This window comes from Actinomyces procaprae (genome assembly GCF_004798665.1).
Taxonomy (GTDB): Bacteria; Actinomycetota; Actinomycetes; order Actinomycetales; family Actinomycetaceae; genus Actinomyces; species Actinomyces procaprae.
Window position 1 is genome coordinate 1,093,672 of the sequence record NZ_CP039292.1, and the last position, 230,686, is coordinate 1,324,357.

Genomic DNA, 230,686 nt, shown 5'->3' on the forward strand with positions numbered 1-230,686 from the left:
GCGGGCTCCGAGCACCATGCCCCAGCCGACCTCGTGCCCGTGGGTGGTGGCGATGACGCGGGTGGCGCCGGCCTCCTTGGCGGCGCGGCCCAGCAGGCCGAGTGGGGCGGCCGCTCCGAACCAGACGGTCTCGATGCCGTGCTCACGGATGAGCTGCTGCATGCGCCGACGCACGTCCGGGGTAGGTAGAAGGACGCGGGTGGGCATGCGTACGACGCCGAAGCCGGCGTTGCGGTCGAAGGCTGCGGCGCCGTCGGGCCCCTCGGGGGGTGTTGAGGCCAGCACGGTCAGGTCCGCGGCGGGAAGGCGCCGGGTGTAGTCGTCCAAGTAGGACTGAATGCCGCCGACCACGGGCGGGAAGTCGTTGGTGACGAGCAGGGTCCTACGCATGGGGAGAGTGTACGGGGGCAGGGGGCGGGCCCGGCGCAGGCGGCATGCAACTTCTACCGATCTCGGTACGTAAGTTCTACCGATCTCGGTACGTAACTTCTACCGATCTCGGCGAGGAGGGGGGAGGGGTGGGGAGGGGCGTCAGCCCTCGTCGTTGTTGCGCAGGACCTCGGACAGGCGGCGGGCCGCTGCGGCAACAACGGGGCCGTGCACGCGCCCGGGCTGGCGGCCCATGCGCTCAATGGGGCCGGAGATGGACACCGCCGCAATGACCTTGCCGCTGGCGCCCCGCACCGGCGCCGACACGCTGGCAACGCCCGGCTCGCGCTCGCCGACGGACTGGGCCCAACCGCGTCGGCGGACGGCGGAGAGCATGGTGGCGTTGAAGCGCGCACCCACCAGGCCCCGGTGCAGGCGGTCCGGCTCCTCCCAGGCAAGCAGTACCTGTGCGCCGGAGCCTCCCTGCATGGACATGGTGGCGCCAACCGGGATGGAGTCGCGCAGACCGATCGGGCGCTCGGCGTTGGCGACGCACACCCGTACGTCACCCTGGCGGCGGTACAGCTGGGCGGACTCGTGGGTCTTGTCACGCAGTGCGGCGAGCACCGGCCCGGCCGCGGCCAGTAGGTGGTCCTCGCCGGCGGCGGAGGCGAGCTCACTCAGGCGCGGCCCCAGGATGAAGCGCCCCTGTGCGTCGCGGGCGAGCAGGCGGTGGAACTCGAGTGCCACGGCGATGCGGTGCGCCGTCGGGCGGGCCAGGTGAGTGGCGGTGACCAGCTGCGCCAGTGTGGCCGGGCCGGCCTCCAGGGCGCTCATGACCAGAGCGGCCTTGTCGATGACGCCAACGCCGCTCCCGTTTTCAATGTCACCCAGCATGTCCATAATCTGATACTGCCATTCCGAGTGCTGAGACTTCAAGTAGCGTGCAGTCAGAAAACGGCCCGGGATTTGCCGGTTCCGCACACTTCGGGCGGGCAAGCGGGCACAACGTCCCAGGAAACGCCTCAGGAAGGAAGTGCAACGATGGGAATGACGCTGGCGCAGAAGGTGTGGCGCGACCACGTCGTCGCCCCCGGCACCGACGGAGCCCCGGACCTGCTCTACATCGACCTGCACCTTGTTCATGAGGTCACCAGCCCCCAGGCCTTCGAGGGGCTGCGCCTGGCCGGACGCAAGGTACGTCGTCCCGACCTCACCCTGGCCACCGAGGACCACAACACCCCTACCCTCGACATCGACCTGCCCATCGCCGATGTCACCTCTCGCGCTCAGATCGATACCCTGCGCGCCAACTGCGCCGAGTTCGGGGTGCGCCTGCACTCCCTCGGCGACGCCGACCAGGGCATCGTCCACGCCGTCGGCCCCCAGCTCGGGCTCACCCAGCCTGGTATGACGGTGGTCTGCGGTGACTCCCACACCTCCACCCACGGTGCCTTCGGTGCCCTCGCCTTCGGCATCGGCACCAGCCAGGTGGAGCACGTGCTGGCCACCCAGACCCTCCCGGTCGCGCCCTTCAAGACCATGAGTGTGCTGATCGACGGCGACCTGCCCGCAGGCAGCGGCGCCAAGGACATCATCCTGGCCATCATCGCCAAGATCGGCACCAATGGCGCCCAGGGGCACGTCATCGAGTACCGCGGCCGCGCCATCGAGCAGCTGTCGATGGAGGCCCGCATGACGATCTGCAACATGAGCATCGAGGCCGGTGCCCGCGCAGGCATGATCGCCCCCGACGAGACGACCTTCGCCTACCTCAAGGGCCGCCCGCACGCCCCGGAGGGGGGAGGACTGGGATGCCGCCGTCGCCTACTGGCGCTCGCTGCGCACCGACGACGACGCCGTCTTCGACACCGAGGTGGTTCTGAAGGGCAGCGACATCGAGCCCTTCGTCACCTGGGGCACCAACCCCGGTCAGGGCCTGCCCATCTCCGCCACGGTCCCCGACCCCGAGGACATTGCCGATGAGACGCTGCGCCGCGCAGCCGAGCGGGCCCTGGAGTACATGGACCTGGCTCCCGGCACGCCGCTGCGCGACATCAAGGTGAACACCGTCTTCCTCGGCTCGTGCACCAACGGCCGCATCGAGGACCTGCGTGCGGCCGCCGAGGTCATCAGGGGCCGCACCAAGGCGCCCGGCCTGCGCATGCTCGTGGTGCCCGCATCCGCGCGCATCCGCCTGCAGGCGGAGGCCGAGGGGCTGGACCGGGGTGTTCAAGGACTTCGGCGCCGAGTGGCGCAACGCCGGCTGCTCCATGTGCCTGGGCATGAACCCCGACCAGCTGGGCTCCCGGCGAGCGCGCCGCCTCCACCTCCAACCGCAACTTCGAGGGGCGGCAGGGCAAGGGCGGACGCACTCACCTGGTCTCGCCCGTCGTCGCCGCAGCCACGGCGGTGCGCGGCACGCTGTCCACCCCCGCGGACCTGCCGGCGACTGCCGCCTGAGCCGCACCGCCGAGAGCCTCGAGAAGGAAGCACGCCATGGAGAAGTTCATCCGCCACACCGGAATCGGCGCCCCCCTGCGCCGCAGCGCCGTCGACACCGACCAGATCATCCCCGCCGTCTACCTCAAGCGCATCACCCGCACCGGCTTCGAGGACGCCCTGTTCGCCTCCTGGCGGGCGAATGAGGCCGACTTCATCCTCAACCAGGACGCCTACAAGCACGCCAGCGTGCTGGTGGCCGGCCCCGACTTCGGCACCGGCTTCCTCCCGCGAGCACGCGGTGTGGGCGCTGAAGGACTACGGCTTCAAGGTGGTGCTCGCCCCCCGCTTCGCCGACATCTTCCGCGGCAACGCCGGCAAGCAGGGGCTGGTGGCCGGAGTCATCAGCCAGGAGGACGCCGAGCAGCTGTGGAAGATCCTGGAGGCCGAGCCCGGCACCGAGATCACCGTGGACCTGGAGCAGCGCACGGTCGAGGCGGGCTCCTTCCGCACCGTCTTCCAGATCGACGACTACGTGCGCTGGACCCTCATGGAGGGGCTGGACGACATCTCCCTGACGCTCACCCAGGAGGACGCCATCCGCGCCTATGAGGACGCGCGTCTGGCCTTCAAGCCGCGCACCCTGCCCGCCCGGCATGAGCCGACCGTGGCGGTTGCGCCTGCCCGTTCCGCGGACATGCCCGTCCCGGTCGGTTATCCCTTCCTCCGGCCGGGGGCCTGAGTATTCCGGCTGCGCCGTCGTACATTTCCACACCGGTGAGTTGAAGGACACGCGGCGGTTCGCTGTGAGCGGGCCGCCCGCGCCTCCGCCCGCAGCACACCCGCCTATGCTGAGAACGTCCGCGCCCGGCGCGGCGGGCGCCCGCAACTCACGGTGCCCGATCTTCACTCGAATGCTCGGAGGTACGCATGGTCGACGGTCTGCTTCAGGTCGAGGGCGGGCGCCCGCTCAACGGTGAGATCACCGTCCGCGGAGCCAAGAACCTCGTCCCCAAGGCGATGGTCGCCGCACTGCTGGGTACGACGCCCTCCGTGCTGCACAACGTCCCGCTGATCCGCGACGTCGATGTGGTCTCCGGCCTGCTGTCCCTGCATGGCGTCAGCGTCGACTACGACCAGGCCGAGGGCATCCTGCGGCTGGACCCCTCCAGTGTTGAGAGCGCCCACATGGCCGACATCGACGCCCACGCCGGCTCCTCCCGCATCCCGATCCTGTTCTGCGGCCCGCTGCTGCACCGGCTCGGCGAGGCCTTCATCCCCGACCTGGGCGGCTGCCGCATCGGGGACCGTCCCATCGACTTCCACCTGGACATCCTGCGTGGATTCGGCGCGATTGTGGACAAGCAGCCGCAGGGAATCCGGCTGACCGCGCCCGACGGGCTGCACGGCACCGTCATCGAGCTGCCCTACCCGTCCGTCGGCGCCACCGAGCAGACCCTGCTCACGGCAGTGCGCGCCGAGGGTCTCACAGAGCTGCGCGGCGCCGCCGTCGAGCCGGAGATCATGGACCTGGTGGACGTGCTGCAGAAGATGGGTGCCGTCATCTCGGTGGACACCGACCGGACGATCCACGTTGAGGGTGTGGACGAGCTGGTCGGCTACAACCACCGTGCCCTGCCCGACCGCATCGAGACCGCGTCCTGGGCCTCGGCGGCGCTGGCCACCCATGGCGACGTGTTCGTCCACGGCGCCCACCAGAGCGACATGACCACCTTCCTGAACATCTTCCGCAAGGTCGGCGGCGCCTTCGACGTGCGCGAGGACGGTATCCGCTTCTACCACCCGGGCGGCGATCTGAAGAGCATCGTGGTGGAGACCAACGTCCACCCCGGCTTCATGACCGACTGGCAGCAGCCGCTCGTCGTCGCCCTGACCCAGGCGGAGGGCCTGTCCATCGTCCACGAGACCGTGTATGAGAACCGCTTCGGCTTCACGGGCGCCCTGCGCAAGATGGGGGCCACCATCCAGGTGTACCGCGAGTGCCTGGGCGGCACTGCCTGCCGCTTCGGGCAGCGCAACTTCTACCACTCCGCGGTCATTTCCGGACCCACCCCGCTGCACGGGGCCGACATCGTGGTGCCCGACCTGCGCGGCGGCTTCTCCCACCTGATCGCGGCGCTCGCCGCGGAGGGCACCAGCCGCGTGGAGGGCGTGAACCTCATTGACCGCGGCTACGAGCACTTCATGAGCAAGCTCACCGCCCTGGACGCCAACGTCACCCGGCTGGCCTGACGCGTCGGCGCCGATTCGCCGGGCCGCGGCATGAGCGCGGACGGCCGCGTGCGGGTACCCCGTGGAGGCATCGCACGGGCGTGCGCTCATCGACTCAACGGGGGCGGCCGCTTGTGGGTAGAGTGCCGATGTGCCCAACACACGACGTATGACCCCCTTCTACCGGCTCGCTGCCCGGGGGGCGATCATCCCCTTCCTCAAGGCGGTCTCCAAGCAGCACGTGACCGGGGTGGAGAACATCCCGCGGGAGGGCGGGTTCATCGCGGTGGCCAACCACCTGTCGAATCTCGACCCGCTGACGGCCATGCGCGCGCTGGTGGATGAGGACGTGCCCATCTACTCGCTGGCCAAGTCGCAGCTGTTCGAGATCCCCGTCCTCGGGCACGTGTTCAGTGCCGGCGGCCAGATTCCCGTGTACCGGGATTCGGCGAACGCCGGCAACTCCCTGGCGGAGGCGGAGCGGCGTCTACTCGCCGGCGATCCGATCATGATCTTCCCCGAGGGCACTCTCTCGCGCGATCCGCTGCAGTGGCCCATGACCGGTAAGACCGGCGCCGCTCGCCTGGCCATGCGTACCGGCGCCCGCCTACTGCCGATGGGACAGTGGGGGGCGCAGGGGATACTCGGCGCATACGGCAGTGGCTTCCACCCATTCCCCCGCAAGGACGTTGACATCCTCATCGGTGAGCCCTTCGACCTGGAGGAATTCGGCTCGGACACCTCCGATCATGACGCCGTGCGTGCCGCCACCGCCGAGATCATGCGGCGCATCACCGAGCTGGTTGAGCAGCTGCGCGGCGAGAAGGCCCCCCGCCCCTTCGACATGAAGTACGACGGCGATCCGGGCAAGGGCAATATCGGGGTGCGTCGGCCCGACCCACCGGCGTCGTCGGACCACGAGCAGCCCTCCGGGCCGGGCGCGCCGTCCGGCAACCCGGGTGACGACGACGGCGACGACGAGCCCGAAACTGCTCCGGAGCAGCAGTCATGAGCCCGGAAGTCGGCAACAAGGCCGCCGTCCTCGGCGCCGGTGCCTGGGGCACCACCTTCGCCCGCCTGCTCGTCCAGGCCGGCACCCCCACCGTCATCTGGGCGCGCCGCCCGGAGATCGCCGCCGAGATCAACACCGGGACCAACAACCGCTACCTGCCCGGCATCACCCTGCCCGAGGCCGTCACCGCCACCACGGACATCCGGGAGGCCGTCGTCGGAGCCGGACTCGTCGTCGTGGTGGTGCCCTCCCAGACCGCCCGCAGTGTGCTCGCCCCGCTGCGCGGCGCCCTGGACGATGACGCCATCGTCGTCTCCCTGATGAAGGGGGTGGAGGTCGGTACGGGCTTGCGCATGAGCCAGGTCATCGCCGAGGTGCTCGACCTGCCCGCCCGGCGCATCGCCGTGGTCTCGGGCCCGAACCTGGCCGATGAGATCGCGGCCGACCAGCCCACCGCCACGGTCGTGGCGGCGCAGGATGAGGCCGTGGCGGCCCGCGTGGCGGCGGCCTGCGCGACCGTCACCTTCCGGCCCTACACCAACACCGACGTGCTCGGTGTGGAGCTGTGTGGCGCGGTCAAGAACGTGATCGCCCTGGCGGTCGGCATCACCTCCGGGCGCGGCTTCGGCGACAACTCCAAGGCCACTGTCATCACGCGCGGGCTGGTGGAGATCACGCGGCTGGGGCTGGCGCTCGGGGCGAACCCCGAGACCTTTGCCGGGCTGGCCGGCATGGGCGACTTGGTGGCCACCTGCTCGTCGCCGCTGTCGCGCAACCAGACCTTCGGACGGCGCCTGGGTGAGGGCATGAGCGTGGAGGAGGCGGCCGCGGCCTCGCGTGGTGTAGCCGAGGGCGCCAAGTCCGCGCGCGCCGTGCTCGACCTGGCCGCCGCGCACGGGGTGGACATGCCCATCACCGCGGGGGTGGTCGCCGTCGTCGAGGGGACCGCCACCGTGGAGGAGTTTAACGACGCCCTGCTGTCCCGCCCCCGCAAGGCGGAGGGCGTCAACGCGGCACCGCTGGCCTGAGCCGCCCCTCTCGCCGAGGTCGGTAGATCTTACGTACCGAGGTCGGTAGATCTTACGTACCGAGGTCGGTAGATGTTACGTACCGAGGTCGGTTGTTATGGCGCGTCCGGGGATAGGAGCCGTCGTCAGTCGTGGTCGGTGTCATCGTCGGCTACGTCGATCACCAGACGGGTGGGGTTCGTCAGCGTGAAGATCCGGTACTTCTGCGAGTCAGTTCCGAGCACGACCTGGAACTGATCCTCGAAGGCCAGGTCAAGGTAGGCCTCCTCAATGCCCTCGTCGTCGTCGCGCCCGACGGCGTCGAAGTTGAAGCGCACCGGCTCGGTGTAGGCCACGGCCTGCTGCTCCTCGCTGATCGGCATGGTCACGCCCGTGCCGGTGACCACCAGGGTGAAGTCGCCCTCCACGGTGATGGGGTCGCCCTTGCCCTGGGTGTGAGCCTGATCGGTCCACTGCGCCGACCAGCCCGGGGTGCCCTCGCCGGAGAACTCCACCACGAACCGGGAGAAGTCCTCGTTGTCGTGGGAGCCGATGCGCACATCGGAGATGACCAGTGCGGAGCCGTCGGCCGCCGCCTGGCCATCGACGCCGGTGCCCCAGGCGGGTGCACCGGAGGGGCTGTTCTCCTCCTGGGCCAGGGCGCCGACCGTCGCCGACTGAGCGGCGGTGGGCGCTTCAGCGGCAGAGGCCGCTTCGCTGGCGGCGGGCGGAGCCGCTGTCGCCGATTCGGCGGGGGCGGCGGAAGATGCGGTGTCCGCCGGGCCCGCATCGGTGCCGGAGCTTGAGCCGCAGGCCCCCAGGGCGAGCGTGCCCGTCAGCAGCAGCGCGAGGGTGGGAGCAAGAGTGCGGTGAGTGCGGAGGAACGGGCTTGGGCGTGTCATGACGGCTCCTGACCTCGATTGAAGCGCGAGTGTGATCTCAATCATACGGAAGTTGTTGTGTTGCTGTATAGGGGTACGTGGCCGGAAGCGGTGGGCGAGGGCCCACGAGCCGCCGTCGGCGGCATGGTCGACGCAGCTCGGTGACTTGACACCCGATTTGCCCAGGTAGCGGTAGCGTTGCCACCATGGCCGCTCACAACGCAACAGACGCAGTCAGCTCCGGTGAGAACGCGGAATCCAGTTCTGTGCTCCCCCCACCGGCTGCTTTGCCGGGCTCGGACTCGCCTGTCGGCAGTAGCGGCACGCGCAAGCCGCGCGTCGCCGTCGTCTTTGGGGGCCGCAGCGGCGAGCACGCGGTCTCCTGCGCCACCGCCGCAGGCGTGCTGGACGCCATTGACAGGGACCGCTACGACGTCGTGCCCATCGGCATCACCCGTCAGGGCCAGTGGGTGCTGGTGGACGATGATCCCGATGCCCTGCGCCTGAGCGATGACCGCCCGCCGGTGGAGATCACCGCCGACGGGCTCGGCCGCGGAGAGCTGGCCATGCGCCTGGGCGGCGGAAACCTGACTGCGATCACCCCCGCCGGCCCCGAGGTTCTCGGCGCCGTCGACGTCGTCCTGCCGCTGCTGCACGGCCCCTACGGGGAGGACGGCACCATCCAGGGCATGCTGGAGATGCTGGGTCTGCCGTATGCGGGCTGCGGCGTGCTCGCCTCCGCCGCCGGCATGGACAAGCAAATCACCAAGGTGCTGCTGCGGGCGGCGGGCATCCCCACCGCCCCGCATGTGCTCGTCGAGCCGCACCGTTGGCGCCGTGACAAGGCCGCCATCCTCGCCGAGTGCGCGCAGCTCGCCCAGCCCCTGTTCGTCAAGCCCGCTCGCGCCGGCTCCTCCCTGGGTATCAGCCGGGTGGAGGACCTGGCCGAGCTCGATGCGGCGATCGAGGCGGCCCGCGAGGTGGACCCGAAGGTGCTGGTCGAGTCCGGCATCGTCGGCCGCGAGATCGAGGTCGCCGTCCTCGCCGGCCACGGCGACGACGCCCCGCGCGTGGCCGAGCCCGGCGAGATCGTCATGGACGCCGCCAACGGCGCCGGCGAGTTCTACGACTACGAGACCAAGTACCTGGCCCACGACGCCGTCGCCATGGTCTGCCCCGCCCGCATCACCCCGGCCGAACGCGAACTGCTCATGCGTCGGGCCGCGGAGGCCTTCATCGCCATCGGTGGGGAGGGCCTGACTCGCGTCGACTTCTTCCTCACCCCGGGTGGGGAGGCGATCGTGAACGAGGTCAACACCATGCCCGGCTTCACGCCCTTCTCCATGTACCCCTACATGTGGCAGGTGACCGGGCTGCCCTATCGCGACCTCGTCACCGAGCTGATTGAGCTGGCGCTTGAGCGCCCCACGGATGTCAACCGCTGAGGTCGACGACGCCGGGGCGCCCTCGGACCTCAGCGGCGCCGGAGCCGACGGTTGCGACGCCGCTGTCGCCGTCGACTCCGACGACGTGCGTGGTGCGTCAACCACCGTTGCCGACCTTGGGGAGGAGGCGCTGCTGGCCGCCTTCACCCCGCTGCTTCCGCAGGCGGCCCGTGTGCTGGTGCCCAGCGGGGACGACAGTGCCGTAGTCGCCGCCCCGGACGGGCGCTACTGCGTGAGCACCGACGTGCTCGTCCAGGGTGAGCACTTTCGTACCGACTGGTCCACCGCCCGCGACGTCGGGGCGCGTGCCGCCGCTCAGAACCTCGCCGACATTGCCGCCATGGGGGCTGCGCCGACGGCGCTGGTGGTGAGCCTGGTGCTGCCGCGCACCACCCCGGTGCGCTGGGTGCGGGACCTGGCTCGCGGCTTTGCCGACGCGTGTGCGGGCACGGGTGCGGGCGTGGTCGGCGGTGATCTGAGTGTCGGTGACCGGGTGGTCATCGCCGTCACCGTCCACGGCGACCTGGATGGCCGCCGTCCCGTGCTCCGTTCGGGAGCCTGCCCCGGCGACCTCGTAGTCCACTGCGGCACGCTGGGGCGCTCGGCCGCCGGGCTCGCACTGCTGCAGGCCGGCCTGGATGACCGCTCGGACGGGTGGGATGACGCCGTCGCTGCCGCACACGCCGGTGCGCGGGACGACGCGGGCGGAGATGGTGTGAAGATCGACGACGGCGGTGCCGCGGCCGCCGCGCAATGCCTGCGCATCTACCGGGCGCCGAGCCCGCCGCTGACAGCCGGCCCGGCCCTGGCCGACGCCGGAGCCAACGCCATGCTGGACGTGTCCGACGGGCTGCTGCGCGACGCGGACCGGATCGCCCGGGCCAGCGGCGTCGTCGTCGAGATCGCCGACCCGGACGCCCACCCGGAGACCGGGCTGACGCATGACCTCGCCGCGTTGGTGCCGGTCGCCGGCTTGCTTCGCCCCGACGCCGTGGCCGCGCGTGACCTGGCGCGGGCCTGGGTGCTGACCGGGGGAGAGGACCATGGCCTGCTGGCCGCTGTTCCGCCGTCGGCGGTCGGGCGGCTGCCGGAGGGGGCCCGCGTGATCGGAGCCGTGCGCGCCAGGCGCGCGGGTGAGTCGGCGGGGGTGCTCGTCGGCGGACGCGTGCCCGAGCGCCTCGGCTGGGACCACTTCATGGCATAGATGCACGGCCCGTCGCCACATCTACCGATCTCGGTACGTAACTTCTACCGATCTCGGTACGTAACTTCTACCGATCTCGGTACGTAACTTCTACCGATCTCGGTGAGGGGGAGGAGCCGGAGCCAGGGAAAAGGCCGCCGTCCGCGGGTGCGGGACGGCGGCCTCGGATGCCCCTGCTGGCCAGGAAGACGCGCTCAGATGTTGCGCGTCACCTTGCCGGCCTTGAGGCAGGACGTGCACACGTTGAGGCGCTTGGGGGTGCCATTCACGAGAGCACGTACACGCTGAATGTTCGGGTTCCACCGGCGGCTGGTCCGCACATGGGAGTGCGAGACGCTCTTGCCGAAGACGGGGCCCTTGCCGCAGACGTCGCACACAGCAGCCACGGTTCCACTCCTGAATCTTCTTGGTGTAAGCGCGCGGGCCCTTTGCCCGGCGCCGGGTCTACCGCCCGGCGACACCGGTCGCGGGCAACCCCAGCACTTTATCCGAAACGGCCCGCAGCCCCAAGCCGAGGGGGTATGGGCTCGCGCACACGCCGCGCCCCGGGCAGAGGCGCGTAGGTGCCGCAACCGTTAATCTGGCCCCGGAAACCGTAGAAGCGAGCGCGCGAGCCCACGGCGCCGCGCCTGCGGCTACCGCCTGGCCGACGTTACACGAGCAAGGGGAGGGATAGGCGTGGCAGACCGCACAGGCGCCCCGGCGATGGCCATCACCGCACCGCTGCTGCGTGCCTGGCTGGAAGCGGCCAGGACAGTCGCCGAATCCACCCGCGAGCTGGTCGACTCCCTCAACGTCTTCCCCGTGCCGGATGCCGACACCGGCACCAACGTCCTGCTAACCGTCCGCTCCGCCTGTGACGCCCTGGCGCTCCTGCCCGCCGGGGGCGACCTTGCCCAGGCGGCCCGTGCCGCCGCTGACGGCGCCGTCCGCGGTGCCCGCGGCAACTCCGGCCTGCTCATCTCCCAAGTGCTGGCCTCCCTCGCCGACGTATGCGCTCAGGCGCCCGACCCCGACGCGCTGCGCCCCGTCGAGCTGGTGCACGCCTACGAGCGCATCGCCGCCGCCACCTGGAGCGCGGTCTCCCGCCCGGTTTCCGGAACGCTGCTCACCGTTGCCCAAGACGCCGCGGACAACGCCCGCAGCGCTCTGGAGGAGGCCACGGCCGCCGCCCCGGCTACCATCTCCGCCGTCGCCGCATCCGCGGCCTTCGGAGCGCAGGAGAGCGTCGTGGAGACCGCCGGCCTCGGCCACGGCGCTGTCGACGCCGGCGGTGCGGCCCTGATGCTCATGTACACCTGCCTGTCGGACATCATCAACACCGCCGGTGCGGCCACCGGCATGCCACGTCCCGCACCCGCCCCGATCTCGCGGTTGCCATACACCCTGGTGGCAAGGCAGATGCTTGATGACCTGGTCGCGGGCGCCACCCACGGGGGGTCCGCCCGCGTCTCCGAGACGCCCTTCTCCACCGGCGAGTTCGAGGTCATGTACCTGTTGGAGGCGACGGCCGCCCAGGCGGCCGACCTGCGCCGCAGGCTGGAGGCCATCGGCGACTCCGTGGGCGTTGTGGGCACCCCCGACGCGCTCGGCGTGGGCATGTTCCAAGTCCACGTCCACACCGACACGCCCCGCGCCGCGCTGCCCCGGCACGGCCGTGCCCGTCAGGTGTGCATCCACCACCTGCACCCGACGGCGCTCGCCGTCGCCCCGGTCTGGGAGGCCGATGAGCCGCCGCTGCCCACAACCGGGCCCGACGACGGCCGTGTGGTCTCCTTTGAACGGCTCGCCGCACGCCGCAGCCGCTCCGTTCCGGACTCACCCGACGCAGAGGCCCGGACCGAGTCCGGAACTGCGCGTCGCGTAGGTGTCATCGCCTGCACCCGCGCCCCCGGCCTCATTGAGCAGTTCGCGCGTACCGGCGCCGTGGTGGTGCTCAACCCCGAGCGTGACGGCATAGTCCGTGCAGCCGGAGATATTGGAGCCGCCCAGGCGATCGTCCTGCCCTGCGATCCGCAGGCCGCCTGCAGCGCCCACGAGGCCGCACGCTTCCTCGCCGCCCGGTCTGCCGTCTCTTCGGTGCGCGGGGCAGGGGACGGTGAAGTCTCCCGCACCGTCCCCGATGGCGTGCGCCTGCTGGTGTGCGATACCGACGACGAGGCTCGCGTCCTGGCGGCCGCCGTCGCTGTGGCCGGGCAGGCCGGGCGCGCCGAGCTCGGCGAGCTGGCCACCCGTGCGGGGGGCGTCGCCGCGGCCGTACGCACCACCGCCTTGACCGGCCCGGATGCAGAGGCTGACGCCGTCGCATCCGCACTCACCGCGGCGTTGCGTCCTGACGACGAGCTCGTCACGGTCATCCTCGGTCGGGACGCGCCTCCCGACGCCGGCGCCATGGCGGCGGCCGCCGTCGCCCGCTACACCGAGCGCCACGGCATGTTCCCCGATGCCATCGAAGTCGTCGTCCACGCGGGCTCCCAGGCCGCCCCTGACGTCCTGCTCGCCATCGGGTGAGCGCCGACCATGACTCCCAAAGCTGCCGAGCATCCCGGGCGGCGCACTCCGCGCGGCGCCGTCCCCATGCTTGACCGCCCACTGAACCGGCTCCTGGGGCGGACCACCGCCGCCCAGCTCGCCAAGCAGGGCATTACCACGCCTCGGGGCCTACTGCGCCTGTTCCCGCGCCGCTATGACACCTGGGGAGACCTCACTGACCTGCGGTCACTCAAGCGCGGAGAGCAGGCCACTATCCAGGCGCAGGTGGTGCGCGCGGACGCGCGCCGCACTCGCGGCGGCCGCCCTCCCGCCCTGCTGGAGGCCACCGTCACCGACGGCAGCTCGACCATGGATCTGGTCATGTTCGGCAACCCCGGCCAGATGCGCCACCAGGCCGAGCAGCTCACCCCCGGCACCACCGTGCTGCTCAGCGGCAAGGTCGGCCTGCACCGCGGTCGCAGGCAGCTGGCCGTCTCCCGCATCCAGGTGCTTGACGAGCTGGACGACGTCGAACGCGAGGCGCTCCTCGCACGCCCCATGCCCATATATCCGGCCACCGAGGCGATGCCCTCCTGGCTGGTGGGCCGGGCCGTGCGCGCCGTCCTGGACCAGATCGAGCCGGACGACGTGCCCGAGCCGCTGCCCGAGCAGGTGCGCGCCGCCGAGCGCCTGGTGGACGCATACACCGCCTACAGGTGGGTCCACGCACCCGAGGAGGCCTCCCAGTGGCGGGCCGCCCGTCGCCGCCTGCGCCACGAGGAGGCCCTCGTGCTGCAAGCCGCCCTGGTGCAGCGGCGCGTCCAGCACGCCGCCGAGCACACCGCCGTCGCCTGGCCGATACCCGGAGAGAACTGCCTGCTGGCGGACCTGGACGCCTCCCTGCCGTACACGCTCACGGCCGGGCAAAGGCGCGTGGGCGCACAGATCGCCGATGCCCTGAACTCCACCACGCCGATGCAGATTCTGCTCCAGGGGGACGTCGGAAGCGGCAAGACCCTGGTCGCCCTGCGGGCCATGGCGCAGGTGGTCGGTGCCGGAGGGCAGGCCGCCCTGCTCGCCCCCACCGAGATCCTCGCGGCCCAGCACCGCGCCTCCCTGGAGGCCCTGCTTGGTCCGCTCGCGCGTGGGGGCATGCTCGGAGGCGCCGAGCACGCCATCCGCGTCCGGCTGCTGACCGGCTCCACTCCGGCCACTGAGCGTCGCAAGCTGCTCGCCGACCTCGCCGCCGGGGAGCCGACCATCGTGGTGGGCACCCATGCACTGCTGTCCCAAACCGTGCAGATCCCCTTCCTGGGGCTGATCGTCGTTGACGAGCAGCACCGCTTCGGCGTCGCCCAGCGTGACGCGTTGCGCGAGCGCGGTGGCGTCACCGACCCGGTCACCGGAGCCCAGCGCACCCCGCACCTGCTCGTAATGACTGCGACCCCCATTCCCCGCACCATCGCCATGACCGTCTTCGGGGACCTGGACACCGCCGTGCTGGATGAATCTCCCGGAGGCCGCAGCCCGATCACGACCTCCCTGGTGCCCTGGGAGCGTGAGCCCTGGGTGGAGCGCATCTGGAAGCGAGCCGCCGAGGAGGTCACCGCGGGCGGGCGCGTGTACGTGGTATGCCCGCGCATCGACGCCGACGCCGACGCCGGCCCTGAGGCCGGGGCCGAGCAGGACGAACCGGACCCGCCCGTGGATGCGCTCCTGGACACGGACGGCGAGCTCGTGGAGGAGACACGGCCGCTGGCCGCCGTCGTCGACTGGGCGCAACGCCTGGCCGACGAGCCGGCGCTCGCGGGTGTGGGCATCGGCACCCTGACCGGCCGGATGACTGCGGCTGAGAAGGACGCCGCCATGGCGGACTTCGCCTCCGGGCGCACGCCAGTGCTGGTATGCACCACTGTGGTGGAGGTCGGGGTGGACGTGCCGGAGGCCTCCATGATGGTCATACTCGACGCGGATCGCTTCGGCCTGTCCCAGCTGCACCAGTTGCGCGGGCGGGTGGGGCGCGGTGAGCACAAGTCCGTGTGCGTGGCGGTGACCGGGGTGGAGGTCGGGTCGCCCGCCTACCACCGGCTCAAGGCCTTCGGGGACATCAGCGACGGCTTTCAGCTGGCGGAGGCCGACCTGGAGCTGCGCAGCGAGGGGAATGTGCTCGGCGCCGCCCAGTCGGGCCGGCGCAGCGACCTGGACCTGCTGCGCGTGAGCCGTGACGGTGCGCTCATCGCCCGGGCGCGGGAGCAGGCGGAGGCGATCATCGGCGCCGATCCGAGGCTGGTCGAGCACCAGGACCTGGCGGCCGCCATCGCCGACCGCCTGGACGAGGAGGCCGGCGCCTACCTGGAGCGGTCCTGAGCATTGGGCGGTCCCGACGTTGTGGCTCCACCTCAGGCCAGAACAAGCGTCATGAAACGGCGGCCGTGCGCCCCCGACTTTGTGGAACCAACAGCTGAACCGGTACCACTCGTCTTTCGTGCGACCGAACCGGAGGCTGCCAAGTCGATCAGTGCGGCGCGGCGCACCCTGTTCCCGCTGAGCGAGCGAGTCACCACGGACCGCGACGCCGTTGAGCGTGCCCGTTGGACCGCTGTGCCGCGGTTGGACCCCTGTTCTCCGCTTGGACCCCTGTGCCCCCGTTGGACCGCCGTAGCCGCCGGTTACAGCGGTCCATCGGGGCGTGAGCGGTCCATCGGGGCGTTGGCGGTCCAACCAGGGGCGGGAGCGTGCACCCGAAGGCGCGAATGTGGTCCCGAAGTTGCGAGCGTGCTCCCGGGGGTGGCTCCGCGTCCTCCACGGGCACACGCAGCCCACTCAAACTACGGGCCCCGTAGCCACCAGCAGCGACCAACTCACCACCGGCTACCAGACCACCGCCCACAGCACCGGCACCGCCCCACCACCACAAACGACTAACACGGTAGAAGACTGACACCGCCAGCGCGGAGCCCCACCACTGGGTGATTCCATGAGGCTTGTATGGGACCCCTCCGCCTGGGAGGACTTCCGCTACTGGCAGATGGCCGACCGGCGCGTCCTGAAGCGCATCAACACGCTCCTGGCCGCAGCCCTGCGTGAGCCCTTCGCCGCAGGGCGATGACGGCACAGTCTGCTGTCGGACCGCCACGACTCGGGAGGGCCGATTCAGTGCGCAGCGGGCTCTGTGGCATTCGCATAGTCACCGCGCGCCGCATAGCGCGGCCGATTCAGTGCGCAGCGGGCTCTGCGTCGGCCGCGGCGCCGTCGTCGTTGGAAGGGGCGCCGTCGTCGGGCTCGGCGAACCAGAGCGTGGTCTCCCCGTACTTGCGCGTGGAGAACCGGCGCAGGCCCGCGGGCCAGGACGGCTCGGGGGAGCGCGAGGAGCGCTCGACCACCACCACCGCGTCCGGCGCCAGCCACGGGTCCTGGCGGCGGGGCAGCGGCGCCAGCATCGCGGCCAGGGTGGCCTCGTCGACGTCGTAGGGCGGATCGAGCATCACCAGGTCCACGGGCGCACCCGCCGGCCCGGCCAGGAAGGCCTCCACCTTCGCGGTGGCGCTGCGCACCCCGCGCAGGCCGAGGGCGCGAATGTTGGCGTCGCACACGTGGGTGGCGCGGCGGGAGGCGTCCACCAGGGTCACGTCGGTGGCGCCGCGGCTGGCCGCCTCCAGGCCGAGTGCCCCCGAGCCTGCGCACAGGTCCAGTACGCGCGCGTCGGCGATGACGCCGTAGTGCTCGAGCCGGCCGAACAGGGCTTCGCGCACGCGCTCGGAGGTGGGGCGGGTTCCGGCCGCGGGCACGTCGATCCGGCGCCCACCGGCGCTCCCGGCCACAATCCTGGTCATGGGGCGAGCCTAGAGGATTGGTCCCCGAAACCGGGGCCGGGGAAGCCGGTTCCGGTGGGGGCGGCCGAGACCCACCGCCCTCGTAGCGGGCGCCGCACGCTCAGCCGCCCGGCTGAAAGCAACGATCCGCGTGATTCTGCGGTTTGTCTGCCGGGTTGGGGGGAGATGGGAAGCCTCCTGCGTGCGCCGAGGCCACCGGCGCACGCAGGAGCGTCCACACCCGTTCGCGCTCAATTCGATGATTCCGCGTAATTCCAATGAAAAGCCGGAAAGTGGTGGGCTCATCTCGGAGGCCTAAGCGTGCGCGGTCATTCATCATCACCCCGCCGTTCCATCTGACGCCGTCGCGATCGACCTCGACCCGTAACTACTACCGACCTCGGTGTGGGGCTGAGGACGTGGGGCGCGTGCCGGCCAAATGTCGCAGTGCCACTAGGCTTGAGGCGGACACGCAAACACCGGGGTTGGCACCGCAGACACTCCGCCGGGATCGGGAGGAAGACATATGCCGCGCACCGTCATCGGACCCGCTCACACCGATCAGGGCATGCAGCCCGAGGCCGGGGCGGGATACAACACCGCACCCTCCTGGCTGCTCCCCACCGTGCCCGGACCCGGCCGCGGGCGCCACCTGCCCCCGCGCGCGTGGGTCGCCCCCGAGAACACCAGCGCCCCCAGCCTGAGCCTGAACGGCACCTGGGCCTTCCGCCTGCACCAGTGCTCGCACCCCGAGGGCCTGGATGAGCGCGGCGAACCCATTGCCCCGGTCTTCGACACCGCCGACGGCTCCCTGGGCCCCTGGGGCGAGATCGACCTGCCCGCCCATTGGGTGCTCACCGGCGACGGCCGCCGCGGCCTGCCCTGGTACACCAACGTCCAGTACCCGATCCCCGTCGATCCGCCGCACGTGCCGGACGAGAACCCCACCGCGGACCACGTGCGCACCTTCACCCTCCCCGCCGGCTGGTCCCTGAACCAGGCGGGCGCCCGGCAGGTGCTGCGCCTGGACGGGGTGGAGTCCTTCGCCTCCGTGTGGGTGAACGGCACCTGGGTCGGCACCACCCAGGGCTCACGCCTGCCCTCCGAGCTGGACGTCACCGGCCTGCTGCGAATGGGGGAGAACACCGTGGCCGTGCGCGTGTCCCAGTGGTCGCCCGGCACCTACGTGGAGGATCAGGACCAGTGGTGGCTGCCCGGCATCTTCCGTGACATCACCCTGCTGCAGCGGCCCGCCGGCCGGATCGACGACGTGTTCGTCCGCACCGACTACGACCCGGCCACCGGCGCAGGCACCCTCGAGGTCGACCTGGACGCGCCGGCCGCCGCCTTCCCCGTGCGGGTCGAACTGCCCGAACTGGGCCTGAGCGCCGAGCTGGCCGGCCCCGGCACGGCCCGCCTGGCCGCGCCCGCCGTCGAGCCCTGGAGTGCGGAGGTACCGCGCTTGTACGAACTCCAGGTCACCGCCCGGGAGGAGAGCGTGCGCCTGCGCACCGGCTTCCGCCGCCTGGAGGTCGTCGACGGCCAGGTGCGCGTCAACGGCACCCGCCTGATCATCGCCGGCGTCAACCGCCACGAGGTCAACGCCCACCGCGGCCGCGTGTTCGATGCGGACTGGGCCCGCGCCGACCTGTCCGCCATGAAGGCCCACAACGTGGGTGCCATCCGCACCTCCCACTACCCGCCTCACCCGCGCCTGCTGGACCTGGCCGACGAGATCGGCCTGTGGGTCATGGACGAGTGCGATCTGGAGACCCACGGCTTCGAGGCCCACGACTGGCGGGGCAACCCCACCGACGACCCCGCCTGGCGCGACGCCCTGGTGGATCGCGCCCGCCGCATGGTCGAGCGTGACAAGAACCACCCGGCGATCCTCTTCTGGTCCCTGGGCAACGAGTCCGGCACCGGCCGCAACCTGGCCGCCATGAGCCAGTGGATCAAGCACCGCGATCCCGGGCGCCTGATCCACTACGAATCCGACTTCGCCGGCGCCTACACCGATGTGCACTCCCGCATGTACCCGACCCTGGAGGAGGTTGAGGCCGTAGTCGGGCGCGGGGCGGAGGCCAACGCCGCCGACGGCGCTTCTGCCGCTCCGGCTCCCGCCAGCACGCCGGTGGCCGTCGCCGGGCATCCCGCCGCCCGGCTCACCCCCGCCCAGAACGCGCATGTGCGCACTCTGCCGTTCATCATGTGCGAGTACCTGCACGCCATGGGCACCGGCCCCGGCGGCATCGAGGACTACACCGCACAGGTAGAGCCGAATCCCCGCCACCTGGGCGGATTCGTCTGGGAGTGGCGCGACCACGCCCTTATCGACCCCCGCCCCGCCTCCGGTGGCGCACTGCGCTACGGCGGTGACTTCGGCGAGAGCGTCCACGACGGCAACTTCGTGTGCGACGGGCTTGTCTGCGCCGACACCACCCCCAGCGCCGGCACCACCGCCTGGGCCAACGCGGTCGCCCCGGTCCTGGCCACCTGGGTCGGCGACGCCGGCCGAGCCGGTTCCGGCGCTGGCACCGTCCGGGTGCGCAACCGCTTCCACACGCGCACCACCACCGGGCTCACGCTCGCCTGGCAGGTGACTGCGGACGCCTCCGACGCCGTCCCCGCCCCGGCGGACGGCATCCCCGGCGAGGACGATTCCCGGCAGGGGAGCGCCCACACCGCCCCCGCATCCGCCACGGTTCCAACCCTCGGTGCCGTGACCACAGGTGAGCTTCCGCTGCCGCAGATCGCCGCTGGGCAGGAGGAGCATCTGGAAGTGCCTGCGCTGGTCGACGCCGTGGCCCGCGCCCGCGCCACCGGCCGCCCCGTCCACGTGCTCACCGCGGTGCTGGACCCGTTCGTCGCCGGCGTCGACGACGCCGAGCCCCGGCAGATCGACCCGGCCGCCGGTGCCCCGCTGCTGCCCCAGGTCGCCTGCGCCGAAGCCTCCGGGCGCCGGGTCATGTCCACCCGGGAGGTGGCGGCTGCGGCCCCATGGGATATGCCCACTCCGACCGGGCCGGCTCTCAGGATTGCGCCTGCGGGCGGCCACGCCGAGGCCGCGAGCGCCGCGGGCCGGCAAACGGCTACTCCTGGCGAGGTGCCGGTGCGCGTGCGCGGCGGCATCCAACTGGGTCCCGCCCGGCTGGACGAGCGGGGCCGGCTCCTGGAGCTGGGCGGCCTCGGCGTCGTCGGCCCGCTGACCACGGTCTGGCGCGCGCCCACGGACAACGACGAGGGGCACGGGCCCATCGACTACTGGCACGTGCCGCCGAACCCCGCCAACCGTGGCGCCGGTGCCGGACGCCCAGGCCCCTCCTCGGCCGACCGCTGGCGCGAGGCTCGCCTGCACCTGATGAGTGAACGCCATGTGGCCACCGCCATCACGGGTGATGCCGTTGTTGTGCGCACCCGCTGTGGCGCGCCGGAGATGTCCTGGGTCCTGGACACCACGACGACGTTCACCGCCGAGTCCGGTGGACTGCGGCTGCGCACCGAGATCATCCCGGCCGGTGACCTGCCTGCCGTCCTGCCCCGCCTGGGGGTGCGCCTGGGGCTGCCAACGTGGCTGACTCGCGCGGTCTGGGCCGGACTCGGTCCCGGGCCGGTGTACCCCGATCTCGCCGGTGCTGCCCGACATGGCGTCTTCAGCGGCTATGTGGATGCGCTGTGGCAGCAGCCGGTCCGCCCCCAGGAGGGCGGTACTCGCGTCGGGCTGCGCCGCCTGCAATTGGATGGCGACGCCGGGCGCCTGAATGTCATCATCCCGCCCGCGGTGCCGACCGCATTCTCGCTGAGCGCCTGGAGCCTGGAGAACCTGACGGCTGCCGAGCACGTGGAGGAACTGCGGCCGGACACGCACCTGTGGCTGCACCTGGACGCACTCCATCACGGCATCGGCTCACGCTCCTGCGGCCCCGATGTGCGCCCGCATGCGGCCGCCGCCCCGCGCCCGGTGGTGGTTGAGGCATGGTTGGGCGCTGAGCGCCGCTGACGTCGGCGGGTCCTCCAGCGCCCGGAGGTGTCCGTTGGCAACTGCGCTCCGGACGATGGCACGGACGCGGTGGACACGGTCACGCACGCCGGAGGCCGTCACGCGCCGGCTGCGGCGCGCGTCCCCGCCCGCCGCAGCCGGTCCGCTAGCCTCGCAGCGTGACGCTCGCCGTATACCCCGGAACCTTCGACCCGATCACCCTCGGGCACGTTGACGTCGTCCGTCGCGCCGCCGCCCTGTTCGATCACGTCATCCTCGGGATCGCCCACAACGCTGCGAAGGACGGCGCACGCCTGTTCCGCATCGAGGAGCGGGTGGCACTGGCCCGAACGGCCCTTGCGGATGTGGCCGGCGTGGAGGTCGCCGTCGTCCCCGGCCTGCTCGCCGAGTTCTGTGCGCAGCGGGGAGCCGACGCCATCGTCAAGGGGCTGCGCAATGGCACCGACTTCGACGCCGAGGTCCCCATGGCCCTGGTCAATCGTAAGCTCGGCGCCCCAGAGACGCTCTTCCTGACGGCCGCACCCACTCACGCGCACGTGTCCTCCTCGCTGGTGAAGGAGGTCGCCCGCCACGGCGGAGACGTCCGCGCCATGGTGCCCGACGACGTCGCCGCAGCCCTGGCACGGGCTTTGGGCGGGCCGCCGTCGCCCGCCGCGGCGGAACCGCCGCCCGGTGCCTTCCTACACGACAATCCCGGACCCTCGCAGAAACGAAGGACGAACCCGTGACCACCCGCGCAGACGCCGGAGACGACCTGCTACGCATCCTCGACGAGCTTGACGAACTCATTTCCACGGCGCGCTCGCTGCCGATGAGTACCTCCGCGATCGTGAGCCGTCAGGACGCACTCGAGCTGATCGAGCGTGCCCGCCAGGCCGTTCCCACGGCCGTACACCGTGCCGAGGAGATCGTTGCGGATGCCGACGCGGTCCTCGCCCAGGGGCGTGAGGAGTCCCAGCGGATACTCACGCACGCGCAGGAGGAGGCCGAGCGACTCGTGGCGGGAGAGAATATTGTGCGTATGGCCAATGACCGCGCCGACGCCATCATCTCCACCGCCGAGGAGCGCGCCGAACGTCTGCGCCACGGCGCAGACGACTACTCCGATCGTTCCCTGGCCGCCTTGCAGGCCGAGATCGGCAAGCTCGCTGAGCAGATTCAGGCCGGGCGCGAGGCGCTGGCCGCGCGCCTGGGCGCGGACGGCGCCGCACCCGACGCCGAGCAGGAGCGTCGTGACGCCGCCCGCCACTTCGCCGGCTGGTCTGTTGACCCGGCCGGCACACGCAACTGGACCAAGGGCGGCCGCTAGGCCGACCAGCCCACTCACGGTAGATTCGCCCGCGCCCCGGGGAGGGGCGCACGACCCGTGCGGTAGCCCATCCGCGGATCCCGCATGGAGACGCCCGCCTCACCTGCGGTGTCACAAGCTCTGAGCATTCCAGGAGGAACAACATGGCCAGCACGGCCGGACTCGTCGTTGACATCGTCGACCTGCCACAGCAGGTCGGCGCGATCAAGAACGTCCATCTGGAGACTTCAGCCCCGGCCGACCTCGGTGCGGAGATGATTGGCGCCCTGGAGGACAGCCCCCTGATTGTGGACGCCGAGCTGACCAGCTTGGACAACGGCGTATTGGTGCGCGGGAGTGCTGACGTTCACCTGCGCGGCCAGTGCGTGCGCTGCCTGCGCGACATCGAGGAGGACACCACCGTCTCCTTCGATGAGCTCTACTTCACCCCTGAGGCCGCACAGGCCCAGGCCGATGAGGGCGACGAGGAGGCGGACGAGCTGTTCACCGTCGGTGATACCACCTTGGACCTGGAGCCGGCCCTGCGGGACGCGCTCGTGCTTGCCCTGCCGTTCCAGCCGCTGTGCCGTCGGGACTGCGCGGGGCTGTGCGCGCAGTGCGGTCAGCGTCTGGACGACTTGCCGGCCGACCACCACCATGAGCAGCTGGATCCGCGCTGGTCCGCCCTGGCTGCGCTGCTCCCCGAGCAGGAAGAGGATCCGGAGCAGGGGGAGCGCCACTGATGACTTCGCGTCGTAAGAAGCGCAGCACGCCGTCGGCGCGCGAGGACGTGGACACGCTCCTGTTCCGCTGGGGCGAGCGCATCGACGCCGACCTGCTCGACCTGGCCCTGACTCATCGCTCCTGGGCACATGAGCACGGTGGCTTGCCCACCAACGAGCGGCTGGAGTTCTTGGGCGACTCGGTGCTCGGCGTCATCGTCACCGAGAACCTGTACAACGCCCACCCGGATCTGCCTGAGGGACAGCTGGCGAAGATGCGGGCCGCTACCGTGTCGGAGCCGGCCCTGGCCGCGGTCGCCCGGGACCTGGGACTGGGTGAGTTCATCAAGCTCGGCCGCGGAGAGTCCTTGTCCGGGGGGCGTGACAAGGACTCCATCCTGTCCGACACCGTCGAGGCCCTCATCGGCGCCACCTACCTGACGACCGGCCTGGAGCCTGTGCGCGCCGTCGTCGAGCGCCTGGTGGCCCGTTTCCTCGACGACGCCTCCATGCGCGGAGCGGGCCTGGACTGGAAGACGAGCCTGCAAGAGCTCACAGCCGTCCACGGTCTGGGCAACCCCGCCTATGAGGTCGTGGCCACGGGGCCGGATCACCGCCGCGTATTCACCGCGCGCGCAGTCGTCGACGGCCGGGTTCAGGGGGAGGGCACCGGAACCTCCAAGAAGATTGCCGAGCATGCCGCCGCCGAGTCCGCCTACGCCGCCATTCTGGCCGCGCGCGGTGATGGGGGGCTGCGGCTGCCCGGTGTCAATGAGGCCCTGCGCGCCGACCTCGGCGCAATGCGGCTCTCCGAGCGGCGGGGCACGACCGGGGCCACCGAGCCAGGGGCGCCGGGCACGCTCCCCTCCGCCTGAGGAGCCTGCGCCCCGATGCCGGAACTACCCGAGGTCGAGACCGTCCGCGCCGGCCTGGCCCGCCACCTGAGCGGCCGGGCGGTGGAGCGCGTGGAGATCCTCGACCCGCGGCCGCTGCGACGCCAGCAGGGCGGTCCGGACGCCTTCGTGCGCAAGCTGACCGGACGCACATTCACTGCCGCCGTGCGCCGCGGCAAGTTCCTGTGGCTCCCGCTTGACGACGGCGATGCCCTGGTAGCCCATCTGGGCATGAGCGGGCAACTGCTCGTGCACGGCACCGTCACCGGCCGTGACTCCGCAGCCGCGGGGCGCCGGGATCCGCGTGCGTTTCTCGCAGACTCCGAGGCTCCCCGGGTGGACCTCACGGCGACCCGCGACCCCCGATCGGCGAACGGCCCCGAGGCCCTCCCGCGGCACCTGCGGGTGCGCCTGCATCTGTGTCCCGTTCCAGGTGACGATCCGGGAGGTGCGGTGGTGGATCTGGTCGATCAGCGCATGTTCGGTGGTCTGCGCGTCACCGACATGGTGCCCACGCCGGACGGCGGCCCAGGTGGTGCGGGCAGCCTTGCACCGCTCATCCCCAGTGACGTCACCCATGTCGCTCGTGACCTGCTCGATCCGCACCTGGACCGGCCCGCCGCCATCGCCAAGATGCGCAGTTCCAACCGGGCGGTCAAGACTCTGCTGATGGATCAGGGCGTCGTCTCCGGCATCGGCAACATCTACGCCGACGAGGGACTGTGGGCCGCCCGCGTCCACGGCCTGCGTCCGGGCAAGGCGCTTGGACCGCGGGTGACGGCCCGCCTGCTGGAGGCCACCGGCGAGGTCATGGAGCGGGCGCTGGCCGTGGGCGGCACCAGCTTCGACGCCCTGTACGTGGACGCCGACGGCGCCGCCGGATTCTTCGCCCGTTCCCTGGCGGTCTATGGGCGGGCCGGACAGGAGTGCCGACGCTGCGGCGCGCTCCTGCGCGCCGAGACGATCGGGGGCCGCAGCCACGTGTATTGCCCGCGCTGCCAGGTCAGGCCCCGGCAGCGGCGTGCCTGAAGGCTGCGGGTACGGTCCGATCCGCCGGACTGTGACGTAGGTCCCCGCTGCTGATAGTCTCCTGCCCATGCAGACTGCTTCCGGACCTGAGACGGTTCGCGTCATGATCGTGGACGACCATGAGATCGTCCGCCGCGGCATTGCTGAGATCATTGAGCGTGCGGACGGGCTCGACGTCGTCGCCGAGGCCGGGTCCAAGGCCGAGGCCATCCGCCGCGCCGAGCTCATGCGCCCGAGCGTGGTGCTGGTGGACTTGCAGCTGCCCGACGGCACCGGAATCGAACTCATGCAGGCGCTGCGCGAGTCCGTTCCCGACGCCCTACCGATTGTGCTGACCTCCTTCGATGATGATGAGGCCCTGGCGGAGTCGCTCGACGCCGGTGCACGCGCCTACCTGCTCAAAACCGTCCACGGAGCCGAGATCAGCGATGTGGTACGTGCCGTCGCCTCCGGCAGGGTCCTGCTCGACGAGCGCACCGTGACGCGCCGTCGTGCGGATCACGACGACCCCACCGCAGACCTGACCAACGCCGAACGCAAGGTGCTCGAGCTGATCGGCGATGGCCTGTCGAACCGGGAGATCGGCGAGCGGCTCGGGGTCGCTGAGAAGACCGTCAAGAACCACATCACCTCCCTGCTGGCCAAAATGGGCCTGCAGCGGCGTACCCAGGTGGCGGCGTGGGTCGCCGGCCAGCGCGCCTCCGGTTGGCGGCGCAAGTAGTCGGCGCCAGCGGGCCGCTCCCGAGCGGGCCCCGCCGGATCTACCGACCTCGGTACGTAAGATCTACCGACCTCGGCATGTAACTTCTACCGACCTCGGCATGTAACTTCTACCGACCTCGGTACGTAAGATCTACCGACCTCGGTGATTTGGGCGGTTAGGCGCCCAGGCGCCCGGGCTCCAGGCCCAGGTCAAGGCCGGGCACCGTGCGGGGCTGCTGCAGGGGCACCCGCCAGGTGAAGCAGGTTCCCCGGCGCTCGCCGTCGGAGCGGGCCCGCGGGCCGATCACGAAGCTGCCGCCGTGGCGGCGAGCCCGCTCGGCCATGTTGGCGGTACCGGAGCGGCGCGTGACCGTCGGGTCCACGCCCACGCCGTCGTCGCGGCACACCACCTCCACCACCGGTGCACCCTGGAAGGGCTCGGCGTCGCCCGAGGCGGCGCCGTCCTGGCCGGCCGGCGGCTGTGAGGCGAGCAGTCCCTCCACCTTCACGTCCACGGTTACCGAGGAGGCCCTGGCGTGCCGGGCCACATTGGACAGGCCCTCCCGCACCACGGCGACGATGTCGTCGGCTATGTCCGGCTCAACCGTCGCATCGATCATCCCGATCAGCTCATCCTCCTGTTCACGCTCCGCCTGCGCCAGGCCGTGCCCGTCCACTGTGAGGATCAGGGAGGGCGCGAATCCCAACGACGTGCGGGCCAAGGAGGCCTCGCGCCGCAGTCGCTCGACCACACTGACATCCTCGTCGCGGTCCCGCAGAGACCGCACGATCGAGCGGATCTGCCGCACTGAGTCGTCCACCGCGGCCAGGGACGCCTCCAGCGCCTGACAGGCCACCGTCATGTCGGTGCCGGATGCGGCGCTCTCCTGCTTGAGCCGGTCACGAGCAGCCGATATCTGCATCCCGGTTGCGAACAGCTGCTGGATCGCCAAGTCGTGCAGGTCGCGGCCGATGCGAGCCCGCTCGTCCAGGAGCGTGGCCATCTCCTCGGCGTGCTGGGCATCGGCCAGCTCGAAGGCCATGGTCGCCTGACCGGCGACGAGCTCGGCGATCTCGAGGTCCTGCTGGGTGAAGCGCTCGGCGCCCTGGGCGCGCAGCAACAGCATCACGCCCACGCCGCGGCCCCGGTGGATCATGGGCGCATACAGCGCCGGCCCGAACTGGGACAGTTCCTGAACCAGCAGGTCGGAGGCGCCCCAGGCGTCCGCCAGCGAGTCCTCAATCAGCCCGTTGCGGCGCGTCAGCGTCTTCAGGGCGCGCCCCTCCGGGGGGAAGAAGGTCCCCACCAGCTCGTCGGCGTGCTCCCCGTCGGCGATCTCGCAGATCCAGCTGTCGCCCACGCTGGGGAGCACCAGGGCGGAGGTGTCCGCATGCGCGACCTCACGGACCCGGCGCGCGATCAGGGTCAGGGCGTCGTCCTCGTCCGCGCCGGACAGCAGCATCGTGGTCAGCTCCTGGGAGACCACCATCCACTGCTCGCGGTCGCGCGCCTCCCGATACAGGCGGGCGTTCTCCAGTGCCACGGCGGCCGCCTCCGCGAGCGTCAGCACCGCAGTGACGTCGGCCTCGGTGAATCCGCCGTGCTTGTCACACAGGTACAGGCGGCCGTAGACCTGCCCGCGCACCCGCAGTGGCACGGACAGGATGGCTCCGCAGCGTTCGCCGTCGCCGGGGCGGTTGCGGACGAGTACCCCGGAGTCCTCCGGACCGGCGCCGGGCGCCCCCACCAGCATGCTCGCAAGCTCGTCGGCGGAGGCGGTGGCGGGGCCGGTGGTGAGTGAGGCGGCGGTGGCGGGGTCGGCGGACCTCGGCGCGGCGATCGTCCCCCAGGCGGCACCGGTCAGGGCGCAGGCGGAGTCAACGAGCCGGTTCAGGGCCTCCGGGACCTTCAACGAACTGGTCAGGCGCAGGGCCGCCCGGAATAGGCGGACGCTGCTGCCGGCCGGCGCGTCGACCGTGCTGTGCTGGGCGGGGATACCGGGGTATGAGGGTGTCTCAGACATGCGTGTCCTGCTCCTGCTCTAGGGACCAGCGGTACTCGGGGTCGTCGGCGGCCAGGTCCGCGTGGGTGCCGCGACGAGTGATGGTTGCGGGTGAACCCGGCGGAGCGTCGTCCGGGCGGCCCAGGATGAGCACCTCATCCGCCGCCGCAAGTCCGGACAGGCGGTGGGTGACCAGAAGGATGCCACGGGACGGTGCGGCGGATTCGGAGTCCCCACCGGGGGAGCCGGGCGCCTGCGCGGTGCCCGCCCCCAGCAAGTCCCCCACCAGCAGGTCGGCGGTGGCGGCATCCAGGTGCTCCCCGGGCTCATCCAGCAGCATCAGCGGGGCCGGGGCGGCCAGGGCACGGGCCAGCAGCAGACGACGGCGCTCGCCGCCGGACACCGTCGTGGCATTCGCGCCCAGGCGGGTGCTCAACCCCGCGGGCAGATGCGCCAACCAGTCACCCAGGCCGGAGCGCCGCAGCAGGTCCTCGGCCCGCTCCGGGGTGAGGGTGCCGTCGGCGACGCGCAGGTTCTCCAGCACGGTGGTGTCGAACACGTGCGCGTCCTCCGCGGTGAGGCTGATGCGTCCGGCGGCTTCGGCCCGCTCCGCGGCCCACGGTGGTACGCCGTCCAGGGTCAGCTCCCCGCCCAGCGGCTCCAACAGGCCGGCGAGGGTGAGCAGCAGCGTGGTCTTTCCCACCCCGGAGGGCCCCACCACCGCCAGACGGCGTCCCGGCACCAGATCCAGGCTGATGCCCGTGGCGACCACCTCTCCGCCCGGCCAGCCCACTGCGAGGTCGCGGGCCCGCAGCTTCGGCCCGGCGGCGCCCACGGTCGGCAGCGGCTGCGGTGCTGGTGCGGTGGCGGCGCCGACCTCAGCATCCTCGATGAGCGCAACCAGGCGCACGGCCGCACCCGCAGAGGCGACTAGCTGGACGGAGGCCGGCCCCAGCGCGGCGGAGGCCTCGAAGGCGCTCAGTGGCACCAGGACCACCACCGCCAGCCACACCGGTGCCAGCCGGCCGTCGGAGACGGCCTGGGCACCCACCACCATGTTGCCCAGCACCGCCAGCCCCATGGCGACGCCGTCCATGACGGCGGCCAGCGCCGCCGGACGGGCGGCCCGGTCCCGGGTGGAGGCCAGGTGCGACTCCAGCCGGGCCAGGTCGGCCATGGTGTGCGGCATGCGCCCGGATACGCGCAGCTCATCGGCGCCGTCGAGCACATTCATGACGGTGGCAGCCAGCTCGGTGGAGTGCTGCTGCCGCGCCAGCTCGGCGGCGCGGGCGGAACGGATGGTCAACAGCGGTCCGGCCACACCGGACAGCAGGAGGCACGCCGCCAGGATCAGCCCCGCCGGCGCGTACACGAGTGCCACCCCCAGGCTGGTGCCCAGGCCAAGTACCACCGCCACCGCCAGCGGCAGCAGCGAGCGCACCACCAGGTCGCCGACGGCGTCGACGTCTGCGCCGACCCGAGCCAGCACCTCCCCGCGCCGCAGCCCGGCGACCGTGTCGGTACGGGCCTCGGCCAGGATCTCGTACACGCGGGTGCGCAGCGCGCTCATGCCCCGCAGCGCCGTGTCGTGGGATGCCAGCCGCTCGCAGTAGCGCAGCACGGAGCGGGAGATGCCGAACAGTCGCACCGCCACCGGCGCCACCCCGAGGGCCACCACCTCCGGTGTCTGGGAGGCGCGGGCGATCATCCATGCGGCCACCGCGGCCAGGCCGACGGCGCTGGCCAGTCCCAGGGCGCCCAGGGCGACGGATGCGGCGAAGCGGGCGCCGTCCAGGTCGAGCAGGGCCACCGCACGGCGCAGGGCGTGCCGCTCCGCGGGCGTCAGTGCGAGGCTCATCGGTCTCCTCCCGAGAACACGAGCTCGTCCATTCCGGCTGCGGGGGAGGCGCCCGGCGGCTCCGCCTCGGGCCGGGGGCGGGAGACCACTTCGACGACGTCGTCGGCCAGGGCCACCAGCGCCGCCCGGTGGGCGATCACCACGACGGTGCGGCCGGCGTCGCGCAGCGCGCAGACGGCATCGAGCACCCGAGCCTGGCTGCCGGCGTCGAGGTGGGCGGTGGGCTCGTCGAGCAGCCCCAGGGGGGCGTCGTCGGCCAGGGCGCGGGTCAGGGCCAGGCGCTGGCGCTGCCCCACGGACAGGCCCACCCCGCCCTGGCCCACGCGCGTGCGCCAACCGTCCGGCAGGGCGGCGAGGACCTCGTCGAAGCCGGTGGCCGTGGCGGCGGCTTCCAGCGGGGGAGGGACCGGGGCGGGGCCGGCAGGCGAGGTGCCGGGCTCGCTGCCGAGTGCGTTGTCCAGCAGCGTGCCGGGCACGATCACGGGGCGCTGCGGCACCCAGGCGATCTGCTCCCACCAGGACGCGGGGGAGATGTCGGCCAGGTCCATCGCCGCCCCGTCGGGGGCGACCACCCGCACCCGACCCCGGTCGGGAGGCAGAAGGCCCAGCAGCAGCTGGGCAGTAGTGCTCTTGCCCGCACCGGAGGCGCCGGTCAGTGCCACCACCCGGCCCGGGCGGATCGTCGTTGTCAGGCCGGCGGGCGCCCAGGCGCCGCGGGCGGCCACGGACACCCGCTCGAACTCGATGCGTGCCGTGCGCAGGTCGGGCGCGGGCCGCGTGCCCGGGACGGGGACGTGCTGCTCAAGCACGGTGAAGACCGCATCGGCGGCCGCCACGCCATTGGCGGAGGCGTGGAAGTGGAAGCCGACCTGGCGCAGCGGCTGGTACACCTCAGGGGTGATCATGATGACCAGCAGGCCGGTGGCCAGGTCCATGCGCCCGTACAGCAGCCGGAAGCCGACCTCGACGGCGACGATCGCCACAGACAGGGTGGTGATGAACTCCAGAACAGCCCCGGACAGGAAGGCCACTCGCAGCGTGGACATGGTGGTGGCGTTGTAGGCGCGGCCGAGCTCGCGCACCCGCCTGGCGGGGCCGGCCTGGCGGCCCAGCGCCTTGAGAGTGGGCAGGCCCGCGAGCAGATCGAGCAGCTGACTGCCCAGGCGCTCCATGGTGTGCAGTCGGGCCTCGGAGTGGGTCTGAGTGAGGCGGCCGATCAGGATCATGAATACCGGGATCAGCGGAATCGTGCAGGCCACCGCGATCGCGGACGGCAGGTCCTGGGCGAGTAGCACCAGGCCGGTGGCGGGGGTGACTGTGGCAGCGAGCAGCAGCTGTGGCAGGTAGCGGGTGAAGTAGGGCTCGAGGTCGTCCAGGCCGCGGGTGAGCAGGGTGGCGGTGTCCGCCCCGTGGACGGCTCGCCAGCGCGGCCCCAGGGCGGCGGCGTGGCGCAGTACTTGGCGGCGTAGGTCGACGGTGACGTCGGTGGCGGCGCGGTGGGCGCGCGACTCCTGCACGTACAGCACCAGTGCCCGGGCCGTCACCACTCCGGCCAGCGCCGCGATCGTGGGTGTCACGGTGGCGAGGGTGGCGTTCCCGGTGATGACCGGGGAGATGGCCCGGGAGATCAGCCAGGCCTGGGCGACGACGAGCAGCGCGGTGAGCGCGCCCGTAACCGCCGTCGTGGCGATGTAGCGCCGTGCCGCGGCTGCGTACCGCATGAGTCGGGGGTCCAACGGCTTCACCCCCACAGCATAGTGCTGGAGTGGGACCGTGGTCCCGGGAGCGGGCTCTCTGGAGGGATTGCCGCAGCGGGGGAGCTCGCCGCGTCTACAGTGCCGGCCATCGCGTTATCCGCTGGTCTGTCGGGAGGCCGAGCGGCGTGAGGGTGGGAAGTCACCCGGTGGCAGCCGGATTGTTCCCCTAAGCAGGCGGTTCAGTTCACCAGTGGGGCTGTGGTGGCGCTGGAGCGGAACAGCTCCTCCAGGTCGTGTCCGTAGTTCGTTTGTGGTGGGGCGGTGCCGGTGATGTGGGTGGTGGTCTGGTGGCGGATGGCGAGCTGGGCGCAGCTGGTGGCTGCGGGGCCCGTAGTTTGAGTGGACTGCGTGTGCCCGCCGGAGGGGGCGAGTGGCTTGCACCGCCCTGGTTGGACCGCTCACGCCCCGATGGACCGCTCACTTCCCGATGGACCGCTCACTTCCCGTTGGACCGCTGTAACCAGCGGCTACGGCGGTCCAACGGGGGCGCAGGGGTCCAACGGGGGGACAGGGGTCCAACGGGCAGGCTCGACGGCCACGCACGCAGACACCCAACCGCGCACACCGATACCCGGCCGCGCACCGCCACCCGAGCACTCACACAACCGGACCTAGCTCCAGAAGATGGTGTTCACCGCGCCGACCCACACCTCGTACTCCGGGCCGGTCCAGCCGGTGCCGTTAGGCGCGGTGGGGGCACGACGGAGGGCCGTCGGATTGTCATGCCGGTCCCTCGGCTTGGATACAGCCTCACCTCCTTCCGGGTTATCGGCGTGAATACGTGTGCGCGATCGGGGTTTTTCGTTGAGATAGTGGGTGAAGGTCGGGAGTATCAGGGGGGTGTGGTTCAGCGCGGCGCCCCGCGGCGCGCCGGTCCAGAGCCCCACGGTCGTGCCGATAGCGCTACGTTCGTGCCGATGGCTCCGGTGGCGGTGATGCTCACCCCGCTTCCGCACGCCGCCGGGCTAAAACAAACATTCGCACCGATGTGTTGCCTCACGGCTTCTGGGACTGTCTGGTCTCACGGCATCTGGGAGTGCCAGTAGTTGTGAGATTCTGGGGCGGGCAGGCTGGGGTTGGTTTATGCGGTTTCGCCGTTCAAGCGTCAAGCGAATCCAATGAGCTTCGGCTCGCGGGGCGTGGGCGTTGGAGGGCTGGGTGCGTCGGCTACGTCAGTTGCCCGTGTACTACGCCCGTTAGCGGTCTGCTGAATGGCTGCGGGCCGTTGACGGTGTTAAGGGCACCGCGGGCTGGCCGTCGGAGGGCCGACGGCGGTGTCAGCGATCAGCGCGCCTTCAGTGATCACCGGGCGCGGGCTGGGCGTTGTCACGCACCCGCGTGGGGTGCAGACCGCCCACGGTGGGGTCGATCCGCTCCGCGTTGATTCGGGCCGCGAAGGTCCGGTATCCCCAGATGGTGTAGAAGAGCACCACCGGCAGGAAGACGACGGCAACCACGGTCATGATCGCCAGCGTGGTGTCGGCGGAGGCCGCCTGAGTAATGGTCAGCGAGTAGGCGGGGTCGATCGAGGAGCGCATCACGTTGGGAGCCATAGCCGTGAAGACGAGAATGACCACGCCGGCGATCGCGGCGAAGTGCAGACCGAAGGCGAGTCCCTGGCGGCCGCGGTAGGAGCAGACCAGGGAGCCCACTAGTGCTGCGGCGGCCGCGGCCAGCGGGAGCCAGGCCCAGGCGCTGGCCGAGTAGCCGACCGCCCACACCCCCCAGACGGCGGCTGCAAGCGTGGAGACGATTCCGCAGCGTCGGGCGAAGGCCGCCGCCCGCTGGGAAAGATCGCCCGCCGTCTTGAGGGTGATGAACAGGGCCCCGTGGGTGAGGAACAACAGGCAGGTGGCGGCCCCGCCCAGCAGCGTGAAGGGCGTCAACAGGCTGAGGAAGCCGCCGGTGACCTGGTGTGATGCGCCGGCGATCAGCGCGTCCGCGGGTACTTCGGCGGCCGGCACGGGCGCACCGGTGGCGGTGTCGACCACCTCGATCTTCATGCCCTGCACCAGGTTCGCGAAGGCGGCGCCCCACAGGATCGCGGGCAGCCAGGCGGCCACCGTGTGCGCCCAGTCCCAGCGGTCGCGCCAGGCCTGGTCGTTGATGCGGCCGCGCCACTCGATGGCGCATACGCGCACGATCAGGCACAGCAGGATGACGAGCAGCACCAGGTAGGCGCCGGAGAACAGCGTGCCGTACCACTCGGGGAACGCGGCGAAGGTAGCGCCGCCGGCAGTAAGCAGCCAGACCTCGTTGCCGTCCCAGTGCGGGCCGATGGTGCGTACCAGGGCGCGGCGCTCGCGCTCGTCGCGGCCAAGGATCTTCAGCAGCATTCCGACGCCGAAGTCGAAGCCCTCGAGGGTCAGGTACCCGACCCAGAGGATCGCAATGAGGATGAACCAGAGGACGGAGAGTGTCACGGCGGGCTCCACGGGCTAGTCGTAGCGGCAATCAGTACTGGAAGGACAGCGGGGGCATCTGCTCACCCGGGCCGTTGTCGGTGGTGGCGTCCGTGGCGTCGGCCACCTGGGCTTGTACGCCCTCGCGGACATAGCGGCGCAGCAGCAGGAACCAGATGACTCCGAGTGCGGCGTACAGCAGCGTGAAGACGATCAGGGAGGTCAGCACGGTTCCGGAGGACACCACGGAGGACACGCCGTCGGCGGTGAGCATGTACACCTGGGAGACGGGATCGGCGAGGTTTGGCACCACCACCCAGGGCTGGCGGCCAATCTCGGTCATGATCCACCCGAAGGAGGAGGCGACGAATGGCAGCCACACGCTGCCGAGGGCGAGCCTGCCCAACAGCCGGGAGGTGACCAGGCGGTCCCGGCGCGTGAGCCACAGCGCAGCCGCGCCGATCGCCACGGCGAGCGTGCCCAGGCCGATCATGAGTCGGAAGGACCAGAAGGTGACCATCTCGTTGGGGGTGTAGTCCACGCCCGCGCCGTAGCGCTCGGCGTACATCTCCTGGGCGTCATTGAGGCCCATGATCTCGGCGTGCGGATCGTTGGTGGCCATGAAGGAGTACACGTACGGGACGGTGATCAGGTGAGTGGCGGTGCCGTCGGCGCAGCTGCCGAAGGCGGCCACGGTGAAGCCCGCCCCGGACTCGGTCTCGCAAAGCATCTCCGCCGCAGCCATCTTGGCGGGCTGCTCCTCGGCCACGAGCTGGCCCTGCACATGGCCCGAGCCGAGGGTGAGGAACCCGGCGATGAGCATGGTGACGGCTCCGAAGCGGGTCATGCGCCGCCATACGTGGCGCGCCTCGAAGTCCTGCTGCGCGCGGGCGGCCTTGACCATCCACCACGCGGACACCCCGAGTATCAGTGCTCCCGCTACCAGGAAGGCGGAGGAGATCACGTGTGCCACCGTCACCCACAGGATCTTGTTGCCGAGCACTTCGAAGAACCCGCCGATGCCGTCCAGCTCGGCACGGCCGGTCTCCGGGTTGACGACGGCGCCGACCGGGTGCTGCATCCAGGAGTTGGCCGCGAGGATGAAGAACGCGGAGATGTTGGTGCCCAGGGCGACCATCCAGATGCACAGGTTGTGCAACTTGGGGGACAGGCGGTCCCGGCCGAAGATCCACAGGCCAAGGAAGGTGGACTCCATGAAGAAGGCCAGCAGTGCCTCGAAGGCCAAGGGCGCCCCGAAGATGTTTCCTACGAACCGGGAGTACTCCGACCAGTTCATGCCGAACTGGAACTCCTGCACGATGCCGGTGGCGACGCCGAGTGCGAAGTTGATCAGCAGGAGGTTGCCGAAGAAGTGTGCGGCCGTGCGCCACTGCTCCTTGCCGGTGCGCAGATGGAGGGTTTCCATGAGAGCCACGAGCGGGGACAGGCCGATCGTCAACGGCACCAGGATGAAGTGGTAGACGGTGGTGATGCCGAACTGCCATCGAGCTACGTCGAGGGAGTCGAGCGCCATCGGAACAAGGCCCATCTGCGCCGCCTTTCGCGAGGAACCACGGTAAATATAAGAGGATCCTAAGGAGGATTCCTTGGGGGATAGGCTCAGTATAGGCGGCAGATGACGGCGTGTCGGGAACAAGTGGAACTCGTTACCTGGCGGCCGTCGAGGCCCGGCCGCCACGAACCACGGAGGCGGTGTCCGCCGTCGGCGAGACGACGGTGTGACCCGAGGCGGCGTCGCCCGGCGGGCGCACACCTGTGGGATACTCGCCCTGGCACCGGCCGCCCCGTACCGGTAACCGGTGTCCGAACCTCGGCCGAGACCGCCCGGAAGACTTGCGCCGCATCACGCGCCGCCGCACTTCCGCATGTGCGAGTTCCGCCGCAGGCCGGCGCCGCAAGGCGCACGCGTAAGCTTTTTGGCTCCCCGCAGGGGAGCATGACCGCGCCACGGCGCCGCGGGTACGGCGGAGCTGTAGCGCCCGAAAGTGCAGATAGACCCATGTCCCCATCGTCATCGCGCTCAACCGACTCGACCGCGCCCTCGCAGGGTGCCCAGGACGGAGACGCCCTCCGGCGCCCCGCTCGGCGGCACCGCCGGGTGACGGCGGCGGCGACCGCGCCCGAGCCCGCCGCTCCCGCGCGCCGGCACGAGACTACCGTTACCGCCCCGGCGTCGACCGCGGCCGAGGACGGCTCCCCCCTGACCACGGTGGAGCCGGCGGAGGCGGCCCAGTCGGCGGACTCCGCCGCCGCAGAACCGGAAGTGGCTGCGGATGCCGCTGTGGAGGCCCCGGCAAGCGACGTCCCGGAGGACGCCACCGAGACTGATGCTGCCGCGGTGGCGGATGACTCAGGCGACGAACCGGACGCTGAGGAGGAGGACGCGGCGGAGGACCTCGAGCAGCGGCTGCCTGCGGCCTCGCTGCTCTTCCAGGCGCCCGATCCGGCGCTCGCCCGCCGTCGCCGCCGCAAGGTGACCGTGGGCACGACGACTCCCGTTAAGGCGCCGCAGGCGGAGCCGGAGAAGACCTCCGCCCCGCGTGCTCAGGACGACGACGCGGCCGCGGGCTCGGAGCGCCGGTCCGCCTCCGCGCGCGAGTCCTCCGCCGAGTCCGCACCCCGGAGGCGTCGTCGGCGCGCGACCGCGGCCTCCACCGAGCCCGCACACGTCGAGGAGGCCCGGCCTGCCCGGCGCCGCCGCGGTGATGCCGCCGTCGAGGCTCAGGACGCCGTCGTTGCGGAGGACGCGCAGACCGAGTCCCGGTCCGGGGAGGAGGACGGCGAGAAGGAGGCCGGCAACGGTCGCCGCAAGCGGCGTCGCGGTGGGCGTGGCCGGCGTGCCCGCTCCCGCGCGGACGAGCGCGTCGATGCCGGTGAGCAGCCTGCCGACCCAGCGGATACCTCGGACGCCACGAGCAGCGACAGCGCCGACGAGGCCGCCTCGGAGGCCGCCGAGGCATCGGTCGGCTCCTCGCGCCGACGCCGCCGCCGTTCCCGCAGCCGCTCCGACTCCGCCCGGGACGTCCGGGATGAGATCACCGCGCTGAAGGGCTCCACCCGGCTGGAGGCCAAGCGCCAGCGGCGTCGGGAGGGGCGCGCCGCCGGGCGCCGTCGGCCCATCATCACCGAGGCGGAGTTCCTGGCCCGCCGTGAGAGCGTCGACCGGCAGATGGTGGTGCGCGAGCAGGACGGCCTGAACCAGATCGCCGTCCTGGAGGACGGTCTGCTGGTGGAGCACTACGTCGCCCGGCACACCCAGACCTCGCTGGTGGGCAACGTTTACGTAGGCCGCGTACAGAATGTGCTGCCGTCCATGGAGGCCGCATTCGTGGACATCGGCAAGGGACGTAACGCGGTCCTGTACGCCGGCGAGGTCAACTGGGACGCCGCCGGCATGGAGGGTAAGCCGCGCCGTATCGAGGACGCCCTGTCCAGCGGCGACACCGTGCTGGTGCAGGTCACTAAGGACCCCATCGGCCACAAGGGTGCCCGCCTGACCAGTCAGATCACCCTGGCGGGCCGCTACCTGGTGCTGGTGCCGGGCGGCACCATGACCGGCATCTCCCGCAAGCTCCCGGACACCGAGCGCAACCGGCTGAAGAAGATCCTCAAGCGGATCGTTCCCGACGACGCCGGCGTGATCGTGCGCACCGCCGCGGAGGGCGCGGGGGAGGAGCAGCTCGCCGACGACATCAAGCGCCTGGTGTCCCAGTGGGAGTCGATTGAGAAGAAGTCCTCCCAGGTGCTCAAGGGCTCCGGCAAGGCGCCCGTGCTGCTGAAGGAGGAGCCCGAGCTGGCCGTGCGCGTGGTGCGTGACGTGTTCAACGAGGACTTCCGCAAGCTCATTGTGCAGGGCCCCGACGCCTGGAAGACCATCTCCACCTACGTCGGCGATCTCAGCCCGGAGCTGACCGACCGGCTGGAGCACTGGGTCAGCCCCGAGGACGTGTTCACCGCCCACCGTATCGACGAGCAGCTCGCCAAGGGCTTCGACCGCAAGGTCTGGCTGCCCAGCGGCGGCACGCTCATCATCGACCGCACGGAGGCCATGACCGTCATCGACGTCAACACCGGGCGCTTCACCGGCGGCGCGGACGGCACCCTGGAGGAGACCATCACCCGCAACAACCTCGAGGCCGCCGAGGAGATCGTCCGCCAGCTGCGGCTGCGTGACATCGGCGGCATGGTGGTGATCGACTTCGTGGACATGGTGCTGGAGTCCAACCGGGACCTGGTGCTGCGCCGCCTGGTGGAGTGCCTCGGCCGCGATCGCACCCGGCACCAGGTCACCGAGGTCACCTCGCTGGGGCTGGTGCAGATGACCCGCAAGCGGGTCGGCCAGGGGCTGGTGGAGGCTTTCTCCACGCCGTGCGAGTGCTGCGGCGGGCGCGGCTTCATCGTCCACGAGCATCCGGTGGAGAACCAGGCCGTGGACATGTCCGCATCGGCACAGCGCGGAAACAGCTCTGGCCGGGGGCGGCGCGGCGAGGGTGGTTCCAAGCCCGCGACCAAGACCGGTGCGAAGTCCGCCACCAAGTCGGCCAAGTCCTCGGGCCGCGGCGCCAAGGCCCCCAAGGAGTCCGAGGAGAAGGGGCGCGATGAGGCCGCCCGCTCCGCCGTGCGCGGGGCGCTGGCCCAGATCGCCGCTGCCGCTGAGCATGCGCACGAGCACGCCCAGCCGGAGGAGGGCGGCTCACAGGCCCCTGAAGGCGCCGTGGCGGCGGGTCAGGAGGCGGTCGGCGACCCTGCGCAGACGCAGTCCTGAACTGCGGGGTGCGGAAGAACACAGGCCCCAGAAGCGTTCGCGGGTTGGTGTCGCCCGCCGGATCGCATAAAGTAATCCGGCGGTGCGTTCCGCACCATTGCCCAAGTAGTCGACCGCAGCGGTGGAGCGGTGCTCCCGGGAGCGGGCGGCTAGAAGAATCGACAGAGATGAGTAGTCAAGTGGTCTACGCGATCGTCAAGGCCGGCGGCCGTCAGGAGAAGGTCTCCGTCGGTGACGTCGTGGTTGTCGACAAGCTTGCCGGCGAGGTCGGCGACGAGGTCACCCTCGCCCCCGTCATGCTGGTGGATGGAGACAAGGTGACCGCTGCGGCGGCGGACCTGGCCAAGTCCTCCGTGAAGGCTGAGATCGTCGGTGACGAGAAGGGCCCCAAGATCAACATCCTCAAGTTCAAGAACAAGACGGGCTACCGCAAGCGCCAGGGTCACCGCGCCAAGCTCACCGCCGTCAAGATCACCGCGATCGGCTGAGCGGGTCACCCGTCCGCAGCATCTTCAGGCACCAGCGATACAGAAAGAAGCCCCGATATGGCACACAAGAAGGGTCTTGGTTCCTCCCGCAACGGCCGCGACTCCAACGCCCAGCGCCTCGGTGTGAAGCGCTTCGGCGGCCAGTTCGTCAAGGCCGGCGAGATCATCGTCCGCCAGCGCGGCACCCACTTCCACCCCGGCAACAACGTCGGCCGCGGCAAGGACGACACGCTGTTCGCCCTGACCGCCGGCAACGTTGACTTCGGTAGATTCCGCGACCGCAAGGTCGTCAACGTCATCGCGGCCGAAGGCTGAATCGGCCTCACGCATCATGACTGCATCCGCGAGGGCGGGCGGCTTCGGCCGTCCGCCCTCGCGCGTGCCGGTCCCGGGGTGATCGCCCCACCCAGCCCGAGGAGACACCCATGCCCAGCTTCATCGACCGCGTGGTCCTGCACGTCGCCGGCGGCGACGGCGGCCACGGCTGCACGTCGATCCACCGTGAGAAGTTCAAGCCGCTGGCCGGCCCCGACGGCGGTGACGGCGGACACGGCGGCAGCGTCGTGCTGTCCGCGGACCCCCGCGTCACCACCCTGCTGACCTATCACCGTTCCCCGCATCGCCGCGCCGGCTCCGGCACACCCGGCCAGGGAGGCTGGCACCGGGGCGCCGACGGCGAGGACCTGGTGCTGCCGGTGCCGCTGGGAACCGTGGTAAAGGACTCTGACGGTGCCGTCCTGGCGGACCTGACCGCAGCCGGCGAGCGCGTCGTCGTCGCCGAGGGCGGTCCCGGTGGCCGCGGCAACTTCTCCCTCGCCTCCGCCAAGCGCAAGGCTCCGGGCTTCCACCTGCTGGGTGAGCCCGGCCAGGCCCGTGACGTCACCCTGGAGCTGAAGACGGTCGCCGACGTCGCCCTGGTCGGCTACCCCAGCGCCGGCAAGTCCTCCCTGATTGCCGCCATGAGCGCCGCCCGCCCCAAGATCGCCGACTACCCCTTCACCACGCTCACCCCCAACCTGGGCGTGGTGGAGGCCGGGGAGACGCGCTTCACCATGGCGGACGTGCCCGGGCTGATCCCGGGGGCGAGCGAGGGCAAGGGCCTGGGCCTGGAGTTCCTGCGCCACATCGAGCGCTGCGCCGTGGTGGTGCACGTGCTGGACTGCGCCACCCTGGAGCCGGGGCGTGATCCGCTCAGCGACTTCGACACCATCGAGACGGAGCTGGCCGCCTATGCGGAGCGGCTGGGCGCCGATGAGGCGGACCCGGCGCTGACCGGGCTGCCCCCGCTGATGGAGCGTCCCCGCGTGGTGGTTCTCGCCAAGGTGGACGTCCCCGAGGCGGCGGAACTGGCCGAGCTGGTGGAGGCGGACTTGACTGCGCGCGGCCTGCCGGTGTTCGCCGTCTCCGCCGTCTCCCACGCGGGGCTGTCACGGCTGGCCTTCGCCCTGGCGGAGCTGGTTGAGCAGGCCCGTGCGCAGGCGTCGGCCGCCGTCGCGGAAGCACGCCCCATCGTCCGCCCGGCACCGGTCGGGCGACGCGGCGCGCAGCCGGCAGTCACCGTGGAGGTCATCCAGCACCCTGCCGAGGGCACCGTCTACCAGGTGCGGGGGGACAAGCCCGAGCGCTGGGTGCGCCAGACCGACTTCTCCAATGACGAGGCCGTCGGCTATCTGGCCGACCGGCTGGCGGCGGGCGGCGTCGAGGACGAGCTGGCGAAGGCGGGCGCCCACGCCGGGGACACCGTCCTGATCGGGGATGTCGACACGGGCGTGGTGTTCACCTGGGAGCCGTCCATGACCACCGGCGCGGAGCTGCTGGGTGCCCGTGGCACCGATGCCCGCCTGGAGGACCGTCACCGCCGAACCAACGCTGAACGCCGCGAGCAGTACCACGACTGGATGGACGCCAAGGAGGCGGCGCGCCAAACCCTGCGTGATGAGGCGGACAAGGGGCTGTGGACCGACGCGTCCACCTGGGAGGAAGCATGAGCGGCGCACCTGTGGATGCCATGAGCACCCGGTCGGGTACTGGCGGCGATATCGGTAACGGCCCGCGCCCGGAGGCCCTGCCCGAGGGCTCGCGCGTGGTCCTCAAGGTCGGCTCCTCCTCGCTGACCCGCCCCGACGGCGGCCTGGACCTGAACCGCATTGACATCCTGTCCGGCCTGCTGGCCGGCATGCGACGCCGGGGCCACGACGTGGTGCTGGTGTCCTCCGGTGCTGTCGCAGCCGGCCTGGTTCCGCTCGGGCTGGACGCGCGCCCCGGCGAGCTGCGGCTGCTGCAGGCCGCTGCCTCCGTCGGCCAGGGGCGGCTGGTTTCACGCTGGCAGACCGCCCTGAGCGCGTACGGCGTGGTCACCGCTCAGGTGCTGCTGACTGCGCAGGATGTGGCCGTGCGCAGCCACTACCGGACGGTGCGCGCCACCTTCGATGCGCTGCTGTCAATGGGGGCGGTTCCCGTGGTCAACGAGAACGACGCCGTGGCCACCACCGAGTTCAATCTGGGGGACAACGATCACCTGGCGGCGCTCGTGTCCCATCTGGTGACGGCTGATGCGCTGATTCTTTTCACGGACGTGGACGGCATGTGGACTGCACGCCCGGGCACGCCCGATGCCCGCCCCGTGCGCTACGTCGGCGGCGCCGGCGAGCTGGCGGGCGTGCGTGTGGACGGCGACGCCGGTGCACTGGGCACAGGCGGGATGGCCACCAAGGTGCAGGCGGCTACGATCGCCTGCGCCTCCGGCACGGCCACGATCATCGCCGACGCGGATGACGCCCCTCGGCTGCTGGGCGGGCGCACCATTCCGACCGACCTGGGGACGTGGTTCGCCCCCACCGGACCGCATCGCTCCAGCCGTCGGCTGTGGATGGCGCACGCCTCCATGCCCGAGGGGCGGGTGCTGGTTGATGCCGGGGCTGCTCAGGCCGTTACCGCGGGTAAGAAGTCCCTGCTGCTGCCGGGCGTGGTCGGCGTTGATGGGGACTTCGAGTCCGGCTCGGTGGTTGAGATCGTGGGCCCGCAGGGGGTGCTTGCGCGCGGCATCTGCCGGTATGCGGCCTCCGAGATCGAGGAGGTGCTGGACGCGCGGGGACGTGGAGCGCCCGCGCCCGGAGACCATGTGGCCCCGGTGGTACACCGCGACGACCTGGCCGAGCTGCCCCGCACTGCCGGCGGCTGATACCTCATCCCCGCCCTCCCCCTCGCCGAGATCGGTAGATATTACATGCCGAGGTCGGTAGACGTTACGTACTGAGATCGGTAGACGTTACGTACTGAGGTCGGTAGATATTACGTACTGAGGTCGGTAGATATTACGTGCCGAGGTCGGTAGAAGTGGTGAGGGTACCGTCCGGTCCGCGGAGAAATGTCCGGAATCGGCACAAACGAGGCGCTCGCAACCAACAGCATCTGAATAATCGTTGAAATCATACGGTTTTGGTTTCGGCCAGCGGTGCCGGACACGGTGTTTGTGCCGATCTCGGACAAGCGCTGCCCGCAGGCCGAGGGGCGCGCACCACACCGACGTCGGAGCCGCCCGCGGACGTGGCTACGGGCGCGCGTGCCAACGGCCTCGTCGCAGAATCACGACGCCGAGTGTCGGCCGACGCCTACCCGCCCGGCGCGGGTGCGGCTAGAGTCACTGTCATGACGATCTCCCAAGTAGACGCCTCCGTCTCCGCCAACGACGCCGAGGCCCTCGTTGCCACCACCGCTCGCGCCGCCCGCCAGGCCCAGCGCGCCCTGGCCGGCGTCAATCGGGAACGCAAGGATGCCGCCCTGCACGCCCTGGCCGACGCACTGGCTGCTCGCGCCGAGTTCATCCTCGCCGCCAATGTGCAGGACCTAGAACGTGCCCGCGCCGCCGGCATGAAGCCGGGACTGATCGACCGCCTCGCCCTGGACGGCGATCGCATCGCCGCGATTTCCGACTCGCTGAGAGAGATCGCCGCACTGCCCGACCCCGTGGGCGAGATCGTGGACGGGCAGACGCTGCCCAACGGGCTGCGAGTGCGGCGCGTGCGGGTGCCGCTGGGCGTGGTCGGCATGATCTACGAGGCACGCCCCAACGTCACCGTGGACGTGGCCGCCCTGACCCTTAAGTCCGGGAACGCCGTCGTGCTGCGCGGCGGTAGCGCGGCCGCGGACACCAACGCCGCCATCATCACCGTGCTGCGCGACGCCCTGACGGCGGCGGGCCTGCCTGCCGACCTGGTCACCACCATTGATCCGGCGGGCCGTGCCGGCGCCACCGCCCTCATGCATGCGCGCGGCCTGATCGACGTGCTCGTACCGCGCGGCGGGGCGGGACTGATCCGTACCGTGGTGGAGGAGTCGAGCGTGCCCGTGATCGAGACCGGCTCCGGCAACTGCCACGTGTACGTCGATGCAGGCGCGGATCTCGCCGCAGCGGTCGACATCATCGTCAACGCCAAGACCCAGCGGGTAGGGGTGTGCAACGCCGCCGAGACGCTGCTGGTGCACCGCTCCACCGCCTCCGCCTACCTGCCTGCCGCCGCGGACGCCCTGTGGGAGCGCGGCGTCACCCTGCACGCCGACGCCGCCGCGCGGGCGTGTCTCCAGGAGCAGGCGGCCGATCGTGGCTGCGGTGACTTGCTTGTGGAGGCCACGGAGGCGGACTGGCAGACCGAGTACGGCAGCCTGGACCTGGCGGTGCGCGTGGTAGACACCATCGACGATGCGATCGCGCACATCACCGCGTATTCAACCGGGCACACCGAGGCGATCTTGACGCAGGACGTGACGGCCATGAACCGGTTCGTCGCCGGCGTCGACTCGGCCGCCATCATGGTGAACGCCTCCACCCGCTTCACCGACGGCGGGCAGCTGGGACTGGGCGCGGAGCTAGGCATCTCCACCCAGAAGCTGCACGCCCGTGGCCCCATGGGGCTGGCGGCACTGACCACCACCAAGTGGGTCGTAGAGGGTGAGGGGCATGTTCGTCCCTGACATCCCGCGCCCGCCCTCGCTCGTTTAACGGGACCGACTCCCAGGAGGTAGTGGTTTCATGAATCCAGATCGTGGTAGGCCGTTTGCATTAATTGTGGCCGCTGCGGCCGCCGTGCTGCTCATATGCGTTGCCGCTCTGGTGCTGCGCCGTCCGGCGGGACTGGGCGATGAGCCCGGAATCGCCATGACACCGTCCGCTGCCGAGACTGCGCAGATGGAGCGCAGTGTCGGCCCGGTCATGACCCCCAGGGCATCCACTGCTGGGGCGGACAGCACGGGCGACACCGGCGGCGACGCGCCCGAGGTGGTGCAGCAGGCTCCGCCGCAGGCCGTTAATCCCCAGGGCAGCAATGGTGCCGGTAGCAGTGGTGCCGGTACCAGCCGTGGCGGTGACGTTGATGACGATGACGACGTCGATGACGTTGACGATGACGACGACGATGACAAGGACGACGACTGAGCCTGGTCACTCGCTGTCGCCGGGAGTGCTCGGGCCTGAGTCCCGTCAGGCGCGCAGCGTGCTCACGGGGCCGTCACACCAGCCGATAGCCGACTCCGCGGACCGTCTCCAGGCGGTTCTTGCCCAGCTTGCTGCGCAGGTAGGAGACGTACACGTCCACCACGTTGGAGCCGGGGTCGAAGTCAAGCCCCCACACGTTGGCCAGTAGCTGCTCCCGGCTGAGCACCTGGCCGGGGTGCCGCATGAACATCTCGGCGAGTGCGAACTCCCGGGCCGACAGATCCACCCACTGACCGTCCACCCGCACCCGGCGTGTGCGCACGTCGAGTGCCAGGTCCGTATGCTCCAGCACCCCGGGTTCGGCGGGGGCCGCCTCGTGGGGGCGCAGACGCAGGCGGATCCGGGCTACGAGCTCATCGAAGGAGAACGGCTTGGGCAGGTAGTCGTCGGCGCCGCCCTCCAGCCCGGCCACCCGGTCGGCCACGGAGGAGCGGGCGGTGAGCATGATGACCGGCGTGGTCACGCCCTGGCCGCGCAGCTGCTCCAGCGCCTCGAAGCCGTCGATGTCCGGAAGACCCACGTCCAACAGGATTATGTCCACGTCGCCCAGCAGAGCCATCTCGACGGCGTCCGCACCGTTGTCGACGGCCTTGGGCACGAATCCCGCGGCCTTTAGCCCCTTGGTCAGAAACGAGGTGATGCGCTCCTCGTCCTCCACAATCAGTACGGTGGCCATGTTCTAATCCGACTCCTTCTGCTGTGCTGACCGTGTCTCGTCAGCGGTTGTCAGGGGAATGCGCAGCGTGAACACAGATCCTCTCCCAACCTCGGAGGAGATCGCCAGTCGGCCGTCGTGCGCCTCAACGATGCTCTCCACGATGCTCAGGCCGAGTCCGGCCCCGGAGGCGTGGCGCGTGGCCGCAGCGGTTCGGGCGAACCTGAGCCGGATGCGCTCCACATCCTCCGGGGCTATCCCGATGCCCTCATCCTCGACCCAGAGGAACAGCTCACTGCCATTGATCTCCGAGCCGATGACGACCCGTGAGTCCTCCTCGGAGTACTTCACCGCATTCGCCGCGAGCTGCAACCAGGCCTGGGTGATGCGCGCCGGGTCGAGCACGGCCGTCCCGGAGGCACAGCCTCCCAGCTGCCAGTCCCGGTCTCCCAGCGCGCAGGCCTTGTCGAATACTTGCAGCGTCAGTGCCTCGATGTCGGTGGGCTCGGGGGTGACGAAGTCGCTCTGCGAACTGCGTGCCAGGTCCAGCAGATCGTCGATCAGCGTGCCCATCCGGTCCAGCTCGTCCAGGGCCAGCTCCGAGGTCTGGCGCACGTCCTCGGGATCGTGGGGGTCAACCAGTTCCAGATGCCCGCGCACCACCGTGATCGGGGTGCGCAGCTCATGGCCGACGTCGTCGAGCAGTTCGCGCTGGGCCTCGACGGCCCGCTGCACGCGGTCGAGCATGCGGTTGACGGCAGCCGCCAGGGCGGACAGGTCGTCGCGGCCCCGCACACGCACCCGCGTGGTCAGGTCGCGCTCATCAATGGATTCGGTGGCGTTGCGCAGCTCCCAGATGGGGCGCAGCAGCCGACCAATGCTCAGCCAGGCCAGCGCCGTAACCAGCACCACGGTGACGGCGGCGGCGGCCGCATACAACCTCATGGTGCGCCAGATCCCCGCCTCGGCGGCGGTCAGGTCGACGGTGCGGACAAGGGCAGCCGAGGTCGTCCCATCGGTTATCGGGACAACAAGTACGCGGTAGCGCGCCTGCGCGGTCTCGACTGTGGTGATGGAGGAGGCGTCCGCGTCGGCCAGAGTGAGCAGCTGCCCGACCAGCTCGGGGTCGGTCTCCGGGCGCATGTCGATTCCCGCGGCGGACACCAGGCGCACGGCGCCGTCGACAATTCCGAGCTGCCCCTCCCCGGAGCCGAGCACCGAGTTGCCCATGTAGGTCTGGAGCACCTGGGCGGGATCGGACAGGGGGGTTCCGGCCACGGGATCGATACCCGTGTCCGCAAGGCGGCGCAGCTCCTGGCGGGTGAGCACGAGCCGGTCGTCGATGTCGGCGTGCGTTGAGCGCAGGTCCAGCATCCAGACGGCGGCGCCGGAGGTTGCCAGCGCCACCGAGGCGACCAGGATGATCGTCCACATGATCCGGGTGCGGATGGTCGCCCGGGAGAACGGGGCGGTGACCTTCACATACATATTGTGCCTGCCGGGGCGGTGCGTGCGCTCCTGCTCGGCGTATCGTCCGTGTCCGGTCCCGCCCGGACGCTGCGCGGCCATCTATCCCCCTGTGGTCGTGCGCGTCGTCCAGGCCGTGGTCGGTGAGGCGGCCAACTTGATGGATTCGCTCGCCCAGGCGGGCAGCCACTGCGCCGCTCCGGGGCGGAAGGCGTGTACGAAGATCAGCCGCAGTCGGGACGCCAGGTAGTAGACGGACAATCGGGACTCGTCCGCCAGTTCACGTCCCAGGTCTTCCAGAATGCTGCCGACCTGTGCGTACCCCGCCGCACCGAACCGTCCCTGGATGCGGGCGAGGTCCAGGTGGGCGGCGAGGTTGCCCAGGTCGAGTCCCGGCTCCGCCAGGGCGGCGGTGTCCAGGTCCAGTAGCGACAGGGTGGTGCCGTCCCACAGTAGCTGGCCGTCGTGCAGGTCCCTGTGGGAGGCCGCCGGCGGGTCACCAGGTTCGCACAGCAGTGCGGACACCCGGCCGACGGCGTCGCCGAGGCCCGCCGGGGACGCCCCGGCGGTGTCCAGGACCCCCAGGGCGTGTGCCTGCCGGTACCAGCGGTTGAGCACCTTGGCCTCGTCGGCCCCGGTGTGCTCGGGCAGAGCCTCGGGGCGGGGTACACCGGGCCACAGCTCGGCCAGCCGCTGCCAGCCGGGCAGGCCCGCATCGCCGAGGTCATGCAGGGCGCGTCCCGGAAGTAGCTCCAGGTCGAGGCGGGACGGCGACCGGTCCAGCACCTCGGGGGTGCGCAGTCCTGCACGCACGAAGGGCCGTGCCGCCCGTGGATCGGCGAGCCGGGCGGCACGGCCCGCGCGCAACAGCTTGTGTACCCGGTCGGTGCTGATGACGACGGCGCGGCGACCCGCGCGGTGCACCACCAGCCGGGATCCGGACTGCTGGTGCAGGAGCTGTGGGGACAGCTCGGGCAGCGCCGGGTCCTCGGCGTATGCCAGGGTGCGTAGGCGCCCTTCGACGTCGATCCGCCCGGCCCGCAGGAGCCCGGCCGCGTCCCGGCGCTCGAATACCATGCCTCGGTCATGGTCCGGCCAGGCGCGCACCAGGCCGGGTAGTTCCCGCAGTGTCTTCGCGGCAGCGGTCCTGGCCCCGCGGATGCCCGGGTCGGTGCCAGTCATGATGCCTCCCGGGTCCGCTGGTGGCAGGCGCCCGTGCGGGGGAACCGGTGCACTCGCGGGGACGGCGCATTCAGGAGCGCCTCGATGCGGTCGGCCTCCACTGCGATGCGCCGGCGCCAGTGCGGGTCCGCGTGGCGCAGTGGCTCCTGGATACGGGCGAGCCGGGCGCGGGCCTCGGCCGCCTGCAGCTCAGCCGGGTCGGGGAGGTCCCCGCCGGCCTCGGCGTAGCCCTTCAGGAGTTCCTGCCCGGCCTCGGGGCCGGCCACGGCCAGGTATGACCCCAGATCGACCACCGCGGGTGCCAGGCGGGCGCGGTCGAAGTCGGTCAGCCAGATCCTGCCGGTGCTCCGGTCCATGAGTACCTGGTCGGGGGAGGCGTCCCCGTGGATGAGTACCTCCCGCCCGTGCGGCCGGCCCGGTAGGACTTCACCGAGCCGGTGTACCCGGGCCGCGAGTGAGGGATCCAGATGGTTCAGGATGCGGGTGTGCACCAGCGCCTGGTTCTGGGCGCCGGGCTCGGCGTCGTCCAGGTCCATCCGCAGGGCGTCGGGCAGGTCGGCCGTGGCGGCGTGCAGGGCGGCCAGGGCGGCGCCGGCGCGCGCCGTCGCCGCGGGGTCGTAGTGGCGGCTCAGGTCCGTGTCACCGACGAAGCTCTGGATGGTGACATGTGCGGACGGGGAACTGTCCCGGCCGGGAGGCGGGGGCGGTACGGGCAGGTAACGGCCGATGAACTCCTGCAGGCGCTCGCCCCGACGCTGGGGGGCGGCGGTGACCCGCACAACTCCGACGGGCGTGCGTGCCACTAGGCGGCGCAGTGGGTTGTAGCGCAGCAGGTTTCCCTCGAGCTCCCCCAGTAGGGCCTCGTCGCGGGCGGCGGCTATGTGCTTCGCCAGGGTGGGGTCGGCGGCGACCTCGCCGGTCTGGAACAGCAGACCGTCTCCGGTGTCGCGCTGGGTGGTGCGCAGTCCCAGGCGCTGTGCGCGGCGGGCCGCCTTGGTGGCCTTGGCCCGGCTGACCGGCCACAGCATCCGGCCCCAGCCGGCGCTGCGATCGCCGTCCGCATCCAGCAGTGAGACGGTGATTGAGACTCCCGGCTTGATGCGCAGCCGGGCAGCGCGTACCGGGGCTCCCACCAGCTGGCTGAGGCGGTCCGGGTCCAGCACCGCGTCGACGGCGCTGCGCGTGCTACTGACGTACATGACTCCTCCTGTTCAGGTCCTCGGCCCGGTTGTTCTCCGGGGCCGCGTCCCGCTCGGCGCTGGTGAGCAGTTCCTGCTGGGCGGCGCCGGCGGCGGCCCACGCCTTGAATAGCGGCGACTCGTCGAGCAGCTGCTGCGGGGTGCCGTCGAGCCGGACCCGGCCGTCCTCGATCCAGATGATCCGGTCGGAGCGCATGGCCACCTCGGTCTCGTGGGTGACCGCCAGCAGGGTGCGGCCGCGGGAGAGCCGGTCGACGGCGTCCAGTACGGCCGCCGATGACGTCGGGTCCAATCCGGTGGTCGCCTCATCCAGGATGACGACGGGCGCGTCGCGCAGCAGCGCCCGCACAATGGCGACGCGTTGGCGCTGGCCGCCCGATAGTGTGCCGCCCCGCTCGCCGACAATGGTGTCGTAGCCATCGGGCAGGGAGGCGATGAACTCGTGCGCTCCGGCCGCCACCGCGGCGGCCTCCACCTCGGCGTCGGTGGCCTCGGGGCGGCCCATGCGGATGTTCTCCCGGATGGTGTCGGCGAACAGGACCGCCTCCTGATGCAGCACCGATATATGCGAGCGCAGTTCGGTCAGGTCCAGGCTGGTCAGGTTGTGGCCGTCCAGGCGTACTCGGCCGCCCACCGGGTCGATCGCGCGTACGATCAGGGAGGTCAGGGTCGACTTGCCGGATCCGGACGGACCGATGATGGCCACATGCTCGCCCGCCCTGATCTGCAGGTTGACGCCGCGCAGGATCTCGTGGCCGTCGTACTCGGTGGCCACGTCCTCAAAGGTCAACGAGCCGCGCACGTGCCCGAGCAGCACGGGATCGGCGGGGGAGACGATGTCCGGGCTCACGTCCATGAGGTTGGCCACCCGCTCCCCGGAGGCGGCGGCCCGGGCGATGCGCCCGGTGTACTTGGCCATGTCTCGCAGCGGCTTCATGGTGGTGCGCAGGTAGGTGTTGAACAGCACCAGGTCGCCGGGCGTCATCCCGCCTCCCAGCACCCGCAGACCACCGCCCACCAGCACCACTGCGGAGGCCAGGCCGACGATCACATCGGTGGTGCGCTCCAGGCGCGCCGCCAGGCGCAGGGAGCGCACGCCGGCGTGCAGGGAGGTCTGGTTGGCGTTGACGAAGCGGTCCTCGACGATCGGCTCCAGGCCGTAGGCCTGCACCACCTTGATGGTGCTGAGCGCCTCCTGGGCGGTATTCGCCAGGTGCCCCTCCGACTTGCGGGTACGGCGCGCGGCGGAGGTGATCTGCTTGGAACTGCCGGAGGAGGTCAGTAAGAACAGGCAGATCGCCGCCACCACCACGAGCGACAGCAGCGGGTCCAGCCACACCATCACCCCGAGCATGACCGTCAGGGTGAGCACATTGGCGGCCAGCGGCAGCCCGGCCGTGACGGCCACGTCCTGCATCCGGGCCACGTCGGAGACGAGCCGCTGTACCGTGTCCGCACTGCGGTTGCGGGAGTGGAACTGCTGGGAGAGTGTCTGTACGTGGTGGAAGGCACGGCGTCGCAGCGCGATCGCGGTACGTGAGCCGGCCAGCGCGAAGGAGACGGTGGCCAGGTAGTTGCACAGCGCCCGTAGGGCCACAATCACGATCAGCGCGGCTCCCAGCCCGATCAGCCGGACCAGGTTGGCCGGTGCATAACCGGTCTCGGCCCCCAGGGAGGACAGGACCGAGTCGATGACGATCTTCATGGGCCACGGCTCTGCCACCCGGAAGACGACCTCGGCCAGCAGGGCGACCGTGCCGCCCGCCACCAGCCGGACTTGCGGACGCAGATCCGGGGCGATCAGCCGCAGGGTGCGGCTCAGGGCGGAGCGAGTGATCTGGGGCTCAGACATGCTGCACCTCCGCCTGGGTGAGTATCTGGGCGACGACGGCGTCCCAGCCGTGGTGCTTCTCTGCGCGGCGGCGTCCGAGCTCGCCGCGCCGGGCCCGCAGCTGCGGGGCGACCGCGAGGGCGTCCAGGGCTGCCGCCAGGGCGGCCGGGTCCGACGGCGGCACCAGTACCCCGATGCCGTCCAGCAGCCGGGGCAGCTGGCCGACGGCGGAGGCGACCACCGGCAGGCCCGCCGCCAGGTACTCCAGCACCTTCAAAGGGGAGAAGTACTGCTCGTCCTCCCCACCCAGATCCGGGTAGGGCGCCACGCCGATGGCGGTGCCCGCCAGGGCGGCCGGCACGTCCTGCGGGGCCAGGGGCCCGCGGAAGTCCACATCCAGGCCGAGTGCCTCGGCCTGGGCGAGCAGTGCCTCACGCTCCGGCCCGTCCCCGATGACTCGCAGGCTCCACGACTCCTTGGCCAGGGACGCGGCCTGCAGCAGGTCGGACACTCCGTGCCACGGCTTGAGCGTGCCCACGAAGGTGACGACTACGTCGTCGGGGTCCTCCGGGAAGGGAGTGAGACGGCTGAGGTTGACGCCGTTGGGGATGGTGACCGCCCGCGGGGCGTCGACGTGGCGGCACACCCAGCGGCGCACCGGCTCGGAGACGCATACGGTGGTGCGGGCGGTGCGCACCTGGGCGCGTAGGGCCGCCAGTGCCGCGGCCTCGTCCACGAGCTCACGATGGTGACGCTGCTCGTCGATCAGTGGGGAGTTGACCTCCAGAACCCCTGGGATTCCGGCGTCGGCCAGGGTTGCCAGGGCGGAGGAGAACAGGGAGTAACGCTCGTACACGAGGTCGGCGCCCGCTTCTAGCACCAGCTCGGCCAGGGCAGCGGCGGCGTCGGCCTGGGCGCGCTCGCGGGCGGCGGCGTCGGTGGCCTCGATCCGGATGATGCTGACGTGCAGATCGGTCAGGTCATCGGGCACCAGGTTGCCCCGGCGCACCGCATACACCGTGACGTCATGGCCGGCGCGGCGCAGGGCACGCACCACTTCCTGAATGTGGACGGAAGCGCCCTTGGAACCGAACACGGGGACGCCCGGGTCGGCGCAGATGTAGGCGATACGCATCAGTCAGCCTCCTTGAGCTCGGGGGTGGACTCCCAGGCGGACAGGGCCGCCGCCTGGGTGCGGGAGTCGAAGTCCCGCTCGATCAGGGCGCGGGCATTGCGCGCCAGGGGGCGAGGATCGACGGTGCCCTCCGCCAGCTCCCGCAGGGCGCGGGCCAGCGCCTGAGGGTCGCTGTGGGGCAGCAGGATTCCGGTGTCGCCGTCGCGGATGACCTCGGGCAGCCCGGTAACCTCGGTGGCGATCACCGGCGTGCCGCAGGCCATGGACTCCAGGACCACGGTGGGCAGGCCATCGATGTTCCCGTCGTCGGCGGGCTTGCACGGGGCCGCGAACACCTGGGCGCGGCCCAGCAGGGCGCGGACCTCGGCCTGGGTGAGGGGACCCAGCAGGTTGACCCGGTCCTCCAGCCCCTGGGCGGTGATGCGTCCGGTCAGGTTGTCGTGCTCCTCGCCCTCGCCGGCGATGTTCAGCACGACGGGAATACCGGCCTTGGTGAGGATCCCGACGGCGTCGATGAGGTCGTCGAAGCCCTTCTTGGCCACGAGCCGTCCCACCGCCGCGACGTGCAGCGGTCCGTCCGCCGGGGCGGGCGGCCGGAACGGGAAGCGGTCGAGTTCGAGGGCGTTGTAGCGCAGCTCAATGCGTGCCCCGGTTCCGGACAGCAGTGAGTGCAGGTAGTGCTCGTTGTACCGGCTGATGGCAATCACACGCTCCGCGTCGGCACAGATGCGGCGCAGCCACAGCTGGTCGACCGACTCGTGGTAGATGTCCTTGGCGTGCGTGGTCACCGTGTAGGGGATGCCGCTGAGCTGGGAGGCGATCCAGGCGGTACGGCCGGCCAGGGAGGCGAAGTGCGCGTGCAGGTGAGTGATGCCGGCGTCGCGCGCGCTGCGGGCCAGTGCTGCGCCCTGGGCCACCTCGTCTCCTGGCAGGTCGGCCACGGCGGGCAGGATCCGTGCCAATTGCGTGCGCATGTCCGGCTCGTTGAGTGAGCCTGCCAGCAGCTCCCACATGTCGATGGCGCGGCGGGGTTGCGGCACCCAGTTGACCTGCGCCCGGATACGGGCGATCTCGGGGTGGAAGCGGGAGTCGGTGGTGGGGCGCAGGGCGTAGATGGTCAGGTCGTCGCCGAGCGCCTCTCGGGCGAGCATCTCGGTGACCACGAAGGTCTCTGAGAAGCGGGGGTAGACCTTGAGAACGTATCCGATGCGGGTCATGAGGCCATCTCCTGGAGGTTGCGGGCGGTTTCGAGTTGGGGACGTAGCAGGTCGGCGGCGCGTCGGGCGGCCGCGGGCAGCCCATCGGTGTGCAGGCCCGTGCGGGGCGTGCGTCTGGTGACGGCTGCGGCTGTCCAGGCGCCAAGCGCTTCAAGGCTGAGCTCGGAGGTCCGCATCACGTCGACGGCGCCGACTCGCTGCAGGGCGCGAGCGCGAATGAGCTGCTCCAGGCGCGGCTGCTCCCGGGGGACTATCAGGGCGGGAGTGGAGGTTGACAGGATCTCGCAGGCGGTGTTGTAGCCGCCCATCGCCACCACTGCCGCTGCACGCTCGATCCAGCGGCTCAGCCCGGGGAGCGACCGGTGTACCTCGGTGGCAGGGCCGGCGGCCGTCTGTACGGCGTCGAAGCCGGCCTCATCCAGTTGCGGGCCGGTGACCAGCACGTGTCGGTAGCCGGGGGGCGGAGTCATGCGGGCGGCGTTGCGCAGCAGCTCGAAGCCGTCGGAGCCGCCGCCCACCGTAGTCAGTACGAACGGGTCGGATGGCGCCCTACGACCGTGTTCAAGCTGGCTGCGGCCGTTGGCCAGGTAACCGGTGAAGACGGCACGGTCGCGCAGGGACATCGGGACTTCGCCGGTGGCAACGGGGTCGTGGACCGCGGGGTCGCCGTAGACCCACACCTCGTCGATCAGCTCGCGCAGGTTGGTAGGGGCGTCCAGACTACGCCATTCAGCTGCGGCCACCTCTGGCGCGTCCAGCACTTCCCGCAGCCCGAGCACGATTCGGGTCTGCGGGGAGGAGGCCCGCAGGTGCTTGAGGGGAGCGCGCAGCTCCTTGCGGACACCGTAGATGTGGCGGTCGACGATCACCAGGTGCGGGGCGAAGCGCTGGAGCGCGGACGCCACCAGTCCGGAGCGGAGGGTCACCAGCGAGTCGGGGGTGCCGCGCAGGCCGCGGGGCCGGTAGCCGCCGGAGCTCTTCGTGAAGCCCGGCAGCACCAGCCAGTCGAAGCCTGCCGGCAGGGCGAATCCGGGGGAGGGGGAAACGCCGGCGACGAGCAGACCGGTGACCGGGGCGCCGGTGAGGGCGGGCAGATCAGCGGCGATTCGGTTCGCCAGTGCCAAGTTGCGGCGCAGGTGGCCGAGTCCCTGGGCGTCGTGGCTGTAGAGCACCACGCGGATGCTGGGGGAGTCTGGCCGCCGTGCCAGTGCCTGTGCGGAGGCGACGGCTGCGTACGGAGGAGCCTGCGTCGGCGCGGCGGGTACGGCTGCCGGACTCGTGGCATGGGACAAGGACAAGGTGTGGTTGCTAGTCATGGGAGTCTTCTTTCCGATCGCCCGGTGGCGAGTTCATCAAATAGGCTCCCGCCCGCTTAGAAGGTGTCGATGAGACGACCATGAGAGTTTTCTAAGGCGGCGCTGAGGGTGGCCGCGTGCGGTGCGGCGCCCGGGTGGCCAAGCAGCTCACAAGCGGCGAGTCATCGGCGCCGACGTTGTGGTTGAGGTTCGTGGGTAAGCGTGCCCGCCGGGCGCCAAGCATCCCCACGCCTCCAAGCCCTGAAGCACCACGTTTGCGCCTATAACCCGAAATGGCGCGAGCGCAGTAGAAAGGGCGTCCGAGCCGGTGCTCGGACGCCCTCCCGGGTATCGCCGTCCGGATCCCTGTCTGGCATCCGGACGGGGTACTACGCGCGGTTCAGAGGATGAACGGGGCGATCAGGAAGCCCAGCGCCACGCACACGATGATGGATGCGGTACCAGGCAGCACGAACGGGTGGTTGAGCACCATCTTGCCGACTCGAGTGGAGCCGGTGTCGTCCATCTCCATGGCGGCGACGGTGGTGGGGTAGTTGGGCAGCAGGTAGTAGTTGGCCACGGCCGGGTAGGAGGCCACCAGCGCGGTTCCTGGCAGTCCCAGTGCCACCATGAGCGGCATGAACGCCCGAGTGGTGGCGGCGTGGGAGAACATCAGCGGGGCGGCGAAGTAGAAGAAGACCGCGACGAGCCACGGTGCGGCCTGGAAGGGCCCGGACAGGGCGTTGGAGATGGTCTCCTCGTACTGGTTGACGAAGGCGTTGCCCAGCCACGCCAGGCCGAGGATGCACACGGCGGCGGTCATGCCGGCGCGGAAGGTGTCTTGCGTGGCGATCTGCGCCGTCGGCTTCATTGCCGCCGCGCAGATAACGGCGGCGGTCGCCAGCATGATGGTCATGATCGCAGGTGTTGAGCCCATCGGCGGGTCGCTCATGATGTGCAGTTCCGGGGAGGAGACGGTGGCGTAGGTAACCACAAGGATGAGGGACGCCAGGAAGATCACGAGGCTCGGTACCGCGCTGGGAGCCGCCTTGTAGTCGCTGGCCTCCGCTGCGGATGGCTTTACCAGTCCCTTGGCCTTGCGTTCTATGTAGACGGGGTCGTCCTCAAGCTCGCTGCCCTGGAAGTAGGCGACGACGGCGCCGACCAGGCAGCCGATGAAGGTCGTGGGGATGACGATGGCCAGGCACTGCAGGTAGCCGATATTCATCGGCTCCAGAGCTACGACCAGCGCAACCATCGCCGCCGAGATGGGGGATGCGGCCACGCCGACCTGGGAGGCGACGACGGCGATCGACAGGGGACGCGACGGACGGATGCCATGGCTCTTGGCCACGTCCACGATGACCGGGATGACGGAGTAGGCGGTGTGCCCGGTGCCGCACAGCAGTGACATCAGATAGGTGACAATGGGTGCCAGGAAGACGATCTGCTTGGGGTGCTTGCGCAGGAGGATCTCGGTGAGGTGTACCAGATGGTCCATGGCTCCAGCGAGTTGCAGTGCCGCGACCGTGCAGATCACCGACATGATGATGCCGATGACCTCCCAGGGGGCGTCATCGGCTGAGGTGTGCACGCCGGTGAGTGCCAGCACCAGGATGCCGGCGCCGCCGGCCAGGCCGATGCCGACGCCGCCCATACGCGCGCCTATGATTATGAACAGCAGGACGACGCCTAGATGGAACCAGATCATCGTCGATCTCCTTTCGGGACGGGGCTGGCGCTGCCGTCAACTGGCGCTCCAGGCGACGCCCGCTCCGAGAACCGCCAGACTGGCAGGGACTCGGCGGAGGGTCGTGGGGGAGGATGACGACAACCTGTTGTGATCGTAGCCATATTCGGGTGTTTGTGTGTGCATTTTGAGTCCGCTGATGTCCCGGCGCCGCGAGGGTCACGGACGTCTCAACATTGGCGTGCAGCGTGTGAGAATCGGTCCGGGCGCGCTCGACGTGGCAGGATGTAGACGGTACGTGCGCAGTCGGCGTGCGGAGCGGACCGGAGGAAAGTGCGTGGAATCGGCAAGGAGGGGCGCCCTTGAGTGACAGCACGCGTCCCCTGCGCATCGGCATCATGGGTGGAACCTTCGACCCCATCCACCACGGTCACCTAGTCGCCGCCTCCGAGGTGCAGGACGTCTTCAACCTTGATGAGGTCATCTTCGTGCCCACGTGGGCGCAGCCCTTCAAGAAGGATCGCCGAGTCTCCCCGGCCGAGCACCGGTATCTCATGACGGTGATCGCAACCGCATCCAACCCGCGGTTCACTGTCTCGCGGGTGGATATCGACAGGGGCGGTACCACTTACACGATCGACACGCTCCACGACATCATGGAGGAGTACCCCGGCGCGGAGCTGTACTTCATCACCGGTGCGGACGCGCTCGCACAGATCCTCACCTGGAAGGACAATGAGGAGATCATGTCCCTGGCCCACATGGTCGGAGTGACGCGGCCCGGCCACGTGCTGACCGACACGGGCCTGCCTGCTGACAGGATCTCGTTGGTGGAGGTGCCCGCCATGGCGATTTCCTCCACCGACTGCCGCAAGCGCGTCAGCAGCGGCGGACCGGTGTGGTATCTCGTGCCCGACGGCGTGGTCCAGTACATCCGCAAGTACGGTCTTTACCGAATGGCCGAACGGTCCGCGTCCACCACGTCCATGACCGCCCATGTTGCGCGTGAGCAGTCCCTGAGGAAGGAGAACGAAGGTGAGTGAGAACACCGACGTCAACCAGCCCGAGCGCGGTTCGGCTGCCCCGCGTCGCAGTCGTCGCGCCATGCGTGAGGCGGAGCGTGCCGCCGAGCGCGAGGCCTATCTGACCGGGCAGCAGCCCCTGCTCACCCGCCGTGAGATGCGGCGCCTGCGCGAGGAGGCGGAGGCTTTGCAGCAGGCGCTTGAGGCGGGAGAGATCACCCCTGAGCAGGCGCGCGCCCTGCAGGACCCGCTCGCTGATCAGCCCATCATCGACATCCCCGCGCATGACGTAACCGGGCATCACGCCGTCCCCTCGACGCCTACGGTCGGCCTGCCGGCGACCCACTCGCAGGCCGCGACGCCGGTTACGGCGCAGACTCCGGCTGAATCGGACACTGAGTCCGTAGCGGATGAGGGTGAGGCGCCCACGCCGGACGCTGCTACGGTGGCGGACGGCGCGGCCAGTGACGAGCCTGCATCCGAGGCTGAGCCTGAGGCCGAGGCACAGGCGGCGGTCTCGCCCGCTGACACCCCCGTGACGGGCGCCGGGGACTCTGAGCCGGTCGCTCAGCATGAGACGGCACCATCCGCCACCACTGCTGCTGAGGAGTCCGACACCGAACCCGTCTCTTCCGGGCATGGCGCGGCGGCTGCGGACACGGACTCTGCTCCGGGAGCGATCAGCGCCCCGTCCCCCCAGGTGGCGGACACGAGCATTACCGGTGCGCGGATGGAGGAGCTCTCCGCGCTGCCCACCGGCGTCCTTGAGGCCGTTGACGCGCCGATCGTCACGGATACCGAAGCTGCACGGACGGGTACGCTCCCGACCCGCCGTTCGCTAAGGCACAGAGTTGCCGCCGCTCAGCCCACAACGGGTGGGAACGCAGAAGCGACGTCGTCGCCCGAGCCTGCCGCCGCGGACGGTGACGGTGCGCAAACCGGTGAGATCCCGGCGCCGTCGGCCGCCACGCCTACTTCTGCGGAGGCGGTTGCGGAGTCACCGTCACAGGATCCCGCGGAGGGGTCGGCCGAGCGAGTCGGCGAGGAGCCGATTGCAGAGGCCGCTGAGCAGGCCGACGGAGTGTCGCCGGTACGCCGTCCGATCGTGCGTATCCCCGCTGCCGCGCAGGGCGTGCGCACGGTGGACACGGACACGGGCGAGCTGAGCGTTGTGCAGCCGGTGATTCAGCCGGATGCGGCGCTGCAGGTGTCGGACGAGCCCGACGCCAACCCCGAATCCGATTCTGAACAGGATGAGGCCCTGCCCGATTCAGCCGAGGTCTACGGCGGGATCGACAACCCCCAGTGGCGCTCTCTGGATGAGGCGGACGCCGCCGGGACGGCAGTAGCCTCCGATACCCCCGCTTCCGCTGCTGCCACGGGAGAGCGGAGCGCCGCCGATGAGGCGGATGCGGCACCCGCCGAGGCCGACGGCGGTTCTCGGGTGGGGCGCACGCTGCTGATCATGCTGCTGGCCGTGGTCCTAGCCCTGGTTGTCCTTGCGGTCGTGTGGTACCTGCGCACCAATGGTGTGCTCGGGGCCCTGCCGCAGGACCTCGGCACCTGGATCCGCATGCGCATCTGATCAGCCGACCCTGCCTTGCCGCTGGAGGCAGCGGCCACCGCCCATGTATCACTCGCCGAAGGAGCCTCGTGTCCGCCACTGAACGTGCCGTTGAACTGGCCGCTGTCGCTGCCCATGCCGCCGCGGAGAAGAAGGCGGCGAACGCCGTCGCGATTGACGTCTCCGAGCGTCTGGCATTCACGGATGTCTTCCTGATCCTTTCCGCGGCGAATGAACGCCAGGTGCGTGCCGTCGTCGACGCCGTCGAAGAGGCCATGCTCGCCGCGGGGGTGAAGGCGCGGTCGCGGGAGGGACTCGAAGAGGCCAACTGGGTGCTCCTGGACTACGCCGATGTGGTCGTGCACGTGCTCCAGGAGGAGGACCGCGAGTACTACGGGATTGAGCGCTTGTGGAAGGACTGCCCGGTGGTCCCTCTGCACGCGGATGCGTCTGCGCCGTTAGAGGCCTGAGTATTGCGGATCGAGGTGTGAGGGTCATGACCAGGCTGGTTCTGTGGCGGCATGGGCAGACCGACTACAACGCGGAGATGCGCGTGCAGGGCCGTGTCGACATTCCCCTCAACGCCGTCGGCCAGAAGCAGGCTCGTGCCGCAGCCCCTGCTCTGGCGGCGCTGAACCCCACCCGCATTGTCTCCTCCCCGCTCAGCCGGGCTCGGCAGACCGCGGAGGCTCTGGCCGAGCTCACCGGTGGGGAGATCGAGTCCAATGAGGGGCTGCTCGAACGCTCGTTCGGGCGCTGGGAGGGGCTGTCGCGCGTCGACATGGAGGCCCGCTGGCCCGAGGAGTACGCCGCCTGGCGCCGGGGAGAGGACCCCACCGGGGTGGGTGTGGAGACGCGTGCGGCAACTGCGGCGCGCGTGGGCGGCACGCTGCGTCGCATCCTCCAGGTCGAGGGTGCGTCCGATGAGCGCACCATTGTGGTCGTCTCGCACGGCTCTGCCATAACGCTCGGGGTCAGCCACCTGCTGGGTCTGGACTCTGCGGCATGGTTCGGGCTCAGGAGCATGGACAACTGCCGTTACGCGGTGGTGCTGCCGGGGGAGCGGGAACCCGGGTGGATGCTGGCCAAGTGGAACGCACGGTGAACTCCCGCAGCGCGGGGGATGTGGCCCTCGGCGGCATGCAGGTGAGGCACGGCACGTGTTTTTGATTTGCTCGGGAGGGGCCTGAGTTCGTAGAGTTTGGGCGTTGCCCACGTGAGGGCGACGCCCGCGAGGGGCTATGGCGCAGTTGGTAGCGCGCTTCCATGGCATGGAAGAGGTCGGGGGTTCGAATCCCCCTAGCTCCACGATCACCACCGCACTGCGGTGGGTCGGTCACCTAACGGGGCTATGGCGCAGTTGGTAGCGCGCTTCCATGGCATGGAAGAGGTCGGGGGTTCGAATCCCCCTAGCTCCACGCAGACTCTCAAGTGCTTGGCCCCGCTTCTGGCGGGGCTTTGTTGTTTCCACGGGGATTCGCGGGCTTCCAGTGCCCCTGCGCTCGCACGTGTGCCGGTGACCCGCCACACGTGCGAGCGCAGCGCGCTGATCTGACCTGGTGTCCCCAGTCATTCCTGTCGCGCAGGCCCATCGGCCTTCCCCGAGGCCCTCGGGCCGGAATGAGGCCGTTAGTGGCCGACGCGTGCCGGTGGACTAGTGCGGAACCGCCTTCGTACCAGGTGAGTCAGGCCGCGATGGTTCCGGTCCCGACCAGCACGATGATCAGGAGGCCCAGCAGGACGCGGTAAACCAGGAAGCCGGTGAACTTGTTCGAGGAGACGAAGCGCAGCAGCCAGGCGATCGTCGCGTAGGCCACCAGGCCGGACACGACCGTCGCGATCAGGGTGGCGGTCCACCCGACCGTCTCGGAGATGTCTCCCGCGGCGGTTACTGCCTCCAGGGCGCCGGCGGCGAGCAGTGCCGGGATTCCCATGAAGAAGGACAGACGGGTGGCGGTGACCCGGTCGAAGCGCAGGAACAGTCCCGCGGAAATGGTTGCGCCTGAGCGTGAGATGCCGGGGAATACCGGCGCCAGTGCCTGGAAGGTACCGATGATCAGGGCGTCCTTGAGCGACACCTCCCGCATGCCCTTACCCGTCGAGGTGTGGGCTGCCCCGGCCGGGCCGTCGCTGCGCCGATCGGCCAGCCACATTACGGCCGACCACAGGATCAGCGCCCCCGCGATGACCCACAGGGAGCGGGCGGTGACTTCGATGAAGTCCTTGAACAACAGGCCAATCACGGCTACGGGGATCGAGCCGAGGATGATGCCCCAGCCGAGGGTGTAGTCGGGGTCGGTCCGGGCCTCGGCGTTGGCCAGGCCCTTGAACCAGGCGGTCACGATGCGCACGATGTCGCCCCAGAAGTAGACGACGGCGGCCAGGATCGCGCCGACCTGGATGACCGCGGTGAACGCGGTCATGCCCACGGAGTCGATGTTGTAGTGCAGTAGCTTCTCAACGATATTCAGGTGCCCGGTGGAGGACACGGGCAGGAACTCGGTGATGCCCTCGACGATGCCGAGGATGACGGCGTGCAGCCAGTTCATGAGGCTCCCAGGGATCGGGTGCAGTAAGTTCTCTGAGAGGCTACCGGGCATGGGGCGCCCAGTGCGCGCCCGGGCGTGTGGAACCGGCCTCAGCCTGGCCGGGACGGGGAGTCGGGATCCTCGGCCCGTCGACGACGGCGCCCCGCTACAGGATGGATAGCGGCCCGCCCGTCGTCGACGAGGGGTGCGGATCAGTCGGTCTCGGCCGACAGGTGCCCAAGGACCGCCTCATGCAGCAAGCTGTTGGTGGCGACGGCACTGCCGCCCCAGGGACCCACCTCGCCGGCCAGGGAGGTGAAGCGGCCGCCCGCCTCCTGAACGATCGGCACCAGGGCGCCCATGTCGTAAAGCTCCAGTTCTGGCTCGGCGGCCAGGTCCACCGCGCCCTCGGCCAGGAGCATGTAGGACCAGAAGTCCCCGTAGGCGCGGGTGCGCCAGCAGGCCTGCATCAGCGACAGCATGCCGCGCAGGCGTCGGTGTTCGGCCCAGCCGGACAGTGAGGAGTAGGACAGGGAGGCGTCCTCCAGGCTCGCCACGCTGGACACGTGCAGGCGGCGGGCCGATGCCAGGGACCGGCCGGTCCAGGCGCCGCCGCCCCGTACCGCCCACCAGCGCCGTCCGAGCGCGGGCGCGGAGACCAGGCCGACGACGACCTCGCCGTCCTCGACCAGGCTGATGAGCGTGGCCCACACGGGCACGCCCCGCACGAAGTTCTTGGTCCCGTCGATCGGGTCGATCACCCACTGGCGGGGGGAGTGGCCGGTGGTGCCGAACTCCTCTCCGAGCACGGAGTCGCGGGTGCGGGCGCGGGCCAGGTAGTCGCGGATGAGGCGCTCGGCCTCCCGGTCGGCCGCGGTAACGGGGGTCAGGTCGGGTTTGGTCTCCACCTCGAAGTCCTGGGCATCGAAGTGTGCCTGAGTGAGGGGATCCACCTGGTCGGCGATGGTGTGCGCCAGGTGCAGGTCGTCGCGCCAACGGCGCTCCGCTGCGGGGGACGTGGGGGAGGAACCGGCATTGCTGCTCATGCCACGAGGGTAGACGGATGTCGCGCGCTTCCGGCTCCGACGAGGCCGAAGAACACCCGATTACCGGCGCTTCGCGTTCGAGGGCGTGGGTTGAGCCGGGAGCCAGCTCGCCGGCGTGGTTTGCGCTGACGTCGTCTGCTACGCCGGTTCGGGGTCTACTACTCCGGTTTGAGGTTTACTACGCCGGTTCGGTGTCTGCTGAAGGGGTCTGGGCCCTTCAGCAGAGGTCAAACTGGCGTGGCAGAGCCCGAAGGGGCGTGGTAGACGTCGAAGGGGCGTACCCAACGACCGCGCCCCGACCTCGACCCCACTCGCTCGACGCCCGCGACACCGCCCCGAGGACACCCCCCGCCGGCCACATGTCCTCGTCAGCCTCAGAACGTCGGCACGGGCCCCACGCCGACTCCGCCCGGACGTCCGGGCACGACCCCGCGCGCTCGAGCGCGACCACCTAGCCGGGCCGGTGCACGCCGAGCAGCGCGCCCGAGCACGACCTCGTACGCCCGAGCGCGACCACCCGCGGGCCCGCACCACCACGCCCGCAAACGCGCAGCGCCCGTGAGCATCCGATGGTGCTCCCAGCTGTCACAGATTGCACCACTTTCGCCGGGACGCGCCGGGAACCCGGTCAACAGAACCGCATGATTTCAACGATTTGCGCTAGGCGGCTCGCGTCCGGGCAGGTAAAGTGGTGCAATCAGTGACAGCCGGGCGACGGTCGCCGTGGTGAGCCGGCAGGCGCACCGGTCTCCTCACCCGGAGACACGCCGGCCACCACACCCACAAACGCGAAGAGCCCGATTACCGTGGCGGACGGGGCGCGGACTCCTACCGCAGGAGGAGCATGCGCGGGCCGAAGGTCGTAAGGCGGCGGTGAGGCTTTGGTACCGCAGAAACCCGAAAAGATCCGTCAAAGTGAGGTTTTGGATCCTCCGGGCGGTTCGTAGCGTGAGTCTCAGCCGCCCGGATGCGGACGGAACCCAAGCGAAGGAGCCCCACCCATGCCCGCCATGCTCGACCTGCGCCGCACCCTGGCCGCCCTGGTGGCGGTGGCCATGAGCGCGGCCCTGATCGTCTTCAGCTTCATCATCTCCGACTCCGCCACCACCCAGATGACCGCCGCCGCCCGCGCCAGCGTCGGAAACGCCGACGTCGTCGTCCTCCCCGAGCGGGGCGGGGAGCTGTCCGAGGCCGCCGCCGAGACGGTGTCGGCGGCCTCCGGCGCGGCCGGTGTGCGCACCTATACGGAGGGAACCATCTGGATCGACCGCATGGGCAGCGGCGGCGGCACCGAGTTCACCTACGTGCTGGACGTGCCGTCCCTGTCCGGCAGCACCCGTCTGGTAGAGGGGCGCCTGCCGGAGAAGGAGGGAGAGATCGCGGTCTCGCCCTCGGTCGCCGAGCAGGACGTCGCGGTTGGCAGCGCCATGGCGCTCAAGGAAGACCCGGTCGCCGCCCCCGCCACCGCGACCGTGGTGGGCGTGATCGCCCCCGGACCCGAGATCACCCGCTGGAGCACCGGTGAGCAGTACATCTTCGCCACTGCCGATGAACAAGCCGCCCTGGGGCTGTCGACGGCCCCGGCAGCCCTCTATGTGAACGCCACCGTGGGTACGAGCACGCAGGCCCTCATGGACTCCGTCTCGCAGGCCCTCGACGTGGCCGGCCTGGAGGCGAACGTCTACGCCGCCTCAGACATCGTGATGATGCGCGCGTCGAACATGGGTGACATGAACTCCACCACGCAGATGCTGTTGCAGCTGCTCGGCCCGGTGTGCGCGGTGGTGGCCGGGATAGTGATTGCCACGACCTTCTCCACCCTGGTGGCGCGGCAGGCCCGGCAGACCGGGCTGCTGCGCTGTATCGGAGCGGGCCGTGCCCAGGTGTTCGGTTCGGTGCTGCGCAGCGCCCTGGCCACCGGCCTGGCGGGCTCGGCGGTGGGAAGCCTCCTGGGCGTGGTGCTGGCCACGCTGCTGGTCCGCTCCGGGCTGGTGGACGGGCTGGAAGCTCATTACCTGACGGTCGACCGGCAGACCATAGTGCTGGCGGTGGTGCTCAGCACGGTGGTGACGCTGGTGGCGGTACTGCGCCCGGCCCGTCAGGCCACCCGGGTCTCGCCGCTGGTGGCCCTGACCGGGCAGGTGGCCGACGAGCGTTCGCTGAGCCGCCGCCGGATGCGGACCGCCGCCGCCGGAGTGGTGGTGGCCCTGATCGGCCTGGGCATCACCTGGCTGAGCATCTGGGCGCAGGTGGTCATCTGCACGGCCCTGGGCGCGGTGCTCATGGTGCTGGGCGTGCTGGCGGGACTGCCGCTGATAGTCGTCGGCGGGGCCCGGCTGGTGGAGCGGCTTGGCGGTGGCGCCCGTCGGCCCGTGCTGCACCTGGCCGCCCGCAACCTGGCCCGCAACCCGGGTCGCGCCGCGGCCACCACCGCCTCACTGCTGGTCACGGTCACGGTCGGCGCCACCCTCCTGTCCGGCATTGCCAGCGTCAACGCCTCCATGAACGCCATCCTCGGCGCCAGCGCACCGGTCGACATCCGGGTGGACGGGATCACCGCCGCCGACGACGACGCGGCGCTGGTCGCCCGGGTGGAGGCGGCCGACGGCGTGGAGAGCACGGTGGTGGTCCCCGTGCTGGACGTGGGCATCACCCCGGGCGCCGACGAGGTTGACGAGATCACCGTGTCCGCGGTGGACCCGGCCGCGGCCGCCCCGGTTCTGCGCTCTGACAAGGGCCTGGAGGGCCTCGACGACGACACCCTGGTCCTCTCCCGCGAGTACCGTCTGCAGGAGGGGACGGCCGTCACCCTCACCGGCACCGGGGGCAGCAGGGAGCTGACCGTGCATCTAGCCGAGGCCGGGATCGGGCCGGTGGTCACCCCGGCCGTCGCCGAGGAGCTGTCCGGAGGCGAAGCCACGGACGTATCCGTGTGGGTGCGCACCGCCGGGGACGGCACCGACACCAGCGTGGTCGACGCGGTGCGCGACGCGCTGCAGCGGCCGGACCTGGTGGTCAGCACCTCCGCCACCGAGCGCGCGAGCTTCAACAACCAGGTGAGCCGCATTGTCACCATCATTGTGGCGGTGCTGGCCTTCACCCTGCTGATCACTCTGTCCGGGCTGGCCAACACCACCGATGTGAGCGTGCTGGAGCGCTTCCGGGAGATCGGGGTGCTGCGCGCCACCGGGGTGCAGCGCGGCCAGGTGCGGCGCCTGTTCATCACCGAGGCGGTGCTCACCTCGCTGCTGGGCGGGCTGCTCGGGGCGGTTATGGGGACGGTGTTCGGCATGGCGGCCGTGGTCGCCGTATTCGGGCTCGATGCCGCGGACCGCCTGGTGCTGCAGGTGCCCTGGGTGGGGCTCGCCGGGATTCTGCTGGCCGCCGCGGCCATCGGCGTGCTGGCGGCGCTACGTCCCGCCGGCCGTGCCGCCGCCGTCGCCCCGGTCAGCGCGCTGGCTCAGGAGTAGCGCTCGGCCCGGCCTCGCCAATGCATTTGACTGCGCCACCCGCACCGAGCGGGTGGCGCAGTCACGTTGTTTCGGTCAGCGCCGACTCGACGTTGAAGACTCGCATACGCCGGTTCCGGAGCATCGTTCTGGATTGGCCACTCGTTTCAGTCCCTACTGCGGGCCGCGGCTCGTACCGGGCGGAAGTCTGGCGTCAGGGACTACCCCGAGTCGATGTGACCGTGGTCTCGTGCCGGAGGGTGAGACAGGGGTTGTGCGAAGGTAGTAGACGGCGCTGAGACTTTTGTCCGCGGCCGTCCGATAGTTCCGTCTTTCGGCGTATTTTCAATGGTTTCTGGGGTTCCTAGGGTTTAACCCGTCAGCCAGTTCAAGCCGTTACGGAGGAACCCCGATGTCCGATCCCGCCGAATCCACCTACCTGGGCCTGTCCGGCGCCGACCCCGCCGCGCCGCGGGTGGTTGAGGCCCGCATGCTCACCAAGATCTACGGCACCGGCGGCGCGCAAGTCACCGCCCTGGACCACGTCTCCCTGGCCGTCAGCCGCGGCCAGTTCGTCGCCGTCATGGGGCCCTCCGGCTCGGGCAAGTCCACCCTGCTGCACTGCCTGGCCGGACTGGACACCCCGAACTCCGGCAGCGTGTTCATCGCCGGGAAGGACCTGGCCCGGATGAACGACCGGCAGCTGACCGCGGTGCGCCGCGACCAGCTCGGCTTCGTCTTCCAGGCCTTCAACCTGCTGCCGCAGCTGACCGCGGAGGAGAACATCCTGCTGCCGCTGCGGCTCGCTCACCGCAAGCCCGAGCGGGACTGGTACAACGCCGTCATCGACTCCCTAGGGATCGGGGACCGGCTGGAGCACCGGCCCAGCGAGCTGTCCGGCGGCCAACAGCAGCGCGTGGCGGTGGCCCGTGCCCTGGTGGGGCGGCCGGAGGTCATCTTCGCGGACGAGCCCACTGGCGCCTTGGACACCGCCTCGGCCGCCTCCCTGCTGGAGACGCTGGCCCGCATGTGCGAGGCCCTGGGCCAGACGGTGGTCATGGTCACCCACGATCAGAACGCGGCCGGGGCCACCAACCGGATCGTCCGGCTGCGGGACGGGCGGATCGTCGGCGACGACGTGCTCGCTCGCCCAACCGGCCAGCACGCCGCCCCGGCGGCCGCCATGCAGGGGGTGCACTGATGCCCGCCATGCTCGACCTGCGCCGCACCGTAGCCGCCCTGGTGGCGGTCGCCATGAGCGCGGCGCTCATAGTTGTCAGCCTTATCATCTCCGATTCTTCGACCGCCCAGATGACGGCGGCGGCTCGCGCTTCGGTCGGCGACGCGGATGTGGTCGTCATCGCCGACAGTCACGATGACGCCACGGACGGGACCCTGCCAGAACAGGCGGTCCAGGCCGTCGCTGCCGCCGAGGGAGTGGCCAGTGTGCGTCCCTACATTGAGGGCTCGACTTGGATTGATCACCCGTCCGGTTCCGCGTACGTGTCACATGTATTCGTGCTGGAGGTGCCCGAAATAGGGGGCGGCACACGCTTGACGGCGGGACGTCTGCCGGAGAAGGAGGGAGAGGTAGCCCTTTCCCCGGCCGCCGCGCAGGTCCAGGACCTTGAGGTCGGAAGCACCGTCTCCTTCAAAAAAGCGGCCACAGATACTGGAATAAGCTCGACTGCAACGGTTGTGGGCATAATTGAGCCTGGTGCTGAGATAACCCGATACGGCGCGGCTAGTGAATATGTCTTTGCGACCGCGGAAGAACGTGCAGTGCTCGGAGTGCCGGATACGCCTGTAGTGCTCTACGTAACAGGATCATCGGGTACGAGTACTGACGCGCTCATGAATTCGGTCGAGCAGGCGGTTCAGACCTCTCAGCCGGGAGCGAGTGTTTATACCGCTTCCGATATCGCGGTCATGCGAACTTCCGAGCAGAGTGCGGTGGACTCGTTGACGATGACACTGTTCCAGCTGCTGGGGCCGGTGTGCGCCGTGGTTGCGGGAATCGTGATCGCGACGACGTTCAGTACGATGGTGGCCCGGCAGGCGCGCCAGACCGGTCTGCTGCGCTGCATCGGCGCGACCCGCCGCCAGGTGCTCGGATCGGTGCTGCGCACCGGGCTTATCACCGGGTTGGTGGGCTCGGTGCTGGGCGCCGGGCTTGGCGTGGGACTGGCTGCACTGGTGTCGCGCGCTGGATTGATCGAAGGCCTGGAACGGCAATATTTCACGGTGTCCTGGCGTTCACTCCTATTGGGTGTACTCCTCGGAACCGCGGTGACACTGGTGGCGGTGCTGCGTCCGGCACGCCGCGCCACCCGAGTCTCGCCCCTGGTGGCCCTGACCGGGCAGGTGGCCGATGAGCGCTCTCTCAGCCGTCGGCGCATGATCAGCGCAATCGTCGGGCTGGTGGTAGTCGTAATCGGTTTGGTCATTATCGGATTGAGCATTCAGATGCGGGTCATTGAGTACACGGCTGTGGGCGCAGTGATTCTGGTACTGGGTGTGCTGGTAGGACTGCCGCTGCTGGTTATCGGCGCCTGTCGTGTCACGGAGCGACTCGCTGGCGGTTCGCGTCGACCGGTGTTGCAGCTCGCCACCCGCAATCTGGCCCGTAACCCGGGGCGCTCCGCCGCTACTACTGCCTCGCTGCTGGTCTCCGTGGCCGTGGCCTCCACCCTGGTCACCGGTATCGTCAGCGTTCGAGCGTCCATGGATGGATATATCAGTAGTGGCAGTCCCATAGACATCCGGGTCAGTGCAATCCCGGCTGATGCTGATACGTCAGTACTGACCGCACGGGTAGAGAACGTGGACGACGTAGAGCGGACGGTCCTGGTGCCGACGTTCGATGTGGGTATCTCTCCGGAAACGACGGCGGACAATAAGATCACTGTATCCGCAGTGGATGTGGCTGAAGTCGCTCCGGTCATCCGCTCTCATACGGGCTTGGAGGGCCTTGATGACAACACGCTGATTGTTGGAGGAATCTACGACCTTCCCGAAGGCACACCCGTGACGCTCACAGGACCTGCGGGCAGTGCCGAACTGACCGTACACGTGGAGGAGGGCGGCTTCGGGCCGGTCATTACGCCCGTGGTCGCAAAGAAGCTGGTCGGGGACAACTCTACAATGACATCCCTGTGGGTGCGCACCGTCGGAGACGGCAGTAACGCGGAGGCAGGTTCGCAGGTGCGTCAACTCCTACAGGGAGAGGGCTACTACATCACGACCTCGGCAGCAGGCCGCACCACATTCACGGAGTACCTCAACTGGATTATGGCGGTTATCGCGGTGGTACTGGCCTTCACGCTCCTGATCGCCCTATCCGGCATGGCCAACACCACGGACGTGAGCGTGCTGGAACGGGTCCGAGAGATCGGGGTGCTGCGCGCCACCGGCGTACAACGGCGTCAGGTAGGAGGACTCTTCATCACCGAGGCGGTACTGACCTCGCTGCTGGGCGGCGTGATCGGAGTCGTCCTGGGGGCGGTGCTGGGCCTGGCGGGCGTAGCGTCCGCTATGGGCACCGACACCGGGTCGGACCTGGTACTGCGGGTGCCCTGGCTATGGCTGGTGGCGATCCTATTTGCAGCCGCGGCGGTCGGTGTGCTAGCAGCCCTGCGCCCCAGCATCCGTGCCGCGTCGGTAGTTCCGGTCACCGCGATTGCTCAGGACTGAAGCTGGCGCCTTCAGGACGGCAGGTGCCCCGCCTTATTGACGGCGACGACGAGCCTGAGCCGGGAGTTCACCCCGTACTTGCGCATCAGACTGGATACATGCCGCTTCACGGTGCTCTCGGCAATACTCAGCTGCTCAGCGATCTCCGCGTTGGACATGCCATCACACAGTAGGACGAGCACGTCGTGCTCCGCCTCGGTGACGCCGGGCGCCCGGTCCGGCATCACCGGGCGCAGGTGGTTGGTGACCAGTTTGGAGGCGGCATCCGGCGAGAGGGGAGTACCGCCGTCGTAGGCGGCGAGGACGGCACGGACCACATCGTCCGGTTCGGCGCTCTTGAGTAGGAAGCCATTCGCATGCCGCCTCAGCGCGTCCAGCATGGATGTGTCGTCATCCAAACCCGTGAGCACCACCACGGCGGTCTCCGGGGACTCCTGTTTCAGCCGAGACAACAGCTCAAGCCCGTCCATGCCGGGCATGGCCACGTCGGTGAGGACGACGTCAATGTCAGTGCCGCGCACGAACTCGAGCGCGTCGGCCGCGGACCTGAAGGCGCCTAGCACCTGCAGCCGCGGGGGCTTATCGAGGTAGGCCTGCAGCGCGCGCAGGACGTAGGCGTCGTCGTCGACCACGGCTACACGGATCGGGGACGTATGCGTCGTCTCAGCGGGAAGCATGTCAGAGCTGGACATGCCACTAAGCTTAAGCCGGAGACTGTCCTCACCGTGTACTGCCATCATGCTTTATCTTTTTCCACGATCATCCCTTCACCCCGTCCAAGACGGGTCTGGTGCGTGGCCTACGCTGCGCACTCATCTGCTGCACGCGGGCATGGGGGTCTTCCTGTTCACCATTGCATTCTTCTTCACGTCCCCGTCTCCGAGAGATCCGGTAGCCATCAGTCTCACTGTTCTGGCTGTTCTCGCTCTGCCTTTGACCTCGGTCGCGCCGGCGGTCGGTACCGTGGCGAGTGTTGTAGTCACCTGGATCGCAGCATCCATACCCCAAGAAACGGGGCTCTTGGCCACCATGGCCGCATGGGGCGTGGTGGCCATGCTGCTCGCGCGCGGTCAGCCCCGGTGGATGGTGTACTCGCTAGCCTGCATGATCACGCTGCCGGTGCTGTTGACAACGGTCGCCGACGAGCCTTTATGGAGCAGGCTCGTATGGCCAGCCATGGTGGGAGTTCCGTGCATAGTGCTTGGGGAAATGCTCCGGTTCCAGCGCGAACAAGCCCGCAGCGCCGCGCGGCGTAGGCTCGAGTCTCGGCTGCGGCAGCGCAGGCTCATGGCTTCGGAGCTGCACGACACGGTCGCACGTGACCTCACCTACGCGGTGCTGATGGGCGAGCAGTTCAAGATAGCTCACGCCGACGACGAGCAACTGAGCCGGGAACTCGACGTCATTATTGAACCGGTGCGTATGGCGGTGGCGCAACTGCGGCGCGGTCTGCGGAGCATGAGCACAGACGACGGCGATGATGTCGTGCTCCGAGTGGCCTCAAGGCCACCACGGCCGCTCGCGCAGACCCTGGCGGATGCGGATCGTGTGCTTGCCGATCGCGGGGCCCGCCTGGAGACCGATGGGACACAACTGCTCACGGAGTCGATCTTTACTCCGGGCGCGCAACAGCAGGTGCTGCGTGTTATCAACGAGCTCGTTGACAACGCCGCCAAGCACACGCCCGCCGAGGGACTCGCCAGGATTACGATCGAGACCGACGATCGCGCTCTCGATTGTATGGTGACGAACACGGTCGATGCGGCCCATACCAAGGACCGTGCGCTCTCCTCCGGGCTTGGCCTGGCAGACGCGCAGCGTCGCGTTGAGAGCCTCGGTGGTGACTTCGTGATCAATCGGGGCGAATCGCGCTGGACGGTTACCTTCAGCGTCCCGGTCCGAGGTGCGGCGGCTGGATGATTGATGGCGAGAGGCGGCGGGCAGGTCGCCTGCGTCAGTGCTGATACGGCCCCAAGAACCTCTCACCGTTCAAGTGGATCATGTGGGTGGGATCGGACGCCAGCCAGACCTCCGTCTCCCACGCCAGGTCGGGGAGAAACCTACGCATCACCGCGCGATCGGGGAAGCAGGACACGTACACAAGACCGGCAGTTGAGCCCGAGAACAGGCCCGACAGCTGGCTGTAGCGGATGTGATCCACGGGTCCGTGGGTCGAGGCCGCCTCCATCAGGAACAGCCAGTTCTTGTCGGGTTGGTAGACCACGAGGTCAGGCATCTTCCCGCGCTCGTCTATATCGACGCCGAGGGCGGCGAGGCGCTCGCGCTCGAACGTTGCCAGCTTCTGGTCGGCATCGCCGACATAGAGGATCTCACCGCCGGGCACGAAGTATGTGCAGAACTCCTCAACCATCGCCTTGATGAGGACGTTCTGTCCGCCTGCCTTCAACGTGAAAGTATCCCCCTCGGGCGTGGTCACGGGGATACGGGCCAGATCGCGGGCAGCTTGGTACTTGGCGGCGAGACTGCCCGCCTCAGCGACGTACTCTTCAATAGCGGGGCCGAAGTCGGGGGTTCCGTAGAGCCGGATCGTCAGCAAGGCTTCCGGATTCAGTCGGTAGTTGTTCTTTGACGAGTTGGTCGCCCGCGAGGGGTCGTCGTCGTTATGGAGGCAGAAGCCTACGTCAACGAACTGGTGTAGCACGAACCTACGTATGGTCTCCCGCGTGTTCTCCGCGATTGGATGATTTAGTGGTCCGCGCATCCAGTCTAGGATCTGCCGCACGCCCATCCGCTTGTTTGTGGCATCGGCCCACGCGCTGTTCTCATCCAGTCCTGCCAGAGCAAGTAGCGTGCGGCCTGCCTGCTCGTTTGTCCGTTGCCGGTCGAAGTCGAATGCGCGGAGGATTGCCTGCGCCTCTTGGACGGTGCTCATGCGGCCTCCATGCGTGTCATGCCCATTACCCTGCGGATGGCCTCTTCAGGATCGTGCGTGCTCTCGCCGAGTCGGCGCAGCTGGTCCAGGCTCGGGAACCGCATCTGCCGCAGGTCGCCGGCGTTGACCTGGGTGTGTCCGGAGAAGACCCGGAAGTAGTCGTCAACCGGTTTCGAGTTCAGCCATACTGCTAAGCCGGCAGCAACCTGCTGCTCCAGCCCGTGCCCGGAGCAGTGGATGTAGTTCAGCTTGTTGTCGAATGCCGGTTGCCTGCTGTCGTCAGACCACACGGCTGCCACCAGACGCCGGTTCTCCTCCTTGGCGGAGAAGCGCTTGACTAGAACATAGGTACCCGCCGGAATCAGGAGCTTTGAGTGTACCGTCTCTGCCGCGTGGAACCACTGCGGCTTCCTCACGCTGCTGCGGGGATGAAACACTCGCTGCTGGGTGATGTTCGCCGGATACACCATCGGTGCGGCGCCGTCGGACGGCTCCTGCATCAGGTACTCGCGGGCCCGGAAGTCCACCACGCGCCCGGTCGACACCGTCAGACCGAGCTCTGCGAGCGTATACCGTGCACAGGCCATCCATTCGACCGCCTCGGCATCCTGGGCTGATGCAGGCACAAACACAAAGTCACCCGTCACCACCTGGGAAGCCGGCACGTGCCGTGCTGCGGGCGCGTCGCGGTGATCCACCGACGAGGAGAGACGAACCGTCTCCGGTTGTGAGCCGTGCGTAGCGGATACGATGATTGTCTCCTGGAGCACTCCCAGGTCACCGAACACCTCGGAGCGTGAATGGAAGGTGTGTATGGCGTCGATCCCGAACGACGCTAGCAAGGTGCGGCGGAACTGACCGAAGTAGGTGCCATTCATCCATGAGCGCGGTGTGATAGACACCTGCTGCCCCCCGGTATTGACCAGGAGCGTGCCGAGCGCCATGAAGCCGGCGTAGATGTTCGGTACGGCTATGCCCGCGCTGCGCAGGTCAGCGTCCAGCGCCGAGCGGGCACGGATCTTGTGATACGGCGGGTTCTGAATTACTAGATCGAATCGCTCGTCTGTGTGCAGCGCCCACTGCACGAAGTCGTTCTTGACCAGCGACGTGCGTACACCTCCCGCTGACTCACAGTCGGCAAGGGTCTCGGTCAGGGCTGGCCACAATCGCTCGTCCAACTCAACGGCTGTAACCGTCACGCGTACATTCGGGCGTTCCCGCCGCACTCGATCCACCACGGCGGCGGACAACATGCCTGACCCCGCGCCGGGGTCCAGCACCCGCAGCGTGCCCGATTCCGGCAGGTGTACCAGGTCGGCCATGATCTGCGCGACCGCAACAGGCGTGAAGAACTGCCCCAGCGCGACCTGATTAGCCGTGTCAAGCTCGACCAGCGCCGCCTGGCGCCGGTTTGCGGCACGCTCCAGAAGATTCATACCAACCAGCGTACCGGCACCCAACGACACGAACTTGCTGGCTAGTGATCCTCGGTGCTGAGAAACGCGTCCAGGCACTCGGCCAAGTCGGGCGGGTTAGGCCGCGGCGTAGAGAGTCTCCGCGTCGGCAAGGACTTGTTCTCGGATGAGCGGGTGCAGGGAGCGGCGGGAGGTCTGGTCGCCGCTAGTCCGACGTCCTCACTTCGCGCAGCACCCGGGCGGGCACGCCGCCCACCACAACGCCCGCGGGCACATCCCGGGTGACCACCGCCCCGGCGGCCACGATCGCACCGGTCCCGATACTTACCCCCGGGCAGACGACGGCGCCCGCCCCGATCCACACGTCGTCGCCGATGCTGATGGGGGCGGGCAGCAGCGTGCCGCGCTCGGCCACGGGCTCGGCATGGTTGAGGGTCGCCAGCACCACGCGATGGCCGATCAGCACCCGGTTGCCGATGCTGATGCCGCCCTGGTCCTGGAAGCAGCAGCCGGCGTTGATGAAGACGTTGTCTCCGATGTGAATGTTGCGGCCGAAGTCCGTGTGGAAGGGCGGGGTCAGGTTCAGGGTCCGGTTCACCGGCGAGCCGGTGAGGCGTGCGAAAAGGTCCTGAACCTCAGCGGGGGTGCGGTAAGGCCCGTTGAGTTCGGCCGTCACCCGCAGGGCGTCCTGCATAGCCCGGCCGGAAACACTCTTCAACGGTGAGTCAGATGCTATCGGCAGTCCCGCGGCCGTGTGGGCCACAAGGTCCTGCGGGCCGAGGACGGCGCCGCCGCCGGGCTGCATGCCCGACGACGGCGCTGCCTGCGGCGGTTGAGCCGCGGATGTCATCGGCTCAGACCTCCAGCAGGACCTTGATCTCGCGGCGCTCGTCCATGGCCTTGTAGCCCGCGGCGGCGTCGTCGAGCGGGATGCGGGAGGTGAAGACCTTGCCGGGGTGGATCTCGTCGGCCTGGATGCGCTTGATCAGGTCCGGCAGGAAGCGGCGCACCGGGGCGGGGCCGCCGTGCAGGTGCACCTGGGAGAAGAACAGGCCAATGCCTTCTATCTGCTGGTCGTGGCTCACGCCCACGAAGCCGACGTAGCCGCCGGGCCGGCAGGAGGCGATGGCCTGGTCCATGGAGACCTGGTTGCCGACCGCCTCGACCACGCCGTGGGCGCCGTAGCCGCCGGTCAGTTCCTTGACCTTGGCGGCGCCCTCCTCGCCGCGCTCGGGGATGACGACGTCGGCGCCGAACTCGCGGGCCAGGGCGGCCCGGTCCTCGTGGCGGGAGAAGGCGATGACCTTCTCGGCGCCGAGCGCCTTGGCGGCCAGCACCGCGGACAGGCCCACGGCACCGTCGCCGACCACGGCGATGGTCTTGCCCGGTCCGGCCTCGGCGGCCACCGCGGCGAACCAGCCGGTGCCCAGCACGTCGGAGGCGGCCAGGTAGTCGGCCAGGCGGTCGGGGTCGTCGGGCTCGCCGCCGGGCACGGCCACCAGCGAGCCGTCGGCCAGCTCCACGCGCATGTACTGCGCCTGAGAGCCGGTGTAGGAGCCGGCGTTGGCGCAGCGGGACGGGTAGCCGGCCTGGCAGATCTCACAGGTGCCGTCCGAGAGCATGAAGGAGCCGATCACGAAGTCGCCGACCTTGAGGGTCTTGACCTCGTCGCCGGCCTCCACGATGGTGCCGACGTACTCGTGCCCCATACGGCGGTTCTCCACATCCTCCAGGCCGCGGTAGGGCCACAGATCGGAGCCGCAGATGCAGGCGGCGGCCAGCTTGATGACGACGTCGGTGGGCTTGACCACGCGGGGCACCTCCACGTCCTCGACGACGACGTCGCCGGGGGCGCGCATGATGACGGCGCGCATGGTCTCGGGCAGAGTTGTGGCGGTCACGAATACTCCTCGACTCGGGATGATGCGGGCGGACGATCCGCATCGGTTGAACCTTGCTGACAAGGTTAAAACCGTCCCGGCGTCCGTCGCCAGGTATTGCCAGGGCCTGGCGACACGCCGCCGCGCCTGCCGACTATTGCATCCTGCGCGGCAGCGGCAGAACCAGCGGGGTGTCCGTGAGCGGGTCCGGGGTCACGTGCACCTCCAGGCCGAACACCGCCTGCACCAGCTGTGGGGTGATCACCTCCTGCGGCGCCCCATTGGCCATGATGCGGCCCGAGCGCATGGCGATGATCCGATCCGCGTAGCGGCACGCCTGGTTCAAGTCGTGCAGGACCGCCACGATCGTGGTGCCCAGCTCGGCGTTCAGCTCCCGGCACAGCTCCATCACTTCCACCTGGTGGGCCAGATCCAGGTAGGTGGTGGGCTCGTCCAGTAGCAACACGTCGGTGCGCTGCGCCAGCGCCATCGCGATCCACACCCGCTGCCGCTGCCCTCCCGACAGGGAGGCAACCCGCCTGCGGGCCAGGCCGGTCACCTGAGTGCGCTCCATCGCCTCCGCCACCGCCTGGTCGTCCTGCCTGGACCACTGGTGCAGCAGCGACTGGTAGGGGTAGCGGCCGCGGGCCACCAGCTCATGCACGGTAATGCCGGTGGGGGCGATCGAGGACTGGGCGAGCATGCCGACCTTCCGGGCGAAGGACTTCGGGCGGATACCCGCCGCGTCCTCCCCGTTCAGCAGCACCTGGCCGGAGTCGGGGGCCAGCACCCGGCTGAGGGCGCGCAGCAGCGTGGACTTCCCGCAGGCGTTCGGGCCGACGATCATCGTTACCTCGCCCGGCTCGACCCGGACGGTCAGTTCGTCGATGACCGGGTGCTCGGGGTGGTAGGACAGGCATACGCCCCGGGTCTGGAGCACGCTCCGGCCCGGGGCGGTCTCGGCCATGGTCTGCACGGCGTTCCCGCTACCGCTCGTGAGCGACGACGCTCACTTCACCGTGGCGCTGACGGCGTCCAGGACGAAGCGGGCCGCCGTCGGGCCGGCGTTGAGGTAGAAGGGGTCGTCCTCCACCTGCACGACCTGGTCGGCCTGCACGGCAGACAGCGTCGGCCACAACGACATGCCGGTCAGCTCGGAGGCGTCCCCGCCCTGTACGCCGAACAGGATCCAGTCGGCGTCGGCCTGGTCGAGCTGCTCCTCGGAGATGTCGATGGAAGTGTCATCGGTGAAGGTCTGCGTGTCCGGGCGGGCCACGCCCATGTCGGCCAGCACCGAGCCGGCGAAGGAGACGGCCCCGAAGATGCGGGTGCGGTCGCCGTTCTTGCGCAGCAGGGACACGGTCACGTTGTCGGCGATGTCCTCGCCGGCGGAAGCGGCGTCGGCATGGAAGGACTCCATCCACGCCTGGGCCGTTTCCGGCTTGCCCAGGGCGTCTGCCAGCAGCAGGAAGTCCTGCTTCCAGTACTGGCCGGTGCCCTGTGTGGCCACGGTCGGGGCGATCTCGCTCAGTGAGCCGTACAGGGACTCGGCGTCCTTGCCCGCGATATTCATCAGGATCAGGTCGGGAGAGAGATTTGCGATCGCCTCCACGCTCGGCTCGGTGCGCGAGCCCACGTCGGTGATCGCCGCCAGGGCGTCGGCGTCGTCGGGGAAGGCGGTAGGCAGGTAGTCGGGGACGGTGCCGGCGCCGTCCCCGGAGGTGGCGCCGACCGGAACGACGCCGAGGGTCAGGGCGGCGTCCAGCTGGCCGGTGGAGATGATCACGACCCGCTCGGGCGCGGCCTCGACGGTGGTTTCGCCCAGGAAGTGGGTGACAGTGCGGGGGAAGACGTCGTCGCCCTGACCGGAGCCCATGCCTTCGGGAATGGTGGTGGGGACGACGGCGTCGGCCGCGGCGGTGCCGACCGTGTCGGTGGCCCCGGCGGAGGCTGCGGAGGAGCCGGTGGCGGTGGAGGTCGTGGAGCCGGAGCAGGCGGCGATGACGGGAACGGCGACGGCTGCGCCGAGCACGCCCAGGGCGGTGCGGCGCGAGAACAGAGAACTCATGCGGTGAGGCTATCCTAAAGAACTGTGTTCCGTGCAAGTGGTCTCCGTCCCCTCGCCCTGGACGCGGGGGCGCTGTGCGGCGGCCTCGCCGTGCTGGCCGCCCTGTGCCTGCTCAGCCTCGCCGTCGGCTCCCGGCCACTCGCCCTCGCCGAGGCCTGGGAGGGAGTGCGCGCCCACGACGACTCGATCGCATCCCTCATCGTGTGGCGGCTGCGCCTGCCCCGCACCCTCCTGGCGGTCGTAACCGGCGCCGCCCTGGCCGTCGCCGGGGTGGTTATGCAGGCGCTGACCCGCAACCCCCTGGCCGAGCCCGGAATCCTCGGCGTCAACGCCGGCGCCTCCCTGGCGGTGGTGCTGTCCGTCTGGCTCGGCGGCATCACCACCGTATCCGGCTATCTCTGGTTCGCCTTCGCCGGGGCGGCACTGGCCGCCGCCCTGGTCCAGCTCATGGCCCGCCGCAGCCGTGAGGCCGGCCCGACCCGCCTGGTCCTGGCCGGCATCGCCCTGGGGGCCAGCCTGAACGCCATCACCGGCACCATCACCTTGTACGACACGAGTGCCTTCGACTCCTACCGCTTCTGGGTGGTGGGCGCCCTCGAGGGCCGCGACGCGACCCTGCTGGCCTGGGTGACCCCGTTCCTCGCCGCCGGGCTCGCCCTGGCCCTCGCCTCCGGGCACACCCTCAACATCATGGCTCTGGGCGAGGAGCAGGCCGCCGCGCTCGGCGCCCGGCTGGGGCGGGCCCGGGCACTCGCCCTGGCCGCCATCACGCTGCTGTGCGGGGCGGCGACGGCGGCAGTGGGTCCCATCTCCTTCGTCGGGCTGGTGGTTCCCCATGTGCTGCGGCTGGTCATGGGCGCTGACCAGCGGCGGCTGCTGGCCGCATCCCTGGTGGCCGGGCCGATACTGCTGCTGGCCGCGGACATCTTGGGACGCGTCCTGATCCGCCCCGACGAGCTTGAGGCCGGCGTGGTCACCGCCTTTCTGGGCGGCCCCGTACTACTGGCCATGGTGCTGCGACGCGGGGAGGCGACCCGGTGAACACGGCCCCGCACCGCGCAGGCAATCCCGAATTCCCGGGCGGGCCGACCGCGCCGCCCTCCGACGTCGTCGCCAGGCGCTCGAAGCCCCCCTCCGCGGCCGGGCCGCCGTCCGGGCACCTGCTGCTGCACCCGGGCCGCGGCCGCAGCCTGCTGCTGCGTCGGCGCGCCCTGACCGTGACGACGGCGCTGCTGGCCGTGGCCATCGGGGCGGGCGCCTACACCCTGCTGACCGGCGCCTACGAGCTTCCCGCCTCCGACGCCCTGCGCGTCCTGGTCGGCGGCGGCAGTGATCTGGACCGGTTCATCGTGCTGGGGCAGCGCCTGCCCCGGCTCGTCTCCGCCGCCCTGATCGGCGCCATGCTGGCGCTGTCGGGCGCCCTCTTCCAGAGCCTGTCCAGGAACCCGCTCGGCAGCCCTGACATCGTCGGCTTCACCACCGGTGCCACCACTGGGGGCCTGCTGGTCATCCTCGTATCCGCCGCCTCCTCAACCGCCACCATCGCACTGGGCACCACCATCGGCGGATTCGCCACCGCCGCGGTGGTGGTGCTCGCGGCGCGCAGGCGCGGGGGAGTCGGTGAGAACCTGGTGCTCGCCGGCGTCGCCCTGTCCCAGACGCTGTCTGCACTCAACGACTACCTGCTCTCGCGTGCCACTATCCAGCAGGCAGAGGTGGCGCGCGCCTGGCAGTACGGCTCACTGAACGCCATCACCTGGGCGCAGGTGCGTCCGCTGGCGGCGGCCGCGGTGGTACTGCTTCCACTGGCGGCGTGGTTCGGGCGGCCTGCCGCCGCCCTGGAGCTGGGTGACGACGCCGCCACCTCCCTCGGGCTCGGCGTGGGGCGGGTGCGCGCCGCCATGGTCGGCTACGGGGTGGTTCTTGCGGCGGTGTGCGTATCCGTGGCCGGCCCCATCGGATTCCTGGCACTGGCCGCCCCCCAGCTGGCGCAGCGGCTGGCCCGTACGGCGGGGCTGACGCTGTCCGTATCCGCCGCCATGGGGACCGCCCTGCTGGTGGTCGCCGACCTGGCTGCGCAGCGGCTACTGGCGCCCTTCCAGATCCCCGTCGGGCTGCTGGCCGCGGCCTGCGGCGGGGTGTACCTCATGTGGCTGCTGGGGCTGCGCGCACCAGCCGCACCTGGGCGGCCTTGATCACCGCCGTCACCGGTCGGCCCGGACACAGCCCCAGCTCCGCGACCGCCCCCGCCGTGAGCAGGGCGCGTAGCGCCTGCCCGTCGCCCAGCTCCAGCACGACCGCCACCAGGCCCTGATCTCCGCCTACCTCGCGCACCGTGGCTCGCAGTGCATTGCGGGGACTGCCTGCCGGCGCGCCGCCCACCGCGGATTCCTCCGTGGACTCCTCCGCAGGCGCCGACTCACGTGTGTAGACGGCGACCGCCTCGGGCGGAAACAGTGCCGACGCCGGTGCGCCGGCATGGAAGCCCGCGCGGTCTGAGGCCTCCTCCAGCGGTGCCGCGACCACCTCGATCCCGTCTCGCAGGCGCAGGCGTGGCTGTTCGGGGCTGCCGGCCAGGATGCCGCGCAGTAGCGTCGTCCCGGTCAGCCGGGCGGTGAAGGCGCTCGCCGGGGCGGCCAGCACCCGGGTGGCCGGCCCGCACTCGACCACCCGGCCACCCTCCAGCACGGCCACGTCGTCGGCCAGGGCCGCCACCTCCGCCACGTCATGAGTGACCAGCAGGATGGTCAGCCCGTCGTGGGCGGCGCGGCGGGCCACTAGGAGGCGCAGTTCCTGACGGGCGCCGACGTCGACGGCAGCGGTCGGCTCATCTAGCACCAGCACCGCCGGGCGGGTGGCCAGGGCGCGGGCCAGTGCCACCCGTGCCGCCTGGCCGCCTGAGAGCTCGCCCGCGCGGCGTCCCGCCAAATGCGCGGCTCCGACCGCGGCGAGCTCCGCCCGGGCCAGCCGCCGGGCGGCGGCGCGGGAGGCGCCCCGGCAGCGTGGACCGAAGGCCACGTTGTCCAGAACCGACATGTGCGTGAACATGCCCGGCGCCTGGGACAACAGGGCCACATCGCGCCGCCCGGCAGGAACGAAGCCGGCCGCGCCGTCGACCACCTGCCCCCCAATGCGCACCTCACCCTCGGAGGCATCCAGCAGCCCGGCGACCACGGCGCACACGGTCGACTTCCCCGAGCCGTTAGGGCCGATAAGGGCCAGGGTACGGCCCGCCGGGATACTCAGGTCCACGGCGACGTCCCGCTCAGCCTCAGTGAAGCGCACGCGTACTGACCGCCCGTGCGGCGACGGCGTAGCGGCGGGCATCCCCGGGGGTGGTGGCGAAAGCCGCGCGGCGGGGACGTCGTCGGGCACGGCCCGGCCGCCGCCGGGGGACTCGGAGGAGACGATGCCGCGGATGGCCGACCCGAACTGCACCAGGCGCTGGGCGAACGCCCCCCAGCGCACGCCGGTCGCGGCGACCACCAGGAACGACGCCATGATCAGCACCACCGCCAGCGCAAGAGCGGTGGGGGTGTCTGACTCGCGCTCGAGGTAGACCGCCAGCGGCACGGTGCGGGTAACGCCCTCGCGGGAGCCCGCGAAGGCGATGGTGGCACCGAACTCTCCCAGACTGCGTCCCAGCGCCAGGGCCGTACCACGAGCCAGGGCGGGGGCGGCCAGCGGCAGGGTGATCCGGGCCAGCACCGTCGTCGGGCCTGCGCCGAGCGTGCGGGCGGTCGCCTCGGGGCGGGTGTCGCGTGAACGCAGCGCCGCCTCCAGGGTGACCACCAGGTAGGGCATGGAGACAAACACCTGCGCAATCACCACGGCGGCGGTAGTGAAGGCCACCTGGACGCCGATCCGCTCCAGGAGGGGACCAAGCAGGCCGCGCTTGCCCAGCGCGGCAAGCAGCGCAGTCCCGGCCACCACCGGGGGCATGGTCATGGGAAGCACGGCCAGCACGCGGGCCACGCGCACCCCGGGCCACTCCTGGGCGAGCACAATCGCCAGCGGCACCCCCAGCACCACCGAGATGATGGTCGCCAGGGAGCAGGTGCGCAGTGACAGGCTCAACGCCAGGCGGGCGGAGTCGGAGGCGAGCAGGACGGGCAGCTGCGTCCAGGCCACGCGGGTACCCAGGCCAAAGAAGGGCAGCAGCATCGCGCAGGCGCCGATGACAGCCGGCAGTACGACAACCGCCGGCAGACGGGTACGTGCGGCGCGGGAACGCGCACGGGCCCGGGCGGAGCGTGCTCCCGCACGCGCCCCGGATGCGGACCGCCGTGCAGCCTGGCGGCGGGAATCGGCCGCTGCCCGAGTCACTGGCCGGTGGGGGCGCCGAAGCCGTGGGCGGCCAGGACTGCCTGCCCGGCGTCGGACAGGACCAGGTCGACGAAGGCCTGGGCGGTCTCAGCATTCACGGTGTCCCGCGTGAGCGCGATCGGGTAGTGGTTGACGACGTCGTTGTCAGGCAGGGCGATGACTTCGACGGCGTCGCCGGCGTCGGCGGCATCGGTGGCGTAGACGATGCCGGCGTCGGCCTCTCCGGATTCCACCTTGCCGCGCACATCTGTGACCTTCTGTTCCTCGGAGGCGGGCGCCAGCGTGATCCCGAGCTGCTTGGCGAGTGCGCGGGTGGCCTCGCCGCAGGGCACCTCCGGGGCGCAGACGACGAGGTCCGCGCCGTCCAGTGAACCGTCGTCGATCCCGGTGACGCCTGCGGGGTTGCCGGCGGGGACGATGAGGGTGAGCACGTTGGTGGCGAACTCGGTCTGGTCATCCACGAGGGACTGCGAGGCGGCGGCGTCCATGGTGGAGTTGTTGGCGGTGGCGAGCACGTCCGCGGTCGCGCCTTCTGCCAGCGCGGTGACCAGGTCTTGTGATCCTTGGAAGTCGAAGGTGACGGAGGCGCTCGGGTTGGCCTCCTGGAAGTCCGCGGCGATCTCCTCGAATGTGTCCTGGAGGGAGGCTGCGGCGAGTACGACGATCTCTCCGGATAACCCGTCGGCTGTGGCCGAGGCGGGGGCGGCGTCCGTGCCGGTGGGGGAGCCGGAGGTGGCGGAGGGGATGGGGGCGACGCAGGCGGCGAGCGAGAGTGAGGCGACCAGGGCGGCCGCGCCCAGCGCCATTCGTCGTGTCGGGTATGCCGCGGGTGCGGCCTGACGGGGTCGGTGCATGGCGGGTCCTTTCGGGGCGTGAGCGTTTGCGAGGCCGTGGCGCATGGCGTCGGGTGGCCCCCCGGGAGTTTCCGCGGCCCGGCGGCGCAGGAGCGTCGTCGGGCCGGGCTCCACCGGCGAGGCTACCGGCAACCGGTAACCGGCATCCGTGCCGAGGTCGGTAGATCTTACGTACTGAGGTCGGTAGTTGTTACGTACTGAGGTCGGTAGTTGTTACGTGCCGAGATCGACCTCGAGCTGCCCGTATTTGATTCATCCGCACCATAAACAAACAAGTGCGATGCACCGTCAGCCCTTCAGGCTCCGCTAGTAGTACAGGCTCTTCGTGTTTGGGGGTGTGGTGGTTGTGGTGGGGTGGGGGTGTCTGCTGCGCCGGTTGGGCGTTAACAACGCTACTTAACGCTCTGCTGCATACCTCGGAGCCCTTCAGGAGACGGTCAACTGGCGTTGTTAACCCCGAAGTGGCGTTGCAGACGGTGAAGTGGCGTTGCAGATGAACCCGCTTCCAGGCGCCGGGGTGAGCAGGCAGGCACTTGCGCCGCGGTGAGCCGGCAGGCTCACCAGGCCCCTGAACCCGCAGCACGTCGGCCACCACACCCACCAGCATGAACAGCCGGCCCGGGTGGCCCGGTGGGGCTGTTCGCGGATGCGGGCTTGGTGCATACGACGCGGCCCGGCACCCGGTCGACGCCGCCCGGGAGGGCATCTTCGGCGGCCAGTCCGCATCCCGGAGGTGTATCCCGCCGGCGTCGACGACCGCCCCGCCGACGGCGAGAGCATCCTTGCCCGCCCGAGAACACCACGCCCACAAACACGAAGATCCTCTTTTGTCGGAGGAGCACGCAACTTCTACCGACCTCGGTACGTAACAACTACCGACCTCGGTACGTAACAACTACCGATCTCGGTACGTAAGATCTACCGACCTCGGTACGTAACAACTACCGATCTCGGTACGTAAGATCTACCGATCTCGGTACGTAACAACTACCGATCTCGGTGGGGGGACGGGAGTGGGAGTAGGAGTAGGTGGTTGGCTAGGCGCCCTGGGAGGGGGTGAGATCGTCCGCTCCCTGGTTGCCGGTGCCCTGGGTGTGCACCGGCCGCCAGCCGCGGCGGGGCGGCACGGTGGAAGTGGCGCCCGGGCGGGAGCGGTAGACCACGTACGGCCGGGTCACATACCCCACCGGTGCGGAAACCACGTGGACGAGCCGGGTGAAGGGCCAGACGGCGAACAGCGCCAGCCCCGCCACAATGTGCAGCTTGAACACCATGGGCACGTCCGCCATCAGCTCCGGGTGCGGTTGCAGGGCGAAGAGCGAACGGAACCACGGGCTGATCGTCTCCCGGTAGTCGTAACCGCCGTCGACGCCGCCCAGCAGCTGAGTGGACAGCGTCGCCCACGCGCCCAGGCACACAGGCACAAGGAGCAGCACGTACATGAGGATGTCGTTCTTCGTGGTGGCCAGACGCACCGACTTGACCACCACGCGCCGGTAGAGCAGCCCGGCCAGTCCCACCAGCGTCATCAGCCCGGCCAGCGAGCCGGGGATCACCGCCACCAGGTGGTATACGTGCTCTGGAATGCCCGCAGCCTCGGTCCAGCTCCTGGGAATCACCAATCCCATGAAGTGGCCGAGCGCGACTAGCAGGATCCCGAAGTGGAACAGGGGGGAGGACCAGCGCAGGATTGCCGACTCCTGCCACTGTGAGGACCGGCTGGTCCACCCGAACTGGTCATTGCGGTAGCGCCATATCAGCCCCGCCGCCAGCAGAATGAAGGACACGTAGGGCAGGGCGGTCCACAAGACCGCCGACTCGAAGGTGTTCATGGCTGCTCCTGGATACTGCTGGGAGTGATTCCGGCGGGGGACGACGACGGGGCGGTGCGCGCGGCGGCGTGAACAGGCTCATGGCGCAGTGGGGCTCCGACCGGTGCCGCAGGCGGCATGCTCGGGAAAGGCAGCGTGTCGGTGACACCCACTGTCTCGGTGGGAGGGCCGGCAGCGACCAGGGCCCGCACCCGCTCGGCGGTGGCAGTGTCCACCGGCTCCAGGGTGGCGACGACGGCGTCAAGCAGCCGAGCATACGGAGAGGCCGCCTCGGTCAGGGCCCGGCGCAGCACCTCCAGGCCGTCCCGGTGCGAGGACAGCAGCACGTCGGCGACCTCATCACCGCTGCGGGCACTCAGCTCCAGCACCACCGGCAGGTAGTCGGGCAGCTCGTCGCGGTCCAGCTCGTAGCCGGCGGCGGCCAGGGCCTGCTTGAAGGCGACCAGGGCCGCCCCCCGGTAGCGGGTGTCGCCGACGGCGTAATAGCTCAGGTACAGGCAGCAGCGACGGCGCCGGTCGAAGACCTCCACATAGTGCTCGGCCAGGGCGCGCGTACCCCGACTGCGTGCCTGCGCCACGAACTCCGCCAGCGGCGCGCGGACCGCCTCGGGCAGCGCGGGGGCGTTGGCCAGGGCCTCATCGACGGCGTCTAGCCGCTCGTCGAAGGCGTCCTCGGCGGGGTAGTCGAGCAGCAGCGAGGCGCTCATGTGGACGATCGCCCGGCCGACGGCGTCAATGACCGGCGTGGTGGCCGCGGACGGCCGCATCCCGGTGCTCGTCGTCGCCGCCATTTCAGTGGCCTCCGACCCGGTTGGCCGCACTCACTGCGACGCCGGGGCCCGCCGTCGGCACCGGTTCGCGGCGCACGGTCGGCAGCGGCAGTGACACCGGCCCTTCCGCGCCCTGGCCGACGCCGGAGCCGCAGGCGGCCGGAGCGCCCTCACCCAGCAGGGTGCGCACGTCCTCACCCATGGCGGTCATGCCGCGCGGCACCTCCGGGCTGGCGGTGGGGATGACGTAGCGGTCGTCGTACTTGGCGATCGCCAGCAGACGGTACATGTCCTCCAACTGTGCTCCACTCATGCCGACGGCTGCGGCGATGGCCGGGTCTGCCTCACGTCCGAGCCGGACTTCGCGCATGTGGGAGCGCATGGCCGCCAGCCGCCGCAGCACCAGCTCCACGGCGTCGGTGTCCCCGGCGGTGAACAGGCCCGCCAGGTACTCCAGCGGGATGCGCATCTCGGACACGGCGGTAAGCAGCACCCGGTGGTCCTCGCCGTCCAGGCCCGCAGCGGCCACCTCGTCCACCACCGGCGACAGCGGCGGGATGTACCAGACCATCGGCATGGTCCGGTACTCCGGGTGCAGTGGCAGCGCCACCCGGTAGGTGGAGATCAGGTCCCACACGGGGGAGTCCTGAGCGGCCTGTACCCAGGAGGCAGGCACACCCGCCTCACGGGCCGCCCGCACCACCTCCGGGTCGTGCGGGTCCAGCAGGATCTCCCGCTGCGCCGCGTACAGGTCCTGCGGGTCGGCGACGGCGGCGGCCTGGGAGACCCGGTCGGCGTCGTACAGCAGCACCCCCAGGTAGCGCAGGCGCCCCACGCAGGTCTCTGAGCAGACGGTGGGCTGGCCGGCCTCCAGGCGCGGGTAGCACAGCGTGCACTTCTCCGCCTTGCCGGTGGCGTGGTTGAAGTAGACCTTCTTATACGGGCAGGCGGACACGCACATGCGCCAGCCGCGGCAGGCGTCCTGATCCACCAGCACGATGCCGTCCTCGCTGCGCTTGTACATGGCGCCGGACGGGCAGGCGGACACGCAGGTCGGGTTCAGGCAGTGCTCGCAGATGCGGGGCAGGTAGAACATGAATGCCTGGTCGATCTCGGTGGCGATCTTCCGGCTCATGCTCGCCACGATCGGGTCCTCAGCGAGGGTCTGGGTGGAGCCGCCCAGATCGTCGTCCCAGTTGGGACCCCACTGGATGGTGGGCATGTACTCACCGGTCAGCTGGCTCTTGGCCCGCGCCACCGGAATGCTGGGGGAGTCCTTGGGTGCGGACAGCAGCCGGTCGTACTCGTAGGTCCACGGCTCGTAGTAGTCCTCAACGCCGGGCATGTCCGGGTTGGCGAAGATCTGCGCCAGGCGGCGCAGCCTCCCGCCGGAGCGGGGCCGCAGCCGCCCACCGGCGGTGCGCTCCCAGCCGCCGCGCCAGCGCTCCTGGTCCTCCCAGCCCTTGGGGTAGCCGACGCCGGGGCGCGTCTCGACGTTGTTGAACCACATGTACTCGGTGCCCTCCCGGTTGGTCCACGCCTGCTTGCAGGTGACTGAGCACGTGTGGCAGCCGATGCACTTGTCCAGGTTCATCACCATGGCGATCTGGGCCATCACCTTCATCAGAAGGTCACCTCCTGGTTGGTGCGACGACGAATCAGCGTCACCTCGTCGCGGTTGTTGCCGGTGGGGCCGATGTAGTTGAAGGCGTAGGACAGCTGGGCGTACCCGCCCGCGAAGTGACTGGGCTTGAGCACGATCCGGGTCAGCGAGTTATGGGTGCCGCCGCGGCGGCCGGAGGACTCGGTCAGTGGCGTGTTCATGGTGCGCTCCTGGGCGTGGTGCATGAACACCGTGCCCTCGGGGATGCGGTGGGAGACGACCGCCCGGGCGGCCACGACCCCGTTGCGGTTATAGGCCTCCACCCACTCGTTGTCCTGTACGCCGATCTTGTCCGCGTCCGCCGGGCTCATCCAGATCGTCTGGCCGCCCCTGCCCAGGGTGAGCATGTGCAGGTTGTCGTAGTACTGGGAGTGAATCGCCCACTTGTTGTGGACCGTCAGGTAGCGCACGGCCACCTGCACGGCGCCGTCGGGGGCGGTGCCCACCTGCCCGGGGGCGGCCTCCCCGTACAGGGCGGCGAAGTCCAGCGGCGGGCGGAAGGTTGGCAGCGATTCGCCCATGTCCCGCATCCAGTCGTGGTCCAGGTAGTAGTGCATGCGGCCGGTGAGCGTGTGCCACGGCTTGGCGTGCTCCACATTGACCACGAAGGCCGAGTAGCGCCTGCCCCCGTGCTCCGAGCCGGACCACTCCGGGGTGGTGATCACCGGCTGGGGCCTGAGCTGGGTGTCGGCGAAGGTGACCTGCTTGCCGGCCTCCTCCTCGCTCAGCTCCACCAGCGGGGTACCGGTGCGCCGGGACAGGGTCTGCCAGCCCTGGGTGGCCAGATGCCCGTTGGTGGCGCCGGACATGTGCATGACGGCGTCGCCGGCCCGGATGGGAGTGTCGATCAGCGGACGGCCCGCCGCCGCGCCGACGCCGGTGCCGTGGGCGCGCCGCAGCCGCTCCATCTCCCGCTCCGGGTGCAGCATGATGCCCTTGATGGGGATGCCGGGGGACTCCACCAGGGGGCCGACGGCGTCGAACTTGTTGCGGATCTGGGTGTAGTCGCGCTCGATCGGCACCAGCTTGGGCATGGTCACGCCCGGCACCCACGCCTGGGGCAGGGCGGCGGTGTCCCCATGCGGCATGGTCATGGCGTCGGGGGTGTCGTGGGTGAGCGGGGCGGCGACGACGTCGGTCTGGGTGCCCAGGTACTTGGGCGCCCAGGCGCTGACCAGCTCGGCCAGCTGCTGGTAGATGTCGAAGTCGCTGCGCGCCTCCCACGGCGGGTCGATCGCCATGTTGAAGGAGTGGATGAAGGGGTGCATGTCCGTGGTGGACAGGTCGTACTTCTCATACCAGGTGGCCGCCGGCAGCACGACGTCGGAGTGCAGCGTGGTGGAGGTGTTGCGGAAGTCCGCCGTCCACATCAGGTCGAGCTTGCCCTGGGGCGCCTCCTCCCTCCAGGTCATGGATTCCGGGCGGCGTCCGGCGGGGGTCTCGGTCGCGTTGACGTCACCGCCGGAGCCGACCATGTGGCGCAGGAAGAACTCGGTGCCCTTGGCGGAGGAGCCCAGCAGGTTGGTGCGCCAGGAGGCCAGGATGCGGGGGAAGTTCTCCGGGGCGTCCGGGTCCTCACAGGCGAAGCGCAGCTCGCCCCGGGTCAGCTGGTCGACGACGTAGTCCTTGGGATCCATGCCCGCGGCGGCGGCCTGCTGGCCCAGCAGCAGCGGGTTGCGGTCGAAGGTCGGGTAGGAGGGGGTCCAGCCGCGCCGCATCGCCTCCACCAGCGTGTCTGAGACGGTCTTGCCCGCCAGGGTGCCGGCGCCCAGTGGGGAGGCCAGGCGGTCGGCCTGGGTGTCGTCGTAGCGCCACTGGTCGGTGGTCAGGTACCAGAAGCCCGTGGAGATCATCTGGCGGGCGGGCCGGTGCCAGTCCAGGGCGAAGGCGAACTGCGACCAGCCGGCGATGGGGCGGACCTTCTCCTGGCCGACGTAGTGGGCCCAGCCGCCACCGTTGACGCCCTGGGTGGCGCACATGGAGGTCAGTGCCAGCAGCGTCCGGTAGATCTGGTCCGCGTGGTAGTAGTGGTTGATACCGGCACCCATGACGATCTGGGAGCGGCCGCCGGACTCGATGGCGTTGACGGCGAAGTCGCGCGCCACCCGGATCGTGGCGGGCCCGGGGACGCCGGTGAGTTCCGCCGCCCAGGCGGGTGTGCCCGGGATGGTGGCGTCGTGGTAGTCGGCGGGCCACTGGCCGGGCAGCCCGGGGCGGGACACCGCGTAGTCGGCCAGCAGCAGGTCGTAGACGGTGGTGATCAGACGCCCGTCGGGCAGGCGGGTCGCGGGCACGCCCCGCCGGATCACTCCGCCTCCGACGGATCCGGTGGGCGTCTGGGAGCCGGGCAGGTCGAAGCGGGGCAGCAGGATCTCCGTGGGCTCGACGACGGCGCGCGCCGGTGCGGGGCCGGCCGGGGAGGGCGCGCCCGCTGCGCCGTCGTCGGCGAGCTCGGCGATGGACATGATCGGGTCCACGCCCTCCATGAGCAGGTTCCACTTGCCCTCGCCCTCGGGGGTGAAGCGGTCGGCGAGCGTACCGCCCGGGTCGGCGGGGCCGCGCTCGCGGTCCCACACCAGCGGCCGGAACTCGCCGCGGGGCAGGTCGTCGGCCACCCCGGCCACGCCGTCGGCGGTGACGAAGCGGCCCGGTACGGTTCCGGAGCCGTCGGGGGAGGGGACCAGCTCCACCAGGAACGGGGCGTCGGTGTGACGGCGCATGTAGTCCAGGAAGAAGGGCTCGCGCCGTCCGACGTGGAACTCGGACAGGATCACGTGCCCCATGGCCATGCCCAGGGCACCGTCGGTGCCGGGGGCCACCCGCAGCCACTGGTCGGCGAACTTGGTGTTGTCGGCGTAGTCGGGGGAGACGGCCACGACCTTCTGCCCGTGGTAGCGGGCCTCGGTCATGAAGTGGGCGTCCGGGGTGCGGGTCAGCGGCAGGTTCGAGCCCCACATGATCAGGTACTGGGCGTTGTACCAGTCGCCGGCCTCGGGCACGTCGGTCTGGTCGCCGAACACCTGCGGGGAGGCCGGCGGCAGGTCCGCGTACCAGTCGTAGAAGGACAGCATGGTGCCGCCGATGAGCTCGTGGAAGCGGGCGCCGGCCCCGTAGGAGAGCATCGACATCGCCGGGATGACGGAGAACCCGGCGCAGCGGTCCGGCCCCCAGGTGCGGATGGTGTGCACGTAGGCGGCGGCGATGAGGTCCATCGCCTCGTCCCAGCCGACGCGCACCATCCCGCCGCGTCCGCGTGCGGACTTGTAGGCGCGGGAGGTGGCCGGGTCCCCGGTGACCTCCGCCCAGGCGGCGACGGCGTCGCCGTCGTGCCGCTGCCGGGCGGCGCGGAATGCGTCCAGCAGCACGCTGCGCACATACGGGTAGCGGATGCGCGTGGGGGAGTAGGTGTACCAGGAGAAGGCTGCGCCGCGCGGGCAGCCGCGGGGCTCGTACTCGGGCATGTCCGGCCCCGTGGTGGGGTAGTCGGTGATCTGCTTCTCCCAGGTGATCACGCCGTCGGTGACGTAGACCTCCCAGGCGCAGGAGCCGGTGCAGTTCACGCCGTGGGTGGAGTGGACCATCTTGTCGTGGCTCCACCGGTGCCGGTAGAAGGAGTCGGCGTCGCGTCCGCCCTCGAGAAACAGTCGGCGGGCGTCGGTGGAGGCCTCACCCCGGCGCAGGTAGGAGCCCAGGGTGAACAGGCCCGGGGCGCTTTCTATCCTGGCGTCGGGTCCGGGGACGATCGGGGCGGTGGGTGTGCTCATCACGGTTCCTTGACGGTTGTGGGCGGTGTTAGGAAGCGGGATCAGGGTGGCTGCGCCGCGCGGTTCCCGTTGGGCGGAAGCTGCATGCGACGCCGTCGTCGGGGGGTCAGCCGGGCCGCTTGGCGGACGGGCCGGCGTAGCGGATCCAGCAGATGACGGCGCACACCACGCAGAAGGCGGCACAGCCGTAGAAGAACGTGTAGGTGGGCATCAGGGTCAGGGCGATGCCGACCAGGAACGGGCCGAGGGAGGCGACGGCGGCGGTGAAGCCGATCGCCCCGCCCGCCTGCCGCTTGGGCATGATCATGGGCATCTGCTTGAAGGTGGAGGCGTTGCCCACCCCGGCGAAGAAGAACATGGCCAGCAGGCCGGCCATGAATACGCGGAAGTCGCCGGCGTCGTCGGCAGTGGCGACCTGCCAGCCGCAGAAGGTCATGGTGACGGCCATGCCGACGGCGGACACGAAGGTCCAGATGGCGCCGCCGAAGCGGTCGCACAGGGGACCCCAGGCGAAGCGCAGGAAGGAGCCCAGCAGGGTGCCGATGAAGGCGTAGGAGGCGCCCTTGGGCAGGTCGGCGGCGGCCAGCGTCTGGGCCAGTGGGGAGGAGGCGCCGTAGTTGTTGTTGATGATGTTGGCGGTCTGGGCGGCGAAGCCGGAGAAGATGCCGAAGGTCATGATGTACAGGACCGTCATCAGCCAGGTGTCGATGTTGCCGAAGATGTCCAGCTGCTGGCGGATATTGGCCTTGACCGGAACATCCTTGATGTAGGCGAAGGCCAGTGCTGCCGCGATCAGGGACCACGGCAGGAAGAAGACGGTGGCGTTGAAGACCCGGGGGGCGCCGTCGGCGTAGGGGGCCACCCAGGTGAGCCCGAACAGGCTCGTGCTCATCAGGAATGGTGCGGCCAGCTGGATGACGCTCATGCCCATATTGCCCAGTCCGCCCTGCAGGCCCAGTGCCGTGCCGGACAGGCGCTTGGGGAAGAAGAAGCCGGTGGAGGGCATGTAGCCGGAGAAGGTGGCGGCGCCGATGCCGCAGGTGAAGGACAGGGCCAGCAGGGTGGCGAAGGGGGTGGAGGGATTCTGCACGGCGAAGAACCAGCCGAGCATGGGCAGGATGTACAGCAGTGAGGACCAGCCGATCATCTTGCGCGAGCCGATGGTGGCCGGCAGGAACATGTAGATCAGGCGCAGCGCCGCGCAGGACAGGCCCGGCATGGAGGTGATCCAGTAGATCTGGTTCTTCGTCAGCTCGAAGCCGATCTCGTTCAGGCGCGGGGCGACGGCGCTGGGCAGGAACCACACCGTGAATCCGAGCATGAGGGAGAAGGTGGTGATGGCCAGTGTGCGCCAGGCGATCGACGCCGACCAGTTGTCCGGCTCCTCCGGGTTCCAACCGGTTAAGACTCGGCCGGAGGTGTCGAGCTGACTCATGGTGCTGTGACTCCTGAGAAGTAGGGGGTGAGTAACCGTGAGATCACCGGTGTGACGGGGCTGCGCCGTCCATGCGTTGGACTGCCCGTCGGGTGATTCGCCAATGATGCCCGAGCGTCTGGTCCTCCCGGCGGTGGGGATGCGTGCGGCTTGATTGCGCGGAAAAGCCGTGCAGGTTTGTCCCGGAACGCTCCGTAATAAGAAAGGTGGGTGTGAGCAAATAGACATGACGGGTGCGCCCTGCGGTGAGCCGTGAGCGCTGCTCGGGCGGGCTCCTCCCGCGGAGCGGACTACCGTGGCCGACATGAGCGAGCCGACTCCACAACGCCCCGGTGCCGTGCCGGAGGCGCCGTCCGTACGCCAGAAGGGGCCGCGTCCCCTGCCCGAGCCGGTGAAGGGCACCGTGATCACGGTCTCCGACCGCTGCGTGAGTGGCGAGCGCGAGGATGTCTCCGGTCCGCTGGCGGCGCGGCTGCTGGGTGAGCACGACGTCGTCGTCGACTCCGTGAAGGTGGTGCCCGACGGCGTCGAGTCGGTGCGCGCCGCCATCGAGGAGGCCGTGTCGGCCGGGGCGCGGGTGGTGCTCACCACCGGTGGTACCGGGGTCACGCCGCGGGACCTGACCCCAGAGGGCACCGCGCCGGTGCTGGCGGTGAGACTGGAGGGGATCGAGGCGCAGATTCGCGCCTACGGGCTGACCCAGACCCCGTTGTCGAGCTTGTCGCGCGGGCTGGTCGGGGTCACCAGCCGTGATGCCGACGGCGTGCTCGTGGTCAACGCCCCCGGCTCGCGCGGCGGTGTCAAGGACACCATCGCCGTGGTGGGCCCGCTGGTGCCGCACGTCCTGGAGCAGCTCGGCGGCGGCGACCACTGAACCCGCCTCACCGCCTCCGCCGAGGTCGGTAGATCTTACGTGCCGAGGTCGGTAGTTGTTACGTGCCGAGGTCGGTAGATCTTACGTGCCGAGGTCGGTAGATCTTACGTGCCGAGGTCGGTAGTTGTTACGTGCCGAGGTCGGTAGTTGTTACGTGCCGAGGTCGGTAGATATGGCGTCCCGCATTGTTGCTGTCGTCCACAGGTCGTGTTCAGCGCAGGGCCGCGAACTCCCATCCACAGGCCGCCAGCGGCGATCCGGGTGGTTCCTGCACGCTATCCCCATGGATAACGAGTTGTTCCCCCATAAGTTACCAAGCGTGATACCTCCGGCGCTGGTGCGGCGCTCCACTGTGGGGCGCAGCCTACTGGAAGAGGGAGTCGGCTCAGGGCGACTCACTCAGGTACGTCGGGACGTTTATGTGCACGTCCCGTGTGACGCCGAGGCCTGGGAACAACGCGCAGCCGTACACGGCGCAATGCTTGAAGCGTTTCGAGCTGATGCGCTTGAAGGGATAGTTGTGTTGGAGAGCGCCGTTCTTCTACACGGCGGCATGACCTGGCGCACGCCCAAGTCTCTGAACTTGGCGGTCCGTTATCGGCCGACCGGTTTGCAGCGGCCTCCGACGCGGCGCGACCCGATGCGCCCGCCGAGTCGTGACCTGGGTCCGCTCGACCGCCGTCGTGCACTCGCTCGCCGCCCCGTTGTTCGCCACCACTTCCCGGTGCCAGATCAGGACGTCGTCATCATCGGTGGACTGCGCGTCACCGGAGTTGAACGCACTATCGAGGACTGTGCTCGTTATTTGGAGCCCGACGCCGCATTGGTTGCCGTTGACTCGTTGTTCGCAGTGGCCACGGGGGCGCTTCCCCATCGGGAGAGTGAACGCTCCGGCGCCGACGACGTCGATCGTCCTTGGGACCGTGCTGCTGAGATTAACCAGTTGGCGGCGGCCATGCGCGCGCGAGTCCTGGCGAGGTTGAGTAAACGGAGAGGGGAGCGCGGGGTGCGGCGCGCGCGTGCCGTCGTCGAGGCCGCAACGCCATGGAGTCAGTCCCCGTATGAGACAGAACTGCGCCGGGTCTGCCTGGTCAATGGAATTACTGCACCGACGCCGCAAATGCCGCTCCGTACTGCGTCAAAAACCTGCTATGCGGACCTTGGCTGGTTGAAGCTGCGCAGGGTGGCCGAAGTGGATGGCCATATCAAATACATGCACGACGCGGATCTCGTACAGTCCAGACAATTCGCGCGCGACGAGCTCTTCGCGGAGCATGGCTTCGAGATTGCTCATTTCTCGCCCGATGATGTAGCCGATTCTGAGCGGGCGCTAGGGATGTTGCACGCGTTGTTACCTCGGACGGCATGCGAGGGGCGACCGGTCACCGGCCTGCGAACCAAGCGAGAGCGTTCACGGGAACGCGCCTGAACCTTGTGCTATTGCGCCCGGGCTTGACCCATATCTACCGACCTCGGCACGTAAGATCTACCGACCTCGGTATGTAAGATCTACCGATCTCGGCGGGAGTAGGCGCGGATGTCCTCCCACGTGTCGAGGTCACGCGCGGCACGGGTAAGCGCCTCCCCGTGTGCGTGCAGGTCGACTTGAACCAAGTCCATCCCACCCAGGGCCCGCCGCACCGCGACATCCCGTAGCGCCACACCGCCCGGCGCGACTGCCGCGTCCAGAGCCGCAGTCCGGTACGCGCCCAGAAGGTACTGCACGTGATCGCCGTCAACCACGCAGGCTCCGTCCACCCCGACGCGCCCTTCCAGTGCCTCCACCAGTAGCGGCAGCGCCCGCCATGAGTCCGGGGCATCACAGGTGACGATCGCACTCAGGCGCCCGCCGCCGACGACGTCGGCCGTCCCTGGCGCATCAGTCGCCGATGCGTGCTCGACGGCGGCGAGCCGGGCCAGCCCGGCCGCAATTCCGGCCACCGGCCCGCCCAACGGCGGATCCTCCAATGCCTGAAGTACCCCCGCTGGAACCATGACGGTAGGCGGTGCCACCACAACGACACGGCCAGGCGGAAGCTCGGTGCGCACGTGTTCAATCCCGGACAGCACGTGGTCCAGGAGGCGGGTGCCGTCAAGGAGCACGTCTGGCTTCGATGCTCCGCCCAGGCGCCTCCCGGTGCCCCCAGCAAGGACGACGACGTCCAGGCGCCTCGCCTGCGTCATTCCTCCTCCCGGCCGGCACTGTCACGATCAGCCACCGGCGGGAGGCCGCTAATCCCGGGGTCCTCTCCCGGACGTACCCAATCACCGGAGCGACCACCGGACTTTGACGTCACCTTCGCCTCGCGCAGGGCCACATCCCGGTCAACGCCCTTGACCATGTCCACCAGCGCCAGGCCTGCGACCGTGGCCGCCGTCAGCGCCTCCATCTCCACTCCGGTGCGGTCGGCGGTGCGCACCATAGTCGCGATGCGCACGCCGTCGTCGTCGATATGCAGGTCCACGCTGCAGGCGTGCACTCCGATAACGTGTGCCAGCGGCAGCAGCTCCGGTACGCGCTTGGCTGCGGCGATCCCGGCGATGCGCGCCACCGCGAGCGCGTCGCCCTTGGGCACGGCGTCGTCGCGCAGTGCTGCGACTATTACCGGAGAGCAGGCCACGAATGCGGTCGCGGTGGCTGTGCGAATGGTGGGGTGCTTGGCGGACACGTCCACCATGTGTGCGGCGCCCGCTTCATCCAGGTGAGTCAGGCGGACTGGCCCGCGGCTGACTGCCTCGTGAGGAGCGGGCCCATTGTGGTGGTCGGTTGGCCGAGTGCTGGACTCCAGGGGTGCTCCGACGGCGCCGGGGCCCTGCTCGGGCGTGACTCCTCGGGCCGGGGCGGGGTTGCGGTGGAACAGGCGCATGAGGTTCCTCGGTGTGGTGACTGGTCGGTTTGGTGCTCGGGAGGTCCGCTACCGGACTGGGCCTGGTACCGGGGCCGCGGGGCTTGACAGTGCTAGTAGGCGGACCTGGTCTCCGGCCTCGACCGCCTGAACATCCGCGTCGACTACAGCCAGCGCCTGCGCTGCCGGCAGGGAGGCGACCAGGTGGGATCCCGACCCCAGCCGGTGTGACGGCTCCACCCAGACGGCGTCCGGCGGCGCCCCCGCGGGCAGCGGATCCGGAGACGCGACGAAGCGTACCGGCACATGCTGGCGGCGTCCCCTTGGGCTGCGCCAGCCGACGGCGGCCCGCGCCGTCGTACGTTTCTCGCCGTCATGGGATGCGTGCGGCTCGGCGGCGGTGTCGTGGCCGGACAGGCGGGCCAGGACGGGGGCGACGATCGTAGTGAAGGACACGAGTACGCTCACCGGGTTCCCGGGTAGTCCGATGACCGGAACTCGCCTTCCGTCGTCGGCTCGAACGGCCCCGTATCCCTGCGGCTTGCCGGGCTGCATCGCCACCTTGGCGGTTGCCAGCTCGATGTCGTCCCCTGCCGGGCCCGCCGACTGCCCGCGGGCGGCGGCCAGGGCAGCGAAAGGATCGTAGGCGCCCACCGAGACGCCCCCGGAGGTGACGATGAGGTCGGCGTCGGCCGCGGCTGCACGGAGGGTCTCGGCCAGTGCGTTCGGTGAGTCGGCACTACGGAGCACAGCGGCCAGTCGCGCCCCGTGCTCGGCCACCAGCCCCGACAGCAGCGGACCGTTGGAGTCCGGGATGGTGCCGGCGGTCAGGCCCTTACCCGCGTCAGCCAGCTCTGCACCGGTGATGACGACGGCGACGCGCGGCCGTGGCACTGCCCGCACCACGCAGTGGCCCACAGACGCGATGGCGGACACGGCCGTGGCCCGCAGCCGTGTTCCCGCCCGCAGCACGACCTGGTTCACGGTGACGTCCTCCCCGGCGTGACGCACATTGGCGCCCGGATCGACGGCGGCGCGCACCTCCACCCGCTGCGGCAGGGGGCCCGCTCCCGGGGCCTGGTCGGTGTCCTCGACCCTGACGACGGCGTCGGCGCCCTCAGGCAGCATGGCGCCGGTCATGATCCGCAGCGCTGTACCCGCGGCCAGCCGCACCGGCGCTGCTCCTGCCGGCACGTCGCCCGATACCGGCAGGGTGACGGGAGCCCTGCGCGTGGCCGCCACGTCAACGGCGCGCACGGCGTATCCGTCCATGGCGGAGTTCGTCCAGGGTGGTACCGGCACGGCGGCACGCACATCCTCGGCCAGCACCAGGCCGTGCGCGCGCGCCAACGGCACCTCTACCGGGTCCAGCGGCTTGAGGGTGCGCAGCACTCGGGCGAGGTATTCCTCGGGCGGCAGCATGGGGGAGGTCATCGGGGTCCTTGTCATGCGTTTACGTGTGCGGGATTCACCACGGCAGGCCGCGGCGTCTCCTTACCGGTTCATCATGCCCTGCCGCCCTCGGCGGCCGCACCCTGGTTGCTCCAGCTGCGCAGTTCGGGCATGGGGCGTGTACCCTCCCTGGGGCCGGATGCGGCGGCGTCGTGTCCGGACCGGCACGGTGCGCTCGGAGCGGCAGGTGTAAGGAGGAGAACCGTGACCCACACGAATCCGAATTTCGATCCCACGGGCTCCGGCGTCGTCGGCGGCACCGCGTCCGCCACGGCTCGGATTGTGCGCGCCGAAGTCACCTCTGCCGCGCTCGACACCGCTGGGCTCGCCAGCGCGGTTGCGGACCCGGCTGCCGGCGCGATCGCCACCTTCGATGGCAGAGTCCGCGACCACGACGACGGGCGCGGGGTTACCGGTATCAGCTATTCGGCACATCCCGGCGCGAACGAGGTGATCGGTCAGATCGTGGCCCGGATCGCCGCCAGGGATGGGCTACGTGCGCTCGCGGTTGCTCACCGCGTCGGTGAGCTCGAGGTGGGGGAGACGGCGCTGGCGGTGGCGGTGAGCGCGGACCACCGCGCCTCCGCATTCTCGGCCGTGAGCGACATCGTTGAAGAAGTCAAGGCCCGGCTGCCCGTCTGGAAGCAGCAGGTCTTTGCGGACGGCTCCCGCGCCTGGTCCAATACGCCCTGAGATCCGCCCGCTGTCGCTCGGGGAGCTCAGCCGCCTGCGAAAGGCGGTAGAACGTCTACCCGGTCGCGGTCGTGCAGTTCGGTCAGCGAGTCGGCCGGGGCCGACAGGGAGTTGACCAGGTAGCTGGACACGCCGATTAGCTTGGCAAGCTCCAGGCCGCGTCCGGCCAGCAGCTCGCGCAGCCCCGCCAGGGTTGTGCCCGCGGGTAGTTCCAGCCGCTCCTCGGTGCGGCCCGCCGCCTGCGCGGCGGCGGCGAAGTAGCGCAGCTCGATGGCGATGGTGCCGACGGCATTTGTGCCGGTGCTGGAGTCGGGGATGTCGGCCAAGCCTCTCTCCTCGTTGGTCTTGCCCGTCCCTGGTTACCAGGTGTGGCGGGCTGGGGGCGCGTGCTCAGGGGCTGACTGTATAGCCGCAGCTGCTGAGATCGCCATGCGGCGCTCCAGGCAGCTTCTACCGATCTGGGTGGTTGTTTCTACCGACCTCGATGGTTATATCTACCGACCTCGGTGGTTATTACTACCGATCTCGGCGCGAGTGAGGACGGAGGACGGAGGGCGGAGGGCGGGTGCGTCGCGCTAGCCGCCGATGGCGGACATGGTCCGGGCTGGGGCGGTGAACTCGGAGGGCGAGCGCGGATCGTTCATCCCGTGCGCGCGGGGCTTGTGCCAGGCGGAGTCAGCCCAGATGCGCAACAGTTCTTCGTCGTCGGCGCCTGCGCGCATGGGGCCGCGCAGGTCGGTCTCCGCCGCCGAGAACAAGCAGGTGAGCAGCCGCCCGTCGGCCGTCAGCCGGGTCCGATCGCAGTCGGCGCAGAAGGGCGCCGTCACTGACGCGATGACTCCGACTCGGCCTGCCGGATAGTCGGCCCCGTCAGGGCCCGTACCTGCGGCCACCTCCCAAAGTGCTGCCGGACGCCGGTCGGGTCTGCCCACGGGAGTCAGTGCGAAGCCCGCCCGCCGCAGCACTGCCAGCACTTGCTCGGCGCCGACGACGTCGTTCGCCTTCCAGGTGCCGCGCGGCCCCAGCGGCATGTGCTCGATGAAGCGCAGCTGCCAGCCGCGCCGCAGGCACTCCGCCGCCAGCTGTGGAGCGCGCTCCTCAAGACCCTCGGGCACGGCGACGGCGTTGACCTTGATGGGGGCCAATCCCGCCGCCTGCGCCCCGGCGACGCCGCGCAGCACGTCATCCAGCCGGTCGCGGCGGGTCAGGGCGGCGTACTGGCGGGGATCGAGGGCGTCGATGGACACGTTTACCCGGTCCAGGCCCGCCGCGCGCAGCCCCGGGGCCCGCTTGTCCAGCCCCAGCCCGTTGGTGGTCAGGCCGATATCCGGCTTAGCGCCGGCGCGGGTGCGCAGGGCGGACAAGGCGGCGACGATCTGTTCCAGGTCCCGGCGCAGCAACGGCTCGCCGCCGGTCAGTCGAATCCGCTCCACCCCCAGTCGCTCCACGGCCAGCCGGGCGAGCCGGGCGATCTCCGCAACCGTCAGCAGCTGCGGGCCGGGTAACCACGCGAGGCCGTGCGCCGGCATGCAGTAGGTGCAGCGCAGGTTGCAGCGGTCGGTCACCGAAACCCTCAGGTCGCGCACGGTGCGCCCGAAGCGATCCAGCAGCTGCTCGGGGACCGCCGTGGGCACAACGGTTGTGGCCTGCGCGCTCATGCGGTGATCGTACTCAGCCGACGCGCAGGATCTCCACGCGGGCGAAGCCGTCCTCGGCCTCAAGCAGTGTGTGTCGGACGGTCATGGGCAACTGGTCGATCTGGGCCAGCAGCGGCGTGGGCACGTGTGGGGCTACCAGTTCGAATCCTTCACCTACTGCCAGTGAGGAGACGGCGCCGAGCACCGCCGGGTGGCGCAGTCGGTGGGGGATCGGCCGCACGTCCAGGCTCATGCGTTCGGTGCTCGTCTCGCCGCAGCCACAGGTGTGGTGGGAGTGGGACTCCCGGATGGGAATGAGCCTCGGCTCCTCGCTCATGTTTCCTCCTGATGGGTGTTCTCCGCTCGGTCGGGTGTGCTGCCGTGCGGTTGGCCTGCAGGTCCGGCCCGGTGCGGTGCAACCGGGCGCGGCCGTGCCGACGCGAGTGACGTCAGCCGACACAGTTTATTACGGGAGGTGGCGTGAAAAACAAGGTGGCTGCTTGGGCTCAGCGCCTCACTACAGGATGGTCGGCGCGGCGCTTCGGGGCCGACCCCGTCTCAACCGCAGCGCTGAGGTGGCAGCCGTCGGCGCAAAGTGGCGTTACTGAGAATCGGACCGATCCTGCTGGCGGGTCGGCTGATTCCCCAGCAGTCGAGGTGGTTGCTGAGGCACCGGCGTAACGCTCGTTGAGGAAGCCCTCATGCATGAGACACACCAGCGGGTGGGGTGGGCGGGCGCCGGTGACCAGCGGGCAGGCCTTGAGCACCACCTGCTCGCCGTCGAAGTCTGGCGCGAAGCCCATGAGCGACAGATGCGGCAGCAGGCTCGCCAGCTGCCCGACCGGGTTGTCGGTCTGCGCAGGGGCGGCGGGATCCGCAGGCGTGAGCTGCGCCCAGCGACGACCGATTGCCAGAGCCCGGAGTCGGGCAGGTTCGCCGTCCCCGAGCTGATCAACAATCGCGTCAAGCAATGCCAGGTAGGAGCCGACCACCTGCGCAGGATCGGGGCCTGCGGGCGCATAGCGCAGGGCCGGACGACCCCGGCGCCCGTTCGATACGGTTGAGGCGGTCACCAGGCCCGCCTCAACCAGGGCGTCCAGGTGCTCTCGCACAGTGTTGTGGTGAAGGTTCAGGGCACGGGCTACTTGCACCGCGGTCAGCGGATGGGTTGCGTGCTCGACCTCCTCAAGCACGCGCCGACGCGCCTGGGACAGTTCGGCACGTGCGGACAGGTCCGCCCAGGCGGGACGGGGCAGGCGTACCGCTGGGACAGGAGGGACGGACATATGCACAGGCTAACGTCTGTCCCGGCTCCGAGGTGAGCGAACGACCAACTGAACGCAGCGGAGGCGGTGCACCGCTACGATCCCCCGCATGCGCCTGCGGACATCCACCCAGAAGTGCGGGCAGCGGGCCCGCCCGCCGCAGCAGGAGACGCGGCGCCGCCTGGTCCGGCGCTCGCGGCAGGCGATGCTCCTCGGGTGGGTGCTGTCGGCCACGGGCTCGGCGGTGGTGACCGGGGCCGCGCCCGCGCTGGTGGTAGCCGCGACCCTTCCGGCGGTCTGGATCGCCTTTTACTCCACCCTGACCAACATTGAGGATCTGCTCGCGCCGTTAATGGTCAAAGCCATCGCGCGGTGGCGGCCGGGCCGGGTGCTGACCGCGTGCGAGGTGTACGACGTCGCGCTGGCGCTGGTCGCGCTGGCACTGATCGGTATCGGCGTTGAGGTCGGTCCGGTGCTCGCCGGGTACCTGATCGCCTCCTCACCGATCCCCTTGGTTTTGGACGTTGCCGAGGAACTGTACGGCGCGGAGATGGCAGCGGTGGACCCCGAGATGTCCTTCCGTTTCACCTCCCACCTGCACTCGATGACCGCGTTTATCTCAAGGGTCGTCGCCCTGCCTGTTGGAGCCGCATTGACATTCCTGTCTCCCGCAGCGGTGCTCGCAATCAACTTGGTCCTGTCGGTTGCCGCGGTGGCCCTGCGCCTGCGCGGCGTCGCCTACAAGGAGGAGGCAACCGGCAGCCTGGCCGGCGAGGACGCCGAGGAGGAGGGTGGCCCGCGCCTGTCGGCGCTCGCACTGCTGCGGGACTTCCTCACCCGACCGCTGGTGTCCCCGCTCACCATCCTGCTGCGCTCCATCGCCGCCGGCCTGGCCGGCACCTACGTGCTCGTGTTCATCGGCACGCGCTACGGGCATGGGGCCTATGTGTGGGTACTCGTCGCCACCGGAATAGGGGCGACCGTGGGCCCTCAACTTGCACGTGCGGGGCGCACAGCGGTCGGTGGCACGACCACCGTGACCGGCTGCGCCTTGGCGGGCGCCCTGGCGCTGCTGCTCGGTGCCGTGTTCCTGCCTGCCGGGAACCTCCCGGTGGGCGCAACCGGACTGGTCATCGCGCAGACTTGCCTGTGGGGCGTGGGCAGCGCACTGATAGGGGAACGGCAGGTACAGCTCAGTGGCCGCGCCTTCGTGGAGGACACGGCCTGGTGCCAGGCGGCAGGTGCGCTCGGCGCGGTAGCGGGGAGCTGGGCGGCGCTGGGCCTGCGCGCGACGACTTCGCCCATATGGGCACTGGGCATCGCCTCTCTCACGCTGGCGCTGCTGGCCGCATATGTCCGGTTGCTGTCTCGAATGCGGCGGAGCGCGGAAGCTGGCGCGAAGAAGCGGAATGAGGCTGCGGCCGCTCGGCTATAGCCCCAGCCCCGACTCAGCTGTGCAGCTCCAGTTCGTTCCGGCTCACCGGCGGTGCGCCGTCGGCGTCGTGGGGTCCTCGGCCTCCAGCGCGGGGGCGAGCAGGCGCCGGAAGGAGTCCACCCGGGCCCGACGCCGCTCACGCTCCACCGGCTCCAGGGCGGCCTCGGCGGACCACTCGTCCAGGGCGCACTCGATAGCCCCCGCCTCGTGCGTGCAGCCGCGCGGGCAGTCCTCGGCGACCTCGGTCAGGTCCGGGAAGCCACGCAGCACGTCCGCGCTGGATACGTGCGCCACCCCGAAGGAACGCACCCCGGGCGTGTCGATCACCCAGCCGCCACCCGGCAACTCGAGTGCCTGCAGGTTCGTGGAGGTGTGCCGCCCGCGTCCGGTGACCACATTCACCTCGCCGGTGACCCGGTCCGCCCCGGGCACGAGCGCGTTGATGAGCGTGGACTTGCCGACCCCGGAGTGCCCGACGAACACCGAGGTGCGCCCGCCGATCAGCGCGCGCACCGCCTCCACGCCGTCGCCGCCGGCGCGGGACGCCTCCGCCCGGCTGGACGGATCCAGTCGCGTTGACACCGAACGCACCCCCAGCGGCTCGTAAAGAGCCAGCAGCGGGGCGGCGTCAGCCAGGTCCGCCTTGGTCAGGACCAGTAGCGGCTCCATGCCGGCGTCGTAGGCGGCCACCAGATACCGGTCGATCATGCGCGGGCGCGGCTCCGGGTCCGCCAGGGCGGTGACGATCACCAGCAGGTCGGCGTTGGCCACCACGGGCCTCTCCGTGCCGGCCGCGTCCCCGTCCTCGGCGCTGCGCCGCAGCAGGGTGCGGCGTTCCTCCACCCGCACCATGCGGGCGAGGGTGTCCTTGCGGCCGGAGGTGTCCCCGACGACGGCGACCCGGTCCCCGACCACGACCTTCCCGCGTCCCAGCTCGCGGGCCTTCATCGCCGTGATGTCGCCGCTGCCGTCGGCGGTCAGGGAGGGGTCCTCCAGGCGGATGCGGTAGTGGCCGCGGTCGATGCGGGTGACCATGCCGGGCACGGCGTCGGCATGGGCGGGGCGCTGCTTGGTGCGGGGGCGTGAGCGTCTGCCGGGGCGTACCCGCACGCGCGGATCGTCGGTGCCGATGTCGCGGCGTGCCATCAGCGCCCCTCCCGGTCGGCCAGCAGCTTCGCCCACAGGGCGGGGAAGTCGGGCAGGGTCTTGGCGGTGCAGGCGATGTCGTCCACTTCGATTCCGGGGACGCCCAGGCCGACGACGGCCGCGAAGGTCGCCATGCGGTGATCGGCATAGGTGCGCAGCCGGGCCGGATGCAGGCGTGCCCCGGCGGGCAGAGCGGCGATCTCCAAGCCGTCGGCGGTTTCGCTAGCTGAACCGCCGATGCGGTTGATCTCGGTGGTCAGCGCGGCCAGGCGGTCGGTCTCGTGCCCGCGCAGGTGGCCGATGCCGTGCAGGCGCGAGGCGTGCCCCTGCGCGGATGCCAGGGCCGCCAGCGCCGCCACGGTGGGGGTCAGCTCCCCGACGGCGGACAGGTCCGCGTCGATACCGTGCAGCTCCCCGGTGCCGACAGCGGTCAGCGTGAGTGAGCCATCCGCCTCACGGGCCTGCTCGACGGCGCCGCCCAGGCCGGGCAGCAGCCACCGCCAGGCGTCGCCCGCCTGGGTGGTGTGCGCCGGCCAGTGACGTACGCCGACGCGCCCGCCGGCCACCAGCGCCGCCGCCAGGAATGGGCCCGCGTTGGACAGGTCCGGCTCAATGACCAGCGTGCCGCCCCGCGGCGCGCCGGGGTGAACCGTCCAGGTGCGGGCACCTGCGGGGGCGTCGGCGTCCGGCTCGTCCACGGTGATGCCGCGTTCGCGCAGGAACTCCACGGTCATGGCCACATGGGGCAGGGACGGCACCGGCCCGGTGGGGGTGACGGCCAGGCCACCGGGCAGCAGGCACCCGGCCAGCAGCAGCGCGGACAGGAACTGGGAGGAGCCGGAGGCGTCCACGCTCACCCGGTGCGGGACCTCGAGGCGGGCCGGGTCGGCCGGACGCAGCAGGGCGCCGTCGCCGGGACCGACCCGCACCGGCAGGAAGCCGGGCTCGCCCAGGTAATCGACCTGGGCGCCCAGGTCCTCCAGGGCGTCCAGGAGCGAAGCCAGGGGGCGGCGGCGGGCGGCGGCGTCCCCGTCGAAGAGAACCGGCGCGTCTGCCAGTGCCGCCAGCGGCGGGATGAAGCGCATGACCGTGCCGGCCAGGCCGCAGTCGATCCGAGTCACCCCGTCGGCGCCGGCGGCCGCCCGGGCCGGGAACGGGCGCGGTGCGGGCATGACCCGCAGAGCGGCGTCGGTGCAGGCAGCGGAATCGTCAGGAAGTTCCTCGAAGCGCGCTCCGAGCGTCGTCAGGGCGGCCCGCATGAGCGCGGTGTCGCGCGAGCGCAGGGCGCCGCGCAGCGTCGTCGGGCCCTCCGCCACTGCCGCCGCGACCAGGGCCCGGGCCGTAAGCGACTTCGACCCCGGCAGGTCGATGACGGCATCGAGCGGCCCGGGGGCCGCCGGCGCCGACCAGGGGGCAGCAGCCAGCGCGGTCACAGCGTGTCGACGATGGCGTTCAGGGCCGTGCTCGGGCGCATGACGGCGTCGGCCAGGACCGGGTCGGGCAGGTAGTAGCCGCCCAACTCGACCGGGTGCCCCTGCACCGCCACCAGCTCGGCCTGCACCTGCGCATTGACCGCACCCAGCTGTTCGGCCACGGGCGCGAAGCGCGCGGCCAGGTCGGCGTCGGCCGTCTGTGCCGCCAGCTCGCGCGCCCAGTACAGGGCCAGCCAGGCGTGGGAGCCGCGGTTGTCGATACCGCCCAGGCGGCGGGCGGGGGAGCGCTCCTCCTGCAGCAGCGTGGTGGTGGCCGCGTCCAGGGCGTCGGCCAGCACCGTCGCCCGGGCGTTCCCACTCACCTGCGCCACGTGCCGCAGCGCCTCCGCCAGAGCCAGGAACTCACCCAGGGAGTCCCAGCGCAGGTAGTCCTCTTCAAGCAGCTGGCGCACGTGCTTGGGGGCGGAGCCCCCGGCGCCCGTCTCATACAGGCCGCCGCCGTTCATCAGCGGCACCACCGACAGCATCTTGGCGCTCGTACCCACCTCCAGGATGGGGAACAGGTCGGTGTTGTAGTCGCGCAGTACGTTCCCGGTCACCGAGATCGTGTCCTCGCCGCGGCGCGCCCGCTCCAGCGACAGGCGGGTGGCCGCCACCGGGTCCAGGATCCGGATGTCCAGGCCGGTGGTGTCCTCATCGGCCAGGTAGCGCTCCACCAGGGAGGCGATGGTGCGGTCGTGGGCACGCTCGGGGTCCAGCCAGAACACGGCCGGCGCCCCGGTGGCGCGCGCCCGCACCACGGCCAGGTGCACCCAGTCGCGGATGGCCGCGTCCTGAGCCTGGCAGGCGCGCCAGATGTCCCCGGCCTCGACGGCGCTGGACAGCAGCACGGTGCCGGCCGGCTGGCCCGTGCCCGCGGTGACGACCACCTCGACGGTGCCGTCGGCGGGGATCAGGAAGGTCTTGTCGTGGCTGCCGTACTCCTCGGCCTTGCGGGCCATCAGCCCCACGTTCGGCACCGAGCCCATCGTGCGCGGGTCCAAGGCGCCGTTGGCCTTGCAGTCCTCGATGACGGCCTGGTAGACGCCGGCATAGGAGGAGTCGGGGATGACGGCCAGGGTGTCGTCCATGGAGCCGTCGGCATCCCACAGCTTGCCGCCCGCGCGGATCATGGCGGGCATGGAGGCGTCGATGATCACGTCGGAGGGCACGTGCAGGTTGGTGATGCCGCGGGTGGAGTCCACCATGTTCAGCCGCGGGCCGGCCGCCATCTCCTCGCGCAGGCTCGCCCGGATCCGCTCACCCTCGGGCAGGTCATCCAGACCCGCCAGGATCGAGGCCAGCCCGTCCTCGGCGCGCAGTCCAGCGGCCGCCAGCACCTCACCGTAGGTGCTGAAGGTCCGGGGGAAGAAGGCGCGCACCACGTGCCCGAAGATGAGCGGGTCGGAGACCTTCATCATGGTGGCCTTCAGGTGCACCGACAGCAGCACGTCGTCGGCCTTCGCCGCTGCGTTCGCCCCCGCCAGGAAGGCGTCCAGTGCCCGCGCCGACATGAAGGTGGCGTCCACCACCTCCCCGGCCGTCACCGGCAGTGCCTCACGCAGCACCACCGCCTCGCCGCCGTCGGCGGGAAGCAGCCGGATCTGCACGGTGCCGGCCTCGGGGACCACCACGGAGCGCTCGTTGTGGCGGAAGTCGTCGGCATCCATCGTGGCCACGCGCGTCTTGGAGTCCGGATTCCACGTGCCCATGGAGTGCGGGTGGGTGCGGGCGTAGGCCTTCACGGCCTGCGGGGCGCGGCGGTCGGAGTTGCCCTCGCGCAGCACCGGGTTGACGGCGGAGCCCTTGACGGCGTCGTACGCCTCGCGCACCTGCCGCTCGGCGTCGGTGGTCGGCTCGTCGGGGTAGTCGGGCAGGTCGTAGCCCTTCTCGCGCAGCTCGGCGATGGCGGCCTTGAGCTGCGGCAGGGAGGCGGAGACATTGGGAAGCTTGATGATGGTGGCGGCCGGGTCCTGGGTGAGAGCGCCAAGCCGGGCAAGATCGTCGTCCGCCAGCCCGAAGGCCGCCAGGATGCGGCCCGCCAGGGAGATGTCCGCGGTGCCCACGCTCACGTCCGCGGCGCGGGTGAAGCCCTTGATGATCGGCAGCAGGGAACGGGTCGCCAGCATCGGCGCCTCGTCGGTCAGCGTGTAGAAGATGTCGGGCGTCGCGGCGGGGGCGCTGGAGGCGTTCTGGTCTGTCACCGGTCGTTGTCCTTCGTGTTCCTTGACGATCGTGCGGGATCCGTCCCCGGGCGCGTTCGGCGCCGACGGGGAAGTCGGCTCCCGTACCCGAGGGTAGCGCGACGCGGCGGCCGCATGCGCCTGGGGCCGCCACAAGTGGCATCCCCAGACGCATCGGAAAGGCGTGGTGCTCTCGAACAGCTGTTGGCCGATGAGCAAGTGGCGGGTGTCGCGGCCCCGCGGAACGACTCAGGCCGACGGCGCCGGCTCGTACTGGGAGCGCACCTGTTCCTGCGCCGCCGCGATGGCCGCCTTAACCTGGCGCCGGTTCTCCCGCCGCCACGCCAGTGAGGGGCGCCCCTGACGGTCGACTGCGCACAGGGCGAGGCCCGCACCCACTGCGGTCCCGCGCATCAGCCCGGACAGTGCCTGCTTGCGCGCATCCTGCCCCTTCATCGCCCAGACCGGATTGTTGACGAGTGTCAGCGGAAGATTGAGCGCGGCCAGCACGGCGGCGCAGGTGCGTGGTGCCCGGCCGGTGGCCAGTCCGAGTCCGGCCGCCAGGCTCACGGCCCCACTGATACGGGTAAGCAGCTCGGCGTCGGAGTGCAGCACCGGCGGCAGGCCGGCCTTCTCGAGTGCGGGCTGTACCTGCTCGAACTTCTCCGCGTGGCGCTTGGGCCGGGCGAGGGCGTCAATGCCATCGACGATGAAGGGGGCGGCCAGAGCCGGGCGGGCAACGATGCGCAGAAGGTCCATGCCCCCATCCTCGCGCACCCCGCCGTCCGGTGCCAGTAGTCGGCGGGAGTATCCGGGAATGCAGTATCCGGGAATGCGCGGGCGGGCCGCGCCGTTGAACAGCTCGATGATTGCTTCCTTCACCCGCCCCGCCCCGGGGGCGGCCTCCGGTATTGCGCCAGGTGATGCCTCGGGCGTCGTTCCCGGTGCGCCGTTCGCTATGAGACCACCTGCACAAGGCGGCGGGCTGCGCCGCACCAGCGCTTTGGGCGGGCTAGGCTCATGGACGATGACGGACTCAGACAACCTCAGCGCCGCTGACCTCGCCGGCAGCGCGGCGCAGACGCCTGTGGACGCCGGCCCCGATGAGCTTGACCGTGCGCCCGCCGACGAGTCGGACGCGGCCCGTGCGGCCCGCTTCGAGGCAGACGCCCTGCCCTACCTGGACCAGCTGTACGGCGCCGCCCTGCGCATGACCCGCAACCCGGCCGACGCCGAAGACCTGGTCCAGGACACCTACGCCCGGGCCTTCGGCGCCTTCCACCAGTACCGGCCAGGAACCAATCTCAAGGCATGGCTCTACCGCATCCTGACCAACACCTTCATCAACACCTACCGGAAGAAGCAGCGGGAGCCCCTGCAGTCCGACGCGGACGCGGTGGAGGACTGGCAGCTGCACCGGGCGGCCTCCCACGACTCCGTCGGCCTGCCCAGCGCGGAGAACCTCGCCCTGGACGAGCTGCCGGATCAGGAGATCAAGGACGCCCTGGGGGAGCTGAGCGAGGAGCGGCGGCTGGCCGTGTACCTCGCCGATGTCGAGGGATTCTCCTACAAGGAGATTGCCGAGATCATGGGCACCCCGATCGGCACCGTCATGTCACGCCTGCACCGGGGACGGCGGCAGTTGCGCGAGCTGCTGGCTGACCACGCCCGGCAGCTGGGCTATATCAGCGAGGAGGAGAAGCACTGATGGGTGAGATGAACCCGACCGGACCCTGCTCGTGCTCAGAGGCACGCGCTCACCTGGAGCGCTTCCTCGATCATGAGTGCGACCGCGACCTGGAGGCGCGCCTGGCCGAGCACGTCGCCTCCTGCGAGCACTGCTCCCGCCAGGCCGACGCCGAGAAGCACCTGCGGGAGCTGGTGCGCTCCCGCTGCGCCGAGCAGGCGCCGCCCGCGTTGCGCGCACGCGTCCTGGGCTACCTGTCAACCGCGCGCATCAGCACGACGACGGTTGGCGCCTCGGGCACCACGATCACGACGACGGTCGTGCGCACCGAGCGCTTCGAACGCGGCTGACCGGCCGCACGGCCACGCGGTGGCCAGCCGAGTGCCCTCGCGGATTCTCCTGACGGCATGTGTCCGCACTCACCGCGAAGGCGAGGCGGTCGGCTGGCAGCATGCGGGCGCGATGTGCGAAAATACCCGACGTTCCGTGCCCCTCGGGGCGGAGAAGAACCACCACATATGAGGAGGCAGGAATGAGCAAGCGCGGTCGGAAGCGTCGTGCACGCGCCAAGAACAGCGCCAACCACGGCAAGCGTCCCAACGCCTGAGACGGGTGGCATTCACCCGAGCACTGACGATCGGCCGGTCACCCACGCGGTGGTCGGCCGATTCGCTTGCCGGGGCCGGTGGGCGAGTGGTCGCCGCCGCGGCTCACCTCGGTGCGGGCACGCCCAGCCACTCGTACCAGCCGCGGTGCAGCACCAGCCAGGCCAGCAGCCCGTAGCCGGCCTGCCCCGGGTGCCCGCCGCCGTCGGAGACGACGTCCGTCAGCCACTGGTCGTGATTGCGCAGCGGCTCGAAGGTCTCCACATACGGGATTCCGCGGCGCTGGCAAACCTCGCCGACCGCGCGCGACAGGGCCGCCGTTCCGTCGGGGTCGGCGTTCGGCAGGGGCGGCGGGCCGACGACGAAGCAGGACCGGTGCTCGCCGGCCGCCGCATCCAGGATATTGGCGATGGCCAGGCGGGAGCGGGCGTGCGAGACCCCGGCGAGCACATCAGCCACACCCAGCCCGATAACCAGCCGGTTGACACCCGTCGCCGTGGTACGGCGGGCGACCTCGCCCTGCCAGCGCTCGGCCAGGCGCGCCGTCGTCTCACCCGGAACCGCCAGCGTGTTCCACATGATGCCGAGGTTGCGGGGAGTGCGGGCCATCACGCGACCGGTCCAGCCCAGCGCGCGGGCATCCCCGTAGCCGGAGACCAGTTCGTCGCCGATGAAGCACAGGCTCGTGTCATCCATGGGCACCCGGTCAGCTCCTTCCCAGTCGGCAACCGCTTGCCGATCGACTCCTCCCAGGGCGCTCGCGCCCCGAGCAGTCTCCATCCTGCCATCACCGGCGCCCGTCGCTGCGCGCCACTCCCGCCGCGTCCAGGTGATACCGTGCCAGCACTATGCGACGACACGCTCGCCGGGCGCGCAGGCGCCCCACCCGCACCGGTTCCGATTCCGACCATCCTCACCCTGAGTACACGTTCCGACCAGTCGGAGGCCAGGCGTGAGGGAATGGCTCATGATCGCCGTCGGCGTGCTGCTGACGGCCGGCACCGCACTATTCGTAGCCGGGGAGTTCTCCCTGGTGGCACTGGACCCCTCCACCGTGGAGACACGGGCCGTCGCCGGTGACCGGGGCGCCGCCAGAGTCCGCCGCGCCCTGCCCCGGCTCTCCACGCTCCTGTCCGGGGCGCAGGTGGGTATCACCCTGACCACCATTCTGCTGGGCTACACCATGCAGGCCGCACTGGCCACCCTGCTGAGCGGGCTGATGTCCACCTGGCTGGCGCAATCGGTTGCGGCGGGCGTGGCGGCCACCGCTGCGCTGATCATCGTCAATGCCTTCTCCATGGTGGTGGGAGAACTCATCCCCAAGAACGCCACCCTGTCCGACCCGATGGCGGCCGCCCGCGCGGTCACCCCCTTCCTCATGGGGTTCACCACTCTTCTCCGGCCGGTCATCGCGGTGCTCAACGGCACCGCCAACCGGGTGCTGCACCGGATGGGGATCGAGCCTGCCGAGGAGATCAGCGGAACCCGGTCCGCCTCCGAGCTGGCCGCACTGGTGCGGCACAGCGCCGAGGAGGGGGTGCTGGACGTCTCCACCGCCACGCTGCTGACCCGGTCCATCGGCGTGGGTGAGCTGACCGCCGTCGACGTCATGACCGACCGCGGCCGCCTGTGCACGCTCGGCGAGCAGGACACGGCCGCCGACGTCGTCGCCCTGGCTCGCACCACCGGCCACTCCCGCTTCCCAGTGATCGGCGATGACAGCGACGACGTGCTGGGCATCGTGCACCTGCGCCGCGCCATCGCCGTCCCCTACGGCAGGCGGGGAGAGGTGCCGGTGACCTCCTCATCACTGATGACGCCCGCGCACAGGGTGCCGGAGACCATGCCGCTGGCCTCGCTGCTGGTGGAGCTGCGTGACACCGGCAGCCAGATGGCGCTCGTCGTAGACGAGTACGGCGGCACCGCCGGCGTCGTCACCCTGGAGGACGCCGTGGAGGAGATCGTCGGTGACGTCGCCGACGAGCACGACCGGCGCCGCTCGGGCGCCCACGCCGACGCGTCCGGGGACTGGCGCGTGCCCGGCTGGCTGCGCCCGGACGAGCTCGCCGACCGCGCCGGCGTGCACGTGCCCGACGACGGGCCCTATGAGACCCTGGCCGGGCTGGTCATGACCGAGCTCGGCCGTATGCCGGAGGTCGGTGACGCCGTGACCACGCCGCAGGCGGTGCTGACCGTGGAGTCCATGGAGGGGCGCCGCATCACCCGCCTGCGCGTGCACCCGCTCGCCGCCCCCGGCACCGACGTCGTCGACGGGGCCGACGCGGGAGCGGACGCACCCGCCGGGGGAGGGGCGGAGCGCCGATGAGTACCTCCCTCGCCCTGCTGCTCACCGTGCTGCTGCTTGCGGGCAACGCGTTCTTCGTGGCCGCGGAGTTCGCGGTCACCTCCTCGCGCCGCGCCCGCCTGGAGCCGCTCGCCGAGGCCGGCGACCGCCGCGCCGCCACTGCCCTGTGGGCGCTCGAGCACGTCTCCCGCATGCTCGCCACCGCCCAGCTCGGCGTGACCGTCTGCTCCACCGGACTGGGGGTCGTGGCCGAACCGGCCATCGCCCACCTGCTCACCCCGCTGCTCACACGGGTCGGTGCCGGCGCCGCCGGGGCGCACGCCATCGCGGTGGTCCTCGCCCTCGTGATCGTCGTGTACGCCCACGTGGTCGCCGGGGAGATGGTGCCCAAGAACCTGTCCATCTCCGCGCCCGAGACCGCTGCCCGCTGGATCGTGCCGGCGCTGGTGCGCCTGTCCCGGATTCTCGGCCCCGTGATCACCGCCCTGAACGGCTTCGCCAACGGGGTGCTGCACCTGTGCGGCGTCGAGACCCGGGAGGAGGTGTCGGCCGCCTTCAACGCCGCCGAGGTCGCCTCCATCGTGGAACGCTCCACCGCGGAGGGAGTGCTCGACGACGAGACCGGGCTGCTGTCCGGCGCGCTGGAGTTCTCCGAGGAGACGGCCGGCAGCGTGATGGTGCCGGTCGGCTCACTGGTGACCCTGCCTGCCGGGTGTACTCCGCAGGACGTGGAGCAGGCGGTGGCCGCCACCGGGTACTCGCGCTTCCCCGTGCTCCGGGAGGCGCCCGCCGGGGCGGACTCCGCGGCGGGGCCGGTGCCCTCCGCCCCGGCCGCCGGCCGTCCGGACGCGGGCATCGTCGGCTACCTGCATCTGAAGGACGTCCTGTACGCCGAGGAGGACGAACGGTCGCAGCCCGTGCCCCCGTGGCGGGTGCGCGCCCTCGTGCCGGTGCGCGCAGACGACGAGGTCGAGGATGCGCTGGCCTCGATGCAGCGGTCCGGCGCTCACCTGGGGCGCGTTGAGGACGAGTCCGGGACTACGATCGGCGTCGTCTTCCTGGAGGACATCCTCGAAGAACTCGTCGGTGAGGTGCACGACTCCATGCAGCGCGAGGATCACCGCAGGCGCGACTTAGGGCAGGGGTGACCCTTCCACGGGTGTGACCGCCGTCCTGGCACGCGGGTATCACGTTTGGTTACAGTGCGGCGGTCGGCCAAGCACGACGGCCGCGAGCACTACCTCTGGAGGCACTGCGTGGCTGAACAGCCCATGACACGACGCCAGCGTCGTGACGCGGAGCGAGCCGCCGAACACGCGCGCTCAGCAGCCGCACGGCCCGCCGAACTTCCCCCCTCATACGATCCGGCGCCGTCCACGCCAGCAGCCGCGCCGCCCGCGGCTCGCACGGTCACCCCGGAGGCCCCGGCCGCAGTCCGCCCGGCGACCCGGAAGGTCCCGGCCGCGGGCGGCGGCACTGCCCAGCGCCCCCGCCTGCGGCAGGGCGAGGCGAGTCGGACCGCTTACCCGCCCGCGGCGCGGCACCCCAGGCGCAGTCGCCTGGGGACGGCCGGTCGCGCCGGCGTGCTCACGGTCCTGGCGCTCGTGACCGTCGTCGCCCCCCTGACCTCGAACCTGCCGACCGGCCCGCAGGCGGTTGCCGCCCTGGGCGTCACCAGCGCCGATCCGACCAGCGCGGGAACCACCGATCCGTCCTCCTCGATCGCCGCCGCAGTACTCGGCTCCGACGCCGACGTCGATACCGACTCCGAACTGTCCAACGTGCCCGACGCCGCCACCCTGGCCCGCATCCGGGAGGCCTATGAGAACGCCTCCGCCACCTGCGCCGCGCAGACCTCCGGCGCCTCCGGGGACACCGCCGCCTTCAACTCCGCCCCCGAGCTGTTCTACCCGATGATCGAGGGCACCTACACGGTCTCCTCACCCTACGGCTACCGGCTGCACCCCACCCTGGGCTACATGAAGCTTCACGCGGGCCAGGACTACGCCGCCTCCGCAGGAACGCCGATCTACGCCGCCGCAGCCGGCACCGTCGTGGCCGCCGGCATGGTGGACGGCACCGGCACCGTCACCATCGAGCACGAGGTCGACGGCAAGACCTGGTACACCAGCTACCTGCACATGTACGAGGACGGCATCTACGTCTCCGAGGGGGACCAGGTGGAGGCCGGCCAGCTGATCGCCGGCGTCGGCTCCACCGGCTACTCCACCGGGCCGCACCTGCACTTCGAGGTGCGCACCGCCAACAACGTCGAGGACTCCTCCACCGTAGACCCGGAGGACTGGCTCAAGGAGCATGGCGCCGTCGAGCTGACCACCGACTGCGCCTGAACACACGGTACCGACCGCGGCCCGCCCATTCTCGATCCGACAGGAAGCCGACCATGCCACCCTCCCGCCGCTGCGCCGTCGTCGCCCACCGGGGCGGGGGCGGCGAGGCCCCCGAGAACACCTGGACCGCTGTCGAGCACGTGGCCGAGCTCGGCCTGGCATGGATGGAGACCGACCTGCGGGCCACCGCCGACGGCGTCGTCGTCCTGTCCCACGACCCGGACCTGGCACGCACCGCGGGGGATCCTCGCCGAATCGCCGAGCTGACCTGGGAGGAACTGGCGGCGTTGGATGCGGGCGACGGGCGCCCCTTCGTGCGCCTGGACGAGGCCCTCGCGGCCCACCCGCAGATCCGCTTCAACATCGACCTCAAGGACTCCGCGGTGGTGCAGCCGGCACTTCAGGTGGTGCGTGAGGCCGACGCCCTGGAACGGGTTCGCTTCGCCTCCTTCTCCGCTCGCCGCCTGGCGGTGCTGCGCCGCCAGGAGCCGCGGGCCACAACCTCCCTCGGCATCGGTGACGTGGCCGGACTGATGCTCCTGAGCGAGGCGGCCGTGCCGGTTCCGCACACCCGCTGGTCCTGGACCAGGGGGCGGGTCGACGCCGTCCAGGTACCGGTGAGCTTCCACCGCGTGCCCGTGGTGACCCGCCGCTTCATCGCTCAGGCGCACACCGCCGGGCTGGAGGTGCACGTGTGGACCGTGGATGATCCCGGCCAGATGCGTGACTTGGCGGCGCGGGGAGTCGACGCCGTCATCACTGACCGTCCCGCCATGGCGCTTGAGGTGCTCGGCTGAGTCTCCCGCCCGGATGCCCGGGCGCATCCCGGCGGGTGCCGCGGGGCACGGCGTCGTGCCAAGACCGTGACACTGCGCTGACTGTGGGCGAGAATCAGGGCATGACCGCCCCCAGCTTCCCGCCGCCCGCATCCACCCAGCATGTCGCCTCCACGCCGATCGCCGTCCCCACCGGGCAGACCGGGCCCCGCGTGGAAACCACGGCGGGGCCGGTGCGCGGGGTGTGGCGCGAGATCGTGTCCGCTCCGGATCGGGTGGGCCCGGCCGCACGCTACGAGCGCTCCGCGGCCTTCTACGGCATCCCGTACGCCGAGGCGCCGGTGGGGGAGCGGCGCCTCATGGCCCCCATGCGGCGTGAGCCCTGGAGCGGCGAGCGCGCCGCCGTCCTGCCAGCCGCCACGCCACAGCGCGGTTCGATCTTTCCCGACCCGGCCATCCCGGAGCCGAGCGTGCCCGGGGACGACTTCCTCACCCTGAACGTCTTCACGCCCACACCCGGGGATGAGGAGGCGCGCCTGCCGGTGCTGGTGTGGATCCACGGCGGCGCCTGGACCTCCGGCTCCCACAACTCGCCCTGGTACGACGGCGCCGCCTTCAACCGCGACGGCGTCGTCACCGTGTCGGTCGCCTACCGGCTCGGATTCGACGGCTACGGGTTCGTTCCCGACTCCGACGCCCCCTACAACCGGGCCGTCCTGGACCAGGTGATGGCCCTGGAGTGGGTGCGCGACAACATCGCCCGCTTCGGTGGCGACCCGGGCCGGGTGACGATCGGCGGGCAGAGCGCCGGGGGCGGCAACTGCCTGGTGCTCCTGTCCGTGCCCCGCGCCCGGGGCCTGTTCCGCGGCGTGATCTCCGAGTCCGGCGCCGTGACGGACCTGCCGCCCACGCGCAACGCGGACAATGCCACCCGCATGGCCGCGGCCCTCGGTGTGGAGCCGGCACTCGCCGGGTTCCGTTCGCGCAGCTATGAGGAGATCTTCGCCGCGCAGAATGCCCTGGACGCCGTCGAGGCACGCGCCGACGACGGCGGGGCCGGCGCTGCCGGTCCGGATCCGGTCGGGGCAGTCGCCGGGGTGCTGGCCGGTATTGGCGAGCCGGATACCGGCATCCCCTTCAGCCCTACCGTCGACGGCGAGATCATCACCGCCCCCATCCGGCAGGCCATGAGACGGGGCGACGGGGCACGGATCCCGATCCTCGCGGGCTCAACCACACACGACTTCGCCTTCGCCGGCATGGCCTACACCGAGGCGATGGCGGGACGCGACCCGCGCGAGGTGCTGGTGGGCGGCGGCATGAGCGAGGCCATGGCCGACCGGCTGCTCGCCGCGCACCCCGAGCACGCCGACGCCCCGCACATGGTGATTGGCAACCTCATCTCGGACGGCACCTTCCACATCCCGCTCGCCGGGTGGTTCCTGGCGCGCGCCGAGCACGCCGAGGCGGTGGGCGACGGCGGCTCCTCCGGAACGGGGAGCCACAAGGCCGTGGGCGAGGCCGCCTCCCCGGCCGGCAGCTACGCCTACGAGTTCAGTTACTGCTGCGGGCCGACCGGGCTGGCTACCCACTGCATGGAGATTCCCTTCGCCTTCGACTGCCTGAGCGAACCCTACTGCGAGCACACGCTCGGCGCCGCGCCGCCGCAGGCGCTCGCGGACGCCATGCACTCGGCCTGGGTGCGGTTCATCGAGCACGGCGAGCCCGGCTGGGAGCCGTGGACCGAGCGGGCCGTTGGACGTCGCTTCGGCGACAACCGCTCCGGGGAGCTGACCGTGGCCGAGGACCGCGTCGTCTTCGACACCGACCGGGATCTCGCCGCCGGGGTGCGTTGAGCGCAGTGCGGTAGCGTGCGGGCAGCGGTGAAGCCCCGCCCTGACGTGTGACAACCCGACCTGTTTGTGCCTATTTGGCTTGGACATGGCCCCCCACCTGCTTCCTGGCTCCTACCTTTTCGGCCAAGGACATTGAGTGTTCCGAGAGGAGGCGCCGAAGCAGGCATGTTCAGCGTGACAGCGGCCACCGACGCGCGACCGTGCCCCGGTTGGCGACGGTGCCTTGCGCTGCCGGGAACTCGGGGGCATTGTGTACAGCGGCCCTCAGGGTCGACGAAGCCCCCGCCGACTCGGGGTCGGGTGGGAGCTTGGGGCTGGTGCCCCGGACAGGATTCGAACCTGCAGTCCTTAGGCCGGACGGTGAGCTACCCGCATGTCGCGGTACGGTCTCGGTAATTATCTGGGACAGGTGGGAGGACACCCCGCCGGGCGCCCTCCCACCCCGGCCCGCAGACGCACCATCGCCAGCAGGCCCGCAGGCCGGGGCAATCAGACGCCCCGCACCTGCTGAGGACAGGCAGGACCGGCCTGCCGTCCCCAAGGCAGGAGCACCACCGTGCGCTACGCAGCCACCAGCGGCGGAGAACTGATCAGCATCGATGAATACGCGGCTAGTGCCAACACACCCCAGGCGCTGACCTGCCCGGGCCAGGCGCCCGACGGCAGGCCCTGCCGCGCCACCGCCTGGGCCAAGGCACTGAACTCCCTGCACCACCGACCCCACTTCGCCGCCAAACACATCACCGACTGCGACGAGGGAGAAGCCGCAGTACGAGCCAGAAAAGGCCACCGCGATGGATCCACAACCACCCGCACCCGCCATGAGGGGCCGACGCTGCTGCTCATCACGCCCAGCTCCACACCGGGCAAGGACACCAGGACGCCCACTACCCGCACCAAGGCCTCCGGCCGCCCCATGGCCACAGCCATCACAGGCCCCGCCAGCAGACGATCCGCCCCCACCACGAGAAAAGTCCCATTGGACTCGCTACTCGCCCGCGCCCTCAGCGGCCGCCTCGACCCCGAAACAACCCTTGAGCTGCCCGACAAGACCGGAGGACCGGTCAGCCGGTTCCTGATCCCCGCAAACACCCTCACCAAAGAAAACAACGGCCTGCACGCGTGCTTCTTCGGCCTAGTCACCGACTGCAAGGAGAACACCTCAACACGCAGCGTCTTCCTGCGCCTCAAGCCCCAGCCCGGCACCAGACCAAGAAACACTGCTAGCTTCATGATCCGTGAGGACCAGGCCCCCAGCGTCCAGGACAACCTCGACGCCAGCATCGGTGACCTCGTAGACCACCACGTCATCGTTATCGGCACCCTGCGCGTATCTGCCAACAGCGGCAGCCTCTACATCGTCCTCGACGACACCGCCTCCATCGCCTACCAGCGGTGACCGCTTCACGGCACGCTGATGAGCAGGTTCGAGAAGGGCCCCATCGCAATGGCCGAATCGACGCAGCCCCCGCCGACTCGGGGGTCGGGCGGGGGCTCGCGGCTGGTGCCCCGGACAGGATTCGAACCTGCGACCTTCTGCTCCGGAGGCAGACGCTCTATCCACTGAGCTACCGGGGCCCGGGGCGTGACTGTACCAGCGTTCGGGCTCTGGATGGAAACTGTGGGGCTGTGGCGTTCGACGTCGTCGATCTGGTTCACCCGTTTCCGGTCAGGGTGAGCACCACCAGCGCCACGTTGAGCACGATGATCAGCGCCGCCGCCGCACGGGAGGTCCAGCGCAGGACCACGCCGTCACGCCACCGGCCCATGACCTGCTCCGAGCCCGTGGCGCGCATGAGGGGCATGATCGCCAGCGGGATTCCGAAGGACAGCACCACCTGACTGAGCACAAGCGCCCAGGTGGGTTCGGCCCCCACGGCGATGATGATCAGCGCCGGCACGAGCGTGACCGCGCGTCGGGCCAGCAGGGGGACGCGGATGTGCAGCAGCCCGGCCATGATCTCGCTGCCGGCGTAGGCCCCCACCGAGGTCGAGGCCAACCCGGAGGCCAGCAGTCCGATCGCGAACACGGCGCCGACGACGGGCCCCAGCGATGCCGTGATGGCGCCGTGCGCCCCCTCGATGGTGTCGGTGCCGCCGACGCCGGACAGGGCCGAGGCCGCCAGCAGCAGCAGCGCGATATTGACGGCGCCCGCCAGCGCCAGCGCCCAGATCACGTCCACGCGGGTGGCCCGGATGAGCCGGCCGGTGCGCTCCTGGCCGGAGGGGACGGCATCGTCGGCGGGAGCCGGGACGGCGCCGGGAGAGGCGGCTGCGTCGTCGGGAGTCGTTGCGGTGGCGCGATCGGCCTGACGCGCGGCGTGCCCCTCGCCGATCTCCTCGTGGTGGTCGCGCACCAGGGAGGAATGCAGGTAAATGGCGTGCGGCATGACGGTGGCGCCGAGCATGGAGGCGGCCACCAGCAAACTGCCCGAGCCCCGCAGGCGGGGGATGAGCCCGGCGAAGGTCTCGCCCCAGTCCGGCGGGGAGATGAACAGCCCGCCCACGAAGCCGATCGTCACCACCACCAGGAGCGCGACCACCGCACCCTCGAAGGTGCGCTGGCTGCGGCGCTCCTGCAGCGCCAGCAACAGCATGGATACCGCGCCGATGATCACGCCGCCGGTCAGCAGCGGGATGTTGAACAGTAGGTGCAGGGCGACGGCGCCGCCGATCACCTCGGCCAGGTCGGTGGCGGCGGCGACCAGTTCGGCCTGCGCCCAGTAGGCCAGGCGGGTGCCGCGGCCGAGCCGATCGCCCAGCACCTGCGGCAGTGAGCGGCCGGTGACGATGCCGAGCTTGGCGCTCTGGTATTGGATGAGTACCGCCATGGCGTTTGCCAGCACCAGTACCCACACCAGCGTGTAGCCGTAGCGGGCGCCGGCGGTGATGTTCGCGGCCACGTTGCCCGGATCCACGTAGGCGACCGCGGCTACGAAGGCCGGGCCGAGCAGCGCCAGCAGCCGGTGTCGGGGCGGGCGCGGCCGGGGCGTGTGCTTACGCACGATGGCGTCGACGGCGTCGGGGGTGTTGCCGGGATCGGGCACGGTCGACCTCCTCACATAGTTTCGGTTACCCGAAACTCTACTACTTTATGGGGGTGGCTGCGCAGTGGGGTCTGGTGGGTGCGGGCTGGCCTCGACGTGCTTGACGTACGTGAATCTTCACGTATAGTTGTACGTGAAGATTCACGTACGTTGGAGGTCGTCATGGACTCGCTTGGCCTGGTTGTGCTGCCACAACCCGGAAATGCCCGAGATCTCAAGAACTTCGTGGGGCGTGTTGCGGTCAGTGTCCGCGCCCGTCAGCAGCTGCTGGCAGGGGCGAATCTCCTGCTCACGGACCCCAGGCGCATGGGCAAGACCTACTGGCTACACGCATTCGCTGACAGGGAGACCGCCTTCCGGCCGTACTTCATCGACTACGAGGGTGTGGGGACTTCGGAGCGCTTCCTCGTGGTGACCGCGGAGGGGCTGCTTAAGAACCCTGACCTGCCTACCCGGGCCCGTGAGGTCCTCAAAACGGTGTTCGACCACGTCGACACGGTCGGGCTTGCCGGATTGACTCTCAAGACCTACCACCGCGAGACCCCGCCGTTGCGCCTGCTGACCGACATCCTTGCCGCACTGGACCAAGGCGACGACTCGGCCATCCCGCTGATCCTCATGGATGAGGTGCCCATGGCGGTCGACAATATTGCAAGCAACGAGGGCCCGCAGGCGGCTAAGGAGCTATTGCAGACCCTGCGCGGGCTCAGGCAGCAGTACACCCGAGTGCGCTGGATCGTCACCGGCTCTGTCGGCTTCCATCACGTGCTTGAGCAAGCGGGGACTACCAGCGGCGACATCAACGACCTGGAGACGCTGCACCTCGGGCCCATGCCCGATGATGAGGCGCGCGAGCTGGCGCAAGCGCTTCTCCGCGGCATTGGGCAGATGCCTTCCGATCCGGTTGTCGCTAAGCTGGTTGAGGTGGTAGGCGGGGTCCCCTTCATAATGCACGCCGTCGCCGGCGGCCTTGATCGGGCTGGAGGAACGCTCGGGCCGCAGGATGTCGGGGAGGCCTTCGAGGACATCATTGATGATCCGGACAGGTTCCAGCAGCTGAAACACTTTGAGCAGCGGGTGCGCGTGTACTACGGGCAGAAGGCGCGGCTCGCCGCGCGAGTGCTCAGCGCTACGGCGACGGCCGCACCGCGGGCGTGGGTTCCACTGGCCGAGGCCGTGAAAGACGATGTCTCGGAAGAGCTGGATGAGGTTGTCGGACTGCTGTGCAGCGACCATTACCTTGAGCGTCGCGGCTCGCGCGTGCGCTGGCGTTATCCGGTCTTCGCCTATATCTGGGCACGTAAGCACAACCTCCTGGAGCGTCCATGACAACGATCTCCCGATACACCCCCTCCACCATGCCCGGTGAGCAGCTCGAGCGCCTGTTCGTGGCGCGCGAGCGGATCCTGGACCGGCTCGTGGAGCGCGTGGAGGCGCTGGGAACCACCCCGAGCCCGCATCACACCCTCCTGGTCGGGCCGCGGGGGGCGGGCAAGACCCACCTCATCGCCCTGGTTGCACATCGCGCCCGCCGCCTGATTGCGGGCGGCCAACTAATGCGCATAGCGTGGTTGCCCGAGGACCCGTGGACGATCGTGTCCTACGGGAGACTGCTGGCGGCCATCCTTAACGCGGTAGGAGAGGAGCCCGACTCGCCTCCCAGCGAGGACCAGCTCGATGCGCAACTGCGCGCCTCGCTGCGTACCAACGGCCCGGTACTGCTGCTCATGGAGAACGTGGACCAGATCCTCAATGCGATTGGCGACCTCGGCCAGCAGCGCCTGCGGAATCTCTTCCAGACCGAGCCCGGTATTCTCCTGATCGGTTCCACGACGACGCTGGACCGGGTACTTGCCGATGAGGCCTTCCCCTTCTTCGACTTCTTCGACACGATCCGCCTTGAGCCCTTCTCCGCCCGGGAGGCCCAGGACATGCTGCGGGCTCTCGCCCACGAGGGCGAGGACAGTGCGCTGGAGGAGCGGCTGGAAGACGCCGACGCCGTCGCCCGCATTCACACCATCGCGCACCTGGCGGGCGGCCAACCACGATTGTGGGCGCTGCTCGGCAGCGTGCTGACGGTGGAGCAGGTGGATAACATCACCGATCTTCTGCTCAGTCGCTTCGACGATCTCACCCCCTACTATCAGGAGCGGCTCGCGCGGCTCTCACCGCAGCAGCGGCTCGTCGTCGCCGAACTGGCTGCGGCCGACCGGCCACTGCCGGTCAAGGCGATCGCCGAGCGCGTGGGTGCGGACCAGCGCAGCGTGGCCAAGTCGGTGAACGACCTGGCGGACCAGGGCTGGCTCGCCGCAGTCTCAACCCCGTTCGCCCATCTGCTCGACCGGCGCAGGACCTACTACGAGCTGGCCGAGCCGCTGGCTCGGCTCGCCTTCCAGATCAAGGAGTCCCGTGGTGAGCCGCTTAAGCTCATCATTGAGTTCCTGGTCAACTGGTTCGACGCCGAGGAGCTGCACGCATCGGGAAGGAACGAGTACGCCCGCGCCGCGCTGGAAATGATCGACCAGGATGAGACGCTCAGCCTTGTGCGCGGCCTGACGAGTCTTCCTGCTGTGCGCCGCCCCTCGCTCGCCCTGATGGGCCGGGTTGAGGACGCTCTTGCCGCTCTTGCCGGCGGAGATGCCGAGCCGGTTATGAGCCTGCCGAGCACGCTGCGGCAGGCGATAGAACTGCGTTACGGTGACGATGAAGGCATCACTGGCATGCGCCTGCTGCTGCTTGAACGCGCGCTGACGGAAGTGGGGAATGTGCCGCAGGCGGACTCGCAGGAGGCGTGGCTGTCACGTGCCGAACGGCTCGACGGCGAGGCGCGGTCTCACCAAAGCCGCCTTATGCATGTGCGTTGGCTGGCCGCCGGCTGGCGTCTGGGTGAGGCTGAGGCGGCGCTCTCGACGATTCCGCCGGGGATTGAGCATGTCGATGGTCAAGAGGCGCTCGCTGATGCCTATCAGGCCTCGGGGCGGGTATCGGAGGCCGTCGAGTTGTATAAGCAAGTAGTTCAGGACCGCCTGCGGCTGCTGGGTCCGGACCATCCCGGTAGTCTAGCAAGCTGCAACAACCTTGCCAGTGCTTACCAATCGGTCGGACGGCTCGCTGCGGCTATCGACCTGTATCAGCAGGTCCTGGACGACAGTATGCGGGTCCTCGGGTCAGACCACTCCAACACTCTTACCGTTAGCAATAATCTTGCTAGTGCTTACCATTCGGTTGGGCGGCTTGATGAGGCTGTCGACCTGTACCGGCAGGTTTTGCAGGATCGTTTGCGTGTTCTAGGTCCAGACCATCCCGGCACTCTGAATGCTCGCAGTAACCTTGCTGGTGCTTACCATTCGGTTGGGCGGCTTGATGAGGCTGTCGACCTGTACCGGCAGGTTTTGCAGGATCGTCTGCGCGTCCTGGGGCCCGACCACCCCGACACCTTGATCAGCCGCAACAATCTCGCATACGCCTACTATTCGGTTGGGCGGCTTGATGAGGCTGTCGACCTGTACCGGCAGGTTTTGCAGGATCGTCTGCGCGTCCTCGGCCCGGACCACCCCCACACCCTGGCCAGCCGCAACAATCTCGCCTACGCCTACGAGTCGGCGGATCGGGTGGGGGATGCCATCGGTCTGTACGAGGAGGCACTTGAGGCGGCGCTGCGTGTTCTGGGGCCGAACCAGTCTCAGACCTTGGCAATCCGTGAAAACCTCGCAACCGCATACCGCTTGGTAGGGCGCCCGGAGGATGCTGAGAACCTGCTGGCCGAGTGGCCCTCCGGGGGCTGATGTCACGCGCGCGGCATCGGGCAGAGCGTGACGGACCCATATCTACCGACCTCGGTACGTAACGTCTACCGACCTCGGTACGTAAGATCTACCGATCTCGGTGCGGGATCCGGGATGGTTTCGGCGGGTCGGGGCGGTGCCGGTACGCTGGCGTGCGTGACCCCAGAAGAGCTCGCCGAAGCGATCCGCAACGTCCTCATCGCCGCCGCCAGTGACGGCAGCCTCGCCCTGCCAGTGGAGGAGGTGCCGGTCCCCAAGGTCGAGCGCCCCCGCTCCCGCGAGCACGGCGACTGGGCCACCAACGTCGCCATGCAGCTGGCCAAGAAGGCCGGCACCAACCCGCGTGCCCTGGCCCAGCTGCTGGCCGAGCGCGTGGGCGCCCTGGACGGCGTCGCCTCCGCCGAGGTCGCCGGCCCCGGCTTCCTCAACATCCGCCTGGACGCCGCCAGCGCCGGCGAGCTCGCCCGCACCATCCTCACCGCCGGTACCGCCTACGGCACCAACGCCTCCCTGGCCGGCCAGCACATCAACCTCGAGTACGTCTCCGCCAACCCCACCGGCCCCGTGCACCTGGGCGGAGCCCGCTGGGCCGCCGTCGGCGACTCCCTGGCCCGCATCATGGCCGCCTGCGGCGCCGAGGTCACCCGCGAGTACTACTTCAACGACCACGGCACCCAGATCGACCGCTTCGCCCGCTCCCTGCTGTCCGCCGCCCGCGGCCAGGAGACCCCCGAGGACGGCTACGGCGGCAGCTACATCGGGGAGATCGCCGCCCGGGTGACCGCGGATGAGGCCGCCGCCGGCCGACCCGACCCCGCCACCCTGCCCGACGCCGAGGCCACCGAGGTCTTCCGCGCCCGCGGCGTCGACCTGATGTTCGCCGCCGTCAAGGCCGAACTGCACGCCTTCCGCACCGACTTCGACGTCTTCTTCCATGAGGACTCCCTGCACACCTCCGGCGCCGTCGAGCGCGCCATCGGCCGCCTGCGCGAGCGCGGCGTCATCTTCGAGGCCGACGGCGCCACCTGGCTGCGCACCACCGACTTCGGCGACGACAAGGACCGCGTCCTGATCAAGTCCGACGGCGACCCCGCATACTTCGCCGCCGACGTCGCCTACTACCTGGACAAGCGCGCCCGGGGCGCCGACTGCGCCATCTACCTGCTCGGTGCCGACCACCACGGTTACATCGGTCGCATGATGGCCATGTGCGCCGCCTATGGCGACGAGCCCGGCGTCAACATGCAGATCATCATCGGTCAGCTGGTCAACTTGGTGCGCGACGGGCAGCCGGTGCGCATGTCCAAGCGTGCCGGCACCGTGGTCACCCTGGAGGACCTGGTCGACGCCGTCGGCGTGGACGCGGCCCGCTACGCCCTGGCCCGCTCCTCCATGGACTCCATGATCGACATCGACCTGAACCTGCTGGCCTCCACCTCCAACGACAACCCCGTCTATTACGTCCAGTACGCCCACGCCCGCATCCGCTCCGTGGCGCGCAACGCCGCCGAGCGTGGCGTAACCCGCGAGGTCGGCTTCGACCCCGCCCAACTGGACACCCCCCACGATGCCCAGCTGCTGGGCGTGCTCGCCCAGTATCCGGCCATCGTCGCCCAGGCCGCCGCCCTGCGCGAGCAGCACCGCGTGGCCCGCTACCTGGAGACACTCGCCGCCGCCTACCACACCTGGTACGGCGCCACCCGCGTCACCCCGCGCGGTGACGACCCGGTCGACGCCGGGCACGTCGCCCGCCTGTGGGTCAACGACGCCGTCGGGCAGGTCATCGCCAACGGGCTGGGCCTGCTGGGCGTGAGCGCTCCGGAGCGCATGTGATGAGCGCCGTACCCGCGGGCGAGGCCCCCCTCGGCACCCTGGCCGCCCCCGAACCCGAGGTTCGTCCCGACCTGTGGCCCTCGACCGCCAGGCGCGGCGCCGACGGCGCCCTGGAGATCGGCGGGCGCAGCGTGGGGGAGATCCTCGCCGACGCCCCCACCCCCGTGTTCGTCCTGGACGAGGCCGACCTGCGCGGCCGCGCCGCCACCTGGGCCGCCGCCATGGCCGAGGAGTTCTGGCCGGGCTACGGCATGAGCGGCGGCGAGGCCTACTACGCCGGCAAGGCCTTCCTGACCACGCGGGTGGCCCGCACCGTGCTGTCCGAGGGGCTGGGCATCGACACCGCCTCCGCCGGAGAGCTGGCCGTGGGCGTGGCCGCGCTGGCCGCCGTTGACGGCGAGGCCGCCACCGCCCACGCCACCCGGCTGGGCCTGCACGGCAACGGCAAGACCCGCGCCGAGATCCGCACCGCGCTGGCTCACCGGGTCGGCCACCTGGTCCTGGACTCGGCCGAGGAGGTCGACCTGGCGGCCGCCGCCGTGCGCCGCCTGCGCGAGTCCGGTACCTACGGCCCCGCGGAGACCGGCTCGGTGATGCTGCGCCTTACCACCGGGATCCACGCCGGCGGGCACGAGTACATCTCCACCGCCCACGAGGACCAGAAGTTCGGCATCTCCGTGGCCACGGGTGCGGCGCTGGACGCCGCCCGCGCCGTCGTCGCCGCCCCGGAACTGACCCTGCACGGGCTGCACTCCCACATCGGCTCCCAGATCTTCGACCTGGCCGGATTCTGGGAGGCCGTCGGCGTCGTGCTGCGCCTGCGCCACCAGATCGCCGCGGCCACCGGGGTGCTGTGCGAGGAAGTGGACCTGGGCGGCGGCTACGGCATCGCCTACACCGGCGCCGACCCGGTCGCGCCCTCACCCGCCGAAGTCGCCCGCGCCCTGGCCGAGGCGGTCCGCTCCCTGTGCGCCGAACTCGGCGACGCCGTCCCGCACGTATCGGTCGAGCCCGGCCGCTCCATCGCCGGGCCGGCCATGGTCACCCTGTACACAGTGACCGGGCTCAAGCGCGTACAGCTGGGGGAGGGGGCCGCCCGCCTGTACGTGAGCGTGGACGGCGGCATGAGCGACAACATCCGCCCCGCCCTGTATGACGCCGCCTATACGGCCCTGGTGGCCAACCGGCGCCCCGACCCGGAGGCAGGACTGGTGCGTGCACGCGTGGTCGGCAAGCACTGCGAGAGCGGCGACGTGGTCGTGCGCGACGTGGACCTGCCCGCAGACCTGGCGGTGGGTGACGTGTTGGCAGTCCCGGCCACCGGCGCCTACGGGCGCTCCATGGCCTCCAACTACAACCTGTTCACCCGGCCCGGCGTCGCCTGGGTTGAGGGCGGCCGGCAGGGCTGGGTGCTGCGCCCGGAGACCATCGCCGACCTGCTCGCCCTGGAGGGAGACTAGGCCGACGGTTCTGGCGGGTCGAGTGTGCGGAGCCCCCGTACACGTGCGGCTTTGGCCAGGCGCGCGTCATGAGTGAGTACCGTCACCGGGTCGCGCGGGTCATCCAGGATGAGAGCTGTGGCCAGGTGAATCGCATCCAGCGACTTGAGCTCGCCGGTCAGTGCCTTGGCTCGGTCTATCACGGCGTCATTGATTGCGCATAGCCCAATCATCCGCAGCGCCGTGTCAGCGACGGCCAGTGCATGCTTCTCCCGGCGCAACGCCCTGAATAACTCGAGTTCTAGCAATGCCGAGGAGAGCAGTCTGTCTTCCGTAGCAGCGAGGTGAGCGGAGACTGCCTCATGACCGGGTTGGGCCAGGAGCACTAGAAGCACGGCGGAGGTATCAAGGTAGATCACCGTTCTTCCTCTCGTTCAGCCATGAAGTCGGCGTACAGCTGAGCGCCGTTTGGAACATTGACACTGGGCAGCGGGCCGGTTCGCTCGCATGCGGCCTCTTGGATGAGTCCTTCGCGCAGTAGACGCTCATAGGGAGTCTCCTCGGCTTCGATCGGTACCAGACGGACGACCGGGCGGCCGCGGTCGGTGATGGTGACGGGACGCCCGGAGGTGACGACGTCGGCCACGATCCGCCCGGAGCGCTGATTGAGCTCGCGGAGGCTAACGGTGCGAGTGATTGCGCCGACGGCGGAGCCGGAGTGCTGCGCACGGGCGTCATGCGGACCGGGTGCGGGTTGCGCGTTCATGGCTGGATTCTCCCAAATGTTCTACATGCTCTACAAGAGTCTGCCCGGCGGCTGCGCCCCCTGAGCCATTGGGGGAAGTCCCCTACTCCTTGAGGAGGAGCACCAGGGGGCTGCGGTTCCACCCCGGGGACGTACTGCGCGGGTGAGATCTTCCTTACGCTCTGGGCATGGACACGATGCGTTCTTCCCTGGAGACCCCGCCCCCGGCGTGGGGCCGGAATGACACTCCGTCGGGTTACGGCCGCCGCGTCGCCAGGTGGGGGAGCGACGGCATGCTGGTTGTATGGGCGCTGTTGACATGTGTCCTGGTGGGCTTGCTGCTCGCCGTCGCCGTGACCCCGTCCCTGTACAGCGCCTCGGGGCTAGCGCTGAGCCTGTCGGCGCTGGTCGGCTGGGGTCTCCTCAGCGCAAGGGTGGTGCGCGGGCTGCGGTGAGCCTGGGCAGGGGCGCCCCACCGCCACACCCGGGTACGCATCCCACGCCCACCAGCACCCAACTCACCAGACCCCCAAACCGCAAGATCCGAATAACTGAGGCGCATTAACCTGAGCGTGGCGCCCATCGGCGGGCCGATCTCGGCAGGCAGTGCCGAGGGCGGTGTTATTCGCTCGCAGGTTGCCGCAGGGCCGGTCGCGCTAATCGGTGGAGTCACTGTTCTCGGTATATGCGACCGAGCTCGCACCACCCGGCATACACGTGGTGTATACGGTATCCATCTGTGCTATTCCGGCTGTTCGTGTTTGTGGGTGTGGTTGGTGGGGGTGGGAGTTGTCGGCTGGGGTGCGGGGTCGGGCCTTGTCGTTGACGCCCGCGTCGCCGGGTGCGGGCAGGTCGGGTGCCGGGCGTGTTTTCCCGGGTGGGATCTGGCGCGTAGGCCGGCGCGGGGCCTGACGGTTCGTACCTTTGGTTGACGGTTCGGCACATAGCGCCGACGATTCGTACCTTCCGGCGACGGTTCGGCACCCAGGGGTACGTACCGTCGCCGGAAGGTACGAATCGTTGACCAGAAGGTACGAACCGTCGCGTGAACGTACGAATCGCCGGCCGGAGGGCGTGAGCTGCCGGGCGAGCATCCGAGTCCTCCCATCCCAACCGCCGCATTCCGGAGGGATCCGCCGGGAATCGGCGTATCCGTCGGCATCTGCCGTGACCCGCCCAGGCTCACGACGATCAATCACGCCCGTCCCACCCGCACCTGCCAGAGCGGCCCCGCCGGGACGTCCACAACGACCGCCACCAGGCCCTCACCTGCACACCACCGCATCCTCAAACGCGAAGAGCCGCTATTCCTCCGGCCTGGCCGGGGAAGATCTGGCCGGTACGCAATGTGAAGGTGCGTGAGAAGAAAGGATCGGAGTGCGCTCAAGGCGTCGAGCTGCTCCGTGAAGTAATTGCCCGCCGCTTGCCGGAGTTGAACCTGGACCGGCTACTGGATGATCAGGTGGACAGTCTGATCCGTTAATCCGGTGAACTGTTCCGGGACTTGTTCCTACAGGTCTCCGATCTGTTGGCCAAGCAAGGGGGCTTCCCGGTGGATGATAAGAAGATAGAAAGCGTCTGGTGCAAGGAGCGTTCCCACGTCAACGTGGGGCGGGTGGCGCAGGCCCGGGGTGATTCCGAAACCGCTGACGCCCCGACCCGGGAACACGAGCAGATCACGCGGCTCATTGAGGAGCAGGCTGAGGCCTGACCCCGATTCTGCTGCAGCTCACCGAACCGGGGAAGCGCCAACTCCTCGGCGCCGCCTATGCTGTGCCGAGTCACGCTCGCCCGCCCCGGCGAGCCCGCACACACTCGAGGTGGTTCCCGTGAAACAGCAGGCAGCCCAGGAAATGGCGCAGTCAGGCCGGGCGGTCGCGCCCACGCCTGACCGCCCCACACTGCGCGTCGGAGTCCTCGGCTCCGGCACCGTCGGCACCCAGGTGATCCGGCTGCTACTGGAGCAGGCCGATGACTTCGCCGCCCGCTCCGGCTCCCGCCTGGAGATCACCGGCGTGGCCGTACGCGACGTGGACGCGCCCCGCGACGACTCCGTCCCACGCGAGCTGCTCACCGACGACGCCGAGTCCGTCGCCACCTCCAACGACATCGTCATCGAGCTCATCGGCGGCATCGAGCCGGCCCGCACCCTTATCCTGGCCGCCTTCGCCTCCGGCGCCAGCGTCATCACCGGAAACAAGGCACTCATCGCCGCCCACGGCCCCGAGCTGTACGCGGCCGCCGCCGAGGCGAACACTGACTTCTACTACGAGGCCGCCGTCGCCGGCGCCATCCCGGTGGTCTACGCCCTGCGCGAGTCCATGGCCGGCGACCGCGTCACCAGTGTGCTCGGCATCGTCAACGGCACCACCAACTACATCCTGGATGAGATGAGCACCAAGGGGCTGTCCTTCGACGCCGCCCTGGCCGCCGCTCAGGAGCTCGGTTACGCCGAGGCCGACCCCACGGCCGACGTCGACGGCCTTGACGCCGCCGCCAAGGCCGCCATCATCGCCTCCCTCGCCTTCCACACCCGTGTGGGAATGGACGACGTCGAGGTCGAGGGCATCCGCTCCATCACCGCCGACGACATCCGCGAGGCCCACGCCTCCGGCTGCGAGCTCAAGCTGCTTGCCATCGCCCAGCGCCGCGAGGACGAGCAGGCCAACGGCATCTCCGTGCGCGTGCACCCCGCCCTGGTCCCGGCGGACCACCCGCTCGCCAGCGTCCACAGCGGCTTCAACGCCGTGCTGGTGGAGGCCGAGGCCGCCGGCCGGCTCATGTTCTACGGCCAGGGCGCCGGCGGCACCCCCACCGCCTCCGCGGTGCTCTCCGACGTCGTCGCCGCTGCCGCCCACCGGGTCAACGGGGGGCAGGCGCCCCGTGAGTCCAACTACGCCGAGCTGCCGATCCTGTCACCCGAGCAGGCGCTGACCCGCTACCAGATCCAGCTGCGGGTGGCCGACGCGCCCGGCTCGCTGGCGGCCGTCGCCCAGGTCTTCGGTGACCACGACGTTTCCATCAACTCGGTGCGGCAGGCCAGCTACGTGGACGTCGGCGACGAGCTGGCGCTGGTCACCATCGTCACCCACGCGGCGCCGGTCGGCAGGCTCGAGGCCGCCGTTGAGGGGCTGCGCGCGCAGGAGCGCGTCGCCGAGGTCGTCTCCACCCGTCGCGTCGAGGGACTGTGACGCGGAGATGAGACTGGCCAACGAGCGTGCGGCGGTGCGCGTGCCCGCGACCACCGCGAACATGGGCCCCGGCTTCGACTCCTTCGGGATGGCCTTCACCTACTACGACGAGGTCGAGGTCCGCCCGATCGTCGGCGCCACCAGCGTCACCGTCGAGGGCGTGGGGGCGGGCACGGTCCCCACTGACGACTCCAACCTGGTGGTGCGCGCCCTGCGCGCCGGCCTGGACGCCGCCGGCGCGCCGCAGGCGGGATTCGAGATGCACTGCCTCAATCGCATCCCCCACGGAGGCGGCATGGGCTCCTCGGCGAGCGCCGCCGTCGCCGGGCTCATGCTTGCCCGCGGCCTGCTCTCAGACCCGGAGGCGCTTCCGGATGAGGAGGTCTTCCGGATCGCCACCGGCTTCGAGGGGCACCCCGACAACGTCGCCCCCGCCGTATATGGAGGCGCAACCGTCGCCTGGATCGAGGCCGACGGCACCCCGTGCGCCGCCCCTATGCCCGTGGACGCGAGCCTGGCGGTGAGCCTGCTCGTGCCGCCGTCGACGACGCGCCTGAGCACCGAGGAGGCCCGCAAGGTCCTGCCCGACTCCGTGCCCCGCGCCGACGCGCTGTTCAACACCTCCCGCGCCGCCATCCTCATGCTGGCGCTGGCGGGCCGACCCGACCTGCTGATGGCGGGCACCGAGGACCGGCTGCACCAGGAGTACCGCCGCGACGTGCTGCCCGCATCCATGGCCGTCATGGACTCCCTGCGCGAGCAGGGATACCCGGCGGTCATCTCCGGCGCGGGCCCCACCGTGCTGGTCCTGGCGGACCTGTCCCAGCAGACCCGGTTCACCCTGGAGCGTCACGGCTGGACGGTACTGCGTCCCGGCATCGACCTGACCGGCGCGCAGCTGGTGTAACCCGGTGACCGTGACCGAGGAGTAGAGGGGAGAGGCCTCACACGGCCCGATGCCGGAATCCGGTTTGGACATCTGCTCCGGTCTGCTACTGTTTCCCCGGTGGCAGGCCGAAACGAAGCGGCAGGCCCCGTGCGCACCAGGCTGAGGCCGTAGGCCCTGCCGCGGAACCTCGTCGGTGCACGACTCAATCCCGTGACATTCCGGGACAGTCCCAGATACATCCGCCACATCCGGCTGATGCCCACACCGTTAAGGACACTCGTGACCGAGATTTACAGCGCTCGCCCTTCGCTGTCCACCATGCGGCTGGCTGAGCTCCAGCAGCTCGCCTCAACCATGGGGCTAAAGGGCACTTCACGTATGCGGAAGAGCGAACTCATCGCCGCTATCCGCGAGAACCAGAAAGCAGCACCTGCGGGAGCCTCCGCTCCGGCGGCGCAGGCGGCCGGGAAGCAGGCCGAGCAAAGCGAGACTCCGCCCCCGGCGCGGCGCCGCGACCGGCCCGAGTCTCCCGCCGAGGAGGCCGACGTGCCGGAATCCAAGCGGGAGGAGGCGGGCGCTGACGCGCCGTCGCCCGATCGCTCCGCCCGGGCCCGTGCCCGACGCCGTGTGACCGCCGCGGCGGGAGCCCCCAAGGACGCCCCCGCATCGCCGGAGGTGCCCCTGGTCCTGGACCTGCCCCAGCCCCCCGAGGCGGGGGAGTCGGACGGCCAGGCGCCTGCACGCGCCGGCCGTCGTACGGCCGACTCCTCGGCCTCCGACTCCTATGAGGGGTCTCGCCGTTCCCGACGCCGCGTCCAGGCGGCCTCCGGCGGTTCCGAACGCCGCCACGGCTTCGAGCTTCCTGCTGAGGACCACGCCGACGCCAAGGCCGCACTCATGCGTGACCTGGCCGACGCCACCGGCACTCCCGCGGTAGACGCGGGCGAGCGCCGTCGTCGCAGCGGAAACGACTGGGACGAGCAGGCCGACGACGACACCCGTGGCGGGCGCCGTCGCCGCGGCCGCAAGCGCCGGGACCGCGGCGACTACGACGGGAACCAGGACCGGGGCCAGCAGCCCCGTGAGGAAGAGGTCCTGCTGCCGGTCGCCGGCATCCTCGACATGGCCGACCGCCAGCACGCCTACCTGCGCACCTCCGGATACCTGCCCGGCCCCAAGGACGTGTACGTCAGCGGCCAGCAGATCAAGGACAACGGCCTGCGCGCGGGCGACGCCATCACCGGCTGGGTCCGCGAGAACGGAGACAACAACCCCGGCAACGGCGGGGGCGTCGGCCGCGGCCGCCGCCAGAACCGTACGAACCGGCTGAAGTACAAGCCGCTGGTCTCCGTAGAGACCATCAACGGCATGGACCCCGAGCGGGCCAAGCGCCGCCCCGAGTTCACCAAGCTCACCCCCCTGTACCCGCAGGAGCAGCTGCGCCTGGAGACCACCCCCAAGGCACTCACCCCGCGAGTCATCGACCTGGTCTCACCCATCGGCAAGGGCCAGCGCGGCCTGATCGTCTCACCGCCCAAGGCCGGAAAGACGATCATCCTGCAGCAGATCGCCAACGCGATTGCCATCAACAACCCGGAGGCGCACCTGATGGTGGTGCTCGTTGACGAGCGCCCCGAGGAGGTCACCGACATGCAGCGCACGGTCAAGGGGGAGGTCATCGCCTCCACCTTCGACCGGCCCGCCTCCGACCACACCACGGTGGCCGAGCTCGCCATTGAGCGCGCCAAGCGGCTGGTGGAGCTGGGACAGGACGTGGTGGTGCTGCTGGACTCCATCACCCGCCTGGGGCGCGCCTACAACCTGGCCGCACCCGCATCCGGGCGCATCCTGTCCGGCGGTGTGGACGCCAGTGCCCTGTACCCGCCCAAGCGCTTCTTCGGTGCCGCCCGCAACATCGAGAACGGCGGCAGCCTCACAATCCTGGCCACCGCCCTGGTGGAGACCGGCTCCAAGATGGATGAGGTCATCTTCGAGGAGTTCAAGGGAACCGGCAACATGGAGCTGCGGCTGTCGCGGCAGCTGGCCGAACGGCGTGTCTTCCCCGCCGTCGACGTCGCCGCGTCCTCCACTCGCCGCGAGGAGCTGCTGATCGACCCCGCCCAGTTGAAGATCATGTGGCGGCTGCGGCGGCTGTTCTCCGGCCTGGAGCAGCAGCAGGCCCTGGAACTGGTGCTCGGCAAGCTCAAGGAGACCCAGTCCAACGCGGAGTTCCTCATGGTCATCTCCAAGACCACCCCGCAGGGCACCTCCCTGGCCGACGCGGACGACGACGCCAAGCTCGCCTGACGGCTGAACGCCCCGCCGAACCGCTCACCGCGTACCGAAGCCACCGTGCCGCGTCTCACCCGACGCGCGCATTGTGGCGGCTGGTGCGGCCTGGCACAATAGCCGACCGGCCTCCGGTTCACCCACACGCCCGTGTGGGACCCGGGACCCTCTATTCACAAGGAGAAACCTATGAAGCAGGGAATCCACCCCGAATACGTGTCCACCAAGGTCACGTGCACCTGCGGCAACAGCTTCGAGACCCGTTCCACCGTCACCTCCGGTGAGATCCGCGTGGACGTGTGCTCCGAGTGCCACCCGTTCTACACGGGCAAGCAGAAGATCCTCGACACCGGTGGCCGCGTGGCCCGCTTCGAGGCCCGCTACGGCAAGCGCAAGAAGTAAGCGCCTCACTTCTCGTCACTGCGACGATTCACGACCTTGGGGTGCGTTCCACGGCCGCACGATGCACGTGGAACGCACCCCAAGGTCGTAATCTGAGTCCTGATCCGTCCGCCCGTACCCTCCGAGCTGGAGAAAGGTGAGTTGTGAGCGTCGAGGACTTCTCCGCCGTACAGCCTCTGCTGGAGGAGCACGCCGCCATCGAGCGGGACATGGCCGATCCCGCCGTCGCCTCCGACCCCGGTGCCCTGCGACGCCTGGGGCGCCGCTACGCCGAGCTCGGACGCATCGTGGAGGCGTACCGGGCGTGGCGCGCCGCCGCCGACGACCTGGCCGACGCCGTCGAGCTGGCGCGTGACGACGCCGACTTCGCGGCCGAGCTGCCCGGCCTGCGCCAGGCCGAGCAGGAGGCCGCCGCCCGGTTGCGTGAGGTGCTGGCCCCGCACGACCCCGACGACGCCCGCGACGTCATCATTGAGGTCAAGGCCGGAGAGGGCGGGGAGGAATCCGCCCTGTTCGCCTCCGACCTGGCCCGCATGTACACCCGCTACGCCGAACGCATGGGCTGGGCCGTGGAGGTCATGGACGCCACCGACTCCGAGCTCGGCGGCTACAAGGACGTGCGCCTGGCCATCAAGGCGAAGGGCGCCGTCGAGCCGGCCGACGGCGTGTGGGCGCACCTGAAGTACGAGGCGGGCGTGCACCGGGTCCAGCGGGTTCCCGTCACCGAGAGCCAGGGCCGCATCCACACCTCCGCAGCCGGCGTGCTGGTGATGCCGGAGGTCGACGACCCCGGCGAGCTGGAGATCGACCCCGCCGAACTGCGCATCGACGTGTTCCGCTCCTCCGGGCCCGGCGGGCAGTCCGTGAACACCACAGACTCCGCCGTGCGCATCACCCACCTGCCCACCGGGATCGTGGTGTCCATGCAGAATGAGAAGTCCCAGCTGCAGAACAAGGAGGCGGCCCTGCGCGTGCTGCGGGCGCGGCTGCTCGCCGAGCGCGCTGCCGCCCAGGCCGCCGAGGCCGCCGCCACGCGCCGCTCCCAGGTCCGCACGGTCGACCGCTCCGAGCGGATCCGCACCTACAACTTCCCCGAGAACCGCATCGCCGACCACCGCACCGGCTACAAGGCCTACAACCTCGACGCCGTGCTCGACGGCGACCTCGGGCCGGTCATCGACTCGGCGATCGCCATGGATGAGGCCGAGCGCCTGGCCGCCGCCGGCGAGCAGTGAGCCACTGTGACCGAGTTGGACTGCTACGCGCTGCGGCGGCTCGTGCGTGAGGCGGGGCAGGCGCTGGCCCGGGCGGGGGTCGCCTCGCCGGACGCCGACGCCCGGCAACTGGCCGAGCACCTGCTGGGTGGGCCGGTGCTGCTCGCCGACGGCGCCCCGGAGGGCTTTGCCGCCGCATACGAGGCATTGGTGGAGCGCCGGGCCGCCCGCGAGCCGCTGCAGCACATCCTGGGCACGATGTGGTTCCGGGGGCTGGAGCTCACCTGCCGACCCGGCGTGTTCATCGTCCGCCCCGAGACCGAAGTTGTGGCCGGGGCGGCGATCGAGGCCGCCCGCGCCGTTGCCGCGGAGGAAGGGCGCGGCCCCGTGGTCGTGGACCTGTGCACCGGCTCGGGCGCCATCGCCGCCGCGGTCGCCGTGGAGGTTCCCATGGCCCGCGTGTGGGCGGTTGAAACAGCCCCCGCCGCCGTCGCACTGGCGCGCGAGAACAGCGAGCACCTCGCGCCGGGAAAGGTGGCGATCATTCGCGGCGACGCCAGTGACCCGGCCGTGCTCGCAGAACTGGACGGGCGAGTCGATGTGGTCGTCTCGAACCCGCCGTACGTGCCCGCGGGAGCGGTGGAGGATCTGGAGACCGAGCGGCATGACCCGGACCTGGCCCTGTACGGCGGGGGAGGGGACGGCTTGTGCCTGCCGCGCGCCGTCGTCGAGCGGGCCGGGGCGTTGCTGCGTCCCGGTGGGGTGCTGGTCATGGAACACGACCCCAGCCAGGCCGCGCCGTTGCGGGCCGCCTCCCGGGAGGCCGGATTCGCCAAAGCCACCACCGGAGTGGACCTGACCGGGCGGGGCCGCTTCCTGCGGGCGGTACGGTAGAGCGACCGGCCGCAAGCGTGACGCTCGGTTGAGGGGAGTCCTGCCAGGCCCTGTTTCGCGCGACCTGGAAGCGTCGGTTGGAATGCGGGACGATTCTGCGCACCGGCAGTCAGGACCCGCTCCGCGACGGGCACCCCGGCTGGCAACACCACCTCTCCGGGACTCGCCCGGACCGAACCGCAAGCGCAGAAAAGAGCACCCCTAATGACCACCATCCTCGCCATTGGAGCCACCGGACAGGTCGGACGTGTCGTCGTCGACGAGGCGCTGCAGCGCGGTCTGGAGGTCCGGGCCGTCACCCGGAGTGCCGCCCGCGCCCGCCGCTCCCTGGCCGACGGCGCCGAGGTCGTCGAGGCGGCCGCCACCGATGCGGAGGCACTGCGCCCGCTGCTGCAGGACGTCGACGCCGTCGTCCTCACCCACGGCACCGACAATGACGGCAAGGGCGGGGCGACCTTCTACGACGTGGTCCGCGCCGTGGTCGCAGCCCTGGGGGACGGAGCGACCCACATCAGCCTCATGACCACCATGAACGCCTCCCACTCCGCCCGTGCCGGTGCCAGCGGTTACGAGTTCATCGAGTGGAAGCGTCGCGCCGAGAGGCTCGTGCGCGCCTCCGGTCACCCCTACACCATCGTGCGTCCCGGCTGGTTCGACTACCAGGGCCCCGCCGACCGGCAGATCGACCTGCGCCAGGGAGACCTGGTCACCGGGCAGCCCGGAGTCGACCGGCGTCACATCGCCCAGGTCCTCCTGGAGGGCGCTCTCAACCCCTCCGGTGCGCGCCGAACCGTGGAGGTATTCAGCAAGGCGGGCGCGCCCGTCACCGACTTCGAGGCCCTGTTCGCCGCGACGCGCGCCGACGAGGCCGGCGCACTTGACGGCGTGCTCGACACCAACAACGTCCCGCTGGACCAGGAGCCGCAGCGCGTGCAGGATGACGTCGCCCGGCTGGGCAAGTGACGGCAGGGTCCGGAATGGCGCATAAGGACATCTGGGACCGCCTGCGCGACGGCGACGACGTAGACCTGTTCGAGCAGGAGTACACAGACATCGTGCGAGTCGAGTTCGCCCGCTGCCGCGACCTCATGTTCGACATCAACCTCACCCGCCCCTCCGACCCGGCACTGCCCGGAATGTGGGGCGACCTACTGGGACTGGACGGGCCACTGGACCCATCCATCCGGCTCATTCACCCGATGCAGATCGACTTCGGCAAGCGAATGCACATCGCCCCGAACGTACTGATCAACCACAGCTTCACGGCCATGTTGATCGGCGGGATCAGCATCGGTGAGGGCACCTTCATCGGGCCCAGCGTCACCGCGGTCACCGACAACCACCGGCTTGACGATGTCACCATCCTCAACTGCCACCCCATCGCCATCGGTCGACGGGTGTGGATCGGTGCGGGTGCCTCGATCATGCCCGGAGTCACCGTGGGCGACGACGCCGTGATCGCCGGCGGAGCCGTGGTCACCAAGGACGTCCCGCCCCGCAGCGTCGTCGCCGGCGTGCCGGCGCGAGTGATCCGCGAGAAGTAGCCGAACGGTCGGCCCATGCCACGCAGCCTCAACCCGAACCACCCTGAGAAAGTAGAGAACACTCATGCCCACCGAACTCGAGCACAAGGACGCCATCCGCGAGGTCATCGACCGCTTCTCCAACCTGGAGATCGACGTCGCCGAGCAGTCCAAGCTGTTCACCCCGGACACCCACGTCGAGGTCTACAACGCCGACGGCTCGAAGATGATGGAGTTCGACGGCGCCGACCAGCTGGTCGAGCTCTTCGGAGCCGCCATGGCCGCCGTTAAGACCTCCTTCCACATCAACGGCCAGCAGGTCATCACGATCGACGGCTACACCGCCACCGACGTCCACTACGGGCAGGCCCTGCTCGTCCAGGAACAGGACGGCAAGGACGTGCTCCTGTCCCACTCCATCCGCTACATCGACACCCTGGTTCTGCGCGACGGCGTCTGGCGCATCAGCCGCCGTGAGCAGCACTTCGTGATCTCCCAGACGCGCGACTACTGACGTGCGTTGACGTGGGGTGGTCTGAGCCCGTCTCCCGTTTCAGCGGGGGACGGGCTCAGCCCGTAGGGGTCTGGGCGCGGGCCTGACCCGGTTGCCGCCACGATGGAAATGTCCAAGATCGGCATAGACGCCGCCGCCCGGCGGCATCGCGACCAATGAAAGCGCGGAATATCAACGATCTGCCAGATATCGGTCGCCGTCTCAGGCTCTTTTAGGGGCTCTTCCGGTTTGAGGGTGCGGAGGGTGCGTTGGTTCCAGCGGAGGCTGCGGTGTGGGGGGCCTGGTGAGCGTGCCGGTTCGCCACGGTGCAAGTGTCTGCCGGCGCCCCGGCGCCCGGAGCGGGTTCATCTGCAACGCCACTTCGCCGTCTGTAACGCCACTTCGGGGTTAACAACGCCAGTTAACCGTCTGCTGAAGGCCCCAGGGGTATACAGCAGAACGTTAAGTAGCGTTGTTAACGTCCAACCGGCGCAGCAGACACCCCACCCCACCACAACCACCACACCCCCAAACCGGAAGCGGCAGCGAACGCTCCGGCCACCGTTGCACTGCGGCCGTCGACGGGGTCCTTCGCAGTCGTCCGCCCGGGTCCAGCCCGGGCGCGCAAACCGTCTAGGCTTGGCACCACGATGAACGACGCGATGAATGCCCTCTTCGGTGCCCTGCCCATGCCCGGCTCCGGCAGCGACACCCCGCCGCCAGAGACAGTCCTGCCCTCGCTCGACCCGGCCGGTGCGGCCTGGGATGACGACTCGTGGGCCGCCGTCGAGCCCCCGGCGGAGGAGGACCTGGCCGCCTACGACCCGGTTGAGGCGGCCCCCGCCCCCTCCGCCGCCGACGCGGCCGCCATCGCCCCCACCTGGGAGGAGCACCAGGCCGAGCTCACCGCGCTTGTCGCCCGCGCCCAGGCCAACGCCGCCGCCGCACGCGCCCGCAACGGCGTCGACGGCAGCGCCGCGGGTGCGGCGGGCGGCCCTGGTGCCCAGCCCCGCTACGGCATCACCGTCGCCGACCCCGCCGAGCTGCTCGCCGGACTCAACCCCGCCCAGGAGCAGGCCGTCACCCACGCCGGCTCCCCGCTGCTGATAATCGCCGGCGCCGGTAGTGGCAAGACCCGCGTGCTCACCCACCGCATCGCCTACCTGCTGGCCACCGGCCGCGCCCGCCCCGGCGAGATCCTCGCCATCACCTTCACCAACAAGGCCGCCGCAGAGATGCGCGAGCGCGTGGCCGGCCTGGTGGGGCCGGCGGGGGAGCGCATGTGGGTGTCCACCTTCCACTCCGCCTGCGTGCGCATCCTGCGCCGCGAGCACGAGGCCGCCGGGCTGCGCTCCACCTTCTCCATCTACGACGCCGCCGACTCCACCCGCCTGATCACCCTGATCGTGCGCGAGCTCGGCATCGACCCCAAGCGTTTCACCCCCAAGACCTTCGCCGCCCGCATCTCGGATCTGAAGAACGAGCTGATCACCCCGGCGGAGTTCGCCGGGCGCGCCGTGACCTCCAACCCCTTCGAGCGGCACCTGACCGAGGTATACAGCGCGTATGCGCGGCGGCTCGCGGCCGCCAACGCCCTGGACTTCGACGACCTGATCATGCGCACCGTGCAGCTGCTGCAGGCCAAGCCGGCGGTGGCGGAGATGTACCGGCGCCGCTTCCGTCACGTGCTCGTCGATGAGTACCAGGACACCAACCACGCCCAGTACGTGCTCGTGCGCGAACTGGTCGGCGGACCGGGCACCTCCGGCGCCGACTCGCCCGTCCCGCCGGGTGAACTGACCGTGGTGGGTGACTCGGACCAGTCCATCTACGCCTTCCGCGGGGCCACCATCCGCAACATCGAGGAGTTCGAGCAGGACTACCCCAGTGCGCGCACGATTCTGCTGGAGCAGAACTACCGCTCCACCCAGAACATCCTGTCCGCCGCCAACGCGGTGATCGCCCGCAACACCGGGCGCCGGGAGAAGAACCTGTGGACCGCCTCCGGCGACGGCCCCAGGATCATCGGTTACGTGGCCGACTCCGAGCACGACGAGGCCCGCTGGATCAGCTCCGAGATCGACCGCCTCGCCGATGAGTGCGGCGTCCGCCCCCGCGACGTCGCCATCTTCTACCGCACCAACGCCCAGTCCCGTGCACTGGAGGAGGCCTTCGTCCGCTCCGGCCAGCCCTACAAGGTGGTCGGTGGCACCCGCTTCTACGAGCGGCGCGAGATCAAGGACGCGATCGCCTACCTGCGCGCAGTCGACAACCCCGACGACGACGTCTCCATCCGCCGCGTCCTGAACGTCCCCAAGCGGGGCCTGGGGGACAAGGCCGAGGCCGCCCTGGCCGAGCACGCCGCCCGCTACGCCGTCTCCTTCGGCACCGCCGTGGCCGACGCCGCCGGGACCCTCCGGCCCGTACCGACCGCAGGAGCGGGGGAGGGCGAGGGGGCGGCGCCGCCCGCCGTCGTCGGACTGACCACGCGCGCCACCCGGCAAGTAACGGGCTTCCACGACCTGCTCACCTCCCTGCGGCACGCGCGTGATGCCGGCGACGGCGTCGCCGACATCCTCGACGCCGCCCTGGACGCCTCCGGCTACCTGGCGGAGCTGCGCGCCAGCGACGACCCGCAGGACGCCAGCCGGGTGGAGAACCTGGCCGAGCTGCACGCCGTCGCCTCCGACTTCCAGGCCGCCAACCCCGACGGCACGCTCGCCGACTTCCTCGAACGGGTCTCGCTGGTGGCCGACTCCGACCAGCTGCCCCCCAGCGCCGACGTCGCCGACCAGGCCGAGGCCCAGGCTCGCGAGCAGGGGCAGGTGACCCTGATGACGGTGCACACCGCCAAGGGGCTGGAGTTCCCGGTCGTGTTCGTCACCGGCCTGGAGGACGGCACCTTCCCGCACTCCCGCTCGCTGGCCGAGGAGACCGAGCTGGCCGAGGAACGCCGCCTGGCCTACGTGGCCGTCACCCGCGCCCGCGAGCGCCTGTACCTGACCCGCGCCGCCGTGCGCTCCGCCTGGGGGAGCGCCACCGCCATGCCGCCCTCACGCTTCCTCGACGACATCCCCGCAGACACGATCGAGTGGAAGCGCATCGCCTCCTCCATGGACGCGCTGCGCGGCGGCGGCACCGGCTGGGGCGCCTCCTGGGATGAGGGCGGCTTCGGTGCGCGCCGCGGCTACGGGCACCACAGCGAGGCGGCCCCCGACGACGACGGTGACTTCGCCCCCGCCATCGGCTCCGGGCGGCGCACCCGCACCGGGAAACTGGGCCGGGTCGAGACGCCTAAGGACCGGGCCGAGGCGCGTCGCGCCAAGCGCCTGGCGGCGCGTGGCAAACCCGTGCGCCTGGGCGTGGCCCAGCCCGAGGCCGACTCCGCGGAGGCTGCCCTGCCCGAGGCGGTGGCCGGGCTCAAGACCGGCGACCGGGTACGTCACAAGACCTATGGGGAGGGCAGTGTCGTTGGTATTGAGGGCACGGGCCGCTCCGCCGTCGCCCGCGTGGAGTTCATCATCGACGGTGCCCCGGCCACCAAGCGCCTCATGCTGCGCCTGGCTCCGGTCGAGCGGGTCTGACGAGCGAGCCCGAGGACCGGCTCGGCCTCGTGGACTGGCCACTCGCCACTCGGTGGTGCGGCGTCGCCCACGACGAGCAGCCTCGATGTTATGTTGGACACGCCTGTCCGACACAGGCGGCAGCGGCCCGCTCCCGGAGCCCTGGCCACCATCGCGTGTGGCCTCGTGCGCTCACATCAGGGACCGCTCGGTGTTGCCGCACTGACTCAGTGAATGGAGTGCCCGTGTCCTCTTGGAGTGATTCCTGCATCTGGTGGCACGTCTACCCGCTGGGCTTCACCGGCGCGCCGGTCCGCCCCACCGAGGCCGAGCGGGTGCTCACCCCCCGGCTGGACGCCCTGGAACCGTGGCTGGACTACCTGATCGCCCTGGGCGCCAACGGGCTGGCGCTGGGGCCGGTCTTCACCTCGGAGACCCACGGCTATGACACGGTCGACTTCTATTCCATCGACCCGCGCCTGGGGGACGATGCCGCCTTCGACCGGCTGATCTCCGCCTGCCACCGGCGCGGCATCAACGTCATGCTCGACGGCGTGTTCAACCACGTCGGTACCGCTCACCCGAGTTTCCGGGCCGCTATGGCCGGGGACAAGCGGGCGCAAGAGCTGTTCCGCCTGGAGCACACCGACGCCGGCGTGACCCACCGGGACTTCGAGGGGCACCGGGGCCTGGCCGCCCTCAACCACGACTCGGACGCCGTCGTCGAGCTGGTGGCCGACGTGATGCGCCACTGGCTACGCCGCGGCGCCATGGCCTGGCGCCTGGATGCCGCCTACGCCGTCCCCCCGGAGTTCTGGGCGCGGGTGCTGCCGCAGGTGCGCGAGGAGTTCCCCGAGGCCTGGTTCATGGGGGAGGTGATCCACGGCGACTATGCGGACATCGTGACCCGTTCCGGCATGGACTCGGTGACCCAGTACGAGCTGTGGAAGGCGATCTGGAGCTCACTGCTGGATGAGAACTTCTTCGAGCTCGACTGGTGCCTCAAGCGGCACAACGAGCTACTGCCGACCTTCACGCCCATGACCTTCATCGGCAACCACGACGTCACCCGGATCGCCACCCGCCTGGGCGACGCAAAGACTGCCCTGGCGGTGGCGCTGCTGCTGACCGTGGGCGGCATCCCGTCGATCTACTACGGGGATGAGCAGGCCTTCCGCGGGGAGAAGACCGAGCGGCTCGGCGGCGACGACGAGGTACGGCCCGCCTTTCCCGCCGACCCCGAGCGGCTCTCGCCCCTGGGAGCGCCGATGCTGCGCCTGCACCAGGACCTGATCGCCCTGCGCCGCCGCAACCCGTGGCTGGCGACGGCCACCACGGTGACCCGTCACCTCGACAACCGCGCCTACAGTTACGACACGCTGGGCCCCGACGGGCAGCGGCTCGCCGTCGAACTGCGCCTGGAGCCGGCCCCGGTCGCCGTCGTCACCGCCCCCGGCGGGCAGGTGCTGCGCATCGGGGGCGACGCCGACAGCAGTCAGTGACGGTGCGGGTGGAAGGTCGTGTCATCCAGGGCACGGATCACCCGGGCCGGGTTGCCCACCGCCAGTGAACCCGCCGGGATATCCCGGGTGACTACAGCGCCTGCACCGATGACGCAGTCGTCCCCGATGGTGACTCCGGGGCAGACGATCACTCCGCCGCCGAGCCACACGTTGTCGCCAATGGTGATCGGGTCCGCGGATTCCAGGCGGGCACGGCGCGGCGTCGGCTCCAACGGGTGCACCGGGGTCAGCAACTGCACATTCGGACCCAGCTGGCAGTTCGCCCCGATTCGGATCGGGGCGACGTCCAGCGCGGTGAGCCCGTAGTTGGCGAAGGTTCCCGGCCCAATGGTGAGGTTCTCCCCGTAGTCGACGCGAACGGGCGGCAGCAGCACCACATCCTCACCCAGATGCGGGATGGCGGCACGCAGGTGCTTGGCCGCGTCGGGAGCGCCCTCATTGAAGGCACGCTCGTAGCGGGCCAGCTCGCGGCGGGCGTGTGCCGCGATGCGCGCGTTCTCCGGGTCGTCGGCCACGTACCACTCACCGGCAAGCATCCGCTGCCGGTTGCTACGGCCGCCATCGGCCGGAAGCCAGTATGCGGCGGCGTTGGGGTCTGCGGGACCGGGGCAACCGGTGTCGGGGTTCATAGGCGTGAGTGTAGTGTTCTCAGATCGGCACGACTCGGCCGCGCTGGGGAACACTCTGAAACCGGATGCATGGGGCATGCTGACCGGCCACCGGGGCGGCTACACGGCTCACCCCGCACCTGAACGGTTCTAGGAGACGGCATGACAATCCACGCCCCCCAACCAGCGAGTTCCTCAGACCCGGTCACGACCGGCGAACGCGGTCTACTGGCGATCGCGGACCGGGTGATCCCGGCGGCGTCGCCGCACGCCCGCCGTGCTCCGGAAGCGGCCCGACGTTGGGGCTGGCAACTGCTGGCAGGCTTTTCTTCACTTATCGCATCACGGATCGCGATTGTCCTGACTGTGGTCATTGCCGCTGTGGTGAGTGGGCAGCGGATCGGTGCGGGGCACCTACTGGAGAACCTTTTCAATGAGCCCGCCGTGTTCCTCGTAGGCTCCGGCGTCTCGGCACTGGCCGCCGTGGCCGGCTACTGGGCGCTCATGCGGTGGATTCGCGGCACGAGTGTTTCGGAGCTGGCCGGTCCGGGGAAGCTCAGCGAGTTCTTGTTCGGGATGGGGCTGGGGGCGCTGTTGATGGCCACCGTGGTGGCGCTGCTTGCGGCGGTCGGCTGCTACCGGGTGACCGCCGTCGGATGGGACGCGGGCATACTTATTGGCGCATCCGCGGGTCTGGCCGCGGGCTTCGCGGAGGAGATCCTGTTCCGAGGCGTGCTGCTGCGGCTGGCAGAGCGATGGCTCGGCACCGCCTGGGCGCTGGGACTGACCTCGGTGCTGTTCGGCGCGGCGCATATCACCAACCCGGAGGCGGGCGTATTCGGTGCCGTGGCGATCATGCTTGAGGCGGGCATTCTGATGGGGGCCTGCTACCTGGCTACACGTCGACTCTGGATGGCCTTCGGCACCCATGTGGCGTGGAACTTCGTACAGGGCGGTATCTTCGGCTCGGACGTCTCCGGCACCGGCATGGGCCGCGGACTGTTTGCGGCCCGTTTCTCCGGCCCCGATCTGCTCACCGGAGGAGAGATGGGGGTCGAGGGCTCCCTGGTGGCCGTGGTGGTGTGCACCGCGGCGGGCGCGGTGATGCTGCTGGTGGCACGCCACCGCGGCCTGCTGCTGCCGCGCCGCAGCGCTCGCGGCCGGGCACAGTAGCGGGAAGGCTCCTTTGCCCGTGGCCGCCCGCGGGTTCACTCGGCGGCCGCCCGGGCGGCCGGCGTGGTGGCCGCCATGCGCAGTACGTGCAGTGCCGTCTGCTGCAGCTCACCCAGGGTGAGGTGCTCTCCGCTGGTGTCATCCGGCGAGTAGCCGTCCAGCACGGCGTCGTCGTGGCCATCGGCGCGGGTGGATGACCAGGTCTCGCCGCCGGGCATGAGCACGTCGACGCCCGCACGCACCCGCGTCGCCGAGTCCTTCAGCTGTGGGAAGAGCGGGTCGGGCGCGTAGCGCATCCACCAGTCGGTCATCACATTGCCCCGGTAACCCCACTCGCCGCGCAGGATGGTGGTGACCAGGTCGTAGTTGTAGTGGGCCCACTGGTCGTTGACCTTGTTGTAGCTGGTCATGATGTTGTGCGGGTCCGCCTCCTGCACGCAGATGCGGAAGCCGCGCAGGTAGATCTCCCGCAGCGCCCGGGCCGACACGCGCGAGTCGTTGTAGATGCGGTTGGTCTCCTGGTTGTTGCAGGCGAAGTGCTTGGGGCAGGCGGACACCCCCTGCGCCTGGATGCCGCGCACGACGGCGGCCGCCGCCAGCCCGGTCAGCAGCGGGTCCTCCGAGTAGTACTCGAAGTTGCGCCCGCACAGCGGGTCGCGGTGAATGTTCATGCCCGGTGCCAGCAGCACGTCCGAGCCCTTGCGGAGCATCTCCTGGCCGTGCAGTGCAGCCAGCTCCTCCAGTAGCGACTCGTCCCAGGTGGAGGCCAGGGCGGTGCCGCAGGGCAGCAGGCTGGCGTAGGCGGACACGCGGATCCCGGAGGGACCGTCGGTGGTGATCACCGGTGGGACGCCCAGCGCGCGCAGGCGCTCGGTCAGGCCGCCGAAGGCGCCGGCATTGCCCGGGGCGCCCAGCGGCGAGTTCATCTCCACGTCCCCGTAGGCCAGCTGTGCCAGGTCCTCCACGCCAAGCTGCGCTACGAAGGCCTCCATGGTGGCGCGCCCGGCGACGACGTCGCTGAAGCGGATACCGACGTCGCCGGTTGGCTCGATAACCTCCGGCAGGCCTGACAGTATCCGTGCGCGCAGATCGGTGGTCGCCGTCGGCACGCGCTCCCAGCCGACTCGGGTGCGTCCGTCACCGCCCCGGTTCGTGGTCATGCGGTCGAACGGGTGATCGGGGGAGGGGGCGAGCGCCTCCTGAAGCTGCTCGACCACCTCGGTGTTCTCCACGACGACGGCGCCGGCGTCAATGGTCTGCCGCACCGAGGTGCCCACGTACAACGGGTAGGCGCCGGCCTCGACCACCCAGGCGTGGGCGTGACCGGTGCTGCCGGAGTCGTCGAATGACGCCAGGCGGCCCCAGGGGAAGGAGACCGTCACCTCCTGGGACTCGCCCGGGGCGACCACGCCACTGCGGGCGAAGGCGACCAGTTCTCGGGCCGGGTGGGGCAGGGCGGCGTCCGCTGGTGCACCCCGGTAGACCTGGATCACCGTGGACCCGGGGCGCGGGCCGGTGTTACTCACCTGCACGTGCACGGTGACGTCCGCGTCCGAGGCGGGGGCGGCGTCATCAAGGCGGGCGCCGGACAGCGCGAAGGACGTGTACCCCAGGCCGTGACCAAAGGGGAACAGCACCTTGTCAGGTGCGAAAGTCTCGAAGTAGCGGTAGCCGACGAACACGTCCTCGGCGTAGTTGTTGAAGTCCTTGCCTCCGAAGTTCACGGCCGACGGGTAGTCCGCGTAGGCGCGGGCGATGGTGTCCGTCAGGTGCCCACCCGGCTCGGTGACCCCGGTGAGCACGTCGGCCACGGCCCGGCCGCCCTCCATGCCCCCGGGCCAGGCCAGCAGCAGGGCGGACACGCCCAGCTCCTCGGCCCAGGACAGGTCCATGACGTTGCCGGAGTTGACGATTACCACCGTGCTCTCGAAGTGGTCGGTGACCTGCTCCAGCAGGGTGCGCTCAACCTCCGTGAGGTAGTAGCCGCCGGGCTCCAGCACGTTCTCCCGGTCCTCCCCGGCCGCCCGACCGATGACGACGACAGCGGTGCGGGCACGGGAGGCGGCCGCGGCCACCAGCTCGGCGTCCACTTCCATCTCCGGGTAGAAGCGCGGCCAGTTGCCCCACTCCTCCACTGGCGGTTCCTGGGCCGCGCACCAATGGCGGTAGACGGACGCCAACTCGGCGTCGACGCTCACCCCCTGCTGTACCAGGCTGCCCAGCAGGTTGGTGGTGTAGACGGCGTTCACGTCGCCGCCGGAGCCGTAGCCGACGGCGAACCAGTCGATCTGGACGCGGCCGAACACGGCCACGGGCTCGGCGGGAGACAGTGGGAGGACGCCGTCGTTGGTGAGCAGGACGGTGCCCTCGGCGGCGGCTCGGCGGGCCAGCTCGGCCAGGCGCGGGTCATAGGAGCGGTCGGCGTCGGGGGCGGTAGCGGAGGTGTTCAGGTTCTGCGCGACCTCGCTGGTGGTGTTGGCGGTCATGGCTGATTGTCTCCGTAGAAGTGCATGCAGGTCGGGTGGGACGGCGGTGTCAGCCCAAGCCTAACCGTCCGTGCGGTCGGTGTGATAGGCGTCGGCGGGGCCGAACTCGGCGAGCTCCTCCTCAAACTGCTCCAGGCCGGTCTTGGTCGACAGCGGGATCGGCTTGAACAGGCAGGCCACTGCCGCCGCCACCAGCAGCACCGGGGCCAGCGACAGCAGCACGGGAGCCAGCGCATGGTGGTAGGCGTCCACCACTGCGGCGCCCGTGGCGGCGTTCAAACTCCGGGCGATGGCCGGAGTGATTGAAGCGGCCTCACGCGAGTCGAAGCCGAGGGAGAGTAGGGACGCGGTCAGGCGGCCGGTGAACAGCACACCAACGACCGTGTTGCCGATCGACACCCCGATCTCCCGGAAGAAGTTATTGGTGGAGGTGGCGGTGCCTAGCATGCTGGCGGGTAGCGCGTTCTGGATGACGAGGACGCTGAGCTGCAGGAACATCCCAATGCCGATTTCCAGGACGAATACGGCCACGCCGGTCCAGGCCACGGGGGCGTCGGCGGGCAGCAGACCCAGCATGGCCATGCCGGTCGCGGCCACCAGCGAGCCCACGATCGGGAAGGGCTTGTAGCGGCCGGTGCGGGTGACCAGAGTGCCTGACAACAGCGACCCGGTGAACATTCCGACGCTGCCCGGCACCAGCAGCAGACCGGACATGGTGGCGGACACGCCGTGGACCATCTGCAGGTAGGTCGGCAGGTACCCGTTCATGCCGAACATGCAGGCAGCCATGAGCACCGAGACGACGGTGGCGGTGATGAAGGTGTGATCGGTCAGCACCTGCAGCGGCAGGATCGGGTCTGCGGCTCGCCTCTCCACCGGGACGACGGCGGCCCAGGCGGCCACGGTGATGCCGATGAGCCCCAGCATTACCGGGCTGCTCCAGGCGTATGTGGTCCCGCCCCAGGTGGCGATGAGGACGATCCCCGCGGCGCCGATGCTGGTCAGTGCCAGCCCGGCCCAGTCGACGCTGAAGCTGCCGGAGCGCCGCGGCATGCGCAGCGCGATAGCTACCGCCGCCCAGGCGAACAGGCCGAAAGGCAGGAAGAACCAGAAGGTCCAGCGCCAACCGAGCCAGTCCGACAGCCATCCGCCCAGAAGCGGGCCGAGAATGGCGGCAATGCCGAACATGGCGCCCATGGGCGCCATGTACGTGCCGCGTACACGTGGCGGGATGATGTCGCCGGTGATGGCCTGAGAGCAGATCATCAGGCCACCACCGCCCAGGCCCTGTACGAAGCGGAAGACCGTGAAGGCAAACATGTCGGTCGCCAGGCCGCACAGGGCCGAGCCCCCGACGAACAGCGCAATGGCCAGCAGGTAGAGCCGCTTGCGGCCCACCAGGTCGCCGAGCTTGCCGTTGATCGGCATGGCCAGCGTCTGGCCGAGCGTGTAGGCGGTGATTGCCCAGGACATGTGGGCCACGCCGCCCAGGTCGCCAATGACGGTCGGCAGTGCGGTGGCGATCACCGTGTGGTACATCGCGGTGAGGAACTGGACCATCATCAGGCAGATGTACACGACCCAGAACCGCCGGTCGGGGCGGAAGGTCATGCCCTCGACGGTGCCGGAGATCCCCTGCGAATTCGGCTGGGTGTTCATCTGTTCGCCATGCGTGGGGGTGTTGCTCATTACCTCGAATCTCTCCTCGCGGCACGCCAAGTGGGGAGGGGCCCGAAGTCGGGAAGGGCGTGCCGCGCAACAAATCTTGCCAAACGGGCGGGTGCGCTGCGAAACGCCTGCGGAGAGGTATTGGGCACCCCTGGTGCACAGGAGTCGACCATCCCGTTGGGTCACGGTCTCACAACGAAGATTCCTGTCGGTTGCGGGCTGCGTTCCGGCGAGCTGCTGGCTGGGCTACATTGGTCTCGCCATACAGTCGACGCGCGTCGACGGCGTGTGTTCGCCCAACGAGTGAGCGAGCTCACGCGTGGTGTTTCAAGGAGGAAAAGCACATGGCATCTCGTCTACCCCGTCGTCGTTTCATCCAGGGGTCAGCTGTGGTCGCGGCCCTTTCGGCTGCGGCCGCCTGTTCCGGCGGCGGATCCAACAGTTCAGGCACGAGCGCATCCGCCGCGTCAACGGCCGACTTCACCGGCACGGGACCGATCACCTGGGTGCAGGGCAAGGACAACTCCGACGGCAAGGTGCAAGAACGCATCGATGAGTGGAACGAGCTGTACCCCGATGAGAAGGTCACGCTGATCGAGCTGTCGGCCGAGGCCGATCAACAGCGCCAGTCGCTCATCAACAACGCCCAGACCCAGTCCGACGCCTACGACGTGATCTCAATCGACAACGTGTGGGTGGCCGAGTTCGCCGCCAACCAGTGGGTCGTGCCCCTGCCCGAGGATGACCTGAAGAACGATGACATCGTGGAGTCCGTCTGGCAGACCGGCCTATACATGGATCGGCTGTACGGGATGCCCTTCGCCACGGACTCCTCGATCATGTTCTACCGCAAGGACTTCCTCGAGGAGGCCGGCGTCGAGGTACCCACCACCTGGGATGAGGTCAAGTCCGCCATCGACGCCGTGCGCGCCCTGCCGGGGCACGAGAAGATCGGCGGCTTCGGCGGCCAGTTCGCCAAGTACGAGGGGCTGACCTGCTGCGCCAGCGAGTTCATCAACACCGCGGGCGGCTCCTTCTACGACGACGAGGGCAACGTCACCATCAACTCCCCGGAGGCGATCGCCGGCCTGCAGGTGCTGATCGACGGCTTCAAGGACGGCTACATCCCCAAGGAGGCTCTGGAGTGGAAGGAGGAGGACGGCCGCAACGCCTTCGAGTCCGGCGACCTGCTCTTCTACCGCCAGTGGCCCTACCAGTACGCCAACAACATGGCCGCCCTCGGGGAGGAGAAGTTCGGCGTCGCCGCGCTGCCCACCATCGAAGGCAAGGACTTCGTCCCCACCCTGGGCGGACACAACTGCGGTATCTCCGCGTATTCGAAGAACAAGGCGACGGCGCTGAAGTTCGTTCAGTGGTGGACCAGCCAGGAGTCCGAGAAGTACGCGCTGGAGACCCAGACCCTCGCGCCCATTCTCGGCTCGCTGTACGAGGACTCCGAGATGCTCGAGCAGTTCCCCTACCTGCCCACGCTGCGCGAGTCCCTCGACTCCGCCAAGGGGCGGCCGAAGGCCGTCTCCTACGGTGACGTGACCGCCGCGATCCAGGACGCCCTCTACCCGGCGGTGCAGCAGCAGGTCACGGCAGAGGAGGCCATCAGCAACCTGGAGACCGCGCTCAAGGCCCTGTCCTGAGACGCGGTCGGCACGCCATTCTCACGGATTCGTGGCCTGCTCCACCGGTGGGGCGGGATGCCCCTCCCGCCCCACCGGACAGTGCAGTGGGCGCAAAGAGTTAGAGGCAACACAGGCAATGAGCGCTAATACCTACGTGCCGGATGTGAACCGCCGGTCCAAATCCAGTCGGGCGCAAGCGCGCCTGGCGTGGCTGCTGATCACCCCGACGATCCTCGTGCTGACGATCGTCATCATCCTCCCCGTATTCCAGTCCTTGCGGCAGTCCCTTTACGGCAAGGCCGGACTCGATCCCGAGACCGGATTCGTCTCCGACGTCGAGCCCTTCGTGGGACTGGACAACTACACCGCCATCTTCACCGACGCCGGATCCCGCTTCTGGACGGCCGCCTGGAACACCACGCTGTTCGGCGTGGTCACCGTGGTCCTGGAGACCATCCTCGGCGTGGCAATGGCGCTGATCATGCACCGGGCCATGCGCGGGCGCGGCTTCGTCCGCGCGGCGATCCTGGTTCCATGGGCGATCCCCACCGCCGTCTCCGCCATCCTGTGGGGCTGGATCTTCAACCAGAACGGCGTGGCCAACGCCATCCTGGGGCAACACATCATGTGGGCCTCGGGCAACGCCACCGCCAAGCTCGCCATCATCATCGCCGACGTGTGGAAGACCGCCCCCTACATCGGGCTGCTCACGCTCGCCGGGCTTCAGGTCATCCCAGACGAGGTCTACGAGGCCGCCAAGATCGACGGAGCGAACGCCTGGAAGCGGTTCACCCGGATCACGCTGCCGCTGGTCAAGCCGGCACTGGTGGTCGCGGTGCTGTTCCGCGCTCTGGACGCACTGCGCATGTTCGACCTGCCCTACATTCTCATCGGCCCGCGCAAGGGGTCGGTCGAGACGATCTCCATGCTCGTCCAGGACGAGGCCTCCAACTTGCGCTACGGCTCGGCGGCCGCGTACGCGCTCATCCTGTTCCTATACGTGTTCATCTTCGCCTTCGCCTTCACCCGGATCACCCACGCCGACCTGGGGGCCACCGCTCCGCGCAGCGGCGGCAGGCGGGGGCGCAGGCTGCCCGCCACCGTCTTCCTGCCGCGACGCAGCCCCTCCGCCGTCGGGGCGAGCGGCGCCGCCGAGCCCACTGAGAGGAGCGCGTCATGAGCGCGGCAACTGCGTCAACACCGGTGAGCGTGCGACCCCGGAGGAAGATCGACTGGGCCGGCGGCCTGTCGACCTTCGGCATCGTCCTCATCGTCATCTACTGTCTCGCCCCGTTCTACTGGATGCTCGTGTCCTCCCTGCGGCCCGACACGGAGATCTTCGAGAACACCTGGTGGCCCAGGCACGTCTCCTTCGAGAACTACCAGGCGGTGTTCTCCGCCAAGAACAACTTCGGGCAAGGGCTGATCAACTCGCTCATCGTCTCCGTGGTGGTGACCGTGGTTGCCCTGGCAATTGCCACCTTCGCCTCCTACGCGCTCGCACGGCTGGACTTCCGCGGCAAGAGCGTGCTGCTGCTGGTGGTGCTGGCCACCTCGATGTTCCCGCTGGTGGCCATCATCGTGCCGCTGCTGAAGAACTTCTCAGCCTGGGGCTGGATCAACACCTACCAGGCGATGATCATCCCGGACCTGTCGTTCTCACTGCCGCTGGCGGTGTGGAACCTGACCAGCTTCTTCCGGCAGATGCCCCAGGAACTGGAGCAGTCCGCCATGGTCGACGGCTGCACCCCAGGGCAGGCCTTCCGCAAGGTGATCCTGCCGATCGCCGCACCCGGCATCTTCACCACCGCCATCATCATCTTCATCGGCGCCTGGAACGAGTTCCTGGTGGCCGTGACGATGATCAACAACCCGGTCATGCAGCCCGCCACCGTGCTGCTGTCGAAGTTCACCGGCGCATCCCAGTTCAACACCCCATTCGGCTCGCAGATGGCCGCGGGCGTGATCATGACCCTGCCGCTGGTGATCATGGTGCTGATCTTCCAGCGTCGCATCGTGGCCGGCCTGGCCGCGGGCGGGCTCAAGCAGTGACGCGGACGGGGCGGGTGCGCGGCGCCTGCGCACCCGCCCCGTGCGAGTTGTTTTTTGCCCTGTCCTAGCTTATGTACCATCCACCCGTGCCCGGGAGCCGCCGTTTCCGGGCCCCGACCCGTTCCAGGACCAGAGGACCCCATGACCTCGCTTGCTCCGCTTGTGACCGTGCGCAACGACCAGGACGCCTGGTGGCGCGACGCCGTCATCTACCAGATCTACCCCCGCTCCTTCGCCGACTCCGACGGCGACGGCCTCGGCGACCTGCCCGGCATCACCTCCCACATGGACCACCTCGCCGCCCTGGGAGTCGACGCCATCTGGCTCTCGCCCTTCTACCCCTCCCCGCAGGTCGACGCCGGCTACGACGTCGCCGACTACTTCGACGTGGCCCCCGAGTACGGCACGCTGGCGGACTTCGACGAAATGGTGGCCGCCGCCCGAGCCGTCGGCATCAGGGTTGTGATCGACCTGGTGCCCAACCACTCCTCCGACCAGCACGCCTGGTTCCGCGCGGCGCTTCAGGCCGGACCCGGCTCACCGGAGCGCGAGCGCTACATCTTCCGCCACAGCCCGGACGGACCGCCCAACAACTGGGGCAGCCTGTTCGGCGGCCCGGCATGGACCCGGGTCGAGCCGCTCACCGGTCGGGAGGAGGACCGCGGCTGGTGGTACTTGCACCTGTTCGCCGCCGAACAGCCCGACTTCAACTGGGACCACCCCGACGTACACGAGATGTTCCGCGAATTCCTGCGCTTCTGGGCTGGGCGCGGGGTGGACGGCTTCCGCGTGGACGTCGCCCACGGCCTGGTCAAGGCTCCCGGCCTGCCCGACGACGCTCTGGGGGAGGACCGCTGGCGCGGCACCGCCGTCGACGATGAGCGGCCCAAGACCGCCGACAACGGCCCCATGTTCGACCAGCCCGGCGTGCACGACATCTATCGCGACTGGCGCAGCGTGCTCAGCGGCATCCGCCCCGACATCCTGCTGGTGGCCGAGGCCTGGGTGGATCCGCCCGAGCAGATGGCCAAGTACGTCCGCGAGGACGAGATGAGCCAGGCCTTCAACTTCGACTACCTCAAGTCCCCCTGGCGTGCCCCCGACCTGCGCCGAGTCATCGACACCTCAATGGCAGCCAACGCCGCCGTGGGCGCGCCCACCACCTGGGTGCTGTCCAACCACGACGTCGTCCGTCACGCCACCCGCTTCGGCTTCCCCCCGGGAGCCGAGCCGGACGACGGCATCGGCGCCGAGGATCTGCAGCCCGACACCGTCCTGGGGCTGCGCAAGGCCCGCGCCGCCACCCTGTTCGCCCTCGGTCTGCCCGGCAGCATGTACATGTTCCAGGGGGAGGAGCTGGGCCTGCCCGAGCACACCACCATGGACGACGCCGCCCGCCAGGACCCGGCCTGGCTGCGCACCGACAAGCGCACGCGCGGGCGCGACGGCTGCCGCGTCCCCCTGCCCTGGGCGGCCGGCGGACCCGCCTGCGGCTTCAACACCACCGGGCGGACCTGGCTGCCGCAGCCAGATGGCTGGGGCGCCTACGCCCCCGCCGTACAGGAGTCCGACCCCGACTCCACCCTGTCCATGTACCGGCGCGCCATCGCCGCCAGGCGCGAATGGCAGTTGGGGCGGGGCGAGGTCGAATGGGTGCAGGATCTGCCCGAGCAGGTGCTTGCCTTCCGCAACGGTGAGATCACTGTTGCTATCAATATGGGGGACGGGGACGCCGTACTGCCGTTGACGGGTACGGTGCTGGTGCAGTCTTGGAGCGGGCAGACAGGCGGACGCCTCGACGCCATCACAGTTCCCGCGAACGCCGCCGTGTGGCTAGCCGCATGAGTTGAGGCAGGGCGGGCGGCCCCATCAGACCCTGGAAGGAGAACGCATGGCCACCCGCGCCGAGGTCGCACGCCTGGCCGGAGTCTCCCCTTCAACCGTCACCTATGTCCTGACGGGACAGCGACCCACCACCCGGGCCACGCGGGAGCGGGTGCAGCGCGCCATCGACGAGTTGGGTTATCGGCCCAACCGGCATGCCTCCATGCTGGCGGCTCGCTCGGTGCGCACGGTCGGGGTGCTGTTTCGCATGCAGCGCTCCGGCATTGATGTCAACGATCTGGAGTATGTCGAGGGTCTGCGCCAGGGCGTGGAGCCGCAGGGCATGCAGGTTTTCGTTCCCGTGGGACGGCGTTCGGGACCGATGGACGCGCTGGAGGCCCTGGTTCGCTCCCGGGCGCTGGAGGCCGCCGTCCTCATGGACGTAGCCATTGACGACGAACGTGAGGAGTATCTGCTGGGGGAGGGCGTGCCGACCGTGCTGATTGGCACGTCGAACCGTGCCGACGGCGCGCCGGGGGTGGACGCCGACTTCGAGCGGATGGCGGATCTGGGTGTGCACCACCTGGTGGAGCTCGGCCACCGCCGCATCCTGTTCCTCATGCGCGACGTGCATGCCGATAGGTCTCACGCCTATGCGGCTCAGAGCCAGGCTGTACGTCAGGCCGCCCGTAGGCATGGGGTTGAGGCCGTGTTCCGTTCTTGTCCCGACAACGTCATTGCCGGCGCGCATGTACTCGGACCAGACGGGCTGCCGGGGGGATGCACAGCCGTGGTCTCCAACAACGTCAGTGCGTTCGAAGGCGTGATTGCGGCGGCGTGGGCGCGCGGCCTGTCTCTTCCAAACGATCTGTCCCTCGTATCGGTCGGCTTGACCGCGGCCCGCACCCCGGCCGGGGACTTGGTAACCGAGGTGGGGGTGGACCGGCCGGCGCTCGGGCGTATGGCCGGGGACCTGCTATTGCATTACCTGACCGATGATTCAGTATCCGGTGTAACGCTGGTCGAGCCGCGCCTTATTGACCACGGTTCGACCGCCTCGCCGGGCCCCGCCTGATCCGCCGAGGCCGGTCGGCATGGCGACCGACCTCGGCGGAGCAACGGCTCCCGCGGGTGTGGGGTCAGGCGACCTCGCTAATGGCGGCCAACAGCTGCTCGGACAAGCCGGCTGCTCGTAGGCCGCCGATGAGTGCGCCGCCGGTGGCCCCGGAGGAGACCACGCCCCAGGCCCGGTCCTTGGCCGGGTAGGACATCTGGGCGGGTTCAAGGATCCGGAAGACCTCGTCTGCCAGCGACGGCGGCTTAGTGCTCACGCCCGACAGCTCGAGCACGACGCCGTCGGCCGGGCGCACCGTGCCCAGGGAGACGTCCAGGCCGCCGCCTAGGGTGAAGCCGTCGGCGGGGCGTTCCTTGACAGGGGTGTCGGTGCCGTTCACGCGGGCCGTGGCCTGGCCGCCGGCGGACAGCAGGTGCACGGTGATCTCCCGTTCTTCCGGTACGACGCCGTCCGGACCGTCCTGGGTGATTGCCAGGCGGGCCGAGCCGGCCGCCTCGTCCCAGGTGAGCGTGAAGCGGGTGCGCACCACGCCGTCGGGCCCGGGCGCGGCGGAGCCATCGTCCTCCTCGAGCACGAACTCGCCGTCGGCTCCCGGCACGACGACCACGGAGAGATGGCGTGGGTTGTCGCCGGCCGCCTCGCCAAGGTCCTCGGCGCCGACGATCACGGACCCGGTGCGCGCCAGGACGGGCACCTGCTCCAGGGGACGGGAGAAGGTGAGCATGCGCCCGTCGGCGGCAGCGGCGTCGTAGCGGCGCCCGGTGGGCAGGTCGAACCAGGTGCCCTGGGGCAGCCAGGCCTCCTCCTGAGCCAGGCGCGAGGCCGGGTCGGCGGGGCGGGTGATCGGCATGACGAGCAGGTCCCCGAAGAGGAACTCATTGCGGTTGTCGTAGGACCCCGTGCGCCAGGGGTAATCGTGGTAGAGCGGACGCACCGGGCCGATGCCCTCGGCGTGCGCACGGCGCGCCCACGTATACAGGTAGGGCACGAGCCGGTGCCGCAGCCGCAGGTACGCATCCATGGTGGCGTGGGCGTCGCGCGAGTAACGCCACGGCTCCTTGGAGTTGAACACCGACATGGTGGAGTGCATGCGGTTGATGGGGGAGAAGCAGCCCAGTTGCACCCAGCGGGCCGTCATTTGATCGTCCTTGACGCCGAGCATGTGGCCACCGATGTCGTTGGACCACCAGTAGTAGCCGATGTTGGCGGAGGTGGCGGTGAATTCCGGCTGGAAGCGCAGCGACTCCCAGGAGGTCACCGTGTCTCCCGAGAAGCCGATCGGGGTGCGGTGGCTGGAGGCGTCGGCGAAGCGTGAGAAGGTGATGGGACGACGCCTGTAGGGTGTCTGGCCGGGACCGCTGCGCTCGCGTCCGGAGTCGAGGTAGTGGACGTGGTTGAGCATCCACAGCGGGTCCAGGCCCGGAATATCGGTGTCGCCTCCCTGCTGCCAGTCCAGCCACCAGAAGTCGACTCCCTGCGCCTCCAGGGTGTGGTGGGCGTGCTCCAGGTATACGGCGGTGAAGTCCTTGTCTCCGATGTTGAAGGGGATATCCGCTCCCGTGGCGGGATCCAGGCCGAGCGCTCGGGCCACGGGCTCGTAGGCGTCCTCATGGCGGCGTATGCCCGCGGCCGGATGCAGGTTGAGCGTCACCTGCATGCCGCGCTCGTGCAGGGCCGCCAGGAAGCGTTTCGGATCGGGGAACAGCTCGCGGTTCCAGGTGTAGCCGGTCCAGCCGTTGCCGATGGCGGGATCAATGTCCACCAGGTGCCAGTCCATATCGATCACGGCCACCGAGAACGGCAGTTGCTCCGCGGCGAAACGGTCCATCAGCTCCAGGTAGGACTTCTCGGAGTACCGGTGGAAGCGGCTCCACCAGTTGCCCAGCAGTGCGCGCGGAATCAACGGGGTGGGGCCGGTCAGTGCGAAGAAGTCGCGCAGGGCCGAGCGGTAGTCCTGCCCGTAGCCGAAGAAGTACAGGTCCTGATCGGGGGACTGCCCGCAGTCGCTGCCGGATCGTGGCCGCGGGCGCACCCACTCGTCCTCCTGGATGAGCAGGGAGCCGGAGTCGTCAATGATCGAGTGCCCGGTGATTGACAGCAGGCCGGGCTGCACCGGGGTGGCGCCGTCAACGGTGTCGAGCGTGCGCACGGTGCCGCCCAGGTTGGTGCGATAGGCCTCATCCGGGTCCCAGCGGTCCCCGTAGCGCCAGGTTCCGCCGTGCGCGCCGATGACGGCGGTGCGCAGGGCGACGCTGAGGCCGGAGCGGGAGAAGCCACGCGCGGGCAGGTACGTCAGGTGCAGGTGCTCGGTGATGATCTCGACCCGGTCCTCGCTGCGGCGCACCTGGAAGTCAGGAACCGGGCCCAGGTCGCGGCTGACCACCAGCTGGGTGGCTGCGTCCACGAAGTTGCCTTCGCGGGAGTACTCCATGCGGATGAGCCGGGAGGTCAGCACCGTGAAGCGGTAGTCGGTGCCGGCGACGACGGCACCGGGGCGGGCGGGAGCTGGACGTGGCCGGTCGGCGCCGGGGGAGAGGGGAGAGGTCATGGATGGCCTTTCGGGGGCTGGAGTCGGTAAGAGCAGGCGTTCTACCGCCGTTGGGTTTTGCGATAAACGTAAGCGTAGCGCATCTACTGATGCCGACGGCGCCGACTGTTCCGGCCGGCTGTGCGAGAATCCTGTGAGCAGGCTCGATTGGCGGGTCGGTGCATGGCGGCGCGCGTGAGGGGGACATTGTGGCGACGCTCAAGGATGTTGCGGCGCGGGCGGGCGTGAGCGCTATGACGGTCTCCAACGTCATCAACGGGCGGGCGGGCAAGGTGTCGGAGCCGACCATCGCCCGCGTGCAGGAGGCCATTGCGGCGCTGGGGTACGTGCCCAGCGCGGCCGCCCGCTCGCTGGCCGGCTCCTCCTCGCGCATCCTCGCCCTGGTCTACGAGGCCGTGCCGGGGCGCCCGGCACTGGAGTCCCCGTATGAGTCGCTGTTCGTGGGGGTATGTGAGCAGGCGGCGCGGGCGGAGGGCTATGCACTCATGCTCTGCGGCGCCTCCAAGGCGGAGGACACGGTTGCCCAGCTGCGCTCATGGAATGTTGCCGGGGCGATCGTGATGGCCACGACCCGCATGCCTCCCGGTGAGTTCCTGGAGCGCTCCGGTATCCCGGCGGTTTTCGTCGACGCCTACCGTGAGGCGGATGGCATCTCTCGGGTCAATGTCGACGACGTCGGCGGCGCCCGCATGGTGGGTGAGCGGCTCGGGCGCGCCGGGCACAGGCGCGTGGCGTTCGTGGGCCCGACGGTCGATGTGCCCGGGGTGGTGCGTGAACGGCTGCGAGGCCTGCGCGCGGGGCTGGCCGCACACGGCGGTGGCGTCGAGCGGCGTGACGTGCTGCTCAGCGAGGTCGATTTCGTCGAGGGCGTGGCCGTCGCGGGCCGGGTACTGGAGCGCGAGCCCGCCGTGACCGCCGTGTTCGCCTCCGGCGACGTACTGGCACTCGGTGTCATCATGGGGCTGCGTCGCGCCGGGGTGAGCGTGCCTGAGGAGGTCTCCGTGGTCGGCTTCGACGGGCTGGACCTGGCCCGCTACGTAGATCCGCCACTGACAACCGTGTGTCAGCCGATACGGGACAAGGCCGCTACGGCCGTCGCCTTTCTGCTGGATGAACTGCACGACGGCGACGGCGCCCCGCGGCAAACGGTGCTACCGGTCGCCTGGCAGGAGGGCGGGACGCTCGGGCCGGCAGCGAGCCTCGACAGGTGAATCGTGAAAGAGCTCTAGAGCTGCCTGGCGGGTCTAGAGGGATGATGACTGGGTGTGGGAGTCGGCCAGGGCGGAGAGCCTCTTGCTACTTGCCCTATTGGTTGTGCCTCAACCTGATTGCCGTTGCGTCGAGGGCTCCCACAATGGGCGCGGCGATGAGGATCAGTGGGATGTTGTCTCCATGTCCCAGGGCCGCGGAGATCCCGCAGACACCTGCGGCAACGATAACCGTCGCCAGGACGTGCCGTGCAAAATGCGGCTTGTGACGAATTGAGTTGTCCATAGGATCACTTCTTCTTGCAGGGAGCATTGCAGTCCGGGAATAGGCTCGGTGCAAATATACTCCCTCGCAGATCACGCCGGGAACCCCTCCGGCAACGGTGAATGCGCCGCAATCCATCGCAGTAGGTCGTGTTGTGCGCAGCCAGGCGCGCGGGGCCGTTCCCGCGGTGTTGGGGGCCTGGTTGCCGGCAGCCGAAGGGGGCGGGCGGGGTCTGGTACCGCCCCGTTGGACCGCTTACGGCCCGTTGGACCGCTTACGGCCCGATGGACCGCTGTAAACGGTGGCTAGGGCGGTCCAACGGGGGCGCAGGGGTCCAACGGGGGCGCAGGGGTCCAACTGGCGGGCTCGACGGCCGCGCACACAGACACCCAAGCGCTCACACAACCGGACCTAGCCGCTTTCTGAGAGAACCCTGCTGCTGCATATGCGATCCTGGCGCAGGGTGTGATGGCGGGCACTTACGTATGACGAGATTTGCGGAGGAGCGTCGCTGCGTCGTCAACGCTGACTCGCTCGAGGCTGAGTGCAGCGTGTCTTGGGGAAACGGGCGGGCCATGGTGCTTGATGTGCTCTGGAGGGAGCCTCGACGGTGGCGGAGCCCGACGCCCGGACGCCATGGTGCTTGATGGGCTTTGGAAGGGAGGCTGCCCCAAGGGCGGTTGTGGGGTGAGGACTGATGTGGAATGTCACTGCACAATGTCATAACTCGCCCAGGACGCGGGCACGCAGGGCCAGGGTGGCGGCGCCGGTGGCCCATTCGGCCCGGTCGTGCTCGCGCACGACCACGTCGAGCGGAGACGCACTGGCACGGCGTACCGCGGCGATCCCCTGCTGTACCTCGTCCTCGAAGAGCGTGGCGATGGCGGCGCGCTCGCCCGCAACCACCACGACCTCGGGCAGGGTGAACGCCGCGGCCATGCCCAGCAAGCGCCCCAGCCTGCGCGCGTAGGAAGCACATAGAGACACGGCGTCGCCGTCACCAGCGGTCGCCAGCTCGACGACGTCCGCCGCCGCCAGCCAGTCGTGGCCGCGCTGCACCCAGGTGCGTTCGATCGCCTCATTGGTCAGGCAGTCCATCGCCGCTGCGGCGCTGGCCGGCCGGGCGCCGTCGGGCACTGGCACCATGCCCAGCAGACCCATCTCGGCGTCGGCGTTGGTCACGACCTGGCCGTCCACTACCAGTCCATGGCCGACGCCGGCACCCACCGTGAGCAGGCTGAAGCGGCCGTGTTCCCGTCCCACTCCGAACCAGGCCTCCCGCAGCGTCAGTGCGGTCAGGTCGTTGCCGATAATGGTCGGCAAGCCCAGGCGCGCATTGATGAACTCGGCCAGGGGTACTCGGTGCCAGCCGTAGAACACGGCCTCGTCCACTGTGCGCCCATCGCGCGCCGTACCGCCCAGGCTCACCCCGAGGCAGGACGGCGGCGGGGCGTCGGGTGCGGCGGCGGACAGCTCGGCCAGGGCGGCGGCCAGCTCGCCGATGATCTCAGCGGGGGAGTGTCCCGGGAGTGGACGCCGCACGGTGGCGAGCACCCCCAGGCGCAGATCTGTCAGGACCGCCGTCAACAGATTCGTCGACAGTCCCACCCCCACCACGGACTCGGCGTCCGCACGTACCTCCAGCGGCGACTGCGGCCGGCCGGTGTCGGCGACCTGCTGGGTGTGCACGGTGAGCAGGCCCGCCTCCACCAGCGGTGTCGTCAGCCGGGTGACGGAGCCGGGGGAGATACCGACGAGGCGCATGAGGTCGGGGCGAAGCAGCCTCCCGTGGCGCAGTAGGGCCAGCACGATCTCGCGCTGGGTGTCGCTGAGCGCGGTCCAGGGCGTTTTGTGCGATTCGATCCCGGCCGGGGCGTTTGAGTCGGCCATGGCCCAATCATGCCCGACTCGCAGTCAGGGCTCTTGTCCGATGGGCTTGCGCACAGGTTTCTTCTGACGCAGAATAATCTGTGTTGCCGCCGTCCGGCGGCAGTCCCACCCAACCTCAGCAAGGATGCACGGAGGTACCCATGAGAGCACTGAGCAGGCGCTCCTTCCTCGCCGGCACGGCGACGGCGGCGGCGCTCGCGGCCACGGGCGGCACGCTCGCCGGCTGCTCCTCCTCAGACGGCAAGGTTCACTTGGAGCTGTTCCAGTTCAAGAGCGAGGCCATCGCCCTGTTCGACCAGATCTGCGCCGACTTCAACGCCGCCAACCCGGACATCGTCGTCACCCAGAACTTCCAGGCCGACAACATCACCTCGTTGCGCGCCCGCCTGGTCAAGGGCGACACCCCGGACCTGATCACCATCAACGGCGACTACAACTACGGCGCCCTGGCCGACACGGGCATCTTCTACGACTTCAACCGCACCGACCTGCTCGACGGCGTGAACCCGTCCATCGCCTCCATCCTGGACACGCTCGGCACCGGTGGTGAGGGCCAGACCAACGGCGTCGCCTTCGCCGACAACGGCTCGGGCATCATCTACAATAAGGACGTCTTCGACGACGCCGGCCTCGAGCCGCCGACCACCTGGGCCGAGTTGATTGAGATCTGCGACGAGCTCACCGCCCAGGGGATCGATCCCTTCTACTGGGCCATTAAGGACAACTGGACCGGCGCCCCCGCCTTCTCCTCCCTGTCCGGCTCCTTCCTCACCGACGGCGTCGCCGCCTGGTACGAAAAGCGCCGCGACCTGGACTCCGGCACCTCCTTCGCCGAGCTCAGCCCGGTGTTCGAGAAGATGTACCAGGCGGTCCAGTACGGCAACGGCGACAAGGCCGCCCTGGGCTACAACGACGGCAACCAGGGCTTCGCGCAGGGCAAGGCGGCCATGTACTGGCACGGCACCTACGCCATCCCCGCCATCCGCTCCTACAACCCGGACATCAACCTGGGCACCTTCGCCACCCCAGCCGACGACCCCGCCGACACCAAGGTCGTCTCCGGCGTCGACGTGGCCTTGACCATGGGCGAGAACCCGGCCCACCTGGAGGAGAACCTGCGCTTCTTCCAGTACCTGATGGACGAGGCCAACATGACCGCCTACTGCGACGAGCAGGTCGCCTACCCGACCCTGACGACGCTGTCCGCGCAGGACCCGGCCCTTGAGGGGCTCCAGCCGTACTTCGACGCCGGACGGGTGGCCACATACTCCGACCACAACTTCCCGCCGGCGATCACCCTGAACGCCTATATCCAGCAGTACCTGTTCAACGGCGACCTGGACCAGCTGATCTCCACGCTGGACGCCCAGTGGAACAAGGTCGTGCGCCGTATCAACGAGACGGCCTGAGGCAGGAGGACCGAATAACCATGACCACACAAACCGCCACCGCGCCGCGGGCCGGCGACCCGCAGGCCGTATCCCACAAGATTCGGGACAACAAGGCCAAGAAGGTCGATCCGGCCTTCATCTGGATGCTCGTCCCCGCCGCCCTCGTCTTCACAGTGCTGCTGACGATCCCGCTGCTGACGGGCGTCTTCTACACCTTCACGAACTTCAAGGGATACGGCGACTGGCACTTCGTCGGCCTGACCAACTACAAGAACCTATTCTCCGATGACATCATCTGGGGCTCATACCTGTTCACCTTCAAGTACGCGATCGTCGCCTCGATCCTGACCAACATCATCGCCCTGGGGCTGGCGCTCGTGCTCAACTCCAAGATGAAGGCGCGCACCTTCTTCCGCGGGGTGTTCTTCGTGCCCTACATCCTGCCGGTGCTGGTCGTCTCCTACATCTTCAGCTACCTGTTCACCAACAACCTGCCCCAGATCGGGCAGGCGCTGGGCTGGGAGTGGCTGAGCACCTCCCTGCTGGCCAATGAGGACCTGGCCTGGCTGGCCATCGTCGTCGTCGGCGTGTGGCAGTCGGTCGCCTACAACACGATCATCTACCTGGCGGGCCTGCAGACCGTGCCAGAGGAGATCTATGAGGCCTCCGCCCTTGACGGTGCCGGCCCGGTGCGACGGCTGTGGTCCATGACCCTGCCGCTGATCATCCCCTACCTCGGTATCAACATGGTGCTGTCCTTCAAGGGCTTCCTGGGGGTCTTCGACCAGATCGTCGCCCTGACCTCCGGCGGCCCCGGCACCGCCACCCAGTCCATCTCCTACCTCATCTTCAAGAACGGCTTCCAGGGCGGCGAGTACGCCTACCAGACGGCGAACGGCGTCATCTACTTCCTCATCGTGGTGGCGCTGTCCTTCGCCCAGCTCCGCTTCACCCAGAGCCAGGAAAGGGTCTGATTCGCATGACCGCCACAACCGCCAATCATGACAGTGCCGGCTCCGCCGACAGCCTCCTGGGCAAGGCCGAGCCGGAGGTATACCGGGTCCGTCGCGGCTCGAAGGGAACCTTTGGGCGCACGAACTGGTGGACCACTCTGCTCGCGGTCGTACTCAGTCTCACGGTGCTGGTGCCCCTGTACTTCACCGTGGTCACCGCCTTCAAGACGCCCGAGGAACTGGCCACATCCGGCTGGGCGCTGCCCCGGTCCTGGAGCCTGGACAACTTCGCCACCGCCTGGGAGATGACCTCCTACCCGCGGCGGGTGCTGACCTCCTCCATCATCACCGTCGGCGCCACCGTGTTCACACTGCTGTCCAACTCCATGGTGGCCTACGCGCTGGGCCGCAACATGCACCGCCCCTGGTTCCGGCGCCTGTACTACTACTTCGTGGCGGCCCTGTTCGTGCCGTTCCCGATCATCATGCTGCCGGTGGTCAAGGAGACCGCCCTGCTGCACCTGGACAACGAGGCCGGGCTGATCCTGCTGTACGTGGTCTACGGCCTGGCCTTCAACATCCTGATGTACACCTCCTTCATCAAGTCCATCCCGGAGGAGCTGGAGGAGGCGGCCGCCATGGACGGCGCCAGCCGCTGGACGATCTTCTGGCGGATCATCTTCCCGCTGCTGTCACCCATGAACGCCACCGTCGGGATCCTGACGTGCCTGTGGGCGTGGAACGACTTCCTGCTCCCACTGGTCATCCTCACCGACCAGACCAAGGCCACGCTGCCGCTGGCCCAGTATGTCTTCCAGGGGCAGTTCAACACCAACTACCCGGTGTCCTTCGCCTCCTACCTGATGGCGATCGCCCCGATGTTCCTGGTCTACGTCATCGCTCAGCGCTGGGTGATCTCCGGCGTCATGCGCGGCAGCCAGAAGTAGGGCATAGGATCTTCTCAACCCGCCGCGACCGGCGCCGGCAACCCGCCGTGAGGCACCAGTCACGTGCCGATCCGGCGCTCGCCACCCGTCAGCCCGGCTGCACCGGCACCCTGCCCGGGGTGCGGTACGACGTCGTACCGCACCCCGGGCATGAGCCGCTACTGCACACTCCCCATCCGGAAGGCCTCCACATGAGCTACCCGCCGCTGATCGTCAGCTCCCGCCACGTCGGAGACGACGCCGACTGGTGGCGCCGAGCCGTCGTCTACCAGATCTACCCGCGCTCCTTCCAGGACTCCGACGGCGATGGCTACGGCGACATCCCCGGCATCACCGCCCGCCTGGACCACCTGGACGCCCTCGGCGTCGACGTCGTCTGGCTCAGCCCCGTCTACCGCTCCCCGCAGGACGACAATGGCTACGACATCTCCGACTACGAGGACATCGACCCGATGTTCGGCTCGCTGGCGGACCTCGACGCCCTGATCGCGGGCCTGCATGCGCGCGGCATGCGCCTGGTGATGGACCTGGTGGTCAACCACACCTCCGACGAGCACCCCTGGTTCGCCGACTCCCGCAGTGCGAAGGACAGCCCCAAGCGGGACTGGTATATCTGGCGGCCCGCCCGCGCGGTCCCCGGCTTGGCACCAGGCGCACCCGGCACCGAGCCCACGAACTGGGGCTCCTTCTTCTCCGGCCCCGCCTGGCAGTGGGATGAGGGCACGGGCGAGTTCTACCTGCACCTGTTCTCCACCAAGCAACCCGACCTGAACTGGGAGAACCCACTGGTGCGCCGCGCCGCCTACGACATGATGGGACGCTGGCTGGACCGCGGGGTGGACGGCTTCCGCATGGATGTCATCAACCTGATCTCCAAGACCTACCCGCTCGCCGACGGCCCGCGCCCCGACGGCGCCCTGTACGGCGACGGCGCGGCACTGGTCGCCAACGGGCCGCGCGTGCACGAGTTCCTGCAAGAGATGCACCAGGCGGTCTTCGCCCCGCGTGCCCGGCACATCATCACCGTTGGCGAGACTCCCGGCGTAACCGCCGCCGAGGCGTTGCGTTACACCGATCCCGCCCGTGCCGAGGTGGACATGGTCTTCCAGTTCGAGCATGTGGGCCTGACCGACGGGCCGGGCGGCAAGTTCGACCCGCAGCCGCTGGACCGGGTTGCTCTCAAGCGCAACCTCGCCGACTGGCAGGCGGCCCTCGCCCCCGACGTGGATGCCGACGGTCGTGTCACCGGCGAGCGCGGCTGGAACTCCAACTACTGGGACAACCACGACCAGCCCCGCGCCGTCTCTCGGTTCGGCGATGACGACCCCGCATGGAGGGAGACGAGTGCCAAGACCATCGCCTCCATCCTTCATCTTCACCGGGGTACGCCATACGTCTACCAGGGTGAGGAGCTCGGCCAGACCAACACGGTCTTCCATGGCATCGACTCCTACCGGGACCTGGAGTCCATCAACTACTTCCGTGAGCGCACGGGCGTCGGCGATGACCCGGGCGCTCTGCTGAGCGGGATGTCCGTCAACTCCCGTGACAACGCCCGCACCCCGGTGCAGTGGGACGCGACCGCAAACGCCGGCTTCACCTCCGGCACCCCGTGGATCGACGTCACCCCCAACTACACGCAGATCAACGCCGCCGCCCAAGTGGGCGTGCCCGACAGTGTATTCGAGCACTACCGGGCGCTGATCGGCCTGCGGCACTCCGATGATGCCGTCGCCCTGGGCACTTTCCGACTGCTGGACGCCGATGCCGCCGAATCCTGGACGCTGCTGCGCGAGCACGTGGGGGCCGACGGCGAACGCGAGCAGATCCTGCTGATCGCCTCGTGCACACGCGCCGGGCTGGAGACCGGGCCCGGTTCCGCCCTGCGCGGTCGACTGGCGGACGAGGGGCTGGACCTGGGGGAGTGGGCCGGCGCCGAGCGGGTGCTCATGGCCTCCCTGCCGGCGGGGAAGGCGGCCGCCTCCGGCACAGGGATGCCCGCGCACCTGGCGGGCTGGGACTCGGCGATCCTGCGCCGCACTCTGTGACACCCCGAAATGCGACTATGGTTTAGGCCATGGCCCATGCACGACTGACGCAGGTGCAGCTCGATCGTTTCAAGTCCTACCGGTCCGCCGTGATGGCACTCGACCGGCTGACGATTGTCACTGGGCGTAACTCCAGTGGCAAGTCGAACATTCTCGACGCCATTGAGGTTCTCGCACGCCTCTCCGGTGGCGAGTCACTCGCCCAGGCGCTTGACGGTGCAGGCCGGGAACGCAGTCCTGTGCGAGGCGGCTCGCGCGGATGTGCGCCATTCGGCGAGGACTCCTTCGCGCTGGGATGCCTTATCGATATGGGCGAGGACCGTGTGCTCGACTACAAGATCGAGGTCGAGGTCGAGCCGATTCTGCGGATTCGGCGAGAAAGCCTGATTGAGCGGGGAACGCGGGAGCGTCAGTGGTTCGAAGTGCGGCATGAGCAGCCGGGAGGACTTCAGGTCGCATACGCGAACGGTAAACGAGGCAAGAATCCAATGGTGACGGTGCGCGACGACCGCAGCGTCCTTGGGCAACTCAAGACAGCACTAATTGCCGACACCAAGACGACTCAGGATCTTATCGGTCGCGCTGCGACGGTCAGCGCAGTCCTCGCCAATACTTTCCATCTTGATCCCGTTCCCCAGCTCATGCGGGACTATGTTTCACCACGGGAGTCTCGGCTGCGTAGAAACGGTGAGAACCTCGCAGCCGCGGTCATGGATCTACAGAGCAGGGATCCCGCGCGGTTCGGCAGGCTTCAGGACATCGTTCGCAAGGTTGCCGACTGTGATGTGCACGCGCTCGACTTCTCGCGTACGGACGAGGGCCTGATCATGCTTGCCCTTGATGAGGGACGTAGCCGGAAAACGACTGCCAGGCTCATGAGCGACGGGCTCCTACGGTTCATCGCCGTGGCGACGGCGCTGATGACCGCGTCAACATCGCTGGAGGTCGGGGAACCGGACGCGATCGGTCTGCAAGGCCAAGGCCCCATTCCTGGGGTAGTACTTGCAATTGAGGAGATCGAGAATGGGCTCCATCCTTCCCATGCTGCACGTCTGCTCGAGATCGTAAAGGAGGCGGCTAACCAGGTTGGTGTCTCGGTTCTCTTGACTACCCACAGTCCCGCCCTGCTCGACTGCCTGACCGGGGACCTTCTCGGCAGCGTGGTCGTGTGTCATGCGGGCAGGATTTCGCGAATGCAGGAACTCCCGGGATATGCCGCGGCCATGGCCGGCGGGACGCTCGGCCGGGTGGTTTCCAAGGGCGAGCTAGTTTCCGACGAAGAGACGCCTGAGGCTGACTACTCGGAGTTCATGCGACTCATAGGGGTGGACGCATGACCATCTGGTTCATCGACTCCTCGGTTCTCGACCACCTCGTTCCGGTTCCGGGATGGCCCAAGCCCGACTCCGACGATCGCCGCCAGGTGAAAACGCTCATGAAGCAGCGCACTGAGGCGGGTGACAGGTTCGTCCTGCCCATCACCGCCGTCGTCGAGACCGGTAACCACATCTGTCAGGTCAAAGACGGTGATCAGCGCAGGCAGGCCGCTGTGCAGTTGGAAAAGATCCTTGGGTTCGTCGTCGATGGCAAGGCACCCTGGGCACTTGATGAGGTCCAGTGGGATGAGAAATTCCTCCGGGCGTTCCTGAACGGTGGCAGCACAGGGCAGACCTGGGTACAGCTCGCGACCCAGGGCAAGGCCGGTTTGGGCGGAGGCGATCTCACACTGGTCGTTGAGCGGGACCAATACTGTGAGCGGACGGGGATTCCGCGCGAGCGCGTGGAAGTCTGGACACTCGATGCCGCCCTGAAGGCGTACCGCTAAGCCTCTTGTCATCCTGTGCCGTCGGCTGTGAGAAGTACCCGGATTCGGGACGAACGGGTGATTCCCGCTGATTCTCGATTTCACGATCGTTGGAATTATGTGGTTTGCGGGCCGGTCCTTGGGTCCGCCGACGGCGTTTGTCCAGAATCCGGACAGTGAACCTGTTTACGGAGCGTTATCGTCGGCGGGGTTCGGCGTCCGACTCAGCCACCATACGAGCAGTGCGGCCGCGGCCAGCTGGGCGGAGGTGATGAGCACGGTGGGCGCATCGGGCGCCGCCCAGGACTGCTCCCGCGGAGCCAGCGCGTCGAGGAACACTCCGACCGCGTTCGAGCCCATGTGCATTCCGAGGGCGAAGAACAAGGACCGCAGCCGTACCACCGACCAGCCGGCCACCAGACCGAAGACCAGCTTGTCAGGAACCTCGACCGCGTATGCCGATGCGGTCAGCCCGGAATCCAGCCAGGTGGGCAGGTGCCAGGCCACGAACGCCAGGGCGGTGGCGGATATGGCCAACGGCGCGCCCCAGCGCCGGAGCAGTGGGTCCAGAAGGACGCGGCGCAGGGCAACCTCCTCGGGAATCGCATTCAGGCAGCAGCCGACAAGCACCGCCATGCCGACAGCGCTCAATAGCTGGGCCGGTGCGGCAGCGGTGACGGCTTTCATGCAACCGGGCTCCTCCTGCGCGCCCAGGAGGAGCCCGCCAATGACCGGTGCGGCGGCACCGACTGCGAGCAGGGTCCACGTTCGCGATCTCCCGTCCGAGTACATGAGATCGCGCCACGGCCGCTGCTCCGCCAGGCGCCAGTAGCACAGTGCGCACAGGTAGAACACCAGGAGCAGCAACCGCCACGGGCCTCCGCTCAGCGCCAAGAAGATGGCCGCTATGGGAGCGGCAATGAGCAGGATCAGAAGGAGGACGGTGGCTTGCGGGCGAGCGGACATGGTGAGAACTCTCGGTTCAGGAACTTGCTGGGCCTCTCCCGCGTCGAGGGCGAATGTGCCTAACCACGCCCAGAGGCGACGTCAGCCACCAGCAGCATACGGAGACCACCGCCATCAGGGCCAGTACCCAAAGCGGACCGCGGGCGAGCTCCCACACGAACACCGTGCCGAACACGGGTGCTCGCTGCGTGATTGACAGTACGGCGCCGGCGCCGACGAGTGCCAGCACCGGAACGCTCACCTGCCAGTCGGCCAGGTTCGCGGCGACCGCCACCGCCGCGCCCGCACTGCCGCCCAGGGCGAAGGACGGAGCCAGCAGGCCGCCGGTCGCGCCCGCCCCCAACGTGAGCCCGGTCAGCAGCGGCTTGAGCACGACGACGCCGAGCAGGCACGCAAGGGCGGCTGCGGTGGTGGGGGAGGTCAGAGCCGCCTCCAGGGCGTCGCGGCCGTTGCCGGGCAGGACCGGCAGCCACAGGGAGGCCACCCCCGTAAGCAGCCCGGCAGCCCCGATGCCCAGCGGCAGCGCCCAGGTGTCCGGCAGTCGGTGATCCTTCAGCTGCCGCCACAACGACCGTGCACCCACACCCAACAGCGCTGCCAGCCCTGCGACCGGCAACACCGCCACCAGCGTCGCGGTGTTGGGTGCGCCCATGGTCACCTGAAAGGTGGGCCGTCCACCCGAGTGCAGCCAGGAGACCACCGTGGCCAGCAGGCTCACCGGAATGGCCAGCCACACTCCCTGACGGCGCATACCCGCAAGCATGGTGATCTCGACGGCGAAGGCGGCCCCGCCCAGGGGAGCGTTGTACATGGCCGCCAAGCCCGCGCCGGCCGCTGCGGCCACCAGGGTGCGGGCAGTGCGCGGATCCAGGCCGAGGCGGGAGGAGACTCGGGCGGCTATGGCCCCGGCCATGAGCCGCGGCGCGCCCTCACGTCCCACCGAGTTGCCGGCGCCCACCGTGAGCACCTGCAGCACGCCGTCGGCGAAGGGACGCAGCAGGCCCATGTGGCGGCCGGTCCTGCCGGAGACGTCCCCGACCGCCGCCTCCACGCCCGCCACGCCGCCGGTGGCACGCTCCCACCACCACAGGGCGCCGGCGGTCAGCCCGCCAATAGCCGGTGCGGCGATCCGCCTCCAGCTGGCGGCTGCCTGCACGCGCTGGGGGAGTGTGCCCTCGCCGACCCCGTAGAAGAGCCACTCGAAGCCCTCCAGCAGGACGGCCATGGCGATGCCTATCAGGCCCGCAGCCACGCCGGAGACGAGTGCGGCCGCCAGCAGGCGCACGCAGGCGTGGGCGGGGGCGCCGGGCGGGGACGCGGCGGTATCCGTGGTCACCCCCGCGACCCTACCGGCACGCGTCGCGCCGCTGGCCGACCAAACGCGGCTTGAAGACCGGTCGGCGTCTCAGTCAGTCTCCCCGGCGGAGGCCGCCTGAGCGACGGTCTGGCCGAAGTCGGGCGCATCCTCGGCGGACATGATCCCGAGATCCTTGTTGACCAGGCCGATGGCCTCGCGCAGCCCCATCCACCACTGGTGCAGTGGGCGTCGCGCCGTCAGGTCCAGTTCCTCGTCCATGTGCTCCAGGCGGTGGTGGGTGATCCTCCCCTCCACGAGCCCCACGTAGCTGGAGTGGTAGGTGCCGGCGTCCAACTGGTCGGACAGCAGGTCCAGTGCGTGCGCCACCAGCTTGGTGGCCATGATGCGGTCGAAGGCGGTCGGGTCCCCGCCCTGCTGCAGGTGTCCGATCTGAGCCTGGCGCACGTCATACAAGCCCTCGCTCTCCTCGGAGAAGATCTTCGCCAGCACGTCCAGGGTGTAGTTCTCACTGGCCCGCTCATTACGTATGACCAGGTACAGCTTGCGGCCCGAGCGGAAGGACTCCACCATGCGGGAAGAATCCTGGGCCAGCTTCTTCAGCGTCAGCCCCTCCTCATTGAGGTACACCCTCTCGGCGCCCGTGGCAATGCCGCTCATCAGGGTCAGGTAACCGCACCTGCGGCCCATGGCCTCGGCGACGAAGCACCGGCGCGACGCCGCCGCCGACTGCTTGATCGCATCCAGTGCCTCTACCGCGCTGTTAAGTGCCGTATCCGCGCCGATGGACAGCTCGGAGCCGGGCAGGTTGTTGTCGATCGACGCGGGCACACAGATCAAGGGGATCTTGAAGGCGGGGTAGCGGTCGCGCTCGGTCACCAGCTCGTGTGCCGCCAGGTAGGCGTTGAAGCCGCCGATGATGAGTATGGCGTCGATCTGGTGGGACTCGATGGCCCGGCCCAGGGAGTACAGCTGCTCAATGGTGGGGACATCGCGTCGGGTGCCCAGCTCGGCGCCTCCGTCGCCCACCCAGCCCTCGACGTCGTCCCAGGACAGCTCGCGCACGTTCCCGTCCAGCAGGCCCGGGAAGCCTCCGTACACGCCGAGCATGGTGAAGCCGTGGTCCAGGCCCAGGCGCACCGCGGCCCGCGCAGCCGTGTTCATGCCCGGCGCCAGTCCGCCGGCATGCACAATCGCCACACGCCGAGAACGGTCCGCGCCCGCGCTCAGGGCCTCCTTAGCCGCAGGATCCAGCTCCGGCGGGGTGGACATGGTCTCAAAGATGCCGAGCATCTGCTCGAAACTCGCCCCGCGAGCGGCCACCGCGCCGCGGTAGTCGCCGGAGGCCACCAGGTCCTTCACCGCGCGGGTGGCGCGGATCTGCTCCATCATGGGCAGGCGCGCGATGCGGTTGCGGCGCTCGGCGATGATCACCGGCTCGCTCTCCGGGGTGGCAAGCAGCACCTCCCGGGCCGCAGTGCAGCCCAGCAGCGTGGACATCCAGCGGTCGTACGCGCTCGGCTTGCCACCGCGCTGCACGTGCCCGAGGATCGTGACCCGGGCCTCCTCGCCGAGCCGCTCTGCCAGCACCCGCTTGACGTCGTCGGCGGTGATGGGGTTGCCGGAACGGTCCGTGGCCCCCTCGGCCACAATCACCATGGACTCACGGCGCCCGGCCTCACGGCCCTTGGACAGCTTGCGGCACATGTCCTCCTCCCAGCCGTCATCCGGTGGGAGCTCGGGCACGAGCACATAGTCGCAGCCCCCGGCCACCGCGGCCATCAGGGCCAGGTAGCCGCAGTGACGGCCCATGACCTCCACGATGAAGGTGCGCTGGTGGGAGGCGGCCGTGGAGGAGATGTCGTCGATCGCCTCAAGGATGCGGTGCAGGGCGGAGTCTGTGCCAATGGTCATGTCCGCACCCACCAGGTCGTTGTCGATCGAGCCGACGATCCCGGTGGTCATCAGGACCGGGTGGGCGGCAGCCGTCTCGGCGGAGATCTCACCGCGCTCGGCCAGCTCGGCCACCAGGCCCGGCCAGTTCTTGCGGAACTCGTTGGTGCCCGTCAGGGAGCCGTCCCCCCCGATGACGACCAGACGATCAATACCGTGGTCCAGCAGGTTGCGGCAGGCCGCCAACTGGCCCTCGCGCTCCCGGAACTCCTTGGAGCGGGCCGTGCCGATGATGGTGCCGCCGCGATGCAGGATGGAGCCGACCGAGTCCCATTCCAGCTTGCGCACGCCGTCGCCGCCGGCCACGGCGCCCGCCCAGCCCTCCATCACCGCATACGGCTGGGCACCCATGCGCAGGGCGGTCCGTACGACCGCGCGCACTGCCGCATTCATGCCCTGGGCGTCGCCTCCGGAGGTGAGCACGCCGATGCGCACGGGCTCGGCGGTGGGGGGAGTGGTGGCTGCTGCGCCGACCGGCCGCTCGGCCGAGGTGTCACGTTGAGCGTCGTTGGACATGGTGGTTCCTTCCGTCGGCGTACGGTGCTGCACCTGATTCTAGTGTGGTCCCTGCCGCATCAGGTGACCTCGGACCGCCTCGTTCACGCCGTGTTCACCCGGAGCGCCGCGTCCTCCGTGTCCCACCGCCACCCAGCCCTCGGCTCGCGCTAGGGTCGGCGGTGGCCGTCCGACGCCGTCGGGACCGGTACTCCGGCACACTCCCGGGAGGATGGAGAAAACGGGCATGAACCTCAGGGAAAGGCTGCGTCTGCGGCCCTCGTCGGTGCCGGGCGCACCCCCCGCGCGACCGGAACCGCCAGCGGGCTGGCCCCTGGCTGCGCGGGCCGGGGCGGAGGCCGTGCTGCTCGGCTGGGCGCTGGTGGTGGTGCCGACCCTCGCCCTGTACCTGGCCGAATCCTCACGTGACGCCGCCGCGGCCCTCTCGCTGGGCGGCGTGCTGCGTGCCGGCACCGGCTTGTGGAGCCTGGGCTTCGGCGGCGCCATGGGCGGTACCGGGGACGACTACGGCACGCTGAGCCTGCCGCTGCTGGGACTGACACTGGCGCAAGCGTGGTTGACGAACGCCTCCGTGCGCCGGGCGCGGCTCGGTGGACCCGCAGCCGGGGCCGTCACCGTCATCGCCGCCGCGCTGACGGCGTCGGTGATTGTGGCCGCCACCCATCCGGCGGACTCGCGCACCAGTACCGCCATCCTCGGCGTGACGGCGCTGACTGCGGCCGTTACTGCCGTCCACCTGCAGCGTGCGGGCCGGGGCTGGGCGGCCGTGACGGGCTGGCAGCGGCGCCGCCCCGCGTGGGTCGCCCTGGCGCTGCGCATCGCCAGGGAGCTTGCCGTTGTGCTGGTGGCGCTGGCCGGGGTGACGGCCATAATCGGGCTGATCATTGGGGCCGGCCGGGTCTCCCGCCTGCACGACTCCCTCGTCGGCGGAGGGCTCACGGCGAGCGCGGGCCTGGCCCTGCTGCAACTTGGCTGGCTGCCGACTGCCCTGGTCTGGGCGCTGTCCTGGCTGGCTGGACCCGGATTCGTGGTGGGCACCGGCTCGGTCTTCTCACCCACTCGCGTGCTCGCCGGGGCGGTGCCCGGGCTGCCGCTCCTGGGGGGCCTCCCTACGGCCGCACTGGGCACGGGAGGTACGCTCCTGCCCTTCCTCATCGCGCTCGCGGCCGGCACGGTCGCCTGGCGCAGGCGGGCGGCTCTGCGGGAGCTGCCCCTGCGGCAGGCCGCGGCGGTGACGGCTGCGGTGGCGCTGCTCCTGGCATGCGGGACGTTGTTGGCATGCCTGCTCGCGTCCGGTCAGGTCGGGCCGGGGCGCATGGCCGACGTCGGCCCCCGCAGCGGCTTCGTGACGGCGATCGTCGCGCTGATGGTTCTGGTGGGTGTGGGCGTGATCGCCGTGCTGCCGCATCCGAGCACTCGGGCACTCGCCAAACGAGGCGTCCAGGCGACCACTGCCGCCACCACTGCCGCCGCAGACAGTGCCCGGGAGCACCTGAGAACACGCCCCGACAGGCGGTAGGCTGGAGGCGGCCGCGACTGGCGAGGGTGGGGCACCACCGGGAAGCGGCCGACCGGACATCGGTAACCCTCAACGGGGCGTCGCCCGCCTGGGCGTCCCGCCGACACCGGCACAAGGAGCATCCGTGACCGCCCAAGCCACCTCGTCCACCAGTCCCGCAGGCCCCAGCGCCCAGGCCGACGCCGGCCGTATCCCCATCCGCCGCGCCCTGGTCTCGGTCTACGACAAGACCGGCCTGACCGAGCTGGCAGCCGCCCTGGCCGCCAACGGTGTAGAGATCGTCTCCACCGGCTCCACCGCCGCCACCATCGCGGGCGCGGGCCTGCCGGTAACCGCGGTCGAGGACGTCACCGGCTTCCCCGAGTGCCTGGACGGGCGGGTCAAGACCCTCCACCCCCGTATCCACGCCGGCATCCTCGCCGATCGGCGCAAGCCCGAGCACCTGGCTCAGCTGGAGGAGCTCGACGTGGCCGCCATAGACCTGGTGGTGGTCAACCTCTACCCCTTCACCCAGACGGTCGCCTCCGGCGCGGACTTCGACGCCTGCGTGGAGCAGATCGACATCGGCGGCCCCGCCATGGTGCGTGCCGCGGCGAAGAACCACCCGTCGGTAGCGGTAGTGGTCGATCCGGCCCGTTACGGGGATGTCGCCGCGGCGGCGGCCTCCGGAGGCTTCGACCAGGTCCAGCGGCGCGCCCTGGCGGCCGCCGCCTACGCCCACACCGCCGCCTATGACGCCGCCGTCGCCTCCTGGTTCGCCCAGCAGCTGGAGGAGCAGGCCGACGACGCCGTAGCTCCGGCGCTGCCCGCCTACGTCGGGGAGGGATACTCCCGGTTGAAGCCGCTGCGCTACGGGGAGAACCCCCATCAGCGCGCCGCCGTCTACACCACTGTCGGCGCGACCCCGGGGACGGGCGTCGCCGGGGCCGAACAGCTGTCCGGCAAGGCCATGAGCTACAACAACTACACGGACACCGACGCCGCTGTCCGCGCCGCCTACGACCACGGTGAGGACGTCTGCGTGGCGATCATCAAGCACGCCAACCCCTGCGGCGTGGCCGTGTCCGCCGCGGGCGACGTCGCCGAGGCTCACCGCAAGGCCCACGCCTGCGACCCGGTGTCCGCCTACGGCGGCGTGATCGCCACCAATGCCACCGTCACCGCCGCCATGGCCCGCCAGGTAAAGCCGATCTTCACCGAGGTGATCGCCGCCCCCGCCTATGACGAGGAGGCCCTGGAGATCCTGACCACCAAGAAGAACCTGCGCATCCTCGTGGTCGCCCCGCCCGCGCGCGGCGGCTGGGAGGTCAAGCAGATTTCCGGCGGCGCGGTGATCCAGGAGCGCGACGCCGTCGACGCCCCCGGGGACGACCCCGCCGGGTGGCGGCTCGTCGCCGGCGAGGCCGCTGACCCGGCCACTATCGCGGACCTGGACTTCGCCTGGCGCACCGTCCGCGCCGTGCGCTCCAACGCGATCCTGCTGGCCCGGGACGGTGCCACCGTCGGGGTGGGCATGGGGCAGGTAAACCGGGTGGACTCCTGCAAGCTGGCCGTTGAGCGTGCCAACACTCTCGGTGCCCGCACCACCGGGGATGCCGCCGCCGGCGCCCAAGGCGATGCGGGGGCCGGGGCCGCCGCACCTGAGCGTGCCCGCGGTTCCGTGGTGGCCTCGGACGCCTTCTTCCCCTTCGCCGACGGCCTCCAGGTCCTTATCGACGCCGGAGTGCGCGCCGTCGTCCAGCCGGGAGGCTCCATCCGCGATGAGGAGGTAATCGCCGCGGCGAAGGAGGCCGGGCTGACCATGTACCTGACCGGCACCCGTCACTTCGCTCACTGACCCTGGGCCCAGGACCCGGTCGCCCGCGGCGCGGGCGACCGGGGAGGGACAGGAGAGGGACTAAGGTAGCGGCGTGACCGACCAGAACGGGACGGCCGGCGGGGCGCCGTCGTCCGGCGAACAGGCAGATCGGCCCACTGCTGTCCCGAGCGGCGTCGGTGGCGCGGACGGCAGTCCCAGGCGGCTGCCCTACCGCAACCTGGCCGTCGTCGCCGTCGCCGCATGGTTGATGACCGTTCCGGTGCTCTCCCTGCTGGGGTACCGCCGCCTGGCCGTGATCGGCCTCGGCCTGGAGGTCCTCGCCCTGGCGGTGATCCGTATACAGCGCCCCGATGGGACCTGGATATCCGCGCGCGGCCGCGGCTTCGACGTCGTCTTCGGGCTGCTGCTCGCCGTCGGCCTGTTCGCTCTGTCCTACTACGCGAATCTTCCCCGCGTGCGCTGAAACCAGGCACCACGTCGGCAGGGGAGCCGCACTGGCGTGACCGTTCCCGCACGGGTGCGGACACTCGCCGCCGGGCCGGCCCGGGCCCACTGTTTGATCCCGCAACGCGCCCACGGCGGCGAGTGTGGCATCCTGCCGCCCGATAACCGGTCCCCGACCGCACGATTCCAGCCGGAAGGCAGTAAATGAGCAACCCATCCCCGCGTCCCGAACGTTCCACCGGGCAGGCATCCCCGGGGCCCGTACGCAGCTTCCTGGCCCGCGGCGGCATCCTGGTATGGGTGCTCGCGGCAATCATCCTCGCCCTGGTGCTCGGCTCCATCCGGGTCGGCGGCACCCACCTGGTTCCCGTTCCGGTAGGCAGGATCTTCGCGACCTTCTCCGACCTGTTCAGCCAGTTCCTGTCGTTCTCCATCCCGCTGATCATCATCGGCCTGGTCACCCCCGCCATTGCCGACCTGGGCCGCGGCGCCGGCCGCTGGCTCGCCATCACCGCCGCCATCGCCTACAGCTCCACCCTGTTCGCAGGCTTCGTCACCTACCTGGTGTGCGCGGCCACGCTGCCCCGCGTGCTGGGCGGTACCACGCTGACCGACGTCGATGAGCCCGGCAGCGCCCTGGACACCTATTTCAGCGTGGAGATGCCGGCCGCCGTCAGCGTGATGACGGCACTGCTGCTCAGCTTCGTGGTCGGCATCGGTCTGTCCATGGTGCCGCGAGGGGTGCTGCGCAAGGGCTTCATCGAGTTCCGCGCCATCATCACCGCCCTGATCGAACGGATCATCATTCCGCTGCTGCCCCTGCACATCTTCGGCATCTTCCTCAACCTCACCTACACCGGTGAGGCCTGGGCGATCATGCGCACCCTGCTGCGCGTGGTCGTGGTCGTGCTGCTGCTGGAGGTGCTGATCCTCGGCGTCCAGTACCTGGTTGCCGGGGCCGTTGGGCGCCGGAACCCCATCAAGGCGCTGGTCACCATGCTGCCCGCATACCTGACGGCGCTGGGCACCTCCTCCTCGGCGGCCACCATCCCGGTGACGCTGCGGCAGGCGCGCAAGAACGGTGTGGCCGACGCCGTCGCCTCCTTCACCGTGCCGCTGTGCGCCACCATCCACCTGGCCGGCTCCACCTCGAAGATCTTCGCCTTCGCATTCGCCATCGCCCTCACGCAGGGCATCACCGTGTCCGCCGCCCAGTGGGTCGGCTTCATCTTCATGCTCGGTATCACCATGGTGGCCGCCCCGGGCGTGCCCGGCGGCGCCATCATGGCGGCGACCGGCCTGCTGTCCAGCATGCTCGGCTTCAACGACGCGCAGGTGGCGCTCATGATCGCCACCTACATCGCCCTGGACGCCTTCGGCACCGCCACCAATGTCACCGGCGACGGCGCCATCGCCATCGTCGTCGACCGGCTCGCCCACGGCCGCATCGGCCCGGAGGGGGACCCGGAGAACACTCGTGAGCTCGCCTTCGATGGCATGAAGTACCTGGACCGGGTCAGCGTCGAGGGGGTCGTCAGCGCCGAGGAGCTGAAGGCCTCCGCCGTGGCGGCCGGCCCCAACGCCGTCAGCCGCTGACACACTGCGCGCTCGGACCCGCCGGGCCCGATTCGCCGGAGCCTGTTGGCAGCCACCGTAATCAGCCCAGCCGGAATGTCGCCCAGATCTCCCCGGCTCGCGCGGCCCGCTCCGGCTATCGTCCCAGCCACTCGCCCAGGTCACGGCATAGGCTTGTTCACACCGGCCCCCAGGGGCCCCACACGACTGTCTCGAAGGAGTCCTTACATGGCCAACGCCCCCGTCAACATCACCGTCACCGGCGCCGCCGGCAACATCGGCTACGCGCTGCTCTTCCGCATCGCCTCCGGCGCCCTGCTCGGCCCCGACCAGCGCGTCAACCTGCGCCTGCTCGAGATCCCGCAGGCCGTCAAGGCCGCCGAGGGCACCGCCATGGAGCTGTTCGACTCGGCCTTCTCCACGCTCGGCTCCGTCGACATCTTCGACGACCCCAAGCAGGCCTTCGAGGGCGCCAACATCGCCTTCCTGGTGGGCTCCATGCCCCGCAAGGCCGGCATGGAGCGCTCCGACCTGCTCTCCGCCAACGGCGGCATCTTCGGCCCCCAGGGTGAGGCGCTCGGCGCCGGCGCCGCCGACGACATCAAGGTCCTCGTGGTCGGCAACCCCGCCAACACCAACGCGCTCATCGCCGCCTCCCACGCCGGTGACATCCCGGCCTCCCGCTTCACCGCCATGACCCGCCTGGACCACAACCGGGCCCTGGCCCAGCTCGCCGCCAAGGCCGGCTGCCACGTCTCCGACATCGACAAGGTCACCATCTGGGGCAACCACTCCACCACCCAGTACCCCGACCTGACCCAGGCGACGATCAAGGGCGAGCCGGTCACCGACATCCTGGCCGACCGCGAGTGGGTGGAGGACGACTTCATCCCCACCGTCGCCAAGCGCGGCGCCGCCATCATCGAGGCCCGCGGCGCCTCCTCCGCGGCCTCCGCCGCCTCCGCCGCCATCGACCACGTGCGCGACTGGTGCCTGGGCACCACCTCGGCGTGGACCTCCGCGGCGATCATGTCCGACGGCTCCTACGGCGTACCCGAGGGCGTCATCTCCTCCTTCCCCTGCACCGCCGAGAACGGCGAGTGGAAGATCGTCCAGGGCCTGGAGATCGACGACTTCTCCCGCGCCAAGATCGACGCCTCCGCCGCAGAGCTGGTCGATGAGAAGAACGCCGTCGCCGGCATGGGCCTGATCTGACCCACGTCTGCGTCGCAGGCCCCGCCCCCGGTTCCGGTAAGGATCCGGGGGCGGGGCCTTCCTTGAACGGGTAGCACGGCGCCGGCGCTGCGAGCGTCGGCGGTCGTGTTGGTCGAGGCAGGCGGGCAAGCCGCACTACAGTCATCCCATGGCACATCGAGGATCCCGCAGCTCCAAACGGCCCTACGGGGCCGGGCACCGGCCCCTCGACATGAGTCGCTTGGCGTCGCTTCCGCGGACTCAGTCCGGGCCGGGAGGAGCAGAGTTCACGGTCCGGCACGTCCGTGGCGGCGACAAGACCTACACCTGCCCCGGCTGCAATCAGACCATTCCCGTCGGCACGCCCCACGTTGTGGCGTGGAGCAACGAGTCGCTGTTCGGACCGGAGCGCGGCCTGGAGGAGCGGCGTCACTGGCATACCTCATGCTGGGAACGGCGCCTGTGGTGATGTGCCGGGAGACCCGGGCGCTGGACGGTTGAACGGCAACTGGTCAGGCCAGCGGCTCGGGGGAGCGTTTCTCCCAGCCCGGCAGCAGCCGGTCCAGGGCGGTTCGCAGCGGCACGATATCGCCGTCGCGCCCGCCCTCACCAATGGTCATGGGAACCGGTTCCTCCGCGGGCGTCACCCCGAGCAGGCGGTCACGTACGGTCAGTGACCGGGTGAGGATGTAGAAGTGCCCGGCGGTGTCGATCGCCACCGACTGATCCTGGCGCAGGTACCACCCGTTCAGCGGGGTTCGTGCCGACCCGCCCCCGTAGCCCTTGACTCGTAGCGGCTCCGCTTCCAGGCCCTCGGCACTGGCGACGGCGATGAACAGGGAGACGATCCGGGCGGCCCGCTGATGCTCGGCATCCTGCCGGGCTCGCAGCATGCGCGCACGTTCCGCGGCGGCCTCGCGCCGCCGCCGTGCCCAGTCGGAATCCGCCGCCCCGGGGCGCGGCCCGGGCTGACCGTCCGGGGCGTCCGGGGTGGCGGAGGCGGCATCATCCGGGGAGAAGTCGGCGTCGACGTCGGGCATGGGCCCAGCCTACGAGGCGGATGGCGGTCTGTGGTGTCTTCCGGCCCGTTGCCGCACACTAGAGGTATGCACACGCCTATGCCACCTCCACAGCGCCCTCCTGAATCCTCCGCCGAGACGCCCCGCAGCGGCCGATCCGCCCGAATCAGCATCCACCTGGACCCTGCCTCCACGCAGCCCGTGTTTTCGCAGATCTGCGCCGCGGTGAGCGCCGACATCGCCGCAGGTCGACTTCCTGCGGGAACTCGGCTGCCTCCCACGCGCGCGCTAGCCGCCCAGCTTGACATTGCCGTCAACACGGTGGCGAAGGCATACCGTGAGCTCGAGGTGGGCGGCTACATCGAGGGCCGCGGGCGGCGCGGCACCTTCGTGCGCGACCAGTCCGGGGCAGCCGGCGAGCGCGAGGTGATACGTTTCGTCACCACCATGCACTCCCTGGGAACCTCCTTGGAGGACACCCTCGACCTGGTTCGCCGCGCCTGGCCCTGAGCTCAAGCCGAGCGACGAGCGCGCACAGCATCGGATCGGTAGCCGCCGACCGGGTGCGCGTCACTTGCCGCCGCGCCGCGCATTCGCTTTCACGGTCGGTTTGTCGACGGCGAGGTCGTCGGCCGACTCCTGATCCGCTGCGACCGCATCGCCTTCGGCGTCTGCGGCTTCCTCCGCGGCAGCGTCTCCCGGGAGGTCGGCAGCGAGTGCCGGACCGTCGGTCGTGTCCTCCTCGCTGCCCAGCGCATCCGCGATCACGTCGGAGAAAACCGGCGCCGGGGGCAGTGCGTTGCCGAGTACCCCGCGCATCTCCTCAAGGTAGCTGGCAACGGAGTCGCGCTGGCGCTCCAACTCCTCGACGTCGCGTGCCGCGGCGGACTTCTCCGCGTCGGCGTCGGCCCGTGCATCCTCGATCAGCTGCTTGGCCTCCTCACGGGCCTGCCGCAGGATCTCCTCGGCCTGGCGAATGGACTCCTCACGGCGCGCCTGGGCGGACTGGTCGGTCTGGGTGCGCACCGCCTCCGCGCGCTTCAGCGCCTCCTGCAACCGGGCCTCGGCGTCCGCCGCCTGGGCCTGTGCCTGCTCGTGCATCTCGGCGATGCGGGCGCGCGTGGACTCGTGGGCTGCGGCATCCTCCTGTGCGGCCGCCTCATGGGCGGCGGCGACGTCCAGGGTCGCCTGCTGACGCAGCTGCGCGGCCTGCGCATGCGCGGTCTCGGCGTCTGCCTGAGCGGATCGGCGCAGCTCCTCCGACTCCCTGCGTGCAGTGCTCAGCAGCTCCTCGGCCTCCGCGCGGGCCTTCTCGACGGCGAGCTTCGCCTCCTCCCGGGCAGAGGCGAGGGCATTCTCCGCCTGCTCGGCAGTGGAACGGCGCAGTTCCTCGGACTCCTGGGTGGCGGCGTCACGCCGCGCGGTCGCCTCACGCTCGGAGGAGACCGCCAGCTCGGCGGCGGCCTTCTTCGCCTCGGCGCGTACGACTTGTGCCTCGCGCTCCGCGGAGGCGCGCAGCTCGGTGGCGGCAGAGTCGGCGTCGGCGGTGACCTGGGCGGCCCGCCGCTCGGCGCTGCCGACGAGTTCATCCGCTCGGGCCTGGGCGTTGGCCAGCGTGGTCTCCGCCTCGCTCTCACTGCGTGCGCGCAGCTCAGCGGCCTCGCGACGGGCGTCCGACAGCAGGGTGGCGGCCTCGGAGGAGCTGCGCTCGGAGAGATTCGCGGCATTCGCCCGCGTGCGGGTCAGCAGGGCATTGGCCTCGGCATTGGCCTTGGAAAGGACGGAGGCGCTCTGCTCCTCCGCGCTGCGCAGCAGCTGCTCGATGCGCGATCCCAGTCCTGCGTAGGTCGGCTTGTCCGTCTCTCGCAGACGCCGCTGAGCCTCCGCGAGCTCGCCGGCAAGAGTCATCGCCCGCTGGTCGAGGCTGGCGACCTCGCGGCGCGCGTCCCGCAGTTGGCGGTTGAGCGCCTCCAGGCGCTGGTCAACCTGTGCGCGATCGTATCCACGCATGGTGATGGCGAACTCTTCGGTGTCCTCGGCCACGTCAACTCTCCTCCCGGGCCGGGTTGGGACGGCCCACCGTCCCAGCCTAGCGCCTGGCGAATCCGCTTGGAGTCGGCAAATACTCCGTGTCCGTGTGGGGTTGAGCCGGGGACGCGCGCAGGGCCTTGTCAGTGATCTCCTACCAGCGGCGCAGACAGTGCCTGGCCGTGGTGTCCAACGGTGGGCGGGAGGCGGATCAGGTGCTTCTCGGCCTGAGGAACAGCGCGGGAACGGACTTTGACCTAGGCTTCAGCTTATGGCGCAGCAACCTGTGATCTTCGCCGGGATCGGTGCGAGTCGGCGGCACTCATGGGATTCTGGCGCCCGGCCGCGTTCGTCGTCGTCACCGCGACGACGGTGCGAGTTGCGAACACCCGCCCGTCACGGTGGGTCCATGTCCATGAGTCTGAGGAGAACCGCGTCGTGAATCGACGGATCCTGAGCGTGATCATTGCCGTTCTCGGCCTGGTCGCCATTGTCCTGGCAGTCTGTTCCGCCACCGTGTGGCGCCCGAGCTCGACTGCGCAGGCGAGCCTTGCCCAGAACCCCGATCAGCACTACGTCATCACCGAGCCGGGTGTGCTCAGCCTGGTTGAGGCGGACGTCAAGGTCACGGCCTCGGCCGCAGACGATCAGCAGGTGTTCATCGCCGTCGGGCACGCGCAGGACGTGCATGCCTGGCTCGCCTCGGACCCGTACATCTCTGTGACCGGCCTGGTCGACTGGAACACGCTCGCATCGGAGTCCGTGACCACCTCCTGCCCCGAGGAGGCCGCGGAGACGAGCGCCAGCGCAGCGGCCTCCCCGGCGGCCACAGCGGGGACCACGGCCGAGCCGACGGGGTCCGCACAGTCCGACGGCTGCACGGCCCTTGAGAACAGCGGTGCCAACCCCGCGGACTCCGACCTCTGGATCACCACCCAGACCGGCACCGGCACGGCCACCCTCGAGCTGGACACCGCCGGCTCCGACGTGGTGGTACTCGTGGCCACGGACGGCACCTCGAACGCGCCCCAGCTGTCGCTGTCCTGGCCGCGGCACGTGTCGACCCCCTGGCTGATTCCGGGCCTGGTTCTAGGCGGACTGCTGCTGCTGGTGGGCGTGTTCCTGTTCCTGATAGACATGCAGGTACGGCACGCGGACGAGCAGCGGCGCGCGCGGGCTGCCGAGCGTGCCGCCCGTATGGCGCAGGCCGACTCGGTCGCAACCGTCGGCATTCCGCAGATCGGTGACCCTGACCGCCCGCTCACCCGTCGCGAGCAGCGGGACAAGGAACGTGCTGAGGCGGCTGGAGAGGAGTGGGTCGACCCGCGTACCGGCGCCGTCTACCTCGGCGGCATTGAGGCTCCCGCCGTCCCGCAGGCACCCGCGCCCGACGCCGATGAGCCGCTCTCGGGTGCCGACGCCGTGGAGGCCTCGGGCGCCGCCCGGGGCAGCGCCGTCGTCCCCGGACTGGACGCTGATGCCGCCGCCGCTCACCGGGCGAGCCGCGCGCTGGAGGACGACGCCCCGCTCGCCATCGTCGAGGACGCTGCGGAGGACGACTCGGCTGACCAGGAGACGCCCGCCCAGGGCGAGCCCGCCGAGGATGACGCGGCTGATGTCGAGGAGACGGCCGAGCTCAGCCGGGAAGAACTCGGTGGCCTGCCCGGCTCCGAGGCGCCTACCGGAACTCGGGCCACGGACACCGGCGAAGAGCCGGTCGAGGCGGCCCCCACCGCAGGTGACGGTTCCGAGGAGTCCACCACTGAACAGACCGATGAGGAGCACCACGCATGATCACCAGCCGCCGCGCCTTCTTGACGTCCGCGTCCGCGACCGCGCTCGCAGCCGCACTCGCAGCCTGCTCCCAGGACGTGCCCAGGAACGCGTCCGCCACCACCAGCCCCACCCCGCAGCCGGTGCTGGACTCCGAGCGCCTGACCACGGTTCTCGAGCGCATTCAGACCGGGCTGGATGCGGCCGATGCGGAGAAGAACGCCGACGCGCTCAACGGCTACCTGACCGGTCCGGCGGCCCGCGTCCGTGGGCGAGGAGTACACGCTCGCGGCGGCCGCCTCCGACGACTCCGTGGTGCACACCTTCACCACCGAGAGCCAGGCCGGGACGGTGGCGCTCGCCACCGACTTCCCGCGTACGGTACTGACCATCACCGACTTCGCGGAGGATGAGCAGGGCTACCTGCTCGCGCTCACCCAGGACTCCGCCCGCGAGAACTACCAGCTGTGGGGCTGGACCCAGCTCTTCGCCGGCGTCGAGATCCCGTCCACCTACGCGCCGGCCATCGGCACCGAGCAGGTCGCGGCCGACGACGGTACCGGTTTGAAGGCCAGTCCGCAGGAGGTACTCGACGCCTACGTGGACGCACTGAACAACCCCGACGGCGACAACGGCAAGCTCTTCGCCGACGACATCCTGCGCCAGCGCATCGCGGCCGAGCGCGGTGCCGACCTGGCCGACGTTGGCGAGGTGAGCGTGAGCGCCAAGGCCGGCACGGATGGCTTCAAGAGCCTGCGGACGGCGGACGGCGGCGTAATCACCATGACCACCCTGAGCTTCGCGACCGAGTACAAGAAGACGGTCGCCGGCTCGACCCTCTCCCTGGACGGCAACGTGGGCGCGCTCATGGGGGAGGACCGGGAAGTGGCGGGCACCGCCACCGCCAATTACGACGTCATGATCGCCTTCCTGATCCCCGCCGAGGACGCCGAGGACAACGCCTCCGCCCTGGGTATGGACCTCGTGCTCGCCTCGGTGTCACGTGATGACTCCCAGGCGCCCACGGAGGACGAGGACACGGGGAACTGACGCCCGGGGCGAACGGGGCACGCCCTCCGCTTGAGGTGCGACTACGCTCCCAGGCGTGACGGAACAAGCCGCCCCGACGAACTGCGGGCAATGCCCGGGAAAGGCGCACCATGAGCATGTTCGGTGCCGTTGACCTGTCCTCCCTCGCCCCTAGGCAGGGGGCCGCATCCGCCGCGCCGGCCGACGCGACCCCGGCCCCGGGGGGTGAGGCGGCCAGCCTTGTGGTCGATGTCGATGCGGCGAACCTCCGCGACGTCGTTGAGGGCTCCACGCGGGTGCCGGTTGTGGTGGTGCTGCACACGCCCCGATCCCAGGCCTCCACGGAGCTGGCCGCCTTGCTGGAGCGGCTGGCGGCCGAGTATGGGGGCCGCTTCCAGCTGGCTCGCGTTGACGTGGATGCCGCCCCCGAGGTGGCACAGGCACTGCAGGCCACGGCGGTTCCCACGGTTGTGGCGCTGATCGCCGGGCAGCCGGTGCCCATGTTCCAGGGAGGTGTGCCCGAGGAGCAGTTGCGTGCCGTCCTCGACCAGTTGCTGGAGGTCGCTGCCCGCAACGGCGTGGACGGCCGTATCGCCGTCGACGCCTCGGCGCAGCCGGAGCCTGCCGAGCCGGAGGAGACCGAGGTTGAGCGTGAGGCGCGTGAGGCCATTGAGCGCGGCGACTGGGCGGCGGCCGAGGCCGTCTACGACCATGCGATCGCCAATTCGCCTGCGGACGACGACCTGAAGGCCGCCCGCAATCAGGTCCGAATGCTTGCCCGCATGGATGGCGAGGACCCCGCCGCGCTGTTGGCGGCGGCCGACGCTCCCGGAGCGGACCTGGACGCCCAACTCGCAGGTGCGGACGCGGCGCTCGCCCTGGGGGACGTGAACGCCTGCCTGGGACGTGCCCTGGAGGCCGTGCGTGCACACACCGGCGAGGAGCGCGAGCGCGCCCGGGTGCGGGTGCTGGAGCTGTTCGAGGTCATCGGCGCCACCGCCCCCGAGGTGGCTCGGGCCCGCCGCCAGCTGGCCACCATCCTGTACTGAGTCGCGGAGCGCGTGGACGGCGAGCCGGGGAGTCAGAAGAACGCGTCGATGCCCGCATGCACCATGGCATTGCGGTAATCCACCAGATCCTCGGGGTGCAGTGCCGGGACTCCGGCCATGTGGTAGGGACGTCCCAGTAGTGTGTACTTGCGTTCGCCGAACTGGTGGAAGGGCAGCAGCTGGACGCGCTCGACCCCGAGCGAGCGCAGCAGGTCGGCGAAGGCGGTGGCGTCGTCGAGAGCGTCGTTGACGCCGGGAATGACGGGTATGCGCACCTGCGTGCGGATGCCGCGCTCGAGCGCGCGGGAACGGCGAGACCGTCATGGTGGAGGCCGGCTCATGCTGCACGCTGCTGGCCGAGCAGATCGCCGCCCAGCACTCCGGCACGACGATCATCACCAACTCGGCCTTCATCGCCGATCGGCTGCGCGCCTTCCCGGCCACGCGGGTCATTGTCCTGGGCGGTGAGCAGCAGCCGGACTCACGCGTCATGGTCGGCCCCATGGTCGAATTGTGCGCGCAGCAGTTCCTGGTCGACCGGCTCTTCGTCGGCGCCGACGGCTTCACCGCCCGGCTCGGCTTCACCGCACGCGACTACCTGCGCGCCACCGCCGTACGGGCGCTGGCCGAGCGGGCTGAACACGTCGTCGTCGTCACCGAGTCCGAGAAGCTCGGCGGACACGGGCCCGTACCGCTGCTGCCCGCCTCGGCCGTGTCCACCGTATGGACCGACGCGGCGGGGGACCCCGCCCAGATCACCGCGCTGACCGACTCCGGCGTCCAGGTCGTCACCGTATCTCCGTCGGGCGCCGCCACCACCCACAGCGCCGCCGCCGGCGCAACCACCAGGCCCACGGCCGCGATCCGCACGGGCGCGGGCACGCTAGAAGAGGAACAATCGTCATGACAACCATTGCCCAATCCACGCCCACAGCCCTCGGCGGCCCCCACTTCGGCGGTCTCACCGAACGCATGGCCGCCTGGCGCGAGGAGATTCTGGACACCGAGCCCAGTGTCTGCGTTGAACGCGCGGTCATCACCACGCAGACCTACCGGGACAACGCCGACCAGCCGCTGGACATGGTCCGGGCCCTCATGCTCAAGAACGTGCTCGAACGGATGACCATCTACATCGAGCCCGCCTCCCGGCTCGCCGGCAACCAGGCGAGCGCCAACCGGGCCGCCCCCATCATGCCCGAATACGCCGTGGACTGGGTGATCGACGAGCTCGACGAGTTCGCCAAGCGCCCCGGGGACCGCTTCACCATCTCCGAGGAGGCGAAGCAGACGCTGCGGGAGATCGCCCCATTCTGGCGGGGCCGCACCCTCAAGGAACACGCCCTGGCCCTCATGCCCGCGGACGCCAAGCGCTTCTACGACCTGGGCATCATCCACCCCGAGGGCAACATCACCTCCGGGGACGCCCACATCGCCGTCAACTACCGGCGCCTGCTGGCAGACGGCCTGGCCACCTACCGGCGGCGCGCCCAGGAGGCGCTCGACGCCCTGGACCTGACCGACCCCGCACAGCTCGAGCAGGCCCCCTTCTACCGCAGCCTCATCGTCGTCTTCGACGCCGTCATCGCCTTCGCCCACCGCTACGCAGACCTCGCTGAGCAGCTCGCCGCCGCCGAGACCGCCCCGGAGCGTCAGGCCGAGTTGCGGGAGATGGCCCGCGTGCTGCGGGTTGTTCCCGAGCACCCGGCCAACACCTTCCACGAGGCCGTGCAGTCGATCTGGCTGGTGCACGTGGCCCTGCAGATCGAGTCCAATGGTCACTCGCTGTCCTACGGGCGCCTGGACCAGTACCTGTGGCCCTTCCTGCGTGAGGACCTCGAGGCCGGCCGTGAGACCGACGCCTCCGCCACGGAACTGCTGACCAACCTGTGGCTGAAGACCTTCACCGTCAACAAGATCCGCTCCTGGAGCCACACCCGGTTCTCCGCCGGCAGCCCCCTGTACCAGAACGTCACCATCGGCGGCCAGCACCCTGATGGCTCGGACGCCGTCAACCACCTGTCCTACCTCATCATCGCCTCCGTGGCGCAGGCCCACCTGCCCCAGCCGAACCTGACCGTTCACTACCACCACGGCCTGAGCGACAACTTCATGAACGAGGCCATTGAGCTCATGCGGCTGGGTACCGGCATGCCGGCCTTCAACAGCGACGAAGTCATCATCCCCTCGCTGATTGAGCGCGGGGTGGTCCCCGAGGACGCCCACGACTACTCGGCGATCGGCTGTGTCGAGGTCGCCGTCCCGGGCCGCTGGGGATACCGCTGCACCGGCATGAGCTTCCTCAACTTCCCCAAGGCGCTCCTGGTTGCGCTCAACGACGGCGTCGACCCCGCCTCTGGAACCCGACTGGCTCCGACTTGCGGGCACCTGCGGGACATGACCTCCTTCGAGCAGGTCATGTCCGCGTGGGACTCCACCATCCGCGAGTTCCAGCGCAACTGCATCGTGCTGGACGCCGCCTGCGACCTCGCCCTGGAGCACCAGGTCCCCGACCTGCTGTGCTCCGGACTGGTGGATGACTGCATCGGCCGCGGCAAGACCCTCAAGGAGGGCGGCGCCGTCTACGACTTCGTTTCCGGCCTCCAGGTCGGCATCGCCAACCTCGGTGACTCCCTGGCCGCCATCAAGAAGGTCGTCTTCGAGGACCACGCCATCACCGGCGCCCAGCTGTGGGAGGCCCTCCAGTCCGACTTCGCCGGCGAGGGCGAGCGGATCCGCAAGCTCCTGGTCGCCGCCCCCAAGTACGGCAACGACGACGACTACGTGGACGATCTACTCGTGCGCGCCCTACGCCACCGACATCGATGAGATCTTCAAGTACAAGAACTCGCGCTACGGGCGCGGCCCCATCGGCGGAACCTACTACGCCGGCACCTCGTCCATCTCCGCGAACGTGCCGCAAGGCGCCTCCACGGCGGCCACCCCCGACGGTCGTCACGCCGGCCAGCCGCTCGCGGAGGGCTGCTCGCCGAGCCACGGCGCCGACGTCAACGGTCCGACCGCCGTGTTCAAGTCGGTCTCCAAGCTGGAGACCGACCGGATTACCGGCGGCGTGCTACTCAATCAAAAGGTCAACCCGCAGATCCTGGCCAAGCCCGAGGATCGGGCAAAGCTCATCGCCATGCTGCGCGCCTTCTTCAACCGACTCCACGGCTTCCACGTCCAGTACAACGTGGTTGACCGCGCCGTCCTCCTGGACGCCCAGGCGCACCCCGAGCAGCACCGCGATCTGATCGTCCGCGTTGCCGGCTACAGCGCCTTCTTCGTGGTGCTGTCCAAGCAGACCCAGGACGACATCATCGCCCGTACCGAGCAGACCCTCTGAAATCGCCCGCGGCTCAGAACTAATCAGGAAGGAGAACCGAGATGCAGTTTCTCATCGACGACGCTCGTCTGGACCGGGTGGAGCACGCCCTGAACACCTTCCCCCTCATCGGGGTCACCACGAACCCGTCTATTCTCAAGGCCGGTGGCCTGACGGACTTCGAACGCGATCTGCGCACCATCCGGGAGCTGGTCGGGGACCGGGACCTTCACGTGCAAGTGGTCGCCCGAGACACCGAGGGCATGCTGCGGGAGGCCGACGCCATCCGCGAGCTAGTCGGGGAGTCGACCCTCATCAAGATCCCGACGACGGCGGCCGGGCTTCCGGCCATGCTGCGGCTCAAGGCCCAGGGGGCTCGCGTGACCGCGACGGCCATCTACTCCACGGCGCAGGGGTTGCTGGCGACGGCGGCCGGGGCGGACTACCTCGCCCCGTACGTCAACCGTATGTCCAATGCGGACGTGGACCCGTATGCGGTGATCCGCGCACTGCGCCAGGATATCGACCGTGAGGGGGTGTCGACCCGGATCCTGGCGGCCAGCTTCAAGAACGTCAAGCAAGTCACTGATGCGGCTGCTGCCGGGGCTCACACGGCGACTATTGGTGCCGACGTGCTGGACAACATGCTGGGGCTGCCGCAGGTGGGGTTGGCGGTGGACGCGTTCGCTGCTGAATTTCAGGCGGCCTTCTCCGCCCCGGGTATCGCCTGAGGCACCCGCGCGGGGATCCTCCACCCCGCTCCTGCTGAGGCCGCGCCACCGCAATGAGGCGGCGGGGCGGCGGCACTGGGCTGACGATTCGTACTTTTGTACGACGGTTCGGCACTTAGTACCGACGATTCGTACTTTTGTACGACGGTTCGGCACCTAGGGGTACGTGCCGTCGTCAGAAGGTACGAATCGTTGACTAGAAGGTACGAACCGTCGCCGGAAGTGCCGAATCGTCGACTAGAAGGTACGAACCGTCGCCGGAAGTGCCGAATCATCGACTCGAGGGGATGAACCATCAAGCGAGCTACCGAACCTCCACGCTCGGTGACGGTGATCCACCCACCGCAATCAGCCGGGTCCACTGCGATATGCGGCATCCACCGCGATCCACTGAGATCCACCGCGACTCGCAGCAATCCGCTGCGGTCTGCCGGAGTTGACGGTGGTCTACCGGCGCACGCCAACGGCGCCCGCCCCGGGAGGGGACGGGCGCCGTCGGCGGGATGCGCGGGCAGGTTAGCCGTCAGGCGACCGGCTGCGGCTCGATGCCCCACACCTTGGCGTAGTCGCTGATGGTGCGGTCGGAGGAGAACCGGCCGGAGCGGGTGATGTTCACCCATGCCTTGCGCTGCCAGGCACTCAGGTCGGCGTAGTCGGCGGCCATGGCGTCCTTCGCCTCGCGGTAGGCGGCGAAGTCACCGAGCACGTAGTAGACGTCGGCGTCGCCACCCTCCAGGAGGCTGCGGCGCAGGTCCGCGAACCAGCCGGAGCCGTTGTCATCCAGGGTCCCGTCGGTGAATGCGTCGAGCACCCGCTTGAGACCGGGCACGGACTCGTAGGTGGCGTGCGGGTCGTAGGTGGCGCGCAGGGCGGGCAGCTCATCCTCGGTGGCTCCGAAGATGTAGGCGTTCTCATCCCCGACGGCGTCCAGGATCTCCACGTTGGCGCCGTCGAGCGTGCCCAGGGTCAGGGCGCCGTTCATCATGAACTTCATGTTGGACGTGCCGGAGGCCTCCTTCCCGGCCATGGAGATCTGCTCGGAGACGTCGGCGGCCGGGATGATGTGCTCAGCGGGGGAGACGTTGTAGTTGTGGATGAAGACGACCTTCAGGGTCTTGGAGACCACCGGGTCGTTGTTGACCAGCTCGGCAATGGCGTTGGTCAGCTTGATGATGGCCTTGGCGCGGATGTACCCGGGAGCCGCCTTGGCACCGAAGATGAACACCCGCGGCGGCACCTGCAGCGACGGGTCCTCCTTCATGCGGAAGTACAGGTCCAGGATGTAGATCGCGTTGAGCAGCTGACGCTTGTATTCGTGCAGGCGCTTGATCTGGACGTCGAAGATCGCGTCCGGGTCGATCTCAATGCCCTCGCGCTCCGCCACCCAGGCGGCGAAGTCCACCTTGTTGGCGTGCTTGATCTCGGCCAGCCGGTCCAGCAGCGCGTCATCGACGGTGTCGGTGTACTCGGCCAGCAGGGACAGGTCCTTGACCCAGGCGTCGGAGCCGGTCACCTCGTCCAGCAGCGCGGACAGGCGGGGGTTGCACTGCCGCAGCCAGCGGCGCGGGGTCACGCCGTTGGTCTTGTTGTTGAAGCGCTCGGGCCAGACGTCGTGCCACTCCTTGAGGGTGTCGCGCTTGATGATCTCGGTGTGCAGCGCGGCCACGCCGTTGATGGAGTAGGAGGCATAGCAGGCGATCCAGGCCATACGGACCTTGTCGCCGGCAAGGGGCGCCATGTAGTCGATGCGGGCCTGGTCCAGGCCGCGCTCCGCCATGTCCTCGCGGAAGCGGCGGTCGATCTCGTGGACGATCTCGGTGATGCGCGGGAACAGGCGCTCGAAGATCGACATCTCCCAGGTCTCCAGGGCCTCGGCCAGCACCGTGTGGTTGGTGTAGGCGAAGGTCTTGGTGACCACGCTCCAGGCCTCGTCCCAGCCCAGGTGGTGCTCGTCCATCAGCAGGCGCATGAGCTCGGGAATGGCGAGCACCGGGTGGGTGTCATTGAGCTGGACGGAGTTGAACTCGGCGAAGCGGCTCAGGTCCTCGCCGTGGTGGGTGACGTAGTTGCCAACGATCTCCTGCAGGGACGCGGAGCAGAAGAAGTACTGCTGGCGCACCCGCAGGACCTTGCCCTCGTAGGTGGTGTCATTGGGATACAGCACACGGGAGATGTCCGCGGTGCGTTCGCGCTCGACGATGGCGTCGGTGAAGCGCTGGGAGTTGAAGGCGTCGTAGTCGAACTCCTCCATGGGCTCGGCCCGCCACAGCCGCAGCGTGACCACGTTCTTAGTGCCGTAGCCGGTGATCGGCATGTCGTAGGGGACGGCGCGCACGGTCAGGTCGTTGTAGCGGACGATGCGCTGCGCCTCCTCTCGGCGCACCACGAAGGGGTAGCCCTCCTCCATCCACGGGTCGGGGTGCTCGGTCTGGAAACCGTCCTCGAACAGCTGCTTGAACAGGCCGTAGCGGTACAGGATGCCGTAGCCGGCCACGGGCAGGTCCAGGGTGGCGCAGGAGTCGAGGAAGCAGGCGGCCAGGCGGCCAAGCCCGCCGTTGCCCAGGGCGGCGTCGGGCTCCTGCTCGAGCACATCGGTGAGGTTCTGCCCGAATGCGTTGACGGCCTGGGAGGCCTCCTCTACCAGGCCCAGATTGGTCAGGTTGTTCAGCAGGGCGCGTCCCTCAAGGAACTCGGCGGAGAAGTAGTGTTCCATCCTGCCGGCACGGTACTTCTGCTCGGTGGCGTACCAGTCGTCCGCGATGGCGTCGACGACGGTGGCGGACAGCCCCTGCCAGACCTCCATGGGGGTGGAGGCCTCGGCCGGACGGCCCGAGACTGCGCGCACCTGGGAGGACACGCTGCTGGGGAGAATCTTCGACATCTTTATTCCCTTACGTGGGCATCAGGACAGCGCCGCAAGGTCCTTGCAGCAAGGACAGCATACGGCGATCGGACTCATGGTAGCGGGCGAACCGGCCGCCGGAGAGCGTGGGCATTGCCTCACGGAGCGGGCGGCCCGGCGGCGGCTGCGACGACAGTGCGCGCGTCCGGCGGCCGCGGCGGCGAAGGCGGCGCGTGCAGTGAGCTTGCGCACGGATGGCGCGGGCGGGGATGGCGGCGCGGCCCCGGCGCTGGTGCTATGGCGGGACCGTGATGACGGCCCCGAATTGGTTATGGCGTCCTTCTTGCCACGATGTAGAACCTGTGGATGCTGCCTTCAATCACGCCGGCCCTGTCAAGAATCGCCTGCGCCTCGTACAGCTGTTCAAGGCAGTTCTCGACCGAGAACCCGGGAAACTCCCACTCGATGATCCGGGCGAACCAGACAAGCGCGCCCACATCGTAGAACCGTATCGGTCGGCGGGCCTCACCGCTTTCCATCACTTCAAACCCCTGGCCCAGGAGCTCCGACACCCGTGCGTCAAGGCACTGCTCGGGTTCCGGTGGCTGTTCGATGTGGGGGAGCAGAAGCCGAACCAGTTCACGGTCGTTGTCTGCGCCCACCTGCTGGGTGAGGAATAGCCCGCCGGGCCTGAGTACGCGCCGCAGCTCCGCGGCATCGTATGCGCCGTGCCGGTTCGTGACGATGTCGAAGCTTTCGTCGGGGAAGGGGAGTGTCTCCTCTCCATCGGCCTCCTTGAAGTCGATCCCCAGTGGCAGCAGGACTTCTTTGCACAGCTTCACGTTGGGCGGATAGCCCTCGATCGCCGCGGTGCGCTCGTTGGGGTGGTGGAGGGAGAGCAGCAACTCACCGCCCCCGGTGTCCATGTCCAGCAGCTGCATGTCGTCGGTCCGGTGCCGGTGAATGAGCTCTCGAAACTCCCACGGCAGGTCATCCTCCTCCGTGTACCTGCCGTGAATATGGGAGAAGTCCCAGCCGTGGATATGAGCGACCCGCTCCTCCGCCAGCCAGGCCTGCTTGAGTTCATCCGCGTTCATCGAATGCTGTTCCTTCTGGAAGGGGTGATGAATGAATGGTTCTCCCGGGCGCGGCGCACCGCGGGCGCAAGGGCTGCTTAAGGTACGCCGGAGGGGCCGGCGAGCCGCTAGGCGTGCTCGCCGGCCCCTCCGCCCGGCTGAATGCCCTGAAGCCGGGGACGGCCCCGGGTCAGTCCCGCGATGGCCGCAGGAAGATGGCGCCCATCGGGGGGACCCGCAGCCGCACCGAGGCGGGCCTGCCGTTCCAGGGCAGCTCCTCGGCCTCCACGTGGCCGAGGTTACCCACGCCCGAGCCGCCGTACTCGGGGGCATCGGTGTTGATGATCTCGTCCCAGCCTCCCGCGAAGGGCAGCCCCACGCGGTAGCCCTCATGGGGCGTGCCGGCGAAGTTGACGATCACCGCCACCAGGTCCGAGCGCCCGTCGGGTCCGGTTCCCTTGCGCAGGTAGGACAGGACGTTGTGATCACCGTCACCGGCCTCGATCCACTCGAATCCGCGGTGGGAGAAGTCATCCGACCACAGGGCGGGGGAGTCCTTGTAGAAGGCGTTCAGGTCGCTGACCAGCCGCAGCAGGCCCGTGTGGCCCGGGTCATCCAGGATCCACCAGTCCAGGGAGTTGTCCGAGTTCCACTCGGCGCCCTGCCCGAACTCCTGGCCCATGAACAGCAGCTGCTTGCCGGGGTGGGACCACTGGTAGGCGTACAGGGCACGCAGGCCCGCCAGTTCCTGCCAGGCGTCGCCGGGCATCTTGGACAGCAGCGAGCCCTTGCCGTGCACGACCTCGTCGTGGCTCAGCGGCAGGATGAACTGCTCGGAGAAGGCGTACACCAGGGAGAAGGTCAGCTCCCCATGGTGGTAGCGGCGATTGATGGGCTCCTCGGCCAGGTACCGCAGGGTGTCGTTCATCCACCCCATGTTCCACTTCAGGCCGAAGCCGAGGCCACCGTACTCGGTGGGCGCGGTCACGCCCGGCCACGCGGTGGACTCCTCGGCGATCATGACCGTGCCGGGGTTCTTCCGGTAGGCGGTGGCAGTGGCCTCCTGCAGGAAGCTGATCGCCTCCAGGTTCTCCCGGCCCCCGAACTGGTTCGGGTGCCACTGGCCCTCCTCGCGGGAGTAGTCCAGGTACAGCATGGAGGCGACGGCGTCCACGCGCAGCCCGTCGATGTGGAACTCGCCCAGCCAGTACAGGGCGTTGGCCACCAGGAAGTTGCGAACCTCGTTGCGGCCGAAGTTGAACACGTAGGTGCCCCAGTCGGGGTGCTCGCCGCGCTGCGGGTCCGGGTCCTCATACAGGGGTGTGCCGTCGAAGCGCGCCAGCGCCCACTCATCCTTGGGGAAGTGGGCGGGCACCCAGTCCAGGATGACGCCGATGCCTGCCTGGTGCAGCTGGTCAACCAGGTAACGGAAGTCATCCGGGGTGCCGAAGCGTGCCGTGGGGGCGTAGTAGCCGGATACCTGGTAGCCCCAGGAGCCGCCGAAGGGGTGCTCGGCCACGGGCATGAACTCCACGTGGGTGAAGCCGGCGTCCTTGACATAGGGGACCAGCTCGTCGGCCAGGCCCCGGTAGCCCAGGCCCTGCCTCCAGGAGCCGATGTGAACCTCGTAGACGCTCATCGGCCCGGAGTGCGGGTCGGTGACCGCGCGGCGTGACATCCAGTCCTCGTCGTTCCACTCGTGGAAGCGGTCGGTGACCACGGAGGCGGTGGCGGGCGGGACCTCGGTGGCGCGTGCCATCGGGTCGGCCTTCTGGTGCCAGGAGCCGTCCTGGAAGCACAGCTCGAACTTGTAGCGTGCACCCACGCCCACACCGGGGATGAACAGCTCCCACACGCCGGATGCGCCCAGGGAGCGCATGGCGGAGGCGGTGCCGTCCCAGTAGTTGAAGTCGCCGACCACGCGGACGGCGCGGGCGTTGGGGGCCCATACCGCGAAGGCGACGCCCTCAACGTCCCCCATGGCGCCGGAGTAGCGCTTGACGTGCGCCCCCAGCACCTCCCACAGCTCCTCGTGACGGCCCTCGGAGATCAGGTAGGTGTCCATCTCTCCGAGGGTCGGCAGGAACCGGTAGGGGTCGTCGACGGTGATGGTCTCCTCGCCGTAGGTCACCTTGAGCCGGTAGTCCGGGATGGCGTCTCCGGGCACGACGGCAACCCATACGCCGTCCTGCTCGTGGCGGGCGGGGAAGGATCCCTCGGGGGTAACCACGACGACGGCGTCGGCGAGGTGGCGCACGGTGCGGATCGTCACGCCGTCGTCGCCCACATGGGCGCCCAGCACCTCATGCGGGTTGTGGTAACGGGCGTAGGCGACATCCGCGAGGACCCAGGGGTCCACCGGGACGGGCGCGGGGCCAGTGGCCTCCGGCGGCGGGGCGTCGTTGGATTCGGGGGCGGGCTCGGGGCTGGTGACGTCGGTCATGTTCTCACTCTCCCATGCGGTGACCGGCTGAGGGGGGACTTTATACCGGTGCAACCCGGTGTGGATGATGTGTCTTACGCGACCGTTACCGGGCGCGGCGGACAAGTGCGTGTCAAATGGTCAGAATCACCTCGATGCCGTGCAGTGGGATCGAGATCCAGTCGGGACGGTTACGGGCCTCGTAGACCGCCTCGTACAGGGCCTTGTCGAGCTCAAGCGCACCCAGGAGCGTACTGTCCCGCGGCTCCGGCCGCGGCCCCGAGGCCGACGGCGACGCGGGTGCGGTTGCCCAGTAGCCGGCCAGGAAGGCGTCGCGCACGGCCGGCAGCCAATCGGGATTGGCCGCGTGGCCGACCTCGGCGGCGTAGTCGAAGGAACGCAGCATGCCCGCGACGTCTCGCAGGGGCTGGTCCGGTCGGCGGCGGTCGGCCAGCGGCCGCAGCGGCTCGCCCTCGAAGTCGAGCACGTACCAGCGGTCCTCCTCGACGGCGTGCAGCACCTGGCCCAAGTGGTAGTCGCCGTGGACACGAGTGGCGAGGTCCAGCCGATCCAGGCGGGACAGGTCGGTGAGCACCGCCTCCACGCGGTCGCGCAGGCCCGGCAGCCGCGCCTCCAGGAGGGGCACCTCCGCCATGGCCCAGTCGGCCCGCTCGCGCAGCTCCTGCGCCAGTTCCCCGGGGGCGGGCGGTGCGTCGGCGCCCAGAGCCGCAGCCAGGTGAGCGTGCATCTGCGCCGTGGTGGTGCCCAGGTCCCGGGCCAGCGCGGTGGCCCGCGTCCGCTGCGGCCCGTCGGCATCGTCGTCGGCGGCGAGCGCGCAGAACAGCTCGAAGCCGTCGTCGGCACGGGGGATGAAGGTGCAGGCCACGGCCGCATCAGCCGTCCGCTCGGTGCCGGTCCCCGGCTCGGTCCAGGTCAGTGTGGTCCAGGCGACCGGTGTGCGTACCCGGTCCCAGCCGTCCCGGGCCAGCGCCACGGAAACCTCCACGTCGGGGTTGCGTCCCGGGGCGAGCACGCGGAACAGCTTGACGATCAGGTCTCCGGTGGTCGCGTCCGCAGCTGCGGCGGCGGGCGCGTCCACGGGTGCGGGCATGATTACGGAGGTGTTCGACTGCTCGCCGGTGGTCACGCGCAGACGGTTGGCGCGCTGGGCGATGGCGCGCGCCCCGGTGTCTGTGAGCACGGTGCCGGCCTCCAGCGCGGAGCCGGCCCAGGCACGCCAGAAGCGCGGATGGTGCGCACCGTCCACCAGCGCCACCGGCCGGCCGTCGGGACCGGGCATCACGAAGCCCTCGTTGCCCTCGGCCTCGTCGGCGACCGTGAACTGGGCAAGTGCGTCAGCGGGCTCAAGCACCAGGGGCACGTGGATGAGTACCTCGTCCCCCTCACGCCGGGGAACCGCAACCAGCAGGTCGCGCACGCCGTCGGCCAGCTCCCAGCGCCCGGCCAGACGCGACGGCCCGGGGGAGGCGCCTCCCTTCAAGGGGTACCAGCGGCGCTGCCCCATCCAGTCCGCGAGCGCCGCCAGCAGGGCGGAGTCGTCGGGCCAGGACGGCGTTGCGGTGATCGAGTTGCTCATCGGGCCTCCTCACGATTCGGAATGACTTCCAGCCACCAGTAGCCGCGAGGCGGCAGCACGGCTGTCAGCCTGCCGTGGGCGTCGACGGCGGGGGCCGGGGCGGTGACCGCGCCGGCCAGCACGGTGCGGGTGGCCCGCCCGGCGAGCCCGGGCACCTCCACGCTCGTCTCGCACTGGCTGTCGGACAGATTCGCCAGGCACAGCAGCACCTCGCCGTGCGCCCGCTCGCCCTGAGCGGTCGCGGGAGCCCAGGTGCGGGTATGCGCCAGCACGGCGGCAGCGGACGCCCGGCACAGCTGAAACTCCCCACGCCCCAGCACCGGGTGCCGACGGCGCACCCGCAGCATATGGCGCAGGCAGTGCAGTAGCGAGCTCGGGTCCGCCAGCGCATCAGCCACGCAGCGGTCGGCGTAGTCGTCGACGTCGATCAGGGGCAGGGTGAGCGCGGTCGGGTCCGCGCAGGCGGAGAAACCCATATTCGCCGAGTGATCCCACTGCATGGGAGTACGCACGGCGTCACGGTCGGGCAGCCAGATGTTCTCACCCATGCCGATCTCGTCGCCGTAGTACAGGCAGGGGGAGCCGGGCAGGGACAGCAGCAGCGCGTGGGCCAGCTCCAGCTCGGCGCGGGAGTCTCCCAGCAGCGGCGCCAGGCGACGGCGGATCCCCACATTCGCGCGCATGCGCTGGTGCGGCGCATACCAGTGGTACAGGCGCTCCCGTTCGGCGTCGGTGACCATCTCCAGCGTCAGCTCGTCGTGATTGCGCAGGAATGTGCCCCACTGCCCCTGCGCCGGAATCGGCGGGGTCGCGCGGAGCACGTCGCGGATCGGCGTGGCCGTGCCCTCGCGCAGCGCGGAGAAGATGCGTGGCATCACCGGGAAGTGGAAGCACATGGTGCACTCGGGCGCGTCCGTGCTGCCGAAGTAGGCGACTACCTCCCGCGGAGGCTGATTCGCCTCCGCGATGGTGATGGTGCCGGGGAACTCCCGGTCGAGCATCTCCCGCAGGCCGGCGACCAGCCGGTGCGTGCCCGGAAGATTCTCACAGTCGGTGCCCTCGCGCTCCACCAGGTAGGGGATCGCGTCCAGGCGGAAGCCGTCCACCCCGGTGCGCGCCCAGAACCGCACCACCTCGTGTACCGCGTCCACGACCGCCGGGTTGTCGTAGTTCAGGTCCGGCTGGTGGGAGAAGAAGCGGTGCCAGTAGTACTGGCCGCGCACCTCGTCGTAGCTCCAGTTGGAGCGCTCGGTGTCCACGAAGATGATGCGGGCGTCGGCGTAGCCGGCGTCGTCGTCGGCCCATACGTAGAAGTCGCCGTAGGGGCCGTCCGGATCGCGGCGGGAGGCCTGGAACCAGGGATGAGCATCGGAGGTGTGGTTGAGCACCATGTCGATGACGATGCGGATACCCCGCTCATGCGCGGCCTCCACCAGGGCGCGGAAGTCGTCCATGGACCCGTAGCGCGGATCAACGCCGGTGTAGTCGGCGATGTCGTAGCCGCCGTCGCGCATGGGCGATGGGTAGAAGGGCGGGATCCAGATGGCATCCACGCCGAGCCAGGCCAGATAGTCCAGCCTGGAGGCCAGGCCGCGGAAGTCGCCGACGCCATCGCCGTCGGAGTCCGCGAAGGAGCGCAGCAGCGCCTCATAGAACACCGCGGTGCGGAACCAGTCCGGATCCGGGCGCAGGCCCGGGCGTGACTGGGCGGGAAGGGCGGGAACACCGGGAATGGTCACGGGGCTCCTTCGAATGTCATCGAGCCGCGAACCGGCAGCCGTCCGTCACAGGGGCTCGACGGAGAAGACATGCGCGACGCGGCCGGAGAAGGGATCCAGGCGCACGTAGTTCTGCCCCGACCAGTCATAGGTGTCCCCGGTCAGCTCGTCCTTGACCCGCAGCACCGGCCGGGAGCCGTCCACCCAGCCGGGCAGCCCCAGCTGCTCCAGGTTGAGGTAGATCTCGCCCTCGTGGGCGCCGTAGGGATCAAGGTTGACCACCGTCAGCACCACGTCGTCCTTCCCGGTGGGGGAGTGCGCGGCGTCCACCCGCTTGGAGTAGGCGATCAGGTTGTCGTCGCTGGTGGCGTGGAACCAGACATCACGCAGCTGCCGCAGCGCCGGGTGCGCGTTGCGGGCGGCGTTCAGCCGGGTGAGCAGATCCTCGATACCGTTGACGCGGGCGGCGCCGAAGTCGCGCTGCTTGTACTCGTACTTCTCATTGTCGATCTGCTCCTCGTACCCGGGGCGCGGGACCGACTCCGCCAGCTCGTAACCGGAGTAGATGCCCCAGGTCGGTGACATGGTGGCGGCGAGCACGGCCCGCAGCTTGAAGGCGGGGACCTTCCCGTTGGTCATGAAGGGCGTGAGGATGTCGTGCGTGGTCGGCCAGAAGGTGGGACGCATGATGTGCGCGGTCTCCTGGGACAGCTCCACGAGGTACTCAGTCAGCTCCTGCTTGGTGTTGCGCCAGGCGAAGTAGGTGTACGACTGGTGGAAGCCGATCTTCGCCAGGGTGCGCATCATCGCCGGCCTGGTGAAGGCCTCCGCCAGGAACAGAACCTCGGGGTTGTCCTCACGCACCTGGCGGATGAGCCTCTGCCAGAAGGGCAGGGGCTTGGTGTGGGGGTTGTCGACCCGGAAGATCGTCACCCCGTGACTGATCCAGGTGCGCACGACCTCCAGGATCGCCTGATAGATGCCCTCGGGGTCGTTGTCGAAGTTCAGGGGGTAGATGTCCTGGTACTTCTTGGGCGGGTTCTCGGCGTAGGCGATGGAGCCGTCGGCCAGGACGGTGAACCACTCCGGGTGCTCGGTAACCCAGGGGTGGTCGGGCGAGCACTGCAGGGCCAGGTCCAGGGCCACCTCCATGCCGAGCTCGTGGGCGCGCGCCACCAGGGCGTCGAAGTCCTCGAAGGTGCCCAGGTCGGGGTGGATGACGTCGTGGCCGCCGTCGGGCGAGCCGATGCCGTAGGGGGAGCCCGGGTCCTCGGGCAGGGCGTTGAGCGTGTTGTTGCGGCCCTTGCGGTTGGTGGTGCCGATGGGGGAGATCGGGGTCAGGTAGAGGACGTCGAAGCCCATGGCGGCGATCCGGTCCAGGCGGTGGGTCGCCGTCTGCAGCGTGCCGGTGTGCCAGACGCCCTGCTCGTCGCGGTGCGCCCCCAGGGAGCGGGGGAAGATCTCATACCAGGAGCCGGCCAGGGCGCGGGTGCGGTCCACCTGCAGTGGGTATGTGGCCGACGGGGAGACGTGGTCGCGCAGCGGGAGCCGGTCCAGTGCGGAGGTCACCTCTCCGGACAGGCCGGCGGCCAGGCGGTCGCTGGGAGAGGCGGACTGATCGCGCAGCGCTGCGGCGGCGCCCAGCAGGGCCTCGGCGTCGGCCTGCTCCCGGCCCTTGACGGCGGCGGCGCGCTCAAGCACGCGCGCGCCCTCCTCCAGCATGAGCTCGACGTCGACGCCGGCAGGCACCTTCACCCCGGCGTCATGCGCCCAAGTGCCGTAGGGGTCGGACCAGCCGTCCACACGGATGCCCCAGTCGCCCGGGGCGTCAGCGGCCAGACGGGCCTCGTAGCGGTCCAGGCCGATGCCCACCTCGTACATGCGGGCGCTGGGACCATCGCTCCCATCAGGACGCACCAGGACGGCGGTGGCGCCGAAGCGGTCGTGCCCCTCCCGGAACACCGTGGCGCGAATGGGGAAGACCTCATTCGGGACGGCTTTGGAGGGCCAGCGCCCGTCCTCCACGACGGGGAACACCTCCGTCACCGGGATACGACCTACCGGGGAGTAGGGCGCGGGCCGCGGAACCCTACTGTGTTCGGGCTGCGCCGGAGCGGCGGGAGCAACGTGGCGGGTGGACTTCGTCTTCGCCGTGTGCGGCGTCGTGTTAGGGGTCACAGCGCAAGCCTACCTGCCCGCGCGCGTGCGTGTAGCCGCCCCGACGTCCTAGTAGTTCATGTGCATGGCGGTGCGCACCGCGTCGAGGGTCTGCTCGGCGACCTCGTTCGCCTTGGCGTTGCCTTCGGCCAGGACCTGCAGCAGGTAGTCCTCGTTGGCGGACAGCTCGGCGCGGCGGGCGCGGATGGGGGCGAAGAACTCGTTGACCGCCTCGGTGGTGATCCGCTTGAGGGCGCCGGCGCCGCCGTCGCCGATCTGATCGGCCAGTGACCGCGGGTCCCCGGCCCCGCACAGGGAGGCGAGGGTGAGCAGGTTGGCCACCTCCGGACGTCCCTGCGGATCGTAGGTGATGTTCCGGTCGGAGTCGGTCTTGGCCTTCCTGAGCAGCTTGGCAGTCTCGTCCGCGCTCATGCGCAGCTCAATGGTGTTGTGGCGGGACTTGCTCATCTTCTCCCCGTCCAGGCCCAGCAGCAGCGGTGCCTGGGACAGCAGCGCCTCGGGACGGCGGAACACCGGGTGTGCCTTGACTGCGCGGCCGTAGCGCTTGTCGAAGCGCTGGGCGATCATCCTGGCCTGCTCCAGATGCGGCAGCTGGTCCTTGCCCACCGGGACGAGGTTCGCCTGGCAGAACAGGATGTCGGCGGCCTGGTGCACCGGGTAGGTCAGCATCAGACCGGTCATGGCGCGGCCGTCGGTGGCCTCCAGCTCGGCCTTGACCGTCGGGTTGCGATGCAGCTCGGACTCGGTGACCAGGGACAGGAACGGCAGCATCAGCTGATTGGCCGCCGGCACTGCGGAGTGGGTGAAGATCGTCGAGCGCTGCGGGTCGACGCCGACCGCGAGCGTGTCCGCCACCAGCGACAGCACGCGCTCGCGGATCGGGCCGACGCCGTCGCGGTCGGTGATCACCTGGTAGTCGGCCACGAGGATCCAGGTGTCCACGCCCCGATCCTGGATCGGCTGCCAGGAGTGCATGGTGCCGAAGTAGTGGCCCAGGTGCATATTGCCGGTCGGGCGTACGCCCGTCAGCATCCGGTAGCGGCCGGGGTTGACGTCCAGGTCGGCCTCGATCTCGGCGCTGCGCTCCAGGGAGCGGGCCAGGGAGGCGGCGTCGGTGGACCGGGACAGCGCCTCGCCCGCGTCTGCGCCGTCGGCGGCATTGCTGCTGGGGGAGGGGGAGCCTGCGGTCGCGTCATGCTGCGTCATGGCGGTCATCCTAAGGGGCGCCCGCCGGTAGGCCGGAATCGTGTTCACAGCCCTCCGCTCACGCGCCCTCCCGCCGGAGGGGCGCCGACGGATGAGCGTGAGTCCCAGGAACGGCCGCCCCGGAGCCATGCGGGCGCGCTGCCGGCGCCGGCAGCCACGCGCAAGCACCACTGCCGGTCTCAGGCGGCGGCCCCCGCAGACTCATCGGGCAGGCCGACCAGCTGTTCGCCGGACAGGTAGATGCGCAGCGACAGCGCGTCCAGCGTGGTGGTGTCCCCGGGACGGTCCTGGCGGCAATCGGTGGCCCCGGACCGGGAGGTCCGCGCACGGGTGGGATTGAGCGCACGGGCGCGGGCCGCCGGCCCCCGGCTCACCCGGTGGGCGAGGGCGAAGGCGGAGGTGTGCGGCCGCGGCACGGCCCAAGTGGAGTCCCACATCAGGTGCCAGTCGGTGCCGTGCCCCTCGGGAAGAGTGACATCGGCCTGGCTCAAGGACCCGTTGATGACCAGGAGCAGATCGTCGTCGCCCATGGCAGTGCCCGAGCGCAGCATCTGCACCACTCGGGTCCACGGGTCGTGCCAGGCGGCCACGTCCATCGGGTCTGCGTTGGCGCGGAACCAGGACAGGTCGGGAAGGGCGTCGCAGTTCTGCGTGGAGCCGCTGGCGAAGCTGACCGGGCGCAGCACCGGGTGCTCGTCGCGCAGATTGATCAGGAAACGGGTCGTGGCGATGAGGTCGCGCTGCCAGGTGGTCAGGTTCCAGTCGTACCAGGAGATCTCCGAGTCCTGGCAGTAGGAGTTGTTGTTGCCGTCCTGGGTGCGCCCCATCTCATCCCCGCCCAGCAGCATGGGCGTGCCCGCGGAGACCAGCAGCGTGCCCAGCACGTTCCGAGACGAACGACGCCGGAGGATCTCGATAGGACCCCCACCCATACCCTCCGGCAGAGGGCCTTCGAAGCCGTGGTTCCAGGAGCGGTTGTCGTCGGTGCCGTCGCGGTTGTCCTCGCCGTTGGCCAGGTTGTGCTTGTAGTCGTAGCAGACCAGGTCACGCAGCGTGAAGCCGTCGTGGGCGGTAACGAAGTTGATCGACGCCAGCGGTCCGCGTCCGCCCGGATACTCCCCGTAGCCGAACATGTCCGCGCTGCCGCTCAGGCGCGTGGCCAGGTCGCGCAGGTCGTTGCCCGGGCGCCCCTTGGACATCTCCGACGCGTCGTGCAGCCAGAAGGAGCGCACGGTGCCCCGGTAGCGGTCGTTCCAGTCGTGGAAGGGCGCGGGGAACTCGCCGGTGCGCCACCCTCCCGGACCGATGTCCCAGGGCTCTGCGATCAGCTTGGCGTGCTGCAGCACCGGATCGGTGGCCATCCCGATGAGCAGCGGGTGGCGGGACTGGAACTCGGACGCGTCGCGGCCCAGGGTGACCGCCAGGTCGAAGCGGAACCCGTCGACGCCGACGTCACCGGCCCAGTAGCGCAGCGAGTCCAGTACGAGCTGCACCGCCCGCGTGGAGCGGAAGTCCACCGTGTTGCCAGTTCCCGTCACGTCCACGTACTGCGCGGGACGGTGCGGCGCGTGCAGGTAGTACTCGAGGTTGTCCAGTCCCCGCAGTGACAGCGCGGGCCCGTCCATGCCCGACTCGCAGGTGTGGTTGTAGACGACGTCCATGATCACCTCGAGGCCGGCCTCGTGCAGCAACGACACCATGCCGCGGAACTCGTCCAGGACGGCCTGTGGGCCGGCCTCGCGGGCGGCGCGAGTCGCATAAGACGGCTCGGGGGCGAAGTAGGACAAGGTGGAGTAGCCCCAGTAGTTCTTCCGCTCGCGCTGAAGGAGGAAGGCCTCCGAGAAGGCGGCGTGAACGGGGAGCAGCTCAATCGTCGTGATGCCGAGCGAGCGCAGGTGGGAGACGGCGGCCGGATGCGCCAGGCCGGCGTAGGTGCCGCGCAGCTCCGGGGGCACCCCGGGCATGGAGTGGGTGAACCCCTTGACGTGCGTCTCGTAGATGACGGTGCGCTCGCGGGGCACCTTCGGTCCCGGCACCACCGGGAACTGCTCGCCGGTGACCACGCCGAGGGCAGTGTGCCCGGCGGAGTCCAGCTCGGAGGGTAGCAAGGGCACGTAGGTCGGGGACAGCTCGGCGTCGACGGCGTGGGCGTAAAGCTCCGGGCCGAGGCGCGGGGCGCCGTCGATGGCACGGGCGTAGGGGTCGAGCAGGAGCTTGCGCGGGTTGAACAGCAGGCCCTCCGCGGGATTCCACTGGCCGTGCGCGCGGTAGCCGTAGCGCTGGCCCGCACGCACCCCGGGCACATGGGCGCTCCAGGCGCCGTGGACCGGGCCGTGCATACCGATGCGTCGTTCGGAGCTGATCCTCCCGGTGGAGTCGACCTCCAGGAGGCACAGGTCAACCGCATCGGCGCGCGGTGCTACGACCACGAAGTCGGCGCCGTCCTCGATGAGCGTGGCGCCCAGGCGAGTGCGGTCCGACGCCTCGGAGTCGGCACGTGCGGCGGGTTGCAGCTCTGGCGTGGAGGACATCGGCATGAATCCTATTGTCGAGCAAGGGGTGTCGTGATGCTACTTCGTGGCTGCGGATCGTGACGGTGTTTGGCCTGTCCGGCGTGTGCCGACGTGGCGGAGAATAGGCGATCCGGCGTTTGGGCGGGCTACGTGGGCTGTCAGTGGCCGCCGGCCGGGGCGGGACGGGCGGGCATCGCCGTCCAGCAGGATGTGGGCGGGGCGTGGTAGCGCCCGCGGGGTGACCGAGTGCTCACCTGCCTGTGCACCGCGATATGGCAATCTTGTACGCATGAAAATAGTCGTCTGCATCAAGCACGTCCCGGATGTGCAGTCTGAGCGTCGTCTGGAGGAGGGGCGCCTGGTCCGCGGTGAGGATGACGTCCTCAACGAGCTGGACGAGAACGCCGTCGAGGCCGCAGTGGCCCTGGTCGAGGAACTGGGCGGCGAGGTGATCGCCCTGTGTATGGGTCCCGAGGACGCCGAGGACGGTGTGCGCCGTGCCCTGCAGATGGGGGCCGACTCCGGCGTCGTCGTCAGCGATGACGCGCTGGTGGGTGCCGACGTGCCTACCACTGCCCGCACTCTCGCCGCCGCCGTATCGAAGATCGGCGGTGCTGACTCCGGGCCGGGCGACGTGGATCTGGTCATCACCGGCATGGCCTCACTGGATGCCATGACCTCCATGCTTCCGGGCGCGCTCGCCGCCGCCCTGCACGTGCCGGCGCTCACCCTGGCGGGCTCGCTGGAGGTGAGTGCCGATGAGGCGACCATCACCCGTTCGACCGGCACCGTGCGGGAGGTGCTCTCCGCCCCGCTGCCCGCACTCGTGTCGGTCACGGACCAGGCCAATGAGCCCCGCTACCCCAATTTCGCCGCCATGCGCGCCGCCCGCAAGAAGCCGGTGGATGTCTGGGACCTGGGTGACCTGGGGCTCGACGCCGTCGCCGAGGCGGGGATCGCCGTCGTCGACTTCACCGAGCGGCCCGCCCGTGAGGCCGGCGTCATCCGCACCGACGCCGGCGAGGCCGGCCGTGAGCTCGCCGCCTGGCTCGTCGAGAACAACCTTGTTTGAGCGGTAGCGTCAGGGAAGGAGCAACGAATCAACCATGCCTGAAAACATGCTGAACGCGCCCATTGTCGTGCTGGTCGACCGTACGCCCGAGGGCATCCCCACCGCGGGCGCCCTCGCACTCGTCTCCGTGGCGCGCGCACTCACCTCCGCCGAGGTCGTGGCGCTGGCTCCCGGGGGCCTGGAGCCATCCGCCTCCGCCGTGCTTGCCGCGGCCGGAGCCGCTCGTGTGCTTGTGGCGGACCTTGACGGCCGGGAGGCGGTGGCGGCGGTCGCGGCCGACGCCGTCGTTGCGGCTGTCCGGTCCGTGCGCCCCGCCGTCGCGCTGGTGGGTAGCGACTACCGCGGCAAGGAGATTGCCGGCCGGGCCGCGGTCCTGCTGGGCTCGGCCTGCGCCTCCGATGTGGGTGACCTGGAAGTGGTCGGCAGTGAGCTGCGGGCCTCCAAGCTGGTCCTGTCGGGCACCTGGTCCACCACCATGACCGTGTCCGCGCAGTCCGACCACACCCCGGTCATCTCGGTGCACCCCAGTGCCGTAGAGCCGGCGTCCCCCGCCGCGGGCGAGGCGGAGATCCCCGTCGAGCCCCTGGACGTGCCGTTGTCTGCGGAGGCCGCAGCCGTCAAGGTCGTCTCCCGCGAGGTCTCCGACGCCGCCGCGGGCCCCGACCTGGCCGAGGCGCAGCGCGTCGTGGTCATGGGGCGCGGCACAGACGGCGACCTCGGCCTGGTGCATTCGCTCGCCGACCCGCTCGACGCCGCCATCGGCGCGACCCGCGTGGCCTGCGACGAGGGCTGGATCGAGCGTTCCGCACAGGTCGGGCAGACCGGTGTCTCCATAGCCCCCAGTCTGTATATCGGGCTGGGCGTGTCCGGCGCAGTCCACCACACCAGCGGCATCCAGGGCGCCGGCACGATTGTTGCGGTCTGCGACGACTCGGAGGCGCCGATCTTCGAGATGGCCGACTACGGCGTGGTCGGCGACGTCGCCGAGGTCGTGCCCCAGCTGGTGGAGGAGCTGGCGCGCCTGCGCGGCTGAGCGCCACCCGCTGGACCTCCGACATTCCGCCCCGTCCCGGTTCGTGCCGGGGCGGGGCGGCCTCACACGCCGAGATCGGTACTTCTTACGTGCCGAGATCGGTAGTTGTTACGTGCTGAGGTCGGTAGATATGGCGCTCTTCGTGTTTGTGGGTGTGGTGGTTGGGTGCCGTGGGTGGTTGTGTTCGGGGCGCACCGGTCCGGCTAGGTGGTTGTGTTCGGGGCGAGGAGGTCGTGTTCGCCTGTGCAGGTTCGTGTTCGGGCTGTTGAGGAAGTTTTGGCCGGTCAGAGGGCTGTCGCCGGGCTGGCGGGGAGTTCCTTGGGCCGATGTCGGGCTGGATACGTGGACGTTGACCTGAACGCGCGGGCCGTGGTGTCTGGCGCGTCGTGGCTGGGTCGTGTTGTGTGAGTCGTTTGTGCTGGTGGGGCGGTGCTGGCGGTGTGGGTGCCTCCGGGCGGGCGGGTCTGTGTGCTCGGTGAGGATTGTTGTGCGCAGTCGAGCGTCCAGGGCGGTTTCCGCGGTGTTGGGGGCCTGGTTGTCGGCAGTCGAGGGGGCGGGCGGGGTCTTGTGCTGCCCTGGTTGGACCGCTCACGCGCGGTTGGACCGCTCACGCGCGGTTGGACCGCTGTAACCGGTGGCTAGGGCGGTCCAACGGGGGCGCAGGGGTCCAACGGGGGCACAGGGGTCCAACTGGCAGGCTCAACGGCCGCGCACACAGACACCCGAACGCGCAGCGCCACCCGAGCGCTCACACAACAGGACCTGGCGCGCATGCTCTGGCCCGGCTCCCGTCCGTCGCGCCGTGTAGCGCGCCGCCGGGGCGTGCGCCCATGACCCCCGGCCAGCCGCAGCCCCCTGGCTCGCCCCGCCCCCGAGTGCAAGGAGCCTGTTCCTAGGGATTTTGAGACCGATTTGGCGAGTGACAGCCACGCTCCCGAGTGCGAGGAGCCTGTAGGCCCGATGACGAACCGCTTCTTCGTGGGGCATGGAGGCTGGCGGCGCGAGCACCCGTCGCGGGGCGGCGTCTTGGACGTACAGGGAGTGGGGTCAGGGCCGGGGGTAGATCGTTGGGTGCGACCCTTCGGCCTCTGCTACGCCGGTTTGACCTCTGCTGAAGGGTCCAGAACCGTTCAGCAGACACCTAACTGGCGTAGTAAACCCCGAACCGGCGTAGCAGACGACGTCAGCGCAAAGCACGCGGGCAAGCCGACTCCAGGCTCCACCCACACCCACAAACACCAAGCGCCAGATATGGCGCAGCAGCGCACTGTGCACAACCGCGGTGTGGTGGGGCTGGTCGGCGCGCCGGGCCGAAGCCTGTTGACTTACGCACGCCACATGTGTCATTGTACTAGGGCAGCAATACAGTTGACCTCCGGTCGCCTGCCGCCTGCGCTCATGAGCTGATTCGTCCACCCACCAGAGAGGAGGCCTCGTGGATCTTGACGGCTCCCGGCCGATCTGGCTGCAACTAGTCGATGACTTCCGCCTGCGGATCGTCACCGGCGCCTGGCCAACCGGCACCCGGATACCCAGCGTGCGCGAACTTGCCGCGCAATCCGGCGTCAACCCCAACACCGTCCAACGCGCCCTCGCCGAACTCGATCGCACCGGCCTGACCGGCACCGAACGGACCGCAGGCCGCTTCGTCACCACGGATACCGCCGTCGTCGACGCCGTGCGCCGAGAGCTCGCCACCGGTGCCGCGGACGCCTTCATCACTGCCCTCACCGCCGTCGGCATGGACTTGGCGCAGGCGTCTGCGCTCCTGCAGGAGCGCTGGAGCGACCGTCCGGACATGCCCCAGGCAGACCAAGGAGAAAACTCATGAACCGGCACTCATCGGCTCCGCCGTCGCCCGCGGCGCGCTTCACCGCCATCCCCGTACCCGACGGCGCCACGCCACTGATCCGGGTGGCGCACCTGACCAAGGCCTACCGCGGCCGCCCCGCGCTGGCGGACCTGACCCTGGACCTACCGGCCGGCCGGATCATCGGCCTCATGGGCTCCAACGGCTCGGGTAAGACCACCCTGCTGAAGATCCTGGCCGGCCTGTTGTCGGACTACGACGGCCGAGTGCAGGTAGGCGGCCACGCTCCCGGGCCGCAGTCCAAGGCGCTGGTCGCCTTCCTGCCCGACGCCGACTTCCTGGCCTCGGGGCTCAAGGCCGAGCAGGCAATCGGCATGTTCTCCCGGCTCTTCCCCGACTTCGACGCCGACCGCGCCCACGAGTTGGTGGAGTTCTTCGGCCTGCCCAAGGACCGGAGCCTGAAGGAGATGAGCAAGGGCATGGGGGAGAAGCTGCGCGTCAGCCTGATCATGGCGCGCCGCGCCCGTGTCTACCTGCTGGACGAACCCATCTCCGGGGTTGACCCCGCCGCGCGGGACGTCATCCTCAGAGGCGTCCTGCACAACTTCGACCCCGAGGCACTGATGGTGATCTCCACCCATCTGATCGCCGACGTGGAGCCGATCGTCGACTCCGTCGTCTTCCTCAAGGACGGACGCCTGCTGCTGGCCGGCGACGCCGATGACCTGCGTGAGGCTCACGGCATGAGCCTGGACGCCCTGTTTAGGAAGGAGTACCGCTGATGCTGCGCACACTGTTCACCGAGGAGATCCGCTTCCTGGCTCCCATACACCTGAAGATGCTCGGCATCTGGACGGTATTCGGGCTGGTCTTTCTCGGAATCGCGTTTCTGAACCTGCCGGTGCTGAATGCAATCGGGGCGCTTGGTGCGGTAATCTCCTTCGGCCTGTCCATACCGGGGGTGCTCATCCACACCGCCTCCGAGTACTGGCAATCCATGTACGGCTCACGCGGCTACCTGACCATGAGCATCCCGGCGCGCGGCCGCACGCTCTACGCCGCCAAGGTGCTCTACGCCTTCGCGGCCGGCCTGGTGATGATGTGCTTCACCGCGGTGGGCCTGTTGACGACAGCCTGGGTGATGGCGCGGGCCCAGGGAATTGGCCTCGGAGAGTTGCTCCAACCCATTCGTGAAATGCTGGACCTCGTCAGCACCGGCTGGGTGATCGGATTCATTGTGTACATGATCGTGGAGCTTGCCTGCGTGATCGTGTGCGTGTCCGCGATTATGAGCATCGGGGCGCAAGGACGCTGGAACCGTTTAGGATTCGGCGCGCCGCTGGTCGGCTTCGTGGGCCTGTATGTGGTGGCGCAGGCGCTTTCGCTGGCGCTGCTGCTGACTGTGCCGGTGAGCATTGGGATTCCATCCGGGGACATCGTGAATACATGGATGCTGCCGGACTTCATTGAGGCGGTGCGCACGGGCGGCGACCCGAACCTGCTGGGGCTGGGGTTCATCGCCGTGTGGCCGGTGCTGGCGGTGGTGCTGGGGGTGTGGGGAGTGCGCTCCATCGAGCACCACACCTCCCTGCGTTGAACGGCAGCTGCTTGGCCGGGTGCGCGGTTCAGGCGACTGTCGCCTGGGCCAGCACCCGGCCGCCGTCGTCCCCGCCATAGACGACGACGCTCTGTCCAGCGGCCAGGCCACGTAGGGGCTGGCGCAGGACGGCGTGCAGTGTGCTGTCGGCGGCGTCCACGGTCACGTCCGCGGGCACCGGGCGGCCGTGCGCCCGCACCTGCACGGTCACGTCCTGCCAGCCGACGCCGTCGGCGAGTGAATCGGGGGAGCCCAGCAGCACCAGGTCCCTGCCGTCAACGACGGTGCGCTGCAGCAGCTCGGCGGGGCCGACGACGACCTCGTTGGTGCTCGGGCGCGTCTCAATTACGTACCGGGGGCGGCCGTCGGCGGCGGGACGGGTCAGTCCCAGGCCCTTGCGCTGACCGACGGTGAAGCCGAAGTAGCCTTCGTGGGTGCCGAGCACCTCGCCGTCGGGGGAGACGATGCTGCCCTCCTGGACGCCGAGGCTGCGCTGCAGGAAGCCGCGAGTGTCGCCGTCGGCGACGAAGCAGATGTCGTAGGAGTCCGGCTTATCCGCCACGGGCAGGCCGCGGCGCTCGGCCTCGGCCCGCACCGTCGCCTTGGAGGGGGCATCCCCGAGGGGGAACAGGGCGCGCGAAAGTCCCTCGCGCCCGGAGACGGCCAGCACGTAGGACTGATCCTTGGCCGCATCGGCGGCGCGGCGCAGTTCCAGGGTGTTCGCCTCACCTGGGCGGCCGTCTGCGGCGCCGCCGCGCAGGCGGGCGTAGTGCCCGGTGACGACGGCGTCGAAGCCCAAGGCCAGGCCGCGCTCCAGCAGCACGTCGAACTTGACCCGCTCATTGCAGCGCACGCAAGGGTTGGGGGTGCGGCCGGCGCGGTACTCGGACAGGAAGTCAGCGACCACTCGCTCCTCGAACTCCTCCGACAGGTCCCACACATAGAAGGGGATGCCCAGGACCTCGGCAGCCCAGCGGGCGTCGCCGGCGTCCTCGATGGAGCAGCAGCCGCGGGCGCCGGAGCGCGTGGCTGCCCGGTTGCGGGTCAGTGCCATGTGGACGCCGACCACCTCGTGACCGGCCTCGACGGCGCGCGCGGCGGCGACGGCGGAGTCGACTCCGCCGGACATGGCTGCCAGTACGCGCACGTGTGCTCCTTCTGCCGCTGGCTGTGTCGCTCGGGCGCCTTTGGCGCCCCGGTTGGGCGGGTGCAGCCTACCGCTGGGGGAGGACGGGCGGGCTGTTGGGCTGGACACCCGCTTGGGCGGGTCCCCGTCGAAGAGCGTTACTGGCTGCGAGGCGCGGTTCAAGACGTGGGTGGTGGTGTCAGTGTCCTTGTTGGGTTTCGGCTTGGTCGGTGAGGTAGGTGAGGGTGCGTACGAGGTCGTAGGGGGTGGTGGTGTTGGTGGTGGTGATGGTTCCGGTGATGGGGGTGGTGGTGCCTCCGGCGGGGGTGTAGGTGGCTTTCCAGGTGGTGGTCAGGGTGGTGGTTACGTCTTGGGCGGTGTGGGTGTAGCGGTGGGTGACGGTCTGGTTGGGCCACGGGGCTCCGGGGGTGGTGGTTGTGGTGGTGGTGCCGTCGCCCCAGTCCCAGGTGTAGCTGGTGGGGGTGGCGTGGATGGTTACCGGGGTGCCGGCGACGGTGGTGGTCAGTACCTGGGTGTCGGGGCTGGTGTAGACGATGAAGTCCTTGCTGATCAGGACCTGGTCGCCCGGGGGCTGGCGGGTGATGCCCGAGCCCTGGGCCAGGAGGGTGGCGGCGTCGGTGGCGGTGACGGTGACTACTACTGTGCCTCCGGCGGTGGCGTCGGGGGCGTCCAGGCACTTTAGCCAGATGGGGCGTACGCCGCTGGGGGAGGAGATGGTGCCGTAGGGGCACTGGTGGGTGGGTGGCCCGTACTTGTAGCGCACGCCGTCGGTGCTTGGCTGCTGCGCGCCTCCGGGGTAGCCGCCCCCGGGGACCGGCGCGCCCGGAACCGACTCCACCACCTCTTGCGACCGCCCACCAGAAACAGTCACAGAATTACCGGACGCGTATGATCTGATGCTCGGATCGTTTTGAGTGGCAGCTGCCGCACATGGCGCAACCCATACTGCGGACAATGCGAGAACGTAAGCTGCTGTAAGTCTGATCGAGCTTCTTTGAAAGCTCATTGTGAATCGCCTCCGTTATCTTGGGTTGCCTCAACGGCTTCGATGTGCCAGTCGCTAGTAGTCCAGTAGAGCTGGATCAACAGGATGTCGTCGGCTGTCTCCACAGTTGATTGCGTGCCGTCCCCTGAATGTGCCGTGTGGGCTTCAGACACTATTTGGCTGCGTACGACGTAGCGGTTGGGGTCCTCCTGGTCGGTCCACCACTCCAGCGGCGTGATCTCCTGACCCCAGGGGTCAACCCACCCGCCGGCTTCATGGCGCTCGTATACGTCATCTGCCACGCTGTTGCAGAATTCGCAGTCGTCGTCGCTCATGTTCTTCCAGGCGTCCAGGTCGCCTGTCGCGAATACGTACGGGAACAGCTCAAGGAAGTATGTGGCTGCGTCGGCTGCGCCGGTGGGGGTGAACTCCGGGGTGTAGGGGTCCGGGGGCTCCATGGCCAGGGCGGTGGCCCTGGCCTCGGCCTGCTCGGGCGGGAGCGTGGGCGTGGCGGCGGCGGTGGGCGAGGGGGTCCAGGCAGGGGTGGGCAGGCCGCTCGCCCCGCTGTCGTGCGAGCAGCCGGCCCCGAGGAGAACCAGGCCGAGCGCGGCGGCGAGCCGGGCCAGGGAAATAGTGGACAGTGGTCTGCGGCGCCGGCGGGATACCGAGCGGGTTGCGGGAGTAGTGGACATGAGAGGGCGGCCTCCTCGTCGAGGACCCGGATGGGACTAGCTGGGATGCCGGCTTGTCACCGACGCCCGCAACCGTACCGAGACCAGCGCGGTGGCGCCACCCCGGAGTCAGCGCCTGTGGAAAACCTGGTTGTGGTGGTGGAACGTGCCCCCGGTGTCGTAGGCCGCTGGATGTTCTCCTGCGAGCCATGGCCCGCCACAACTACCGACCTCGGCACGTAACAACTACCGACCTCGGCACGTAATATCTACCGACCTCGGCACGTAAGATCTACCGACCTCGGCGCTGGTGGGCGCGGCGGGCGGTGCGCACGGCGTCAGGCAGAGCCGCCAGCAGGCGCTCCACATCCTGGGTGCCTGTCTCCCGGCCCATGGAGCAGCGCAGCGTCGCCCGCGCCGCCTCCTCCCCGTAGCCCATCGCCAGCAGCACGTGGCTCGGCCGGGAGACCCCCGCATGGCAGGCCGACCCGGCCGACACATCGAATCCGGCCATGTCCAGTGCCATGAGCAGCGCCTCGGCGTCGGCGTCCTCCACCCACAGGTGCGCCGTCCCCGGCAGGTGCGCCACGCCGTCGGGCAGCGTCGCATGCACGCCCTCGACCGCGCTCGCCCCCGCCAGCAGGCGCTCGCGCAGTCCCTCCAGCCGCACCGCCTCCGCTGCCCGCTCGGCCACCGCCAGCTCCACGGCCAGCGCCAGCGCCCGCGCCCCGACCACGTCCTGCGTGCCCGAGCGCAGCCCGCGCTCCTGCCGCCCGCCCCCATCGGCGCCACCAGCGTGAAGTCGCGCCGCGCAATCAGGGCGCCGACGCCGACCGGCGCGCCGAGCTTGTGCCCGCTCAGCGACAGCGCATCCAGCCCCCAGCCGTGAAAGTCCAGCGGCACCCGGCCCGCCGCCGCCACCGCGTCGGTGTGCACAGGCACATAACCCGGCGCGCCCGGGCGATTGGCCCCGGTCGCCGCGCGCACCGCCGCCACGATCCCGGCCAGGTCCTGCACCACCCCGGTCTCGTTGTTCGCCGCCATCACGCTCACCAGGCAGGCGCCGCCCGCCAGCGCCGCGCGGAGCTCACCGGCCTCCACCCGCCCGGCGCCGTCGACCGGCAGCGGCACGTGCTCGGCCCCCAGCTGCGTGGCCGCGGTGCGCGCACTGTCCAGGACCGCCGGATGCTCGATCGGGGAGGTGACCACGTGCGGACGCTCCACTCCGGCGGCCCGGGCTGCCAGCACTCGTCCGGCGACCGCCAGCGCGTCGGCCTCCGTGCCACCGCCGGTGAGGATCACCTCGTGCGGGTCCACGCCCAGCGCCGCCGCCAGTCGGGACCGCGCCTGCGCCAAAAGCGCCCCGGCCCGCCGTCCCGAGGCGTGCTGCGCCGACGGATTCGCCCACCCGCCCAGGCCGTCGGCCAGGTCGCGGGCCACCTGCTCGGCCACCTCCGCCCGCACGGGCGTGGTGGCGGCATGGTCGAGGTAGACGCGTGCGGTGGTGGTTCCGGAGCTCATGCGGGCAGCGTATCCGCCCCAGTTGGACCCCCGAATCCCACTTGGACCGCTTGCGCCCACTTGGACCGCCGTAGCCAGTGGTTACGGCGGTCCATCCGCGCGCAAGCGGTCCATCCGCGCGCAAGCGGTCCATCCGCGCCCGTGGGGGCTGTCTACGCGTCCGGGAACATGCGCACCGCACCCGCGCCCCGCTCACCGCACCCGTGCTTAGGCTGCCCCCATGACCTCCACGCCGCAGCCCGACCCCGCCGAGGCGGTCCCCGAGTCCGGACAGCTCGGAACCGCGGCCCGCTCCCTGTCCCGGGCAACCACCGATCGCGACGCCTCCCGCCGCGGCGACCCGAACCTGATCGCCAGGCTCGTCTCCGACCCCGCCACCCGCCTGCTGCTGGTCGACGCCCGCGGGCGCGTCGCCCTGGACGCCCCGGCCACCGCCGCTGACCTGCCCGACGACGGCCTCGCCCCCGCCGCCCCCCAGGACCGGGACGCGGCCGTCTGGCGGCCCGGCCGCAATGCCGGTGCCCCCGACACCGCCCGGCCGCGGCTGGCTCCGCTCACGGCCGCCGACCTGGATGCCAGGGGCCTGACCTGCTTCTACCTGGGGCGCGAGCAGGGCACCGGCACCGGCGACGCCGCCGGGGCCTCCTGGCTCGCCGCCGTCGTTCCCAGCGACGACGTCGCCTCCCCAACCGACGCCGAGGGCGCCGGAGATCCCCACCCGGCCCTCAGCACCGTCCTGGAGCGCTACCCGCTGTCAGCGCTGCGGGCCGTCGGCGCCGACTTGGACGCCCATGACGCCGGCCTGGCCACCCCAGCCAGCGCCCTGGCCGCCTGGCACGCGCGCTCCGGCTTCTGCCCGCTGTGCGGCGGCCGCACCCAGATCGTCCAGGCCGGCTGGGCCCGCCGCTGCACCAGCTGCGACGCCCTCAGCTTCCCCCGCACCGACCCGGCCGTGATCATGGTCGTCACCGACGACGCCGACCGCATCCTCCTGGTCCACGGCGCCACCTGGGACCGCCACCGCTACTCCACCGTCGCCGGCTTCGTGGAGGCGGGGGAGCCCGCGGAGGCCGCCGTGGTCCGCGAGGTCGCCGAGGAGACCGGGCTGAGGGTGGCCAGCGTGGAGTTCGTCGCCAGCCAACCCTGGCCCTTCCCCCGCTCGCTCATGCTCGGCTACCGGGCCCGCCTGGCGCCCGGGGAGCACCTGGCCCGCCCCGACGGCGCCGAAGTCACCGACGCGGTGGTCCTCAGCCGTGCCGAGCTCGCCGACGCCGTTGCCGCCGGGAGCGTCGTCCTGCCGGGAGCCACCTCCATCGCCAGGATGCTGATCGAGGACTGGTACGGCGGCCCCATCGAGTGACCGGCCGGGCGCGCACATGTGGATAGGCCCAACGCCGCGCCCCCGGGGCCTGCCTGGACGCCGTAGGTCAAGTGTCGGCGGGGCATGGCAGGCTGGGCCGCGATGAACGACCACGCCCCGGCAGCCGACGCCCCGCGCCCCGCGGGCGCCTCCGGCATTCTGCCCAGCCCCGCCCAGCTGCTCGACGCCCTCGACCCCGACCAGCGGCAGGTGGCCGAGCACCTGGAGGGGGCCCTGTGCGTGCTGGCCGGCGCCGGCACCGGCAAGACTCGGGCGATCACCTACCGCATCGCCCACGGGGTGGCGGTGGGCGCCTACCAGCCCACCCAGGTGCTGGCCGTCACCTTCACCGCCCGCGCCGCCGGGGAGATGCGCTCGCGCCTGACCGACCTGGGCGTGCACGGCGCACAGGCCCGCACCTTCCACGCCGCCGCCCTGCGGCAACTGACCTACTTCTGGCCGAGCGCGATCGGCGGGCGCCGCCACGAGATTGAGCGCTACAAGGCCCGCCTGGTCGGTACTGCCGCCCACCGCCTGGGACTGAGCACAGACCGTGCCCTGATTCGGGACCTTGCGGCTGAGGTCGAATGGGCGAAGGTCACCATGACCCTCCCGGAGGACTACGCCCAGGCGGCCGCCACCCAGGGACGCGTTGGGGTGGGGGACCTCGATACCGCCACCGTCGCCCAACTGTTGGCCGTCTACGAGGAGGTCAAGTCCGAGCGGGGCGTGATCGACTTCGAGGACGTGCTGCTGCTCATGGTCGGCATCCTCAAGGACCGCGAGGACATCGCCGCCCAGATCCGCGGGCAGTACAAGCACTTCGTGGTCGACGAGTACCAGGACGTCTCTCCGCTCCAGCAGCGCCTGCTGGACCTGTGGCTGGGGCGTCGCCGCCAGCTGTGCGTGGTGGGTGACGTCTCCCAGACCATCTACTCCTTCACCGGCGCCACCCCCGAGTTCCTGACCGGTTTCGCCTCCCGCTATGAAGGCGCCCGCACCGTGCGGCTGAGCCGCGACTACCGCTCCACCCCGCAGGTGGTGTCCCTGGCCAACCGGGTGCTTTCGCGCTCGCGGCGCGGCACCGGGGCGTTGACTCTGCCGGCTGGTGCCGTCCAGCTCCAGGCGCAGCGTCCCTCCGGTCCCGCGGTGCGTTTCGAGGATTATGACGACGACGTCGCCGAGGCCGCCGGGGTGGTCGCCCAGGTGCGTCGGCTCCAGTCCGCCGGCGTGCCGCTGTCGCAGATCGCCGTCCTGTACCGCACCAACTCTCAGTCCGAGGTGGTTGAGCAGGCACTGGCCGACGCCGGCATCGGCTACCTGGTGCGCGGCGGGGAGCGCTTCTTTGAACGCGAGGAGGTCAAGCGCGCCATGGTGCTGCTGCGGGCCGCCGCCCGCACCGAGCGGGCCGAGCTGACCGGGGACCCCGGGGCGGACGCGCGCATGGTGCTGGCCCGGGAGGGATGGAGCGAGCAGCCGCCCGCCGCCCGTGGCGCCATGCGCGAGCGCTGGGACTCCCTGAACGCGATCGTGGAGCTGGCCGACCAGCTCGGTGAGCGGCGCGGCACCGACCTGGATGGTCTGGTGGCGGAGCTGGCCGCCCGCGCGGACGCCCAGAACGCCCCCACCGTCGACGGTGTCACCCTGTCCTCCCTGCACGCCGCCAAGGGGCTGGAGTGGGATGCGGTGCTGCTGATCGGCGCGTGCGAGGGGCTGCTGCCGATCTCGCTGGCAGAGGGCCCCGCCGCGATCGAGGAGGAGCGGCGCCTGCTGTACGTGGGGGTCACTCGCGCCCGCGAGCACCTGGTGATCTCCTATGCGCGTGCGCGCAACCCCGGCGGACGTGCCTCCCGCAAGCCCTCCCGCTTCCTGGACGGCATCTGGCCCACCGACGGCGATGGGCCCGCCCGGCGGCGCCCCGGCGTCGGCGGCGGACCGCGTGCCCGCGCCAAGCAGGCCGCAGCCGACTTCGAGGCCGAGAATGACCCGGCGACGGTGGCCCTGTTCGAGCAGCTGCGCGCCTGGCGGGCTCAGGTCGCCAAGGAGGGGTCAAAGCCCGCGTACACCGTGTTCGCCGATACGACTCTGCGGTCGATCGCGGTGGTCAAGCCTGCTGTTCTGCCGCAGCTGTCCCTGATCCGCGGGGTGGGTGCCGTCAAGCTCAGGGAGTACGGGCCCGAGGTGTTGCAGATCGTGCGTGAGTTCACGCAGGCGGATCAGCAGTAATGGAGGGTGATGGCGGCGGCTGGGCCGGTGCGTGCGGGCTCCGGCCGTTCCGCGGGGCCCTCCGCCGCGGTGACTTGCTGGCACAGGCACTCGGGGTGCGGACGCCAGCGGCGTTCCACACCCACGGGGTCGGCGGCGGAGATCTCCACGCTGCGGCCCTCCCACAGCTTGGAGCGGCCGGTGACGACGTCGAGGATCGCCCTGGCCGCCAGCGCCGCCGCCTGGTGCACCAGCAGCCGCTCCACCACCGGCGCGGGCAGTAGCCGCAGCTGCGTCGCCAGTGCCGGCCAGCAGGGGTCCGCGTCGCGCTCCCACAGGTCCAGGCAGGTGGTGCACATCGCGGAGTGCTCCGTAATGAGCGGTCCCACCCGAATGCTCACCTCCCGCACTACCACCGGCAGGTGGGTGATGCCTTCACGGGCCAGCGCGCGTGAGCTCACCGGGTCGATGACATGCCCGTCGAGGGTGACGAGCACGTCCGGGCGCTGACCCAGCGGCGCCCGCGCGCGCACCTGGGGGGAGAGCGCCTGTGCCCACTCGGCCAGGGCATCGTCGTCGGGCAGGATGGTGGCCACGCCGGCCTCCGCCAGCAGGCAGATGACGTCGCGTGCCAGCTCGCCGCCTCCCCGGATGGCGACGCTACTGGCCCGCAGCTGTGCGGTGCGCGCAGCCGGATCCTTGGCCAGTCGGCTCCAGTAGACCGAGTCGGCATTGTCTGGTGGCTCGGCGGAGGAGTCGATGATGTCGGCCTCGTGCAGGTTGTGGAGGATCTCGTGCGCCCTTTCCAACGGCACCCGGCTCCAGCGGGCGGCGCGGTAGAGCGTTCCGGGCAGGATCTCCTCCGGTAGCCGGTCGAGCAGCTGCTGCTCACCGCTGGTCAGTCCCGACACGACGATCGCCTGCCCCTGCTCGGCCCCGATCTGGCTCTCCCCGGGCGCGCGCCATAGGACGGGGGACTGGCCGCGGATGCGCATGACTGCTCCTGTTCTGTCGCCGCTGGCGCCGCGGACGGGGGCGCCGCAGTCAGCATGGCACCGTGCCACACGGGCCGCCAGAGTCAGTCTCCGCCCTGTGGAAAACCCTGGCTCGCGGTGGGGGAGCAGCCAGCGCGCGGCCGCAGCCCGGACGCCCGAATCAGCCGGCGCCGAGCACCGCCTCGCAGGTCATCAGTTCACTGGTGTCCTCCGCGGCGATGGCCTCGACCGCCTCGACCGCCTCGTGCAGTGTCTCCACCGCGTACACCTCCAGGCCGTCCGGGACACTGCCCACCACTTCATTGCAGTTGGCCGCCGGGGCGAGGAAGTAGTCCGAGCCATCCTTATGCGCACCCGCCATCTTCTGCTTGATTCCGCCGATAGCGCCGACGGTGCCGTCAATGGAGATGGTGCCGGTGCCCGCGATGTCCTTGCCGCCGGTCAGGTCCCCGGGAGTGATCTCGTCGATGATCCCCAGGGCGAAGATGGTGCCCGCGCTCGGACCGCCGACGTCCGACAGGCTGAAGGTGGCATCGACGTCGGAGTCCGCACGGGCGGACAGGCTCAGCCCCAAAAGTGAGCCCTCCGAGTCCGGCTCGCCGTCCCCGTCGGCGTCCTGCGGGGCAATGGTCGTCAGCTCCACGTCGACGGCGGCGCCGTCCCGGTTGACCCGCAGCGTCAGGGGGGTGGCCGGCGCGATTGTGGTCATGAGCTCGCGCAGCTGGGGATAGGAGGTGATGGTGGTCGTGGCGCCGTCGGCTGTGGTGATCGACTCCAGCACGTCGCCGACCTCCAGGCCGCTTCCCGCCTGTTCATCCACGGTCCCCTCAACGGTGAGGGTCATTCGGGTGGCGGCCCCCGTCTCCATGAGAGCGGCGACGACGGCGGCGTCCTGCGAGCTGGTCATCTGCGCCTGGTTGACCTCCTCGACCTGCTCGGCCGTCAGCGACTCCGGGCACACCTGGTCCCGCTCCAGGATGGTCTTGTCACTGCTGAGCCAGGCGTCCACCAGCATGAAGAAGGTGACCGGGTAGCCCGGGCAGCCCGAGACGGACACGGTGGTCATGCGCAGGGCACCGCTCGTCTCGAAGGTCTCGGTGCCGGTGACGGTCAGCAGGTCCTCATCCGCGCCGTCGGAGGCGTCGGCGAGCACGTTCCAGGTGGGGCCAGGCGCCTGGATCACTTTGTTAATCGGCACGGTCGCGCCCGCAATCACCAGCGCCACCACCAGCGCCAGGCCGATCATGAGCCCGGCGCGGCGCCGACCGCGGAACAGGCGTCGGCGGGGGCCGGGGGCGAGGTCGCCCGCAGTTTGCGCGGCGGGTGCCGGCGCGTCCGCATTAGGGCTGGTGCTTGTATCGGCCGGGTCTGTTCCCCGGGGCGTGGCGACGTGAGAGTCTGCACCGGGGGCGTTGGAAGGGCGTAGCGTCACGGGGTCATCATGGCGCGCCTTCCTGGGAGCGGCACGGCTGCCTGCCCGGTCCTGGCTGGGGAGAAGTCCCCTGCGGTGGTCGCCGCGCATGGCCTGCGCTCAGGAATGGATGACATGATCTAGGTGTTTTCACCGCGCGGCCGCCCCGACGGCCCCCGGTGCCGCAAACAGCCGACCCCACCGAGAGGAAACCCATGAGCGAGGACCCCTTCGACGAGATCGAGCAGATGCTCGCGGCCATGTTCGGCCCCCAGGTGGCGGCGGACGCGGTGAGCGCGCTGCGGGCCTCCGGCATCGATCCGGCGCAGCTCACGCAAATGACCGGCATGGGTGACCTGTCCCGCCTGACCCCTGCGCAGCTGGGCGGGCTGCAGGCACAGATGCAGCAGCTGTTCGCCGGCGCGGGCGGCGGCGAGGTCAACTGGACGATGGGACAGGACCTGGCCTTGCGCACGGCGCGCGGCGACGGCGATCCGGTGATCACCGCGGCGGACGCCGAGCAGACCCGAAATGCCCTGGCGGTGGCGGACCTCTGGCTCGATGCCGCCACTGACTTCATGCCCGCACCGGGGCCGCGGGAGGCCTGGTCGCGCTCGCAGTGGGTTGAGCGCACCATGCCGGTCTGGAAGGACGTGTGCGCTCCCGTGGCACAGGCGGCTACCTCCGCGCTCGCCGACGCATTGGAGCATCAGATCAGCAGGTTGCCGGAGTCTGATGGCGCAGCGGCCCAGATGGGGGCGCTGGGCAAGGTGATGCGCTCCATGGCGGGCACTGCCTTCGGACTGCAGCTCGGGCAGGCCATCGGCGAGCTGGGCAGGCAGGCGGTGGCCGCAACCGATGTCGGCCTGCCGCTGACTCGGGAGCCCGGAACCGCCCTCGTGCCCACCAATGTCACGGCCTTCGCCACCGACCTGGAGGCGGATGCGGAGCAGGTCAGGCTGTTCCTGGCGGTCCGTGAGGCCGCGGCCGCCCGGCTTTACGCACACGTGCCCTGGCTGCGCAGCCAGTTGCTCGCCGCGGTCGAGTCCTATGCGCGCGGCATCGTCATCGATGTCGACGCCGTCGAGCAGGCGGTCGCCCAGGTGGACCCCAACGATCCTGAGGCGATCCGCCGGGCGCTGGAGTCGGGCATGTTCGCGCCACAGGAGACGCGCACCCAGAAGGAGGCCCTGGAGCACCTTGAGACGCTGCTGGCACTGGTCGAGGGGTGGGTCGAGGTTGTGGCTGCGCGCGCACTCGCCCCGCACCTGCCGCTGGCCGTGGCGCTGCGGGAGATGGTGCGGCGTCGTCGCGTCCAGGGCGGGCCGGCGGAGCAGGTCTTCGCCCGCCTGATCGGACTGGAGTTCCGGCCCCGCCGCGTACGTGAGGCGGCGCGGTTGTGGGAGCGGTTAGGCGCGGAGCTCGGGGACGCCGAGCGCGACGCCTTCTGGCGCCACCCCGACGTCGTGCCCACTGCGGCGGAGCTGGCCAATCCCGACGACTTCCTGACCATGCGGCGGGCCGCGCAGGACATGGATGCGGAGATGGACGCCGACCTGGCCTCTCTGCTGGACGGCACCCTGGGCTACGCCGACGGCGCCCGGGACGCCGACGTCGACGGCGCCGGGGACGACGACGAGGGCGGCTCCCGCTCCGAGGGCGAGTGAGGCGCTACTCGAGGGTCCCGCGCAGCGCCTCCACCAGACCGGGTACCAGGTCCCGTCCGCCCGCCACCGCGTTTGCGGCATCGTGCGAGCGGGTGCGCAGGGCGCACCAGGACTCCCCGGTACGAAGCACGCCCACAACGATCCGCACGTCGTCCCGGTCCGGCCGGGACTCCAGGTAGGCGAAGCGCGCCTGCGGATCCTTGATGGCGGCCGCCTCCAGCTCCGCCGCCTCGGGAAGCAGCACATGTTCGGTGGACACGGCCGCGCCGTCGACCTCCGGCGGCCAGGTAATCCCCGCCAGCAGCTCCTCCAGGGTGTGCGCGGGCGGCAGGTCCCCCTGCTCGATGGCGGTCAGGGCAGCGGGATCGGAGCGGGCCTCGGCGAGCGCGGCCGCGTCCAGCATGCGTGCCAGTTCGGGGTCCTCCTCCAGGGCGGAGGCGGTGCGCACCAGCGCGAACACGCCCACGGGGGCGTCCCAGCCGGCGCGGGAGGCGTGCTCCTCCAGCTGGACGACGACGCGCGTGAGCGCCTCCTGCCGGCCCGCGCCGGGGGAGGGCGCTGCACCGGAGGGGTCTGAACTGCTCTCGTAGGCTTGGCTTGTGTCTGCGGTCATGACCGCATCATGCCAGCGGGCGTAGCGGTGCTCCGCCGGGTGCCGACGCGGCGCCACCTTTGGGCACGCTGGGTTTTGTGAGCCTGACGTCACCTGTGCGACGATTGGCGGGGTGGCGCCACCGGCGCTGGCCGCCGTGCGCCGCACGCGCACGTAATTATGACCGCACATATGACACGGAACGACACGGAGCGTGAGCGTGAGCACCAGGCCCGACGACGATCCTTTCGACAAGCCCGACGACGAGTCCGGTTCCACCGACTCCTCCGAGACCGAGAGCCGGGACGACCGCGTGCGCGGTGGCTTCTTCCAGGCCGACGACCCGCAGGCGCGGCACGGCCGTGCCGATCATGGCGCGGATGCCGACGGTGATGCAGCGTCGTCGCCCGACGACCCGGACGGCGCCGAGGACGGTGAGCCGGACGAGCCGGGCGCGTTCGCCGCAGCCTCCTTCGACCCGGCCGCCCTCTTCGGTCTGGGTTCCGCGCGGCGTCCGGCCGCGGCAGGCGCGGGGCGCCGTCAGCAGCGTCCCGGCGGCGGCGCCGGCTCCGTGCGGCCGCCGGGACGCGGCAGCCGCGGGGGAGAGCGCGGACGGCCAGGACCACTGGCGCTGACGATCGGCATTCTTGCCCTGCTGGCCGTCGTCGTCGCCTTCCTGTCGCGGACCTGGACGGAGGTGCTGTGGTTCGATCAGCTCGGCTTCTCCCGGGTGATCTGGACCCAGTGGATCGCGGCCGGCGCCATGTTCCTGATCGGGTTCCTGATCATGTTCGTGGCCGTCTTCGCGGCCATCCGGCTGGCGTACCGTGCCCGCGAGATCGGGATGCCTCAGGATGAGGCGGGTCGTAACCTCGAGGCCTACCGTTCGGCGGTGGAGCCCATTCAGCGCCCGCTCACCTGGATCGTGCCCGCCGTGCTGGCGCTGATCAGCTCGGCCTGGGATGTGGCCCCCCGCTGGCGGGAGGTGCTGCTCGCGGTCAACGCCCAGTCCTTCGGGACGGCGGATCCCCAGTTCGGGCTGGACGTTTCCTTCTACGTGTTCGTGCTGCCGGTGCTGGAGCTGGCGGTGTCCTACCTGACGCGCGTGGTCGTGTTCGCGGGCATCTGCAGCGTCGTCGTCCACTACCTGTACGGCGGCATCTCTGTTGCTCGCGACCCGCACTTCACGCGGGCTGCGCGCGTTCACCTGACGGTCTTCCTGGCCCTGTTCGCCCTGCTGCGGGGAGGTTCGTACTGGCTGGGGCGGTATGCCTCGCTGTACGCGTCGAACACCCGGTTCGACGGCGCCGGCTACACCGATGTCAACGCCTCCCTGCCTGCCAGCGCGATCCTGGCCGCGATCAGCGTGGTGGTGGCGGCACTGTTCCTCTTCTCCATCCGCTCCAGTTCCTGGCGGCTGCCCATCACCGGTGTTGCCGTCATGATCGTGTCCGCGCTGCTGATCGGCACCGCCTACCCGGCGGTGATACAGAACTTCGTGGTCAACCCCAACGCCCAGCGTGAGGAGGCGCCGTACATCGACCGCAATATCAAGGCCACGCTGACCGCCTACGGCCTGGATGATGTCGAGATCACCGACTATGACGCCAAGACGACGGCGGAGGCCGGCCAGCTGCTGGAGGATGCCGAGTCCACCACCTCCATCCGCCTGCTGGACCCGAACCTGGTCTCCCCGACCTTCCGCCAGCTGCAGCAGAACAAGCAGTACTACTCCTTCGCCTCGTCGCTGAACGTGGACCGCTACAACATCGACGGGGCCAGCCGGGACACGGTCATCGCCGTGCGCGAGCTCAACTTCGACGGTCTTGATGCGGGTCAGCGCACCTGGATCAACGAGCACACCGTGTACACGCACGGCTACGGCGTGGTGACGGCCTATGGCAACACCGTCGCCTCCGGGGGCTACCCCTCCTTCTGGGAGGGTGGGATCCCGTCCGTCGGCGACCTGGGGGAGTACGAGCCGCGCATCTACTTCGGCCAGGCCTCGCCGTCGTACTCCATTGTGGGCGGTGACGACGGCGGCAGCCCCCGCGAGCTCGACTACCCCGACGACTCCGCCCCCTCCGGCCAGGTGAACACCACGTTCACCGGGAACGGCGGGCCGGACGTGTCCAACCCCTGGAACCGGCTGCTGTACGCCGTGCGCTTCCAGGAGATGAACATCCTGTTCTCCCAGGAGGTGCGCAGCGGGTCGCAGATCCTGTACAACCGCAACCCCGCGGACCGCGTGGCTCAGGTGGCGCCGTGGCTGACCCTGGACGGCAGCCCCTACCCGGCGGTCGTGGATGATGACGACGACGCCTCCACCCCGAAGCGGGTTGTGTGGATCCTCGACGGCTACACCACCACGAACAATTACCCGTACTCCCAGCACGAGTCCCTTGAGGACACGATGAGTGACGCCACCTCCGGCTCTGCGCTGTTGGGCGCCCCGGAGGAGTCCAATTACGTGCGCAACTCGGTCAAGGCCGTGGTAGACGCCTACGACGGCTCCGTGACCCTGTACGAGTGGGATGAGGACGATCCGATCCTGGCGGCCTGGAAGGCCGTGTTCCCGGGGTCGGTCACTCCGATGAGTGAGATGAGTGCCGACCTGATGGCGCACATGCGCTACCCGGAGGACCTGTTCAAGGTGCAGCGCACCGTGCTGGCGAACTACCACGTCACCGACCCGGAGGACTTCTACTCCGGCGGGGACTTCTGGAAGGTGCCAGACGACCCGACCAAGTCGGGCGACGAGGCGCAGGCCCCCTACTATCTGACGTTGAAGATGCCCGACCAGGACGAGGCGACCTTCTCCCTGTCCAGCGTCTACATCATCGGCGGTAACACCGACCGCAACGTGCTCACCGGCTTCCTGGCCGTGGACTCGGAGACGGCCGGGGGTGAGAACGGCGGGCGTAACCCCGACTACGGCAAGCTGCGGCTGCTGGAGCTGCCCCGCTCCTCGAATGTATCCGGCCCCGGGCAGGTGCAGAACAACTTCAACTCCAACGCCACCGTCTCGCAGGTGCTGAACCTGCTCTCGCAGCAGGGCTCGGAGGTGATTCGCGGCAACCTGCTGACCCTGCCGGTGGGTGGCGGACTGTTGTACGTCCAGCCGGTCTACGTGCAGGCCTCCTCGGGTACGCAGTACCCGCTGCTGCGGGAGGTGCTGGTCTCCTTCGGTGACAAGGTCGGCTTCGCCGACACGCTTTCGGAGGCGCTGGACCAGGTCTTCGGCGGTGACTCGGGCGCCACGACGGGCGAGGAGGCCGTCGACGGCGATGCCGCGGCGGCTAACGACACCTCGTCCGAAGCGGAGGAGGGCGCTGACCAGACGGCGCCCACGGCCGCAGCCACACCGGAGGCGACGGCCGATGCCACGCCGCAGGCGAGCGCCACGCCCACCCCGGGTACGGCCACTGGTTCCGGTGACCCGTCCGCCGACCTGTCCGCGGCACTGTCGGATGCGCAGACCGCCATGAACGATGCGAGCAAGGCGATGCAGGATGGCGACTGGTCTGCCTACGGCGAGGCTCAGGACCGCCTGACCGAGGCCCTGAACCGGGCGGTCGCCGCCCAGCAGCAGCTCGACTCCCAGGGGTGACTTGGGTGAATGCGTAGCGGAAGCGTTGTGGTGAGCAAGGGCACGTCGCCATGGTTTGCGGTCCAGTGGGGCGGCGGACTAAAGTTGCAGCCACGACGCGGGGTGGAGCAGTTCGGTAGCTCGCCGGGCTCATAACCCGGAGGTCGCAGGTTCGAATCCTGCCCCCGCTACCACTCCGGAGGCCTCGGCACCAGCAGGTGCCGGGGCCTTCTGCTGCAGCCGGGAGGAGGCGTGCGGCGCGAACGGGGGTTGTGGGCGTGAACGTGTCGCTTATGACCAGGGTCTTACGCGACACGTTCACGTCGATTACCCATACCTGCTGCGGTAGATTGAATGTCATGACAGACGCTCCTGCTACCGTGCTCGATCCCCAGCCCACCGCTGCTGCCGACTCAGCCAGTTCCCGGATTGAGAACGCGGGGCTGGACGTCATTGCCGAGTCCGAGCGCAAGGGCCGCCCCCGCGACCTGTTCATGCCCTGGTTCGCCGCCAACGTCTCGGTGCTGGGCCTGTCCTGGGGTGCCTGGGTGCTCGGCTTCGGCCTGTCCTTTGCACAGGCCCTCGTCGCCGGCGTCGTCGGGGTGATCGTCTCCTTCCTGCTGTGCGGCTTCATCGCCGTGCTCGGCAAGCGCGGCAGCGCCCCCACCCTGGCCCTGTCCCGCGCCGCCTTCGGCTACCACGGCAACCGCCTGTCCGCCGCCATCTCCTGGATGCTCACAGTCGGCTGGGAGACGGTGCTGTGCGTCTCCGCGTCTCTCGCCTCCGCCACGGTGCTGCAGGCCCTGGGCTGGCACAACGAGCTCGGCGCCCAGATCGTCGGCTTCCTGCTGACCGTGGGACTCGCCGCCAGTGCCGGCATCCTCGGCTTCGACACCATCATGCGGGTGCAGACATGGATCACCTGGGCCACGGGCATACTCACCGTCATCTACCTGATTCTGGTCTCCCCGCAGATCGACTTCGGGGCGCTTGCCGCGCTGCCCGCAGGCTCGGCCGCGGCCTTCATCGGCGCCCTGGTCATGGTCGCCACCGGCTTCGGCCTGGGCTGGGTCAATGCCGCCGCCGACTACTCCCGCTACCTGCCGCGCCGCGCCTCCACCGGCGGCGTGATCGCGTGGACCACCATCGGCTCATCGCTGCCAGTCGTCGTCCTCGTCATCGCCGGCATCATGCTGGTCGGCTCCGACCCCGAGCTCGGCACCGCCATTGACGCCGACCCCATCGGTGCCCTGACCACCATCCTGCCCACCTGGTTCCTAATCCCCTTCGCCGTAGTGGCGATCCTGGGGCTCGCCGGCGGCATCATCATGGACCTGTACTCCTCCGGGTTGTCACTGCTCGCCACCGGCCTGCCCGTGAAGCGTCACGTGGCCACCGCTATCGACGCGACCATCATGACCTTGGGGACGATCGCCGTCATCTTCGGCGCGCAGGACTTCCTGGGCCCCTTCCAGGGTTTCCTGACGACTCTGGGGGTGGTGATCGCGGCATGGGCGGGCGTCATGCTCGCCGAGGTGTGCCTGCGCCGCCGCGACTATGACGAGGCCGCCCTGTTCACCCCCGACGGCGTCTACGGCTCGGTCAACCTGGAGGCGATCGCCCTGGTCATCCTCGGGGCCGGCGTCGGCTGGGGCCTGGTCGTCAACTCCGCCGCCTCCTGGTTGAGCTGGCAGGGCTATCTGCTGGGCCCGCTGGGCGGCCGCGACGGCGCCTGGGCGGGCGCGAACCTGGGCGTCCTGGCGGCGCTGCTGATCGGCTTGAGCGGCCACCTGCTGCTCGGGCGGCGGCGCGTGCACGCCCAGGAGCAGGGGGAGGGGCGCGCATGAGCTTCAACGGTTCCCTCCCGCAGTCGGCGTCGGGGCCCGACGGCGTTCCCAGCGCGCTGCTGGCCTCCCTCACCGAGTCCGGGGGCGGGGACGGTCCCGGCCCCGCCGTGGAGGCCGCCCACCAGATCGCCCGGCGCACCGGCGCCGCACACCATGATGCGTTGGTCGTGCTCGGCTCGGGCGCCGACACCGCCCTCGACGGCTGGGGCCCGCCGACGGCGTCGC

At 69.9% G+C, this 230,686-nt stretch carries 175 protein-coding genes, 4 tRNA genes, 4 pseudogenes and 1 riboswitch (2 of these 184 running past the window's edge); of the genes and pseudogenes, 105 read left to right on the forward strand and 78 right to left on the reverse strand.

Annotated elements, in window-relative coordinates; translation table 11 throughout:
- Together E4J16_RS04300 and E4J16_RS04305 are read right to left on the reverse strand one after the other, a co-directional pair.
- On the reverse strand, nucleotides 1-390 hold the start of the coding sequence (locus E4J16_RS04300; RefSeq protein ID WP_136313355.1) for a glycosyltransferase family 4 protein. It extends 750 nt beyond the left edge of the window; only the first 390 of its 1,140 coding nucleotides appear in the window; the start codon lies at nucleotides 388-390; its stop codon lies off the left edge, out of view.
- 141 nt (nucleotides 391-531) lie between these two features.
- A complete protein-coding gene (locus tag E4J16_RS04305; protein ID WP_420809323.1) occupies nucleotides 532-1,266 on the reverse strand; it encodes an IclR family transcriptional regulator in 735 nt (244 codons plus the stop codon).
- Between the two features lie 147 nt (nucleotides 1,267-1,413).
- Here E4J16_RS04305 and leuC point away from each other — a divergent pair.
- Nucleotides 1,414-2,832 (forward strand): annotated as a pseudogene (gene leuC, locus E4J16_RS04310) (3-isopropylmalate dehydratase large subunit).
- Here the strand turns inward: leuC and E4J16_RS15085 are convergent.
- Nucleotides 2,745-2,942: a hypothetical protein gene (locus E4J16_RS15085; RefSeq protein WP_168709424.1), complete on the reverse strand. Its 198-nt coding sequence runs from the start codon at nucleotides 2,940-2,942 to the stop codon at nucleotides 2,745-2,747. The pseudogene leuC and the gene E4J16_RS15085 overlap by 88 nt on opposite strands.
- On the opposite strand from E4J16_RS15085, the pseudogene leuD reads away from it, so the two are divergent.
- The 4 genes and pseudogenes from leuD to E4J16_RS04330 all read left to right on the forward strand — a co-directional run bounded on the left by leuD (nucleotide 2,869) and on the right by E4J16_RS04330 (nucleotide 7,083).
- A pseudogene (gene leuD, locus E4J16_RS04315) lies at nucleotides 2,869-3,553 on the forward strand (3-isopropylmalate dehydratase small subunit). The gene E4J16_RS15085 and the pseudogene leuD overlap by 74 nt on opposite strands.
- Before the next feature lie 188 nt (nucleotides 3,554-3,741).
- Nucleotides 3,742-5,064 (forward strand): UDP-N-acetylglucosamine 1-carboxyvinyltransferase, encoded by a 1,323-nt coding sequence (murA, locus tag E4J16_RS04320; RefSeq protein WP_136192770.1) that lies wholly within the window; start codon nucleotides 3,742-3,744, stop codon nucleotides 5,062-5,064.
- Between the two features lie 148 nt (nucleotides 5,065-5,212).
- Nucleotides 5,213-6,055: a lysophospholipid acyltransferase family protein gene (locus tag E4J16_RS04325; protein WP_136314576.1), complete on the forward strand. Its 843-nt coding sequence runs from the start codon at nucleotides 5,213-5,215 to the stop codon at nucleotides 6,053-6,055.
- Entirely contained in the window at nucleotides 6,052-7,083 is a 1,032-nt protein-coding gene (locus E4J16_RS04330) for an NAD(P)H-dependent glycerol-3-phosphate dehydrogenase (RefSeq protein ID WP_136313357.1), read from the forward strand. Before E4J16_RS04325 ends, E4J16_RS04330 begins: the two co-directional genes overlap by 4 nt.
- Nucleotides 7,084-7,208: 125 nt before the next feature.
- Here the strand turns inward: E4J16_RS04330 and E4J16_RS04335 are convergent, their stop codons facing one another.
- Nucleotides 7,209-7,964, reverse strand: coding sequence for an AMIN-like domain-containing (lipo)protein (locus tag E4J16_RS04335; RefSeq protein ID WP_136313358.1), 756 nt, complete (start codon nucleotides 7,962-7,964; stop codon nucleotides 7,209-7,211).
- Nucleotides 7,965-8,149: 185 nt separating this feature from the next.
- Here E4J16_RS04335 and E4J16_RS04340 point away from each other — a divergent pair, with 185 nt between their 5' ends.
- Together E4J16_RS04340 and E4J16_RS04345 are read left to right on the forward strand one after the other, a co-directional pair.
- The gene (locus E4J16_RS04340; protein WP_136313359.1) at nucleotides 8,150-9,388 is read left to right on the forward strand and encodes a D-alanine--D-alanine ligase family protein; all 1,239 of its coding nucleotides are present in this window, start codon (nucleotides 8,150-8,152) and stop codon (nucleotides 9,386-9,388) included.
- Nucleotides 9,375-10,592: a thiamine-phosphate kinase gene (locus tag E4J16_RS04345; protein WP_136313360.1), complete on the forward strand. Its 1,218-nt coding sequence runs from the start codon at nucleotides 9,375-9,377 to the stop codon at nucleotides 10,590-10,592. The genes E4J16_RS04340 and E4J16_RS04345 overlap by 14 nt, the downstream gene beginning before the upstream one ends.
- A 194-nt stretch (nucleotides 10,593-10,786) precedes the next feature.
- On the opposite strand, the gene rpmB is transcribed toward E4J16_RS04345, so the two are convergent.
- Nucleotides 10,787-10,978, reverse strand: a complete 192-nt coding sequence (gene rpmB, locus E4J16_RS04350; RefSeq protein ID WP_073327266.1) for a 50S ribosomal protein L28 — start codon at nucleotides 10,976-10,978, stop codon at nucleotides 10,787-10,789.
- Between the two features lie 292 nt (nucleotides 10,979-11,270).
- Here rpmB and E4J16_RS04355 point away from each other — a divergent pair, with 292 nt between their 5' ends.
- From E4J16_RS04355 to E4J16_RS04370, 3 genes are all read left to right on the forward strand, one after another.
- Nucleotides 11,271-13,103: a DAK2 domain-containing protein gene (locus E4J16_RS04355; RefSeq protein ID WP_420809324.1), complete on the forward strand. Its 1,833-nt coding sequence runs from the start codon at nucleotides 11,271-11,273 to the stop codon at nucleotides 13,101-13,103.
- Between the two features lie 81 nt (nucleotides 13,104-13,184).
- On the forward strand, nucleotides 13,185-15,431 hold the full coding sequence (locus E4J16_RS04360) for an ATP-dependent DNA helicase RecG (RefSeq protein ID WP_136314578.1): 2,247 nt from the start codon (nucleotides 13,185-13,187) through the stop codon (nucleotides 15,429-15,431).
- Nucleotides 15,432-16,041: 610 nt separating this feature from the next.
- The gene (locus tag E4J16_RS04370; protein ID WP_136313362.1) at nucleotides 16,042-16,173 is read left to right on the forward strand and encodes a type II toxin-antitoxin system YoeB family toxin; all 132 of its coding nucleotides are present in this window, start codon (nucleotides 16,042-16,044) and stop codon (nucleotides 16,171-16,173) included.
- 106 nt (nucleotides 16,174-16,279) lie between these two features.
- Here E4J16_RS04370 and rsmD read toward each other — a convergent pair whose 3' ends face one another.
- Nucleotides 16,280-16,897: a 16S rRNA (guanine(966)-N(2))-methyltransferase RsmD gene (rsmD, locus tag E4J16_RS04375; RefSeq protein ID WP_136313363.1), complete on the reverse strand. Its 618-nt coding sequence runs from the start codon at nucleotides 16,895-16,897 to the stop codon at nucleotides 16,280-16,282.
- Nucleotides 16,898-17,402: 505 nt separating this feature from the next.
- Between rsmD and E4J16_RS04380 the strand changes: the two genes are divergently transcribed.
- The 7 genes from E4J16_RS04380 to E4J16_RS04410 all read left to right on the forward strand — a co-directional run bounded on the left by E4J16_RS04380 (nucleotide 17,403) and on the right by E4J16_RS04410 (nucleotide 25,529).
- Nucleotides 17,403-20,876 (forward strand): glycoside hydrolase family 2 TIM barrel-domain containing protein, encoded by a 3,474-nt coding sequence (locus E4J16_RS04380; RefSeq protein WP_136313364.1) that lies wholly within the window; start codon nucleotides 17,403-17,405, stop codon nucleotides 20,874-20,876.
- 158 nt (nucleotides 20,877-21,034) lie between these two features.
- Nucleotides 21,035-21,604 carry a pantetheine-phosphate adenylyltransferase gene (gene coaD / locus E4J16_RS04385; RefSeq protein ID WP_136313365.1) on the forward strand — a complete coding sequence of 190 codons (570 nt, stop codon included), beginning with the start codon at nucleotides 21,035-21,037 and terminating at the stop codon, nucleotides 21,602-21,604.
- A complete protein-coding gene (locus E4J16_RS04390) occupies nucleotides 21,601-22,185 on the forward strand; it encodes an ATP synthase F0 subunit B (protein WP_136313366.1) in 585 nt (194 codons plus the stop codon). The genes coaD and E4J16_RS04390 overlap by 4 nt, the downstream gene beginning before the upstream one ends.
- Before the next feature lie 143 nt (nucleotides 22,186-22,328).
- Nucleotides 22,329-22,907, forward strand: coding sequence for a YceD family protein (locus tag E4J16_RS04395; RefSeq protein WP_136313367.1), 579 nt, complete (start codon nucleotides 22,329-22,331; stop codon nucleotides 22,905-22,907).
- Entirely contained in the window at nucleotides 22,907-23,761 is an 855-nt protein-coding gene (gene rnc / locus E4J16_RS04400; RefSeq protein ID WP_136192783.1) for a ribonuclease III, read from the forward strand. The genes E4J16_RS04395 and rnc overlap by 1 nt, the downstream gene beginning before the upstream one ends.
- A 15-nt stretch (nucleotides 23,762-23,776) precedes the next feature.
- Nucleotides 23,777-24,808, forward strand: coding sequence for a bifunctional DNA-formamidopyrimidine glycosylase/DNA-(apurinic or apyrimidinic site) lyase (mutM, locus tag E4J16_RS04405; RefSeq protein WP_136192784.1), 1,032 nt, complete (start codon nucleotides 23,777-23,779; stop codon nucleotides 24,806-24,808).
- Nucleotides 24,809-24,875: 67 nt separating this feature from the next.
- The gene (locus tag E4J16_RS04410) at nucleotides 24,876-25,529 is read left to right on the forward strand and encodes a response regulator (RefSeq protein WP_136192785.1); all 654 of its coding nucleotides are present in this window, start codon (nucleotides 24,876-24,878) and stop codon (nucleotides 25,527-25,529) included.
- A 157-nt stretch (nucleotides 25,530-25,686) separates the two neighbouring features.
- Here the strand turns inward: E4J16_RS04410 and E4J16_RS04415 are convergent, their stop codons facing one another.
- The 5 genes from E4J16_RS04415 to E4J16_RS04435 all read right to left on the reverse strand — a co-directional run bounded on the left by E4J16_RS04415 (nucleotide 25,687) and on the right by E4J16_RS04435 (nucleotide 35,079).
- Complete coding sequence (locus E4J16_RS04415; protein WP_136313368.1) at nucleotides 25,687-27,534, reverse strand: GAF domain-containing sensor histidine kinase; 1,848 nt, start codon at nucleotides 27,532-27,534, stop codon at nucleotides 25,687-25,689.
- Nucleotides 27,527-29,371, reverse strand: a complete 1,845-nt coding sequence (gene cydC, locus E4J16_RS04420) for a thiol reductant ABC exporter subunit CydC (RefSeq protein WP_136192787.1) — start codon at nucleotides 29,369-29,371, stop codon at nucleotides 27,527-27,529. Before cydC ends, E4J16_RS04415 begins: the two co-directional genes overlap by 8 nt.
- Entirely contained in the window at nucleotides 29,368-31,116 is a 1,749-nt protein-coding gene (gene cydD, locus E4J16_RS04425) for a thiol reductant ABC exporter subunit CydD (protein WP_204519938.1), read from the reverse strand. Before cydD ends, cydC begins: the two co-directional genes overlap by 4 nt.
- Before the next feature lie 1,307 nt (nucleotides 31,117-32,423).
- Nucleotides 32,424-33,551 (reverse strand): cytochrome d ubiquinol oxidase subunit II, encoded by a 1,128-nt coding sequence (gene cydB, locus E4J16_RS04430; RefSeq protein WP_136313369.1) that lies wholly within the window; start codon nucleotides 33,549-33,551, stop codon nucleotides 32,424-32,426.
- Nucleotides 33,552-33,582: 31 nt separating this feature from the next.
- Entirely contained in the window at nucleotides 33,583-35,079 is a 1,497-nt protein-coding gene (locus E4J16_RS04435; RefSeq protein WP_136313370.1) for a cytochrome ubiquinol oxidase subunit I, read from the reverse strand.
- A 471-nt stretch (nucleotides 35,080-35,550) separates the two neighbouring features.
- Here E4J16_RS04435 and E4J16_RS04440 point away from each other — a divergent pair, with 471 nt between their 5' ends.
- From E4J16_RS04440 to E4J16_RS04470, 7 genes are all read left to right on the forward strand, one after another.
- Nucleotides 35,551-38,316, forward strand: a complete 2,766-nt coding sequence (locus E4J16_RS04440) for an Rne/Rng family ribonuclease (RefSeq protein ID WP_136313371.1) — start codon at nucleotides 35,551-35,553, stop codon at nucleotides 38,314-38,316.
- A 167-nt stretch (nucleotides 38,317-38,483) separates the two neighbouring features.
- Complete coding sequence (gene rplU, locus E4J16_RS04445) at nucleotides 38,484-38,804, forward strand: 50S ribosomal protein L21 (protein WP_136192791.1); 321 nt, start codon at nucleotides 38,484-38,486, stop codon at nucleotides 38,802-38,804.
- Between the two features lie 57 nt (nucleotides 38,805-38,861).
- Nucleotides 38,862-39,119 (forward strand): 50S ribosomal protein L27, encoded by a 258-nt coding sequence (gene rpmA, locus E4J16_RS04450; RefSeq protein ID WP_136192792.1) that lies wholly within the window; start codon nucleotides 38,862-38,864, stop codon nucleotides 39,117-39,119.
- 110 nt (nucleotides 39,120-39,229) lie between these two features.
- Nucleotides 39,230-40,792 carry a GTPase ObgE gene (obgE, locus tag E4J16_RS04455; protein WP_136313372.1) on the forward strand — a complete coding sequence of 521 codons (1,563 nt, stop codon included), beginning with the start codon at nucleotides 39,230-39,232 and terminating at the stop codon, nucleotides 40,790-40,792.
- Nucleotides 40,793-40,812: 20 nt separating this feature from the next.
- A complete protein-coding gene (gene proB, locus E4J16_RS04460) occupies nucleotides 40,813-41,985 on the forward strand; it encodes a glutamate 5-kinase (protein WP_136192908.1) in 1,173 nt (390 codons plus the stop codon).
- A gap of 467 nt (nucleotides 41,986-42,452) precedes the next feature.
- Complete coding sequence (locus tag E4J16_RS04465) at nucleotides 42,453-43,775, forward strand: glutamate-5-semialdehyde dehydrogenase (protein ID WP_136313373.1); 1,323 nt, start codon at nucleotides 42,453-42,455, stop codon at nucleotides 43,773-43,775.
- 94 nt (nucleotides 43,776-43,869) lie between these two features.
- Nucleotides 43,870-44,235, forward strand: coding sequence for a hypothetical protein (locus E4J16_RS04470; protein WP_136313374.1), 366 nt, complete (start codon nucleotides 43,870-43,872; stop codon nucleotides 44,233-44,235).
- Between the two features lie 73 nt (nucleotides 44,236-44,308).
- Here the strand turns inward: E4J16_RS04470 and E4J16_RS04475 are convergent, their stop codons facing one another.
- From E4J16_RS04475 to E4J16_RS04515, 9 genes are all read right to left on the reverse strand, one after another.
- Nucleotides 44,309-44,971 carry a response regulator transcription factor gene (locus E4J16_RS04475; RefSeq protein ID WP_136313375.1) on the reverse strand — a complete coding sequence of 221 codons (663 nt, stop codon included), beginning with the start codon at nucleotides 44,969-44,971 and terminating at the stop codon, nucleotides 44,309-44,311.
- Nucleotides 44,972-44,974: 3 nt separating this feature from the next.
- Complete coding sequence (locus E4J16_RS04480; protein WP_338028875.1) at nucleotides 44,975-46,519, reverse strand: sensor histidine kinase; 1,545 nt, start codon at nucleotides 46,517-46,519, stop codon at nucleotides 44,975-44,977.
- Nucleotides 46,520-47,599 (reverse strand): serine kinase, encoded by a 1,080-nt coding sequence (locus E4J16_RS04485; protein ID WP_136313376.1) that lies wholly within the window; start codon nucleotides 47,597-47,599, stop codon nucleotides 46,520-46,522. It abuts the gene before it with no gap.
- A complete protein-coding gene (locus E4J16_RS04490; RefSeq protein WP_136313377.1) occupies nucleotides 47,596-48,798 on the reverse strand; it encodes a phosphotransferase family protein in 1,203 nt (400 codons plus the stop codon). The genes E4J16_RS04485 and E4J16_RS04490 overlap by 4 nt, the downstream gene beginning before the upstream one ends.
- Nucleotides 48,785-50,650 (reverse strand): ABC transporter ATP-binding protein, encoded by a 1,866-nt coding sequence (locus tag E4J16_RS04495; protein WP_204519940.1) that lies wholly within the window; start codon nucleotides 50,648-50,650, stop codon nucleotides 48,785-48,787. The genes E4J16_RS04490 and E4J16_RS04495 overlap by 14 nt, the downstream gene beginning before the upstream one ends.
- A complete protein-coding gene (locus tag E4J16_RS04500; protein WP_136313378.1) occupies nucleotides 50,643-51,764 on the reverse strand; it encodes a glycosyltransferase family 4 protein in 1,122 nt (373 codons plus the stop codon). The genes E4J16_RS04495 and E4J16_RS04500 overlap by 8 nt, the downstream gene beginning before the upstream one ends.
- A complete protein-coding gene (locus E4J16_RS04505; protein WP_136313379.1) occupies nucleotides 51,764-52,981 on the reverse strand; it encodes a glycosyltransferase in 1,218 nt (405 codons plus the stop codon). Before E4J16_RS04505 ends, E4J16_RS04500 begins: the two co-directional genes overlap by 1 nt.
- Nucleotides 52,978-54,297 (reverse strand): glycosyltransferase family protein, encoded by a 1,320-nt coding sequence (locus E4J16_RS04510; RefSeq protein WP_240038266.1) that lies wholly within the window; start codon nucleotides 54,295-54,297, stop codon nucleotides 52,978-52,980. The genes E4J16_RS04505 and E4J16_RS04510 overlap by 4 nt, the downstream gene beginning before the upstream one ends.
- Nucleotides 54,298-54,676: 379 nt before the next feature.
- The gene (locus tag E4J16_RS04515) at nucleotides 54,677-55,987 is read right to left on the reverse strand and encodes an anaerobic C4-dicarboxylate transporter family protein (protein WP_136313380.1); all 1,311 of its coding nucleotides are present in this window, start codon (nucleotides 55,985-55,987) and stop codon (nucleotides 54,677-54,679) included.
- 341 nt (nucleotides 55,988-56,328) lie between these two features.
- On the opposite strand from E4J16_RS04515, the gene nadD reads away from it, so the two are divergent.
- The 6 genes from nadD to E4J16_RS04545 all read left to right on the forward strand — a co-directional run bounded on the left by nadD (nucleotide 56,329) and on the right by E4J16_RS04545 (nucleotide 59,970).
- Nucleotides 56,329-57,009 carry a nicotinate-nucleotide adenylyltransferase gene (nadD, locus tag E4J16_RS04520; RefSeq protein ID WP_136192802.1) on the forward strand — a complete coding sequence of 227 codons (681 nt, stop codon included), beginning with the start codon at nucleotides 56,329-56,331 and terminating at the stop codon, nucleotides 57,007-57,009.
- Entirely contained in the window at nucleotides 57,002-58,573 is a 1,572-nt protein-coding gene (locus tag E4J16_RS04525) for a hypothetical protein (protein ID WP_136313381.1), read from the forward strand. The genes nadD and E4J16_RS04525 overlap by 8 nt, the downstream gene beginning before the upstream one ends.
- Nucleotides 58,574-58,641: 68 nt before the next feature.
- On the forward strand, nucleotides 58,642-59,022 hold the full coding sequence (rsfS, locus tag E4J16_RS04530) for a ribosome silencing factor (RefSeq protein WP_136192804.1): 381 nt from the start codon (nucleotides 58,642-58,644) through the stop codon (nucleotides 59,020-59,022).
- Nucleotides 59,023-59,048: 26 nt separating this feature from the next.
- On the forward strand, nucleotides 59,049-59,657 hold the full coding sequence (locus tag E4J16_RS04535) for a histidine phosphatase family protein (protein ID WP_136192805.1): 609 nt from the start codon (nucleotides 59,049-59,051) through the stop codon (nucleotides 59,655-59,657).
- 130 nt (nucleotides 59,658-59,787) lie between these two features.
- Nucleotides 59,788-59,860, forward strand: a tRNA-Ala gene (locus E4J16_RS04540).
- A 37-nt stretch (nucleotides 59,861-59,897) separates the two neighbouring features.
- Nucleotides 59,898-59,970, forward strand: a tRNA-Ala gene (locus E4J16_RS04545).
- A 267-nt stretch (nucleotides 59,971-60,237) separates the two neighbouring features.
- Here the strand turns inward: E4J16_RS04545 and E4J16_RS04550 are convergent.
- Nucleotides 60,238-61,101: an undecaprenyl-diphosphate phosphatase gene (locus E4J16_RS04550; protein ID WP_136192806.1), complete on the reverse strand. Its 864-nt coding sequence runs from the start codon at nucleotides 61,099-61,101 to the stop codon at nucleotides 60,238-60,240.
- A gap of 191 nt (nucleotides 61,102-61,292) precedes the next feature.
- On the reverse strand, nucleotides 61,293-62,126 hold the full coding sequence (hisN, locus tag E4J16_RS04555) for a histidinol-phosphatase (protein ID WP_136192807.1): 834 nt from the start codon (nucleotides 62,124-62,126) through the stop codon (nucleotides 61,293-61,295).
- 1,001 nt (nucleotides 62,127-63,127) lie between these two features.
- On the opposite strand from hisN, the gene E4J16_RS04560 reads away from it, so the two are divergent.
- From E4J16_RS04560 to E4J16_RS04570, 3 genes are all read left to right on the forward strand, one after another.
- Nucleotides 63,128-65,596 carry an ABC transporter permease gene (locus E4J16_RS04560; RefSeq protein ID WP_136313382.1) on the forward strand — a complete coding sequence of 823 codons (2,469 nt, stop codon included), beginning with the start codon at nucleotides 63,128-63,130 and terminating at the stop codon, nucleotides 65,594-65,596.
- Nucleotides 65,597-65,987: 391 nt separating this feature from the next.
- Nucleotides 65,988-66,776, forward strand: coding sequence for an ABC transporter ATP-binding protein (locus E4J16_RS04565; protein WP_136192809.1), 789 nt, complete (start codon nucleotides 65,988-65,990; stop codon nucleotides 66,774-66,776).
- Nucleotides 66,777-66,829: 53 nt separating this feature from the next.
- Nucleotides 66,830-69,268, forward strand: a complete 2,439-nt coding sequence (locus E4J16_RS04570) for an FtsX-like permease family protein (RefSeq protein ID WP_240038267.1) — start codon at nucleotides 66,830-66,832, stop codon at nucleotides 69,266-69,268.
- 11 nt (nucleotides 69,269-69,279) lie between these two features.
- Here E4J16_RS04570 and E4J16_RS04575 read toward each other — a convergent pair whose 3' ends face one another.
- Nucleotides 69,280-69,960, reverse strand: a complete 681-nt coding sequence (locus E4J16_RS04575; protein ID WP_136313384.1) for a response regulator — start codon at nucleotides 69,958-69,960, stop codon at nucleotides 69,280-69,282.
- A gap of 139 nt (nucleotides 69,961-70,099) precedes the next feature.
- Here E4J16_RS04575 and E4J16_RS04580 point away from each other — a divergent pair, with 139 nt between their 5' ends.
- On the forward strand, nucleotides 70,100-71,188 hold the full coding sequence (locus E4J16_RS04580; RefSeq protein ID WP_168709461.1) for a sensor histidine kinase: 1,089 nt from the start codon (nucleotides 70,100-70,102) through the stop codon (nucleotides 71,186-71,188).
- A 34-nt stretch (nucleotides 71,189-71,222) separates the two neighbouring features.
- Here E4J16_RS04580 and E4J16_RS04585 read toward each other — a convergent pair whose 3' ends face one another.
- The 6 genes from E4J16_RS04585 to E4J16_RS04610 all read right to left on the reverse strand — a co-directional run bounded on the left by E4J16_RS04585 (nucleotide 71,223) and on the right by E4J16_RS04610 (nucleotide 77,524).
- Nucleotides 71,223-72,161 (reverse strand): BsuBI/PstI family type II restriction endonuclease, encoded by a 939-nt coding sequence (locus tag E4J16_RS04585; RefSeq protein WP_136313385.1) that lies wholly within the window; start codon nucleotides 72,159-72,161, stop codon nucleotides 71,223-71,225.
- The gene (locus E4J16_RS04590; RefSeq protein WP_136192813.1) at nucleotides 72,158-73,597 is read right to left on the reverse strand and encodes an Eco57I restriction-modification methylase domain-containing protein; all 1,440 of its coding nucleotides are present in this window, start codon (nucleotides 73,595-73,597) and stop codon (nucleotides 72,158-72,160) included. Before E4J16_RS04590 ends, E4J16_RS04585 begins: the two co-directional genes overlap by 4 nt.
- A gap of 184 nt (nucleotides 73,598-73,781) precedes the next feature.
- Nucleotides 73,782-74,426, reverse strand: coding sequence for a DapH/DapD/GlmU-related protein (locus tag E4J16_RS04595; protein ID WP_240038268.1), 645 nt, complete (start codon nucleotides 74,424-74,426; stop codon nucleotides 73,782-73,784).
- Nucleotides 74,427-74,430: 4 nt separating this feature from the next.
- A complete protein-coding gene (locus E4J16_RS04600) occupies nucleotides 74,431-75,450 on the reverse strand; it encodes a zinc-binding dehydrogenase (protein WP_136314583.1) in 1,020 nt (339 codons plus the stop codon).
- A gap of 160 nt (nucleotides 75,451-75,610) precedes the next feature.
- On the reverse strand, nucleotides 75,611-76,423 hold the full coding sequence (locus tag E4J16_RS04605) for an ABC transporter ATP-binding protein (protein WP_136314584.1): 813 nt from the start codon (nucleotides 76,421-76,423) through the stop codon (nucleotides 75,611-75,613).
- Between the two features lie 42 nt (nucleotides 76,424-76,465).
- Nucleotides 76,466-77,524, reverse strand: coding sequence for an ABC transporter substrate-binding protein (locus E4J16_RS04610; RefSeq protein WP_136313386.1), 1,059 nt, complete (start codon nucleotides 77,522-77,524; stop codon nucleotides 76,466-76,468).
- 24 nt (nucleotides 77,525-77,548) lie between these two features.
- On the opposite strand from E4J16_RS04610, the gene E4J16_RS04615 reads away from it, so the two are divergent.
- Nucleotides 77,549-78,565, forward strand: a complete 1,017-nt coding sequence (locus E4J16_RS04615; RefSeq protein ID WP_136313387.1) for a FecCD family ABC transporter permease — start codon at nucleotides 77,549-77,551, stop codon at nucleotides 78,563-78,565.
- 119 nt (nucleotides 78,566-78,684) lie between these two features.
- The gene (locus E4J16_RS04620; protein ID WP_136314586.1) at nucleotides 78,685-79,719 is read left to right on the forward strand and encodes a FecCD family ABC transporter permease; all 1,035 of its coding nucleotides are present in this window, start codon (nucleotides 78,685-78,687) and stop codon (nucleotides 79,717-79,719) included.
- On the opposite strand, the gene modB is transcribed toward E4J16_RS04620, so the two are convergent.
- From modB to E4J16_RS04655, 7 genes are all read right to left on the reverse strand, one after another.
- On the reverse strand, nucleotides 79,670-81,850 hold the full coding sequence (gene modB / locus E4J16_RS04625; RefSeq protein WP_338028876.1) for a molybdate ABC transporter permease subunit: 2,181 nt from the start codon (nucleotides 81,848-81,850) through the stop codon (nucleotides 79,670-79,672). The genes E4J16_RS04620 and modB overlap by 50 nt on opposite strands.
- Nucleotides 81,847-82,704 (reverse strand): molybdate ABC transporter substrate-binding protein, encoded by an 858-nt coding sequence (modA, locus tag E4J16_RS04630; RefSeq protein WP_136313388.1) that lies wholly within the window; start codon nucleotides 82,702-82,704, stop codon nucleotides 81,847-81,849. Before modA ends, modB begins: the two co-directional genes overlap by 4 nt.
- 1,037 nt (nucleotides 82,705-83,741) lie before the next feature.
- Nucleotides 83,742-84,536, reverse strand: a complete 795-nt coding sequence (gene narI, locus E4J16_RS04635; protein WP_136192819.1) for a respiratory nitrate reductase subunit gamma — start codon at nucleotides 84,534-84,536, stop codon at nucleotides 83,742-83,744.
- On the reverse strand, nucleotides 84,533-85,303 hold the full coding sequence (gene narJ, locus E4J16_RS04640) for a nitrate reductase molybdenum cofactor assembly chaperone (RefSeq protein WP_240038269.1): 771 nt from the start codon (nucleotides 85,301-85,303) through the stop codon (nucleotides 84,533-84,535). The genes narI and narJ overlap by 4 nt, the downstream gene beginning before the upstream one ends.
- Before the next feature lie 25 nt (nucleotides 85,304-85,328).
- Entirely contained in the window at nucleotides 85,329-86,930 is a 1,602-nt protein-coding gene (gene narH / locus E4J16_RS04645) for a nitrate reductase subunit beta (protein ID WP_136313390.1), read from the reverse strand.
- Complete coding sequence (locus E4J16_RS04650; RefSeq protein ID WP_136313391.1) at nucleotides 86,930-90,733, reverse strand: nitrate reductase subunit alpha; 3,804 nt, start codon at nucleotides 90,731-90,733, stop codon at nucleotides 86,930-86,932. Before E4J16_RS04650 ends, narH begins: the two co-directional genes overlap by 1 nt.
- 106 nt (nucleotides 90,734-90,839) lie before the next feature.
- On the reverse strand, nucleotides 90,840-92,168 hold the full coding sequence (locus E4J16_RS04655; protein WP_136192823.1) for an MFS transporter: 1,329 nt from the start codon (nucleotides 92,166-92,168) through the stop codon (nucleotides 90,840-90,842).
- Between the two features lie 304 nt (nucleotides 92,169-92,472).
- Here E4J16_RS04655 and E4J16_RS04660 point away from each other — a divergent pair, with 304 nt between their 5' ends.
- Nucleotides 92,473-93,042, forward strand: coding sequence for a MogA/MoaB family molybdenum cofactor biosynthesis protein (locus E4J16_RS04660; RefSeq protein ID WP_136192824.1), 570 nt, complete (start codon nucleotides 92,473-92,475; stop codon nucleotides 93,040-93,042).
- A gap of 553 nt (nucleotides 93,043-93,595) precedes the next feature.
- Nucleotides 93,596-94,471 (forward strand): hypothetical protein, encoded by an 876-nt coding sequence (locus E4J16_RS04665; RefSeq protein WP_136192825.1) that lies wholly within the window; start codon nucleotides 93,596-93,598, stop codon nucleotides 94,469-94,471.
- 80 nt (nucleotides 94,472-94,551) lie between these two features.
- Here E4J16_RS04665 and mobA read toward each other — a convergent pair whose 3' ends face one another.
- From mobA to E4J16_RS04680, 3 genes are all read right to left on the reverse strand, one after another.
- Nucleotides 94,552-95,226, reverse strand: a complete 675-nt coding sequence (gene mobA / locus E4J16_RS04670) for a molybdenum cofactor guanylyltransferase (RefSeq protein ID WP_136313392.1) — start codon at nucleotides 95,224-95,226, stop codon at nucleotides 94,552-94,554.
- Nucleotides 95,223-95,753 (reverse strand): cyclic pyranopterin monophosphate synthase MoaC, encoded by a 531-nt coding sequence (moaC, locus tag E4J16_RS04675; RefSeq protein WP_275669602.1) that lies wholly within the window; start codon nucleotides 95,751-95,753, stop codon nucleotides 95,223-95,225. The genes mobA and moaC overlap by 4 nt, the downstream gene beginning before the upstream one ends.
- A 204-nt stretch (nucleotides 95,754-95,957) precedes the next feature.
- The gene (locus E4J16_RS04680) at nucleotides 95,958-97,322 is read right to left on the reverse strand and encodes a molybdopterin molybdotransferase MoeA (RefSeq protein ID WP_136313394.1); all 1,365 of its coding nucleotides are present in this window, start codon (nucleotides 97,320-97,322) and stop codon (nucleotides 95,958-95,960) included.
- Between the two features lie 297 nt (nucleotides 97,323-97,619).
- Between E4J16_RS04680 and E4J16_RS04685 the strand changes: the two genes are divergently transcribed.
- Entirely contained in the window at nucleotides 97,620-98,033 is a 414-nt protein-coding gene (locus tag E4J16_RS04685; protein WP_168708115.1) for a molybdenum cofactor biosynthesis protein MoaE, read from the forward strand.
- A gap of 26 nt (nucleotides 98,034-98,059) precedes the next feature.
- Here the strand turns inward: E4J16_RS04685 and E4J16_RS04690 are convergent, their stop codons facing one another.
- The 4 genes from E4J16_RS04690 to E4J16_RS04705 form a co-directional block, all read right to left on the reverse strand.
- Nucleotides 98,060-98,359 (reverse strand): MoaD/ThiS family protein, encoded by a 300-nt coding sequence (locus E4J16_RS04690; RefSeq protein WP_240038270.1) that lies wholly within the window; start codon nucleotides 98,357-98,359, stop codon nucleotides 98,060-98,062.
- 249 nt (nucleotides 98,360-98,608) lie between these two features.
- Nucleotides 98,609-99,691, reverse strand: coding sequence for a GTP 3',8-cyclase MoaA (gene moaA / locus E4J16_RS04695; RefSeq protein ID WP_136313395.1), 1,083 nt, complete (start codon nucleotides 99,689-99,691; stop codon nucleotides 98,609-98,611).
- A gap of 13 nt (nucleotides 99,692-99,704) precedes the next feature.
- Nucleotides 99,705-100,007 carry a DUF2249 domain-containing protein gene (locus E4J16_RS04700; protein ID WP_136313396.1) on the reverse strand — a complete coding sequence of 101 codons (303 nt, stop codon included), beginning with the start codon at nucleotides 100,005-100,007 and terminating at the stop codon, nucleotides 99,705-99,707.
- A 169-nt stretch (nucleotides 100,008-100,176) separates the two neighbouring features.
- On the reverse strand, nucleotides 100,177-100,956 hold the full coding sequence (locus E4J16_RS04705) for a helix-turn-helix transcriptional regulator (RefSeq protein ID WP_136192831.1): 780 nt from the start codon (nucleotides 100,954-100,956) through the stop codon (nucleotides 100,177-100,179).
- A gap of 88 nt (nucleotides 100,957-101,044) precedes the next feature.
- On the opposite strand from E4J16_RS04705, the gene E4J16_RS04710 reads away from it, so the two are divergent.
- Nucleotides 101,045-102,370 carry an MFS transporter gene (locus E4J16_RS04710; RefSeq protein ID WP_168709462.1) on the forward strand — a complete coding sequence of 442 codons (1,326 nt, stop codon included), beginning with the start codon at nucleotides 101,045-101,047 and terminating at the stop codon, nucleotides 102,368-102,370.
- A gap of 42 nt (nucleotides 102,371-102,412) precedes the next feature.
- Here E4J16_RS04710 and rsgA read toward each other — a convergent pair whose 3' ends face one another.
- From rsgA to E4J16_RS04730, 4 genes are all read right to left on the reverse strand, one after another.
- Entirely contained in the window at nucleotides 102,413-103,516 is a 1,104-nt protein-coding gene (gene rsgA / locus E4J16_RS04715; protein WP_136313398.1) for a ribosome small subunit-dependent GTPase A, read from the reverse strand.
- Nucleotides 103,516-104,949, reverse strand: a complete 1,434-nt coding sequence (gene aroA / locus E4J16_RS04720) for a 3-phosphoshikimate 1-carboxyvinyltransferase (RefSeq protein ID WP_204519942.1) — start codon at nucleotides 104,947-104,949, stop codon at nucleotides 103,516-103,518. Before aroA ends, rsgA begins: the two co-directional genes overlap by 1 nt.
- Nucleotides 104,946-107,117, reverse strand: a complete 2,172-nt coding sequence (locus tag E4J16_RS04725) for an NADP-dependent isocitrate dehydrogenase (RefSeq protein ID WP_240038399.1) — start codon at nucleotides 107,115-107,117, stop codon at nucleotides 104,946-104,948. Before E4J16_RS04725 ends, aroA begins: the two co-directional genes overlap by 4 nt.
- 303 nt (nucleotides 107,118-107,420) lie before the next feature.
- Complete coding sequence (locus E4J16_RS04730; RefSeq protein WP_136192917.1) at nucleotides 107,421-107,930, reverse strand: DoxX family protein; 510 nt, start codon at nucleotides 107,928-107,930, stop codon at nucleotides 107,421-107,423.
- Nucleotides 107,931-108,198: 268 nt separating this feature from the next.
- Here E4J16_RS04730 and E4J16_RS04735 point away from each other — a divergent pair, with 268 nt between their 5' ends.
- From E4J16_RS04735 to E4J16_RS16195, 3 genes are all read left to right on the forward strand, one after another.
- The gene (locus tag E4J16_RS04735) at nucleotides 108,199-108,879 is read left to right on the forward strand and encodes a sigma-70 family RNA polymerase sigma factor (RefSeq protein ID WP_240038271.1); all 681 of its coding nucleotides are present in this window, start codon (nucleotides 108,199-108,201) and stop codon (nucleotides 108,877-108,879) included.
- Nucleotides 108,879-109,208, forward strand: a complete 330-nt coding sequence (gene rsrA / locus E4J16_RS04740; protein ID WP_136192838.1) for a mycothiol system anti-sigma-R factor — start codon at nucleotides 108,879-108,881, stop codon at nucleotides 109,206-109,208. The genes E4J16_RS04735 and rsrA overlap by 1 nt, the downstream gene beginning before the upstream one ends.
- 182 nt (nucleotides 109,209-109,390) lie before the next feature.
- Complete coding sequence (locus tag E4J16_RS16195) at nucleotides 109,391-109,465, forward strand: 50S ribosomal protein bL37 (RefSeq protein ID WP_395994430.1); 75 nt, start codon at nucleotides 109,391-109,393, stop codon at nucleotides 109,463-109,465.
- Between the two features lie 103 nt (nucleotides 109,466-109,568).
- Here E4J16_RS16195 and E4J16_RS04745 read toward each other — a convergent pair whose 3' ends face one another.
- Nucleotides 109,569-110,159: a GDSL-type esterase/lipase family protein gene (locus E4J16_RS04745; RefSeq protein ID WP_136313400.1), complete on the reverse strand. Its 591-nt coding sequence runs from the start codon at nucleotides 110,157-110,159 to the stop codon at nucleotides 109,569-109,571.
- Nucleotides 110,160-110,430: 271 nt separating this feature from the next.
- On the opposite strand from E4J16_RS04745, the gene E4J16_RS04750 reads away from it, so the two are divergent.
- The 6 genes from E4J16_RS04750 to E4J16_RS04775 all read left to right on the forward strand — a co-directional run bounded on the left by E4J16_RS04750 (nucleotide 110,431) and on the right by E4J16_RS04775 (nucleotide 118,150).
- Nucleotides 110,431-111,789, forward strand: coding sequence for a hemolysin family protein (locus tag E4J16_RS04750; protein ID WP_136192918.1), 1,359 nt, complete (start codon nucleotides 110,431-110,433; stop codon nucleotides 111,787-111,789).
- Nucleotides 111,786-112,916, forward strand: coding sequence for a hemolysin family protein (locus E4J16_RS04755; RefSeq protein WP_136313401.1), 1,131 nt, complete (start codon nucleotides 111,786-111,788; stop codon nucleotides 112,914-112,916). Before E4J16_RS04750 ends, E4J16_RS04755 begins: the two co-directional genes overlap by 4 nt.
- Nucleotides 112,917-113,024: 108 nt before the next feature.
- Entirely contained in the window at nucleotides 113,025-114,119 is a 1,095-nt protein-coding gene (locus E4J16_RS04760; RefSeq protein WP_240038272.1) for a M23 family metallopeptidase, read from the forward strand.
- 53 nt (nucleotides 114,120-114,172) lie between these two features.
- Nucleotides 114,173-114,916, forward strand: a complete 744-nt coding sequence (locus E4J16_RS04765; protein WP_136192841.1) for a glycerophosphodiester phosphodiesterase family protein — start codon at nucleotides 114,173-114,175, stop codon at nucleotides 114,914-114,916.
- Between the two features lie 101 nt (nucleotides 114,917-115,017).
- Nucleotides 115,018-116,751: a carboxylesterase/lipase family protein gene (locus E4J16_RS04770; protein WP_136313402.1), complete on the forward strand. Its 1,734-nt coding sequence runs from the start codon at nucleotides 115,018-115,020 to the stop codon at nucleotides 116,749-116,751.
- A gap of 556 nt (nucleotides 116,752-117,307) precedes the next feature.
- Nucleotides 117,308-118,150: a competence protein CoiA family protein gene (locus E4J16_RS04775; RefSeq protein WP_136313403.1), complete on the forward strand. Its 843-nt coding sequence runs from the start codon at nucleotides 117,308-117,310 to the stop codon at nucleotides 118,148-118,150.
- Between the two features lie 103 nt (nucleotides 118,151-118,253).
- On the opposite strand, the gene E4J16_RS04780 is transcribed toward E4J16_RS04775, so the two are convergent.
- Both E4J16_RS04780 and E4J16_RS04785 read right to left on the reverse strand, forming a co-directional pair.
- A tRNA-Arg gene (locus E4J16_RS04780) sits at nucleotides 118,254-118,329 on the reverse strand.
- Nucleotides 118,330-118,406: 77 nt separating this feature from the next.
- Complete coding sequence (locus E4J16_RS04785; protein WP_136314589.1) at nucleotides 118,407-119,756, reverse strand: Nramp family divalent metal transporter; 1,350 nt, start codon at nucleotides 119,754-119,756, stop codon at nucleotides 118,407-118,409.
- Nucleotides 119,757-119,960: 204 nt separating this feature from the next.
- Between E4J16_RS04785 and E4J16_RS04790 the strand changes: the two genes are divergently transcribed.
- The 4 genes from E4J16_RS04790 to lysA all read left to right on the forward strand — a co-directional run bounded on the left by E4J16_RS04790 (nucleotide 119,961) and on the right by lysA (nucleotide 126,876).
- Complete coding sequence (locus tag E4J16_RS04790) at nucleotides 119,961-121,127, forward strand: hypothetical protein (protein WP_136313404.1); 1,167 nt, start codon at nucleotides 119,961-119,963, stop codon at nucleotides 121,125-121,127.
- A complete protein-coding gene (locus E4J16_RS04795) occupies nucleotides 121,124-123,583 on the forward strand; it encodes a tetratricopeptide repeat protein (RefSeq protein ID WP_136313405.1) in 2,460 nt (819 codons plus the stop codon). The genes E4J16_RS04790 and E4J16_RS04795 overlap by 4 nt, the downstream gene beginning before the upstream one ends.
- Nucleotides 123,584-123,739: 156 nt before the next feature.
- On the forward strand, nucleotides 123,740-125,416 hold the full coding sequence (argS, locus tag E4J16_RS04800; protein ID WP_204519946.1) for an arginine--tRNA ligase: 1,677 nt from the start codon (nucleotides 123,740-123,742) through the stop codon (nucleotides 125,414-125,416).
- Complete coding sequence (lysA, locus tag E4J16_RS04805; RefSeq protein ID WP_168709463.1) at nucleotides 125,416-126,876, forward strand: diaminopimelate decarboxylase; 1,461 nt, start codon at nucleotides 125,416-125,418, stop codon at nucleotides 126,874-126,876. Before argS ends, lysA begins: the two co-directional genes overlap by 1 nt.
- On the opposite strand, the gene E4J16_RS04810 is transcribed toward lysA, so the two are convergent.
- Both E4J16_RS04810 and E4J16_RS04815 read right to left on the reverse strand, forming a co-directional pair.
- On the reverse strand, nucleotides 126,873-127,274 hold the full coding sequence (locus E4J16_RS04810) for a PIN domain-containing protein (RefSeq protein ID WP_136192847.1): 402 nt from the start codon (nucleotides 127,272-127,274) through the stop codon (nucleotides 126,873-126,875). The two genes, lysA and E4J16_RS04810, sit on opposite strands and share 4 nt — an antisense overlap.
- Entirely contained in the window at nucleotides 127,271-127,621 is a 351-nt protein-coding gene (locus tag E4J16_RS04815; protein ID WP_136313408.1) for a type II toxin-antitoxin system Phd/YefM family antitoxin, read from the reverse strand. Before E4J16_RS04815 ends, E4J16_RS04810 begins: the two co-directional genes overlap by 4 nt.
- A gap of 167 nt (nucleotides 127,622-127,788) precedes the next feature.
- On the opposite strand from E4J16_RS04815, the gene E4J16_RS04820 reads away from it, so the two are divergent.
- The 13 genes from E4J16_RS04820 (at nucleotide 127,789) to E4J16_RS04875 (ending at nucleotide 143,560) form a co-directional block, all read left to right on the forward strand.
- Nucleotides 127,789-128,055 carry a hypothetical protein gene (locus E4J16_RS04820; RefSeq protein ID WP_136192849.1) on the forward strand — a complete coding sequence of 89 codons (267 nt, stop codon included), beginning with the start codon at nucleotides 127,789-127,791 and terminating at the stop codon, nucleotides 128,053-128,055.
- A gap of 1,097 nt (nucleotides 128,056-129,152) precedes the next feature.
- Nucleotides 129,153-129,311 (forward strand): hypothetical protein, encoded by a 159-nt coding sequence (locus E4J16_RS15090; protein ID WP_168709464.1) that lies wholly within the window; start codon nucleotides 129,153-129,155, stop codon nucleotides 129,309-129,311.
- A gap of 142 nt (nucleotides 129,312-129,453) precedes the next feature.
- Nucleotides 129,454-130,791, forward strand: coding sequence for a homoserine dehydrogenase (locus tag E4J16_RS04825; protein WP_136314590.1), 1,338 nt, complete (start codon nucleotides 129,454-129,456; stop codon nucleotides 130,789-130,791).
- Between the two features lie 7 nt (nucleotides 130,792-130,798).
- Nucleotides 130,799-131,698 (forward strand): homoserine kinase, encoded by a 900-nt coding sequence (gene thrB, locus E4J16_RS04830; RefSeq protein WP_136192850.1) that lies wholly within the window; start codon nucleotides 130,799-130,801, stop codon nucleotides 131,696-131,698.
- Between the two features lie 261 nt (nucleotides 131,699-131,959).
- Complete coding sequence (rho, locus tag E4J16_RS04835) at nucleotides 131,960-133,987, forward strand: transcription termination factor Rho (protein ID WP_136192851.1); 2,028 nt, start codon at nucleotides 131,960-131,962, stop codon at nucleotides 133,985-133,987.
- A 171-nt stretch (nucleotides 133,988-134,158) separates the two neighbouring features.
- Nucleotides 134,159-134,371: a 50S ribosomal protein L31 gene (gene rpmE, locus E4J16_RS04840; protein WP_136192852.1), complete on the forward strand. Its 213-nt coding sequence runs from the start codon at nucleotides 134,159-134,161 to the stop codon at nucleotides 134,369-134,371.
- Nucleotides 134,372-134,514: 143 nt separating this feature from the next.
- Nucleotides 134,515-135,606, forward strand: coding sequence for a peptide chain release factor 1 (gene prfA / locus E4J16_RS04845; protein ID WP_136313409.1), 1,092 nt, complete (start codon nucleotides 134,515-134,517; stop codon nucleotides 135,604-135,606).
- Between the two features lie 6 nt (nucleotides 135,607-135,612).
- The gene (gene prmC / locus E4J16_RS04850) at nucleotides 135,613-136,479 is read left to right on the forward strand and encodes a peptide chain release factor N(5)-glutamine methyltransferase (protein ID WP_136313410.1); all 867 of its coding nucleotides are present in this window, start codon (nucleotides 135,613-135,615) and stop codon (nucleotides 136,477-136,479) included.
- A gap of 204 nt (nucleotides 136,480-136,683) precedes the next feature.
- Nucleotides 136,684-137,442, forward strand: a complete 759-nt coding sequence (locus E4J16_RS04855; protein WP_136192855.1) for an NAD(P)H-binding protein — start codon at nucleotides 136,684-136,686, stop codon at nucleotides 137,440-137,442.
- A gap of 14 nt (nucleotides 137,443-137,456) precedes the next feature.
- A complete protein-coding gene (locus E4J16_RS15960) occupies nucleotides 137,457-138,023 on the forward strand; it encodes a DapH/DapD/GlmU-related protein (RefSeq protein ID WP_275669586.1) in 567 nt (188 codons plus the stop codon).
- A 64-nt stretch (nucleotides 138,024-138,087) separates the two neighbouring features.
- Nucleotides 138,088-138,516: a nuclear transport factor 2 family protein gene (locus tag E4J16_RS04865; protein ID WP_136313411.1), complete on the forward strand. Its 429-nt coding sequence runs from the start codon at nucleotides 138,088-138,090 to the stop codon at nucleotides 138,514-138,516.
- A gap of 629 nt (nucleotides 138,517-139,145) precedes the next feature.
- Entirely contained in the window at nucleotides 139,146-142,079 is a 2,934-nt protein-coding gene (locus tag E4J16_RS04870; protein WP_136313412.1) for a UvrD-helicase domain-containing protein, read from the forward strand.
- 224 nt (nucleotides 142,080-142,303) lie between these two features.
- Entirely contained in the window at nucleotides 142,304-143,560 is a 1,257-nt protein-coding gene (locus E4J16_RS04875) for an alpha-amylase family protein (RefSeq protein WP_240038273.1), read from the forward strand.
- On the opposite strand, the gene E4J16_RS04880 is transcribed toward E4J16_RS04875, so the two are convergent.
- Nucleotides 143,554-144,117, reverse strand: coding sequence for a sugar O-acetyltransferase (locus E4J16_RS04880; protein ID WP_204520007.1), 564 nt, complete (start codon nucleotides 144,115-144,117; stop codon nucleotides 143,554-143,556). The two genes, E4J16_RS04875 and E4J16_RS04880, sit on opposite strands and share 7 nt — an antisense overlap.
- 438 nt (nucleotides 144,118-144,555) lie before the next feature.
- On the opposite strand from E4J16_RS04880, the gene E4J16_RS04885 reads away from it, so the two are divergent.
- A complete protein-coding gene (locus E4J16_RS04885; RefSeq protein ID WP_240038274.1) occupies nucleotides 144,556-145,362 on the forward strand; it encodes a CPBP family intramembrane glutamic endopeptidase in 807 nt (268 codons plus the stop codon).
- A gap of 35 nt (nucleotides 145,363-145,397) precedes the next feature.
- Here E4J16_RS04885 and E4J16_RS04890 read toward each other — a convergent pair whose 3' ends face one another.
- On the reverse strand, nucleotides 145,398-147,848 hold the full coding sequence (locus E4J16_RS04890) for a glycoside hydrolase family 3 C-terminal domain-containing protein (RefSeq protein ID WP_136313415.1): 2,451 nt from the start codon (nucleotides 147,846-147,848) through the stop codon (nucleotides 145,398-145,400).
- A 60-nt stretch (nucleotides 147,849-147,908) separates the two neighbouring features.
- Complete coding sequence (locus E4J16_RS04895; RefSeq protein ID WP_240038275.1) at nucleotides 147,909-149,537, reverse strand: MDR family MFS transporter; 1,629 nt, start codon at nucleotides 149,535-149,537, stop codon at nucleotides 147,909-147,911.
- A 323-nt stretch (nucleotides 149,538-149,860) separates the two neighbouring features.
- Between E4J16_RS04895 and E4J16_RS04900 the strand changes: the two genes are divergently transcribed.
- From E4J16_RS04900 to E4J16_RS04920, 5 genes are all read left to right on the forward strand, one after another.
- Nucleotides 149,861-151,168, forward strand: coding sequence for an ABC transporter substrate-binding protein (locus tag E4J16_RS04900; protein WP_136313416.1), 1,308 nt, complete (start codon nucleotides 149,861-149,863; stop codon nucleotides 151,166-151,168).
- Nucleotides 151,169-151,286: 118 nt separating this feature from the next.
- The gene (locus tag E4J16_RS04905; protein WP_136192862.1) at nucleotides 151,287-152,330 is read left to right on the forward strand and encodes a carbohydrate ABC transporter permease; all 1,044 of its coding nucleotides are present in this window, start codon (nucleotides 151,287-151,289) and stop codon (nucleotides 152,328-152,330) included.
- Nucleotides 152,327-153,202 carry a carbohydrate ABC transporter permease gene (locus tag E4J16_RS04910; RefSeq protein WP_136192863.1) on the forward strand — a complete coding sequence of 292 codons (876 nt, stop codon included), beginning with the start codon at nucleotides 152,327-152,329 and terminating at the stop codon, nucleotides 153,200-153,202. Before E4J16_RS04905 ends, E4J16_RS04910 begins: the two co-directional genes overlap by 4 nt.
- A gap of 141 nt (nucleotides 153,203-153,343) precedes the next feature.
- Nucleotides 153,344-155,047, forward strand: coding sequence for a glycoside hydrolase family 13 protein (locus tag E4J16_RS04915; RefSeq protein WP_136192864.1), 1,704 nt, complete (start codon nucleotides 153,344-153,346; stop codon nucleotides 155,045-155,047).
- Nucleotides 155,048-155,093: 46 nt separating this feature from the next.
- Nucleotides 155,094-156,101: a LacI family DNA-binding transcriptional regulator gene (locus tag E4J16_RS04920; RefSeq protein WP_136192865.1), complete on the forward strand. Its 1,008-nt coding sequence runs from the start codon at nucleotides 155,094-155,096 to the stop codon at nucleotides 156,099-156,101.
- Nucleotides 156,102-156,165: 64 nt separating this feature from the next.
- On the opposite strand, the gene E4J16_RS04925 is transcribed toward E4J16_RS04920, so the two are convergent.
- Nucleotides 156,166-158,649, reverse strand: coding sequence for a glycoside hydrolase family 31 protein (locus tag E4J16_RS04925; RefSeq protein WP_136192866.1), 2,484 nt, complete (start codon nucleotides 158,647-158,649; stop codon nucleotides 156,166-156,168).
- A gap of 188 nt (nucleotides 158,650-158,837) precedes the next feature.
- Here E4J16_RS04925 and E4J16_RS04930 point away from each other — a divergent pair, with 188 nt between their 5' ends.
- The gene (locus tag E4J16_RS04930) at nucleotides 158,838-159,860 is read left to right on the forward strand and encodes a LacI family DNA-binding transcriptional regulator (RefSeq protein WP_136313417.1); all 1,023 of its coding nucleotides are present in this window, start codon (nucleotides 158,838-158,840) and stop codon (nucleotides 159,858-159,860) included.
- A gap of 982 nt (nucleotides 159,861-160,842) precedes the next feature.
- Here E4J16_RS04930 and E4J16_RS04935 read toward each other — a convergent pair.
- Complete coding sequence (locus E4J16_RS04935) at nucleotides 160,843-162,012, reverse strand: ROK family transcriptional regulator (RefSeq protein WP_136313418.1); 1,170 nt, start codon at nucleotides 162,010-162,012, stop codon at nucleotides 160,843-160,845.
- Nucleotides 162,013-162,152: 140 nt separating this feature from the next.
- On the opposite strand from E4J16_RS04935, the gene E4J16_RS04940 reads away from it, so the two are divergent.
- The 6 genes from E4J16_RS04940 to E4J16_RS04965 all read left to right on the forward strand — a co-directional run bounded on the left by E4J16_RS04940 (nucleotide 162,153) and on the right by E4J16_RS04965 (nucleotide 169,176).
- Nucleotides 162,153-163,421 carry an ABC transporter substrate-binding protein gene (locus tag E4J16_RS04940; RefSeq protein WP_136313419.1) on the forward strand — a complete coding sequence of 423 codons (1,269 nt, stop codon included), beginning with the start codon at nucleotides 162,153-162,155 and terminating at the stop codon, nucleotides 163,419-163,421.
- 20 nt (nucleotides 163,422-163,441) lie between these two features.
- Nucleotides 163,442-164,377 carry a carbohydrate ABC transporter permease gene (locus E4J16_RS04945; RefSeq protein ID WP_240038276.1) on the forward strand — a complete coding sequence of 312 codons (936 nt, stop codon included), beginning with the start codon at nucleotides 163,442-163,444 and terminating at the stop codon, nucleotides 164,375-164,377.
- A gap of 5 nt (nucleotides 164,378-164,382) precedes the next feature.
- A complete protein-coding gene (locus E4J16_RS04950) occupies nucleotides 164,383-165,303 on the forward strand; it encodes a carbohydrate ABC transporter permease (protein ID WP_136192870.1) in 921 nt (306 codons plus the stop codon).
- A gap of 191 nt (nucleotides 165,304-165,494) precedes the next feature.
- The gene (locus E4J16_RS04955; RefSeq protein ID WP_136314593.1) at nucleotides 165,495-167,351 is read left to right on the forward strand and encodes an alpha-glucosidase; all 1,857 of its coding nucleotides are present in this window, start codon (nucleotides 165,495-165,497) and stop codon (nucleotides 167,349-167,351) included.
- Nucleotides 167,352-167,380: 29 nt separating this feature from the next.
- Nucleotides 167,381-168,688 (forward strand): AAA family ATPase, encoded by a 1,308-nt coding sequence (locus E4J16_RS04960; protein ID WP_136192871.1) that lies wholly within the window; start codon nucleotides 167,381-167,383, stop codon nucleotides 168,686-168,688.
- Nucleotides 168,685-169,176 (forward strand): hypothetical protein, encoded by a 492-nt coding sequence (locus E4J16_RS04965; RefSeq protein WP_136313420.1) that lies wholly within the window; start codon nucleotides 168,685-168,687, stop codon nucleotides 169,174-169,176. The genes E4J16_RS04960 and E4J16_RS04965 overlap by 4 nt, the downstream gene beginning before the upstream one ends.
- 165 nt (nucleotides 169,177-169,341) lie before the next feature.
- Here the strand turns inward: E4J16_RS04965 and E4J16_RS04970 are convergent, their stop codons facing one another.
- The 3 genes from E4J16_RS04970 to E4J16_RS04980 all read right to left on the reverse strand — a co-directional run bounded on the left by E4J16_RS04970 (nucleotide 169,342) and on the right by E4J16_RS04980 (nucleotide 173,905).
- Nucleotides 169,342-170,121 (reverse strand): CPBP family intramembrane glutamic endopeptidase, encoded by a 780-nt coding sequence (locus E4J16_RS04970; protein ID WP_136192873.1) that lies wholly within the window; start codon nucleotides 170,119-170,121, stop codon nucleotides 169,342-169,344.
- 16 nt (nucleotides 170,122-170,137) lie between these two features.
- Nucleotides 170,138-171,457 carry a chloride channel protein gene (locus E4J16_RS04975; RefSeq protein ID WP_420809325.1) on the reverse strand — a complete coding sequence of 440 codons (1,320 nt, stop codon included), beginning with the start codon at nucleotides 171,455-171,457 and terminating at the stop codon, nucleotides 170,138-170,140.
- A gap of 69 nt (nucleotides 171,458-171,526) precedes the next feature.
- Nucleotides 171,527-173,905, reverse strand: coding sequence for a 6-phosphofructokinase (locus E4J16_RS04980; RefSeq protein ID WP_136192874.1), 2,379 nt, complete (start codon nucleotides 173,903-173,905; stop codon nucleotides 171,527-171,529).
- A 226-nt stretch (nucleotides 173,906-174,131) separates the two neighbouring features.
- Between E4J16_RS04980 and E4J16_RS04985 the strand changes: the two genes are divergently transcribed.
- The 6 genes from E4J16_RS04985 (at nucleotide 174,132) to E4J16_RS05010 (ending at nucleotide 180,925) form a co-directional block, all read left to right on the forward strand.
- The gene (locus tag E4J16_RS04985) at nucleotides 174,132-175,424 is read left to right on the forward strand and encodes a cell division protein PerM (protein WP_136192875.1); all 1,293 of its coding nucleotides are present in this window, start codon (nucleotides 174,132-174,134) and stop codon (nucleotides 175,422-175,424) included.
- Between the two features lie 3 nt (nucleotides 175,425-175,427).
- Nucleotides 175,428-175,525: riboswitch (ZMP/ZTP riboswitch) on the forward strand.
- A gap of 89 nt (nucleotides 175,526-175,614) precedes the next feature.
- On the forward strand, nucleotides 175,615-177,261 hold the full coding sequence (purH, locus tag E4J16_RS04990; protein WP_240038401.1) for a bifunctional phosphoribosylaminoimidazolecarboxamide formyltransferase/IMP cyclohydrolase: 1,647 nt from the start codon (nucleotides 175,615-175,617) through the stop codon (nucleotides 177,259-177,261).
- A gap of 73 nt (nucleotides 177,262-177,334) precedes the next feature.
- Complete coding sequence (locus tag E4J16_RS04995) at nucleotides 177,335-177,706, forward strand: hypothetical protein (protein WP_338028877.1); 372 nt, start codon at nucleotides 177,335-177,337, stop codon at nucleotides 177,704-177,706.
- 185 nt (nucleotides 177,707-177,891) lie between these two features.
- The gene (locus E4J16_RS05000) at nucleotides 177,892-179,283 is read left to right on the forward strand and encodes a dicarboxylate/amino acid:cation symporter (RefSeq protein ID WP_136192877.1); all 1,392 of its coding nucleotides are present in this window, start codon (nucleotides 177,892-177,894) and stop codon (nucleotides 179,281-179,283) included.
- Between the two features lie 207 nt (nucleotides 179,284-179,490).
- Nucleotides 179,491-180,477: a malate dehydrogenase gene (locus E4J16_RS05005; RefSeq protein ID WP_136192878.1), complete on the forward strand. Its 987-nt coding sequence runs from the start codon at nucleotides 179,491-179,493 to the stop codon at nucleotides 180,475-180,477.
- 211 nt (nucleotides 180,478-180,688) lie between these two features.
- The gene (locus E4J16_RS05010; RefSeq protein WP_136314595.1) at nucleotides 180,689-180,925 is read left to right on the forward strand and encodes a hypothetical protein; all 237 of its coding nucleotides are present in this window, start codon (nucleotides 180,689-180,691) and stop codon (nucleotides 180,923-180,925) included.
- 43 nt (nucleotides 180,926-180,968) lie between these two features.
- Here E4J16_RS05010 and E4J16_RS05015 read toward each other — a convergent pair whose 3' ends face one another.
- The gene (locus E4J16_RS05015; RefSeq protein WP_136192879.1) at nucleotides 180,969-181,496 is read right to left on the reverse strand and encodes a hypothetical protein; all 528 of its coding nucleotides are present in this window, start codon (nucleotides 181,494-181,496) and stop codon (nucleotides 180,969-180,971) included.
- A gap of 180 nt (nucleotides 181,497-181,676) precedes the next feature.
- Between E4J16_RS05015 and E4J16_RS05020 the strand changes: the two genes are divergently transcribed.
- The gene (locus E4J16_RS05020) at nucleotides 181,677-181,985 is read left to right on the forward strand and encodes a GntR family transcriptional regulator (protein ID WP_240038277.1); all 309 of its coding nucleotides are present in this window, start codon (nucleotides 181,677-181,679) and stop codon (nucleotides 181,983-181,985) included.
- 60 nt (nucleotides 181,986-182,045) lie between these two features.
- Here the strand turns inward: E4J16_RS05020 and E4J16_RS05025 are convergent, their stop codons facing one another.
- Entirely contained in the window at nucleotides 182,046-183,518 is a 1,473-nt protein-coding gene (locus E4J16_RS05025) for a coiled-coil domain-containing protein (RefSeq protein ID WP_204519948.1), read from the reverse strand.
- A gap of 423 nt (nucleotides 183,519-183,941) precedes the next feature.
- On the opposite strand from E4J16_RS05025, the gene E4J16_RS05030 reads away from it, so the two are divergent.
- From E4J16_RS05030 to E4J16_RS05040, 3 genes are all read left to right on the forward strand, one after another.
- The gene (locus E4J16_RS05030) at nucleotides 183,942-185,297 is read left to right on the forward strand and encodes a hypothetical protein (protein WP_136313423.1); all 1,356 of its coding nucleotides are present in this window, start codon (nucleotides 183,942-183,944) and stop codon (nucleotides 185,295-185,297) included.
- Nucleotides 185,298-185,543: 246 nt separating this feature from the next.
- Complete coding sequence (locus E4J16_RS05035; protein ID WP_240038278.1) at nucleotides 185,544-186,326, forward strand: DUF8094 domain-containing protein; 783 nt, start codon at nucleotides 185,544-185,546, stop codon at nucleotides 186,324-186,326.
- A 110-nt stretch (nucleotides 186,327-186,436) separates the two neighbouring features.
- On the forward strand, nucleotides 186,437-187,354 hold the full coding sequence (locus E4J16_RS05040; RefSeq protein ID WP_136313424.1) for a tetratricopeptide repeat protein: 918 nt from the start codon (nucleotides 186,437-186,439) through the stop codon (nucleotides 187,352-187,354).
- A 32-nt stretch (nucleotides 187,355-187,386) separates the two neighbouring features.
- Here E4J16_RS05040 and E4J16_RS05045 read toward each other — a convergent pair whose 3' ends face one another.
- Entirely contained in the window at nucleotides 187,387-187,629 is a 243-nt protein-coding gene (locus E4J16_RS05045) for a radical SAM family protein (protein WP_136313425.1), read from the reverse strand.
- 44 nt (nucleotides 187,630-187,673) lie between these two features.
- Here E4J16_RS05045 and E4J16_RS05050 point away from each other — a divergent pair.
- The 4 genes and pseudogenes from E4J16_RS05050 to E4J16_RS05060 all read left to right on the forward strand — a co-directional run.
- A pseudogene (locus E4J16_RS05050) lies at nucleotides 187,674-188,261 on the forward strand (DeoR/GlpR family DNA-binding transcription regulator); the annotation flags it as partial.
- Nucleotides 188,258-190,180 (forward strand): glycyl radical protein, encoded by a 1,923-nt coding sequence (locus E4J16_RS05055; protein ID WP_240038279.1) that lies wholly within the window; start codon nucleotides 188,258-188,260, stop codon nucleotides 190,178-190,180. The pseudogene E4J16_RS05050 and the gene E4J16_RS05055, both read left to right, overlap by 4 nt.
- An 85-nt stretch (nucleotides 190,181-190,265) precedes the next feature.
- Nucleotides 190,266-190,697: a glycine radical domain-containing protein gene (locus E4J16_RS15650; RefSeq protein ID WP_240038280.1), complete on the forward strand. Its 432-nt coding sequence runs from the start codon at nucleotides 190,266-190,268 to the stop codon at nucleotides 190,695-190,697.
- A gap of 41 nt (nucleotides 190,698-190,738) precedes the next feature.
- Complete coding sequence (locus tag E4J16_RS05060; protein WP_136192887.1) at nucleotides 190,739-191,407, forward strand: fructose-6-phosphate aldolase; 669 nt, start codon at nucleotides 190,739-190,741, stop codon at nucleotides 191,405-191,407.
- 523 nt (nucleotides 191,408-191,930) lie between these two features.
- On the opposite strand, the gene E4J16_RS05065 is transcribed toward E4J16_RS05060, so the two are convergent.
- The 8 genes from E4J16_RS05065 to glgX all read right to left on the reverse strand — a co-directional run bounded on the left by E4J16_RS05065 (nucleotide 191,931) and on the right by glgX (nucleotide 206,977).
- A complete protein-coding gene (locus tag E4J16_RS05065) occupies nucleotides 191,931-194,288 on the reverse strand; it encodes a glycogen/starch/alpha-glucan phosphorylase (RefSeq protein ID WP_136313427.1) in 2,358 nt (785 codons plus the stop codon).
- A 290-nt stretch (nucleotides 194,289-194,578) separates the two neighbouring features.
- Nucleotides 194,579-195,346 carry a class I SAM-dependent methyltransferase gene (locus tag E4J16_RS05070; RefSeq protein ID WP_136313428.1) on the reverse strand — a complete coding sequence of 256 codons (768 nt, stop codon included), beginning with the start codon at nucleotides 195,344-195,346 and terminating at the stop codon, nucleotides 194,579-194,581.
- Nucleotides 195,347-195,515: 169 nt separating this feature from the next.
- Nucleotides 195,516-197,768: a 1,4-alpha-glucan branching protein GlgB gene (glgB, locus tag E4J16_RS05075; RefSeq protein ID WP_240038281.1), complete on the reverse strand. Its 2,253-nt coding sequence runs from the start codon at nucleotides 197,766-197,768 to the stop codon at nucleotides 195,516-195,518.
- Nucleotides 197,769-197,880: 112 nt separating this feature from the next.
- Nucleotides 197,881-199,344: a 1,4-alpha-glucan branching protein gene (locus E4J16_RS05080; RefSeq protein ID WP_136313429.1), complete on the reverse strand. Its 1,464-nt coding sequence runs from the start codon at nucleotides 199,342-199,344 to the stop codon at nucleotides 197,881-197,883.
- Entirely contained in the window at nucleotides 199,341-201,083 is a 1,743-nt protein-coding gene (gene treS, locus E4J16_RS05085; protein ID WP_420809326.1) for a maltose alpha-D-glucosyltransferase, read from the reverse strand. The genes E4J16_RS05080 and treS overlap by 4 nt, the downstream gene beginning before the upstream one ends.
- Before the next feature lie 45 nt (nucleotides 201,084-201,128).
- The gene (locus tag E4J16_RS05090; RefSeq protein WP_136313431.1) at nucleotides 201,129-203,240 is read right to left on the reverse strand and encodes an alpha-1,4-glucan--maltose-1-phosphate maltosyltransferase; all 2,112 of its coding nucleotides are present in this window, start codon (nucleotides 203,238-203,240) and stop codon (nucleotides 201,129-201,131) included.
- A 48-nt stretch (nucleotides 203,241-203,288) separates the two neighbouring features.
- Nucleotides 203,289-204,446, reverse strand: a complete 1,158-nt coding sequence (gene trpS, locus E4J16_RS05095; protein ID WP_136313432.1) for a tryptophan--tRNA ligase — start codon at nucleotides 204,444-204,446, stop codon at nucleotides 203,289-203,291.
- Nucleotides 204,447-204,625: 179 nt separating this feature from the next.
- Nucleotides 204,626-206,977 carry a glycogen debranching protein GlgX gene (glgX, locus tag E4J16_RS05100; RefSeq protein WP_136313433.1) on the reverse strand — a complete coding sequence of 784 codons (2,352 nt, stop codon included), beginning with the start codon at nucleotides 206,975-206,977 and terminating at the stop codon, nucleotides 204,626-204,628.
- A gap of 271 nt (nucleotides 206,978-207,248) precedes the next feature.
- Between glgX and E4J16_RS05105 the strand changes: the two genes are divergently transcribed.
- From E4J16_RS05105 to E4J16_RS05125, 5 genes are all read left to right on the forward strand, one after another.
- The gene (locus E4J16_RS05105; protein WP_136192895.1) at nucleotides 207,249-208,031 is read left to right on the forward strand and encodes an electron transfer flavoprotein subunit beta/FixA family protein; all 783 of its coding nucleotides are present in this window, start codon (nucleotides 207,249-207,251) and stop codon (nucleotides 208,029-208,031) included.
- 34 nt (nucleotides 208,032-208,065) lie between these two features.
- Nucleotides 208,066-209,064 carry an electron transfer flavoprotein subunit alpha/FixB family protein gene (locus E4J16_RS05110; RefSeq protein WP_136313434.1) on the forward strand — a complete coding sequence of 333 codons (999 nt, stop codon included), beginning with the start codon at nucleotides 208,066-208,068 and terminating at the stop codon, nucleotides 209,062-209,064.
- 1,435 nt (nucleotides 209,065-210,499) lie between these two features.
- A complete protein-coding gene (locus E4J16_RS05115; RefSeq protein ID WP_136194570.1) occupies nucleotides 210,500-210,895 on the forward strand; it encodes a GntR family transcriptional regulator in 396 nt (131 codons plus the stop codon).
- Entirely contained in the window at nucleotides 210,892-211,656 is a 765-nt protein-coding gene (locus tag E4J16_RS05120; RefSeq protein WP_136194571.1) for an ABC transporter ATP-binding protein, read from the forward strand. The genes E4J16_RS05115 and E4J16_RS05120 overlap by 4 nt, the downstream gene beginning before the upstream one ends.
- A complete protein-coding gene (locus E4J16_RS05125) occupies nucleotides 211,656-212,471 on the forward strand; it encodes a hypothetical protein (protein WP_136194572.1) in 816 nt (271 codons plus the stop codon). Before E4J16_RS05120 ends, E4J16_RS05125 begins: the two co-directional genes overlap by 1 nt.
- Before the next feature lie 28 nt (nucleotides 212,472-212,499).
- Here E4J16_RS05125 and mnmA read toward each other — a convergent pair whose 3' ends face one another.
- The 4 genes and pseudogenes from mnmA to E4J16_RS05145 form a co-directional block, all read right to left on the reverse strand.
- Complete coding sequence (gene mnmA, locus E4J16_RS05130) at nucleotides 212,500-213,618, reverse strand: tRNA 2-thiouridine(34) synthase MnmA (protein ID WP_136313435.1); 1,119 nt, start codon at nucleotides 213,616-213,618, stop codon at nucleotides 212,500-212,502.
- A 178-nt stretch (nucleotides 213,619-213,796) separates the two neighbouring features.
- Nucleotides 213,797-214,489 carry a zinc transporter gene (locus E4J16_RS15095; RefSeq protein WP_168709465.1) on the reverse strand — a complete coding sequence of 231 codons (693 nt, stop codon included), beginning with the start codon at nucleotides 214,487-214,489 and terminating at the stop codon, nucleotides 213,797-213,799.
- Between the two features lie 131 nt (nucleotides 214,490-214,620).
- Nucleotides 214,621-215,295 (reverse strand): DUF6318 family protein, encoded by a 675-nt coding sequence (locus E4J16_RS05140; protein ID WP_136313436.1) that lies wholly within the window; start codon nucleotides 215,293-215,295, stop codon nucleotides 214,621-214,623.
- A 271-nt stretch (nucleotides 215,296-215,566) separates the two neighbouring features.
- Nucleotides 215,567-216,795: pseudogene (locus E4J16_RS05145) on the reverse strand (cysteine desulfurase family protein).
- A gap of 220 nt (nucleotides 216,796-217,015) precedes the next feature.
- Here E4J16_RS05145 and nudC point away from each other — a divergent pair.
- Both nudC and E4J16_RS05155 read left to right on the forward strand, forming a co-directional pair.
- Nucleotides 217,016-218,155 (forward strand): NAD(+) diphosphatase, encoded by a 1,140-nt coding sequence (gene nudC / locus E4J16_RS05150; RefSeq protein ID WP_136313437.1) that lies wholly within the window; start codon nucleotides 217,016-217,018, stop codon nucleotides 218,153-218,155.
- Between the two features lie 102 nt (nucleotides 218,156-218,257).
- The gene (locus E4J16_RS05155) at nucleotides 218,258-220,381 is read left to right on the forward strand and encodes an ATP-dependent helicase (RefSeq protein WP_136313438.1); all 2,124 of its coding nucleotides are present in this window, start codon (nucleotides 218,258-218,260) and stop codon (nucleotides 220,379-220,381) included.
- On the opposite strand, the gene E4J16_RS05160 is transcribed toward E4J16_RS05155, so the two are convergent.
- A complete protein-coding gene (locus E4J16_RS05160; RefSeq protein WP_204519950.1) occupies nucleotides 220,372-221,355 on the reverse strand; it encodes a thiamine biosynthesis protein ThiF in 984 nt (327 codons plus the stop codon). The two genes, E4J16_RS05155 and E4J16_RS05160, sit on opposite strands and share 10 nt — an antisense overlap.
- Before the next feature lie 160 nt (nucleotides 221,356-221,515).
- Nucleotides 221,516-222,787 (reverse strand): YlbL family protein, encoded by a 1,272-nt coding sequence (locus tag E4J16_RS05165; RefSeq protein WP_240038282.1) that lies wholly within the window; start codon nucleotides 222,785-222,787, stop codon nucleotides 221,516-221,518.
- A 194-nt stretch (nucleotides 222,788-222,981) separates the two neighbouring features.
- Here E4J16_RS05165 and E4J16_RS05170 point away from each other — a divergent pair, with 194 nt between their 5' ends.
- Entirely contained in the window at nucleotides 222,982-224,433 is a 1,452-nt protein-coding gene (locus tag E4J16_RS05170; RefSeq protein WP_136313440.1) for a zinc-dependent metalloprotease, read from the forward strand.
- A gap of 4 nt (nucleotides 224,434-224,437) precedes the next feature.
- Here E4J16_RS05170 and E4J16_RS05175 read toward each other — a convergent pair whose 3' ends face one another.
- Nucleotides 224,438-225,046, reverse strand: a complete 609-nt coding sequence (locus tag E4J16_RS05175; RefSeq protein WP_136194500.1) for a PPA1309 family protein — start codon at nucleotides 225,044-225,046, stop codon at nucleotides 224,438-224,440.
- 199 nt (nucleotides 225,047-225,245) lie between these two features.
- Here E4J16_RS05175 and E4J16_RS05180 point away from each other — a divergent pair, with 199 nt between their 5' ends.
- The 4 genes from E4J16_RS05180 to E4J16_RS05195 all read left to right on the forward strand — a co-directional run.
- The gene (locus tag E4J16_RS05180) at nucleotides 225,246-228,635 is read left to right on the forward strand and encodes a UPF0182 family membrane protein (protein WP_240038283.1); all 3,390 of its coding nucleotides are present in this window, start codon (nucleotides 225,246-225,248) and stop codon (nucleotides 228,633-228,635) included.
- Nucleotides 228,636-228,731: 96 nt separating this feature from the next.
- A tRNA-Met gene (locus tag E4J16_RS05185) sits at nucleotides 228,732-228,808 on the forward strand.
- 165 nt (nucleotides 228,809-228,973) lie between these two features.
- A complete protein-coding gene (locus E4J16_RS05190) occupies nucleotides 228,974-230,461 on the forward strand; it encodes a purine-cytosine permease family protein (protein ID WP_136313441.1) in 1,488 nt (495 codons plus the stop codon).
- Nucleotides 230,458-230,686, forward strand: partial view of a purine-nucleoside phosphorylase gene (locus E4J16_RS05195; protein WP_136194498.1) — the beginning only. 686 nt of this gene lie beyond the right edge of the window; only the first 229 of its 915 coding nucleotides appear in the window; the start codon lies at nucleotides 230,458-230,460; its stop codon lies off the right edge, out of view. The genes E4J16_RS05190 and E4J16_RS05195 overlap by 4 nt, the downstream gene beginning before the upstream one ends.

Coding starts and splice junctions, on each gene's coding strand:
- E4J16_RS04305 (WP_420809323.1), bottom strand. CDS start 1,266: ATGCTGGGTGACATTGAAAACGGGAGCGGCGTTGGCGTCATCGACAAG.
- E4J16_RS15085 (WP_168709424.1), bottom strand. CDS start 2,942: ATGATCTGGTCGGTGTCGACGGCGCTGCGGCGCAGGGGGGCGCCGATT.
- murA (WP_136192770.1), top strand. CDS start 3,742: ATGGTCGACGGTCTGCTTCAGGTCGAGGGCGGGCGCCCGCTCAACGGT.
- E4J16_RS04325 (WP_136314576.1), top strand. CDS start 5,213: ATGACCCCCTTCTACCGGCTCGCTGCCCGGGGGGCGATCATCCCCTTC.
- E4J16_RS04330 (WP_136313357.1), top strand. CDS start 6,052: ATGAGCCCGGAAGTCGGCAACAAGGCCGCCGTCCTCGGCGCCGGTGCC.
- E4J16_RS04335 (WP_136313358.1), bottom strand. CDS start 7,964: ATGACACGCCCAAGCCCGTTCCTCCGCACTCACCGCACTCTTGCTCCC.
- E4J16_RS04340 (WP_136313359.1), top strand. CDS start 8,150: ATGGCCGCTCACAACGCAACAGACGCAGTCAGCTCCGGTGAGAACGCG.
- E4J16_RS04345 (WP_136313360.1), top strand. CDS start 9,375: ATGTCAACCGCTGAGGTCGACGACGCCGGGGCGCCCTCGGACCTCAGC.
- E4J16_RS04370 (WP_136313362.1), top strand. CDS start 16,042: ATGAGGCTTGTATGGGACCCCTCCGCCTGGGAGGACTTCCGCTACTGG.
- rsmD (WP_136313363.1), bottom strand. CDS start 16,897: ATGACCAGGATTGTGGCCGGGAGCGCCGGTGGGCGCCGGATCGACGTG.
- E4J16_RS04380 (WP_136313364.1), top strand. CDS start 17,403: ATGCCGCGCACCGTCATCGGACCCGCTCACACCGATCAGGGCATGCAG.
- E4J16_RS04395 (WP_136313367.1), top strand. CDS start 22,329: ATGGCCAGCACGGCCGGACTCGTCGTTGACATCGTCGACCTGCCACAG.
- rnc (WP_136192783.1), top strand. CDS start 22,907: ATGACTTCGCGTCGTAAGAAGCGCAGCACGCCGTCGGCGCGCGAGGAC.
- mutM (WP_136192784.1), top strand. CDS start 23,777: ATGCCGGAACTACCCGAGGTCGAGACCGTCCGCGCCGGCCTGGCCCGC.
- E4J16_RS04410 (WP_136192785.1), top strand. CDS start 24,876: ATGCAGACTGCTTCCGGACCTGAGACGGTTCGCGTCATGATCGTGGAC.
- E4J16_RS04415 (WP_136313368.1), bottom strand. CDS start 27,534: ATGTCTGAGACACCCTCATACCCCGGTATCCCCGCCCAGCACAGCACG.
- cydC (WP_136192787.1), bottom strand. CDS start 29,371: ATGAGCCTCGCACTGACGCCCGCGGAGCGGCACGCCCTGCGCCGTGCG.
- E4J16_RS04435 (WP_136313370.1), bottom strand. CDS start 35,079: ATGGGCCTTGTTCCGATGGCGCTCGACTCCCTCGACGTAGCTCGATGG.
- E4J16_RS04440 (WP_136313371.1), top strand. CDS start 35,551: ATGTCCCCATCGTCATCGCGCTCAACCGACTCGACCGCGCCCTCGCAG.
- rplU (WP_136192791.1), top strand. CDS start 38,484: ATGAGTAGTCAAGTGGTCTACGCGATCGTCAAGGCCGGCGGCCGTCAG.
- rpmA (WP_136192792.1), top strand. CDS start 38,862: ATGGCACACAAGAAGGGTCTTGGTTCCTCCCGCAACGGCCGCGACTCC.
- obgE (WP_136313372.1), top strand. CDS start 39,230: ATGCCCAGCTTCATCGACCGCGTGGTCCTGCACGTCGCCGGCGGCGAC.
- proB (WP_136192908.1), top strand. CDS start 40,813: ATGAGCACCCGGTCGGGTACTGGCGGCGATATCGGTAACGGCCCGCGC.
- E4J16_RS04465 (WP_136313373.1), top strand. CDS start 42,453: ATGACGATCTCCCAAGTAGACGCCTCCGTCTCCGCCAACGACGCCGAG.
- E4J16_RS04475 (WP_136313375.1), bottom strand. CDS start 44,971: ATGGCCACCGTACTGATTGTGGAGGACGAGGAGCGCATCACCTCGTTT.
- E4J16_RS04480 (WP_338028875.1), bottom strand. CDS start 46,519: ATGGCCGCGCAGCGTCCGGGCGGGACCGGACACGGACGATACGCCGAG.
- E4J16_RS04485 (WP_136313376.1), bottom strand. CDS start 47,599: ATGACTGGCACCGACCCGGGCATCCGCGGGGCCAGGACCGCTGCCGCG.
- E4J16_RS04490 (WP_136313377.1), bottom strand. CDS start 48,798: ATGTACGTCAGTAGCACGCGCAGCGCCGTCGACGCGGTGCTGGACCCG.
- E4J16_RS04495 (WP_204519940.1), bottom strand. CDS start 50,650: ATGTCTGAGCCCCAGATCACTCGCTCCGCCCTGAGCCGCACCCTGCGG.
- E4J16_RS04500 (WP_136313378.1), bottom strand. CDS start 51,764: ATGCGTATCGCCTACATCTGCGCCGACCCGGGCGTCCCCGTGTTCGGT.
- E4J16_RS04505 (WP_136313379.1), bottom strand. CDS start 52,981: ATGACCCGCATCGGATACGTTCTCAAGGTCTACCCCCGCTTCTCAGAG.
- E4J16_RS04510 (WP_240038266.1), bottom strand. CDS start 54,297: ATGACTAGCAACCACACCTTGTCCTTGTCCCATGCCACGAGTCCGGCA.
- E4J16_RS04515 (WP_136313380.1), bottom strand. CDS start 55,987: ATGATCTGGTTCCATCTAGGCGTCGTCCTGCTGTTCATAATCATAGGC.
- E4J16_RS04535 (WP_136192805.1), top strand. CDS start 59,049: ATGACCAGGCTGGTTCTGTGGCGGCATGGGCAGACCGACTACAACGCG.
- E4J16_RS04550 (WP_136192806.1), bottom strand. CDS start 61,101: ATGAACTGGCTGCACGCCGTCATCCTCGGCATCGTCGAGGGCATCACC.
- hisN (WP_136192807.1), bottom strand. CDS start 62,126: ATGAGCAGCAATGCCGGTTCCTCCCCCACGTCCCCCGCAGCGGAGCGC.
- E4J16_RS04560 (WP_136313382.1), top strand. CDS start 63,128: ATGCCCGCCATGCTCGACCTGCGCCGCACCCTGGCCGCCCTGGTGGCG.
- E4J16_RS04565 (WP_136192809.1), top strand. CDS start 65,988: ATGTCCGATCCCGCCGAATCCACCTACCTGGGCCTGTCCGGCGCCGAC.
- E4J16_RS04570 (WP_240038267.1), top strand. CDS start 66,830: ATGAGCGCGGCGCTCATAGTTGTCAGCCTTATCATCTCCGATTCTTCG.
- E4J16_RS04575 (WP_136313384.1), bottom strand. CDS start 69,960: ATGTCCAGCTCTGACATGCTTCCCGCTGAGACGACGCATACGTCCCCG.
- E4J16_RS04580 (WP_168709461.1), top strand. CDS start 70,100: ATGGGGGTCTTCCTGTTCACCATTGCATTCTTCTTCACGTCCCCGTCT.
- E4J16_RS04585 (WP_136313385.1), bottom strand. CDS start 72,161: ATGAGCACCGTCCAAGAGGCGCAGGCAATCCTCCGCGCATTCGACTTC.
- E4J16_RS04590 (WP_136192813.1), bottom strand. CDS start 73,597: ATGAATCTTCTGGAGCGTGCCGCAAACCGGCGCCAGGCGGCGCTGGTC.
- E4J16_RS04595 (WP_240038268.1), bottom strand. CDS start 74,426: ATGACATCCGCGGCTCAACCGCCGCAGGCAGCGCCGTCGTCGGGCATG.
- E4J16_RS04600 (WP_136314583.1), bottom strand. CDS start 75,450: ATGCGCGCCGTCATCATGCGCGCCCCCGGCGACGTCGTCGTCGAGGAC.
- E4J16_RS04605 (WP_136314584.1), bottom strand. CDS start 76,423: ATGGCCGAGACCGCCCCGGGCCGGAGCGTGCTCCAGACCCGGGGCGTA.
- E4J16_RS04610 (WP_136313386.1), bottom strand. CDS start 77,524: ATGAGTTCTCTGTTCTCGCGCCGCACCGCCCTGGGCGTGCTCGGCGCA.
- modA (WP_136313388.1), bottom strand. CDS start 82,704: ATGCACCGACCCCGTCAGGCCGCACCCGCGGCATACCCGACACGACGA.
- narI (WP_136192819.1), bottom strand. CDS start 84,536: ATGAACACCTTCGAGTCGGCGGTCTTGTGGACCGCCCTGCCCTACGTG.
- narJ (WP_240038269.1), bottom strand. CDS start 85,303: ATGCGGCCGTCCGCGGCCACCACGCCGGTCATTGACGCCGTCGGCCGG.
- narH (WP_136313390.1), bottom strand. CDS start 86,930: ATGAAGGTGATGGCCCAGATCGCCATGGTGATGAACCTGGACAAGTGC.
- E4J16_RS04650 (WP_136313391.1), bottom strand. CDS start 90,733: ATGAGCACACCCACCGCCCCGATCGTCCCCGGACCCGACGCCAGGATA.
- E4J16_RS04655 (WP_136192823.1), bottom strand. CDS start 92,168: ATGAGTCAGCTCGACACCTCCGGCCGAGTCTTAACCGGTTGGAACCCG.
- E4J16_RS04660 (WP_136192824.1), top strand. CDS start 92,473: ATGAGCGAGCCGACTCCACAACGCCCCGGTGCCGTGCCGGAGGCGCCG.
- E4J16_RS04665 (WP_136192825.1), top strand. CDS start 93,596: ATGACCTGGCGCACGCCCAAGTCTCTGAACTTGGCGGTCCGTTATCGG.
- mobA (WP_136313392.1), bottom strand. CDS start 95,226: ATGACGCAGGCGAGGCGCCTGGACGTCGTCGTCCTTGCTGGGGGCACC.
- E4J16_RS04680 (WP_136313394.1), bottom strand. CDS start 97,322: ATGACCTCCCCCATGCTGCCGCCCGAGGAATACCTCGCCCGAGTGCTG.
- moaA (WP_136313395.1), bottom strand. CDS start 99,691: ATGAGCGCGCAGGCCACAACCGTTGTGCCCACGGCGGTCCCCGAGCAG.
- E4J16_RS04700 (WP_136313396.1), bottom strand. CDS start 100,007: ATGAGCGAGGAGCCGAGGCTCATTCCCATCCGGGAGTCCCACTCCCAC.
- E4J16_RS04705 (WP_136192831.1), bottom strand. CDS start 100,956: ATGTCCGTCCCTCCTGTCCCAGCGGTACGCCTGCCCCGTCCCGCCTGG.
- E4J16_RS04710 (WP_168709462.1), top strand. CDS start 101,045: ATGCGCCTGCGGACATCCACCCAGAAGTGCGGGCAGCGGGCCCGCCCG.
- rsgA (WP_136313398.1), bottom strand. CDS start 103,516: ATGGCACGCCGCGACATCGGCACCGACGATCCGCGCGTGCGGGTACGC.
- E4J16_RS04725 (WP_240038399.1), bottom strand. CDS start 107,117: ATGCTGGCGACCCGTTCCCTGCTGCCGATCATCAAGGGCTTCACCCGC.
- E4J16_RS04730 (WP_136192917.1), bottom strand. CDS start 107,930: ATGGACCTTCTGCGCATCGTTGCCCGCCCGGCTCTGGCCGCCCCCTTC.
- E4J16_RS04735 (WP_240038271.1), top strand. CDS start 108,199: ATGACGGACTCAGACAACCTCAGCGCCGCTGACCTCGCCGGCAGCGCG.
- rsrA (WP_136192838.1), top strand. CDS start 108,879: ATGGGTGAGATGAACCCGACCGGACCCTGCTCGTGCTCAGAGGCACGC.
- E4J16_RS04745 (WP_136313400.1), bottom strand. CDS start 110,159: ATGGATGACACGAGCCTGTGCTTCATCGGCGACGAACTGGTCTCCGGC.
- E4J16_RS04750 (WP_136192918.1), top strand. CDS start 110,431: ATGATCGCCGTCGGCGTGCTGCTGACGGCCGGCACCGCACTATTCGTA.
- E4J16_RS04755 (WP_136313401.1), top strand. CDS start 111,786: ATGAGTACCTCCCTCGCCCTGCTGCTCACCGTGCTGCTGCTTGCGGGC.
- E4J16_RS04765 (WP_136192841.1), top strand. CDS start 114,173: ATGCCACCCTCCCGCCGCTGCGCCGTCGTCGCCCACCGGGGCGGGGGC.
- E4J16_RS04770 (WP_136313402.1), top strand. CDS start 115,018: ATGACCGCCCCCAGCTTCCCGCCGCCCGCATCCACCCAGCATGTCGCC.
- E4J16_RS04790 (WP_136313404.1), top strand. CDS start 119,961: ATGGACTCGCTTGGCCTGGTTGTGCTGCCACAACCCGGAAATGCCCGA.
- E4J16_RS04795 (WP_136313405.1), top strand. CDS start 121,124: ATGACAACGATCTCCCGATACACCCCCTCCACCATGCCCGGTGAGCAG.
- lysA (WP_168709463.1), top strand. CDS start 125,416: ATGAGCGCCGTACCCGCGGGCGAGGCCCCCCTCGGCACCCTGGCCGCC.
- E4J16_RS04815 (WP_136313408.1), bottom strand. CDS start 127,621: ATGAACGCGCAACCCGCACCCGGTCCGCATGACGCCCGTGCGCAGCAC.
- E4J16_RS04820 (WP_136192849.1), top strand. CDS start 127,789: ATGGACACGATGCGTTCTTCCCTGGAGACCCCGCCCCCGGCGTGGGGC.
- E4J16_RS04825 (WP_136314590.1), top strand. CDS start 129,454: ATGGCGCAGTCAGGCCGGGCGGTCGCGCCCACGCCTGACCGCCCCACA.
- thrB (WP_136192850.1), top strand. CDS start 130,799: ATGAGACTGGCCAACGAGCGTGCGGCGGTGCGCGTGCCCGCGACCACC.
- rpmE (WP_136192852.1), top strand. CDS start 134,159: ATGAAGCAGGGAATCCACCCCGAATACGTGTCCACCAAGGTCACGTGC.
- E4J16_RS04855 (WP_136192855.1), top strand. CDS start 136,684: ATGACCACCATCCTCGCCATTGGAGCCACCGGACAGGTCGGACGTGTC.
- E4J16_RS15960 (WP_275669586.1), top strand. CDS start 137,457: ATGGCGCATAAGGACATCTGGGACCGCCTGCGCGACGGCGACGACGTA.
- E4J16_RS04865 (WP_136313411.1), top strand. CDS start 138,088: ATGCCCACCGAACTCGAGCACAAGGACGCCATCCGCGAGGTCATCGAC.
- E4J16_RS04870 (WP_136313412.1), top strand. CDS start 139,146: ATGAACGACGCGATGAATGCCCTCTTCGGTGCCCTGCCCATGCCCGGC.
- E4J16_RS04880 (WP_204520007.1), bottom strand. CDS start 144,117: ATGCTTGCCGGTGAGTGGTACGTGGCCGACGACCCGGAGAACGCGCGC.
- E4J16_RS04890 (WP_136313415.1), bottom strand. CDS start 147,848: ATGACCGCCAACACCACCAGCGAGGTCGCGCAGAACCTGAACACCTCC.
- E4J16_RS04895 (WP_240038275.1), bottom strand. CDS start 149,537: ATGAGCAACACCCCCACGCATGGCGAACAGATGAACACCCAGCCGAAT.
- E4J16_RS04900 (WP_136313416.1), top strand. CDS start 149,861: ATGGCATCTCGTCTACCCCGTCGTCGTTTCATCCAGGGGTCAGCTGTG.
- E4J16_RS04905 (WP_136192862.1), top strand. CDS start 151,287: ATGAGCGCTAATACCTACGTGCCGGATGTGAACCGCCGGTCCAAATCC.
- E4J16_RS04910 (WP_136192863.1), top strand. CDS start 152,327: ATGAGCGCGGCAACTGCGTCAACACCGGTGAGCGTGCGACCCCGGAGG.
- E4J16_RS04915 (WP_136192864.1), top strand. CDS start 153,344: ATGACCTCGCTTGCTCCGCTTGTGACCGTGCGCAACGACCAGGACGCC.
- E4J16_RS04920 (WP_136192865.1), top strand. CDS start 155,094: ATGGCCACCCGCGCCGAGGTCGCACGCCTGGCCGGAGTCTCCCCTTCA.
- E4J16_RS04925 (WP_136192866.1), bottom strand. CDS start 158,649: ATGACCTCTCCCCTCTCCCCCGGCGCCGACCGGCCACGTCCAGCTCCC.
- E4J16_RS04935 (WP_136313418.1), bottom strand. CDS start 162,012: ATGGCCGACTCAAACGCCCCGGCCGGGATCGAATCGCACAAAACGCCC.
- E4J16_RS04940 (WP_136313419.1), top strand. CDS start 162,153: ATGAGAGCACTGAGCAGGCGCTCCTTCCTCGCCGGCACGGCGACGGCG.
- E4J16_RS04945 (WP_240038276.1), top strand. CDS start 163,442: ATGACCACACAAACCGCCACCGCGCCGCGGGCCGGCGACCCGCAGGCC.
- E4J16_RS04950 (WP_136192870.1), top strand. CDS start 164,383: ATGACCGCCACAACCGCCAATCATGACAGTGCCGGCTCCGCCGACAGC.
- E4J16_RS04955 (WP_136314593.1), top strand. CDS start 165,495: ATGAGCTACCCGCCGCTGATCGTCAGCTCCCGCCACGTCGGAGACGAC.
- E4J16_RS04960 (WP_136192871.1), top strand. CDS start 167,381: ATGGCCCATGCACGACTGACGCAGGTGCAGCTCGATCGTTTCAAGTCC.
- E4J16_RS04965 (WP_136313420.1), top strand. CDS start 168,685: ATGACCATCTGGTTCATCGACTCCTCGGTTCTCGACCACCTCGTTCCG.
- E4J16_RS04970 (WP_136192873.1), bottom strand. CDS start 170,121: ATGTCCGCTCGCCCGCAAGCCACCGTCCTCCTTCTGATCCTGCTCATT.
- E4J16_RS04980 (WP_136192874.1), bottom strand. CDS start 173,905: ATGTCCAACGACGCTCAACGTGACACCTCGGCCGAGCGGCCGGTCGGC.
- E4J16_RS04985 (WP_136192875.1), top strand. CDS start 174,132: ATGAACCTCAGGGAAAGGCTGCGTCTGCGGCCCTCGTCGGTGCCGGGC.
- E4J16_RS05000 (WP_136192877.1), top strand. CDS start 177,892: ATGAGCAACCCATCCCCGCGTCCCGAACGTTCCACCGGGCAGGCATCC.
- E4J16_RS05005 (WP_136192878.1), top strand. CDS start 179,491: ATGGCCAACGCCCCCGTCAACATCACCGTCACCGGCGCCGCCGGCAAC.
- E4J16_RS05010 (WP_136314595.1), top strand. CDS start 180,689: ATGAGTCGCTTGGCGTCGCTTCCGCGGACTCAGTCCGGGCCGGGAGGA.
- E4J16_RS05015 (WP_136192879.1), bottom strand. CDS start 181,496: ATGCCCGACGTCGACGCCGACTTCTCCCCGGATGATGCCGCCTCCGCC.
- E4J16_RS05040 (WP_136313424.1), top strand. CDS start 186,437: ATGAGCATGTTCGGTGCCGTTGACCTGTCCTCCCTCGCCCCTAGGCAG.
- E4J16_RS05055 (WP_240038279.1), top strand. CDS start 188,258: ATGACAACCATTGCCCAATCCACGCCCACAGCCCTCGGCGGCCCCCAC.
- E4J16_RS05060 (WP_136192887.1), top strand. CDS start 190,739: ATGCAGTTTCTCATCGACGACGCTCGTCTGGACCGGGTGGAGCACGCC.
- E4J16_RS05065 (WP_136313427.1), bottom strand. CDS start 194,288: ATGTCGAAGATTCTCCCCAGCAGCGTGTCCTCCCAGGTGCGCGCAGTC.
- E4J16_RS05070 (WP_136313428.1), bottom strand. CDS start 195,346: ATGAACGCGGATGAACTCAAGCAGGCCTGGCTGGCGGAGGAGCGGGTC.
- glgB (WP_240038281.1), bottom strand. CDS start 197,768: ATGACCGACGTCACCAGCCCCGAGCCCGCCCCCGAATCCAACGACGCC.
- E4J16_RS05080 (WP_136313429.1), bottom strand. CDS start 199,344: ATGAGCAACTCGATCACCGCAACGCCGTCCTGGCCCGACGACTCCGCC.
- trpS (WP_136313432.1), bottom strand. CDS start 204,446: ATGACGCAGCATGACGCGACCGCAGGCTCCCCCTCCCCCAGCAGCAAT.
- glgX (WP_136313433.1), bottom strand. CDS start 206,977: ATGTCCTCCACGCCAGAGCTGCAACCCGCCGCACGTGCCGACTCCGAG.
- E4J16_RS05105 (WP_136192895.1), top strand. CDS start 207,249: ATGAAAATAGTCGTCTGCATCAAGCACGTCCCGGATGTGCAGTCTGAG.
- E4J16_RS05110 (WP_136313434.1), top strand. CDS start 208,066: ATGCCTGAAAACATGCTGAACGCGCCCATTGTCGTGCTGGTCGACCGT.
- E4J16_RS05120 (WP_136194571.1), top strand. CDS start 210,892: ATGAACCGGCACTCATCGGCTCCGCCGTCGCCCGCGGCGCGCTTCACC.
- E4J16_RS05125 (WP_136194572.1), top strand. CDS start 211,656: ATGCTGCGCACACTGTTCACCGAGGAGATCCGCTTCCTGGCTCCCATA.
- E4J16_RS05140 (WP_136313436.1), bottom strand. CDS start 215,295: ATGTCCACTACTCCCGCAACCCGCTCGGTATCCCGCCGGCGCCGCAGA.
- nudC (WP_136313437.1), top strand. CDS start 217,016: ATGACCTCCACGCCGCAGCCCGACCCCGCCGAGGCGGTCCCCGAGTCC.
- E4J16_RS05155 (WP_136313438.1), top strand. CDS start 218,258: ATGAACGACCACGCCCCGGCAGCCGACGCCCCGCGCCCCGCGGGCGCC.
- E4J16_RS05160 (WP_204519950.1), bottom strand. CDS start 221,355: ATGCGCATCCGCGGCCAGTCCCCCGTCCTATGGCGCGCGCCCGGGGAG.
- E4J16_RS05170 (WP_136313440.1), top strand. CDS start 222,982: ATGAGCGAGGACCCCTTCGACGAGATCGAGCAGATGCTCGCGGCCATG.
- E4J16_RS05175 (WP_136194500.1), bottom strand. CDS start 225,046: ATGACCGCAGACACAAGCCAAGCCTACGAGAGCAGTTCAGACCCCTCC.
- E4J16_RS05190 (WP_136313441.1), top strand. CDS start 228,974: ATGACAGACGCTCCTGCTACCGTGCTCGATCCCCAGCCCACCGCTGCT.